The sequence below is a fragment of the Pedobacter sp. MC2016-14 genome (genome assembly GCF_020991475.1).
Lineage (GTDB): Bacteria > Bacteroidota > Bacteroidia > Sphingobacteriales > Sphingobacteriaceae > Pedobacter.
On the sequence record NZ_JAJMPA010000003.1, the window covers coordinates 113,713 to 344,398 of the forward strand.

At 39.8% G+C, this 230,686-nt stretch carries 205 protein-coding genes, 1 tRNA gene and 1 riboswitch (2 of these 207 running past the window's edge); of the genes, 130 read left to right on the forward strand and 76 right to left on the reverse strand.

From position 1 onward, the window contains the following. Together LPB86_RS15830 and LPB86_RS15835 are read left to right on the forward strand one after the other, a co-directional pair. Nucleotides 1-3,218, forward strand: the 3' portion of a protein-coding gene (locus LPB86_RS15830) for a hypothetical protein (RefSeq protein ID WP_230645714.1). The gene continues 112 nt to the left of window position 1, outside the view; 3,218 of the gene's 3,330 nt are visible here — the last part of the coding sequence; its start codon lies beyond the left edge, outside the window; it ends in the stop codon at nucleotides 3,216-3,218. A gap of 338 nt (nucleotides 3,219-3,556) precedes the next feature. After that, nucleotides 3,557-4,216, forward strand: coding sequence for a hypothetical protein (locus tag LPB86_RS15835; RefSeq protein ID WP_230645716.1), 660 nt, complete (start codon nucleotides 3,557-3,559; stop codon nucleotides 4,214-4,216). 11 nt (nucleotides 4,217-4,227) lie between these two features. Here LPB86_RS15835 and LPB86_RS15840 read toward each other — a convergent pair whose 3' ends face one another. Both LPB86_RS15840 and LPB86_RS15845 read right to left on the reverse strand, forming a co-directional pair. Continuing rightward, the gene (locus LPB86_RS15840; RefSeq protein ID WP_230645718.1) at nucleotides 4,228-6,591 is read right to left on the reverse strand and encodes a UvrD-helicase domain-containing protein; all 2,364 of its coding nucleotides are present in this window, start codon (nucleotides 6,589-6,591) and stop codon (nucleotides 4,228-4,230) included. A 245-nt stretch (nucleotides 6,592-6,836) separates the two neighbouring features. Then, on the reverse strand, nucleotides 6,837-7,682 hold the full coding sequence (locus tag LPB86_RS15845; protein ID WP_230645720.1) for an HD domain-containing protein: 846 nt from the start codon (nucleotides 7,680-7,682) through the stop codon (nucleotides 6,837-6,839). A 107-nt stretch (nucleotides 7,683-7,789) separates the two neighbouring features. Here LPB86_RS15845 and dinB point away from each other — a divergent pair, with 107 nt between their 5' ends. After that, nucleotides 7,790-8,947, forward strand: a complete 1,158-nt coding sequence (gene dinB, locus LPB86_RS15850; RefSeq protein WP_230645722.1) for a DNA polymerase IV — start codon at nucleotides 7,790-7,792, stop codon at nucleotides 8,945-8,947. A 4-nt stretch (nucleotides 8,948-8,951) separates the two neighbouring features. Further along, nucleotides 8,952-11,894, forward strand: a complete 2,943-nt coding sequence (locus LPB86_RS15855; protein ID WP_230645724.1) for a DNA polymerase III subunit alpha — start codon at nucleotides 8,952-8,954, stop codon at nucleotides 11,892-11,894. Nucleotides 11,895-12,344: 450 nt separating this feature from the next. Here LPB86_RS15855 and LPB86_RS15860 read toward each other — a convergent pair whose 3' ends face one another. Together LPB86_RS15860 and LPB86_RS15865 are read right to left on the reverse strand one after the other, a co-directional pair. Further along, on the reverse strand, nucleotides 12,345-12,740 hold the full coding sequence (locus LPB86_RS15860; RefSeq protein WP_230645726.1) for a hypothetical protein: 396 nt from the start codon (nucleotides 12,738-12,740) through the stop codon (nucleotides 12,345-12,347). Nucleotides 12,741-13,110: 370 nt separating this feature from the next. Further along, a complete protein-coding gene (locus LPB86_RS15865; RefSeq protein WP_230645728.1) occupies nucleotides 13,111-13,761 on the reverse strand; it encodes a hypothetical protein in 651 nt (216 codons plus the stop codon). 261 nt (nucleotides 13,762-14,022) lie between these two features. Here LPB86_RS15865 and LPB86_RS15870 point away from each other — a divergent pair, with 261 nt between their 5' ends. From LPB86_RS15870 to LPB86_RS15880, 3 genes are all read left to right on the forward strand, one after another. Further along, entirely contained in the window at nucleotides 14,023-14,574 is a 552-nt protein-coding gene (locus LPB86_RS15870; protein WP_230645730.1) for a hypothetical protein, read from the forward strand. Nucleotides 14,575-14,969: 395 nt separating this feature from the next. Continuing rightward, nucleotides 14,970-15,617, forward strand: a complete 648-nt coding sequence (locus LPB86_RS15875) for a DUF4433 domain-containing protein (protein WP_230645732.1) — start codon at nucleotides 14,970-14,972, stop codon at nucleotides 15,615-15,617. Beyond that, a complete protein-coding gene (locus tag LPB86_RS15880) occupies nucleotides 15,617-16,669 on the forward strand; it encodes a macro domain-containing protein (protein WP_230645734.1) in 1,053 nt (350 codons plus the stop codon). Before LPB86_RS15875 ends, LPB86_RS15880 begins: the two co-directional genes overlap by 1 nt. 233 nt (nucleotides 16,670-16,902) lie before the next feature. Here LPB86_RS15880 and LPB86_RS15885 read toward each other — a convergent pair whose 3' ends face one another. Next, a complete protein-coding gene (locus tag LPB86_RS15885; protein ID WP_230645736.1) occupies nucleotides 16,903-17,625 on the reverse strand; it encodes a hypothetical protein in 723 nt (240 codons plus the stop codon). Nucleotides 17,626-17,784: 159 nt separating this feature from the next. Between LPB86_RS15885 and LPB86_RS15890 the strand changes: the two genes are divergently transcribed. The 23 genes from LPB86_RS15890 (at nucleotide 17,785) to LPB86_RS16000 (ending at nucleotide 42,661) form a co-directional block, all read left to right on the forward strand. Beyond that, on the forward strand, nucleotides 17,785-17,964 hold the full coding sequence (locus LPB86_RS15890; RefSeq protein WP_230645738.1) for an Rpn family recombination-promoting nuclease/putative transposase: 180 nt from the start codon (nucleotides 17,785-17,787) through the stop codon (nucleotides 17,962-17,964). A 17-nt stretch (nucleotides 17,965-17,981) separates the two neighbouring features. Next, nucleotides 17,982-18,173, forward strand: a complete 192-nt coding sequence (locus LPB86_RS15895; RefSeq protein ID WP_230645740.1) for a hypothetical protein — start codon at nucleotides 17,982-17,984, stop codon at nucleotides 18,171-18,173. Nucleotides 18,174-18,244: 71 nt separating this feature from the next. Next, nucleotides 18,245-18,646 (forward strand): hypothetical protein, encoded by a 402-nt coding sequence (locus LPB86_RS15900; protein ID WP_230645742.1) that lies wholly within the window; start codon nucleotides 18,245-18,247, stop codon nucleotides 18,644-18,646. Nucleotides 18,647-18,754: 108 nt separating this feature from the next. Further along, nucleotides 18,755-19,480, forward strand: a complete 726-nt coding sequence (locus tag LPB86_RS15905; protein ID WP_230645744.1) for a hypothetical protein — start codon at nucleotides 18,755-18,757, stop codon at nucleotides 19,478-19,480. A 72-nt stretch (nucleotides 19,481-19,552) separates the two neighbouring features. Then, nucleotides 19,553-20,707 carry an XdhC family protein gene (locus LPB86_RS15910; protein ID WP_230645745.1) on the forward strand — a complete coding sequence of 385 codons (1,155 nt, stop codon included), beginning with the start codon at nucleotides 19,553-19,555 and terminating at the stop codon, nucleotides 20,705-20,707. Beyond that, nucleotides 20,707-21,303, forward strand: a complete 597-nt coding sequence (locus LPB86_RS15915) for an NTP transferase domain-containing protein (protein WP_230645747.1) — start codon at nucleotides 20,707-20,709, stop codon at nucleotides 21,301-21,303. Before LPB86_RS15910 ends, LPB86_RS15915 begins: the two co-directional genes overlap by 1 nt. 7 nt (nucleotides 21,304-21,310) lie before the next feature. Then, nucleotides 21,311-22,291, forward strand: a complete 981-nt coding sequence (gene moaA, locus LPB86_RS15920) for a GTP 3',8-cyclase MoaA (RefSeq protein ID WP_230645749.1) — start codon at nucleotides 21,311-21,313, stop codon at nucleotides 22,289-22,291. An 8-nt stretch (nucleotides 22,292-22,299) separates the two neighbouring features. Next, the gene (gene glp, locus LPB86_RS15925) at nucleotides 22,300-23,481 is read left to right on the forward strand and encodes a gephyrin-like molybdotransferase Glp (RefSeq protein WP_230645752.1); all 1,182 of its coding nucleotides are present in this window, start codon (nucleotides 22,300-22,302) and stop codon (nucleotides 23,479-23,481) included. A gap of 10 nt (nucleotides 23,482-23,491) precedes the next feature. Further along, complete coding sequence (locus LPB86_RS15930) at nucleotides 23,492-23,725, forward strand: MoaD/ThiS family protein (RefSeq protein ID WP_230645754.1); 234 nt, start codon at nucleotides 23,492-23,494, stop codon at nucleotides 23,723-23,725. Between the two features lies 1 nt (nucleotide 23,726). Next, nucleotides 23,727-24,818 carry a HesA/MoeB/ThiF family protein gene (gene moeB, locus LPB86_RS15935; protein ID WP_230645756.1) on the forward strand — a complete coding sequence of 364 codons (1,092 nt, stop codon included), beginning with the start codon at nucleotides 23,727-23,729 and terminating at the stop codon, nucleotides 24,816-24,818. Next, on the forward strand, nucleotides 24,815-25,243 hold the full coding sequence (locus LPB86_RS15940) for a molybdenum cofactor biosynthesis protein MoaE (protein ID WP_230645758.1): 429 nt from the start codon (nucleotides 24,815-24,817) through the stop codon (nucleotides 25,241-25,243). Before moeB (LPB86_RS15935) ends, LPB86_RS15940 begins: the two co-directional genes overlap by 4 nt. 2 nt (nucleotides 25,244-25,245) lie before the next feature. Then, nucleotides 25,246-26,154 (forward strand): bifunctional molybdenum cofactor biosynthesis protein MoaC/MoaB, encoded by a 909-nt coding sequence (moaCB, locus tag LPB86_RS15945; RefSeq protein WP_230645760.1) that lies wholly within the window; start codon nucleotides 25,246-25,248, stop codon nucleotides 26,152-26,154. Between the two features lie 93 nt (nucleotides 26,155-26,247). Continuing rightward, a complete protein-coding gene (locus LPB86_RS15950; RefSeq protein WP_230645762.1) occupies nucleotides 26,248-28,215 on the forward strand; it encodes a tetratricopeptide repeat-containing sensor histidine kinase in 1,968 nt (655 codons plus the stop codon). 11 nt (nucleotides 28,216-28,226) lie between these two features. Beyond that, nucleotides 28,227-29,237, forward strand: coding sequence for an LLM class flavin-dependent oxidoreductase (locus tag LPB86_RS15955; RefSeq protein WP_230645764.1), 1,011 nt, complete (start codon nucleotides 28,227-28,229; stop codon nucleotides 29,235-29,237). A gap of 44 nt (nucleotides 29,238-29,281) precedes the next feature. After that, nucleotides 29,282-29,968, forward strand: a complete 687-nt coding sequence (locus tag LPB86_RS15960) for an ABC transporter substrate-binding protein (protein WP_230645766.1) — start codon at nucleotides 29,282-29,284, stop codon at nucleotides 29,966-29,968. A gap of 53 nt (nucleotides 29,969-30,021) precedes the next feature. After that, on the forward strand, nucleotides 30,022-31,566 hold the full coding sequence (locus tag LPB86_RS15965) for a malate:quinone oxidoreductase (protein ID WP_370632857.1): 1,545 nt from the start codon (nucleotides 30,022-30,024) through the stop codon (nucleotides 31,564-31,566). A gap of 11 nt (nucleotides 31,567-31,577) precedes the next feature. After that, nucleotides 31,578-31,991, forward strand: a complete 414-nt coding sequence (locus LPB86_RS15970; RefSeq protein WP_230645770.1) for an OsmC family protein — start codon at nucleotides 31,578-31,580, stop codon at nucleotides 31,989-31,991. A 28-nt stretch (nucleotides 31,992-32,019) separates the two neighbouring features. After that, nucleotides 32,020-33,843: a malto-oligosyltrehalose trehalohydrolase gene (gene treZ / locus LPB86_RS15975; protein ID WP_230645772.1), complete on the forward strand. Its 1,824-nt coding sequence runs from the start codon at nucleotides 32,020-32,022 to the stop codon at nucleotides 33,841-33,843. Next, on the forward strand, nucleotides 33,836-37,876 hold the full coding sequence (gene treY / locus LPB86_RS15980; protein WP_230645774.1) for a malto-oligosyltrehalose synthase: 4,041 nt from the start codon (nucleotides 33,836-33,838) through the stop codon (nucleotides 37,874-37,876). Before treZ ends, treY begins: the two co-directional genes overlap by 8 nt. 303 nt (nucleotides 37,877-38,179) lie before the next feature. Next, complete coding sequence (locus tag LPB86_RS15985) at nucleotides 38,180-38,434, forward strand: hypothetical protein (protein ID WP_230645775.1); 255 nt, start codon at nucleotides 38,180-38,182, stop codon at nucleotides 38,432-38,434. 284 nt (nucleotides 38,435-38,718) lie between these two features. Continuing rightward, nucleotides 38,719-40,731 carry a transketolase gene (gene tkt, locus LPB86_RS15990; protein ID WP_230645777.1) on the forward strand — a complete coding sequence of 671 codons (2,013 nt, stop codon included), beginning with the start codon at nucleotides 38,719-38,721 and terminating at the stop codon, nucleotides 40,729-40,731. 2 nt (nucleotides 40,732-40,733) lie between these two features. Next, nucleotides 40,734-41,366: an HAD family hydrolase gene (locus LPB86_RS15995; RefSeq protein WP_230645779.1), complete on the forward strand. Its 633-nt coding sequence runs from the start codon at nucleotides 40,734-40,736 to the stop codon at nucleotides 41,364-41,366. A gap of 11 nt (nucleotides 41,367-41,377) precedes the next feature. Continuing rightward, nucleotides 41,378-42,661, forward strand: a complete 1,284-nt coding sequence (locus LPB86_RS16000) for an NAD(P)/FAD-dependent oxidoreductase (RefSeq protein ID WP_230645782.1) — start codon at nucleotides 41,378-41,380, stop codon at nucleotides 42,659-42,661. A gap of 337 nt (nucleotides 42,662-42,998) precedes the next feature. On the opposite strand, the gene LPB86_RS16005 is transcribed toward LPB86_RS16000, so the two are convergent. Then, entirely contained in the window at nucleotides 42,999-43,712 is a 714-nt protein-coding gene (locus LPB86_RS16005; protein ID WP_230645785.1) for a DUF4397 domain-containing protein, read from the reverse strand. 210 nt (nucleotides 43,713-43,922) lie between these two features. Between LPB86_RS16005 and LPB86_RS16010 the strand changes: the two genes are divergently transcribed. The 17 genes from LPB86_RS16010 (at nucleotide 43,923) to LPB86_RS16090 (ending at nucleotide 63,197) form a co-directional block, all read left to right on the forward strand. After that, complete coding sequence (locus LPB86_RS16010) at nucleotides 43,923-44,486, forward strand: RNA polymerase sigma factor (protein ID WP_230645787.1); 564 nt, start codon at nucleotides 43,923-43,925, stop codon at nucleotides 44,484-44,486. Further along, entirely contained in the window at nucleotides 44,486-45,655 is a 1,170-nt protein-coding gene (locus LPB86_RS16015; RefSeq protein WP_230645789.1) for a hypothetical protein, read from the forward strand. The genes LPB86_RS16010 and LPB86_RS16015 overlap by 1 nt, the downstream gene beginning before the upstream one ends. A 315-nt stretch (nucleotides 45,656-45,970) precedes the next feature. Beyond that, nucleotides 45,971-47,182 (forward strand): aminotransferase class I/II-fold pyridoxal phosphate-dependent enzyme, encoded by a 1,212-nt coding sequence (locus LPB86_RS16020; protein WP_230645791.1) that lies wholly within the window; start codon nucleotides 45,971-45,973, stop codon nucleotides 47,180-47,182. After that, nucleotides 47,179-48,300: a hypothetical protein gene (locus LPB86_RS16025; protein WP_230645793.1), complete on the forward strand. Its 1,122-nt coding sequence runs from the start codon at nucleotides 47,179-47,181 to the stop codon at nucleotides 48,298-48,300. Before LPB86_RS16020 ends, LPB86_RS16025 begins: the two co-directional genes overlap by 4 nt. A gap of 65 nt (nucleotides 48,301-48,365) precedes the next feature. After that, nucleotides 48,366-48,830 (forward strand): phosphatidylglycerophosphatase A, encoded by a 465-nt coding sequence (locus LPB86_RS16030; RefSeq protein WP_230645795.1) that lies wholly within the window; start codon nucleotides 48,366-48,368, stop codon nucleotides 48,828-48,830. Between the two features lies 1 nt (nucleotide 48,831). Then, nucleotides 48,832-49,203, forward strand: coding sequence for a GtrA family protein (locus LPB86_RS16035; protein WP_230645797.1), 372 nt, complete (start codon nucleotides 48,832-48,834; stop codon nucleotides 49,201-49,203). A 2-nt stretch (nucleotides 49,204-49,205) separates the two neighbouring features. Next, complete coding sequence (locus tag LPB86_RS16040; protein ID WP_230645799.1) at nucleotides 49,206-51,758, forward strand: DUF5686 and carboxypeptidase-like regulatory domain-containing protein; 2,553 nt, start codon at nucleotides 49,206-49,208, stop codon at nucleotides 51,756-51,758. Between the two features lie 21 nt (nucleotides 51,759-51,779). Beyond that, nucleotides 51,780-53,081 carry a DUF4833 domain-containing protein gene (locus LPB86_RS16045; protein WP_230645801.1) on the forward strand — a complete coding sequence of 434 codons (1,302 nt, stop codon included), beginning with the start codon at nucleotides 51,780-51,782 and terminating at the stop codon, nucleotides 53,079-53,081. A gap of 5 nt (nucleotides 53,082-53,086) precedes the next feature. Then, the gene (locus tag LPB86_RS16050; protein WP_230645803.1) at nucleotides 53,087-53,707 is read left to right on the forward strand and encodes a sterol desaturase family protein; all 621 of its coding nucleotides are present in this window, start codon (nucleotides 53,087-53,089) and stop codon (nucleotides 53,705-53,707) included. A gap of 2 nt (nucleotides 53,708-53,709) precedes the next feature. After that, on the forward strand, nucleotides 53,710-54,648 hold the full coding sequence (locus LPB86_RS16055) for a phosphatase PAP2 family protein (protein WP_230645805.1): 939 nt from the start codon (nucleotides 53,710-53,712) through the stop codon (nucleotides 54,646-54,648). A 2-nt stretch (nucleotides 54,649-54,650) separates the two neighbouring features. Beyond that, nucleotides 54,651-56,009, forward strand: coding sequence for an exodeoxyribonuclease VII large subunit (gene xseA / locus LPB86_RS16060; RefSeq protein WP_230645807.1), 1,359 nt, complete (start codon nucleotides 54,651-54,653; stop codon nucleotides 56,007-56,009). Then, complete coding sequence (gene xseB / locus LPB86_RS16065; RefSeq protein ID WP_230645809.1) at nucleotides 56,009-56,215, forward strand: exodeoxyribonuclease VII small subunit; 207 nt, start codon at nucleotides 56,009-56,011, stop codon at nucleotides 56,213-56,215. Before xseA ends, xseB begins: the two co-directional genes overlap by 1 nt. 160 nt (nucleotides 56,216-56,375) lie before the next feature. Beyond that, entirely contained in the window at nucleotides 56,376-58,244 is a 1,869-nt protein-coding gene (locus LPB86_RS16070) for a DUF1800 domain-containing protein (RefSeq protein WP_230645810.1), read from the forward strand. A 20-nt stretch (nucleotides 58,245-58,264) separates the two neighbouring features. Continuing rightward, nucleotides 58,265-59,530 carry a DUF1501 domain-containing protein gene (locus LPB86_RS16075; protein WP_230645811.1) on the forward strand — a complete coding sequence of 422 codons (1,266 nt, stop codon included), beginning with the start codon at nucleotides 58,265-58,267 and terminating at the stop codon, nucleotides 59,528-59,530. 82 nt (nucleotides 59,531-59,612) lie between these two features. Continuing rightward, nucleotides 59,613-60,962, forward strand: coding sequence for a sensor histidine kinase KdpD (locus tag LPB86_RS16080; RefSeq protein WP_230645813.1), 1,350 nt, complete (start codon nucleotides 59,613-59,615; stop codon nucleotides 60,960-60,962). A 145-nt stretch (nucleotides 60,963-61,107) separates the two neighbouring features. Further along, entirely contained in the window at nucleotides 61,108-62,172 is a 1,065-nt protein-coding gene (locus tag LPB86_RS16085) for a PLP-dependent cysteine synthase family protein (RefSeq protein WP_230645815.1), read from the forward strand. A 650-nt stretch (nucleotides 62,173-62,822) separates the two neighbouring features. Beyond that, entirely contained in the window at nucleotides 62,823-63,197 is a 375-nt protein-coding gene (locus tag LPB86_RS16090; protein ID WP_230645817.1) for a response regulator transcription factor, read from the forward strand. A gap of 90 nt (nucleotides 63,198-63,287) precedes the next feature. On the opposite strand, the gene LPB86_RS16095 is transcribed toward LPB86_RS16090, so the two are convergent. Then, complete coding sequence (locus LPB86_RS16095) at nucleotides 63,288-63,653, reverse strand: response regulator transcription factor (RefSeq protein WP_230645819.1); 366 nt, start codon at nucleotides 63,651-63,653, stop codon at nucleotides 63,288-63,290. Between the two features lie 193 nt (nucleotides 63,654-63,846). Here LPB86_RS16095 and LPB86_RS16100 point away from each other — a divergent pair, with 193 nt between their 5' ends. Both LPB86_RS16100 and LPB86_RS16105 read left to right on the forward strand, forming a co-directional pair. Then, nucleotides 63,847-64,026, forward strand: coding sequence for a histone H1 (locus LPB86_RS16100; protein ID WP_230645821.1), 180 nt, complete (start codon nucleotides 63,847-63,849; stop codon nucleotides 64,024-64,026). A gap of 62 nt (nucleotides 64,027-64,088) precedes the next feature. After that, the gene (locus LPB86_RS16105; protein WP_230645824.1) at nucleotides 64,089-64,475 is read left to right on the forward strand and encodes an acyl-CoA thioesterase; all 387 of its coding nucleotides are present in this window, start codon (nucleotides 64,089-64,091) and stop codon (nucleotides 64,473-64,475) included. Nucleotides 64,476-64,501: 26 nt separating this feature from the next. Here LPB86_RS16105 and LPB86_RS16110 read toward each other — a convergent pair whose 3' ends face one another. Then, nucleotides 64,502-65,716 carry an MFS transporter gene (locus LPB86_RS16110; RefSeq protein ID WP_230645826.1) on the reverse strand — a complete coding sequence of 405 codons (1,215 nt, stop codon included), beginning with the start codon at nucleotides 65,714-65,716 and terminating at the stop codon, nucleotides 64,502-64,504. A gap of 174 nt (nucleotides 65,717-65,890) precedes the next feature. Here LPB86_RS16110 and LPB86_RS16115 point away from each other — a divergent pair, with 174 nt between their 5' ends. Next, on the forward strand, nucleotides 65,891-68,800 hold the full coding sequence (locus tag LPB86_RS16115; protein ID WP_230645827.1) for a VIT domain-containing protein: 2,910 nt from the start codon (nucleotides 65,891-65,893) through the stop codon (nucleotides 68,798-68,800). Between the two features lie 162 nt (nucleotides 68,801-68,962). After that, nucleotides 68,963-69,514: a fasciclin domain-containing protein gene (locus tag LPB86_RS16120; RefSeq protein ID WP_230645828.1), complete on the forward strand. Its 552-nt coding sequence runs from the start codon at nucleotides 68,963-68,965 to the stop codon at nucleotides 69,512-69,514. A 64-nt stretch (nucleotides 69,515-69,578) separates the two neighbouring features. Here LPB86_RS16120 and LPB86_RS16125 read toward each other — a convergent pair whose 3' ends face one another. Then, on the reverse strand, nucleotides 69,579-71,579 hold the full coding sequence (locus LPB86_RS16125; RefSeq protein WP_230645830.1) for an ATP-binding protein: 2,001 nt from the start codon (nucleotides 71,577-71,579) through the stop codon (nucleotides 69,579-69,581). 189 nt (nucleotides 71,580-71,768) lie between these two features. On the opposite strand from LPB86_RS16125, the gene LPB86_RS16130 reads away from it, so the two are divergent. Beyond that, on the forward strand, nucleotides 71,769-73,838 hold the full coding sequence (locus LPB86_RS16130) for a M48 family metallopeptidase (RefSeq protein ID WP_230645832.1): 2,070 nt from the start codon (nucleotides 71,769-71,771) through the stop codon (nucleotides 73,836-73,838). Here the strand turns inward: LPB86_RS16130 and LPB86_RS16135 are convergent. The 7 genes from LPB86_RS16135 to LPB86_RS16165 all read right to left on the reverse strand — a co-directional run bounded on the left by LPB86_RS16135 (nucleotide 73,835) and on the right by LPB86_RS16165 (nucleotide 80,807). After that, complete coding sequence (locus tag LPB86_RS16135) at nucleotides 73,835-74,635, reverse strand: SDR family NAD(P)-dependent oxidoreductase (RefSeq protein WP_230645834.1); 801 nt, start codon at nucleotides 74,633-74,635, stop codon at nucleotides 73,835-73,837. The genes LPB86_RS16130 and LPB86_RS16135 overlap by 4 nt on opposite strands. A gap of 39 nt (nucleotides 74,636-74,674) precedes the next feature. Continuing rightward, nucleotides 74,675-75,370, reverse strand: coding sequence for a DUF421 domain-containing protein (locus tag LPB86_RS16140; protein WP_230645836.1), 696 nt, complete (start codon nucleotides 75,368-75,370; stop codon nucleotides 74,675-74,677). Nucleotides 75,371-75,409: 39 nt separating this feature from the next. Next, nucleotides 75,410-76,693 carry a type II toxin-antitoxin system HipA family toxin gene (locus LPB86_RS16145; RefSeq protein WP_230645838.1) on the reverse strand — a complete coding sequence of 428 codons (1,284 nt, stop codon included), beginning with the start codon at nucleotides 76,691-76,693 and terminating at the stop codon, nucleotides 75,410-75,412. Further along, a complete protein-coding gene (locus LPB86_RS16150; RefSeq protein ID WP_230645840.1) occupies nucleotides 76,693-77,043 on the reverse strand; it encodes a helix-turn-helix domain-containing protein in 351 nt (116 codons plus the stop codon). Before LPB86_RS16150 ends, LPB86_RS16145 begins: the two co-directional genes overlap by 1 nt. A gap of 136 nt (nucleotides 77,044-77,179) precedes the next feature. Then, nucleotides 77,180-78,922: a response regulator gene (locus tag LPB86_RS16155; protein WP_230645842.1), complete on the reverse strand. Its 1,743-nt coding sequence runs from the start codon at nucleotides 78,920-78,922 to the stop codon at nucleotides 77,180-77,182. A 457-nt stretch (nucleotides 78,923-79,379) separates the two neighbouring features. Further along, on the reverse strand, nucleotides 79,380-80,003 hold the full coding sequence (locus LPB86_RS16160; protein WP_230645844.1) for a hypothetical protein: 624 nt from the start codon (nucleotides 80,001-80,003) through the stop codon (nucleotides 79,380-79,382). 123 nt (nucleotides 80,004-80,126) lie between these two features. Beyond that, nucleotides 80,127-80,807: a PAS and helix-turn-helix domain-containing protein gene (locus LPB86_RS16165; protein WP_230645846.1), complete on the reverse strand. Its 681-nt coding sequence runs from the start codon at nucleotides 80,805-80,807 to the stop codon at nucleotides 80,127-80,129. A gap of 167 nt (nucleotides 80,808-80,974) precedes the next feature. Here LPB86_RS16165 and LPB86_RS16170 point away from each other — a divergent pair, with 167 nt between their 5' ends. After that, a complete protein-coding gene (locus LPB86_RS16170) occupies nucleotides 80,975-83,011 on the forward strand; it encodes an Ig-like domain-containing protein (protein WP_230645848.1) in 2,037 nt (678 codons plus the stop codon). Nucleotides 83,012-83,025: 14 nt separating this feature from the next. On the opposite strand, the gene LPB86_RS16175 is transcribed toward LPB86_RS16170, so the two are convergent. Next, the gene (locus LPB86_RS16175) at nucleotides 83,026-83,994 is read right to left on the reverse strand and encodes a M28 family peptidase (protein ID WP_230645850.1); all 969 of its coding nucleotides are present in this window, start codon (nucleotides 83,992-83,994) and stop codon (nucleotides 83,026-83,028) included. A gap of 595 nt (nucleotides 83,995-84,589) precedes the next feature. On the opposite strand from LPB86_RS16175, the gene LPB86_RS16180 reads away from it, so the two are divergent. Then, nucleotides 84,590-85,231: a DUF6266 family protein gene (locus tag LPB86_RS16180; protein ID WP_230645852.1), complete on the forward strand. Its 642-nt coding sequence runs from the start codon at nucleotides 84,590-84,592 to the stop codon at nucleotides 85,229-85,231. A 122-nt stretch (nucleotides 85,232-85,353) separates the two neighbouring features. Here LPB86_RS16180 and LPB86_RS16185 read toward each other — a convergent pair whose 3' ends face one another. Both LPB86_RS16185 and LPB86_RS16190 read right to left on the reverse strand, forming a co-directional pair. Beyond that, complete coding sequence (locus LPB86_RS16185) at nucleotides 85,354-85,836, reverse strand: hypothetical protein (RefSeq protein ID WP_230645854.1); 483 nt, start codon at nucleotides 85,834-85,836, stop codon at nucleotides 85,354-85,356. 107 nt (nucleotides 85,837-85,943) lie between these two features. After that, nucleotides 85,944-86,189: a helix-turn-helix transcriptional regulator gene (locus LPB86_RS16190; protein ID WP_230645855.1), complete on the reverse strand. Its 246-nt coding sequence runs from the start codon at nucleotides 86,187-86,189 to the stop codon at nucleotides 85,944-85,946. Nucleotides 86,190-86,285: 96 nt separating this feature from the next. Here LPB86_RS16190 and LPB86_RS16195 point away from each other — a divergent pair, with 96 nt between their 5' ends. The 10 genes from LPB86_RS16195 to LPB86_RS16240 all read left to right on the forward strand — a co-directional run bounded on the left by LPB86_RS16195 (nucleotide 86,286) and on the right by LPB86_RS16240 (nucleotide 91,751). Then, nucleotides 86,286-86,591: a hypothetical protein gene (locus LPB86_RS16195; RefSeq protein WP_230645857.1), complete on the forward strand. Its 306-nt coding sequence runs from the start codon at nucleotides 86,286-86,288 to the stop codon at nucleotides 86,589-86,591. Next, nucleotides 86,588-86,986 carry a hypothetical protein gene (locus LPB86_RS16200; RefSeq protein ID WP_230645859.1) on the forward strand — a complete coding sequence of 133 codons (399 nt, stop codon included), beginning with the start codon at nucleotides 86,588-86,590 and terminating at the stop codon, nucleotides 86,984-86,986. Before LPB86_RS16195 ends, LPB86_RS16200 begins: the two co-directional genes overlap by 4 nt. A 194-nt stretch (nucleotides 86,987-87,180) precedes the next feature. Continuing rightward, nucleotides 87,181-88,215, forward strand: coding sequence for an AraC family transcriptional regulator (locus LPB86_RS16205; RefSeq protein ID WP_230645860.1), 1,035 nt, complete (start codon nucleotides 87,181-87,183; stop codon nucleotides 88,213-88,215). A gap of 113 nt (nucleotides 88,216-88,328) precedes the next feature. Continuing rightward, the gene (locus tag LPB86_RS16210) at nucleotides 88,329-88,550 is read left to right on the forward strand and encodes a hypothetical protein (RefSeq protein WP_230645862.1); all 222 of its coding nucleotides are present in this window, start codon (nucleotides 88,329-88,331) and stop codon (nucleotides 88,548-88,550) included. A 207-nt stretch (nucleotides 88,551-88,757) separates the two neighbouring features. After that, entirely contained in the window at nucleotides 88,758-89,405 is a 648-nt protein-coding gene (locus tag LPB86_RS16215; RefSeq protein WP_230645865.1) for a DUF6266 family protein, read from the forward strand. A gap of 69 nt (nucleotides 89,406-89,474) precedes the next feature. Further along, nucleotides 89,475-89,873: a hypothetical protein gene (locus LPB86_RS16220; protein WP_230645868.1), complete on the forward strand. Its 399-nt coding sequence runs from the start codon at nucleotides 89,475-89,477 to the stop codon at nucleotides 89,871-89,873. Beyond that, a complete protein-coding gene (locus LPB86_RS16225; RefSeq protein ID WP_230645870.1) occupies nucleotides 89,867-90,292 on the forward strand; it encodes a peptidoglycan-binding protein in 426 nt (141 codons plus the stop codon). The genes LPB86_RS16220 and LPB86_RS16225 overlap by 7 nt, the downstream gene beginning before the upstream one ends. Next, on the forward strand, nucleotides 90,289-90,798 hold the full coding sequence (locus tag LPB86_RS16230) for a hypothetical protein (protein WP_230645872.1): 510 nt from the start codon (nucleotides 90,289-90,291) through the stop codon (nucleotides 90,796-90,798). The genes LPB86_RS16225 and LPB86_RS16230 overlap by 4 nt, the downstream gene beginning before the upstream one ends. A 14-nt stretch (nucleotides 90,799-90,812) precedes the next feature. Beyond that, entirely contained in the window at nucleotides 90,813-91,223 is a 411-nt protein-coding gene (locus LPB86_RS16235; RefSeq protein ID WP_230645874.1) for a hypothetical protein, read from the forward strand. Nucleotides 91,224-91,328: 105 nt separating this feature from the next. After that, a complete protein-coding gene (locus LPB86_RS16240; RefSeq protein WP_230645876.1) occupies nucleotides 91,329-91,751 on the forward strand; it encodes a hypothetical protein in 423 nt (140 codons plus the stop codon). A 234-nt stretch (nucleotides 91,752-91,985) separates the two neighbouring features. Here LPB86_RS16240 and LPB86_RS16245 read toward each other — a convergent pair whose 3' ends face one another. Together LPB86_RS16245 and LPB86_RS16250 are read right to left on the reverse strand one after the other, a co-directional pair. Next, complete coding sequence (locus LPB86_RS16245; RefSeq protein WP_230645878.1) at nucleotides 91,986-92,522, reverse strand: hypothetical protein; 537 nt, start codon at nucleotides 92,520-92,522, stop codon at nucleotides 91,986-91,988. Between the two features lie 154 nt (nucleotides 92,523-92,676). Further along, the gene (locus LPB86_RS16250) at nucleotides 92,677-93,135 is read right to left on the reverse strand and encodes an SRPBCC family protein (RefSeq protein ID WP_230645880.1); all 459 of its coding nucleotides are present in this window, start codon (nucleotides 93,133-93,135) and stop codon (nucleotides 92,677-92,679) included. Between the two features lie 237 nt (nucleotides 93,136-93,372). Between LPB86_RS16250 and LPB86_RS16255 the strand changes: the two genes are divergently transcribed. From LPB86_RS16255 to LPB86_RS16265, 3 genes are all read left to right on the forward strand, one after another. Continuing rightward, nucleotides 93,373-93,543, forward strand: coding sequence for a hypothetical protein (locus tag LPB86_RS16255; protein ID WP_230645881.1), 171 nt, complete (start codon nucleotides 93,373-93,375; stop codon nucleotides 93,541-93,543). Nucleotides 93,544-93,648: 105 nt separating this feature from the next. After that, nucleotides 93,649-94,071, forward strand: coding sequence for a hypothetical protein (locus LPB86_RS16260; RefSeq protein ID WP_230645883.1), 423 nt, complete (start codon nucleotides 93,649-93,651; stop codon nucleotides 94,069-94,071). 595 nt (nucleotides 94,072-94,666) lie between these two features. Next, nucleotides 94,667-95,221, forward strand: coding sequence for a hypothetical protein (locus LPB86_RS16265; RefSeq protein ID WP_230645885.1), 555 nt, complete (start codon nucleotides 94,667-94,669; stop codon nucleotides 95,219-95,221). 13 nt (nucleotides 95,222-95,234) lie between these two features. Here the strand turns inward: LPB86_RS16265 and LPB86_RS20875 are convergent, their stop codons facing one another. Continuing rightward, on the reverse strand, nucleotides 95,235-95,366 hold the full coding sequence (locus LPB86_RS20875) for a hypothetical protein (RefSeq protein WP_255695566.1): 132 nt from the start codon (nucleotides 95,364-95,366) through the stop codon (nucleotides 95,235-95,237). A 387-nt stretch (nucleotides 95,367-95,753) separates the two neighbouring features. On the opposite strand from LPB86_RS20875, the gene LPB86_RS16270 reads away from it, so the two are divergent. Together LPB86_RS16270 and LPB86_RS16275 are read left to right on the forward strand one after the other, a co-directional pair. Beyond that, the gene (locus LPB86_RS16270; protein ID WP_230645887.1) at nucleotides 95,754-96,971 is read left to right on the forward strand and encodes a DUF2252 domain-containing protein; all 1,218 of its coding nucleotides are present in this window, start codon (nucleotides 95,754-95,756) and stop codon (nucleotides 96,969-96,971) included. 76 nt (nucleotides 96,972-97,047) lie between these two features. After that, on the forward strand, nucleotides 97,048-98,313 hold the full coding sequence (locus LPB86_RS16275; protein ID WP_230645889.1) for a polysaccharide lyase family 1 protein: 1,266 nt from the start codon (nucleotides 97,048-97,050) through the stop codon (nucleotides 98,311-98,313). Between the two features lie 8 nt (nucleotides 98,314-98,321). Here the strand turns inward: LPB86_RS16275 and LPB86_RS16280 are convergent, their stop codons facing one another. After that, entirely contained in the window at nucleotides 98,322-99,011 is a 690-nt protein-coding gene (locus LPB86_RS16280) for a sigma-70 family RNA polymerase sigma factor (protein WP_230645891.1), read from the reverse strand. Between the two features lie 219 nt (nucleotides 99,012-99,230). On the opposite strand from LPB86_RS16280, the gene LPB86_RS16285 reads away from it, so the two are divergent. From LPB86_RS16285 to LPB86_RS16305, 5 genes are all read left to right on the forward strand, one after another. Then, entirely contained in the window at nucleotides 99,231-99,833 is a 603-nt protein-coding gene (locus LPB86_RS16285; RefSeq protein WP_230645893.1) for an RNA polymerase sigma-70 factor, read from the forward strand. A gap of 67 nt (nucleotides 99,834-99,900) precedes the next feature. Beyond that, nucleotides 99,901-101,100: a FecR family protein gene (locus LPB86_RS16290; RefSeq protein ID WP_230645895.1), complete on the forward strand. Its 1,200-nt coding sequence runs from the start codon at nucleotides 99,901-99,903 to the stop codon at nucleotides 101,098-101,100. A gap of 115 nt (nucleotides 101,101-101,215) precedes the next feature. Then, nucleotides 101,216-104,545: a SusC/RagA family TonB-linked outer membrane protein gene (locus LPB86_RS16295; RefSeq protein ID WP_230645896.1), complete on the forward strand. Its 3,330-nt coding sequence runs from the start codon at nucleotides 101,216-101,218 to the stop codon at nucleotides 104,543-104,545. A gap of 10 nt (nucleotides 104,546-104,555) precedes the next feature. After that, entirely contained in the window at nucleotides 104,556-106,019 is a 1,464-nt protein-coding gene (locus LPB86_RS16300) for a RagB/SusD family nutrient uptake outer membrane protein (protein WP_230645898.1), read from the forward strand. Nucleotides 106,020-106,021: 2 nt separating this feature from the next. Continuing rightward, nucleotides 106,022-107,053, forward strand: a complete 1,032-nt coding sequence (locus LPB86_RS16305; protein ID WP_230645900.1) for a TlpA disulfide reductase family protein — start codon at nucleotides 106,022-106,024, stop codon at nucleotides 107,051-107,053. On the opposite strand, the gene LPB86_RS16310 is transcribed toward LPB86_RS16305, so the two are convergent. After that, the gene (locus tag LPB86_RS16310) at nucleotides 107,036-107,695 is read right to left on the reverse strand and encodes an HAD family phosphatase (protein ID WP_230645902.1); all 660 of its coding nucleotides are present in this window, start codon (nucleotides 107,693-107,695) and stop codon (nucleotides 107,036-107,038) included. The two genes, LPB86_RS16305 and LPB86_RS16310, sit on opposite strands and share 18 nt — an antisense overlap. A gap of 111 nt (nucleotides 107,696-107,806) precedes the next feature. Here LPB86_RS16310 and LPB86_RS16315 point away from each other — a divergent pair, with 111 nt between their 5' ends. Together LPB86_RS16315 and LPB86_RS16320 are read left to right on the forward strand one after the other, a co-directional pair. Beyond that, the gene (locus LPB86_RS16315; RefSeq protein WP_230645904.1) at nucleotides 107,807-108,382 is read left to right on the forward strand and encodes an RNA polymerase sigma-70 factor; all 576 of its coding nucleotides are present in this window, start codon (nucleotides 107,807-107,809) and stop codon (nucleotides 108,380-108,382) included. Nucleotides 108,383-108,469: 87 nt separating this feature from the next. Continuing rightward, nucleotides 108,470-109,654 (forward strand): FecR domain-containing protein, encoded by a 1,185-nt coding sequence (locus LPB86_RS16320; RefSeq protein ID WP_230645906.1) that lies wholly within the window; start codon nucleotides 108,470-108,472, stop codon nucleotides 109,652-109,654. A gap of 41 nt (nucleotides 109,655-109,695) precedes the next feature. On the opposite strand, the gene LPB86_RS16325 is transcribed toward LPB86_RS16320, so the two are convergent. The 3 genes from LPB86_RS16325 to LPB86_RS16335 all read right to left on the reverse strand — a co-directional run bounded on the left by LPB86_RS16325 (nucleotide 109,696) and on the right by LPB86_RS16335 (nucleotide 113,649). Further along, the gene (locus LPB86_RS16325; RefSeq protein ID WP_230645908.1) at nucleotides 109,696-110,742 is read right to left on the reverse strand and encodes an endonuclease/exonuclease/phosphatase family protein; all 1,047 of its coding nucleotides are present in this window, start codon (nucleotides 110,740-110,742) and stop codon (nucleotides 109,696-109,698) included. A 40-nt stretch (nucleotides 110,743-110,782) separates the two neighbouring features. Further along, nucleotides 110,783-111,097 carry an RNA-binding protein gene (locus LPB86_RS16330; RefSeq protein ID WP_230645910.1) on the reverse strand — a complete coding sequence of 105 codons (315 nt, stop codon included), beginning with the start codon at nucleotides 111,095-111,097 and terminating at the stop codon, nucleotides 110,783-110,785. Nucleotides 111,098-111,213: 116 nt separating this feature from the next. Then, entirely contained in the window at nucleotides 111,214-113,649 is a 2,436-nt protein-coding gene (locus tag LPB86_RS16335; protein ID WP_230645912.1) for an LruC domain-containing protein, read from the reverse strand. 398 nt (nucleotides 113,650-114,047) lie between these two features. Between LPB86_RS16335 and LPB86_RS16340 the strand changes: the two genes are divergently transcribed. Genes LPB86_RS16340 through LPB86_RS16350 form a run of 3 tightly spaced genes read left to right on the forward strand, consistent with a single transcriptional unit; the run spans nucleotide 114,048 to nucleotide 118,533 of the window. After that, entirely contained in the window at nucleotides 114,048-116,639 is a 2,592-nt protein-coding gene (locus LPB86_RS16340; RefSeq protein WP_230645913.1) for an amino acid adenylation domain-containing protein, read from the forward strand. Nucleotides 116,640-116,645: 6 nt separating this feature from the next. Further along, entirely contained in the window at nucleotides 116,646-117,251 is a 606-nt protein-coding gene (locus LPB86_RS16345) for a 4'-phosphopantetheinyl transferase superfamily protein (protein WP_230645914.1), read from the forward strand. 52 nt (nucleotides 117,252-117,303) lie between these two features. Then, entirely contained in the window at nucleotides 117,304-118,533 is a 1,230-nt protein-coding gene (locus LPB86_RS16350) for a peroxiredoxin (protein ID WP_230645915.1), read from the forward strand. Between the two features lie 15 nt (nucleotides 118,534-118,548). On the opposite strand, the gene LPB86_RS16355 is transcribed toward LPB86_RS16350, so the two are convergent. Genes LPB86_RS16355 through LPB86_RS16370 form a run of 4 tightly spaced genes read right to left on the reverse strand, consistent with a single transcriptional unit; the run spans nucleotide 118,549 to nucleotide 121,069 of the window. Further along, nucleotides 118,549-119,070 (reverse strand): ATP-binding protein, encoded by a 522-nt coding sequence (locus LPB86_RS16355; RefSeq protein ID WP_230645916.1) that lies wholly within the window; start codon nucleotides 119,068-119,070, stop codon nucleotides 118,549-118,551. Further along, on the reverse strand, nucleotides 119,070-119,408 hold the full coding sequence (locus tag LPB86_RS16360) for an STAS domain-containing protein (protein WP_230645917.1): 339 nt from the start codon (nucleotides 119,406-119,408) through the stop codon (nucleotides 119,070-119,072). The genes LPB86_RS16355 and LPB86_RS16360 overlap by 1 nt, the downstream gene beginning before the upstream one ends. After that, complete coding sequence (locus LPB86_RS16365; protein ID WP_230645918.1) at nucleotides 119,401-120,534, reverse strand: SpoIIE family protein phosphatase; 1,134 nt, start codon at nucleotides 120,532-120,534, stop codon at nucleotides 119,401-119,403. The genes LPB86_RS16360 and LPB86_RS16365 overlap by 8 nt, the downstream gene beginning before the upstream one ends. After that, a complete protein-coding gene (locus LPB86_RS16370) occupies nucleotides 120,527-121,069 on the reverse strand; it encodes a hypothetical protein (protein WP_230645919.1) in 543 nt (180 codons plus the stop codon). The genes LPB86_RS16365 and LPB86_RS16370 overlap by 8 nt, the downstream gene beginning before the upstream one ends. A gap of 44 nt (nucleotides 121,070-121,113) precedes the next feature. On the opposite strand from LPB86_RS16370, the gene LPB86_RS16375 reads away from it, so the two are divergent. Beyond that, nucleotides 121,114-122,028, forward strand: a complete 915-nt coding sequence (locus LPB86_RS16375; protein WP_230645921.1) for a glycosyltransferase family 2 protein — start codon at nucleotides 121,114-121,116, stop codon at nucleotides 122,026-122,028. Between the two features lies 1 nt (nucleotide 122,029). Further along, the gene (locus LPB86_RS16380; RefSeq protein WP_230645923.1) at nucleotides 122,030-123,196 is read left to right on the forward strand and encodes a glycosyltransferase family 2 protein; all 1,167 of its coding nucleotides are present in this window, start codon (nucleotides 122,030-122,032) and stop codon (nucleotides 123,194-123,196) included. Nucleotides 123,197-123,237: 41 nt separating this feature from the next. Here the strand turns inward: LPB86_RS16380 and LPB86_RS16385 are convergent, their stop codons facing one another. Then, nucleotides 123,238-123,438, reverse strand: a complete 201-nt coding sequence (locus LPB86_RS16385) for a hypothetical protein (protein WP_230645925.1) — start codon at nucleotides 123,436-123,438, stop codon at nucleotides 123,238-123,240. A gap of 239 nt (nucleotides 123,439-123,677) precedes the next feature. On the opposite strand from LPB86_RS16385, the gene LPB86_RS16390 reads away from it, so the two are divergent. After that, nucleotides 123,678-124,286, forward strand: coding sequence for a phosphatase PAP2 family protein (locus LPB86_RS16390; protein WP_230645926.1), 609 nt, complete (start codon nucleotides 123,678-123,680; stop codon nucleotides 124,284-124,286). 1 nt (nucleotide 124,287) lies between these two features. Here LPB86_RS16390 and LPB86_RS16395 read toward each other — a convergent pair whose 3' ends face one another. After that, nucleotides 124,288-124,968 carry a pseudouridine synthase gene (locus tag LPB86_RS16395; protein ID WP_230645928.1) on the reverse strand — a complete coding sequence of 227 codons (681 nt, stop codon included), beginning with the start codon at nucleotides 124,966-124,968 and terminating at the stop codon, nucleotides 124,288-124,290. A 121-nt stretch (nucleotides 124,969-125,089) separates the two neighbouring features. On the opposite strand from LPB86_RS16395, the gene LPB86_RS16400 reads away from it, so the two are divergent. The 8 genes from LPB86_RS16400 to LPB86_RS16435 all read left to right on the forward strand — a co-directional run bounded on the left by LPB86_RS16400 (nucleotide 125,090) and on the right by LPB86_RS16435 (nucleotide 136,892). Continuing rightward, the gene (locus tag LPB86_RS16400; RefSeq protein ID WP_230645930.1) at nucleotides 125,090-126,142 is read left to right on the forward strand and encodes a FecR family protein; all 1,053 of its coding nucleotides are present in this window, start codon (nucleotides 125,090-125,092) and stop codon (nucleotides 126,140-126,142) included. Then, nucleotides 126,143-129,118, forward strand: a complete 2,976-nt coding sequence (locus LPB86_RS16405) for a TonB-dependent receptor (RefSeq protein ID WP_230645932.1) — start codon at nucleotides 126,143-126,145, stop codon at nucleotides 129,116-129,118. Between the two features lie 11 nt (nucleotides 129,119-129,129). Further along, the gene (locus LPB86_RS16410; RefSeq protein WP_230645934.1) at nucleotides 129,130-130,338 is read left to right on the forward strand and encodes a DUF4876 domain-containing protein; all 1,209 of its coding nucleotides are present in this window, start codon (nucleotides 129,130-129,132) and stop codon (nucleotides 130,336-130,338) included. Next, a complete protein-coding gene (locus LPB86_RS16415) occupies nucleotides 130,329-131,912 on the forward strand; it encodes a DUF6850 family outer membrane beta-barrel protein (protein WP_230645936.1) in 1,584 nt (527 codons plus the stop codon). The genes LPB86_RS16410 and LPB86_RS16415 overlap by 10 nt, the downstream gene beginning before the upstream one ends. 13 nt (nucleotides 131,913-131,925) lie before the next feature. Then, a complete protein-coding gene (locus LPB86_RS16420; protein WP_230645938.1) occupies nucleotides 131,926-134,181 on the forward strand; it encodes a HEAT repeat domain-containing protein in 2,256 nt (751 codons plus the stop codon). A gap of 139 nt (nucleotides 134,182-134,320) precedes the next feature. Next, entirely contained in the window at nucleotides 134,321-134,908 is a 588-nt protein-coding gene (locus tag LPB86_RS16425) for an RNA polymerase sigma factor (protein ID WP_230645939.1), read from the forward strand. 77 nt (nucleotides 134,909-134,985) lie between these two features. Then, nucleotides 134,986-135,810 (forward strand): hypothetical protein, encoded by an 825-nt coding sequence (locus LPB86_RS16430; protein WP_230645940.1) that lies wholly within the window; start codon nucleotides 134,986-134,988, stop codon nucleotides 135,808-135,810. A 110-nt stretch (nucleotides 135,811-135,920) separates the two neighbouring features. After that, nucleotides 135,921-136,892, forward strand: a complete 972-nt coding sequence (locus LPB86_RS16435) for a 2-hydroxyacid dehydrogenase (protein WP_370632842.1) — start codon at nucleotides 135,921-135,923, stop codon at nucleotides 136,890-136,892. A gap of 15 nt (nucleotides 136,893-136,907) precedes the next feature. On the opposite strand, the gene LPB86_RS16440 is transcribed toward LPB86_RS16435, so the two are convergent. Continuing rightward, complete coding sequence (locus tag LPB86_RS16440; RefSeq protein WP_230645941.1) at nucleotides 136,908-137,783, reverse strand: DnaJ C-terminal domain-containing protein; 876 nt, start codon at nucleotides 137,781-137,783, stop codon at nucleotides 136,908-136,910. A gap of 124 nt (nucleotides 137,784-137,907) precedes the next feature. Here LPB86_RS16440 and LPB86_RS16445 point away from each other — a divergent pair, with 124 nt between their 5' ends. Next, nucleotides 137,908-140,502, forward strand: a complete 2,595-nt coding sequence (locus LPB86_RS16445; RefSeq protein ID WP_230645943.1) for a M1 family aminopeptidase — start codon at nucleotides 137,908-137,910, stop codon at nucleotides 140,500-140,502. 34 nt (nucleotides 140,503-140,536) lie between these two features. Here the strand turns inward: LPB86_RS16445 and LPB86_RS16450 are convergent, their stop codons facing one another. The 5 genes from LPB86_RS16450 to LPB86_RS16470 form a co-directional block, all read right to left on the reverse strand. Next, nucleotides 140,537-141,292: a LytTR family DNA-binding domain-containing protein gene (locus LPB86_RS16450; RefSeq protein ID WP_230645945.1), complete on the reverse strand. Its 756-nt coding sequence runs from the start codon at nucleotides 141,290-141,292 to the stop codon at nucleotides 140,537-140,539. Further along, a complete protein-coding gene (locus tag LPB86_RS16455; RefSeq protein WP_230645946.1) occupies nucleotides 141,285-142,328 on the reverse strand; it encodes a sensor histidine kinase in 1,044 nt (347 codons plus the stop codon). The genes LPB86_RS16450 and LPB86_RS16455 overlap by 8 nt, the downstream gene beginning before the upstream one ends. A 69-nt stretch (nucleotides 142,329-142,397) precedes the next feature. Beyond that, nucleotides 142,398-143,045, reverse strand: a complete 648-nt coding sequence (locus LPB86_RS16460; RefSeq protein ID WP_230645948.1) for a hypothetical protein — start codon at nucleotides 143,043-143,045, stop codon at nucleotides 142,398-142,400. A gap of 36 nt (nucleotides 143,046-143,081) precedes the next feature. After that, nucleotides 143,082-145,187, reverse strand: coding sequence for a carboxypeptidase-like regulatory domain-containing protein (locus tag LPB86_RS16465; protein WP_230645950.1), 2,106 nt, complete (start codon nucleotides 145,185-145,187; stop codon nucleotides 143,082-143,084). 156 nt (nucleotides 145,188-145,343) lie between these two features. Then, on the reverse strand, nucleotides 145,344-147,077 hold the full coding sequence (locus LPB86_RS16470) for a phospho-sugar mutase (RefSeq protein WP_230645952.1): 1,734 nt from the start codon (nucleotides 147,075-147,077) through the stop codon (nucleotides 145,344-145,346). A gap of 340 nt (nucleotides 147,078-147,417) precedes the next feature. Here LPB86_RS16470 and LPB86_RS16475 point away from each other — a divergent pair, with 340 nt between their 5' ends. The 3 genes from LPB86_RS16475 to lysA are packed head-to-tail and all read left to right on the forward strand — an operon-like array spanning nucleotide 147,418 to nucleotide 150,071. Next, nucleotides 147,418-148,731 (forward strand): aspartate kinase, encoded by a 1,314-nt coding sequence (locus LPB86_RS16475; protein WP_230645954.1) that lies wholly within the window; start codon nucleotides 147,418-147,420, stop codon nucleotides 148,729-148,731. Then, nucleotides 148,724-148,864, forward strand: a complete 141-nt coding sequence (locus LPB86_RS16480; RefSeq protein WP_230645956.1) for a hypothetical protein — start codon at nucleotides 148,724-148,726, stop codon at nucleotides 148,862-148,864. Before LPB86_RS16475 ends, LPB86_RS16480 begins: the two co-directional genes overlap by 8 nt. Before the next feature lie 52 nt (nucleotides 148,865-148,916). Then, complete coding sequence (gene lysA, locus LPB86_RS16485) at nucleotides 148,917-150,071, forward strand: diaminopimelate decarboxylase (protein ID WP_230692903.1); 1,155 nt, start codon at nucleotides 148,917-148,919, stop codon at nucleotides 150,069-150,071. Between the two features lie 62 nt (nucleotides 150,072-150,133). On the opposite strand, the gene LPB86_RS16490 is transcribed toward lysA, so the two are convergent. Both LPB86_RS16490 and LPB86_RS16495 read right to left on the reverse strand, forming a co-directional pair. Continuing rightward, entirely contained in the window at nucleotides 150,134-150,517 is a 384-nt protein-coding gene (locus tag LPB86_RS16490) for an SRPBCC domain-containing protein (protein ID WP_230645957.1), read from the reverse strand. Between the two features lie 22 nt (nucleotides 150,518-150,539). Beyond that, the gene (locus LPB86_RS16495; RefSeq protein ID WP_230692904.1) at nucleotides 150,540-151,730 is read right to left on the reverse strand and encodes an acyl-CoA dehydrogenase family protein; all 1,191 of its coding nucleotides are present in this window, start codon (nucleotides 151,728-151,730) and stop codon (nucleotides 150,540-150,542) included. Between the two features lie 142 nt (nucleotides 151,731-151,872). Here LPB86_RS16495 and LPB86_RS16500 point away from each other — a divergent pair, with 142 nt between their 5' ends. Further along, nucleotides 151,873-152,232 carry a dihydroneopterin aldolase gene (locus tag LPB86_RS16500; protein WP_230645958.1) on the forward strand — a complete coding sequence of 120 codons (360 nt, stop codon included), beginning with the start codon at nucleotides 151,873-151,875 and terminating at the stop codon, nucleotides 152,230-152,232. 32 nt (nucleotides 152,233-152,264) lie between these two features. After that, nucleotides 152,265-153,662: an FAD-binding oxidoreductase gene (locus LPB86_RS16505; RefSeq protein ID WP_230645959.1), complete on the forward strand. Its 1,398-nt coding sequence runs from the start codon at nucleotides 152,265-152,267 to the stop codon at nucleotides 153,660-153,662. 16 nt (nucleotides 153,663-153,678) lie between these two features. On the opposite strand, the gene LPB86_RS16510 is transcribed toward LPB86_RS16505, so the two are convergent. Next, nucleotides 153,679-154,170, reverse strand: a complete 492-nt coding sequence (locus tag LPB86_RS16510; protein WP_230645960.1) for a thioesterase family protein — start codon at nucleotides 154,168-154,170, stop codon at nucleotides 153,679-153,681. A gap of 77 nt (nucleotides 154,171-154,247) precedes the next feature. Here LPB86_RS16510 and LPB86_RS16515 point away from each other — a divergent pair, with 77 nt between their 5' ends. Then, nucleotides 154,248-154,682: an Hsp20/alpha crystallin family protein gene (locus tag LPB86_RS16515; RefSeq protein ID WP_230645961.1), complete on the forward strand. Its 435-nt coding sequence runs from the start codon at nucleotides 154,248-154,250 to the stop codon at nucleotides 154,680-154,682. A gap of 89 nt (nucleotides 154,683-154,771) precedes the next feature. On the opposite strand, the gene LPB86_RS16520 is transcribed toward LPB86_RS16515, so the two are convergent. The 3 genes from LPB86_RS16520 to LPB86_RS16530 form a co-directional block, all read right to left on the reverse strand. Then, nucleotides 154,772-156,163: an arginine decarboxylase gene (locus LPB86_RS16520; RefSeq protein ID WP_230645964.1), complete on the reverse strand. Its 1,392-nt coding sequence runs from the start codon at nucleotides 156,161-156,163 to the stop codon at nucleotides 154,772-154,774. A 68-nt stretch (nucleotides 156,164-156,231) separates the two neighbouring features. Then, entirely contained in the window at nucleotides 156,232-157,173 is a 942-nt protein-coding gene (ctlX, locus tag LPB86_RS16525) for a citrulline utilization hydrolase CtlX (protein ID WP_230645966.1), read from the reverse strand. A gap of 2 nt (nucleotides 157,174-157,175) precedes the next feature. Then, complete coding sequence (locus tag LPB86_RS16530) at nucleotides 157,176-158,618, reverse strand: arginine deiminase family protein (RefSeq protein ID WP_230645968.1); 1,443 nt, start codon at nucleotides 158,616-158,618, stop codon at nucleotides 157,176-157,178. A gap of 76 nt (nucleotides 158,619-158,694) precedes the next feature. Here LPB86_RS16530 and argS point away from each other — a divergent pair, with 76 nt between their 5' ends. Beyond that, nucleotides 158,695-160,467 (forward strand): arginine--tRNA ligase, encoded by a 1,773-nt coding sequence (gene argS / locus LPB86_RS16535; protein WP_230645970.1) that lies wholly within the window; start codon nucleotides 158,695-158,697, stop codon nucleotides 160,465-160,467. A 43-nt stretch (nucleotides 160,468-160,510) separates the two neighbouring features. Here the strand turns inward: argS and LPB86_RS16540 are convergent, their stop codons facing one another. After that, on the reverse strand, nucleotides 160,511-161,650 hold the full coding sequence (locus LPB86_RS16540) for an AI-2E family transporter (protein ID WP_230645972.1): 1,140 nt from the start codon (nucleotides 161,648-161,650) through the stop codon (nucleotides 160,511-160,513). 90 nt (nucleotides 161,651-161,740) lie between these two features. On the opposite strand from LPB86_RS16540, the gene mnmE reads away from it, so the two are divergent. From mnmE to LPB86_RS16585, 9 genes are all read left to right on the forward strand, one after another. Further along, complete coding sequence (gene mnmE / locus LPB86_RS16545; RefSeq protein WP_230692905.1) at nucleotides 161,741-163,111, forward strand: tRNA uridine-5-carboxymethylaminomethyl(34) synthesis GTPase MnmE; 1,371 nt, start codon at nucleotides 161,741-161,743, stop codon at nucleotides 163,109-163,111. Nucleotides 163,112-163,307: 196 nt separating this feature from the next. Further along, a complete protein-coding gene (locus LPB86_RS16550; RefSeq protein WP_230645974.1) occupies nucleotides 163,308-163,895 on the forward strand; it encodes an RNA polymerase sigma factor in 588 nt (195 codons plus the stop codon). Between the two features lie 198 nt (nucleotides 163,896-164,093). Beyond that, nucleotides 164,094-165,236 carry a FecR family protein gene (locus LPB86_RS16555; protein ID WP_230645976.1) on the forward strand — a complete coding sequence of 381 codons (1,143 nt, stop codon included), beginning with the start codon at nucleotides 164,094-164,096 and terminating at the stop codon, nucleotides 165,234-165,236. 391 nt (nucleotides 165,237-165,627) lie between these two features. Beyond that, nucleotides 165,628-168,972, forward strand: a complete 3,345-nt coding sequence (locus LPB86_RS16560) for a SusC/RagA family TonB-linked outer membrane protein (protein ID WP_230645978.1) — start codon at nucleotides 165,628-165,630, stop codon at nucleotides 168,970-168,972. 11 nt (nucleotides 168,973-168,983) lie between these two features. Further along, nucleotides 168,984-170,414 (forward strand): RagB/SusD family nutrient uptake outer membrane protein, encoded by a 1,431-nt coding sequence (locus LPB86_RS16565; RefSeq protein WP_230645980.1) that lies wholly within the window; start codon nucleotides 168,984-168,986, stop codon nucleotides 170,412-170,414. Nucleotides 170,415-170,418: 4 nt separating this feature from the next. After that, nucleotides 170,419-171,558, forward strand: coding sequence for a TlpA disulfide reductase family protein (locus tag LPB86_RS16570; protein WP_230645982.1), 1,140 nt, complete (start codon nucleotides 170,419-170,421; stop codon nucleotides 171,556-171,558). Nucleotides 171,559-171,755: 197 nt separating this feature from the next. Next, nucleotides 171,756-172,025 (forward strand): hypothetical protein, encoded by a 270-nt coding sequence (locus LPB86_RS16575; protein WP_230645984.1) that lies wholly within the window; start codon nucleotides 171,756-171,758, stop codon nucleotides 172,023-172,025. A gap of 7 nt (nucleotides 172,026-172,032) precedes the next feature. After that, nucleotides 172,033-172,281, forward strand: coding sequence for a hypothetical protein (locus LPB86_RS16580; RefSeq protein WP_230645986.1), 249 nt, complete (start codon nucleotides 172,033-172,035; stop codon nucleotides 172,279-172,281). Between the two features lie 106 nt (nucleotides 172,282-172,387). Continuing rightward, entirely contained in the window at nucleotides 172,388-173,812 is a 1,425-nt protein-coding gene (locus LPB86_RS16585) for a TonB-dependent receptor (RefSeq protein ID WP_230645988.1), read from the forward strand. Here the strand turns inward: LPB86_RS16585 and LPB86_RS16590 are convergent, their stop codons facing one another. Continuing rightward, entirely contained in the window at nucleotides 173,813-174,229 is a 417-nt protein-coding gene (locus LPB86_RS16590) for a secondary thiamine-phosphate synthase enzyme YjbQ (protein ID WP_255695568.1), read from the reverse strand. Further along, on the reverse strand, nucleotides 174,229-174,888 hold the full coding sequence (locus LPB86_RS16595; RefSeq protein ID WP_230645990.1) for a hypothetical protein: 660 nt from the start codon (nucleotides 174,886-174,888) through the stop codon (nucleotides 174,229-174,231). The genes LPB86_RS16590 and LPB86_RS16595 overlap by 1 nt, the downstream gene beginning before the upstream one ends. 158 nt (nucleotides 174,889-175,046) lie before the next feature. Here LPB86_RS16595 and LPB86_RS20880 point away from each other — a divergent pair, with 158 nt between their 5' ends. Further along, nucleotides 175,047-177,155 (forward strand): HRDC domain-containing protein, encoded by a 2,109-nt coding sequence (locus tag LPB86_RS20880; RefSeq protein ID WP_255695569.1) that lies wholly within the window; start codon nucleotides 175,047-175,049, stop codon nucleotides 177,153-177,155. Here the strand turns inward: LPB86_RS20880 and LPB86_RS16615 are convergent. The 3 genes from LPB86_RS16615 to LPB86_RS16625 form a co-directional block, all read right to left on the reverse strand. Next, nucleotides 177,139-177,360, reverse strand: a complete 222-nt coding sequence (locus LPB86_RS16615) for a hypothetical protein (protein WP_230645992.1) — start codon at nucleotides 177,358-177,360, stop codon at nucleotides 177,139-177,141. The genes LPB86_RS20880 and LPB86_RS16615 overlap by 17 nt on opposite strands. Nucleotides 177,361-177,462: 102 nt before the next feature. Further along, on the reverse strand, nucleotides 177,463-177,987 hold the full coding sequence (locus tag LPB86_RS16620) for an RNA polymerase sigma factor (protein WP_230645994.1): 525 nt from the start codon (nucleotides 177,985-177,987) through the stop codon (nucleotides 177,463-177,465). Between the two features lie 136 nt (nucleotides 177,988-178,123). Further along, nucleotides 178,124-180,037: an AAA domain-containing protein gene (locus LPB86_RS16625; protein WP_230645996.1), complete on the reverse strand. Its 1,914-nt coding sequence runs from the start codon at nucleotides 180,035-180,037 to the stop codon at nucleotides 178,124-178,126. 79 nt (nucleotides 180,038-180,116) lie between these two features. Between LPB86_RS16625 and LPB86_RS16630 the strand changes: the two genes are divergently transcribed. Next, on the forward strand, nucleotides 180,117-180,782 hold the full coding sequence (locus LPB86_RS16630) for an HAD family phosphatase (protein WP_230645998.1): 666 nt from the start codon (nucleotides 180,117-180,119) through the stop codon (nucleotides 180,780-180,782). Between the two features lie 205 nt (nucleotides 180,783-180,987). Then, nucleotides 180,988-181,419, forward strand: a complete 432-nt coding sequence (locus LPB86_RS16635; protein ID WP_230646000.1) for a lipocalin family protein — start codon at nucleotides 180,988-180,990, stop codon at nucleotides 181,417-181,419. Between the two features lie 9 nt (nucleotides 181,420-181,428). On the opposite strand, the gene LPB86_RS16640 is transcribed toward LPB86_RS16635, so the two are convergent. Beyond that, nucleotides 181,429-182,103: a peptidylprolyl isomerase gene (locus LPB86_RS16640; protein WP_230646001.1), complete on the reverse strand. Its 675-nt coding sequence runs from the start codon at nucleotides 182,101-182,103 to the stop codon at nucleotides 181,429-181,431. Between the two features lie 111 nt (nucleotides 182,104-182,214). Between LPB86_RS16640 and LPB86_RS16645 the strand changes: the two genes are divergently transcribed. Both LPB86_RS16645 and LPB86_RS16650 read left to right on the forward strand, forming a co-directional pair. Continuing rightward, complete coding sequence (locus tag LPB86_RS16645; protein WP_230646002.1) at nucleotides 182,215-183,234, forward strand: fatty acid desaturase; 1,020 nt, start codon at nucleotides 182,215-182,217, stop codon at nucleotides 183,232-183,234. A 111-nt stretch (nucleotides 183,235-183,345) separates the two neighbouring features. Continuing rightward, nucleotides 183,346-183,418, forward strand: a tRNA-Lys gene (locus LPB86_RS16650). 681 nt (nucleotides 183,419-184,099) lie between these two features. Here the strand turns inward: LPB86_RS16650 and LPB86_RS16655 are convergent. Then, nucleotides 184,100-184,435 carry a helix-turn-helix domain-containing protein gene (locus LPB86_RS16655; protein WP_230646003.1) on the reverse strand — a complete coding sequence of 112 codons (336 nt, stop codon included), beginning with the start codon at nucleotides 184,433-184,435 and terminating at the stop codon, nucleotides 184,100-184,102. Nucleotides 184,436-184,571: 136 nt separating this feature from the next. On the opposite strand from LPB86_RS16655, the gene LPB86_RS16660 reads away from it, so the two are divergent. The 3 genes from LPB86_RS16660 to LPB86_RS16670 all read left to right on the forward strand — a co-directional run bounded on the left by LPB86_RS16660 (nucleotide 184,572) and on the right by LPB86_RS16670 (nucleotide 187,361). Further along, nucleotides 184,572-185,654 carry an alkene reductase gene (locus tag LPB86_RS16660; protein WP_230646004.1) on the forward strand — a complete coding sequence of 361 codons (1,083 nt, stop codon included), beginning with the start codon at nucleotides 184,572-184,574 and terminating at the stop codon, nucleotides 185,652-185,654. Between the two features lie 60 nt (nucleotides 185,655-185,714). Beyond that, nucleotides 185,715-186,449: an SDR family NAD(P)-dependent oxidoreductase gene (locus LPB86_RS16665; protein ID WP_230646006.1), complete on the forward strand. Its 735-nt coding sequence runs from the start codon at nucleotides 185,715-185,717 to the stop codon at nucleotides 186,447-186,449. Between the two features lie 174 nt (nucleotides 186,450-186,623). Beyond that, complete coding sequence (locus tag LPB86_RS16670) at nucleotides 186,624-187,361, forward strand: pirin family protein (protein ID WP_230646008.1); 738 nt, start codon at nucleotides 186,624-186,626, stop codon at nucleotides 187,359-187,361. Between the two features lie 610 nt (nucleotides 187,362-187,971). On the opposite strand, the gene LPB86_RS16675 is transcribed toward LPB86_RS16670, so the two are convergent. Next, a complete protein-coding gene (locus tag LPB86_RS16675) occupies nucleotides 187,972-188,340 on the reverse strand; it encodes a hypothetical protein (RefSeq protein WP_230646010.1) in 369 nt (122 codons plus the stop codon). A 203-nt stretch (nucleotides 188,341-188,543) separates the two neighbouring features. On the opposite strand from LPB86_RS16675, the gene LPB86_RS16680 reads away from it, so the two are divergent. Further along, a complete protein-coding gene (locus LPB86_RS16680; RefSeq protein WP_230646012.1) occupies nucleotides 188,544-189,401 on the forward strand; it encodes an SDR family oxidoreductase in 858 nt (285 codons plus the stop codon). A 52-nt stretch (nucleotides 189,402-189,453) separates the two neighbouring features. Beyond that, on the forward strand, nucleotides 189,454-190,470 hold the full coding sequence (locus LPB86_RS16685) for a VOC family protein (RefSeq protein WP_230646014.1): 1,017 nt from the start codon (nucleotides 189,454-189,456) through the stop codon (nucleotides 190,468-190,470). A 13-nt stretch (nucleotides 190,471-190,483) separates the two neighbouring features. Here LPB86_RS16685 and LPB86_RS16690 read toward each other — a convergent pair whose 3' ends face one another. After that, entirely contained in the window at nucleotides 190,484-191,062 is a 579-nt protein-coding gene (locus tag LPB86_RS16690) for a Crp/Fnr family transcriptional regulator (RefSeq protein ID WP_230646016.1), read from the reverse strand. 479 nt (nucleotides 191,063-191,541) lie between these two features. Between LPB86_RS16690 and LPB86_RS16695 the strand changes: the two genes are divergently transcribed. The 4 genes from LPB86_RS16695 to arsB all read left to right on the forward strand — a co-directional run bounded on the left by LPB86_RS16695 (nucleotide 191,542) and on the right by arsB (nucleotide 193,955). Continuing rightward, nucleotides 191,542-191,856: an HPF/RaiA family ribosome-associated protein gene (locus LPB86_RS16695; RefSeq protein ID WP_230646017.1), complete on the forward strand. Its 315-nt coding sequence runs from the start codon at nucleotides 191,542-191,544 to the stop codon at nucleotides 191,854-191,856. A 170-nt stretch (nucleotides 191,857-192,026) separates the two neighbouring features. Then, entirely contained in the window at nucleotides 192,027-192,356 is a 330-nt protein-coding gene (locus LPB86_RS16700) for a helix-turn-helix transcriptional regulator (protein WP_230646018.1), read from the forward strand. A gap of 96 nt (nucleotides 192,357-192,452) precedes the next feature. Then, the gene (locus LPB86_RS16705; protein WP_230646019.1) at nucleotides 192,453-192,872 is read left to right on the forward strand and encodes an arsenate reductase ArsC; all 420 of its coding nucleotides are present in this window, start codon (nucleotides 192,453-192,455) and stop codon (nucleotides 192,870-192,872) included. 3 nt (nucleotides 192,873-192,875) lie between these two features. Continuing rightward, complete coding sequence (gene arsB, locus LPB86_RS16710) at nucleotides 192,876-193,955, forward strand: ACR3 family arsenite efflux transporter (protein WP_230646021.1); 1,080 nt, start codon at nucleotides 192,876-192,878, stop codon at nucleotides 193,953-193,955. Between the two features lie 8 nt (nucleotides 193,956-193,963). Here the strand turns inward: arsB and LPB86_RS16715 are convergent, their stop codons facing one another. The 5 genes from LPB86_RS16715 to LPB86_RS16735 form a co-directional block, all read right to left on the reverse strand. Next, nucleotides 193,964-194,548 carry an alkylphosphonate utilization protein gene (locus tag LPB86_RS16715; RefSeq protein WP_230646023.1) on the reverse strand — a complete coding sequence of 195 codons (585 nt, stop codon included), beginning with the start codon at nucleotides 194,546-194,548 and terminating at the stop codon, nucleotides 193,964-193,966. A 37-nt stretch (nucleotides 194,549-194,585) separates the two neighbouring features. After that, on the reverse strand, nucleotides 194,586-195,506 hold the full coding sequence (locus LPB86_RS16720) for an AraC family transcriptional regulator (protein WP_230646024.1): 921 nt from the start codon (nucleotides 195,504-195,506) through the stop codon (nucleotides 194,586-194,588). Nucleotides 195,507-195,531: 25 nt separating this feature from the next. Then, complete coding sequence (locus tag LPB86_RS16725) at nucleotides 195,532-196,407, reverse strand: SDR family oxidoreductase (protein ID WP_230646025.1); 876 nt, start codon at nucleotides 196,405-196,407, stop codon at nucleotides 195,532-195,534. 184 nt (nucleotides 196,408-196,591) lie between these two features. After that, nucleotides 196,592-197,362: an exodeoxyribonuclease III gene (gene xth, locus LPB86_RS16730; protein ID WP_230646027.1), complete on the reverse strand. Its 771-nt coding sequence runs from the start codon at nucleotides 197,360-197,362 to the stop codon at nucleotides 196,592-196,594. Nucleotides 197,363-197,628: 266 nt separating this feature from the next. Beyond that, nucleotides 197,629-199,290, reverse strand: coding sequence for a S8 family serine peptidase (locus LPB86_RS16735; protein WP_230646029.1), 1,662 nt, complete (start codon nucleotides 199,288-199,290; stop codon nucleotides 197,629-197,631). Between the two features lie 218 nt (nucleotides 199,291-199,508). Between LPB86_RS16735 and LPB86_RS16740 the strand changes: the two genes are divergently transcribed. The 6 genes from LPB86_RS16740 to LPB86_RS16765 all read left to right on the forward strand — a co-directional run bounded on the left by LPB86_RS16740 (nucleotide 199,509) and on the right by LPB86_RS16765 (nucleotide 208,727). Continuing rightward, nucleotides 199,509-200,108, forward strand: a complete 600-nt coding sequence (locus LPB86_RS16740) for an RNA polymerase sigma factor (protein ID WP_230646031.1) — start codon at nucleotides 199,509-199,511, stop codon at nucleotides 200,106-200,108. 98 nt (nucleotides 200,109-200,206) lie between these two features. Then, nucleotides 200,207-201,373, forward strand: a complete 1,167-nt coding sequence (locus LPB86_RS16745; RefSeq protein WP_230646033.1) for a FecR family protein — start codon at nucleotides 200,207-200,209, stop codon at nucleotides 201,371-201,373. 184 nt (nucleotides 201,374-201,557) lie between these two features. After that, a complete protein-coding gene (locus tag LPB86_RS16750; protein ID WP_230646035.1) occupies nucleotides 201,558-204,947 on the forward strand; it encodes a SusC/RagA family TonB-linked outer membrane protein in 3,390 nt (1,129 codons plus the stop codon). 3 nt (nucleotides 204,948-204,950) lie between these two features. Then, nucleotides 204,951-206,348, forward strand: a complete 1,398-nt coding sequence (locus tag LPB86_RS16755; protein ID WP_230646037.1) for a RagB/SusD family nutrient uptake outer membrane protein — start codon at nucleotides 204,951-204,953, stop codon at nucleotides 206,346-206,348. Between the two features lie 17 nt (nucleotides 206,349-206,365). Beyond that, nucleotides 206,366-207,535, forward strand: a complete 1,170-nt coding sequence (locus LPB86_RS16760) for a TlpA disulfide reductase family protein (RefSeq protein WP_230646039.1) — start codon at nucleotides 206,366-206,368, stop codon at nucleotides 207,533-207,535. A 58-nt stretch (nucleotides 207,536-207,593) separates the two neighbouring features. Next, a complete protein-coding gene (locus tag LPB86_RS16765) occupies nucleotides 207,594-208,727 on the forward strand; it encodes a TlpA disulfide reductase family protein (RefSeq protein ID WP_230646041.1) in 1,134 nt (377 codons plus the stop codon). Between the two features lie 72 nt (nucleotides 208,728-208,799). On the opposite strand, the gene LPB86_RS16770 is transcribed toward LPB86_RS16765, so the two are convergent. The 16 genes from LPB86_RS16770 to LPB86_RS16845 all read right to left on the reverse strand — a co-directional run bounded on the left by LPB86_RS16770 (nucleotide 208,800) and on the right by LPB86_RS16845 (nucleotide 227,953). After that, complete coding sequence (locus LPB86_RS16770) at nucleotides 208,800-209,126, reverse strand: multidrug efflux SMR transporter (protein ID WP_230646043.1); 327 nt, start codon at nucleotides 209,124-209,126, stop codon at nucleotides 208,800-208,802. Nucleotides 209,127-209,137: 11 nt separating this feature from the next. Continuing rightward, complete coding sequence (locus LPB86_RS16775) at nucleotides 209,138-211,495, reverse strand: phosphoketolase (protein ID WP_230646045.1); 2,358 nt, start codon at nucleotides 211,493-211,495, stop codon at nucleotides 209,138-209,140. Nucleotides 211,496-211,629: 134 nt separating this feature from the next. Next, nucleotides 211,630-212,466, reverse strand: coding sequence for a bifunctional hydroxymethylpyrimidine kinase/phosphomethylpyrimidine kinase (thiD, locus tag LPB86_RS16780; protein WP_230646047.1), 837 nt, complete (start codon nucleotides 212,464-212,466; stop codon nucleotides 211,630-211,632). Further along, nucleotides 212,466-213,497 carry a HesA/MoeB/ThiF family protein gene (gene moeB, locus LPB86_RS16785; protein WP_230646049.1) on the reverse strand — a complete coding sequence of 344 codons (1,032 nt, stop codon included), beginning with the start codon at nucleotides 213,495-213,497 and terminating at the stop codon, nucleotides 212,466-212,468. Before moeB (LPB86_RS16785) ends, thiD begins: the two co-directional genes overlap by 1 nt. A gap of 2 nt (nucleotides 213,498-213,499) precedes the next feature. Next, complete coding sequence (gene thiH / locus LPB86_RS16790) at nucleotides 213,500-214,615, reverse strand: 2-iminoacetate synthase ThiH (RefSeq protein WP_230646051.1); 1,116 nt, start codon at nucleotides 214,613-214,615, stop codon at nucleotides 213,500-213,502. Next, on the reverse strand, nucleotides 214,608-215,375 hold the full coding sequence (locus tag LPB86_RS16795) for a thiazole synthase (RefSeq protein ID WP_230692908.1): 768 nt from the start codon (nucleotides 215,373-215,375) through the stop codon (nucleotides 214,608-214,610). Before LPB86_RS16795 ends, thiH begins: the two co-directional genes overlap by 8 nt. A 10-nt stretch (nucleotides 215,376-215,385) precedes the next feature. Then, a complete protein-coding gene (locus tag LPB86_RS16800) occupies nucleotides 215,386-216,039 on the reverse strand; it encodes a thiamine phosphate synthase (RefSeq protein ID WP_230646053.1) in 654 nt (217 codons plus the stop codon). Continuing rightward, the gene (locus LPB86_RS16805) at nucleotides 216,026-216,637 is read right to left on the reverse strand and encodes a thiamine phosphate synthase (RefSeq protein WP_230646055.1); all 612 of its coding nucleotides are present in this window, start codon (nucleotides 216,635-216,637) and stop codon (nucleotides 216,026-216,028) included. The genes LPB86_RS16800 and LPB86_RS16805 overlap by 14 nt, the downstream gene beginning before the upstream one ends. A gap of 1 nt (nucleotide 216,638) precedes the next feature. Then, entirely contained in the window at nucleotides 216,639-218,522 is a 1,884-nt protein-coding gene (gene thiC / locus LPB86_RS16810) for a phosphomethylpyrimidine synthase ThiC (protein ID WP_230646057.1), read from the reverse strand. Nucleotides 218,523-218,537: 15 nt separating this feature from the next. Next, the gene (gene thiS, locus LPB86_RS16815; protein ID WP_230646059.1) at nucleotides 218,538-218,741 is read right to left on the reverse strand and encodes a sulfur carrier protein ThiS; all 204 of its coding nucleotides are present in this window, start codon (nucleotides 218,739-218,741) and stop codon (nucleotides 218,538-218,540) included. 57 nt (nucleotides 218,742-218,798) lie between these two features. After that, nucleotides 218,799-218,886, reverse strand: a riboswitch (TPP riboswitch). Nucleotides 218,887-219,072: 186 nt separating this feature from the next. Further along, nucleotides 219,073-221,715: a hypothetical protein gene (locus LPB86_RS16820; RefSeq protein WP_230646061.1), complete on the reverse strand. Its 2,643-nt coding sequence runs from the start codon at nucleotides 221,713-221,715 to the stop codon at nucleotides 219,073-219,075. Beyond that, nucleotides 221,678-222,709: a hypothetical protein gene (locus tag LPB86_RS16825; protein ID WP_230646063.1), complete on the reverse strand. Its 1,032-nt coding sequence runs from the start codon at nucleotides 222,707-222,709 to the stop codon at nucleotides 221,678-221,680. The genes LPB86_RS16820 and LPB86_RS16825 overlap by 38 nt, the downstream gene beginning before the upstream one ends. Then, nucleotides 222,709-223,407, reverse strand: coding sequence for a hypothetical protein (locus LPB86_RS16830; RefSeq protein ID WP_230646065.1), 699 nt, complete (start codon nucleotides 223,405-223,407; stop codon nucleotides 222,709-222,711). The genes LPB86_RS16825 and LPB86_RS16830 overlap by 1 nt, the downstream gene beginning before the upstream one ends. Before the next feature lie 14 nt (nucleotides 223,408-223,421). After that, nucleotides 223,422-225,500, reverse strand: a complete 2,079-nt coding sequence (locus LPB86_RS16835; protein ID WP_230646066.1) for a WG repeat-containing protein — start codon at nucleotides 225,498-225,500, stop codon at nucleotides 223,422-223,424. Between the two features lie 135 nt (nucleotides 225,501-225,635). Further along, nucleotides 225,636-227,417 (reverse strand): hypothetical protein, encoded by a 1,782-nt coding sequence (locus LPB86_RS16840; RefSeq protein WP_230646068.1) that lies wholly within the window; start codon nucleotides 227,415-227,417, stop codon nucleotides 225,636-225,638. A 152-nt stretch (nucleotides 227,418-227,569) separates the two neighbouring features. After that, complete coding sequence (locus LPB86_RS16845; protein ID WP_230646070.1) at nucleotides 227,570-227,953, reverse strand: hypothetical protein; 384 nt, start codon at nucleotides 227,951-227,953, stop codon at nucleotides 227,570-227,572. A gap of 125 nt (nucleotides 227,954-228,078) precedes the next feature. On the opposite strand from LPB86_RS16845, the gene LPB86_RS16850 reads away from it, so the two are divergent. The 3 genes from LPB86_RS16850 to LPB86_RS16860 form a co-directional block, all read left to right on the forward strand. After that, nucleotides 228,079-228,618 carry an STM3941 family protein gene (locus LPB86_RS16850; RefSeq protein ID WP_230646072.1) on the forward strand — a complete coding sequence of 180 codons (540 nt, stop codon included), beginning with the start codon at nucleotides 228,079-228,081 and terminating at the stop codon, nucleotides 228,616-228,618. Between the two features lie 30 nt (nucleotides 228,619-228,648). Further along, complete coding sequence (locus LPB86_RS16855) at nucleotides 228,649-229,845, forward strand: FAD-dependent monooxygenase (RefSeq protein WP_230646073.1); 1,197 nt, start codon at nucleotides 228,649-228,651, stop codon at nucleotides 229,843-229,845. A 211-nt stretch (nucleotides 229,846-230,056) separates the two neighbouring features. After that, nucleotides 230,057-230,686 carry the 5' portion of a DUF4288 domain-containing protein gene (locus LPB86_RS16860; RefSeq protein ID WP_230646074.1) on the forward strand. 72 nt of this gene lie beyond the right edge of the window, so only the first 630 of its 702 coding nucleotides appear in the window; its start codon is at nucleotides 230,057-230,059; its stop codon lies off the right edge, out of view.

A 230,686-nucleotide genomic window follows, 5' to 3' on the forward strand; every position in this document is an offset into this window, starting at 1 on the left:
AGCCCACGGCAAAACTCTCTCCGTTAATGCATGAAGAGCTGATTAAGGCTTTTGGGATGATGGCGAAAGACAAACCTTGGTGTAGTTCTCGACAAAAACACTTCACTGAAAAGATCGAAAAGATTCCTAGGCAACCTATTTACATAGGAAAAGTGACTAAGTTTTTAGATGAAAATGGATATGGGTTTGTTCGGGAAGTGATGAATTCAACAAATGAATTTAGTAGCATCGGAGAGGTTTTCTTTCATGTGAAAAATGCTGTTTCTGAGGTGTTTGAAGGATCGGTTTACGCATATAATATTATACGGTCTAGAAGGCATACAGGAAAAATTGAGGCTATAGAATTAATCGCCCTTGAAGATATAGATCAAATTGAGGCGCTTTTCGAACTCAACCTTCGTTATCCAAGGCATTTATCCTTGGAGAAGGTTCAGAAAGTAGCAGAGAGGCTGGGTTCTGATATTTTACTAACTAATTTAAGGGTCATCTGCCAAAAGTATGTTATTTCTTGTGATGAGATGAGTCGTTACCAAAATATGAAATGCTTTTATGAATTACTTGATTTATGCGTAAGCGAAAACCTCAGTCTAAAGCATGAACTATCTAATCTAATTATGCAGAGTGGATTGAAAGATTTGGATGTGGCTCTAATTTTTGGAAACAAGTATCTTGATATAGACGAGATAGAAGATTATTATACTAGGTTACGAGCAATTTACTTAAATTTTGATGCTAATGAGCAGTTATCTCACCTATCTTATTTAACTCTGTCATCTAGAACTTATGTCTACAATATTTCTCAAATATCTACTGAGTCTCAGCTACAACTATTAATTTCTATCCTTGATGTTTCAGGAGAGGACAAACAAGCAAACTATCTTAGCATAAAATCTAATTTATTTGTCGATAGAAGATGTACGCTCTTGTTGTGGATTTACGGATTTGAGCCAGTGAGGCCTGAATTAAAGGATCTGATCTTATCTTTGGATAAAAGTTTAATTATTAGAATGTTGGCAAAATTTAACTTCGTAGATTTTGTGGATGAGTTTCCATATAATGAAATACGAAGCACAGCGGAATATGAATTTTTTTCTGTATTCATGGAACAGGCTCCTGATAAAAAAGGGTTGATCTCCGCATATATTACCCGCGGTCTAATTTTTTCTGGAACTTGCTACTTGAAGGCAGTTAGTTATGGATATTTTAAAGGTATATCATTGAACATCGATTTGCTTATGGATTCAGTCGGCATGGGTGATATTACTGGTTATAAAGAACTCATAAAGAATATTGGGTGGAGAGATAGTTTGAAGATCTTTGTATATTCAGTTCAGAAAGAACAATACAAATCAATTGAATTTATCATTAAGAATACGTTGGACTTTTCTAAGAGCGATACTCTGGAACTTGGTGAGCTAATTGAGCTTGAAAGGAGCACCCATATGCTGCTATGGATAGATGGACTTATTGATTTGGTAGATTTGTCTAGCGTAGCTTACTATTTTCTTACCCTCAAAGACGACGAGAAAAGTGAACATATATATGCATTAGTAAAAGATAAAAAGCCATTTATATCCAAAGCTTTTGATATTTTTAAACAGCAAAATAAGGCCAATACTGTGCAGGCCGCAATAAGATTATTGGCGAAGCTAAAGACCTTTGATTTTAGGAATTATAATCGTTATGTTGCAAAAATTATAGTTGCCAGCAATGATAATACTAAGCTAGGACTGTGGTTAGAAGACATTCACAATGAATTTGACTTTGATCGCTATAAGCCACTATTTATAACTTTAGGCCGGCAAGAACAGATCAATTTTCTAAAGAAGAGTATATGGCTTTTAAGACAAGGCACGATTAAACTGACTTTAATTGAATTGCTTAGTCTGAGAAATCTTACTGTCAATCCTGAGATTGCAAACTATTTAAAATCCCCAGGACAGATAAATATCTCTGTGTTTATCGTGCTCCAATTACTACAGGATCTCCATATTGGAGCACTTACTAAACAAGAAAAGATTTACCAACTCATAGCTGAGAACATCACGGACATCAGAGAAATGCTTTTCATTGGTGGTTTTTTTGATAAATGCCAGGGTAGGTTAGAAATGGATTTTAAGTTCGAAGTAAAAGCAGATGAACTGTACCCTATAATGGAAAAAAGGAGTGGAATCCCTGCTCATTTAGAATATTGTGAGGGGAGAAAAGCAAAATTAAAGAACACAGATACTTTTTCGATCTGTGAGAATACTGGAAAAGAATTCTGGTGGTGCCGTAATCGTAAATGTTATGCCAATTGCATAAATTCGCATGATGAGTGGCAGGAATTAACAATATTAGATTTCTGTCGTGCATTTGCCATCCCACTACAACAGGATGATTATGAGATTCTACTAGGTTATATCAATAAGATTAATCGTTATTTGAAGCATATGAACTGTAGAACTTGTAATTGTATTTTGAGACCTGCAAGTAGAAACGAACCTTCTCATAATAGCAATTATGGTTTTTATAGGGTTAGTAACTTTGCTTGTATGAATTCAGAATGTCAGAAATACAATCAAATTATTTATCTTTCTCATTGCGCAAACGGTTCTTGTACCGGAATTATTGACCAGCGCGATTCTGTTAAATGTATCCCGGTGGAAGCACCGCATGCTAATTGTGGTTGGTATGTTTGCAATGATTGTTTGGCATGTTGTAATACGCAAAATATTAATAAGAGAAAGTATATTTTAAATAAAAACGCACAAGTGTATCATGGTCATCACCAAGGACATCTCGATCTGGGTATAATCTGTTGCCCCAAGTGCGGGCATGAGTTAAATCGTAATGGAGAGAATGTAGAGAAGTATAAAGAGGTGTTATCATGGCTGATTGCTAACTGTAATTCTTCCAAATCTGTTGTTAAATATGGTAAAAGGCAATTAGATAATAGGTACTGGTTTCTTTTGATGGCTGAAGGTAACAGTATCGCAGATAAATGTCTGTTTAAGGAGAAATTAATACGTTTAGCATCGTATGGATTCAAGATTCCAGATCTTTTACTAGATAAGTCTTCCTACATGGTTTCCGAGCCTTTCATGAATAACGAAAAATCATTAGTTTTTGAATGTGGAAGCTGTGATTATTCGTTAGACCTTGGCGATGACTATGAAAAGCGTGCTATTATGAGAAATTATCATAAAAAGCTACAAATTACTAGGCAGTACGTTTAGTAGTAACGACACTCTTTATTTAACCGAGATAGATTTAGAATCCCAATTGCCGCATAACAAAAAAAACATCGTAACAGCTAGAAGTAAGTGGGTATTTACTAATGGAAAACTTAGACAAGTTGCCGGGGAGAGAATCAAGTAAAACTTTGTCGGATATTAACTTTATAACCCTGGGCTGAAATACTGCTGCTAAACAGCAGAAAGAAGATGAGTGTAAACGTATATTTAAGATTCATTTGATAAAGATAAAAGAAGTATTTTTAAAATCAATCAGTAACTTGGCACAATGAAGCAAGTAATTGTGCTATAATTAACCGAATCATTTTTTAAGAACAGACATGAAAATATTGATCTTGAGTGTTTTATTTTGCATTTTTTTAAATAGTAACGCTCAATCCAACACTAGTTTAGACAATGCAATTAGGGAATATGCTGTGGTAATGAGTAAAAATTTCACCCATGGTTCTGAGTTGTTTAAGGCAATTGTAACTAAATCATTAGTGGAACAAGGTTTTAATGAAGAACAATATATCTTGGATGGAATTAAAAAGATTGATAAAGACAAAATAACCAGAGAAGCTACATACTATATGTGGTATAAAATATTTAAGTCAGATATCAGGCTAAGTACACAATTATCTTCCATGGGAATGTCACCTTACAATGCAAAAATAATAAGCAAGCATATTTCCGAATTCAGTACTATGCCGTTATCTCAGGGATTGAGTTCAAATAGCTCTTCAGAGTATAATATAAGTAGATTTTCTAATTTGGAACTTCCCGTTAACAACGGGGAAAAAGTAGGAAGAATAGCTGTTCGTTTTTCAGTTGATAAAACTGGTAAAGTCACAAGTGCTACACCGGGAACAAAAGGTACCACTCTTGGTGATAAAGAATTATATCAAAAATGTAAAGATGCGCTAATGAATGCACGTTTTATACAACAGGATTCTATAATAAATTCTGGTATAATTATATTTAAGTTTACTGTTAAATAGCAGATTTATTGTTACCCACCCAATTCATAATCTGCTCTTAGCTCTTCAATAAACTTACTCGGTGAGTTCATACTGTACAGCAAAAATACCTTATGCTTTGCTCTCGTTAGCGCAACATAGAAAAGCCTGCGTTCCTCAGCATTTTCGTAGCCATCACCACTTTCCAGCACATAACTCAGCACAGGATCATCTGCAATTTGGGAGGGAAATCCAAAAGCTCCCGAATCCAATCCCAGCAAGATTGAATAATCGCAGGTTAGTCCCTTGCTGCCATGCGCAGTGTAAAAACTGATTTTCAATTGCGGGTAAGATTTCTTCAGTAGCGGCAGACTTGGCAGTATTAAATGTTTATAACGCCCAATTAAAAATACACTGGCATTTGGTGTCTGTATAGAGATGTCACGCAGTATGGCATCAATTTGTTGATATCTGTCATGCTCTGCCTCTAATTTTTTAAGTTTTTTGAGTGGTACAAATTGAAATGCCGGAACCGATGAATTAAAAGGAGAAGTTAGTTTTTTAGGCAGCTGTGCTGGGTTTTTCTGAATGAAGGAGCTACTTACTTTCAAAATCTCTTTGTTGAACCGGTACGTCTGTAAAACAGGATTGTAAGCTGTAAATCCGAAATGCGCACTGAAACTGTTGATGATTGAAATATCACTTCCTGCAAACCGAAATATGGATTGCCAATCGTCTCCAACCGCGTATAGCTTGGCTCCTGGATTAGCCGTTTTCAATGCATTTAGCATAGCATACTTACTTTGTGACATGTCTTGAAACTCATCAACTAATATGTATTTATATTGCTTTTTAAAAGTTCCATTTAGGATATAAGCTGTTGCGTGGTTGATCATGTCATTAAAGTCTATGCTTGCAGTTGCTTTTAACTTTTCCTGATAACAATTGTAAAGTGGGGTAACCATATCCATGAAGACGGCGAAACGCTGATCTTTGGCCACAGATTTTAATTCAGCCGGCGACCTGCCAGCAGATTTCAGTAAGGTAAGAAATGTATGAATCAGACCAATAAAACTGGGAATGTCATTTACTTTATTCAATTCTTCATAGATTTCTGCAGGGTCTCTTTTAACCAGGACAACACCAAAATCTACAAGCTGCTGCTTAAGTAATCGCAACAAAGTATGATCCTTTTTCTGATAGGAATAAGTCCTGACAAGCTTGGTCTCATATTTTTTATGAATCTGTTCCTTCCATTGAATGCCACTGTGATAGCTGGACTTTGCATCTGTAAAAGGTGGCCGATACGAAAACCATTGGGGCACATCGCCATTTTGGTCTATCCCATAATGCTCAATGTAAATGCCGTATTTTGGAAGATAAAAATCGGGTGCGTAATGGCTGTAATCTGGATTACGATCTTCAGCAGCTAATGGAAAAAACGATTCATATTCATACTCTACCTGATGCAGGTATAGAAAATTAGCAACCAGCGTTTCTTCATAACTTTTTAGCTCCCGCCCAGATAAACTTACGTATTTAGTGGACTCCTGGTGTTTTCTGAATTCTTCCGCGGTTTTAAATTCAAAATCATCAGGCGCCTGGCGATTAAAGAAGGCGAAAAAATTAATTGCCTTGCTTTGAAAATCGTCGTCGTTATGAAACAGTGTTGTAAAGCTTTCAAGCAAAAATTCCTTTACAAGGTGATCCTTGCCGTCAAAAGCAATTCTTAAGGGATTACGGTTACAGTGGCGAACCACCTTATTTCCAAAACCATTAAAGGTATTTACGGTGATTTGATCTACTCCAGAATCTTTGCCACAAAATTTGAGTACACGATCATATAGTTCATTAACCGCAGAATTTGTAAAAGAGATGACAAGTAATTCCTCTGGTCTCGCAAGTTTTTTATTCAGGATGTACGCAATCTTTGCGCTTATTGTAGTTGTTTTTCCAGTACCTGCACCAGCGATAACCAAATTATTATCTTCGTCACAGACGATGGCCTTCATTTGTTCATCAGACAACGGATATTGCTCCAGGCTTGAAAAAAAACTGCGGTAACGGTTAATTTCCAGTTTGCTAAAATGTTCATTATAGTTTGCTCTGGTATTTTCTGCATCTCTATGCAGGCTCATGAAATGATCAACGATCTCAAAGTCCTCGCCGGATAAACCATAACGCTTATAATTGGGTGGGATTTGAGTTAGCAGGGGAGTATGTGTGCTTTTGAGTTGCTGGTAATCGTAGTTTGCGAAATAGGCCTTCTCATCAAAGAATTCTTCAAAGTCGAGTTCAGCCTGACGGATATGGGGTAATATGGATAATAGATGCTCTTTATTAAGCGCTCGTTGACGATAGCGGTAGTATAAATAACAAGTGCAAAGACTAAGAAGACCTAAGATGTAAATTATCATTAAATACACATCTTGGAAAAGACTTCTAAGTTCGATTTTTTGTAAGCAGGATTTTTCCTTTTTTGCAGTAAGAGCGGAATAAACTCGTTTTCGTCCATCTATATGTTGTTAATGTTTAATAACAAGTTAATGCTTAGCATTAGCGTTTATTTTAACGACAAATTTAATGAAATTAGGACGGTATTCAGAATTGATTGGTTTTCTGGTAGTGGAAGGTTAAGATTATTGGAGTAGTTAACTCATATTTAAGCCATCAACGTTCTTTTTTTGATCTTCAAACTTGGGCCTTTTTTTAAGAAATCCACATACCCTTTGTGATTTTTGATCGCTTTTATCCCTTCATAACCTACACTAGTGCTGCGGATTTTATTCAATAAAAACGTATCGTCCTTTAACAAGTCTGTTTCATGCAGCGCGCCACTTTTTAATAAAGCTACAATCAGCATTGCCAGTTGCTGATTGGCATAAACGTACAGTGGGGCATTATAGAATTCTTCATTCAGCCTTTTATACAGCTGGTTGATCCATTCTGCCTGCGCCAGATCGGTGACTACAATTCTATCTTCCTGTAGCTTAATAAAAGGCAAAAAGTTTTTTGCCTGCAGTTTACTGATCAATCCCGAGTGTACGGCATCCCGTAATGTATAATCCAAGCGGTCTGCGCAAAGCAGCGGCATGGGCTGCTCTAAAATCGGAAAATGGCCCTGAAGGATTTGATCAATGTGGTAGCCATGCCAATGCAGAATTGCCGGTACTTCAGACTGGCGAAGGAGGCTTTCAAACAATTGCTCGTGGTAAGTTTCCTCTGTATTGTTCATCACATAATCGCCCACATGCGAAAAAGCAGTATGGGATACATCATGTAATAAACCTGCAATTTGTTCCAGTTCTGTACCGCCAAGCATTTTGATGAGCAAGGTTACGCCAATAGAATGCTCCAGGCGGTGGTGACAAATCTCAGGATCAACCAAAAATATAGCGCCACTGTGGTGGATATTGCTCAGCCTTTTTAAGGTGCTGCAATTCAACAGATCTTCAAATACGGCAGGAAGTTCATGGCTTCCATAAATGGGGTCATTTACCTTTATCATACAGCAAACATACAAAATAAACAATTAGATGCTAATGTTGTTAGTATTTAAATTAAAATATACCAAAAATAATAGCATAGCTTTGTAGGCAATAAAAACGACAAGCGATGGGGGAGGAAAAGCAAATTATCCATATGGACCAGGATGCCTTTTTCGTATCCGTAGAGGTGCGGAAAAATAAGGATTTGATTGGTAAGCCCGTAATTATTGGGGGCACATCAGATCGTGGGGTGGTGGCTTCATGCAGTTACGAAGCCCGCAAGTTCGGTGTACATTCGGCCATGTCATCCAGGATGGCCAGGCAATTGTGCCCCCATGCCATATTTATCCGAGGCAACATGGACGAATACTCTGAAGCCTCGCAGCAAATCACCAGCATCATTAAAGAGCGGGTGCCGCTTTTTGAAAAGGCCAGCATAGACGAGCACTACATTGACATGACGGGCATGGACAGGTTTCATTCTACGCTCAAATACGCCAAGGAACTACGTAACACCATCATGAAGGAGCTGCATTTGCCCATTTCTTTTGGCCTTTCGGTAAATAAAACGGTCTCTAAAATGGCCACCAATGAATGCAAACCCGATGGGGAACTGAACATTGAGCAACCAAAAGTGCGCGATTTTCTAAATCCTTTGTCCATCAAAAAAATCCCCGGCCTGGGTGAAAAAACCTTCATCAAGCTGAGCGATATGGGCATTAAAAAGATCTATACCTTATCGCAAATCCACCCCGAGCAAATGAACTTTTTGCTGGGTAAATCCGGACTTTCCTTGCTGCAAAAAGCACAGGGCATAGACCATAGCCCGGTGGTTCCTTATTCGGAACAAAAATCCATAGGTACCCAATGCACTTTCAATGCAGATTCTATCGACATCGAAATGATCAACAACCTGCTGGTGGCCCAGGTGATGGACATTGCTTTTCAGCTAAGGGAGAAAAAGAAACTGGCCGCCTGTGTAACTGTAACCATCCGTTACGCCAATTTTGAAACGGAAAGCAAGCAGATGGCCATTCCTTATACCTCGCTGGATAGCGTGCTGATTGCCACGGCAAAAGAGCTGTTCAAGAAAATGTACAACCGCCGGATGTTGCTGCGGCTGGTGGGTGTAAAGCTCTCTAACATGGTAACGGGCCATGAGCAGATAGACCTGTACAGCGAATCGCAAGAGCAATATAGCCTGGTACAGGCCATGGATAAAATCCGTAACCGTTTTGGTGCAGATGCGGTAACACGTGCTGCGGTGTTAAACCTAAAGCTTTAAAGCCATGTACCTGAACATCCATTCTCATTACAGCCTGCGCTATGGTACGCTATCCATCAAAACACTGGTAGAGGAAGCGCAGGCCAGGGGCATTACCCAAATGGTGCTGACCGACATCAACAACAGCACCGGGGTAATGGAGTTTATGCGCGAATGCCGTAAAAAGCAGATCAAACCCATTGGCGGCATGGAATTCCGCAGGGATAAAAAACTACTGTACATTGGCATTGCCCAGAACAGGGAAGGCATGAAGGAGCTGAACGATTTTTTAACGGAATACAACCTCGCCCAAAGGGAACTGCCCGATTTGCCGCCTGAATTTAAAAATGCCTATACCATTTATCCTTTTGGCCATAAACAGGAACTTAAAGGCAACGAATACATCGGCATCCGCTTTGATGAATTGCACCAGTTGTACAACAAAACATTGGATGCGCTGCAACATAAACTGCTGGTGCTGCAGCCGGTATTTGTAGCTGGCAAAATTGGCTACCGCTTGCATGAATACCTAAGGGGCATAGACCTCAATACCCTGATTACGATGGTAGAGCAGGAAGACAAATGCAAATCCACCGACCTGTTTTTGAAGCCCGGTGAACTGGAAGCCAAATTTGTAAAGTATGCTTTTATTTTAGACAATACCCGTAAGCTGATGGACAGTTGTGTGATGGACTATCCTGAAGGTAAGCTAAAACTGAACCGGAAGAATTTTACAGGCAATGCCAGGGACGATCAATCGCTGCTGGAAAAGCTGGCCATGGAAGGGATGCTGTACCGTTATGGGGATAAAAATAAGGAAGCTTTACGGCGACTTAAAAAGGAATTGAAGGTAGTGGTAGACCTGGATTTTTGCGCCTATTTTTTAATCACGAACGACATCATCCAATACTCCATGCGCAGGGGTTATTACCATGTGGGCAGGGGTTCTGGTGCCAACAGCATTGTGGCCTATTGTCTTCGCATTACCGATGTAGACCCCATAGCGCTGGACTTGTATTTTGAACGCTTTTTAAATGCAGAGCGGACCAGTCCGCCGGATTTTGACCTGGATTTTAGCTGGGACGAAAGGGAAGATGTGCAGGATTATATTTTTAAGCGTTATGGCCGGGAGCATACGGCATTGCTGGGCACCATGACCACTTTTAAAGACCGCTCCATCATCCGCGAGATCGGTAAAGTAATGGGTTTGCCTAAAACAGAAATTGATGGCTTTACCGATCCAAGCCGGTCGGCTGCAAACCGCAATAACGATACCTTTAAAAAGATCATGCTGATTTATGAGTTGATGGGGAATATGCCCAACCAGCGGAGCATCCATGCAGGCGGGGTATTGATTTCTGAAGAGCCCATTACCTATTATACTGCGCTGGATTTGCCACCCAAAGGCATGCCTACCGTGCAATGGGACATGTATGAGGCGGAAGAGATTGGATATGATAAATACGATATTCTTTCCCAAAGGGGCATCGGGCACATTAAGGAAACGGTGAAACTGGTACTGCAAAACCAGCAGAAACACATCGACATCCATCAGGTAAGGGCTTTTATGAAAGACCCCAACCTAAACAACAGGCTAAAAACCGGCGATACCATAGGTTGTTTTTACATTGAGTCGCCAGCCATGCGACAACTGCTCAGCAAGCTGAATTGCGACAATTACTTGACCCTGGTAGCGGCCAGTTCCATCATCAGGCCCGGTGTAGCACAATCTGGCATGATGAAAACCTATATTCAGAACTACCACCAGCCAGATGCTGTAAAATACCTGCACCCGGTGATGGAAGAGAAACTGAAAGAAACCTTTGGCGTAATGGTATACCAGGAAGATGTGATTAAAGTTTGCATCCATTACGGAGGGATGGACGGTACCGATGCCGACATCTTGCGCAGGGGCATGAGCGGCAAATACCGTTCGAGGGTAGAGTTTGACCGTTTGGTAGAGAAGTTCCATGAGGGGGCCGGAATGTTGGGCAGACCGGTGGAGATCACCAAAGAAGTTTGGCGCCAGGTTTCTTCCTTTGCGGGCTATAGTTTTTCTAAAGCCCATTCGGCCAGTTTTGCGGTAGAGAGTTACCAGAGTTTGTTTTTAAAAACCTATTACCCCAAAGAATTTATGGTAGGGGTGCTGAACAATTACGGCGGTTTTTACAACAGGTGGCTGTACGTGCATGAATTGAAGAAAGCAGGGGCAAAGGTTCATTTGCCTTGCGTAAACCAAAGTAGCGCCGTGGTTTCCATTTGTGGTGATGAAGCGTACCTGGGCTTTACGGGCATCCAGGGATTGGAAGGTAAACTCATGGCGCTGATTCCCGAAGAACGCAGACAGGGCGGGGCATATGTGGATCTGGAAGATTTTGTAAAACGGACAGAAATTGGCCTGGAGCAGGCTGTGGTGCTGATCCGCTGCGGGGCCTTGCGCTTTACAGGAAAGAGCAAAAAGACTTTGCTTTGGGAAGTGCATGCTTTGTTGGGGCAAAAATCAAAACCAAATAACCATGCGGAGCTTTTCCACCTGGAGGTTAAAAAATATGCCCTGCCCGAGCTGGTGAATACCAAATTGGAAGACGCCTATCACGAACTGGAATTGCTGGGCTTCCCGCTTAGTTTATCGATGTTTGATTTGCTGAAAACCCCTTACCGGGGCGAAGTGAAGACCAAACAACTGATCAGCCACATTGGGCGAACGGTACGCATGGTGGGCTTGTACGTTTGCGAAAAAACGGTGCACACCAAAAACAACAAGAAAATGTGGTTCGGAACCTTTCTGGATGCCGATGGAAACTTTTTTGATACCACTCATTTCCCCAACAATACACCCATATATCCATTTAGGGGAACAGGCTGTTACCTGATCCAGGGAAAAGTAGTAAGTGATTTCGGCTTTCCGAGTGTTGAGGTAGAAAGGTTTGCAAAACTGCCTATTCTAGACAATCCCGTCATGGCTTAGCCCACTGGCAATGCGATCTTTCCTTTACTCCAATAACAACTGTTCCAAAATGCATTCAATATCCCGACAATTGGGCAGAAAGACCAGGGAAATTCAAAGGAAAGTTGAAGGAAAGTTGAAGGAAACTGGAAGATTCCGACGTATTTGATACGAGGTTAGGTCGGTGTTTGTTCGGTTAGCATCGAAGAAACACCGACTGAACTACGTCGAAATTCCGATCCAATAGCGAATCAAACTTCGACTTTCCTCCCGGTTTCCTTCAATTTATGTTTAAGTTACCGTACAAGTTCCTTGCAGAAGTTCCTGGCTATTGCCATTTAATACACGCAACTGTGTTCGGTTCCAAAATGCTTTCCAGTAGCATTTAAATTTAATGCTTAGCATTAGCGTTTATTTTAACGACAAATTAAAAGAATCTCAGTTTTAGTGAAGTCAATTCAGTTGTAGAAATCAATTTTTCAGATGTAAGCATAAGGAGCCTTCATAACTCACAGACGTGCTGCGAATTTTATTCAACAAAAACTTGTCGTCCTTTAATAGTTCTGTTTCATGCAGCGTGCCACTTTTTAATAAAGCTACAATTAGCTTTGCCAGTTGCTGATTGGCATAAACATGTAGGGGGGCATTGTATAATTCATTATTCAGCCTTTTATACAGTTGGTTGATCCATTCTGCCTGTGCCAGGTCGGTCACTACAATTCTATCTTCCTGTAGCTTAATAAAAGGCAAAAAGTTTTTTGCCTGCAGTTTATTGATCAATCCCGAATGTACCGCATCCCGTAAAGTATAATCCAACCGGTCTGAGCAAAGCAGCGGCATGGGCTGCTCTAAAATCAGAAATGGCACTGAAGAACTTGATCAATGGGATAGCCAAAAATATAGCCCCACTATGCAAAACTGCCAATTTTAGATAATCCGGTCATGGCTTAAACGAAACTTTGGTAGGTTTTAACTATAAAAATATTACCTTTTGGTTAAATTTAGAACTCCTTATGGGCATATGGTAGACATCTAAGAGTAAGGAGTGTATAAGGTACGAGGCAATAAGACAGAGAAGCCACAGCAAACCCAGAGCAATCGCACAGAAAACCCACACAACGTATGCGTTTTTTGTGGATTTTCTGTGCCTTTAGTGGGCCTTTATCTTGGTTTTAATATGGTAATGGTTGGTTCGATGTGTGCTAGTATGCAGCAGTTGATCAGGAAGGTATTTAATTTAAAGTTTAGAGAGTTCTTCAATACTAAGACCAGTAGCATCAGAGATGATCTCTAATGAGATACCTTTGTTGATAAAATTTCTAGCAATCTGTTTTTTTTCTTCAAGCGCTTTTTCCATCGCTTTCTCCTGAGCTTTCAATTCACCTATTGCGATGCCGTCTTCTAAACTTTGTTTAACTGCTCTGCCAACTAATATATCTTTAACTGTCATAGGTACTGTCCTTCCTGTTAGTTGTTCTACTTCTTTTTCAAAGGTCGTGAACATTTGTGGGTTTTCAAAATTTACATAGTAAGTCAAAAACATCATAACTGCATTATGTTTTATTTGACTTACTTTTCTCTTAGTCAGTTCAGTAGCTAAATCGAGCTTCATGTTTTTCAGTTCATGATCATTGGCGTTTTTATGTTTTAAAGCCAGCAAAACCACCAGTGCAATTACAGCAAAAATATTGGGGTTTTTTCTCAGTTCTGCTTCATCCTGATCCAGAAGTTTATAAGTATTAAACTCATAGCTAAGCTTTGTACCAAGATATTCATCGCAGTAGGGCAAGGGCATGTAACCTTTAACATCGTCAATTAAAATGGCGAATGCGGTAATGGATACGTTGTGTTTACCATTTTTTAAAGGCACGCTTACCAATTTATCCATGAAACGTACTTTACCGCTATTTTCTAAGTATTAAGGTAGAGAAGTCGCAAAACTACCAATTGTCAATAAAGTCAATTAAAATTATTTAATTTTTTTGGGTTGTTTACGCTTTTCAGTTGTTTTTATATTAAATGCAATCATCTGCGCTTTTCTGTAGCGTTGAAATGACTATTTTTCAATTAAAATTGGCTCTGGCTTTCAAAGCCTCACAATTCTATATACTTACGTTGTGTATTCTACTGGTATTCAATCAAATTAATTATGAAAAATGTTTCGGTCCTATTCTTAATTCTCTTTGTCTATTCAGGGTGCTCAAATGGCAGATCTAAAGACAACCAGCAATTTTTTTTTAAAAAAGATACAGTTTTAAGTCGCTATATTTCTCACAGCACTGGCGATAGTACAAAGAAAATATTTGAATGGTCGAAGGTGAACGATTTAAGGATTGTTGCCGGAGGTGACGTAAAGTTTATATTTCAAAAGGACGGTAAGATTAGAAAAATTTCAAGCCGAAATCAGATCGACACTTTAGATTATATACCATTTAAGATGACAGATCAGCAGAAACCCAAGATAGCCACTAGGCTTATTGGAGATAAATTTGAACTATTAGGCGTTTACGAAGATGAGACGGCAAAAAACAGCGGCTTGTATTTCGCCTTTTACAGATACAAAAATTATATCTTTATGCAGTGCCATGAGACGATCGGCTTTCTGGTCGGGATAGTATTATTTTCGCAAGATCAAGGGAACCCATTTAAGGAAAATGGAGTTGTCTTTCCTTATTCAAATAAGATTGTGTTTGAAAGATAAATTATTCAAAATCCTTTTAGCAAATTAAAACTACAATGCCCCCGAATACTATAAAATTTGGGGGCATTTTGTCGAAAGACAAGCAGAAAAAACAAGTTGCATCAAATTTTTAAACAGTTGGGAGGCATCTCCGTACCATATCCGCAGCAAAAATACAGAGAGCGCACAGCCGGAGTGTGGTTGTTCTGTGCTTACTGTTTTTTTAGTCTGAATTTGCTTTTTTTTCCTGCGGCTACGGTGGAGGTATTTTGAACGGTATAGGTATAGCTGAAATTTGTTTTTTGAGACATAAAAAGATTCCTCTATAAAAAGGATGGCAGGATAAGTTGCAAGAGGTAACCAGCAAAACATGAGCTTGTTGCTTTTACAAAGTTTGATTATTATTGTACAAAAAAATGCCAGGTCAACCGCCAAATATTGTAAAAATCTATCGAATTCTTCATGTGGATAACGTTGAGTATCTGCTGAAACATGGTCTTTTTAATCGTGAACATGAAAAAGCAGATCCCAATTACATCAATATTGGAGATAGTGATTTAATACGTAATAGACACGACTATCCCGTTGGTATTAACCCTCCTGGAGGTTCTTTAGGAGAATTTATTCCATTTTATTTTGGTAGACTTTCTCCAATGTTATTGAAAATAAAAACTGGTGGTAGTGGTGTAAATCGCCTTCCTCAAGAAAAAATTGTGTATATTGTTTGTAAAGTTGATGACATAGTCGATCAGTGCGGAGAATGGTGTTTTACAGATGGCCATGCAAAACAAAAGATTTCGGCGTTTTATAATAAATTGGATGATCTTGCTGAAGTTTATTGGGATAAAGTTGACCTTCGTTATTGGAATAATACAGAGGAAGATTTTGATAAAATGCGGCACAAACAAGCGGAGTTCTTGGTTAGATTTCATGTCCCGGTAAACTGTATTCTTGAGCTAGTTACTCATAATAAAAGTGTAGCTTTGCAAATTGAACAAACAGTCGAGAGATTAGGTTTAGAAATTCCCGTTAGGGTAGATCCTAGCGGTAACTATTATTATTAATGAGATTTTTAAAAGGTAATTTACTTACAGCTAAAGTTCAGGCATTGGTAAACACTGTCAACACTGTTGGTGTGATGGGGAAAGGCATTGCATTGCAATTTAAAGAACAGTTTCCTGAAAATTATAGACTATATGTGGCTGCGTGTAAAAAGAAAGAATTTAATATCGGTGATCTTTTAGTCGTAAAAGAGGTTACAATGCAAGGCGATCAATTAATTATTAATTTCCCAACTAAAACTGAATGGTTCAAAAAGTCACAATATGATTTTATTGAAAAAGGGTTGCAAAGATTAGCTGAGGTGATCGTTGATTACAAAATATCCAGTATAGCAATACCACCCCTAGGTTGCGGTAATGGCGGGTTAAAATGGGAGAAAGTTAAACCTATGATTGAGCAACATCTAGGTCATCTGTCTGACGTAGATATCCAAATCTTTGAACCTAATGAGGCGGTTAAGGAGTTACTTAAACAGGAGGAAAACAAGGACGTTAAATTAACTTCGGCACGAGCTATGCTATTATATGCTATGTTCTATTACGATTCTCTTGGTGAAAACACTAGTCTTTTTGTGGCCAATAAACTAGCATATTTTTTGCAGCGCTTAGGAGAGAAGTCGTTGAATAAGTTGAAGTTTACCGCCAGTCACTACGGTCCTTATAGCGTTGGAGTGGAACATGTCGTACATGCATTGAACGGAAAATATATTAAGGGTTTGGAGCAAATGAGTGCTAAGGCTTTTGAACCTTTGGATTTGCAATACGACAAATTAGACGAATTAAAAAATTATGTAAAAAAAGAGTTTACTGCTGAGCAGAAAACAAGACTCGCGAATCTAGTTAAATTGATTGATGGCTTTGAGTCAGCATTATCTTTGGAAATACTCGCTACAGTTGACTTTGTTAAAAAAGAAAATCCAGGTATAGATAGACAAGGAATAGTTGAAAAAATTGCAAAATGGTCTGAGCGCAAACAAAAATTGTTCAAACCTAGATACATCGATATCGCTGACCAACAATTGTCGGAATATAAAACTACATTTTCATTAAATTAACTGTTTTATTTTCAGTCCCCGCCTAAAAAAAAGATCTATCCATTGGCAAAGCACAATCGCGCTAAGCACGGTAAAAGGCTTTGATTTTATTGAAAGTAGCTTTCGCGGCCCCGATGTTTGGTAATCCTACGCAAGCAAATTGCCATCAGCATTATTGTTTTCGTTTAGGTTTTAGAATAACCTTGCAGCAAGAACCATGATCCTAAGATAATATATTGTTGGATCAAAATAATCTATTTGGTTTTATTCATCTTGAAGAAAAATGGTTTTTCTTCAACAACCACAGGCTTCGGCGCTGTAGCTAGTAATGCTCTAATGTCAGATCTTAAAAGCTTAATTGCTAAGTCTTTATTAATCATCTTCTTTTGGTCTTTGTCACTATCTGTAAATTGATACCAATAGCAATTTTCTGAAAGCCTTAATACGTTTGATGGCAGCGATTTTAATTGAAGGAATTCAGCATTTCCTGAGGTATTGAATACTTTTTCAACGTAAGCTATGCCAGGACGCAAATGTAATGGTGTTTTAATTTGTCGGTGTTTGGGTGAAACTTCAGCATCATGACCTTGAAGATATAGAATTCCGAATTTCTCCCGATCGCAATAGGTATTTAACAGAAGAACCTGATTAGAATCTAGCTTCAGAATAGCATTATAGGCGGGATATTGGTATCCCGCAAGCTCAAGCTCTTCAATAATTATAGGTGTTACCTCTAAAGTGCTTAACCAGGCAGTTGTAATTTGTTTTCCTGTTAACTGAAGGGAACTGGTTGGATTACCGGCATAAAAACAGCCGCTTCCCGCATAGCGGATATAAAAGTCGTAGTAATTGCTGGTGTCAATTTTTGATTCTATATTTTGGGCATTTGCATTAAAAGCCAATGCTAAAAGCAAAATGGATAAGAATTTTGCAGGCATATTACTGATCCTGGCGGGGCAGAGCACGAAATTGTTCATGTTTGAAAGTGAATTTTGATGCAGCTAAGTTAGTGAATTTAGCTAATTTTCCTTCTTGTTTTAAAAAAGAATTGGCTTTCTAAATTAAAAAGTACTTACTAGACATAAAATCAAAAATGATGTCCAAAATAAGAAAATCATAGCAGAAATGCTCCTAAATTGGGTTATAAATTCATAGAACTTCCTAACTTTGTAAAGAGAGAGGCTGAGCTTGTAACTGACAGAAATAAATGGATTTATCTGCTTAAAAACCTCAGCAGTATAGACAAAATACCTGCGGTATTAAACAAAAGGATGTTTCAGCAGGTTTTTAAGATAGCAGAACTTAATAAAAGCTAACAGAGGAGGAAAAAGCGATGTACAATTCAAGTTTAAAAGCTAAAATAGATTACGAGAATACAATTTCCTTTGCGGAAGAGAAGGCTTTTGAAAAAGGCCGCCATGAAGAGGCTTTGGAAATAGCCCGCAACTTGAAAAATAAAAAAATCGATATTTATATCATCTCGGATACAACTGGTTTGTCAATCCAGGAGATCGAAAAGCTATAGGGTAACTTAGAATAAATAGAAAAAGATCTATCCGTAGGTTACAATACAGTTTTACTTTCTAATCTTTAAATATGAAAACATTAGCAATTTTATGCTTTTTCTGGATTCAAATGACCTGCTGTATGGGAGCTGAAATATTGGACTGTAAACAAGATACAATACAACCAACATACAAAGAGGGCATCCCTTCCATAATGAAATATTTTAGCCAAAGAATTAGTCCTATCCTGAGCAAATGTGTGGATTTGGAAAAGGAGTCACCGCCCACTTCTTTACACATGGATATTGTCATTGATTCAAATGGTAAAGTTTTAAATGTGATTTTCGTTAGAGATAACGTTTCTCCTAAATGCAAGGTGGAAATTAAGAAAGAGGTTTTAACCATGGATTCTTGGACACCTGCGATGCTCAATGGTAAATCATTAAAGGGCACTTATCACTTTCGCATGAGTTGCATCTTATGGTCAATCTAAATCCTAGACAACCGTAAAAAAAAATAACATATAAATAGTAGATCGCATAATAGGCGGCTCTATTTTTGATCAACAAAGTTGCTATCTTAGTCGTCTAAATTGATACTAATGAAACGCACCATCTTACTGTTTTTTATCGCTGCCTCCTTTTATTCCTGTTCAAAAAAAAGCGATGGTCCGGAAGTACAAATTCCAATTGAGGGAACTTACATCAGCGCTAATAGTTTGGAGTTTAAGCCTATAAGGATGTTTACGGTAAATGGAGAAGTGCAAGATGTTCAAGTCATAGCTAATTTTGTGTCTCAAAAAAAACTTCAAGATTATTTTAGAGTGCAGCCGGGAAAAGTAGCACAGGAAATTGAGTTTTCGGTGGTTGTAAATGCTGATAAGTCTGTTGAGGCTAAGAATGGATCAGAAATAATTCAAGCTTCGCTAACCAATTATGAAGGAAACATTGCAAGAGTTACCGGGCAGGTTTCTGAGAATTGGATAATGTCATCTGGTGGGACATGTTTAGACAAGTTTAATAAGTTAAATTTAATGCGTTTTGATCATCTTGTAGACTGCCGTACCATTTCCCAATCTACGGGTTTTTCAAGAATGTGTAAGTCGCAAAAAGGATTTTTTATAATAGTGGAGACTGAAAAGCGTATATATTTACCTCTACAAAGTTATAGGTTATCCAACTATACCAAATTTAATGATGACTACAGTGAATGTTCATATGCGGCTTCAAATGAATGGAACTTGGTAAACCCGGACCATAATAAGAACCTTGGTTCAAATGACACCTTGATAGTTCAGGAGAAAAGGTTGATGTTAAACAAAAAGTAATTCGAAGCTCCCGTCCAGATCTGGAGATTTAGGTACAGAAATTGTGCTATATTGCTCTTAATTGCTTAATTCATGAAAGAGATTTTAGACATTATAGACGCTTATCAAAAGGCAAAGGCAGCAAATAAAAAAATGGCCCTGGCTACAGTGGTAGATGTAGAAGGATCATCTTACAGGCGGGCCGGAGCAAGAATGCTGGTTACGGAAGATGGACAACTTACAGGGGCCATTAGCGGCGGATGCCTGGAAGGGGATGCCTTACGAAAAGCTTTACTGGTGATTAACCAGCAGCACAATAAACTGGTTACTTACGATACCAATGACGAAGATGACGCCAAGTTTGGTGTGCAACTGGGCTGTAACGGCGTAGTGCACATCCTTTTTGAACCGATTGAACCAGAAAACCCCCTTCATCCGTTAAATTTACTGGAAGAGCTGTTTACGAAAAGACAGGAAGGTGTGCTGATTACACTGTTTTCCCTTGCGCATCCCCAGGATCCTGTTCCTGGAACTTCGGTATTGATTTTGGCTGATACAGTAGTGTCTGAATATGCGTTTAACGAGGATTTTAACGAAGAACTTTTTACAGAAGCCAGTCATGCACTGGTGAATAAAAAATCCTTTACGAAGGAATATCTTTTTGAGCAGCAGCTGCTGACGGCCTTTGTGGAGTTTATTCGTCCGCCGGTCTCTCTGCTGATTGCCGGTGCCGGCAATGACGTGTTGCCCGTGGTTGGCATGGCCAACCTGCTGGGCTGGGAAGTAACTTTGCTGGACGGGCGACCAACGCATGCAAACAGCTTGCGCTTTCCATTGGCAAACCGGATTTTAGTGGCTAAACCTGAGGACTGGCAAAACCTGGTTGAAATAGACGAGCAAACGGTAGTGGTGTTGATGACGCACAATTATAATTACGACCTGGCTGTATTGAAACATTTGTTGAAACAGCCTGCATGCACATATATTGGTAGTCTTGGGCCGAAGAAAAAACTGGAAAGGATGCTGGGGGATTTAAAAACGGCAGGACTGGTGCCTACCGCGCAGCAAATGAACAGCATATACGGGCCGGTAGGACTTGATCTTGGCGCAGAAACCGCGGAAGAAATAGCTCTTTCTATTGTTGCCGAGATTAAAAAGGTGCTGGCTGGAAAATCAGCCGGCTCTTTACGTGAAAAACAAGATGCCATACACCATACTTCAGGTACAACCGCCGTTATTGACATTTGATGGAACTGAAAAAAATAGGCATGGTTATCCTTGCTGCCGGTAATTCTGCCAGGATGGGAAAGCCAAAACAGTTGTTAAGGTATCAAAACAAAACGCTGCTGGCCAATGCCCTGGAGGCTGGAAAAGCAGTTGTTAAGGAATACCTGGTGCTGGTGCTTGGTGCCAATTACGAAGTTATAGCAGCCGAAGCGGAAAAATTTGACCTGCAAGTGCTGCGAAATCCCGATTGGGGACAAGGAATGGGGACTTCCATTGCTGCAGGAACCTCATGGCTTTGCGAAAGGTATCCGGATCTGGATGCGGTGGTAGTAAGTGTCTGCGATCAGCCTTACTTAAGTGCCGGGATATTTGAGCATTTAATTGAGGAGGCCAGGCGCACAGGTAAAAGCATTATTGCCAGTGCCTATGCGGGCACAGTAGGCGTACCCGTTCTGTTTACAAAGTATCATTTTAATGAATTAATACGTTTAACAGGAAAAGAAGGCGCAAAAACCTTACTTTTGAGTAATCAGCAGGATGTAGCCCTGGTGCCTTTTGAAAAAGGTGCGGTAGATATAGATACACCTGAAGACTACTATAAACTGGAAAATCCTTAAGATTGTTATGATAAAAGATGCCTATGGTCGTGTACACAATTATCTTCGGATATCTCTGACGGATAACTGTAATCTTCGCTGCTTTTATTGCATGCCCGAAGAAGAGTACGAGTTTACGCAAGCCTCTAAACTAATGCAGCTGGAAGAAATTGAAGCACTTGCCCAGCTTTTTGTGCGGGAGGGCGTAGATAAAATCCGCTTAACCGGCGGAGAGCCTTTTGTTAGAAAAGACGCCGGGCAGATCATTTTGGCTTTGTCTAAATTACCTGTAGAACTTTCATTAACAACCAATGGCGCAAGGATCCATCATTTTATGGAAATCTTACTCCAGGCCAGGATCAGCAGCATCAACATTAGCCTGGATACCCTGCAGGCAGAAAAATTTAATTTGATTACCCGTAGGGATTTATTTGCGCAGGTAAAGGCGAATGTTGAACTATTGTTACAGCATAACATTAAAGTAAAGATTAATGTGGTAGTGATGAAAGGGCTGAACGACATGGAGATCAATGATTTTATAGCCTGGACTGAAACTGCCAGACTGGAAATACGTTTTATAGAATTTATGCCCTTTGCAGGAAACAGGTGGACCAGCAACCAGGTGGTATCTCTGGCAGAAATTCTGGAGCAGGTGGGCACAAAATATGAATATACAGCCTTGCCTTCGGGCTTAAACGATACGGCGAAACACTATCAGGTACCGGGGCATACCGGAACTTTTGCGGTGATTAGTACCATGACGGCACCTTTTTGCAGTACTTGTAACCGGATGCGCCTGACAGCCGATGGCAAGTTGAAAAATTGCCTCTTCTCTAAAGGAGAAATGGATTTACTGGGTCCGTTGAGATTGGGGGCTGATGTTTTACCCTTAATAAAAACATGCATCGGCAGCAAAGCCAAAGCTTTAGGCGGTCAGTTCTCTGGCTTGTTTGAGCATCTGGAAGCCGATACAATACACAATAGAAGTATGATTACCATTGGTGGCTAATTAAATTTATGATTTCTGTAGCAGCAGCGAAAAAACTTATTCAGCAACATACCAGCCGCTTACCCGCGGTTGTATTGCCTTTAGCTAAGGCGAGAGGCAGGATTTTGGCCAGCGATGTGTATGCTGGCTTGGACATTCCGGCTTTTGAACAATCTTCTATGGATGGCTATGCCATACGCTTTGAGGACAAAGACACTGCTTTGCCGGTAACCGGAGAAATGCAGGCCGGTGTAAAAGTTAACTTTAGCTTGCCAGCAGGGCGTGCGGCAAGGATTTTTACAGGAGCGCCTTTGCCGGATGGTGCTGATACCGTGGTAATGCAGGAAAAAGTGCGCTTTAATGATGGGCAAATACTCATTTTAGATACAACACTAAAAAAAGGCGACAATGTAAGAAATAAAGGCGCCGAAGTTAAACAGGGCAATTTGGCGATGGCGAAGGATAGTAAGCTGACGCCGGCTGCAATTGGTTTTTTGGCAGGGATTGGTTACGCGGAGGTTTCGGTATATGGGCTGCCCCTTGTAGGTTTGATTACCACGGGGGATGAACTGCAGGACCCGGGGAAGGACCTGGCTTTTGGGCAGGTATATGAGTCTAACTCGCTTGCGTTAAGCGCGGCTTTGGCTGCCGCCGGCATAGTAGACATCAATTTATATCAGGCCAGGGACAATTTTGAGGAGCTGACCGAAATATTGCGGGAGGCTATGGTGCAGAACGATGTGGTGCTGCTTACTGGTGGCGTGAGTGTGGGTGATTATGATTTTGTGGTCAGCTCTGCCGGGCAACTTGGTGTACAACAAATTTTTCACAAAATTAAGCAGAAGCCCGGAAAGCCCCTTTATTTTGGCCTGCAGGATGGTTGTTTGGTATTTGGTTTGCCTGGAAACCCTTCTTCAGTTTTGAGTTGTTATTACAATTATGTGTTGCCGGCACTTAACTTGATGTTGGGAAAAGCAGAGCCGGAAGAGCTTGTTAAACTGGAATTGACCCATGGCTATGTAAAAGCAGCGGGACTGACCCATTTTTTAAAAGGGATCAGTTTAAATGGAAAGGTGACCCCGCTACATGCACAGGAGTCCTTTCGTTTAAGTTCTTTTGCACAGGCCAACTGTTTAATTGTACTGGAAGAAGCCCGGGATAATTTTGAGGCAGGAGAGTTGGTAGAAGTGCTACTTTTGCCGGAATATTAAAATGGAAAGGATGGAAGTGAAGATTTTATTTTTTGGACAGCTGGCTGCACAAGTAGCGCAGGAGCAGCTGTACCTGAAAGACATGAAGGATACGGATGAAGTATTGAAGCAATTGGCAGAAAGTTATCCCTTTTTTAAAAAGGCGGCGTATTCTGTTGCGGTAGATCAAAAAATTATTAAAGAAAATACAAGATTAAACCCTGGTGCTGTAGTGGCCTTACTACCACCGTTTTCGGGAGGTTAAGATGACAGACGAGAGTTATAATGAACGTTACAGCAGGCAAATGATTTTGCAGGATTTTGGTTTGAAGGGACAAGAAAAACTTGGCGCTGCCAAAGTGCTGGTGATTGGTGCCGGAGGACTGGGATGTCCGGCATTGCTGTATCTTGCTGCGGCAGGAATTGGTACCATTGGTATTGCGGATGATGATGTGGTAACGCTGAGCAACCTGCACAGACAAGTGTTGTACAGCACAGCAGATATTGGCACAGCCAAGGTAAGTGCTGCAGCTTTGAAATTAAGCAATTTGAACCCTGAAATTGTTGTGCAGCAGCATAGGGAGAAAGTGGTGTATGAAAATGCGAGGGAGATTATTGGCGGCTATGACTATGTGATTGACGGTACGGATAATTTTGCCGCAAGGTATTTAATTAATGACGTATGTGTGTTGATGAACAAACCACTGGTTTTTGGAGCGGTAAGCCGTTACCAGGGACAGCTGGCTGTTTTTAACGTACCAGGAGAAAATTTGGAGAAAACGAATTACAGAGATTTGTTTCCCATCCCACCGAAAGCAAGCGAAGTACCAAGTTGTGAAGAGGCTGGTGTGCTGGGCGCATTGCCGGGTATCATTGGTGCGATGCAGGCCGCCGAAGTGATTAAGTTAATTACAGGAATAGGTGAGCCATTGGTTAATAAAGTTTTGATGTATAATGCGTTAAACCATGATTTTTATAAGGTTGCTTTAAGTCCGACGGCTCTGGGCGAAAGCCTGGTGGTGGGTTATGAGGAACCAATTGAGGAGATTGATGCTGTAGCCTTTAGAGCCTTGCTGGAACAGCCATCTACCCTGGTGATAGATGTACGTGAACGTGGGGAAATGCCATCGCTGAGCGGAATTGCGCAACTGCACATTCCCATGTCTGAATTTGATGTAGAACTGGTGGTTCCCGAAGAACACCTAATTTTAGTTTGCCAGCATGGCATCCGTAGTTTACATGCGGCAGAAATGTTGCAGGAATGGTTTGGGCAGACAAAGAAACTATATAGTTTAAAAGGTGGCGTTAGCCGTTTGGGCAGCGAGTTTTTATCATCACTAGCACCTGAAGGAAATTGAAAAACATTTTTGTAAAAGGACCGATATTACCCGAGCTGATTGCTAAAAGTATTGCCGGGCACAGTACTAAAACGAACATTGGCGCGCACAATATCTTTTTGGGACAAGTGAGGCGGGATGACATTGCCGGTAAGTTTGTAGCGGCCATTGAATACACTACCTACGAAGAAATGGCTTTGCAAACGATGGAAGAAATCAGGGAAGCGATTTTTGCCAAATATGATTTGACCTGCATGCATGTTTACCACAGTTTGGGAAATGTTAAAGCAGGTGAAATATGCCTGTTCGTCTTTTGTTCTTCAGCACACCGAAAAGCCGCAATTTCTGCCTGCGAAGAATTGGTAGAGCGCATTAAGGCCGAACTGCCAATTTGGGGCAGGGAAATTTTTGAGGACGACAGTTACACCTGGAAGGAGAATAAATAAGCATGGTAAACATTACACATAAATCAAGTTCGCTGCGGATTGCGATAGCGACAGCGGTGCTTACCGTATCAAAACCTGAAACCATTGCCGCTATTGAACAAAGGAAAGTGCCTAAAGGCGACGTGTTTGAATTTGCCCGTGCGGCAGGTTTACTGGGCGTTAAGCGGACCAGTGATGTGATCCCCGACTGCCATCCGCTACCTGTAGAATTTACAGCCATTACTTATGCCATTGAAGGTTTAAACATCATCATTAGCGTGGAGGTGCATACCATTTATAAAACTGGTGTAGAGGTGGAGGCCATGCATGGTGCTTCTGTAACTGCGCTCACCATGTATGACATGCTGAAACCCATTGACAAGGCTGTAGAAATTAGTAGCATTAGGTTAAGGGAAAAATCTGGTGGCAAGACTGACTTTTTAAAAGGTCCTTTTACCAATTTGAAAGCAGCAGTGGTGGTTTGTTCGGATACCGTTTCGCAGGATGCGGGATTGGATACTTCTGGAAAAGCCGTGATCGCTAAATTGGAACAATATGGCATAGAAACCCTGGTCTATGAAGTGATTCCGGATGATTTTGAGCAGATCCAGAACAAAGCCAGGGCCTTATCTGCCGGGCCGTACCAACTGTTGATTTTTACAGGTGGAACCGGCCTTTCCGAGCGTGATGTTACACCTGATGCCATAGGTCCTTTACTGGAGCGGACCATTCCGGGTGTGATGGAAACGGCCCGTGCTTATGGGCAGGCCAGGATGCCTTATGCTATGTTATCCAGAGGCCTGGCGGGCTTTATAGGCAATACATTGGTGCTGACTTTGCCCGGTTCTAAAAAAGGAGTGGAAGAGACTATGGATGCGATATTTCCACAACTTTTGCATGTGTTTAAAGTTAAAGCCGGTACAAGGCATTAGTCATGCCACTGAAATATATTTTTAAGGCTTTGTTATACCATAGCTAAAGTTTTAACTTTGATACCTTATACCTCGGGATACCAAATTTAGCCTATGTTTCAAATACCATTTCCGGTTTCATTTGTCATCGCTTTTCTGTTTTTGTTACCAGATGGCCTTGCACAAATTAAGGAAGCAGCTGAAGCTTCTGTGATAGACCGATATGAGAAATTGATTCAACACTACCGGTACGACAATCCTGATTCTGCAAGCTATTATGCTGAATTGGGTTTAAAACATTCCGTTCAAAACCATGACCTCGAAGGCGAAGCGAAAATGCTGCACCAAATGGGCATGATTGATGACAATCTTGGGAATTTTAACGATTCCAGGCAGAAATACCTTAGGGCGCTTGAATTGTATAAGGAATTAAAGATTTATAGCGGGGTAAGCAAACTTAATGTGAGACTGGGGGTGGTAGAAAACCGAAAAGGGAATTACGATAAGGCCATTGCTTATTTTTTTATAGCCCTGAAGCTGAGCGAAAAAACGAAGAACAAAGCAGGCATCATGGAAGCTTATGTAACGCTAGGGGAAGTTTACGCGCATCAAAAGAATTTTAACAAGGCCCTTGTTTACTACAAAATGGCCGAGCAATTAAGTGAGCAAGTCCCTTTCTTTAACATCACCCTGAATATGTACAATGACATGGGCGTGTGTTATACCGAAATGAGGAATTATGCTGCGGCAAAAGCTTACCTGACCAAGGGCATAGGTTTGAGTAATACCAAAGAGATGATGGGCCTGCACATTTCCATGACGAATAACCTTGCAAGGGTATATTTTGATTCGGGTGATTCGGCGATGGCGATCAAACTTTATAAAGATGCCTTAAAGAAATCAAGGGAGATCCATAATTTTATACGCGAGGTGGGGAGTTTAAAAGGGCTTGCCCAATGCTACAAACGTAGAAATCCGCTGGTGGCTTTAAACTACCTTGATCAGGCTTTAAGTTTGGCCAAACAAAAAAAAGCCAATAAAATAGTACTGGAACTTTTGGATGTGATTGCAGGCTTGCAAAGTGAACTTGGCGACTACAAGGCAGCCTATTTGGCCAAGCAGCAACAATATACCATTGCCGATAGTTTTTATTATAAAGAGATCTCTGAAAGAATTTCCAGTCTTCAGGCCCAGTATGAACTGGGGAAATCTAAAGCAGATGTGCAGGAATTAAAATTCTTAAACAATCAGCAAAAGCTGGAAAGAAGGATCCTCATTGTGATTTTGAGTTGTACGGTAGTGATCATTAGTTTTTTAGGTTTTTACTTTATTAAAGTGCGGAAACTGAATTTGCTGCTGAATAAATCTAATGCCGCGCTCAGTTCTTCAAATAACGTAAAAGATAAGCTCTTTTCGATTCTGGGACATGATTTAAGGTCGCCGATAGCTTCAATTTTGAATGTATTGGACCTGATTAACGAGGGGATGTTGACGGAAGAAGAACAGCAGATGATCATGAAGAAACTGGCCCTGAACTGCAGTACCTCTATGGAGACGCTTGACCTATTGCTTAAATGGGGGCAAATGCAGCTGAAGGGAATTTTAATTAACCAGGTGGAGTTTAATGCGCTGGATTTGCTGGAACGTAATTTACAGGCGCTGCAGGCTACGGCAGAAGAAAAATCTATTACCATTAGCAATGAGCTGTCAGCAGATGTCAGGTTGCTGGCAGATGCAGACCATTTTGACTTTATTTGTAGAAACCTGGTCTCTAATGCCATCAAGTTTACCCCAAATGGGGGCGCTGTAGTGGTATGGGCAGAGCAAGTGTTGGTTGAAGGTAAAATTGAGCGCATGAAATTTTGTGTGCAGGATAATGGCATAGGGATTGAAAGCAGCAGGTTGCTAACAATATTTGGCATTGATAATGTGAGCACCAACGGTACCAATAATGAGAAAGGAACCAGTTTAGGCCTGGTGATCTGCAAAGAATTTGTGGAGGCCAACGGCGGTAACATCTGGGTAGAAAGTACTGTTGGAAAAGGGGCGAAGTTTTTCTTTACCCTTAAAACTGCCCTTTAAAATTTTTATTCATGAGTACAAAATTATTATCAGCACTTCCATATTCCGTTTTGGACCTGGCCACAGTGGTGCAAGGCAAAACCCCGGCAGATACTTTTAAAGACAGTTTACGGCTGGCCCAACATACTGAAAGCTTAAATTATAAGCGTTATTGGTTTGCAGAACACCACAATATGATTAGTGTGGCCAGTTCTGCCACCTCCATACTTATTGGTTATATTGCCAATGGTACGAGCACTATCAGGGTTGGATCTGGTGGCATTATGTTGCCTAACCACTCGCCCCTGGTTGTTGCGGAACAATTTGGTACCCTTGCTTCATTGTTCCCGGACCGCATTGATTTGGGTTTGGGCAGGGCTCCGGGCACTGATCAGGTGACGGCAATGGCCATCAGGGGAGACCGTTTTAATGCCGCACATAATTTTCCACAAGATGTGTTAAAACTGCAGGCTTATTTTTCTGAGGAAAATATGAACAGTCAGGTTAGGGCTGTGCCAGGAGAGGGATTGGATATTCCCATCTGGATTCTTGGTTCCAGTACAGATAGCGCCAGGTTAGCAGCTGCAATGGGATTGCCTTATGCTTTTGCGAGCCATTTTGCCCCGGCACAGTTTTTAACCGCTATAAACCTGTACCGTGAGCATTTTAAACCCTCAGATCATCTTAAAGAACCTTATGTAATGGCCTGCGTAAATGTAGTGGCTGCAGAAAGCGATGCCGAGGCAGAGCGTTTGGCGACCTCCTTGAAGCAATTTTTTATGGGTGTGGTTACTGGTAAAAGAAAGCTGCTGCCACCTCCTGTAGACCATATGGACGAAATTTGGTCATTACAGGAAGAAGAAGCCGTGAGCCAGATGCTGGCCGTTTCTTTTATTGGAGGCCCGGAGACCATTAAAGCGGATATGCAGCACTTTCTGAATCAAACCGATATAGATGAAGTGATGGTGACTTCTCATATTTTTGATCAGCAGGCTAAGCTGGATTCTTATCGTATTTTTGCAGAAACTCTTAAAAATAGTTAAGTTAGCAGGATTATTTTCCATTTTTACACGTTCTCCTTTACAAAATGGCTCCAAAAAAAATATTAAAAGTAGGTTTAGACTCAGCAGCTCCATTTCCAATGCATTCGGATTACCATTCGGATAAATTTGAAGGATTTGAGGTGGATTTATTGAAAGCGATAACCGATCATTTAAATTTGGAGATCCAATATGAGGTTTCTTTATGGCAAAATATCCTGGAGAAGCTTTTTAAGGGAGAACTGGACATGATTTGTTCTGCCGTTACGGTAACGGATTCAAGAAAACATATTCTTGAATTTAGTGAACCTTACCTGCATTTTAGGCTCAGTGCCGTTGTTTTTCATGAAGATTCTTTAGATAGCATTGCAGACCTGAAGAATAAAACCATAGGGGTAAGGGAAGCCACCGAGGCCGAACGTTATGTGCATACCCGTTTCCCCAATAACAACATGGTGCATGCGGTAACCAACCGGGAGCTGTATAGTAAATTGTTGTCCAGAAAAATTGATTTGCTGGTAGACGATTCGCCCATTGCGGGCGGTTTTTTGCAGAAAAACAAAAAATTGAAAATAGGCATGTTTTTGCCGGAGACGGAATCTCATTATGCGATAGCCATGAAAAAAGGTGATTTGCAGATGAAACAGCAATTTAATGATGCCCTGAAACTAATGCGGGAAAATGGAACTTACGATACGATTTACCAAAAATGGTTCAGTGATATTGAGTTTTAAACACACAATGTAAATCTTCTTTTCGAGTAACAAGCTGTAGGTGTTTTTTTGTAATTTTACAGCATTCAAATAAAAATATGACGGGTAATAACAATAATTCAGACCAGGTTGTTGATGTAGTTTTGATAGGTGCAGGCATCATGAGTGCCACTTTAGGTGTTTTGCTGAAGGAGCTTGAGCCTGCCAGTACCATTGCTGTTTATGAGCGGTTAAATGTAGCTGCGGCAGAGAGTTCTGACGCCTGGAACAATGCCGGAACAGGTCATTCTGCTTTTTGCGAATTAAATTATACGCCACAGCTGGCTGATGGTTCTGTAGAAACCAAGAAAGCTGTAGCGATTGCCGAATCTTTTGAGGTATCCAAACAGTTTTGGTCTTTTTTGGTGAAAAATAAACAGGTTGGCGAACCTGCTACCTTCATTAAAAGCATTCCTCACATTAGTTTTGTATGGGGAAAGGACAATGTAGATTATTTGCGGAAACGTTACGAGGCACTTCAGCAGTGTTTTCTGTTTGAGGGTATGAAATATTCTGAAGACCAGGCGGTATTGAAAGAATGGATGCCATTGGTGATGAAGGACAGGGATGCGGAAGAAAAAGTGGCCGCCACAAGAATGGCTTTGGGTACAGATGTAAATTTTGGCGCATTGACCAGGGAGATGTTTGACGATTTGCGTAAAAAGGAAAACGTAGACATGTATTTTAACCACGATGTACGCAGGCTTAAAAAGCGTAACGGTTTGTGGGAACTTGTGGTGAGAGATGAAGCAAGCGGTGAAAAGAAAAAGGTGAAAGCAAAATTTGTTTTCATTGGTGCCGGTGGAGGCTCTTTACCTTTATTAGAAAAATCCGGAATTCCGGAAGGTAACGGGTTTGGAGGCTTTCCTGTAAGCGGGCAATGGCTGAAATGTACCAATCCGGAGATTATAGCACAACACAATGCCAAAGTATATGGAAAGGCCGCAGTGGGTTCGCCACCGATGTCTGTACCCCATTTGGATACCCGCATGATTGACGGAAAGAAAGCTTTATTGTTTGGGCCCTATGCAGGCTTTTCTACGCGCTTTTTGAAAAACGGGTCTTTGCTGGACTTACCGCTCTCTATAAAACTGAACAATATTGTGCCGATGATTTCGGCCGGACTGGACAACATTCCGCTGACTAAATATTTAATTGATCAGGTAAAGCAATCGCCTGAAGACCGTTTAACAGCATTGAAAGATTATTTGCCTACAGCAAAAATGGAGGATTGGGAACTGGAAACTGCTGGTCAGCGTGTACAGGTCATTAAAAAAGACGCAAAGCGTGGTGGGATATTAGAGTTTGGTACAGAGGTAGTGACTGCTGCAGACGGTTCTATTGCGGCGTTATTGGGCGCTTCTCCGGGTGCTTCTACCGCTGTTTCGATTATGATCAGTTTAATGGAGCGTTGTTTTAAAGATAAAATTAATACGCCGGAGTGGAAACAAAAATTGAAGGAAATGGTTCCTTCTTATGGCTTATCACTTTTAGCGGACGCAAAGCTGAGCCAGGAAATTAGAACACAAACTACAGCAGTATTAAACCTGGAGGTAGAAGAACTTAAATTGAACTCCTAATAAAAAAAACTATGAAACGTAACGCAACCGCCGTTTGGAACGGTACAATTAATGATGGTGCCGGGCACATCACCACACAGAGCAATACTTTGAATCAGACTCAGTATTCATTTAAAAGTCGCTTTGCTGATGGTGTAGGTACAAATCCGGAAGAGTTAATGGCTGCCGCACATGCAGGCTGCTTTACCATGAAATTAAGTCTGGACCTTACTGAAGCTGGTTTTAACCCGGAATCTTTAGAAACGGTATCTACCATTACCCTTGATAACGGTGTGATTACTGGTTCTCACCTGGTTCTAAAAGCAACTATTTCTGGCATTACAGATGAAAAATTTCAGGAAATTGCGAAAGGCGCGAAGGAAAACTGCCCTGTAAGTAAAGCTTATGCTGCAATAGATATTAGTTTAGAGGCTTCTTTAAGCTAAATACTAAAGATACTTTAAAACAAGATGAATGCCGGGATTGTTGGTTGGTAAATCAACGATCCCGGCATTTATGGTTAATTATTCTTTCGGTACAACACATTGCAACCTTTGGGCACCCTATGCACAGCAGGTAGCCCTTAAATTTGAAAAATTTAGTTTGTACCTTGATAAAGGTCATGATGGCGAATGGTTGCTGAACACAGATTTACCTAAACCAGGAGATCGTTATCTTTTGATGGTTGATACCGAAGAATTCCCTGATCCGATGTCATTATGCCAGCCTGAAGGGGTTCATGGGGCTTCTCAAATTGTGGATCTTGCTGCATTTTCCTGGACAGACCAACATTGGACAAATCCTGAATTAAATACCTATATTATTTATGAACTGCATGCGGGTACCTTTAGCACTGAAGGTACTTTTGCGGGTATTGCGGATAAATTAGATCATCTGGTTGACCTTGGTATCACCGCAATTGAACTGATGCCTGTATGCGCCTTTCCGGGAGAACGGAACTGGGGATACGATGGTGTTTACCCGTTTGCCGTACATATGGCTTACGGAGGGCCGGAAGGATTGCAGCAGCTGGTGAATTGTTGTCATGAGAAAGGCCTGGCCGTAATTTTAGATGTGGTTTATAACCATGTTGGGCCGGAAGGAAATCATTTTGACAAACTGGGCCCTTTTTTTACGGATAAATATAAAACTCCCTGGGGCAGTGCCATCAATTATGACGACGAGTTTTGCGACGGCCTGCGTAATGCTGTAGTTGAAAATGTGCTGATGTGGTTTAGGGATTTTCATATTGATGCCTTAAGGCTGGATGCGGTGCATGCCATTAAGGATTTTAGTGCAAAACACCTCTTGCTGCAACTGAGAGCTGCAACCGACAGCTGGATGCAGGAATCTGGTAAATGTGTTTATTTGATGGTAGAATCTGACCTTAACGATACCCGTTTTATAGATGTACCGGAGAAAGGGGGCTTTGGCATGGATGCGCAATGGCTGGATGAATTTCATCATGCCTTAAGGGTTACTTCCGGGGAGCCTGCAACAGGTTATTACGAAGATTTTAAAAGCGTAGGGCAGCTAGCCAAGGCCTATCGCGATGCCTATGTATACGATGGGATCTATTCTCCCCACCGAAAGAAGATTTTTGGAAATAAGGCGCAGCATTGTCCCGGTGAACAGTTTATTGTTTTTGCTCAAAACCACGACCAGGTTGGCAACCGTAAGTTTGGTGAGCGGAATACGGTGTTGTTTAGTTTTGAACTACAGAAACTTATGGCCGCGGCCGTATTGTGCAGTCCCTTTTTGCCGATGCTGTTTATGGGGGAAGAATGGGGAGAAACCAATCCCTTTCTCTATTTTATCAGTCACACAGATCCTGAATTGATTAAAGCCGTTCAGCAGGGGCGGGCAAAGGAATTTGCGGCTTTTCATGCTGATGGCGAAACTCCGGACCCTCAATCGGAACTGACCTTTAACCAATCTAAACTGGATTGGGAGAAAACGAAAGATCCAAAGCATTTGCGCATTTTAAACTACTACAAAGCCTTGATTGCCTTGCGGAAGGAATATCCTGCGTTGGGAAACACGGACAGGACTTGCCTGGAGGTAGTTGCGCAGGAAGCGGATAATTGTTTAACCCTGACCCGCTGGAAGGGTAGCCAGCGGGTAGTCTGTCTGCTGAATTTTTCTCATCAGCGCCGGCATATTGAGCTGCCCGGTGAGGAAAAAAACTGGATCAGGATCTTTGATTCTGCCGCTGCAGAATGGGGTGCTGCCGGAGATGGCAGTTTTCTTGAAGCACAGTCTATTTTAATTTACGTCAATCCAAATTCATATGTTTAATCCGGTTTCTACTTACAGAGTTCAGTTCCACGTTAATTTTAACTTCAGTAATTTTGAAGCTATCCTCCCTTATTTGCAGCGCCTTGGGATTCAAACCATTTATGCATCGCCAATTTTTGAAGCGGTACCCGGAAGTGTGCACGGCTATGATACGACCAATCCGTTAAGGATTAACCCGGAGATAGGCACGGAAGAAGATTTGCTAAGGATTGCCATGAAGTTGAAAAAAATGGGCATCAGCTGGATTCAGGATATTGTGCCCAACCACATGGCTTATCATTCCAATAACCTTTGGCTGATGGATGTGCTGGAAAATGGTGCTGCTTCAGCGTATGCTTCCTTTTTCGACATCAATTGGGCTGCAGAGGACAGCCCTTTGATGGTTCCATTTTTGGGCGGGGATCTGGAACAGGTGTTGGAAAATAAAGAACTGAAGCTGCTACTAAAAAAGGGGAAACCCTACCTTGATTATGCTGGAAATTCCTGGCCGGTAAATGCGGCTAGCCTCGCGCCAGCGGATTTAAATAAAGCGGAAATAGAGCGGATAAATAAAAATACAGATGAACTGAAAGCCATATTGCATAAGCAGCATTACAGGCTTTGTAACTGGCAGGAGACGAACGAAAGGATTAATTACAGGCGTTTTTTTACGGTAAACGGACTCATCTGTTTGAACATGCAGGAAGAGGAAACTTTTACAGCCTACCATGCTTATATACAGCAATTGGTAGCAAAGGGTTTATTTCAGGGGCTGCGGGTTGACCATATTGACGGGCTGAAGGATCCGGAGGCTTATTTACATCGGTTAAGACAAATGGTTGGCGATGAGGTATACCTGGTGGTAGAAAAAATCCTGGAAAAAGAGGAACCTATGCCTCAGGAATGGCCAACACAGGGAAATACAGGCTACGAGATGCTGGCGCTAATAAATAACCTGTTTACCAACGGAAAGGCAAAGAAAGGTTTTAAGCACTTGTATGTTCAGTTGACAGGCGATGGAAAGAAAGTTGAAACGCAGATTTTTGAGAAAAAAAGTGCGGTGCTTTTTGACCATATGCAGGGCGAATTGGAGCATTTGTATCAATTATTTACCGCGCTGGAGGTAAATGAAATTAAAAAACTGAAAGTTCAGCAACCTGAATCGATAAAACAAGCTATTGCGGCTTTTCTGGTTCGCTGTCCGGTGTACAGGTTTTACGGCAATGCTTTTCCTCTTGAAAAATGGGAACGCAAGGCAGTGGAAAAGATTTTGGACGATATTGCGCAGGAAAAACAGCTAAAGCCCGTAGCAGAAGTGCTAAAGGAGATTTGGCTGAATACCAAAGAGGGCGCAGGATCTGCGCAGGCCTTAAACTTTTACATGCGCTGCATGCAATTTGCCGGTCCGCTAATGGCTAAAGGGGTAGAAGATACGCTGATGTATACTTACCAAAACTTTATAGCCCATAATGAGGTGGGCGATGCCCCCGATGGTTTTGGGATTTCTACCAGGGACATGCATCAGCAAATGAAGTTACGCCAAAAATACTGGCCTTTGAGCATGACTACTACGGCGACACATGATACCAAACGGGGGGAAGATTTTAGGGCCAGGTTAAATGTATTGAGCGATCTTGAAGAGGAATGGAAGGAGAATGCTGGCTATTGGTTTTCGATTTTGCCAGCTACGGCCGGGGAATCTCCTCTAACTGATAATGATAAATATTTTATTTTTCAGACGCTGATTGGCAGTTATCCAATGCCGGGTAACGAGCCGCTGAATTATCCGGAGCGCCTGAAAGAATATCTTGAAAAAGCCTTGAGGGAAGGAAAACAGCATTCTGACTGGGCTGAGCCAAATTTAGCTTATGAAGAGCAGGCCACTGATTTTGCCCTGGGACTGCTGGATAAAAACAGTGCCTTTTGGACCAGCTTTTGTGCCTTTCACCGCAAGGTATCAGATTTTGGTATATTGAATTCGTTATCTCAACTGGTTTTGAAATTTATGCTTCCCGGACTGCCCGATGTGTATCAGGGAAATGAATTATGGGATTTGAGTTTTGTAGACCCTGACAACCGGAGCGCTGTTGATTATGCACATCGGCTTAAATTACTAAAGAAAATTGAACCCTCTGCAGCCATAACACAACTTTGGGCAGAGCGGTATCAGGGATCGATTAAACTGGCACTGACACAACGCTTGCTTGCGGAACGTAAGTTGAAACCCGATCTGTACTTGCATGGAGCATACATTCCTTTGAAAGTTAAGGGAAATTATGCCTCAAATGTTTTTGCTTTTGCAAGACGGCATGGAGACGACTGGGTAGTTACTGCGGTAGCCTTACATATGGCTGCTATGCTGAATGGGCAATACGATCAACTGTTAGAGGCCAACTGGGAAGACACCACCATTATACTTCCGGACTATGCACCTGAAACCTGGGAAAATTTAATTGATGGGGGGACTGGTAAAGCATATGAACGTACGATTGCCGCAAATTTAGTCTTTCAGGATTTTCCGCTTGCGGTGTTAAAAATGAATACAAGGGCAGAAAAGCGAAGTGCTGGACTCCTGATGCACATTACCTCTTTGCCCTCTGACTATGGAATTGGCGATTTTGGCAAAGAAGCCAGGAAGTTTATCAAATTTCTGAGTAGGAGCGGCCAGCGGTATTGGCAGCTTTTGCCTTTAAACCCTATTGGGGAAGCGCAAAGCTACTCGCCCTACAGTTCAGTATCCAGCATGGCCGGCAATGTTTGGCTGGTTAGTCCGGATTTGCTTTACGAGCAGAACTTACTTGGCAAAGACTGGTTGAAATTAAATAAAAAGGCAAGGAAAAATGCGGTAGACTTTAAGTCTGCAGGTGCTTTGAAGGAAGAGATGTTTGATTTGGCTTATGAAAACTTTTTGAATAGTGATGATGCGCAAATGAAGAAATCATTTGAACGCTTTTGCTTGAGAGAAGACCATTGGTTAGCTGATTTCGCAAAGTATAGTATCTTAAAGCTTCATTTTGAAAATGAACCCTGGTACAAATGGCCTGAGCAATATAAATTGAGGAACGCAAAGGCACTTAAAACATTTGAGCAAAACAATGCTGCTGAAATTAAAAAGGTGAAATGGAAACAGTTTGTATTTTTTGAGCAGTGGGGCTTGTTAAAATTGTACGCAAGGCACAATGGCGTTCAGTTGTTTGGCGACCTGCCATTTTATGTAGGTCATGATTCTGCGGATGTATGGGCGAACCCCAACCTTTTTAAACTGGATGGGGATGGACAGGCGGCAGGCATTGCAGGTGTACCACCGGATTACTTTAATGCGGAGGGACAGTTGTGGGGCATGCCTGTTTACAATTGGGAAGCCTTAAAAAGTACCGGATATAAATGGTGGCTGGAAAGAATAGCGATGAATTTGAAACTGTACGACTTGTTAAGGCTGGATCATTTTAGGGCATTTGTAGATTACTGGGAGGTGGCGGCTACTGAGCTTACCGCCAAAAATGGAAGCTGGAAAGCCGGACCGGGAACAGAATTTTTTAGGCTGCTGAAAACAAGGTTTCCGCAACTTCCTTTTGTAGCGGAGGATTTAGGTGAGATTAATACCGATGTTTATTTGCTGAGAGATGAATTTGCTTTGCCGGGAATGAAAGTGCTGCAGTTTGCCTTTGGTGAAGATATTGCCAGTTCAGTTCACATTCCGTACCATTATGAATCGGTTAATTTTGTAGCTTATACCGGTACGCATGATAACAATACGACAGTTGGCTGGTACAAAAATGACCTCGATAAGGATGGGCGGCAGCGTTTAAAATTATATGCAGGAAAAGTGAACAGGTACAACGTTCATGAAGTATTGATAAAAACGGCAATGGCCTCTTGCGCCAGGTTGGTAATGATACCGATTCAGGACTTGCTTGGCTTGTCTGAGCAGAGCAGGATGAATATTCCGGCATCTAATGCTGGCAACTGGTCATGGTGCCTGAGTAATGCCAAAAATTACCGGGGATATTCCAGAAAACTGATAGAATGGCTGAAAGTTTATGGAAGGATTTAAAAATAAAATCCTTCTACTTAGTATTAGGTATATTTTGAAGATAGCTGGGCCGGGACCATAATTTTGAATTTATAAACCCTATAATTGCAGTTGCTATGGACAATAGGATGCTAAATATTTTTTTTTTGATGGAAATATTAAATATTGTATTTAACATTGCAAACCCAATCCCCTCATTGTGTAATTATTCGTTTGTTGTTCGTGCTATATTAGCAACGAACTACGTTTAAATTTTTGATTTTGACTATTTTGGAGTAATTAAAAACACATAAAAAAATGTACAAATACAAAATTCATGAGTGTATGGATAACCTCACTGTCAGACAGTATAAGTTTATGACGAAGATTATCCCGAAGGTGATTGACAAGTCAATTAATACCTTTAATAACTATCGCAATCTTTTGCTGGATGACGAAAGTGACATTCCCTATGAAACGGTGAGGAAGCTTGAAATTTTATTTGAGGTTGGACCTGGTGAACTTGCCAATTTTAAGATTGAGGGTAAGGGTTTTAAGGAGTTGATGGCAGAGCAGCAAGCCGAACTTCAAATGAACTAGCTGGTATAGAAAACAGATTTTATTTGATAAATATCAAATTTTATATACCTTCATGAAAAATTTGAATTATGACAATTTGCACGGTATTACAAAATAAAGAAATCATATTAATTTTAGCTCCGATTTGTGCGATTATTGCTATTGCAGCATTTTATATGACATTTTTGGAGAAGAAAGATTAATTCTTTCTTCTTTTTTAAAAGTATTTGAACTGTTTTGAATTTTAGATGTTAAATAGACATTTAAACACATAATCACGGTATGTGATTACTACATTTATCAATATGGAATCGAATACAAAAGGCATTGAAGAATTAGCTATAAATACTGTAAGGGTACTTTCTGCAGACGCTGTTCAAAAAGCAAATTCCGGACATCCCGGCACGGCAATGGCGCTTGCCCCTTTAGGTCATGTTTTATGGTCTAAATTCTTAAATTATAATCCTAAAAATCCTGATTTTGCTAACCGTGACCGGTTTATACTGTCTGCGGGTCATGCCTGTATGTTACAATACAGCTTTTTGCATTTAACGGGTTATGATTTATCGCTGGATGACCTTAAAAATTTCAGACAACTAAACAGTAAAACCGCAGGGCATCCTGAATATGGACTGGCACCGGGTATTGACGTAACCACTGGTCCGCTTGGGCAGGGTTTTGCCAATGGTGTGGGTTTTGCGATAGGACAAAAACACCTGGCTGCGCGTTACAATAGACCGGGTTACAAGCTTTTTAATTACAACGTTTACGCTATTGTGAGTGACGGCGATATGATGGAAGGGGTGACTTCTGAAGCCGCTTCTCTGGCCGGTCACCTGCAGCTTGGTAATTTAATTTATTTGTACGATGACAACCACATTTCTATAGAAGGAAGTACAGATATTACCTTTAACGAAGATGTAAGTGCGCGGTTTAGGTCTTATGGCTGGCATGTACAGGACTTACCTGACGCAAATGACATCCATGCCTTAGAATTGGCTTTAATTAATGCGAAGGCTGAAAGTCAAAAACCTTCACTGATCAGGGTTCGGTCGCTGATTGCTTATGGAAGTCCAAATAAATCTGGTACTGCAGGTTCACATGGATCTCCCCTGGGTGCTGAGGAGCTGAAACTGGTAAAAGAATTTTTTGGTTTTGATCCTGAGCTTTCTTTCCATATTCCGAAAGAGGTAGCTAAATATTATAAAGAAAAAGGCGAAAGAGGCATAACCTATGAAAAAAAATGGGACGAACTCTTTGCAGACTACCGGAAGAAATATCCTGAACTGGCAGCAGAATATGAACTTGCCCGGGACGGAAAGTTGCCTGAAGGGTGGAAAGACCAGCTTCCTGCTTTTAAAGCTTCTGAACCTAAGATGGCGACAAGGCAAGCCTCAGGAAAAGTGTTAAATGCCATAGCGGGCAGTTTGCCAAACTTGATTGGCGGTGCGGCAGACCTTTCTCCATCAACAGAAACTACCCTTAAAGATTTTGATTCTTTTACCGCGGAAAACAGGGCCGGACGTAACTTCCATTTTGGTATCCGTGAACATGCTATGGGATCTGCCTTAAATGGACTGGCCTTAACCAAAGGAATTATACCTTTTGGCGCTACGTTTTTAATGTTTTCTGAATATATGCGTCCGCCGATCCGTTTGGCGGCGATTATGAAGGTGAGTCCGATTTTTGTTTATACCCATGACAGTATTGGCCTTGGAGAGGATGGTACCACACACCAACCGGTTGAGCAGCTTGCATCTTTAAGGTCTATACCGAATGTAACGGTAATTAGGCCGGCGGATGCAAATGAAACAGCACAGGCCTGGCGTGTGGCCATAGAGAAAAAAGGAGGCCCAACGGTACTGGTCTTTACCCGGCAGGCATTGCCTGTTCTGGATCAGGATAAATTTGGTAAGGCAACAGGACTTGAAAAAGGAGCTTATATCTTATCTGAATCCAGCAGTAAGCCTGAATTGATTTTGATGGCCACGGGTTCTGAAGTGGCGCTGATTTTGCAGGCACAGGAAATTCTTGAAAAAGACGGAATTTCTACGCGTGTGGTGAGCATGCCTTCATGGGAATTATTTGAGCAGCAGAATGCAGCATATAAAGAGGAGGTTTTTCCTAAAGCGATCCGTAAGCGTTTGGCGGTAGAGATGGCATCGCCGATGGGCTGGCATAAATATACCACTGATGAAGGCGCTATTTTGGGTATGACCACTTTTGGTGAGTCTGCGCCGGCGGAAGATTTGTATAAACATTTTGGTTTTACACCAGCCAATGTTGTAGACCGCGCTAAAGAAGTTCTAAATAAATAAGAATGAAGAAAGCAGATTTAAAAATATTGTTTTTTGATATAGGTGGGATACTACTTACAAATGGATGGGGACACGAATCAAGGAAAGAAGCATCTTCTAAGTTTGGTTTGGATTACGACGAAGTTAATGCCCTGCATAACTTTGTATTTAACATTTATGAGATAGGTAGTATTACACTGGACGAATACCTGGATGTAGTGATCTTTAACCATCCGCGTGATTTTACACGTGAAGATTTTAAAGAGTTTATTTATGCCCAGTCCAAAGAATTGCCGGACATGCTGGCCTGGTTAAAAGAATGGAAAAAAGACTGCGGGTTTAGGGTGATTTCTATCAATAATGAAGGGAAAGAACTGAACGATTACCGGGTTGAAAAATTTAAATTACACCTTTGTTTTGATGCTTTTATTTCTTCATGTGAAGTTAAAATGAGGAAGCCTGACCCTGGCATATTTAAACTGGCAATGGGAATAGCACAGGTTTCTGCAGAACAGTGTGTTTATTTTGATGACCGGATGATGTTTGTGAATACGGCACAAAAACTTGGTATCAAAGCTTTTCAGCATACGAGTTTTGAAGATACAAAGAAAACGTTAGAGCGATTAAAAACTGATGGGCTGAATGGCCTTGTATAAAAGAGAATAAAATGTCTGAACTATCTAAAAAGATTGTAATTGTTGGTGGTGGCTTTGCGGGGTTAAACCTGGCTAAAAACCTCACCGATAATGACGCTTTTGAAATTACGCTGATCGATAAAAATAATTATAACTTTTTTCCTCCCCTTATTTACCAGGTTGCTACGGGTTATCTGGAGTCATCTAATATCACGTATCCATTCAGGAAGTTATTTAGGGGCAAAAAGAATTTTACCTTTCAAATGGGAGAAGTAGAAGAGGTTATTCAGGGCGAAAACAGGTTGATTTTAACCACCGGTGAGGTAAAATACGATTTGCTGGTGTTTGCTACGGGTACTACTACCAATTATTTTGGGATGGAGAATGTAAAGAACAATGCTATACCTATGAAAACGGTAGAAAATGCGCTTTACATGAGGAATACCTTGCTTGAGCGCCTGGAGATGGCCTCAAGAACCAAGGACCCGGCAGAACGGAAAAAACTGCTCACCATTGTGGTTGCCGGAGGCGGACCTACGGGGGTTGAAATTTCTGGTATGTTCGCTGAAATCAGAAAAAATATCATTCCGAGGGATTACCCTGAACTGATTGGTTCTCATGGTGAAGTATATTTGGTAGACGGAGTGAAGACTTTACTGACACCAATGAGTGAGAAGTCTCAGCGTTATACGTACGACACCCTGACAAAGATGGGGGTTAAAATTTTGCTGAACAGTCTTGTGAAAGACTATGTTGACGATACCGTACATTTTGCAAATGGAGATACCATTGTGACCAAAACCTTAATTTGGGCTGCTGGTGTTACCTCTTTGGTTTTTAAAGGAGTTGATGAGCAATGTTATGGTCGTGGCAAACGGTTGATTACCGACGAGTATAATAAGGTTCTGGGTACAGAAAATATTTATGCCATTGGTGATACTTGTATTCAGACTACGGATGTTAATTTTAAAGACGGACACCCGCAGGTGGCACAGGTGGCCTTGCAGCAGGGTATTAATTTGGCCAGGAATTTAATTAGAGGGTTGAAAGGAGAGGCATTAAAACCCTTTGTGTACCATGATAAAGGTTCTATGGCCATCATTGGAAGAAATAAGGCGGTGGCTGATTTGCCTTCACCTAAAATTCATTTTAATGGATTTATAGCTTGGGTAGCCTGGTTATTTGTGCATTTATTGTCCATTATCAATTATAGAAACAGGCTTAAAACGCTGTCTAACTGGATGGTTGCCTATATGACAAAGGATCAGTCGCTAAGAATGATTGTAAGGCCTGACAAAGAGACGCTGATTAAATAAACGGCAAAAACGTAAATATTTAGCGATCCTTAACATTAAATTAACATAAAGAAGGCATCTTTGCATATGTTTATATATATCATGGCGTTTACGTTTTATTTGTTTGCTGCTATTGCTGCATTTAAAATGGAAAGTCCTTTAAAAGGTTTGTTATTTGTTCTTGCCGTTATTGGAGTAAGTGGACTTTTATATTTATTTATACTGTTTCCTGGAATATCGGGATTATCAGTTGCTTTAATGCTTGGCGCCTTTATATTAAGGCAGGGCAGGAGATAGTAAAAATAAAAACCATCGGATAACCGATGGTTTTTATCATTTATGAGAATGCGAAACAGACTTAACCGTGCTCTGTTACTTTAATAGACAGTTTTTGTGCGTCAACGGTGGTTGTAACCAGTCCTTTAGCCCAGATGGTGTAAGTCTTGCCTTTTTTTAATTCAACATTTTCCAGGGTGGCTACTAAAGCTCCTGTTGTTTTGTTGGTTAACTTTAGCGTAGCGGTAGCAGGCGTCACATCTTTAAAAGGGGTAAAGGCTTTATAGGCCAGGTCGGTAAACGGTGTTGCGTCTCCAACAACTTCTAAATTTAAAGCAGGCGCATCTGGAGACAGGTTAACAAACCTTACTTTGGCCTTTGTAGCCGCCGGATCTGTTTCATCATCTTTCAGAAGCACATAGTCCAGTGACTCCTGGTTTCCTACAATGTACAGCGAGTGGTATTGTGCCGCCACCAGGTTTATCGTTTTAGTGATGAGGGGAGTTTGTGCACCAGTAACGGCTACCGAAGTATTGCGGTTGCCCTGATATGCCCTTTGGTATTCAATTTTATCACCAAATAACAGTCCATTGGTATTTACCCGCTGGTTGTCGATGTAAAAATCAAGCGATGGTGAATTTGGGGAAGCATTCACAATTGAAAGGGCTGCTATTGTTGGGGTATACACCACATCATCTTGTTTACAGGCATTGAATAAAATGGCGATACCTGCCGCTGCTGTAAGTAAAAATGTTCTTGTGAGTCGCGTGTTGAAAAATACAGTGTTGAGTTTCATTTTTAAATTGTTTAAGTGTTATTAATGAAATGTTTTTGTAGGCAAAACGACAGTTTTTTAGTAAACGCTACAATTATTTGTTAAAATTGTAAATCACCTTCAAAAAATGCAGTCGCAAAAAAAAAGATGCAGGTGGTTGTAGCGTTTGTAAAAAATGCTGCGTTTATAGAAGTTATGAAGGTTAACAACTAGACATAGGCTTAGCGAAGCGTGGATAATGATCAGATACTATTCCGGGAAATTATTAAGGGCCTGGGAAGCCGTGATAATAAAATACAGGAGCGGATCTATAAGCTTTACTGGGGCTATCTTATGGGGGTTGCTATGCGGTACCTTCAAGACAGGGATACCGCTAAGGAGGTTGTAAATGATAGTTTTATAAAAGCATTTAAGAACATGTACGATTTTAAGCACGATGATGTGCTGGATGATTTTAAGAAAACATTTAAATCTTGGTTAGCCAGAATTACGGCCAGGACAGCGCTGGACCGGATCAGATCAAATAAAACTATGCTAAGTTATGTTGATGAATACACGGAGCATCCTACAAATCATGTATATGTTGATGATAAGCTACATGTAGAGGATATTTTAAAGCTTTTGCACCGTTTGCCTGATTTACATAAAACCGTCTTTAATTTATATGAGATTGAGGGCTTTAGTCACGATGAGATTGCTAAAATGATACATATCCCTGAAAGTTCAAGCAGAACGTATTTAACCAGGGCAAAACAAAAGTTAAGGGAGCTGTATAAAAAAAATATGGAGTGCTGATGGATAAGCCAGGAAAAAGAGAGTTGATTCCCGAAATTTCTGAACTTTTAAAAGGGTATGAGGAAGCCTATGAACCCGGTGCCTGGGAAGCTTTTGCCCAACCAAAATCACCTGCATTCTTTAGATGGGGTAAATGGGTTAATATTGCCGCAGTTTTTCTATTGGTGATGTGGCTTATCCCTTTAGAAGTAAAGGATCTTTTTACTACTCATACCATTTATAACAAAGGTTCTTTAAGCAGTGTAGATTTAAAGAATACGACAGACGAACATAAAGTTTTAAAAAGCCAAGCCTTAAAAAGAAAGTTAAAACCAGCCCGGGCAATACCTTTGCAGCGTTTTTTGCAGGATACTATAAATACCAGCATTGCTATACTACCCGATGTTATGGATACTCTTCCATACCATACAACGAAACCTATCGTGAAAAATAAAGCGATTGCGGGAACAGATCGGTACAATACGGATACTGCAGCTAAAGAGCGTTTCATTGATTTTTTAAAAAGGGAAAGCGAACAGCATGATGTGGTAAAATCTGCAAAAAATACAAAAAAGGAATCCAATTGGGATTTTGGTGTAGAGTTATTGCCAACGATGACAAATTCAAATTTGAATATGGGAGCCGGATTAAGCACCGCATTTAAATTATCCAAATCCTTTTCTTTGAGCTCGGGTATTGCCTTTATGCAGTTAGATGCCAGCAGGCGGTTTGACCAGGGCTCAACTGTATCATCGCTATCACCCACAAGGCAGTTAACCTCTTCTGCAACCAATATTAGTGCAATAGATATTCCCATAGCCTTAACTTATAATGTGAACAGCCATTTTTACACCTCTGTTGGTGTATCTTATTTTACGGTGCTAAATGAAAAAAGGGATAATAGTTATTTGTCTTCTATGCCGGTATCCAGAAGTTCTTTAGATGCAAATACCGGACAATCTTTTACCTCAACTGCGTACCTGGTAGGGGAGAATATTGAGCCTGCATCAAATACCTTGAATGGAAATAGCTATGTAGGTTTCTTGAATTTTTCTGTTGGGAGAAAACAGCAGGTTTTTTCTAGGTATAATTTTGTGCTAGAACCTTTTATAAAGGTGCCATTAGGTAAATTATCTCAGGAAGAACTCAGGTTAACGAATGGCGGAATGAAAATCAGGTTTTCATTTTAGCGTTTTGTTGTTATAAGCGTGTAATTTTTTGATTCATTACAGTAAATATTCTGATATAATTGAGTACAATTTGTATTTTTGACTCATTATTGAATTTAGTCAATCATTATAACATTTTTGTGTAATTTGATTTCAATATATTAAAACAGGCATTTTGTGATGTTGCGGATGTGTGGGAAATGAATTACTTTTGTTTCATGTTAAATTAACATATTTTTAATATATTAGGTCAACCGAATAATCTGTGTGCATTACATACAGGGCTTACACAAAAATAAATGAAACTATCTGAGGTAAAAATTATACAGTTCAGGCATGCGTAAAAAACTACATGATAGGATTGCATCTTTTCAAGATGCGTCTGCAATCAAGAAAAAAGGCTTATACCCATATTTTCGTTCTATCGAATCTGCTCAGGATACTGAGGTGATTATAGATGGAAAGAAAGTATTGATGTTTGGTTCAAACTCCTATCTCGGATTAACCAACCACCCAAAAATTAAGGAAGCTGCGAAGCTTGCAATTGATAAATATGGAACTGGTTGCGCTGGATCACGCTTTTTAAATGGTACGCTGGATATTCATCTTGAACTGGAAAGAAGACTTGCTGCTTACGTAGGTAAAGAGTCTGCAGTGCTTTTTAGTACTGGATTTCAAGTTAATCTGGGTGTGATTTCTTGTCTGCTGGACAGAAATGATTACCTGATACTTGATGAGTATGACCATGCCTCTATTATTGATGGAAGTCGCCTCTCATTTTCGCGTTCTATTAAATATGCGCACAATGACATGGAAGATTTGCGTAAAAAATTGAGCAGACTCCCTGAAGACTCCGCTAAGCTTATTGTTGCTGATGGTATTTTTAGTATGGAGGGTGATCTTGTTAATCTTCCTGAAATTGTAAAGATAGCCGATGAATTTGGTGCTAATATTATGATGGACGATGCACACAGTTTAGGTGTTATCGGTTTTAATGGTTCTGGGACGGCTTCGCATTTTAACCTTAATGATAAGGTAGACCTGATCATGGGTACATTTAGTAAATCCCTTGCATCGCTTGGTGGTTTTATTGCCGGTACAGAGGAAACTATAGAATATATTAAACATCGTGCACGTTCTTTAATGTTTAGTGCAAGTATGCCTCCATCAGCTGTTGCCAGTGTAATCGCTGCACTTGATATTATTGAATCTGAACCGGAAAGAATTGATAAGCTTTGGGACAATACAAACTATGCTAAAAAGTTGCTTTTAGATGCTGGTTTTGATATTGGACATACTGATAGCCCGATTATTCCTGTTTACATCAGAGATAACGATAAAACATTCCTGATTACAAATATTTTGCACAACAATGGGATTTTTGTAAATCCGGTTGTTTCACCTGCAGTTCCTTCAGATTCTTCGCTGATCAGGTTTTCTTTGATGGCTACCCACTCTTTTTCGCAAATTGATGAGGCTGTTGAAAAATTGACCGCGGCTTTTAAAGAAGTTGAAGTTCAACTTACGCCAGCTAAGGTTAACATATGAAAACAATAGTTGAGGTTAAATCAAAAAAGGAACTCGGCTCATTTATTGATTTTCCACACGATTTATATAAAGCGGATCCAATGTACGTCCCTGAGCTTTTTATAGCTCAGAAGGACTTGCTTACAACGCATCCGTTTCATAAGCATTCTTCCCTGCAATGTTTTCTACTGTTTGATAATGGTAAAATCATAGGCAGAATTGCTGCGATCCTAAACAACAGTTACAATTCGCAGAATGCGACCAGTGATGGTTTTTTTGGCTTTTTTGATTGTATTAATGATCAGGATGCTGCCAACCTGTTGTTGCAGACCGCAGTTAAATGGCTGAAAGAAAAAGGCGTTACCAACAAGTTGATGGGGCCTGTAAATTTCTCTACCAATGAATCATGCGGGTTGCTAATTGAAGGCTTTGATTCTCCACCAGTAGTGATGATGCCTTATAATGCACCTTATTATGCCGATTTACTTGCAGGTTTCGGTTTGCAAAAACAAGTGGACCTGCTGGCCTGGAAATTTGAAGGAGATAATTACGATGACCGGTCTGTAAAGTTGATGGACAGGTTGGAGGAGCGCTTAAAGCGAAGTGAAATCACCATTCGCAAAATTAATATGAAGAATTTCAAGAAGGAATCAGAAAGCCTTCGTGAAATTTATAACAAAGCCTGGGATAAGAATACAGGTTTTGTTCCTTTAAATGATGAGGAATTTGATTACCAGGCTAAAGATTTAAAATTGGTACTGGATCCTGACTTTTGTTTGGTAGCAGAGCAAAATGGTAAACTGGTTGGATTTGGAGCAGCAATTCCAGATATGAACCAGATTCAAATTAAGATTAAAAAGGGCCGACTATTTCCAACAGGTATCTTTAAACTGCTGTTTGGTAAGAAAAAAGTAACAGGAATTAGAATTTTACTTCTTGGTGTAATAGATGGCTATCGTAAACTTGGTATAGAGGCATGTCTTTATGGCGGGATTATTAAGGCCTATAGAGCTAAGGGATTAAAGTATGCTGAGGCTGGTTGGACATTAGAGCATAATGATTTAGTTAATAATGCGATTATTGCGATTAAGGGCGTTCCTTATAAAAAATATAGAATCTTCGAGAAATCGATAGGATAAAAAGAGCTGCTGTGTGATTAAATTGATCATAGCAGTTAGACAATATAAATGAGTTAGTTATTAAAATGTTGTTCCATAAAATCACATCAACCAGCCTTGGTATAGGATATATCGGTAAAGGGGCAGGAACTGTAGCTGCAGCAGCTACATGTTTGGTTTGGTATTTTATGTCCTATTTTAATCCTGGAACAGCAGACAATTATCTTTATTCGCTGGTTATAACAGCTTTTATAACAGGGCTGGGCATTTGGTCTGGAAATATTGTTGAAACAATTTGGGGCAAAGATCATCAAAGAGTAGTAATAGATGAAGTTGCTGGTATGTGTATAACCCTGTTGTGGATTCCTGTAACGTTAAGTAATGTGCTTGCAGGACTTGTACTTTTCAGATTTTTTGACATTGTTAAACCATTATATATTAAACGCCTTGAAGCACTGCCCGGAGGTTGGGGAGTGATGTTTGATGATGTGCTTGCCGGCGTTTATGCGAACATCGTATTACATTTTATTTTAATATTTAATATACTATAGCGTGGCCACTTTTGTAAAGGCTCAGGTCGCCTCACTTTCGGCCTCAATTATTGACTTTCTTACCACATTAGTCTGTACGCAGGTTCTAAGTATCTGGTATGTAGTGGGTAGTGCGCTAGGTACAACGGCCGGCGGCATTGTGAATTTTGCAATGGGACGCAACTGGGTATTTGAATCTACGGAACGCAAAGTTAGCCATCAGGCCATAAGATACATCTTAGTATGGGTTGGTAATTTGTTGCTTACCACAGGTGGCGTATTTATAGTTACCCATTATCTTCATTTAAATTATTTGCTTTCAAAAATCATAGTTACCTGCACCGTAGGGGTTAGTTACAATTACCTGATGCAGAAAAAATTTGTATTTATATAGTTATGAAAAATCAACTCAAAAAAATATACTTTCTGGTATTCGTTTTGCCGTTGTTTGCTTTGCAAAGTTACGCTCAGCAAACCCTGATCTCTGGGGTTGTTACTGATGCCGCCGATAAAGATCCCGTTCCATATGCTACGGTATTGTTTAAGGGAACTGACATTAAAACAAGGACAGATGCAGATGGGAAGTACACCATTTCTACAAGTGAAAAATATGATCAGCTCCAGGTAAGTTACGTAGGCTATAAGACCTCGTACGTTGCGGTTGAACCAGGTAAAAGTCAAATCTTAAACATCAGACTTCAATCTGAAGCTCAAAGTCTTACTGAAGTAACGATAACTTCTAACAAACGTCCGGCTTATAGAAATAAAAACAATCCGGCGGTAGAACTGATCAGGAAGGTAATTGAAAACAGGGCTAAAAACCAGAACAAGAACTACGATCAGGTAGAGTATCAGCAATATGAGCAGATGGTTTTCTCGTTAAGTAATTTATCTGATAAATTTAAAAATAAAAGGATCTTTAAAAATTATCAGTTTCTTTTTGAGGAGCAGGATTCTACAAAGATTGGTGGTAAGCTAACCCTTCCTGTATATATGGAAGAGAAGGTTTCTCAAAATTATCTTCAAAAATCTCCTGAAAAAAAGAAAACCATTTTAACAGGAGATAAGCATGTAAATTATGACAGCAAATTTATTGATACCAAAGGTTTAAGTAAATACTTTGAACGGATGTATGCTGATATCAATATCTATGAAAGTAACATTTCGCTGGTTAGTAATCAATTTTTGAGTCCTATTGCAGATGCATCTCCAACCTTTTATAAATTTTTTATTACAGATACCATAAAGGATCATCAGCCTAATCTAATAGAGCTTTCTTTTATTCCGAGAAATAATACAGATCTTTTGTTTGAAGGTAAGATGTATATTACCATGGACGGAAACTATGCCGTTCAGGATGCCTACCTTACCGTGAATAAAAATGTGAACCTTAATTTTGTACGTGCCTTGGAGGCGAAATTAGATTTTGAAAAAAATCCGGACGGGCGCTATCATTTGTCAAAAACAAATTTGGTTATCGATTTTGGGATCAGTAAAAATAAAGGGGGTGGTTTTACTGGGCAGCGTACGGTATCTATTAGAGACTATAAGATCAACCAGCCGCAGGCTGATACTTTATTTGCTGGCCCTAGTATGGTTATTGCACCAAAGGCTGAAGAACAGTCAGATCTGTTCTGGAGTGTTCAGCGGGATTCAAGCGTGCTTGCAAATACTAATATTTACAAGAACATTGATACTTTGCAAACCATTCCATCTTTTAAAAGAACTGCAGATTTGGTAACGCTCCTGTTTGCGGGATATAAAAACTTTGGTCCATTTGAAGTTGGACCAGTAAATACTTTTTACAGTTTCAACAATGTTGAAGGATTTCGTCTTAGACTGGGTGGAAGAACCACTCCGGAATTGAGCAAACGCTATTATTTTGAAACCTATGGCGCTTATGGATTTAAAGATGAGAAATGGAAATACTTTTTTAGTGGTACCTATTCGCTGAATAACAAATCTATTTATGCATTTCCGCAAAATTACATTAGGGGAAGTTTCCAGCGGGATACAAAAATTCCGGGACAGGATTTGCAGTTTGTGCAGGAAGATAACTTCTTGTTGTCTTTTAAACGCGGACAAAACAATACTTTATTGTATAACGACTTCTATAAAATAAACTATGTTAAAGAGTTTGAAAATCATTTTTCTTATGAAGTGATTGCCCGTAAGTGGACACAAAGCCCTGCAGGTTCTTTATATTATAGAAACACGGTAAATAATGCATTAAATACAGTTGATCAGATTACAACTTCTGAATTGAGCTTAAACTTACGTTATGCACCTAATGAGAAATTTTACCAGGGTAAAATATACAGAGTTCCGATTATTGATAAGTATCCAATTTATACGTTGAGGTATACTGCCGGAATTAAAGGTGTTTTAGGTGGAGAATATGACTTTCATAGTTTGGTAGGGCGTTTTGATAAGCGTTTTTACTTATCGCAACTTGGCTATTCAGATGTTACTTTAGAAGGAGGAAATATTTTTGGTAAGGTGCCATTCCCTTTAATGAGCATTCACCGTGCCAACCAAACATACTCTTATCAACTGGATTCTTATAACCTGATGAACTTTTTGGAGTTTGTTAGTGATCATTATGCCAGCGTAAACATAGATCATAGCTTTAATGGTTTCTTTTTCAATAAAATTCCATTGATAAAAAAGCTAAAACTACGTGAAACGATGTCGTTTAAAGCATTATACGGAGGAATAAGATCAGAGAATGATCCTGCAAATGACCCTTCATTATTGGCTTTTCCATCAAATAGTGCTGGCGTAGCCTCTACTTATACCCTCGAAAAAACACCTTATATTGAAGGTAGTGTTGGGATAAGTAACATTTTTAAAGTTTTACGTGTAGATTTGGTAAAACGTTTCAATTATCTGGATCATCCTGAGGTATCTGAATATGGTATCAGGGCGAGGGTAAAATTTGATTTTTAATACATCGTACAGAAAAATAAAATGCAAACATTAACATTTCGTGATCGTATACAGCAAGGCATATATGTGGTAATTAATCCATTTGTAAAGGGGTTGATTAAAATTGGGCTTACGCCAAATGCAGTAACTACTATAGGCTTATTTTTAAATATCGGCGTAGCTGTAATCTTTATTTTTGGTGCAGAGAAAACCAACCGGGGCGATATGTCTTTTGTGGGATGGGGCGGAGCACTGGTGTTATTTGCCGGCTTATTTGATATGCTGGACGGGCAGGTGGCGCGTTTGGGAAACATGAGTTCTAAGTTTGGTGCCATGTATGACTCTGTGCTGGACCGTTATAGCGAAATGATTCTTTTTTTGGGGATTTGCTACTACCTGGTATCTCATCATTACTTTTTAAGTTCTCTTTTTGCTTTTATTGCATTAATAGGTTCTATGATGGTAAGTTATACCCGTGCAAGGGCAGAGGGGCTGGGTGTACAATGTAAAGGTGGATTGATGCAGCGGCCGGAACGTGTAATTACAATTGGGGTATGTGCATTGGCTTGCGGAATTGCAGGTCATTATATTGGCGGCGGTTACAAAATCTATATCCCCGGTATTTCTTTTCATGTTTTTGAAACGATGTCTATTTTTACCATCCCAATTACCATAATGGCGATCATGACCAATATTACTGCGGTGAATAGGTTAAGGGAAGCAAAAAAGGCATTGGATGGTGAAGATCTTAAGGAGAAGAACAATAGTGCATTGAATAAAACAGTATTGGTTGCGGGATTGATTGTGGCTGTGTTGCTAAACTTTGGGACTACCAATTTAGTAATGGCACAAGCTGATCAAAGCAACCCATCTCCTGTAAAATTTCCAACGCCTAAGGGCATACAGCACCAACTTTTTTACCTGCAGCGGGATCCCAATACAAATACCATCATTTGCGAGTTAAATGTGGATGCAAAAGGCATGGTTAATAAAGCAGAACCTGTGCTGGTTTATTGGATTAGATATAACGATAAAAGCGAAAAGCAGGACCTTGGCTATATCCAAAGAAAATTTGCCTACGGAATTCATTCTGAAGCTATCGGAAATGACCAATATAAGCTTAATTTTGTATCCTATAAAAAATTCCCGATGTACCTCATGAAGTCTGACCAGGATAAAAAATATCATGTGTATGTTACTGCCAATAACAAGAAGATCCAGTTAGAACGGATATTTCTGAGGATAGAAGGGGGCACGTTTTGGGTGCCAAATGTTAAATATGTTGAATTAAAGGGATTAAACCCTGTAAATAATACGCCAATTACCGAACGTATAAAAGTATAATACCAATGAAAAAGAATTTTATTTCCAACTCTTCTGAATCCATTAGAATGTTCAAGAGTGGTTTTCTGGAAAGTTTATCAAAAGTTAGTTTTTACGTACCCCTAATTGTATATATACCAGTAATTGTTTATTTGTGCTGGTTATCGCTGGTACAAAACCACATGAATATACTGAGCTTTATTGGCTATCTTGCTTGTGGTTTATTTATCTGGAGTTTTACAGAATATGTGATGCACCGTTACGTATTTCATTTTTACCCTACTTCATCATGGGGAAAAAAGATTCACTTTATTTTTCATGGTGTGCACCACGATTATCCAAATGATGCCAAACGACTGGTGATGCCACCATCGGCAAGTATTCCGCTGGCACTGGCATTTTACTTTCTATTTGATTATCTGTTGCCTGATAACACCAATTACGCTTTTTTTATTGGCTTTATAGGAGGCTATCTTTTTTACGACATGACGCATTATGCCCTGCATCATGCTAATTTTAAAAGTGGGTTCTGGAAAAAGCTGAAACACCACCATATGCTACACCATTATTCAGATTCTACAAAAGGCTATGGGGTAAGTTCAGATTTTTGGGATAAAATACTGGGTTCAAATTTTCTAAAAAAATAACAATGCCCAAAGATTTGCCTACACGGCAGCCCTTTATAACGGCTAAAAATTTACTTATTACCACTGCAATTTCTCTTTTTTACCTGCTACTGTCAAGAATAATGGTGGGGTATAAGTCAGATCAGCTGGTGTTGGTTGCCATTTTTAACGGCTGTTTTTATATTTCTGTGGCAACCCGTAAGTTCATTTTAGGCTTTTCTATCTTTATCGTTTACTGGATATTGTTTGATTACATGAAGGCTTTTCCAAATTACCTGTTTCACAGCGTAAGCATAGAAGAGTTGTATAACCTGGAAAAACACATGTTCGGGATTCACCTTAACGGTACCATACTTACTCCAAATGAATACTGGAAAGTAAATAGTAATACTTTTATAGATGTGCTGAGTGGATTTTTTTATTTAATGTGGATCCCGGTACCATTGGCTTTCGCCGCTTTCATGTTTTTTAAAAACCGCAAGCAGTTTCTGCTTTTCTCCTTCACATTTGTACTGGTAAACCTTCTGGGCTTCATCGTTTATTACGCCTATCCAGCAGCACCACCCTGGTATGTGCAACTGCATGGATTTAAGTTTCATGCACATACCCCAGGCAATACAGGCGGCTTAATTCGTTTTGACCACTTTTTTAACCTGCCTGTATTTCAATCCATATACAGTAAGGGCTCTAATGTGTTTGCAGCCATGCCTTCCTTACATTCCTCTTATCCGGTAATTGTACTTTACTACGGATGGAAAAATAAATTAGGTGCATTAAATGTGTTTTTTTTCGTAGTCATGATAGGGATTTGGTTTACGGCAGTATATACCAGCCATCACTATGTGCTGGATGTTTTAGCTGGTATCACTACAGCTTGCATCGGCATCTTGCTTTTTAACTGGTTAAGTACCAAAACTAAATTACGGGTCTTAATTGATAACATGTTTAAGGCAATTTCCTGATCATGAACCCACAGTCCAATTCGCCTTTACGCCTGTCAGATCTTGCTCAGCAAATACAGCGTACCATAACAGGTGTTTTTGGTGGACAAACCTACTGGATTATAGCCGATGTTAGCAGTCATAATTATAAAGCTCAAACGAACTATCACTATTTTGAGCTTGTAGAAAAAGACAGCACATCTTCTAAAATACTAGCCAAAATTGCCGGTAGAGCCTGGGGAAATGCCTCAGTGAACATCTCCAATTTTGAACATGCTACAGGGCAAAAGTTTAAAAATGACATCAATGTATTGGTACAGGTCTCTGTGCAATACAACCCATCATTTGGCTTGCAGTTAAATCTACTGGATATAGATGTTAACTTTACTCTAGGCCAGTTTGAGCAGCAGCGCAAAGCCACTTTGTTAAGGTTGCTTAAAGAGAATGCAGATTTTATTCAAAAATCAGGTGACGTTTACCACACCAGGAACAGCAGTTTAAAACTCCTTCCTGTACTGCAAAAAATTGCTGTAATTTCTTCAGATACTTCGGCAGGTTACCTTGACTTTAGGCATACCCTGGAGCACAATGCTTTTGGATACAAATTTATCATTGACGATTATTTTACTCCTGTGCAGGGAGAGGCGAACGCAAAGGCGCTTTTAGATAAACTGATCGCTGTTTATCAATCTGGCAAAAACTATGATGCCTTGGTATTGATTAGAGGTGGGGGAGCGCAGACAGATTTCCTGATTTTTGATAACTATGAACTCAATAGGGCGATAGCGAGGTTTCCAATTCCTGTAATAACGGGTATTGGGCATCAACAAAATGAAACAATTGCCGATTTGATGGCACATACCGCTACAAAAACCCCAACTAAAGCAGCAGAGTTTCTGATTGCCCACAACAGGGCTTTTGAAGATGCAGTGATTAACCATCAAAAAAACATACTGATTAAGACTCAGCAGTTATTTGCCTTACACAGCAAAAACCTATCGGGTATAAAATCACTGGTGGTTAAAGATGTACTTACCCTGCTTCATGCACATCAGCATAGTTTACTCCAGCTTTCCGGAGTATTAGTAGCCAATCCCAAAATTACGATATCTAATAAAAAGAAAGACCTTTCTAACCTGGCTGCCAATCTAAAAACATACCAAAGAATTTATTTCTCCAACAAAAAAGGCTACCTTGGTCATTATGCTGCTATAGTGAAGCTAATGAGTCCGCAGAATATTTTAAACAAAGGCTTTGCCATTCTAAAAGTTGATGACAAAATTGCCAGTGATGCAAGTCTTATTGAGCCTGGTACAGAGTTGACTATACAGCTTGCAGCTACAGAACTCAAAACTACGGTAAAATCTAAAAAAACCATTTAATGGAGAACTTAACCTACGAATTGGCTTACGCAGAGCTCACAGAGATTGCTCATGACATTGAAACAGAATCCGTGTCTGTGGATATTTTAGCACAAAAAGTTAAAAGAGCATCTGACCTGATTGCTTATTGCCAGGAAAAACTGCGCTCTACAGAGTCAGAAGTGGGGAAAATCATCAAGCAGATGGAAAAGCAAAATCCTGGTTAATCCTTTCGGCATTTTTATAGTCTCAATATCATAATTATCATCAATTATGGAACATTAATGTTTCTTATTTTGTTGTTAATAAGTTAATTCTGTTATAAATAGAGTTGTTGTTGTACAGAGACTATAACAGTTTTATTGCATTGATTTAAAAAACTTACCGATGAAAACAACATTCAGATTGCCATTGTTTTTTTTAATCATCATGATTGGCATCATCCTTATTTGCTCATCTTTCTTAACGGAACGTGCTGCTTATGTAAAGTTCAGTTTCCCTTATAAAAAATCAGGTCTTACAGAAAGACAGGCTGCTGCGCACCTGCTCAGTCGTTTTACATACGGTGTGAGGCCAGGGGATATTGACCGCGTGGTTAAATTAGGACTGGAAAAATGGTTTCAGCAACAGTTAGATGCTAAACTAAAAGATGATACGCTAAACACTATGCTGGAAGGATTTGATGCCATTAACCTCAGCAATACAGAAGTAGCCAATATCTATCCCCGTGGTGGACAAGCATTAAAAATGGCTATAAAAGATGGATTTATAAATAAAGATTCAATTGATAAAACAGAGCCAAAAGAATACCGCGCCCAGGTTGCTGCCTACATGAAGGAAAAGGGCCTAAGGCCTGAACAGGAGTTGATTCGTCAGTTTATCAATCAAAAAATACTAAGGGCAAGTTTTAGCAACAACCAGTTACAGGAATTACTTACAGATTTTTGGTTCAATCATTTTAATGTTTCATTAACTAAAAATCAATGCGCACCTTATATTCCGGCATACGAACGTGACGTTATACGCCCAAACGTGACGGGAAAGTTTGAAAACCTTCTACTCGCTACTGCAAAATCTCCAGCGATGTTACTCTACCTGGATAATTATACCAGTACAGGTTCACCAACACCCGCTAACGGTAAGAGGCAAACTAGTAAAAAGTCGGGCTTAAATGAAAACTATGCCCGTGAGGTGATGGAACTCCATACCCTTGGCGTTGATGGGGGATATACCCAAAATGATGTCACTGAAGCGGCAAAGGTACTTACCGGTTGGACACTTTACCCAGCCGGGCAATTTGGCTACGGACTTGCGCTTAAAGGCCAACTGGAAAAACTTGGAGAAGCCAAAATGGAAGAACGTGGTTATGTCCATGAGGGCGATTTCCTTTTTGTACCCACCCGTCATGACGATTCCAATAAACAAGTTTTAAATACTAAATTTAACGGTTCGGGCGGTTATCAGGAAGGGATGCAGTTATTTAACCTGCTTGCCAATCACCCTGCTACAGCAAACTTCATTACCCGTAAACTAGCCATTCGTTTCGTGAGTGATCAGCCGGCGCCAGCTTTATTAGATAAAATGGAAAAAACATTTATCAAAACCAGCGGAGACATTAAACAAGTGATGATAACGATGGCTTCGGCACCGGAATTCTGGTCGTCAGAGTCGCTACGTGAGAAAACCAAGTCTCCTTTTGAATTGGCCATTAGTGCGGTTAGAAGTTTGGATGCCGACATCAGGCAACCTTATCAGCTGTACAACTGGATCAATAAAATGGGACAAAAAATGTATGCCTACCAGGCGCCTACAGGTTTTCCAGACCGTGGTCAGTATTGGATCAATACAGGCTCCCTGCTCAATAGAATGAACTTTGGGCTGGCTCTGGCAGATCAGCGTATTCCCGGTATAAAAGTTAATCTGGCAGCCTTAAATAACAACCATGAACCAGAAAGTTCCGAAGCCGCATTATCAGTGTATGGTAAGATTATTTTGCCTGAGCGCAATCTCACTGAAACCATAAAGCGTTTAAAACCACTGCTAAATGATCCAAATCTCAAAGAAAAGGTTAATGATGCGGCAGCAAAAATATCAACTCCCGCTACAGGAATGGATGCAGAGATGAATTCGATAGCTAAAGAGCAACCAGAATTAAGGGTGGTAAAAGCTAAGCCTGTTAAACCCGCATTTGACAATAAGATGCTGGCCCAGGTGGTGGGTGTAATTATTGGATCTCCTGAATTTCAGCGTAAATAATTCATTTAAAATATTTGATCATGACATCAAGAAGAGGATTTGTAAAAGCTGGTGCTCTTGCACTGTTTGGAATTGGCCTTGGAGGGATTCCTTCCTTTGTTTTGGAAGCCGCTGCGAGCGTGCAATCCCGGGCGCTTTTTAAACGAAAAAAGGTATTGATTTGTATTTTCCAAAGGGGAGCAATGGATGGATTAATGGCTGTTACGCCTTTTAATGACCCGTATTTAAAAGCTGCGAGGCCGGGCTTATTCATGTCTGCCGCAAAATCAGGTTTAACAAAACCTCTTATAGACCTTGACGGCAACTACGGACTACACCCTTCAATGTCTGCGTTTGAACCTTTATTTAGAGATAAACGCCTGGCAATTGTGCATGGTATGGGTTCCCCAAATCCTACACGATCTCATTTTGATGCTCAGGATTATATGGAATCGGGAACACCATTTAGAAAAGGTACCGCCAGTGGATGGTTAAACCGTGCCGTAGGTTTGCTTGGACACGATGCGGCAACACCATTTCAAGGAGTTAGTTTAACTTCATCTTTGCCAAGGTCTTTTTACGGAGAGAATGCCGCAGTTGCCATAAGTAACATTCAGGACTTTAACATTCAAATGCGTGGAAATCCAATGGGTGCAAACATGGCCGCTAAAAGTTTTGAAGATTTGTACGATCAAACATCCTCCAACTTATTAAAAGAGACAGGAAAAGAAAGCTTTGAAGCTGTGAACATGCTTAAAAAGATTGATGTTAAAAATTACAAACCGGCAAACAACGCTGTATATCCAAATAGTTCACTAGGCAATTCATTAAAACAAATTGCACAGCTTATTAAAATGGATGTAGGAATGGAAGTTGCTTTTGCAGAATCGGGTGGATGGGATACACATGTAAATCAGGGAACAGAAACTGGCATTTTTGCACGCAATGTGAATGATTTAAGCGAAAGTATGGTTGCATTTTGGACCGATATGGGGACTTTACAAGATGATGTTACCTTAATGAGTATGACGGAATTTGGGCGTACTGTTCATCAAAATGGAACCGGAGGAACAGATCATGGCAGGGCTTCTTGTAACTTCATTCTGGGAAATACTGTAAACGGTGGATTGGTTCATGGAAAAATGGACCCCTTAGCAAAAGAAAACCTTGAGGATGGCAGAGACCTGAAAGTGACCACCGATTTTAGAAGTATATTTAGTGAAGTGGCGGATAAACACCTTAGCATCAATAACAATAATGTGATTTTCCCGGACTGGAAGGGCGATATTATAGGCGTTATGCGATAATTTAACGAAAAGCAGTTTTTTTTAAGTAAAGATACACTATCTTAGGGGCATAGTATTTATACTAAGGGGATTGCTTAAATTTATGCAAATATTTAATCGAAGACATCAGTTTTGGGACTACTTTGTTGGTACGTCTTCAGAGTTTTCTTTGGAAACAAGGGTGTTTCATTCCTTATGTTTAATCGGTTGGGTAGCATTACTTTATAACGTTCCTTTAAACTTTTATGTAGGCTTGCCTATTATTGCATGGCTAAGTTTGTTCATGCTAATTTGCCTGGGCTTCTTTTACTACCGCTCCAGGGTAAAAAAACAATTTATATCCAGTATTATCACGCTTGGTATCCTGGGTAATTTATTCTTCATAGCCGTTTTTTATTTTAATTCGGGTATAGATGGGCCTACTTCAGTATTGTTTGCTTTGTTTTTTTACCTCACTATGGCTATGGTGCCTCAAAAAAACAACTGGCTTTGGTTGCTCATCAATTTATCTGTGGTAGGTGGCCTTCATCTCTACCAATACAACTATCCTCAATCTATACCTAAAAGCTACACTACAGATTTTGATCGGTTTACTGATGTTTCATCTGCCTACATGGTGGTGGTGGTACTCATTTATTTTACGCTTGCCTTTATCCGCAAAAATTACGATCAGGAAAAAAATTCAGTATCTGAAAACACAATTGCCATAGAAAGAAAAAATATGGAGTTGGAGATCTTAAATACAGAAAAGGATAAGTTATTCTCCATTATTGCGCATGATTTAAGGTCGCCCTTGGCGTCTGTTCAAAGTTATCTGGAATTGCTTAGCCGGGAAAGCCTGGATGCGGAGGATAAAAAAAGTCTGGAAGAAAGACTGCTCTTGCTAACCAGAAATACCAATAATATGATGTCTAATCTTTTATCCTGGTCCAGGTCGCAAATGGAAGGTGTAAAAATAGATATCGTCTCACTAAATCTTTCAGAATCCTTACTTTCAATTATATCCCTGGAAAAAGTTATTGCGCTTGAAAAGGGCATTGAGCTGGAACATGACATCGATGAAGAAATTAATGTAGTAGCAGACCTCAATATGTTGCAATTGGTGATTAGAAATTTAGTTAATAATGCCATAAAGTTTAGCAGATCGGGCAGTGCAATATTTATTCAGGCCAGTGTTGAGGATAATTTTTGTAAAGTAGCCGTGATTGACAACGGGGCTGGTATTCCCGAAGATCAGCAAAAGGACGTGTTTTCATTTACTGCAAAATCCACATTTGGGACTAAAAATGAAAAAGGAGTGGGCTTAGGCTTATTGCTTTGTAAAGAATTTACAGAATTGCAAGGGGGGGAGATTGGGTTTAGCAGTACTCATAATTTAGGCAGTACCTTTTATATCACTATACCACTACTCTTAAAGAGTGTGCAAGTAGAAAAAGTACAAATGTACCAGTAATTTAGATTCTGGTTCTGAAAATAATACAGTATCATTATTGTATTTCCATATAATTTCTGGAATTTGAAGCATTGATTGTTATAATTAATAGTAATTCTGAGCTTTGCAGTGTTAAACATACAGTTTAATAGAACTCAGGATAACTATGGAACAAACTGCGGCTAATTCATGTCTGCCACCTGCATTAAGCGATAAATTTAAGCATTTATGGCACTTGGTTGGTAATACACCAATGCTTGAATTGCAGTATATCTATAAGGGTAAAAACAGCACCATCTACGTTAAATGTGAAAATTACAATCTTACAGGAAGTGTTAAAGACAGGATGGCTTTAAATATCATGTATCAGGCCTACCAGTCTTGTAGTATTAAACCGGGCGATACCATTGTTGAAGCTACAAGTGGAAACACGGGGATTGCATTTGCTGCTATAGGAAAAGCACTTGGCCATAACGTGAAAATTATAATGCCAAACTGGTTAAGCAAAGAGCGTATAGACATCATTAGAAGCATGGGCGCCGAAGTTATTTTAATTAGCAAAGAAGAGGGCGGATTTTTAGGAAGCATTAAAATGTGTGAAGAATTGGCTAAGGAAGGCAATGTGTTTTTACCAAGGCAATTTGAAAATGAATACAATGAGCAGGCTCATGAAAAGACAACCGGTCTCGAAATCTGGGAGCAACTAAAGCTGTCGGGTATAAAGCCCGACGCATTTGTTGCTGGAGTTGGTACGGGAGGAACTGTGATGGGTGTAGGCAAATGCCTAAAGCGATACAATCCAGTAATTAAAATTCATCCTTTAGAGCCTGCAGAAAGCCCAACCTTAACCACAGGTTATAAAGTTGGCAGTCACCGGATTCAAGGCATATCAGATGAATTTATTCCTGAAATTGTGAAATTAAATGAATTGGACGAGGTGATCCAGGCAAATGACGGTGATGCGATTATCATGGCACAAATGCTGGCTAAACAACTTGGACTTGCGGTTGGCATTTCATCAGGCGCAAATGTAATAGGTGCAATTAAACTGAAAGAAAAAATGGGCGATGCAGCAGTGGTAGTTACCCTACTCTGCGATAGTAATAAAAAGTACCTAAGTACAGACCTGGTTAAAGAAGAGCCTGTTAAGCCGTCTTTTGTTTCTACAGAGGTAAGGTTTTTGGGCTATCATCCTATCAGCAGACTACAGAAGCCTTTTGTTGAAATTTAATACATAATAGCAGCTTTTGCTGATCTATATAGAAAGACCTTATCATGATTAGTGGATGCTAGGTGATAAAATTTAGGAATAATTAATATAACAGGCCGGATCAATTAAACCGGCTTTGTTATTTTTAAAAGTTGTATATAAAAAAATACACCATTTTGCAGTTTTGCCTATTTTAAAAAGGCGAAAAACAGAAAAATTAATATTATCGGCAAACAATTTTTATGGCATCAATGTTGTAACTTCAAAGAAAAGACATACGCCATGAGAAACCAGGAGAAAATAACCAACCCCGAAGTAAAGTCAGCAACTGATTCATTTTTTAGAGAGAGAACTGTAAATACAGAAGACAATCAACCCAAAGAGCAAATGAAATCCAGTATTTCTATGCAAAAGCGTATCAATCCCCGTTTATTGATATTATAAAAATATAATCCGCATGGCGGAAAAATTAGAAAAAGTGCGGTAATCTATTTTACTGCACTTTTTTTATTTGAAGAGTATTTGATATGCCGGGCAACTTAAATGTTTGTTTAAGAATGTATTACTAAAAGTTGAAATTTCTGAATCATAAATAATACAAATAATTGCCAGTTTTGAAAATGTGTGGCAATATTCTTGCTTATATAGGACAAACAAATAAAACAAAGCAAATGATTAAAAGAATACATGTACTGGAAGACGATGAAGATATCAGGTATATCATTGAGTTTTTACTCAAAGATGAAGGATACGAATTGCAGTTATCATCAACTTTTGAAGAACTTAAAGGTAAATTGAAAGATTCAGTTCCTGATCTGTTTATTCTTGATGTAATGTTGCCGGATGGGGACGGTGCTGATATCTGTTTAGATTTAAAAGGTGATTTGTTTACCAAACACATTCCAATCATTGTAATGTCGGCAAATGATCAAAATAAGCAAAAAAGTCTGGATGCGGGCGCAGATGCTTATGTAAGCAAGCCTTTTGATATTGACTATATTGTTAAACGAATAGATAACCTTATAGGTAAGGCTTCTATAAAATAAAGGGATAGTAGAATATCCATTTAAAAGGTCTGATGCATGCTAATGTATCAGACCTTTTTTTTAGTCAAAAAACCGATTAGAAATCGCACCTCATTTATCGTTCAAGATCAGTTTAACTTTTCTTAAAAAGTTGTCAAGATCAAAAGGCTTGCTTATAAAATCATCAGCACATGCTTCTTCCAGAATAGATTTGGCACGTGCATGAGCAGACATTACCATAACTGGTATTTTTTCAGTTAGCGGGTCATTTTTATGCGCCCTGCACAAATCAATTCCATTTCCATCGGGTAGCATCACATCCAGAATTACCAAATCTACCTCTGTTTTATTTGTTCTTTCAAGGAAAAGTGTCGCATTCGGAAAGCTTTCTACATGGTATCCTGAATCTTCTAATATATATTCTACAATAAACCTAATATCTTCGTCGTCTTCAACCAGTTGTATGTATCTGTTCATTAAGTATTGTTTAAGCTCTTACCCCTGGTAAAACGGATTTTAATAGCTAATGTTTTGCAAAAAATCACTCGTAAAGATATTAAAAAGTTCAATTACACATCATAAATGCACTTTTCTTTCTCAGAAATTATATATTTGGGCTCAAATCAAGACTGCTGTAAAGCGGGCTGATGTAATTAAAACAAATCAAAAAATGGAAAAATTCGAAAAGGTAAAAGAATTATTGGCTTCAGTAGAAGCAGATGCAGAAAAATTTTATAGTGCTGGAAACAGTGCTGCAGGAACACGCGTACGTAAAGCTATGCAAGACTTAAAAGTTCTGGCACAAGAAATCCGTACTGAAGTAACAGAGAAAAAAAACGCTGGTAAATAGTTTTTTGATCATTCAATAAAAGACAGGCCGCAATTGCGGCCTGTCTTTGTTAATAGCCCCCCATGACTTTAGAAGAAAAGATTAAAGCCGCAGAAACGAGGATTTTCAAAGCCGTTTTTCCCAATACAACCAACCATTACGATACGCTTTTTGGCGGTACAGCCATGGCCATGATGGATGAAGTTGCTTTTATTACGGCCACCAGGTTTAGTCGCCAGCGTATGGTTACCATTAGCAGCGATAAGATAGACTTTACCAAACCTATCCCTGCAGGCACCATCGTAGAGCTCATTGGTTCCATTACACATATAGGCAATACCAGCATGAAGGTAAGGGTAGAGATCTTTGTAGAGCAAATGTACACAGAGCACCGGGAGAAGGCCGTAACGGGAGAATTTTCATTCGTTGCTATAGATGAACATAAAAAGCCGGTACCTGTACTAAGATAATAAGAGGAGCTTCTGCTGGCATCCCATTACAAAGGCCTGTTCTTTAACCTGGAGATGGCAAAAAAGACCAGCACAGACAATCCTATAAGTAAAACATAGCTTAATGCCAGGTTATGCTCATCTTTGGCGGGCACCAGGTAAATAATTCCATAACTTAAGAAAGATACAATTACGTAGTTGATACCTCCCGTTAAGCCACTTGCTATTCCTGCATTTTTTGGGAAAGCGCTCAGGCAGAAAGTGAAAAAACTGTTAAAAGTATAACCAGAGGCCATATGGATGAGCAAGGCGAAGAAAATCATCGAATATAAATTTGATATCCATCCTGCCGTTGCCAGCATCAATACTCCAAAAGTAAGTTGTAAGCTCAGGTTGATGGTTATCTTTTTGATAAAAGGCTTGTTGATGGTGGCCTTTCCAATTAAACCTCCCGCCATCATGGCAAAACCCAATACCAGAGAACTGTAGCCAGCAATAACCGGCGATAGGTGCAACTGGTGTTCAATGATAAAAGGACCCGTCATATTATAAATCATCACCATGCAGTATGCCAAACCAAGCATTACAATCCCTAAGGTAAAACTCGTGGTTTTAATCATGGTCATGTACACTTCCGCAATGCTCTTTAGGTTAAACTGCATTCTGTTTTGTATCGTTTCCCCACTATACAATAGCTCAAGCAGCAGAACTACAATTGCAAAAATGCCCAGGAAATAAAAGTTGCTTTCCCAACCAAAGTAATGTTGCAAATAGCCGCCGGCAAAGGGGGCAATGATAGGGGCAGTAGCCCAAATAATAGAAAACATGCTCAGGTAATGTTTCAGTTTATCTCCGCTATACACATCAACAAAAAAAGCACGCTTGGAAACTACAATTGCACCTACAGTTAAACCATGTACAACACGCATGGCATAAATTACATATATGCTATCTGTATTGGCAATAATGAAACTGGAAAGTGCAAAAATAACAAGACAAATCAAGTTAATCCTGTACCTTCCAAAACTATCCAGCAAGCTTCCCACAAATAGTTGCGAAATTCCATAACTTATTAAAAACACGCTTAGGGTTAGCTGCACTTGCAAGTCGCTAACCTGTAGATCTGCCGCCATACTAGGCAAAGATGGAATGTAAACATCTGTTGCAAATCCAGATAGCGGAATCAATGCAAAAGCCAATATAGTGGCTATTCCTTTATTTTCTTCGTTTAAAGGTTTTATCAGTGTTGTGCTTGCTGTCATGGTACAAAGGTATAAAGACTACCGTTACCTGTTACAGCAAATGTTTTCTAGAATCAAATTGATTATTATGCAAATCAAATAATTTTAGGCGGGCTAACAAATAGAATCCAGCGCGATAAAAAATAGATTATGGAATAACGGTAAGCTTTACATCTGTAATTAAAACAAAGGAATATGAAAGCTTTTCAAGATTACCTCCTCGCATTAGTCGTACTCATTAGCCCGGTTGCCTATGCACAAGTGCCGCAAATCAAAATTATCGAAAATAAAAAAGGCGTCATAAAAGATATCGTTAGCTTAAAATCTTTGAATATTGATGTACACGTAGTGGGTAATATTGCCAGTACCGTTATGACGATGACATTTGAAAATAAAGGTAGTCGTATTTTAGAAGGAGAACTTACTTTTCCAATGCCAGATGGAGTGAGCATTAGCAGTTATGCATTGGATATCAACGGGAAAATGCGACAGGCAGTTCCCGTAGAAAAGGAAAAGGCCACCGAAGTGTTCGAAAGCATAGAACGCCAAAGGGTAGATCCTGGTTTACTTGAAAAAGTAGAAGGAAACAACTTTCGTACCCGCATTTATCCCTTTCCTGCCGGCGGCAGCAGAACGATCCAAATTGGTTATGAGCAAGAACTTGTTGCCAATGAAGGCCATACATTAACCTATCGCCTGCCATTAGATTATAATTATGCGATCCCTCAATTTTCACTAAAGACCACCGTTTCGCAAAGCAGTCAAATACCACTATTGAAAGAACAGCCCGATGGTAGTTTTAGCTTCAAAGCCAATGGCAACACCTATACTGCAAGTATGGAAAGGAGTAACTTTTTGCCTAAGCATAATCTTGTGATTAGTTTGCCAAAAGCAAAAAATTCCATAGAAACACTCATGCAGCCAGCGGAAAATAGCTTCTATTTTTTAAGTAATGTGTACTTAAGCGGTCCGGCCAGGTTGCACAGCTGGGGTAAAAATGTTGGCTTGATCTGGGATGTATCATTAAGCGGATTAAAGCGAGACACCCAGAAAGAAATTGCCCTGCTGGATGCTTTTATAAAAGAGCAAAAAAACCTCACCATTACGCTAGGCTTGCTCAATAATACTTTTAAAACAGAAGGAGTGTATGTCATTAATGATGGCAATTGGGAAGCTTTAAGAAACAAATTGGAGCACCTTGTTTATGATGGGGGAGCTGATTACAGTAAAATTAACAATAAGCAGTTTAAAGCTGCTGAGCATCTGTTTTTTACTGATGGCTTTTCTGGTTTCGGTGCAGCAACAGTGGCATTAGAGCAACCAATATACACCATTAATACCGCGGTAACAGCCGATTACAGCAATATGAAACTCATTAGTGCCCATTGTGGCGGTAAGTTTTTAAACCTCAGTGAGCTTTCTGTGGCAGAAGCCGCCAAACAACTAAATACAGATGAACTCCATTTTATGGGCATAAAACAGAATGATGCAATTACAGAACTTTATCCGGCAAATCCAGTTCCGGTAAACGGCTTTATCTCCATATCAGGTATTTCATCGGCTGCTAATACCAGTTTAACACTGTTGTTTGGTTATGGTACCACAATTAGCTTAGAAAAAAAGGTGGTTTTAAATGCCGCAGAGCAGGATGCCGGCAGCGTACAAGTTCATAAAATTTGGGCCCAGAAAAAGCTTAGTGAAATGGACGTGCATTACGATCAAAATAAAGATGAAATTGCCGGACTAGGCCGGCAATTTGGAATTGTAACGCGCAATACCAGTTTGTTGGTATTAGAAAATGTAAGTGATTACATACGTTATAACATTAGTCCGCCGCAAGAACTTCGTGATGAATACGATAGTATCCGTAAGCAAGTCAGGTTCGCTGCAGCAGATGCAAAAAAAGACCTCCTCGCAAATGCATTAAATATGAGTGAGGAATTGAAAAAATGGTGGAATACTGATTTTAGTGTCAAAAAGAAATATCCAAAAACAGCAGACCAGGTACGTTTTCCACCACCAGTTGTGAGGGAAGAGGCAGTGTCAGTTAGGAGTGAAGGGTCGCAGAATAGACAAATGAATAGGGTATCAAGTACATCCTCCTTGCAGGAAGTTGTTGTAACGGGGTATGGAGATGTACTAGCTAAACGTGTTTCTGGTGTCAATGTAACTGTCAGTAATCCTAAAAGCCCCGAGATTATCATACCGAAATTCAAAAGTGATAAAGCATATATGAGCAAAATAAGCGGGACTCCAGCTCAGGCTTATCAGCAATACTTGCTTATCCGTAAAGCATACCTTTACACGCCCTCATTTTACCTGGATTTAGCCAATTGGTTTTACGACCAAAAAGATGAAGAACGTGGCCTCATGATTTTAAGTAACCTGACTGAGCTGGAATTGGAAAACTCCGATATCTACAAAACATTAGCCTATAAGCTGAAACAAAATGGTAATGCTACAGCGCAATTGTTTGCCAGTAATAAAGTGAAATTATGGCGCCCTATGGAAGCCCAAAGTTACAGGGATTATGCGCTGGCCCTGGCAGATTGCGGCAAGTATCAGGAAGCACTGGATATGCTTTACAGCGTACTTACTAAAGGGTATACTGCAGAAACAGGGCAGCGGGACCAAGGAATTGAAGAAATTATACTTACGGAAATCAATAACCTGGTTCAGCTGCATGGCGCAAAATTAAACACCAGTAAAATCAACCCTAAGTATATTCAGCCATTACCAGTTGATGTACGGGTGGTTCTAAACTGGAACAAGAACGATACAGACATCGATTTATGGGTTACAGATCCAAATGGAGAAAAATGCTTTTATAGCCATAGAGAAACAGAGACAGGAGGCAGGATCAGCAATGATTTTACTGGCGGGTACGGTCCAGAACAGTTTATGATCAAAAAAGCCATCAAAGGAAAATATACCATTCAAGTCAATTATTATGGCGATCAGCAAATCAGCGTTAGTGGCGCTACAACAGTAATGGCCGAAATTTACACCCATTACGGCAGTAAGCTACAGCAGCGCAAGGTCATTACCCTGCAACTTTCAGGAAAAAAAGAAAGCGGCGTTTTGGTAGGTGAGTTTAGCTATTAAACAGCTACTTCAATTTCTGTTAAGTAATAAATGAGTTTTACAAAACCGCTGGCTTTTCTTCTTCGTATCTTCTAATATAAAACCTACTATGAAAATGTAAATGTTAAGAAATAAAATTTAATTATCATTTGCATATCAATACCTTTTAGAAAAACATACCCTATGAAAAAAATTATTTTATCAGCAATTGCCGTAGTAGCTATGGCGTGTTCAACACAGGTTTACGCACAAAAAAATCCAATGGTTGGAGGTGCAGCTATGTACGTTACTAAAGACATTGTAGACAATGCTGTAAATTCAAAAGACCACACTACACTGGTCGCGGCTGTTAAAGCAGCTGGTTTGGTAGAAACTTTAAAGTCCAAAGGTCCTTTTACAGTGTTTGCACCAACCAACGAAGCTTTTGACAAACTCCCTGCAGGAACGGTTGCTACATTGGTAAAGCCAGAAAATAAAGCTACGCTGACCAAAATATTAACTTACCACGTGGTAGCAGGAACGCTGACCGCAAAAGAGCTTGCTAAAGCAATTAAAGCTGGAAAAGGAAAGGCAGAGTTGACAACTGTTAGCGGTGGAAAACTGTGGGCCTGGATGCAAGGAAACAAATTAGTGTTAACAGATGAAAAAGGCGGCAATAGTACTGTAACCATCGCAAACGTAATGCAAAAAAATGGGATAATACATGTTGTGGATACCGTTTTAATGCCAAAGTAACTCTATCTATAAAAAACACCAAATGAAAATTAAACCAGTGTGCCTATGCACTGGTTTTTTTGTTTCAGCGCGGAATGGTAAACCAAAATGTGCTTCCCTTTCCAGGTTCACTAACAGCGCCAATTGCACCATCATGGCGCTTTATGATTTCCGCACAAATGTAAAGTCCAAGGCCCAGCCCTGTATAATAATTTCCAGAATGATCTGCCCGCCAGTAGCGGTCAAACAAATGGGGCAGGTGTTCTGCTGCAATTCCCAGGCCTTCGTCCCTCACAGAAATTTTCACAAAACCAGCTTCCTCCTCAACCCTCAGGTATATGTTTCTGGATTCAGGTGCATACTTAACCGCGTTGTTTACAAAGTTTACCACTACCTGGTCAATGCAATGTTCATCGGCAAAAATCTGTAGTGTCTTATCCCCCTCCAGAATCAGGTCATGTTTTCCAGACATGCGCACATGGTTACAACATAAATTCAACATCTCCCAGACCGTAAAGTGCGATTTGTTGAGCTTGAGCTGGCCTTCATTAAAGCGGTGCATATTCAACAACTCATCTACCATATTGGTAATTTTTTCGACGCTTCTGCTGCTGGATTCAATCAGCCGTGGAAATATAGGATTCCCAGGATCACTTTTGTGCCTGTCCAACAATTGCAAGTTACCTTTTAAACTGGTAATCGGCGTTTTAAGTTCGTGGCTTACAATGCCCAGAAAATCATCTTTGCGTTGTTCATATTCTTTTCGTTCTGTAATGTTTTGGGTTACGCCCACCACATTCACAGCATTCCCCGCATCATCATATTGTGGTTTTCCTGCTGCACTAATCCAATGAACAGAACCGTCGGGCCATTTAATCTTGTATTCTGCCTGGTATACGGTATCATTTTCTATGGCATTATTTAATTGCTCTTTTACATATTCCCTGTATTCCGGCAGTACCACGTCCATCAAATCATGAAAATTAAAAACGCTATCTTTTTCAAGGCCAAAATTAATTTTGCACTGCGGAGTACAAACCGTTACGCCAGTTTTAAGGTCCGCATCATAGGAGCCTAGTTTACCCGCATCAAGTGCTAAATTTAAGCGAGTATTGCTTTCTATTACAATTTTTCTTGCCCTTACTTCTTCCGTAACCTCTGTAGCTACCACCATAATGGCATCTGTGTTTCCGTCTTCATCTTTTAAAGGCTGGTACACAAAATCAAAATAAACATCTTTCAGCATCTGGTTATATACCAGCACTACTTTTTCTTCCAATCCGTAAAATGGTTTCCCTGTGTTATACACCTCCATCAGGATCTCCAGAAAGGTTTGTCCTTCCAATTCCGGCAAAGCACTTGTTAGCGGTTTATTCAAAATCATCCTGTCCTTGCCCCATACCTTTAATATCTGGTCATTGGCAGATTCCAGCAAGAGCTCCGGCCCCCTTAAAATGGCAATGGCTACCGGAGCCTGCTGCACAAGGCTTCGAAATTTAACCTCGCTTTTTTGCAGGTTGGTGTGTAAAGTTTGTAAATAGGCAAAAGACTGCTCTAAATCCCGGTTGGCAATTTTAAGTTCCCTTACTTTTTTTCTAAGTTCCAGCTTATCCATCACCTGCCTGGCAATTACCCTTAAAGAATTAAGCTGCTCTGCGTTTAATTCCCGTGGTATATGGTCTACCACGCAAAGCGTACCTAAAGCATAGCCCTCATTATTTACCAAAGGTACACCCGCATAAAAAATTACGTTCGTTTCTCCAGTTACCAAGGGGTTTTCGGCAAACCGAACATCCAGCGATAGATTAGGAACCATCATCACCTTATCTGGTTCAGCAATGGCATGTGCACAAAAAGAATATTCCCTTGGCGTTTCTGTTACCTCTACACCGGGATGCGCTTTAAACCATTGGCGGTCATCATCTACCAGGCTCACCAATGCTACAGGCGTTTGGCATATAGCCGAAGCCAGAATGGCAAGATCGTCAAAGTCCTTTTCTTCAACCGTATCCAGGATGTGGTATGATTGAAGGGCAGCTAAACGTTCTTTTTCATTTACCAATATTGGATAAGCGTTTGTTGACATGCTGGTGATTTGGTTGGCGGTTTAAGCAAAACAGGAATCTAAGTTACGGCATTAATAGCAGGTTGGTTACAATAGACAAAAAAAATAAACAGCTCCATTGGGAATAATTATTTATTTACCTTTTTTTGTACTCTTTTAAAAAGTATTTACAATCTTTATAGATCATTATGATTTAAATATACGTTCCGTATGATGAAAAATACGCTCTTAATCTCAAAAAGCTTTAGAAAGATGGCTCAAAAGTCTGTTTTATCTATATTGCTTTTTCTTGGCACCTATTTATTTTTGGTAGCCTGCGCATTGGGCCTGGTATTTTTATGCGGGTTATTGGGGTATTGGCTGGTCATGTTGTATGCAGCATTTGTAACCGGAATGGTTGCCGTTGGATTGCTGTCTTTCGCTTTGCTTGTTTTATTTTTTCTACTCAAGTTTGTGTTCAGCAAAAATAAAACAGACCGCTCACACCTCATCGAAATCAAAGAAACAGAGCAACCTCAACTTTTTAGCATGATCCGAGATATCGTTGCCGAGGTAGAAACACAATTTCCGAAGAAGATTTTCATCTCCTCAGAAGTAAATGCCGCTGTATTTTACGATTCTAGTTTTTGGAGTATGTTTTTTCCTGTGCGCAAAAACCTGGTCATTGGTCTAGGACTCATTAACTCGGTTTCGGTATTAGAGCTTAAAGCCGTACTTGCACACGAGTTTGGGCATTTTTCTCAGCGAAGCATGAAAGTAGGGAGTTATGTATATAACGTTAATCAGGTCATTTACAATATGCTATATCACAACGAAAGCTATGAGCATATGATTCAAAAGTGGTCTGGCATAAGCAATTACTTCGCCTTGTTTGCAATGCTTGCTGTTAAGATTGTTACATTTATTCAATTCATCTTAAAAAAGGTTTATACCGTCGTTAACCTCAATTACATGGCGCTGTCCAGAGAAATGGAGTTTCATGCTGATGCTGTAGCGGCCCATGTTACAGGTTCGGCTCCGCTCGTTAGCTCCCTGCTGCGTACAGAACTGGCAGATGAAGCTATGAACAGGGTGTTTAACTACTACGATTTCAAAATTAAAGCTTCAGAAAAAACATCTAACTTCTATCCTCTGCAAAAGTATGTCATGAACCATATCGGCAGGGATAAAGGTTTGCCATTTGAGCATGACCTCCCTCAGGTTACACAAGAATTTCAAAGCCGTTTTAACAAAAGTAAACTGGTTTTGAAAGATCAGTGGTCCTCGCACCCCAGTACAGAAGATCGCATTCAACAATTACAGCTGTTAAATATACCGGTAAAAGGAGAGCTTACCGGTAGCGCCAGCACCTTGCTAAACAATGCACAAAGCCTCGAAGAACGAGTTACCGCGCATAGTTTTTCATCCATTGCTTTTGAGCAGGAACCTATTGTTCATGAACAACAAAATTTCATCGAAGACTTTAATAAGCATTTTGAAGAAACGTCTTTCCCGAAACTTTATAACGACTATTTTATCTATCGTTCACCGTACACAAGCTTTGAGCTTGAGGTTTTTGAGGATGTTCCTGAACCGAGCGACAGCATAACCGCGGAGGGGACAGCCTTGTTGTTTAGTGATGACGTTATTGATCTTATTTATACGGTTAATAGTTTAAGTGCCGACATTGCTGTACTAGAGCAAATTTACGGCGGCCAAACCGAGATTAAAACCTTTGAATACGACGGCGAAAAGTATACCGATTCCAATTGCTTTATGCTGCTTACAGGATTAAAACAGACACTGGAAGAGATTAACCAAACGCTGGACCACCAAGATCAAAAGATATTTTACCATTTTCTTTACCTGGCAAGAACAGAACACAAGCTGGAAGAATTTAAACAAACTTATTTACAGTATAGTAGTATTGTAGCCCATACCAATGACCAGGAACTGGTCTACAATAAAATGGCAGAAGCGGTACAGTTTATGTCGGTTTCTACGCCCAACACTGCTATCCAGTCTTATCTGGTCGCCCTTAAAGAGGTTGAGCCCGAATTTAAGGCACAAATAGAAATCATGCTTGGCCATCCAGCTTATCAGCAGGATATTGATGAGAAAATTAAAGCCGATTTTATAGATTATCTTGCCGAAGATCTTAAATATTTTGAGAAGATATATGCTAATCCAGAAGTAGACTTGCTTTTTAATGCCTTAGGCGCTTTTAATACCCTGAGCATGACTACGCATTTGCGTCAAAAGAAGCAATTGTTGCAATATCAAACTACGCTAGTTAATTAGCCTTTTTCCAGCGATTTTTTGTAAGATTTGGCCATTAACGAAATGATTAATTTTTTGGGTAGTAAGCGCATCAGGTTGCTACCTACACGGTTCATTAATCCGGGGATGTAGGTAAGCTTGCGGTGTTGTAAAGCGTAAATCCCTTCTCTTGCGGCTTGTTTTACAGGCATCAGCCAGGCTTTAAGGTCATTAAATTTCTCTCCGGCTGTCATTTCAGTGGCAATACCACCCGGTGCAAAAACTGTTAAAGAAAAAGGCGAGTGTTTGAGCTCTTGGGCAAAAGCATTGGCATAGTTTAGTAAAAAGCCTTTGGTACCAGAATAAACAGCCTGATATGGAGTAGGGTAAAGGGCCGCCATGCTAGAAACTATCATAATGCCTCCGGTACATTTGCTAACTTCAAAATGCCTTACTAGTTGGTCTGTAATGCGTACCACGCTGGTCACATTTGTTTGCATTAAGCTGGCAAATTTTTCCTGAGAAAGCGCAGTTTGTAAACCAAAGTACGTAACGCCGGCATTCAATATTGCAGCGTAAAGTTGCTGATCAGTTAAACAAGCTGCTATCAGTCGTTCCACATCTTCAGGTAATGATAAATCAGCTACAACAATTTTAACCTGTATGCCAGTCTGCTGCTCCAGTTCTGTCTTTAAAAGCTCAAGCTTGTCTTTTCTTCGGGCTGTAATTACGAGGTTTGCACCATGCAGGTGTGCCAGCTGACGTGCCATTTCATAACCCAAACCAGAAGATGCCCCGGTAACCAAAACCCATTTGTTGTTAAAATCTAATGCCCTCACGCATCAAAGGTAAGTAATTTGACAATCACAAGAGAGCAATTACTTTACCCTGCAAATGTTAATGGCTTTAACCCATTTGTCGTGCTCACATCTAGTACATACATGTTTTGTTCCGGCCTGTAATTCCTTCACTTTTCCGCAGTAGGCGCAAGCGTAAGTATCTGCTGCCGTAATTTCTTTCAGGCAATGATCAAATAAAACAGGTAAAATGGGTAGGCCATACTTCACCTTGTCATCAGGATAATAATATACGCTTAAATTTCCAGAGGTTTCTAATATCGCGGTTTCAACTTGTCCTAAGTGAGAGATGCTCAACTGCCGCAGTTCGGCAAAAAACTCATCATAAGCAAGTCCTTCCTTGCTAAAATCTTCAATAGAAAATTCACCATCCTTAATCAGGTAAGCGCATTTGCCTTCAACAAGGTCATCAAATTTCTTGCTCTTTGCCATCATAAAAGTCGTAAGCCTATAAGCGGCCACAATTACGGCAAAAATCACAATCGGCATCAAAAGACCAATTTCTTTGTAAAACATAGGGTCTCCTGCGGCAGAACCAAGGCTTATAATGACTACCAATTCAAAAACCGAGAGTTGCCTTACCCCGCGTTTACCAAGTAATCTCAGTCCAATCAAGATAATAAAATACATGGCAATCGTTCTGATAGAAATTTCTATCAGGAATTCCCATTTCTCTTCACCAAAAAGGAAATTAGTCCAATCAATTGATAATAACATAGTATGTATAATGGTGTTATTATAAACACCGCAATCGTACTAAAGTTTCAGTAAAGTAAGTGCTATTGCTTCCTTAAGGTTCGTTCTTACCTGCACCTTGTCTGCATATTCAGGCCATCGGTTTACTACAGCCTGGATTTCCGAAATCAGTTCGTCAGCTTTTTTAATGTTCATCTGTCTGGCTACGTTAATTAAGTCGGCCCGGTCTATGCCATCTCGTTTACCATTTACGCTAAGGCAATGTCTGCTTACCCAAATGCTATCCGGACGGTAGGCATGGCAAATGTCATAAGCCGGAGAAAGTTTCCAAACGCCGTCCTTTCCCATTGTAAAGGCAAAATTTTTAGTATGGTCGTCGCAATTCCTGGCTATCACGTTAAATACCATTCTCCTAAAAAGCTGCTCCGCTTCAGGATAGGGTAGGCCTAGAATCCGCATGGTTTGAAAAAGGTCTTCGTAGCTAAATGAATTGATATCCATAAAATCGCGATGTGTCAATGCGCACCAGGTTTGTACATGCACTTTCCCCTGGTCAGGAAGCCGGTCAAAACGCCTGGTCATAAAATGGCCCCGGTTGTGTTCTTCAAACAACATGCTTGGCATCATGTCAATGCCGGCATCTTTAGCCATTAGGTAATAGGCCATTTCTACATGCCCATAACCATAAGTTTCGCCAAACTGACTGTCGTGTACGCCGTCAAATTTAATCAGCCAGTGTAAAAAACCATCAGGTACATCCGTTTGTCCAGATCGTACTTCCTTTGTTTCTTCATTATAGGCAATCAAAGCTTTAGCCCTTGCACCACCCGCCGAAGTTCCAATTTTTAGAATATCCAGTAAAGCTTTTTCCTTGTTGGCGGTCAACTTTCCTCTAAAATCTTCTCTGTCGTTCAGGATGCTTCTGGCAATGTCTATCAGTCCGCTAATTTCAATTTTAGTTGCATTATCAGCACTACGCGGATTTACAGGTTCAAATTCCAGGGCACCCATACCGCGGTTTCCAACAAAGCTCAACATTTCTACCGGATGCAGGCTATCACGTTCACGGCCGTTACGTACCAGCCATTCATTAATCAACGCATTCCCATATCTATCTGGCAGCGCGTCTGCTAATAGACCCGGCAAACCTTTAAAAGTAGATGTTCTGGAAAGTTCAGGGAAATTATAAATCATGTTTTGCTCCAGCGGCATTACAATAGGGGCAATGTCCAGTCCTGTTCTCAAAAAATCCGGATCATATTCAAAGCTGGCCAATTCCCTTTCGGCATCCCAAAACACAGCCCCAACTCTTTTGTCCCATAAATTTACAAAAGCTGTAGTCATTACCAGTCAGATTTAGGTTTGTCTTTTGCTGTATTGGTTTTATGCCTTACGCGAAGGTTGTATTTTTGTTCAGCTTCAGCAAGCATTAGCGGACTTACCTGAGCAACAGGTTCCAGCTGCTGAAAAAAATGGAGTTGTTTCAAAGCCCTTAAAATCTGAATGAGGGAAAGCAAATTTACTGGCTGTCCTTTTTCCAGTTGCACCAATGTGCCCCTGTTTATTCCTGCAGCTTCAGCAAGTTCTTGCTGCGTTTTATGCTGTGCTATCCTTGTAGATTTTACAAATTCGCCAATACGCTGCAGGTAAAAACCATCACTTTTTGCATAAGTAGAAATGTCTGCTTTTTCCATCTTTAAGTGTTATATTTAGACTTAATGTTCAATAACACCAACAAATATACTAGAAATAACTTAAAATACAAAAAAGATGGAATTATCCAACATTAAGTGGTTAAAATGCATTTAATGATGATATATTTCAACATTTTTATTGAATGAGTTGTAGCTTCTCATACAATTCATTAGGATTAAAGGGCTTGCTCACAAAATCGGTCATTCCAACCTCTATAATGCTTGCTTGAACATCCGAAGACACCGAGGCGGTTAAAGCAATAATTGGTATAGTAGCCTTTCCCGGTACAGTCATGGTCCTAATTTTTGTAGTCGCCTCGTAACCATTCATCACAGGCATCTGCAAATCCATTAAAATAATATCATAATCATTTACCTCCACCAGCTTAACGGCTTCTTCGCCATTTTCTGCAATATCCAGTTGGATGTTCCATTTAGAGAAAAGCTTTTTCATCAGCAAGCTATTCATTGCATTATCTTCAGCCATTAATACCTTTAAATCAGAAACAGGACGGGCGCTATTATTAAAATTAAAAGCTACGACTTCTTCCTTCTTTTTATCACTAACTGCATAGGTAATGTCAAAGGAGAATACCGCACCTGCACCCAGCTCACTCTCAATGTCAATATTGGTATTGTGCAGTGTCAATAAATGTTTTACAATGGAAAGCCCCAGCCCGGTGCCTCCAAAATTCCTTGTCGTATTTACATCAGCTTGCGTAAAAGGCTCAAAAATTAGTTTTTGTTGCTCAGGGCTAATTCCCAGGCCAGTATCCTTAACCATAAATCTTAAGGAGATCAGGTTATCAACCCTGTGCATCAGCTTAATCTCGAAACTTACGCCGCCTTTTTTAGTGAATTTAATTGCATTACCAACAAGGTTATAAATAATCTGCGATATCCTTGTTGGATCACCAATCAATTCCAATTCTGCAATTTCCGGATCAATATCAGTAGTACAATACAGATTTTTTTCATTGGCCTTAATCCTCAAACCAGCACATACATTTTCTGCAAGTTCTTTAAGGTTAAAAGGAATGGCCTCCAGGCTAACACTGCCCATGCCCATTTTACTAAAATCAAGAATGTCGTTAATCAACGACAGTAAACTTTCGGCAGAAAACTTTAAAATATCCAGGTTTTCCTTTTGTTCCTTATCGCGGTTGTCATCTATAAGCAGGCTGGCCATACCAATCACCGCATTTAAAGGCGTTCTTAGTTCATGAGACATACTGGAAAAGAACAGTGTATTGGCTGCATTGGCCTGCTCAAGCTCTTCATTTAGTTTTTTGGATTCTGCAATGGTGTTATAAAGGATGTTCCGGTAATAAAAATGGGCTACCAGGATAATCAAAAAATTTAGTACAATGATAAAAGAAGAGGCAAACATAGGAATCTGTGGTACACCTACAAATAACTCCGAATTGCTGCCTGTTGAAACTGCGTTTACAATTGGAATGATAGCCAAAATGCAGTAAAAATAACCCCAGCGACGAGGCAAGCCATAAAAGCTCCACATAATAATCATAAAAACATTCTGAATAGTTACCACATTTAAAGCGGTATGATCAATCACAATCACTTTCCAGATCCCCAGTATAGTACTCGTAATGGTAAAAAATATCAGCGCCTGCAAATAGGCGGGCTTCCATGTCAGTAATTTCAGTATAATAACCGTAACCGCAATCCCTATAATTGCCCGCTTTACCTGGGTAACGTCACCATAAAACACATATCCAGAAAATAGCGCGCCAACTTTCGGGAAATTTAGCAGAAACAGGTAATAGAAAACGGTAATCTTTGCTTTTGTTATGGGGTCATCAACAGTATTTAGCGTCTTTTTTAAAGACCAGTTAGAGAAATTAAGCGTATCTTGCATAGTGGCGCAAATATATGATTTTAAAGCGAATAGCTCTAAGTAGTTGGTTTGTTTCAATCGTAATGGGTGTAGAAATAGGATCACAGAAGGTAAGATCAACATCTTTCAACAAGTCTCTTACGATCCGTTTATACACGATCATTACCCTTCCAAAGCATTAAGGACCGCAATCATTGACCGCCGAATGTATTACAACAAAGGTAATGGCGATCTAAAACGGGTAAACTACGCCAGTTTAAAATTAGACATGGCAGACAGACCAGAAAGCATAGGCCTGTTAAAAAGTTACCGCAAATCTACCAATACCAGTAAAGCATTATATGTTTTTAGGAGCAGCAGGTGGCCTGTTTTTAGGCGGCTATCTTGTCAATCAATCCGGAAACAAAAAGCTGGAGAGGGCCATAGACGCTTATAACCGTTAATTTTATTTATAAGGCTTGCCATGCTTTGGCAAGCCTTATAAATAAAATTCCAAATCAGCAGCGCTTAAATTCTGGATTTTTGGTAAAGGCCTTATAATTTGTTTAGGCTTATTTGTTGTTATAGCCTTGCCCGGGCCCAATGGCTCTGTTTTTAAAAATCGTTTTCCAGTTACCAGGTCAAATATCTTTTCAGTTGTTGAGTTTTTACCATCATATTTAATCTGCCAGGCATAAATCAACTCAAAATTCCCGTTCTGGTACCTAAACGTATGCATGGCATTTCCATCCTTCCTGTCAGATAGCATCTGCAAATTTCCATCCTCAATATTAAAATCTGGAATCTGAAAGCCATTGTGTTTCCCCTTTTTATCAGTAGGATATTGCGCTTCAATGAGCTGGGTAGACGAAAGTATCGATTTGAATTTACCTCCCGGCTGGCCAAAAAATATCTGTAGCTTTAAAGGTACCGTAACATGACTGGTGTCCATCATCACAATAACTTTATCTGGTAATCCATCCCGGTTCAGGTCGCCGTATTCATCTCTTATAGGCACATTAAAGTTAGTCCTTACTGCTTTTTTATGTTTAGATGCAGTAGTTTGCGCATGGATAACAGTTGCGAATACAAGAAGGCCGAGTGTTAATAATTGTTTTTTCATCCTCATGATAAGGATAAAACCATGTCAATTGTTTAAAATGTTTAATGCTCCTATATTGTTCATACCGATGCCAACGGCAGGTCTCACGCCGTCCTTTCGATATGAAGGCCGATTGAGAAATCGTTAGTATAAGTCAAACGCCCTCGCATACATGCAAAGCTGAAAGTAAGACTGGGTTTTAAGTTTCTTTTTAATATTTTTTCTATGTGTATCAACAGTTCCAATAGAGATAAACAACTCATCGGCAGTGTCCGCAGAAGATTTACCTAAAGCCATAAACTTCAGGATTTCCCTTTCCCGCATACTCAATAAAGCGAACGTCTGGTAATTATTTCGCAGAAAATTATTCTCCTCTAGTAAGCGGGAAGCTTTAACAGTCATGTGGTGCATGGCATCAATTGGAATAGAAGAAGCAATAGCGTATATAGGTACATTGTGCTCATCTTTTAGCAGGATTTTTACACTGCTCATATGCCAGGTTAAATCCGGACTGCCATTTAACCTCACCTGTTCAAAGTAAGTAATCACTTCATCTTCATCATTTCTTTCTAAAAGAGCCACAATCTTGGGGACATAATCTTCAGCATCCTTTGGGTTAAAATAGAGGTGGTGAAATTCCTTAATATGCCGGCCAACAATTTGGTTGGCGCTGATGCCCAGGGCTTTCAAGCCCCGTTCCGAAATCCATACTACAGTACCATTAATCAAATCATGAATAGTCAGCGTATTCGGCATGTGCGCTGCTACTTTCTCAATTCCTTCTATGCACTCCAGAAGGCGATCATTTAGGCTTTTCCCTTTCAATTGATTTTTTGTTTCGAAAATACCACGATGTATCGAAATACAATATACCTAGTATTGGGTATTTATACCTATTTAGGGTTTAAACTTAATAAATCTCCGTAATTGGGTATTGACCACTGTAATACAGTGGAATATGTTTGCAGGATAAATACCACAATACAATAACTATGATTACATTTTACGCAAAAAAAGTACTTGCATTCTCTCTAACTGTGTTTATTATAAGTGCATTGTCATGCTCAAAAGGAGAGTCTGTTGAACCAGAATCAGAAGAAACCGTACAACAAGCAGAGGGTAGCACCACATCATCAGATGTATTGCCAGGTCAGGTGGCGGTATTTTCATTAAGTAACGTATCTGCCGAGAAAGATACTCTAAATGCGGTAGTGAATGGTAAACTGTTTACCCTTTACAAAATAGAAAATAATCAATTTGGAGGGCCAGTTCCGGTTATTCCTTCAGGAAATTATGATGTAACTATACCCTCAATGCGCTTAAAGGCAGCTATTCCTTTGAAAGTGACAGCCTACACGCCTATCTCCAATCCACAAACTGTAATAGAAAGTTTTGAATTGGGCCTTACTAAGAATATAGATAGTCTGCTGAAAATTAACGAGACCAACGCCGGACTTGCAAATGTACAACTTGTGCAAAATCTACAGGCCCAGATAAAAGATTTAATGAAAGACCTTTCGGCAGCACAAAAGTTAGAACTTGCATATGCAATTAAGGCACAGAACCAGCAGAGTGACGGTCTTTATTCCATGCAGAGTGCTAAAAAAGTAATGGCGACAGATGCTGGGGATGAACTTGTTAAAACCTCCCACAAAATGGCCTATGCTGTTATGATCGCGAAAGCAGCTGCGCCTGCGGCAGCCGTTTCCTTATATGCGGTTTATGTAGCTCCAATTCCATTAAAGGGATACGCTGCTGTACTTGCCGCGGTATCTATCACAACTTATGTAATTGCAAGGGAATATGCACTCGTACACAGCGAAAGAGTTGGCAATTTGGAAGGGATTGCAGAAGCTATACTTGAGCGCGAAACTCAGGCAATAGCAATTAATGCCGTATCCTTAAAAAAAGCAATCACATCAATTACGCTCAATGCTACTTCAGATGCCCTAATTTTTGAGCGTGATGCAGTGAAGGATTTTGTTTTACCAGTAACATTCAGAACAATTACCTCTAAGGATGAGAACCATGCTAGTGAGCTGCTAAGAAAGGTGGTAGATGATGATAAAAGAATGCTCGAAAATGATAAAAAGATCAAGACAGAATTTGATCGCGTACTCAGCTATTTTCCAAAAGTAGGTAGCTATAAGCTTTATTCGTTACAGCTGCCTGCCCTAGCTAAAAAAGTCCAAGCAAATGCGTCAGCTGCTAACCTGACCATATCTGGTATGTCCGATCCAGCAATACAATTCTCTGTTGTCAAACATGAAGATAAGCTAAAGATAACAGCAAGCAGCCAAACCATTACCACAAAAAAAGATTTTACTTTTAACGTTACCTACAAACACGACTTATTTAATACTACGCTTACAAAAACTTTTACGGCAACTTTTGATGGAGGAATTTATCCTGAGAGCATGGAAATTGTAAGCGGGAACAACCAGACTGCACAGGAAGGGAAAGCTTTACCAAATCCGCTTTCAGTAAAAGTTAAAGACAAGAATGAAAATCCATTAAGAGGGATCAGTGTAAATTGGAAAGTGAAAAGCGGGGGCGGACAGTTGAGCAGCCAGCAAAGTCAAACAAACGATAATGGTATCGCAAGTATTACGCTCACCAACGGTCAAGGCATTCAACAAGTAGAAGCAAGCGTATCAAAATCTGACCAGACTTTGTTACGTGGAGCTCCTCTTCTTTTTACGGCAACCACAAACTTCCCCAATTATAAGGGAACTGGTCGGGTGTATAGTCCCGCTTATTTTACAGGATACAGTGATTTTCAATTGGAGTTAAAAAACGTAAAATGGACAGTAGGCTCTAGTATAGAAGGCACGCTTGTTGTCACTTCTCAGTTCACCAGTGATTTTCCTGCTACAGGCACGGTGACGGGAAATCAAATGGTACTCAAATGGTCGGCATACACCTTTAATTTAATTTTAAGTTCTGATGGAAGCAAGTACACTGGAACTGGGGTACAGGAAAATCAACCTCAAGTTCACATTGAAAATATTATATTAAACAGGCAATAGCCGTCTATTGTATCTCATCCTTGTGTAGGCGCTAAAGCGCCTATGCTTTCAAATACTTGATCTATAACTTTGGCCATACGTTTAAAATCCAGCGTTTCCATTTTATCCGTAGCCTGGTGGTAGTTTTTATTTCGGTAAAAAGAGGTATCTGTAATCATCAGCGCGTCAAAGCCAAATTGCCAGTAATTTAAATGATCTGAGAAATCTATACCAGCCAATGAAGCCGGACCAGCAAAGGTTTTTACAGGCAGCGCATCTGTAGATTTAAAGCCCTTAGCGAAAGCTTGCACAAAATCTCCGGAGCCGATTTTTTTAACCAGGGTAATGTAATTGCCCACATTTCCATATTTGAGTTTAAGAAGGCCCACAGGATATTGTTGAGAATCCTTGTCATCCCTAAAATATCCAATCATCTCCAGCGAAATCATACCATACACATCAGCCTTGCTGTCTATTAAAAATTTTGCATGGACATAGCTGCCCATGTTTTCGGTTCTAAAATAGGGCGGTTCTTCCAGGGTATAAGCTACAAGATCAATCCTGTAATTTAGTTTTTTTCCTTTCAATAGCCTCGCTAATTCCAAAATACCTGCAACCCCACTGGCATTGTCGTCTGCACCTTCCTGATTGCCACAGACGTCGTAATGCGCGCCAATGATGATGCGTTTGTTGTTCTCAGTACCAAATGAACAAATCACGTTTTTATAGATTTTGCCATCAACTTTATATTCCTGCTCGGTTACCGTATTGGAATAACCCGCAAATACCTTGTTAATATAGGCAGCCGTTTCATTGAGCTGATCGATATTAGAATGATTGCGGAATTTACTGGTTTTTGTTATCGCAGTTAAATGCTGCTTCAGGATAATAGTATCCGACAATGAAGAAGTACCGAGCCCGATGTCATTTGCAGCCGTTAGGAAAGCGAAGCAGGCGAGGCCGGCAGCGAAGAGAGGTAAAAAGATCAGCGAAAATCTGTTCATAGTTTAATGGATTGGTTACTCTAATATAGTGTAAATTCACGACCCAATACCAAGGAATATCAAATAAACCTTTTACATGTGTAAAAGCCGATGATGGAATTATGAATGCGCTTTTTATGTAAGTTTGTGTAACGAAATTTAAAATGAAAAAAGTCTTCGCTTTCATTTTGAATTTGATCTTAGCAATTCCCCTATATTGCTACAGGTTTTCCATGAATTTCGCCATGCTAGACCTACAATCTTTTTGAAATTGCTTTATCAGTGTGGCAATCTTTTCAGGTTCTATCATTTCAGCTTATGAAATTTGAAATAAATAGTTTTTCTTCGGCTGTTTGGTATCCGCTACTTTTATCCTTAAAAGTGATCTCGCATTTATAGAGTGTCATACCCCCTCAACATCAAAATCAATAAAAACTTTGTGAAGTACTTATTTTAATCAATCACACATATATCACACATCAATCGCACATATATCGCACATGTATCGCACAGAATTACTGCGATTGATCTGTGATTGATGTGTCTTTAACCTGTGATTAATTTGTGATTGTATTGGATATGGCTTATATTTGTTTACATCCATAATTCAATAAGCATGGGAGAATTAATTAATGGACCAAATGGTTCCTATAAAGGTAAGGTTGGGGATACTATAGGTTCTTCTAGAAATGGAGTTCCTTATATAAAAGGACGTTATAAAAAACAGGCTGGGCGAGTACCTGCTGGAGAGGCGGCAAATCAAGGTAAGTTTGCGATGGCTCATAAATGGCTTCAGCCCTTACTTTATTTTGTTAAGGAAGGATTTTCTGCTTTTAACAGGAGTTCTGGTGCTTATAATGCTGCGAAATCGGATTTACTTAAAAATGCGTTTGAATTTGTGGGGGATCAGCTAGTGATTAATCCTGCGAAAGCTAATGTAAGTTATGGTACTTTGCCATTATCAGAAAATATGGCCGTTGCGTTGCAGGATCAGAATAAACTTAAATTTACCTGGGATCCTTCCGAAGTGAAAGGCGGAGACAGGGATGACCAAATCATGATGTTGGCTTACAATGTGGTAGATCGGGTACCGGTTTATACCATGTCTGGTATGTTTCGAAAAACTGGAGAAGACCTTTTGCAAATACCAAGCGATAGAGGAGCTACTTATCAAGTTTATGTGGCTTTTATGTCTGTAGATCGTAACAGGCAATCGCAGAGTTTATATTTGGGAGAGGTGACGACTTTGGTCGTGTGATTATTGTCGTCTTTTTAATGTTAATTAGGAGCAAAAAGCAATTTCGGAAAATTATTATATCTGCTTCAGTTACCCTTATCATTCAATAATGCGCTATTTTTTAAAGAAATACTATTGGAAGTTTAGAAGTCTATATCCTCAAAGATCAATAAACCTTCTTTCTTGCCTATTTCTATTTTCCTGTAAATTGGCGAGAATCCTTTGCCACGAGGTTCAAAAAATTCGCTGATAAATTGGCTTTCAGTTTCGTAGTTTTGGGTGAGCTTGACGCCGGTGTAATGATCTGTTTTCGCCATAATATCTTCAGGATGCTCACCTATGTTTTTGAAATTATTTGAACTAGTAATCTTTTTTATCAGCCGTTGCTTATCTTCCAAGGAAATTTTCAAGGTAAATGTATGATAATAGTCTCCAGGAGCTATCATCGATTTATTATTTAATAAATCAAATTCATCATTCAACACCATGCCTTGTTTCGAAAGCAGTTCCCTTGCGTCATTTTTAGAAAACAAATCATCTTCGAAAATCACAAATATTACAAAAATTAATAAAGTAACGGGAACCAACCACACTGTAAATTTTGAAAATTTAGGAAAGCCAAGCATTTTAGGAATTAAGTGACATGCATATATTATGGAACTTAATGCTATTATAACAAGGAGTATTAAGAAGGCATAGTAGAGCATATTTAGGCCGGTATATGTTGAAAAAATTATACTTTATTATCCAGTCCACTAAAATCAAAAAGTTCATCTATAGTTACATTTAGTGCGGCACATAACTGCAATAAAATATACGCAGTTGGATTAGCACCCTCATTTTCGTACCTATTGATAAATTGCCTGTCTTTGCCGTCCAGTAGAGAACCCAGTTTTCCTTGGGTAAAGCCAGCTCTCAATCGTAACTGCTCTATACGTTTTCCTAAATTTATTTTAAATTCTTCTTTGCTTTGAACCACTTTGCAAATTTCTAAGATTAGCAAATTATTGTGTCATCTTATTTGTTTACATCACGTCGTTTCATTATATTTGTTTAAGTATCTAAAGGCAAAGTAATGACTACAACAGAACAATATTTACACACTCGCCCTTGTGGCATTAAATCGGAACTCAAAGCTTATTCTGAAAACGTCCTGACGGAATTTTTTAATGATTATGATCTTGAAGAATGCCATAATTTTCTATGGAAACTTCTAAAGCCCTCTTTCACCGGTACAAATTCAAATCTAAATAATGATGACAGGTGTTCCTTAGTCAGCTTTTACGAGAGGTTTCATGAACTATTGATTGCTACTGCAATTTTATATAATGAAAGAGAAATTAATAAGTGTACATTAGAAAAAGGAAAATACAACCTATGATATTAAGCCTGGCACAAGACAAAGTTTTTAATACCCTGGTCTATTTTAAAATGCGAGTAGAGAGGTTATCATTGAATAAAGCTGCTGCATTACTACACAAGGCAAACTTAATAGCTGTTAAAGAAACAGGGGTGCCCATTACCTGGTTAAATTATAACTGCCTTAAAACGGAAAACATGCCTAATGATGCCCTCGCATTCAACGATGATCAATTTTCAGATTATGAAATGGAAGTATTGGATTTAACAATCAATAAACACATGGATGTTGTAGATCCGCCTAATGTAGAAAATTGTAATTTAGATAATGGGCTTGAATTTGCTGATTTATTGGATACTGAATGTAAAAAGCTGGCTTTTAAAGTTGCCTATGAGTCTTATTTAATGCTCTGCTGATTATTTTGGGTAAACAATTGGCATTGTTCTCTGCTTAAAGCAGATGTTTGTTTATTTTTTTGCATTCGTGTACGAATATTTGATAACAATTCGTTAACCTTATAATAATATAGGTTTTGACGGGCGTATTTTACGTGAAAGTGAAGTTGGAATAGTGTGTGGTAAGGTCTTGCCTCTATTTTAACCTATTATTCATGAGAGAACCATTTAAATTTGAGCTGCTCCCCAATGTATTAAAATCTGTTGAAGAATTAGACTGTCTCCCAGAAAATTACAAATATAAAATTGACTACGCCACAGTAAAGACCATACAATATAGGCACTGGACTTGGGTGAGGCAAGTTTACAGTGCACGTGACGATTATTACGCAGAATTTGTCAGCTTTGAGGTTAGGCGTCCTGTTCCGGCCAGCATACGTGTGGATGTTCCTTCATTTGTTTTTCTTGTGGTCTTTGAAGGAGAACTTTCCATTTCTGATCCACTTACGACCGAAACTTTTGTGTTGCAAACCAATCACTGTATGGTGAAGCATTTCCTCCCTGGTAACTATGTAATTAGTGCTTCTGATCAATTGACGGTATTTTATTATTTCGTTTTATCTGATGAATTTTTAATTGATCATGTAAATCAGTACCCAAAGATGGCGAATACCATTAGGATGCTAAACCAGCCAAATGCCAGCTATGAATATTTTGGAACGTATAAATTGAGTACTACCAAAAATACATTGCTCAAAAAAATACTGAACTATAAAAAAGAATATAAATTTGAATTGCGTGCCGAATTGGGTGTATTAATGAATAAGGTATTACGTGGTTTTGATAAAAGGATAAAACCGCTGGCTATTCGTAATGCAGACCTTTCTAATAGCGAAATTGTATCAGCCATTAAGGCTTACATAGATGACAATACGGGTGCAGGGGAGCGTTTTACTGTTGAAACTATGGCATTTAAATTTAACAGGCATGCGAAAACAGTAAGCCGGTCTTTTTTAATGGAATTTGGTTTCACTTTAGGAGATTACATTCAACATGTTGGAATGAAAAAGGCGCATAACCTTTGCATAGACGGCTTTACTTTTCAGGATGTCTCTGAGGCTTTAGGTTATTCTTGTATCTCTGCATTTACACGGGCCTTTAAACTGCATTTTAGCTACACGCCATCTAAAGCTAAACTATATAGCTATGATGGTTTGCCTGTTAACGCTTTATCCTGTCTAAAAAGTTAATCCTATTTTGTCCTTAAATGTTATAGGAATGTTTCTTTCCAGGATATATCTTTGAAATAACGACTTATTAATCTGGTTCTAACTTTCAAGATTTTTAAGAGCAGCTACAAAGAGTGGCTAAAAGAAAGGAGGTATTTTTTATAGACAGACTAGAGATTACATTTCTGCAGGTTTCCAAACTGATGAAATGTGGTGAACGCAATGCACACAGATTACTGGCCAAGGTGAGGAAACACTTTGGAAAATCGCAAAGGCAACTTGTAACGCCGAGAGAATTTTGTGAGGTTACCGGATCTGAACTGGAAGTTGTATTGTATTTACTAAATAAACAATAGACAATTAACGCTCTCAATTTGAAATCCTGATTTTTTACTGACGATAAGTGACAGTATCTGAAAACAAGTGACATTAAATGATACAATGTGTTGATTATTAGTTTTTTATTGATTAGTCTGATACTTTTGTTTCAACATTAAGCCAATCGATACAATGGCATAAGGCTTAATGAAGTAACATATTTATAAACACTTAATCTTTAAAAAATGGGAAAGTACATTAAAGGGATCCTGGGCTCATTCTCAGGAAAAATAGGAACAGTAATTGGTGCCAGCTGGCGGGGAATAGACTACATGAGAAGTCTTTCTAAAAAAAGGACAAGTCCGTTTAACCAGGCCGAACTGGCGATCCAGTCAAGGTTTAAAATTATGACTACCTTTTTGAGGTCTATTGCTGATTTGATTAGCAAGGGCTTTCAAAATGTAGCGGATCAGACACCGATGAACAAGGCGGTTTCGGTAAATTTAAAAAATGCAGTTACTGGAGTTGCTCCTGATTTTACGGTAGATTACGCTAAGCTAAAATTTAGCCAGGGAACCTTGATGACTGCGGGTGCGAACCTGGTAGTAACCGCAATTGCGGGTAAAAAGGTAAAATTTACCTGGCCAGATGCACTTAAAGTTAAAGGTTCTTCTGATCCTACAGACAAGTTCATCTTACTGTTATACAGTGCCACCAAAGATGCCTTTGTAAGACTGTATGATGGGGGCTTACGTGAAGACCTGGATTGCGAAATGATAGTGCCATCTAGTTTTGTAGGAAATTTGGTACATACCTACATCATTTTTGAAACTGCCGATGGCAAAAAAGTGAGCGATACCCAATATGGGGGAGCGGTGACTATTGTAGCCTAAAAATAACAGTCGGCTGATCTGCCATTTCAGCCGGCTGATTTTAAAAACGTTAAAAAAAAAGGAAAAATTATGAAAAGTTTAAGTTTAAAAAGGCCGGGTTTGATAGCCGAATTAAAGAGGGTATTGGCTGGCGCAGATCGTTTATCGGCAATGTGGATGTTGCCTGGAGTGGCACTCTGCTTCTGGCTCATCCTGAGAAATTGGATGTTGGTAGAAAACCCTAACGCACTTGTAGGAGAAATGGATAGCTGGTTGTATGTCCTGCAAGGTTTAATTGTGTTTTTAGTTGTAGTGCCGCTATCATGGTGGTTATTACAGCGGTTTTGGACGGAGTTGAAGCTCCCTTCTGTAGATAGTTTAACGGTTAATTTTAATGAAATGGAACTATGGCAAAAGCTTGGATTTTATTTTGCCTCATTTGCTGTGCTTTTGCTTTCAGCAGTTGGGTGCCTCATCGCAATGTGCTAGATATAATTCCCCTTGCTACCGGAGAAATTGGTGTACGCGAGTTAACAGGTAATAATGACGGCAAAAGGGTAGAGGAATATTTGCGCTGTGTGGGTTTAAAGAAGGGAAATCCCTGGTGTGCCGCATGGATCAGTTTTGTTTTTATGAAAGCGGGTTATACCTTGCCGAGGACAGGCTGGTCGCCAGCGCTTTTCCGCAAAGGTAAGCTAACTAGGGAGCCTAAAAGAGGAGTGGTTTTTGGGCTTTATTTTCCCGATAAAAAACGTATCGCACACTGCGGGATCCTGGAACGTGTGCATGGCAGTCACCTGTATACAATTGAAGGAAATACGGACGCGAGCGGTAGCAACGAAGGAGATGGGGTTTACAGGCGGCTGAGAAATTTAAAGCATGTCCGTCATTTTGCTGAATGGAGATGAGGAAGCAATTGTGGATGGGCTGTTTACTGCTCCTGGTCCTTATGTTAGGACAGCAAGCCTGTAAGCTCTTGAAAAATGTGAACACTGAAACGGAAAAGCAAGCACAAAGTTCCAGGTCAACGAATAGTATGCAGCTGAAACAGAGAAATGCACTAAGCACAGATCAGCATTTTTTAGAATGGAAACTGGATAGTTCAAGTACCAGTGCTGTAGTGCAGATTTGGCCGAAGGGCAAGTTTAAGTTTAGCCAGGAAGATGGTTTTGAAGGTGAAGCGGAACGGCTAGTCTTGACTACCCATTCTGAAAAGTCTGAGCGTGGCTTGAAAGTTAAAGATAGCTTAACTAAGATTGAAAATCAATTGGACCTGGAAACTTTACAGCGGGAAGTTAAAAAACAGGAGCAGACTAAAATTGCCAAAACGGAAACACCTGCGTTTTGGCTGATCATAGGCGTAGCAGCCATGGTTATTGCAGGTGTATTTATTTATAAACTTTTAAAACCTTAAAAAATATGAAAAGAATGAAATTATTACCCCCTGGCTTGAAATTAAGACTCATGTTAAACACTAAAGGAAAAGCGTATTTTACCTTAAAAGGAACGAAATTTCTTAGGATCAATGGAATTAAAGAATCAGAAAATCTTTGGGGCTATTTGTATGCTTCGCTACTTGTTCTTAAGGGTAAGGAAGGGGCTGTACTTAGTTTTTATTTGGATTCATGGGGGCCTAATACATGGTTTCTTGAATTGGCAACCGACAAAAAGACCTTTGCATTTAAGCTATCTCACGTGAGTGGACCTGTTGTAGAAGGTGGTTCGGATATTTTTAAACAGGTATTTGTATGGGAGGGTACCTGCCTGCAATATATAAAAGCCGTTGAGGATATGCTGGCTGCATATAAGGCGGATCCGAAAAGGGTTGCTTTGCAATAGTAGCTTCCAACCGCAGACCCTATATTGAACCACAGGGAGAGATCTAATTACAGCATTAATCTCTCCTTTTAAATTTTTTGATATTTAACTCTAAACTTCAATAAGATGAACCTTAAAAAACTTTTTAAATTAAAACAAGCCCCGGTATTTGCTTTAGCTTGTTATGAGAACAAACGCAGTGGCTTCTGCTTTCAATTCATTAAAGAACGCGAAAAGTTGACCGTAAAAAGCATACTGATGCCAGAGCAACTGATGCTTGATATTTGGGTGAAAACCCATGCTTTGCGCAGCAGGAAAGATGAGTTGTGGTTGGTAGACTTTAAAACCAGAACCGGGCAAGCCTGGCAAATTGAATTGCAGAAAACTTCATGCGAATTTAGTATACGGGTCTTTGCCACCAGTCTGGATGATAAGAACAAAATGTTTTGCGTGTTTAGCTGGGAAGGTTGCCTGGCAGATTTTCTATTTGCCTTGCTGGATCTTGCTGACGCTATTTCGAGTCGGAAAGAAAAGTTTAGCGAATATTAGGAAACTGCATAATGGGGAACTTAATGAGTAAATATCTAGGAGTTATCTGCGCATAGGCTATAGCTATTATAATATATTCAAATGCGTTCAATTAAGAAGCTATCGAAATGCATTATTTTTTTGCTCAAACAAAACCCTGGATCAATAATCTGGGGTTTCTTTTTATTTGACGAAAATTAATATGAGACAGTTAATGTTTGAAAATCCTTACCGTGATAAAAAGTTACTAATGCTTTAGTTTAGGTGGATTGCTGGCATTTCGTAGGTATCCATAACACCATCAATAAATAACCGATCTATATGCTGAATTAATTTTTCGAAATTTGATTCATTTAAATGTAATACAGAATGATATATGACTTCTGATAAGTTATTCTCATTATAGGATTCCACTGCAAACTTCACGTAGTTTTGATTTTTTTCAGTTATCTTCTCGTAAACCAACACCGAAATCTTTTTGTTTATGGCAAGGGTTTGGAAAGTAGTAGTAAATAGACCGTAATGCTGTTGGTAACTCAAAGATTTAGTATTTATTATGATTCGCTCTTCACCAAATAAATTCCACAAGGTGTACTTAATAACGAAAAACTCCACTACAATGAAGGCCAGCATTGCAATGGGAATCTGGCCAATAGCGAATATGGTAATGATGCCCAGCACGAAAAGATTAAGGAATAAAAGGACGAATTTAGCTGCTACACTTGCTTTTATAATGGAAGTGGCATAAACACAAATGCCGTCGTAGCGTAAGATAAGATCGTTTTTAGACATCTTCAAATGTAATAAAATCTCCCGTATTTGATCAATAAATATAGGGTTATACAGCCCTCACTTGGTAAAGTGACTGGCCAAAAGTTCCTAATTAGACAAAAGCCGTGTGATGTTAAGAATTGGTCGTTGAAAAGATGAAAGAACCTTAGAGGGCTTAAAAGAAATAAGTACTGATTTCTTTTTCCAACTTATCCATATTCTCCTCATTTTTATCCTCTACAAAAGGCCTTATCTTATTGCATTCTTTCTTGGTATCAAAAATTTGCCTGAAAATGACTTTAGTTGAGTCGGTATTTATTTCTTCAAAAGTTACCACTACCCGAAAGAGCGGTTGTGAATAGCGTTTCCATGCAATCAGTGAAGGGATTTCAATAGCTGTAAATTCACAAGAATTGATGTAGTTTCCTTTTTCCGGTCCATGCATCGTAAAATCCCATTTTCCTCCTTCCCTGAAATCAAACTCATGAAATGTATTTGTAAAACCGTAAGGACCCCACCAGTTTTTTAAATGTTCTGGATCTGACCACGCTTTAAATACAACTGCTCTTGGAGTATTGATGATCCTTATGGTTACGATTTCGCAATCTGGATTCGTTAATTTTGGTGATTTCATGATATATTGGTGACCATTGTTTTCATATTCAGGTTGATAAAGTTATTTCAACTACGCTTAAAAACAAAATTTTAAAAAATAAAAGGAGAGATCTATCCTATAGAATCTCTCCTTATTGCGTTTAAAACTGCTTGTACCTTACATAATTTTTAATTTTCTAGTAATTTGGAATCGCATATACACCAAACGCACTTGCCCCACTTGTAAGTTCCCACTAGTCCTTTAATCACTAATGTAATGCATTTAAACCGGGAGGAAGCGATACTAACTGTACCTGTTGTAGAAGGTGGTTCGGATATTTTTAAACAGGTATTTGTATGGGAGGGTACCTGCCTGCAATATATAAAAGCCGTTGAAGATATGCTGGCTGCATACAAGGCAGATCCAAAAAGGGTTGCTTTGCAATAGTAGCTTCCAACCGCAGACCCTATATTGAACCACAGGGAGAGATCTAATTACGGCATTAATCTCTCCTTTTAAATTTTTTGATATTTAACTCTAAACTTCAATAAGATGAACCTTAAAAAACTTTTTAAATTAAAACAAGCCCCGGTATTTGCTTTAGCTTGTTATGAGAACAAACGCAGTGGCTTCTGCTTTCAATTCATTAAAGAACGCGAAAAGTTGACCGTAAAAAGCATACTGATGCCAGAGCAACTGATGCTTGATATTTGGGTGAAAACCCATGCTTTGCGCAGCAGGAAAGATGAGTTGTGGTTGGTAGACTTTAAAACCAGAACCCGGCAAGCCTGGCAAATTGAATTGCAGAAAACTTCATGCGAATTTAGTATACGGGTCTTTGCCACCAGTCTGGATGATAAGAACAAAATGTTTTGCGTGTTTAGCTGGGAAGGTTGCCTGGCAGATTTTCTATTTGCCTTGCTGGATCTTGCTGACGCTATTTCGAGTCGGAAAGAAAAGTTTAGCGAATATTAGGAAACTGCATAATGGGGAACTTAATGAGTATATATCTAAGAGTTATCTGCGCATAGGCAATAGCTATTATAATATTCTCAAATGCGTTCAATTAAGAAGCTATCGAAATGCGTTATTTTTTTGCTCAAACAAAACCCTGGATCAATAATCTGGGGTTTCTTTTTTATTTGACGAAAATTGATAAGTGACAGTTAATGTTTGAAAATCCTTACCGTGATAAAAAGTTACTAATACTTTAGTTTAGGTGCATTGCTGGCATTCTTATGATCTATCTATGTATAAATTTTTAGAATTTAATTTACTATCTTTAGAAAAATTAACGACTTACACGCTATCACTTAAATGAAAAAACCATTAACTATTTTTCGCTACATATATTTATGTATATTATTAATTGCTAGCCATTCATGCAGCAAAAGCGATTATCAATTAGAAAATCAAAAAAAGTCCTTTGAGTAAAATTAGATCATAGCTATTTTAGAGGTGTTTGGTGGGGCTATTAACTTGTTTGTCAACGGCCAAACAATGAATGAATATCTTCCAATAACTCTCATTGGTGGTTGTAATGTAGCTTATATAAATTGTCCATAATAAGATGAGATTAAATAAATTAATGAAAATATTATTTGTGAGTATTAGCGTAATTTGGTTAACGGTTGGTTTTGCACATGCTCAAACTAATTCAGAAGATGCCTTCACGTACAAAACGCAGCCACTTCCAGCAAAAATAATGCAAATCAACTATCAGGATTTAAATGCTTTTGGCGATTATTTTGATCATATTCCTGCGAAAGTGGATTCAGTTTCAAGACTTTATCGGAGTGATAACGTTTTGATTAGTCTTTTTGAAGAGAAAGTAACAGTTAACGTCTTACGTAAATCTTTAGATCAAGTTAAAAAAAACATTATATACACGTTAAATAAGCGACCGACAGTAACTTTATACGGTTCCAAAATTATCGTTATTAACAATGTAAGATATTTAATTGTTAGCTACAAAGACGAAAGCGATGAATTCTTAATTTACAAGTCTGATCTGAACAAATCGTTTGTAAGAGTAGGTGGACAAGTTGAATTTAAAGAAAATGATAGAAGCAAAGCGGAATTACTATTAAGAGAATTTTTAAGTAATGGAAAATTCACCGAATAGATCCGCTTCATTTTTACTCATACATTAAAAAACTGCAGATTCCCGTCCCGTCAACAGCGATAAGGGAACGGCCCAGGTACTTCCATTTCTCCACTACTTTCTTCTCCATTAATCGTTTAACCAGTATGGCTTTGAGCTTTTCCAACTCCCGGGGTATCCATCAGGGGGATGCGGATGCCGAAAAGGCGGAGATAGTTTTATTCAAATATGGCATTCACGCCAAGGTCGGCCTGGTTGCGGGAGCCACGTTGAAGGACAAACATATTCAAACAGGCCATGATTAATTCAACTAACTGATAACTTTTGCGTTTGCGGTGATCAGGGACGATGCCCAGCGGAGCTTCAAAGTCCGGGTAATGTCGGAAATTTCCAAATATCACTGACTGTCAGTATATTTTTTTAATTTGAAAAGGTGGAACATCCCTTGAAAATCCCCGCTCTTTTTAAAATAAAAAATGAACTTATAATATCGATGCTATAGGGGTCCAAACATTTAACAAGAGGCCGTGTTATACACTGCAAATTATATTTTATGTCTAAAATTATAGCTCAACTTAAGTCTTTCAACGCCAATAGGTTACCAGAAATGGTGAAGCTTAAGTATGAAGCGATGGCAGAAAATGCTTTTCGGTTCTTTCGCGGCACCTGTCATATTTTTTATGCCAGGTTGAGCAAATTAAAGATTCCCAAATCGCCATCTGTATGGATCTGTGGCGATTTACATTTGGAAAACTTTGGGAGTTATAAGGCAGATAATAAATTGGTTTATTTTGACCTGAATGACTTTGATGAGGCCGCGCTTGCGCCCGCGCTTTGGGAAGTGTTGCGCCTATTGGCTAGTATTTTTATTGCTTTTGATTCGCTGGGTATTGGTGATGAACAGGCGATGAATATGGCCCTGCTTTTTATAAAAAGTTATAGCAGCACACTCAAAGAAGGGAAAGCCATTAACATTGACCCCAGAACGGCAAAAGGAATTCTCAAAGATTTTTTAAAAAATGCAGAAGAAAGTACTTATGCTCAGATCCTTCATAAACGCACTGCGATAGCTGAAGATAAGGTGTCACTTTCCCTGCAGCATGAGAAGCATTTTAAATTGGATAAGGCTTTAAAAAAGGAATTGAAAGCCCATATGGAAGAATGGATTAAAACCAGCAGCGACGGGCCATATAATTATAAGGTGAAAGATGTAGTATTTAGGCTTGCCGGTACGGGTAGTGTGGGGGTAAAACGTTACCTGTTTTTGTTGAAAAGTACAAATACAAAAGGAAAGTTTTTATTGGTGGAAATGAAGCAATGCTTACCATCTTCTTTGGCACCTTACCATAAAATAGAACAGCCAAATTGGGAAACGGAGGCGGATAGGGTGATTAGTACTCAAAAACGTATGCAGCATATGTCGGCAGCTTTGCTTTCTGCTACTGTATTTAGAGCGGAAGCTTTTTTAATACAGGAACTGCAACCCGTTAAAGATACCCTGGTTTTTAAAATGATCAGTGATAATTACCGGGACATCTATCAGGTAATTCATGATATGGGTGTACTAACCGCCTCGGCGCAATTACGGAGCGGGGGAATAAGCGGCTCGGCAACGATAGATGAGCTCATGAAATTTGGACAATCGCAATCACATTGGCAAGATAAAACATTAGAGACAGCCAGGCAGTTGGCAGATCAGACCAATCAAGATTATCAGGAATTTTTATCGGCGAGAGATGCCCAAAGTTCTGGCATTTTTGATGTGGGTTAAATGGTCATTCTCTTTTTTACAACTCTTGTGATCCTGAATTTCTATATTTACCAATTGTAATTATAATGACGTTATTATGAAGTTATCTTTTTGGGGCCTATATGTGCTGTTTTTACTGAACTTAAGTGCTTTTAAAGCGAATGGCCAATCGATTGAAAAGCCTGTTGCCTTTTCGGGTGCAGAGGGTTTTGGTAAATATGCTACTGGTGGACGTGGCGGAGAAACAGTTGCGGTAACAAACTTAAACGATAATGGGGAAGGAAGTTTTAGGGCTGCTTTACTAAAATATCCTTCTTCGCCTTTAACTGTTATTTTTAAAGTTGAGGGAACTATTGAACTCAAAAGCAACATCAAGATCAGCAGGCCTAACCTGACTATAGACGGTCAAACTGCTCCTGGAAACGGAATTTGTTTGAAAAATAAATCATTGATTATCAATGGTGCAAGTGGCGGACGTTTGGGCAACCACGGAAACATCATTATCCGTTACCTGCGTTCGAGGCCCGGAGGTACGCTGTCGTCTGGTTTGTATGGCATAGACCTTGAAAATACGCATGATGTAATGATTGATCATTGCTCTTTTAGCTGGGCTAACGAAGAATGCGCTGCCATGTACGACGTTAAAAATATCACGATGCAGTGGTGTATCATTAGCGAAGGCCTTTATCAGGCAGGGCATGCTAAAGGAAAACGGTCTTATGGAGGCGTATGGGGTGGTCAGAAGGCCAGCTATCACCATAACCTTATTGCCAATCAAAACAGCAGAACGGTTCGTTTTAATGGTGCAAGGGCACACGATACCCTGGCCGTAGTAGATTATAGAAACAATGTGATCTTTAACTGGGGATCTGCAAATGCTTGTTACGGTGGCGAAGTAGAGATTAATGGCGGTCGCTCCGAAGTCAACATCGTTAATAATTATTATATCCCGGGCCCTGCTACGGCAAAGGAATGGAAGTTTGTAAAAGCAAACTATACCGAGAAGAAAGCCAAAGGAGTTGGACATTGGTACCTGGAGGGCAATGTGATGAAAGGGGATGCTGCATTGAGCAGAAAGAATATAAAAGGCCTTGACCTTACCGAAATTCCGGATGGGCTAAGGGATAGCGTGGTGTTTACAAAACCTTTTGTCATTGAAGCTGCTTATGCTTTAAAAGACCAATCTGCAGAGGAAGCGCTTAAATTGGTGATGTTGAATGTTGGTGCTATACTGCCCAAAAGAGATGCTGTAGACGAGCGCATCATTGATTATTTAAAGGGCAAGGGTAAATTTGGTCTAGGAAGTTTTGCTAAACCTGGAATTATAGATAGCCCCGAGGCAGTAGGAGGATGGCCATTTTAATCCTAAGCCTACCTGCGATGGTTAAATGACTTCCGTAAGGTGATGATGGCATTACGAAGATGCGTTTTAATGGTACCCAGCGGTATATTAAGCGCTTCGGCTGCTTCTGTATGGGTAAAACCACCAAAATAGATGAGATCTATAATTTCTTTTTGATGGGCAGGCAGTTGTTGTGTGAGCTGTTTTATACCAATGGTTTCTATATTAAAGTGAATACGGTGCAGCTGGTTTACTGATGAAATGACATCTTCTAGTACATCATTTTTGATGGTGTTACTTTCTGTCTTACTTCTGAGGTTATCAATAGATTTATTTCTTGCTATTTTAGCCATCCAGGTAAATAACCTGCCCTTTTCGGGATCATATTCTTTAATGCATTTAAATATTTTGACAAAAGTTTCTTGCTGCACATCTTCTGCTGCTTCAACTGACTTTACTATTCTGGAAATGATGCCGAACAGGGCTGCTGAATAATTTTTGTACAGCAATGCATAGGCTTTTCTATCGCCAGCTCTTAATGCTTTTACAAGTTCAGCCTCTGGCGCCAGTTCCGGGCTTTTGATTTGGGCAGGAAGTTGCTCCAGGTATTGTTCCTTATCGAAAACAGGTAATAAGCCCTGCAAAAATGATAAAATAGAGGTATTATTAAGCTGATTACTTAATGGTAATGTGTAAGAGGTAACTAATTTTGTGTTCACAGTAGTTGCATTTGGTAAATGTATCCAGGCAAATACAATTGCTATACCAATTTTGGGAGAATGGTATATATACTGCCGCAAATATTCTTTTCAGGATTAATTAATGCTCATTATCTCTAGGGTTGCGGGTTTAAAAGATGTTGATCTTTGATTTATGCGATTGGTTTGTGTGTTGATTTTGAAAAATATTCAGATATTGTGCCCTAAAGGGTGAATGGTATGGAGCCAGGTATAAAAAAAGATGAATTTTATTGGCTGGAGTTATTCAAAAGGAGAGAAGAAAATGCCCTTGCTTATTTTTTTGACCTTCATTATAAATCCCTTTGCTATTTCTCCAATAGGTTGATTTTGGATGAAGCAGAGGCGGAGGATATTGTTGCAGATAGTTTTATCAGGTTATGGAAGGGCGACCAGGATAATTATACCGCGCAAAGTATAAAAGCCTTCTTATACATCAGCTGTCGCAATGCTTGTTTCAATTACCTGAAAAGAATTAAGGTTAAGACTGTGGCGCAGGAGATTTACCACAATCAACTGGAGATGGAAGACCGGACCATCCTCAATAAAATTATTAAAGCAGAGGTGCTGGAAATGCTGGTTCAGGAAATAGAGCTGCTGCCCGAAAAATGCCGGGAGGTATTTAAACTCTTGTATTTTGAGGATAAAAAAACGGATGAAATAGCTTTGCAATTAGGTATTTCGGCAAAAACGGTGCGTAACCATAAGGCGAAAGCCATAGCCTTAATTAAGGTTTCTATTCTTAAAAAAGGCATTACAGACGCATTTTACCTGGCATGCTTAATTATTTTGAAGAAATATTGATTTTTTTCTCATTTGGAATGGGCATTTTCAGAACTGGATTGTATCTATATTAAACGAACCTGCTATTATGCTTGAAAACGAGTTTCACATTTCAGAACTTATAGGCGAAAGGCTGAAGGGAAACCTTAATGCTGAACAAGAAGCGGAGCTTAATGCCTGGATAGAATTGAATGAAGAAAACAGGCTGCTTCTTGAAGAGTTGGAAGGAACTAAAATAAGTGAAGAAATTTTACATTTTGTGGCTGTAGATAAAGCTTCTATATGGGATAAAACGATTAAAGGCATACAAAATGAAGATAGAAAAAAGCCGGTACTGAGCTTATGGACAAGATGGAGTATTGCCGCTACGCTGTTTTTAATAGCAGGCATGAGCTTGTTTTTTTACATTAACAACCGGGATGCCGGATTAAACCAAAAGCAGGAAGAGGTTTATGAGAATGATATCTTAGCCGGACGAAATGGAGCAACCTTAACGTTGGCTGATGGACGAAAGTTGCAACTTGCCACTGCGGCCCAGGGTCAACTGGCAAACGAGGCGGGTATAAAGATTAGCAAGACTGCAGATGGAAAAATAGTTTATGAACTTAGTTCGTTGACTGCCCAAAACCCTAAAGGCCGTTATTCGGGAACTGAGCCCAGTTACAATACGCTTGCTACCAATAAAGGCGAACAATATCAGGTGGTTTTGCCAGATAAATCTATAGTGTGGTTAAATGCGGCTTCTGCACTCAGGTTTCCTGCATCTTTTGTGGGTATGAAGAATAGGATAGTTTTGTTAGAAGGTGAAGCTTATTTTGAAATTGCCAAAGATAAAAGGCATCCTTTTATGGTTAAGGTAGCTAGACAGGAAATTACAGTTTTGGGTACCCACTTTAACATAACGGCCTATAAAGATGATGCGGATATCAAAACAACTTTGCTGGAAGGAAGTATACAGATGAACAATGATCTGGTGATGAAGCCCAGCGAACAATATGTGAGCAACGACCAGCGTACGGAACTGAAAAACGTAGACGTGATGGAAGTCATTGCCTGGAAACAAGGTGATTTTATTTTTAGAAACCAGGAGCTGACAGCCTCTATGAAGCAGATTGCCAGATGGTATAATGTGGAAGTGATTTATGAACCCGGTGCGCCAAAAAAACTAAAGTTAGGTGGTTCTATATCACGGTCAAATCCACTTTCTGTAGTGCTTAGGACTATGGAACGAACAGGGAAAGTTAAATTTAAACTAGAAGGAAGGAGGGTCATCGTTTCGAAAGTATAACTACTAAAAATCGGGGCCTTTAAAGGTAAGTCGGAGGTGCGTCAACACCCCCAACTCATTCTGGCCAGTCAACTTATTGCTAACAACAAACTATCAACAAACCATACTAAAACAAATGTATAAACTATTTACTGGAAAAGTACATGGCCTAACAGGCTTTGTCAAAAAACTACTGCTGGTTATGAGATTAATCGTCCTGTTATTAACTACCGCGATCTTACAGGTTAGCGCAAGCGGATTTGCCCAAAAGGTAACCATCAGGGAAGAACATGCATCGCTGGAAGGTGTGCTTGCTAAAATAAAAATGCAGACCGGCTATGATTTCATTTACGATGAAGCCTTAATTGTTTCTGCAAGGCCGGTTACCGTAAAAATGACCGACGTTACGCTGGACAAGGTGCTGAAAGCATGTTTTGAAGGACAAGCATTTACCTATAGCATACTGGATAAAACCATCATTGTAAAAGATAAGCCTTCATCGATCTTTGATAAAATTCGTGCTTCAATGGCAAGTATCTCTGTTGAAGGAGTTGTTTTGGATGATCAAAATCAGGCCATGCCGGGCGTAACTGTTAAAGAAAAGGGCACTGGCAAAGGCATAATCACAACTGCAAACGGGGCTTTTAAATTTAATGTGACGGATGAAAACAGTATCCTGGTTTTCTCTTTTGTAGGCTATCAGATAAAAGAAATACTTGCAAAAATGTTACTGGCCAACCATACCGTTATCTTACTGCGTAGTGACATGAACCTAACAGAGGTGGTTATCAATAAAGGTTATTACAATACTACCAAAGCATTAAATACTGGTAACGTAAGCACGGTTTCTGCCAAAAGTATAGAACAGCAGCCCGTAAGTAATCCTCTTGCTGCTATGCAGGGGCAGGTGGCCGGAATGTTTATCACGCAGAGCTCGGGGGTTCCGGGAGGTGATTTTAAAGTGCAAATTAGGGGGCAGAACAGTATTGCAAATGGCAATGATCCTTTATATGTTATTGACGGTGTTCCTTACAGTATAGCCCCTCAGTTGCAAAGCGACAACAACCTCAATCCTACAGGCGGCAACCCGCTAAACTTCATCAATCCCCACGATATTGAAAGCATAGATGTACTAAAAGATGCAGATGCTACAGCAATTTATGGTAGCAGGGGTGCAAATGGTGTTGTTCTCATTACAACCAAAAAAGGAAAAGCAGGAGAAACCAGGGTAGACTTTAACGTTTACCAGGGAATTGGAAAAATTACGCGCGCTGTTCAATACCTTAATACAGTGCAGTATTTGCAAATGCGTAATGAGGCTTTTAAAAATGATGGCGTTCAACCAGATCCGGCTATAGATTTAGATATTCTGGGTGGTAATACCTGGGATCCGAACAGTTACACCGACTGGCAGAAGTTATTAATTGGTGGTACGGCACACTATAGTGATGCGCAGGGATCTATATCTGGCGGCAATGAGCTAACGCAGTACACCGTAGGTGGTGGCTATCACCGCGAAACTACTGTTTTTCCTGGTACTTCATCAGATCAGAAAGGTTCGCTGCACTTTAGTGTAAACAGCAGCTCTAAAAATCAGCGCTTTAAAATGGTTTTTACCGGTAACTACATTGCCGACTTTACGACGCTGCCCAAAGTAGACCCTACCTCTTATTTAACTACACTTGCTCCAAATGCACCGGAAGCTTATTTGCCTGATGGTGCCCTGAACTGGGCTGGTGGTAGCTGGCGGTCGGGAAATCCCTATGCTTATCTTCAGCAACCTTATTATGGGCGTACCACTAACCTTCTCAGTAATTTAATACTATCTTATGCTATAGTAAAAGGGCTGGAGATTAAAACAAGTTTAGGTTACACCAATCTGCAAGCAGACCAGAAAGTGACTATACCTTTAACTTCCCTGGATCCTTTAACCGGAGCAGTTTCCGGTAACAGCACTTTTAACCACGCCAATACGCGTTCCTGGATTGCCGAGCCTCAGCTGAATTACAAATTGACCTATGGAAACCACCAGTTCTCGGCCTTAGTGGGAACCAGTTTTCAGCAAAGCCATAATGATGGGGTAAAACTCCTTGCAAATGGATTTAGCTCTGATCTGCTACTGGGAAATCTTCAGGCGGCCTCTAAAATAACACCTCAAAGTGTAACTGACATTTTTTATAAATACAACGCCATTTACAGTCGCATCAATTATAGCTTCAAAGAAAAATATGTAGTTAATTTAACCGCAAGGCGGGATGGAAGCAGTCGTTTTGGTCCCGGTAAACAATTTGCTAATTTTGGTGCTGCAGGGGCGGCTTGGATTTTTTCAAAAGAGAATTGGGTGGCGGAACATTTAAAGTTCCTTAGTTTCGGTAAACTGAGGGCTAGTTATGGTAGCTCGGGTAATGACCAGGTAAGCGACTATACTTTCCTTGACCGTTACAATTCTACAACCAATACCTATGGCGGTGCGCAGGGCCTTTTTCCAGTTAGTTTCTTTAATCCGCTGCTGGCCTGGGAGCAAAATACTAAAATGGAAACTGCCCTTGAACTCGGATTTTTGGATAATAAGCTTAATTTTTCTGCGAGTTATTATAGAAACCGTTCTTCTAATCAATTGCTTGACCTCACCTTATCAGCAGTTACTGGTTTCGCTTTCATTTCTGAAAACCTGCCTGCCACAGTGCAGAATAACGGACTGGAATTTACTTTGAGTACTGTGAATATTCAAAGGGATAACTTTAAATGGAATACTTCATTTAACCTCAGCATACCGCGCAATAAATTGGTTGCCTTTCCTGATATCGCCAATACAGCATACAATTCAGTCTACATCATAGGGCAACCTTTAACCATTTCAAGGATTTATAAATATGAGGGTGTAGACACGCAAACAGGACTCTATCAGTTTATGGGGGCAGATGGTCAATTGACTTCAGACCCCATCATGTTAACGGACGAAATTAGTGTGGTAGACAGGGCACCAAAATATTACGGTGGCTTGCAAAATAGTCTAAGCTATAAACACTTTACGCTGGATTTTCTGTTCCATTTTGTAAAGCAAAAGGGGGCGAATTTTGAATATGTTAACGTTGATGGCATACCAGGTTCTTATGCTGCCAACCAACCGGTAGGTGTGTTAACGCGCTGGCAGAATCCGGGTGATATTTCCAATATTCAAAGATTTAATCAAGACTACAGTACCATTACTTCTTCAAATGCCGCCGCCATGAGTGATCAGCAATTTAAGGATGCGTCATTTATAAGGCTCAAAAACCTTTCCCTTTCTTATACTTTGCCAAATAGTTGGTTTGATGTTTTAAAAGTTAGAAATGCAAGGTTTTACTTTCAGGGGCAGAACTTACTGACCATTACAAAATATATAGGCTATGATCCGGAGAACAGGGATTATACATCATTGCCACCACTTAAGGTGTATACCATGGGCTTACAAATTACTTTATAAACAGATGATTATGAAATTAAAAGATATTAACTTAAAGAAAGCAGCAACAGTTTTTCTGTTGTGCAGTCTGCTTATTATACAAGGTTGCAAAGATGCCGTGAATGTTCCTGCACCAACTAATAGTTTAATAGGTGAAGCTGTATATACCAACAACAAAACGGCGACGGCAGTGCTGACGGGGATTTACAGCAATATGCATTCAGGCCTAAACATGGTAGATGGTAACTGGGGCATGAGCATGTTATTGGGAACTGCGGCAGATGAAATGAAGAATTACTTTATAGGTATTGCAGCTACAGAATTTTATACCAATAACATTACGCCATCAAGCTCTTCTACCTACTTCTGGGCAGATTGTTTCAAATATATTTATGTAACCAATGCGGCTATGGAAGGTGTCAATAAATCAGAAACCATAACCCCATTGGTTAAGCGGCAATTGATAGGAGAAGCTAAATTTTTGCGGGCTTTTTTTAATTTTTATGCTTTAAACCTGTTTGGTAGTATCCCGCTGGTTACCTCAACAGATCCTAAAGTGAATAATGTGATTAGCCGGAGCAGCAGGGCCGTGGTTTACCGCGCAATTATAGCAGATCTTTTATCGGCGCAGGAACTTTTAACGGATAATTACATGGACGCTGCCAACGCAAGTACAACGGAAAGGATCCGTCCAAATAAAGGGGCAGCAACCGCCCTATTGGCAAGGACCTATCTTTACATTGGCGATTGGAGCAACGCTGAAATCCAGGCAACCGCATTGATTAGTAATTCCAATTATAGTATTTTAACAGATATTAACCAGGTTTTTCTTAAAAACAGTCAGGAGGCAATATGGCAGTTGGCTTCGTCCAGTCCAACAGTGACCAATACGCTGGATGCTTATAATTTTGTTTTACAAGCTGCCCCTGGCATACGTTATCACGTTACACTTAACGCCTATTTGCTGAATGCATTTGAAGCTGGGGACAACAGGAAAAATAACTGGGTAAAAAGTTTTGAGGTGGGAAATACCACTTATTTTCATCCATATAAATACAAAAATAATTTAGTAGGCAGTGCGGTAACGGAAAATGTGATGGTATTTCGTCTAGGTGAACAATACCTGATCCGTGCTGAAGCAAGGGCACATTTGAATGATGTTGTGGGGGCTGTTGCTGATCTTAATGCCTTGCGCAGTAGGGCAAGAGCTTCAGCTTCAGTCGGAATTCCTGATCCGCTGCCTGCCTTGCCACAAAATATTTCGGAAACGGCCTTGATGCAAGCGATATTACATGAGCGCCAAATTGAACTTTTTAGTGAATGGGGGCATAGGTGGTTTGACCTTAGGAGAACAAATAACCTGGATGCTGTGATGGGCGGTGCAAATGGAGTTACTGCCTCAAAAGGAGGAAACTGGACCAGTGATGATGCATGGCTACCCTTGCCCGCAGCAGAAATTCAAGCGAATCCTAACTTAGTTGCTAATCCTGGATAACCATGATGAAACAGTTAATTTACACGCTATTGTGTTTTATGCCTACTTTTGCTTTTGCACAGCAGACTGATTTTGTCATCAAAGGAAAAATAGGCCAGTGGTGTGCCCCGGTGAGGCTTTATTTAAAATATGTAAAAGACGGGACACCCACCACAGATTCTGTTGTGCTTAAGAATGGTGAATTTGAGATCAGGGGGAAACTAAAGAAGATAACCAGCGCTTCCCTGATTTTAAGCAGAAAACCGGGATTGCATTGGCCATATGACGAACTTTTTTTATATTTAGTGCCGGGCGTAACAACCATTTGCAGTAAAGATTCGGTAGCTAATGCTGTAGTAAGTGGAACGGAAATTAATTTAGCATATGCTAAGTTTCAGCTAGCTTTTACAGAGATTAAGACCCAAGAAGCAGCTAGAAAAAGTGCAATGGGGATTTACAGGAAACTGATAAAGGAAAGCCTATCTCAATTTGTACTGTTATCTGCCTTAAAATCTGGTAGCTATATTTCGGATTATAAACAGCTGGATAGTTTGCTCCGTGAAATGCCCCTGACTGCGCAGCGAAGTACGGAAGGCATTGAACTGTCTGCAAAGATTAGCAGGAGGCAAAAAATAGCATTGGGTAGTATAGCGCCTGATTTTGAACAGTGGGATACTAGCGGTAAACCATTAAAACTTTCTGCTTTAAGAGGGAAATATGTGCTGCTTGATTTCTGGGCTTCCTGGTGTAAGCCTTGCCGCGCTGAGAACCTGCATTTAGTGAAGGTTTATGATCAATTTAAAAACAGCAATTTTACTGTTTTGGGAATCTCTATAGATGTGGGAAGAGAAAAATGGTTAAAAGCAATTGTGGACGATGGATTACAATGGCTGCATGCATCAGATCTTAAAAGACCTAATGCAGCAGCTAATTTATATGACATCCAGGCTGTTCCCACAAATTTTTTGATTGATCCAAAAGGGAAAATCATCGCCAAAAACCTTTCTGTTACTGAGCTGGAAAACTATTTGAGAAGTTTATTGAAAGAGGGCTAGCACTTTTGCATAGCTCAATTCTTTGTAATCTTCTATATATAGGCTACATGGTGGTAATTCTTCTTTAGTATGAGAAGTAAGTACACCAACTACACGCATTCCCGCGTTTAAAGCGGCCGATACACCAGAGAAGGAGTCTTCAAAAACAAGGCACTGCTCTGGTGTTACGCCCAGATTTAATGCAGAAGTGAGATATACCTCAGGATCTGGCTTGTGTTTTTTTACGTTTTCGCTGGCCAGGATAGAACCCATTTGTTCGCCCACTAAAACCTTGGTAAATATGAGGTCCAGGTTGGCCTTTGGTGCTGACGTAGCCACAGCGGTTTTAACGCCATTTTGTTTTAAATCATGGATAAAATCTATAATTCCGTCAATTGGTTTGATATGTGGTTGGTAAATTTTGCGGAACAAACTTTCTTTTTCTTCTTCCAGATCTAAAAGTTCCTGGCCGGTTACGGGGCGGTTAAAGAAGTGACTTAAAATATAACTGTTACTTTTTCCAAACATGTGTTGCGCAAAGTCTTCATCTGTAGGCTGCAGGTTACGCAGTGAAAAAAACTCGCGGAAAGCAATGGAGTGATAGGGATTAGTATGGCAGATTACACCATCCATATCGAAAATAACGGCAATTTCTTGATTCATGCCCCAAAGTTAACCAACATCTACGCAAGTTAAAATTTTTAATGCTGGATAATATTTATATTTTTACCACCGTTGTGAGCTCAAGTGCGGTGTCGGCAGACAATTTAAATAATGGTAGAATATAAAAATCTTTCGGATATAGATCTGGTTCTCTTGTTAAGAGAAGGAAACCAACCTGCATACGCGGAAATTTATAACCGTTATGTAAATGTACTTGTACGTTTTACAGAATCAAAGCTTTACAGTCTTGATGACGCACGTGATTTAGTTCAGGATCTTTTTACAGGGCTTTGGAGTGACCGGAAAGCGCTGATTGTAAACAGTACTTTAAAAGCGTATTTGTTTGGTATTGTAAAAAATCAGGTCATCACCAAAATAAGGAAGAACATTGTTAGGGAAGAGTATGCGGACCGCCTAAGGAATTTGTCGCCTGCTTTTCATTCTTTAGACGAGGAGCTGGACGCCAGGGAAGTTGCTTTTAACATTAAAAGGGGTTTGGAGGGGTTGCCTGATAAAACAAAGACCATTTACCAGTTGAGCAGGGAAGAGCACAAAAGCATTAAGGAGATAGCGGAAGAAATGAACCTGTCTGACCAAACGGTAAAAAATCAAATCAGTATTGCCCTGAAGCACCTTAGGAAGTCGATTTCCAGCTTTCTGTTTATCTTTCTGGACTTGTTTTTATAGTCCTGTTTTTAGCCTTTTAAATTATTTTAAAAAAAACTTCGGTACTTTCTTTGGGCTGAAACGACAACAGTGTATGAAGTAGTAAATATGAGCATAAATCGTTTAGGGAGCTTATTAGATAAGTACCAACAAGGGGAGAGTACTCCAGATGAAAATGAACGTGTTGAAAAGTGGTTTGCTGAACATGGCGCCATTGAAACACAATTTGAGCAAATGGATGAACAGGCACGTGAAGCCTGGGTAGATGCTTTGTTTGCTGATATTGAATTGCGGAACAGGCAATCAGATCAGCCCTTGAAAACGAAAAAGCTTTGGTGGAAAATTACATCAGCTGCTGCTGCAGTGATGGTCTTAGGCCTAAGTATTTATTTCTACAACAACTATCAGGATGGGAATAACCTGATAAATAATGACATTTCCTCTGGCAAAACCGGAGCAACATTAACCCTGGCAAACGGTAAACAAATCCGTTTGGCAGATGTGAAAAGTGGTGCGCTGGCTACGGAAGGGGGGACTTTGATTTCGAAAACTATAAATGGCGAGCTCGTGTATGTCATCAATGGTCCCGGAGGTGTGCCGGGACCTAATGATGCTACGAACGTCCTTTCTACAGCATATGGGCAATGGTATCTGGTATCGTTGCCTGATCAAACCAAGATCTGGCTAAATGCCGGTTCTACATTAAAATACCCCTCAAACTTTGATGGGTATAAAGAACGGATAGTGGAATTGAGTGGTGAAGCTTATTTTGAGGTTAGTCATCTTAAAGATGCTCAGTTGCGTAGGCTACCATTTATTGTAAAAACAAAAAACCAGCGGATTATTGTGTTGGGGACACATTTTAACATCAATAGCTATGGTGATGCTCCTGAGGAGACCACTACTTTATTAGAAGGAAGTATTCTGATTAGCGCTCTCGACGCTCTCAATTCTAAAACCCAGGATACCACTAATAATAGTCATGTTTTAAAACCAGGGCAAAAAGCAGTTTACCGTAATCACAAGTATGTGGTGGCTAAAGCTGATACCGCTGTTGCGGTGGCCTGGAAAAATGGTAACTTCTTGTTAAATGGTGAGCCTCTTGATGTAGTAATGGCAAAGGTAGCCAGATGGTATAATGTTGAGGTTATTTTTACCAATGACGCCGCTAAAAAATTGAGATTTGAAGGATCGGTACCTAGAACTTCCGACATTTCTGGGGTGTTGAGACGCATGATGCTAACCCGAACAGTAGATTTTGAAATTGTAGGAAATAAGGTATACGTGAAATAAGTTTCCTATTCCAGCTTTTATAAGAAAGTAAAATTGACATTTTAAATCTTCTGCTTCTTCTCCTCCGCAATTTCCGCATCTTCCAAACTTGCTTCGAGACTTTGTTGCTGCAATACAGCTGCCGCTTCATACTGCAGTGCAATATAGATTGGGAAGTGGTCGGAATTGCAGTTGTTCAATCTCTTCATCGCCTTTAGTTTGAAATCAGCAGATATAAAAGCATGGTCTAAGGGGAAACGCATTAAAGGATTGTGCGCGTGGAAGGAATTGTAAAAACCTCTGCCACGTCTTGGATCCAATAATTGGCTCATTTTTAGAAACAGTTCAGTTGTGTAACTCCAGGCTACATCATTTAAGTCTCCTATAACGATGCATGGTAGTTTACTTTCCCGTGCTAAATCTGCAACCAGTAATAATTCTTTATCACGTTCTGTAGAGCGTGGATTTTCATTTGGTACAGGTGGCGTAGGATGTAAGGCATACAATTGCAAGGCTTGGCCATTTTTGAGCAATATCTGACAATGTATAGATGGAATATCTTCCTCTACCATGTATTTTACGGTAGGGTTTATGAGTTCCAGCTTAGAGTATAGGAGCATGCCATAGGTATTTTCCAAAGGAACTTTTACCTGATAGGCGTAATGTGCTGACAGTTCAGTTGTTTCTCTATCCCATCGTGCATTGGTTTCTAACAATAAAACTACATCGGGATTGGTTTTTAACACCTGAGCTAAACAGCCTTTTGTATTGGTATTGTCCTGGTAAACATTGGCTACCATTAAGCTGATACTTTGTTCTGGCAGGTGTTTGGTTGTGTTTAAGACCTGCTTTTTAGAAAACGGCGTAAACGGGAAAATTAAAAAAGAAAGATAGGCCAGATTTGCTGTTATGCCTGCTGAAAGTAGCCAGAAATGTAATGGAGGAGCATCAAAAAAGCAAATAATCAGGATTAAGCAGACCAGCGAAAGGACTAATTTTTGCAGACGGGGATAGTCAAAAACCCTGAAAACCCAATAATCGTGTTTAACAACTGAAAGCAGTGTAAACGTAAACAATAAGCCCGAAAGGCTATAAATAAAAACATTCATTTGTGAATCAATTCCTGGGCTTAATGGGATTCTGTGAGATTTAAATCCGCTTTCTTGGACGTTTGTTTTTTTGGAATTTATTTACCGGAACATAAGCTTTAACTTTTGGCGGTTCTTCCTCGGTTAGCTTTACGGTAAGTGTATTACCTTTGAAGGTTAATCCATTCACCTCAGCTACTGCTTTTGCGGCTTCATTGTCATTAAACATTTCCAAAAATGCATAGCCTTTTGGTTTTTGAGTAGACTTTTCACGAACAATTTTAATTGTATCAACTCTGGCATAGATGCTAATGAATATTACAAGCTCCATTTCAGAAGTTTCGGATGAAAGTCCCCCCACAAAAATCTTCCTCATTTCTATTTATAAAGTTATTTACAATAATACAAAATTTCCATCATTTTGATCTTAAAACTTAATAAAAAAGCCTGCTGTGGATTCCGCAGCAGGCTTTTTTAGGTTTTAAAACGACGTTATTTATTGAAGAACTTTGTGTCATTTCTGTACCCTGTGCCTATATTATTGTACCAGTCGGTATAACTTGTGCCACCGCTTTCTGCCCATGCAGCAAACCTTAGGTAAGCATCTGTGATGAGGGTTTGTTCTACAGGGTATTTGAAGGTTGCCATAGGTACTTCAATTGCCCAGGGTAATTTAGTGGCTGTGCCGTAAAATTTACCTGACGTAGAGCGGTCGTCACGTGTACCAAACAATGCGGTATTGGCTAGTTTGGTAGGTTTTTTGCCATACAAGTGCGTTTCATATCCGCGTCCGTATCCGGCAGAGCCGTTCCAGATAAATGGATTGTAAGTTCCTACACCGAAGCTGCTCAGTAATGGGCCATTCGTTACATTAAAACTAATGTTATACGTTACATTAGGAGAGATGGCCTCACTAATTTTGGTGTTCCATGTTGCTTGCTGGTTTCTGCTGTTGTTGAATAGAATAACTACAACGCTATCTTGTCCGGATTCAAGTGCTGTTCCTGTAGAACCTACAAAGTTGGTTGCGCTTCCGGACGGCAGGTTGAATTGAATACCACCGCCATTTTGGAAATCACCACCTGTGGCCAGTAGTTTGTATTCTGCTGCAATATTTACCACTCTATTGTCCCGGTTGGTAACTACCAGGTATTTGTAAGAGATAACCACATCATTAAGGTCATAATCGCCTTTTGAAGGCCAGCTATCTTCAAATGCTACAGTAGAACCGCCAGCAGTGTAATTGATAGAGTAGTTGTTGTAGGCTTTAGTAGCGTCATTAGGATAATCATCCTGGGCATTTGGCACACCATCGCCATCTGTATCTAGATTTGCGGGTGCTGTGCCGTTTCCATCAGGGTTACAATCAGATTTTGCGATATAAATGGCATTGTCTTTCTTGGCCGGGCTGGTAAACAGACCTGTTGGAACAGTGAGTGTAGTATACAATGAAACTGTACCGGAAAATTTAGCTGCACTACCATTAGGGTTATTATTGGCATCAGTAACCCTGTTTTGATCAATGCTGCCCAATAGTTTGAATAATGATGTACTTCCGGAACCTGTAATTAGGCCGTCTAGTGTGTTTAAAGAATTGGTTTGGAACATAGCTGCGTCAAACAGGTTGATTCTGCCTGAACCGTTCAGTTGGAGGTTGCCGCCAATTTTAAAGTAACTGTAGTTTTGAATAGGCTTGTCTACGATAGCATCTGAATTAACGATAAACTTACAGTTGTTAATGATGGTACCGCTGCTGTTGTGTTGCAGGGTTTGAAGGGTAACTGTACCATTGTTTGTAAATGTACCAGCTGTATTTAACCTTGAACTGGTGGCCGTAAAGGTTCCGCTGTTGGTAACTGTAGGTGAGCTGTTAAAGCTGATTTCTCCTGAAGTTACTGTAAATACACTCGAGTTTACAAAAGTTCCGGAGATAGTAGTTTGACTTTTCAGTGTAAGCGTTCCGGTGTTGGTAAAGCTTTGGCTATTTTGAAATGCGGCAGTACCATTAACGGTCATGGTACCCGAGTTGGTTACTGTACCGTCTGATGTGAGTTGCCCACCGATATTTAAAATGTTGGTGTTTTCACTGGTTGTATTTGATGAAGTTACAAAATTACCACTTGCATTTATGGTTCCTTGATTTAGGAATGTACCTCTGTTTACCTTAAGTTCGCCCATGGTAATGGTACCGAAGTTTTTGAAGGTACCTCCGCCATCCCAATTGAAGTTGTTTAGGTTTACACTTCCGCCTGCTGCTACAATGAATACAACGTTGCTGGTGATTTTTAAACCATTAATGGTGACGTTTTTTGCGCAAACACGAAGCGTTCCTCCATTGGTGTTTTGGATATTTACATTTAAACCATCCTGAGTAACGCAATAGGTGGTACCTGCATTTAAGTCAAATGAATTAGATGAAGTTACTATCGTTCCACATCCCGTTGTACAATCCGGACTGGTTTCAAGTGCGTTTGTTTTAACGGCATTTGTTTTAAGGGTGGTGACAGCGCTGTTTTTGCTAACGGTGCCAATTCCCGTAGAAACCATTGTAGATGTTATTGTGGTTTTTTGGGTAACTGTTGAGGCATCTGGTGCAACTTTCACTACGTACACTTCTGTTAAACTGGAAGGCAAAGCTATTTTTGTATTAAAGGGAGCAGTTGATGTTGCGGATCCCTTTGTAAGTAGCTGACCGTTTGTTTCTGGGTCACCCAAATAAATTTTAATCACGTGAATGGCGTTCTGAAAACGATTGTCATCGACGCCGATGCTGAAGCTTACGTCTTTAGAACTTCCCCAGTCAAAGTTTGCTGGTACGTTGATTTCATCAATAGATTTGCTTGTAATGCTTTCTAATGATTCGCCTTTTTTGCAGGAGCTGATTGCTGTAATCGAGCATAATACTGCGAAGAGTAACGCTTTTCTCATAAGATGGTTTTGAAAGATAAATTCCCTGTTAAATTCCTAGTGCCTAATATACGTGGTATTTTGGCATGCAGATCATCGAAAAGTGTAAAAATCTGCTTTTAAAGTGTAATTATCTGTTTTTCTGATATTTAATTTTGTATTTATTTTTAAAATATGTAGAAAAATGGGGATTTAACTCCACGTATTTATTTGTAAACGGGGAATTTATGCTTCGGTTTTTCTTATTTTTTCCCAGTTTTTTTTGAAATCTGGGATTAGGTTTATTTGTTTTTGAACTACCAGAAAAAAAATGCAGAGGAATATTTGGGTGTTTAAACAACTGTTTAATGTAAAAATAATATAGCTGTCTTTTGGTTGGCAGGCTAATTGTTAACTTGCTGGTATATCCAATTGTTACTATGTTAGAAATTCCTGTTCAGCTTATAGATCTTCAGGTACAACTTTTTCCTCAAAAAACCGCACTTATATATAAGGAGGTGAGGTTTTCCTATGTGGAAATGAACGAAAGGGCAAATCAGTTTGCTGCTTATTTGATTGAGCGGGGCGTGGAGAAAGATATGGTCATCGGAATAGTGATGGACCGTTCACCTGAAATGGTGATTACCTTGCTTGCTGTGCTTAAATCTGGTGCGGCTTATGTTCCACTGGACCCAGAATATCCAAAACAGCGCCTGGAATACATGCTCCAGGATTCGAAAGCTAAATTACTGATCATTGATCGTAGAAATAGCGGTCAACTAGAAACAGATGCGGTTGAAATTATTGGTGATGATGTATGGCCAAGACTTCATCGTTATTCTGCAAGTAGTCCGGGAGTGGACGTTCATAAAAATGACCTGGCCTACTTACTTTATACTTCTGGTTCTACCGGGAAGCCTAAAGGGGTAATGATTGAGCATGGAAATCTTTTTAACTTGCTGCTGAGTATGCAGCGCTTCCCAGGCATCACACAAAAGGACACCCTATTAAGTTTGACTACCATATCTTTTGATATCTCTGTATTGGAATTGTTTTTACCACTTACAGTTGGGGCAACTTTGATCATTACGGATGCTGAAACCACCCGTGATGCAGAAGCATTACATAAAATTATAAAAAACAGGCAGGTGAGTTTTATCCAGGCTACGCCATCTACTTATAAGATGATGCTTGCTGCAGGCTGGAAAGATAAATACAACTTGAAAATACTATGCTGTGGTGAGCAGTTGCCCAAAGATTTGGCAGAAAAACTGGTTCCTAAATGTACTGGGCTATATAATATGTATGGACCTACTGAAACGACCATCTATTCTACCGGAAAGCTAATTAAGGCAGAAGAAGATGTTATTACTATAGGAAAACCGATAGACAATACAGAGGTATACATTTTAGATGACCAGTTGAATAGGGTTGAGGATGGCGAAACAGGTGAAATTTGTATTGCTGGTGATGGTTTGGCAAGGGGATATTTTGACCGTCCTGAACTTACGGCAGAAAAGTTCCCAAAAATCAGCATAGCGGGGGGGGGCGGACAGCGTTTGTACAGGACTGGCGACTTAGGTAAAATTCTTCCGAATGGTGAAATTCAATGTTTTGGACGGATAGACCATATGGTAAAGGTTCGTGGCTACAGAATTGAATTGGGTGAGATTGAATATGCATTGATACAACAGGAGGGGGTGTATGAAGTAGTGGTGGTACCCTGGGTTAGCGTGACGGGCGATCAACGACTGGCGGCTTATGTTGTGCTGGCTGCAAAGGATGCTGAATTTGATTATTCGGCATTGGTACAAGGTTGGAGACTGGCTTTGAGGCATTTGCTTCCTCATTATATGGTGCCAAATGATTTTATGGTGCTGGATAAACTTCCTTTAACGGAAAATGGAAAAACTGACCGTAAGGCACTACCTGCACCGGTAATTAGAGCGTATACCGTAGCAACACCTGAGTTGGGCGTAAGAACGGAGATGGAAAACGTTCTTGCTGAAATTTGGAAGCAGAACCTGGGAATTGAAGAGGTTGGAATTAATGATAACTTTTTTGAATTGGGCGGGCACTCGCTTACGGCGGTAAAAGTGATGGTCAGTATAAAAAAGGAGACAGGTAAAAGTTTGCCCTTGGCTACATTGTTTAGAAATCCAACCATTGCGGCTTTGGCGTTGATGCTGGAGGCAGAGAGTATCCCTACGGGTGAAGATTCCTTAATTCCTTTAAAAATTTCTGGGAATAAGACGCCTCTATATATAGTGCACGGCCTGGGTTCTACGGTTTTTAAATTTCTTGACTTTGCACATCAGCTTGATCCCGAACAGCCAGTTTATGGTTTTCAGGCACGTGGAATTGATGGTGAAGTGTCTCCAACAGAAACTGTAGAGGAAATGGCCAGCCAGTTTATTAATGAAATTTTGGTGCAAAACCCTGATGGCCCATATGCGCTTTCGGGATATTCTTTTGGAACTTTAATTGCTTTTGAAATGGCCCAACAGCTTACCGCGATGGGAAAAAAAGTCTGCGTACTGATCAGTTTTGATGGTTATGTAAATAAAGCTCCTCAACTTAAATCTGCAGTATCGCGCTGGTTGTTTAATGTTTATTCAAGGATTGCTAAATTTATATTTACTTCTGTGTTTCTTTTAAGTAAAGAACCCAGGAGGACTATAGAACATAAGCTATTTACACTTAAACGTTCATTCCAGAAATTAAAAGGTGAGCAAGTGTTGAATGATGGAGGATTGGATGAAGATTTTGACTACATCGCAAAAGTAGCAGAGGTGCACAGGGCTTCTATCTTGAAGTATAGGTTGAAGCCCTATAAAGGAGATATTCATTTGTTTAAAGCAAAAAAACTTGGTCTTTACCTGGATGATTTTAAATATTTAGGCTGGAAGCCCTATGTGAAAAAAGTACATATTTATACTATTGAAGATGAGCATTTGGCCATTTTTGACACACCGATTAACACCAAATTTACGGCCGATGTGCAGGAGATTTTAAATAAAAGCGTCTGTTGAGTTGTTATGGAGGCTAAAGCGGCTGTGATCTGGATAATAGAAATTTCTGCCCAGGAGCGGCGTATGATGGATCTATTGGAGATTCTGGACGAAAATGAACGTGCCCGTGCTTTTAGTTACCGAAGGCCGGAGGACATGCAACGTTTTGTGCTAGGGCGTGCGATATTGAAGGAGTTATTAGGTAGGGTTTTAAACATGGATGCCGGGAAGGTGGAGATCTGCTATGGCTTAAATGGTAAGCCCGAACTTAAAACACCCGAAAATATTCATTTTAATGTTTCACATTCGGGCAACCTTGTACTGATTGCATTTTCTGAATGCGAAATCGGTGTAGACGTTGAATGGAGCGATGAAGGTTTTGATTTTAAGGATGTATTACCTGACTATTTTTCTAAAGCTGATATAGGTTATATTTTAGAAGAGGACAGTTGTTCTAGATTTTTTGAATGCTGGACAAAAAAGGAAGCTTTGGCTAAAGCCAGTGGCCTGGGGATCGGTCAGGACAACTTTAAGACAGGTACGCCTGAGCTGCCCATAAAAAGCATGAAGCTTAACGATGCATATTGGCTAAGTGTTGCAGGCACAAACAATATTACATTGTATCATTATTGAGGACATACAAGAATAGTATCTTTGCTTACTGACTCATTTAATTTTTATGGAGATGTTAAAGAAAGTATTCTTGTTTGTTGCGTTGTTAATAAATGGTTATAGTTTGTTTGCTCAATTGCCTTTACAGGCTGGAAACTGGCGGGCTATATTATGGAGAACGGATGGCAACCAGATAGTTTTTAATCTGGAAGTTGCGCAACAAAAAGGCAAAATGGTTTTTTACGTTATCAATGGACAGGAGCGTTTATTGGTCAATGACATCAGCACGGTAAGAGATTCTGTTCATATTGATATGCCTGTTTTTGAATCTTCGTTTAAAGTTAAGCTGATAGGTAAGGATAGCCTCAACGGATTTTGGACAAAGAGAGGTGCATTGAAAAATACGGTAATGCCTTTTACCGCCTCTGCGAAACAAAAGTATAGGTTTGAATCTCTAAATGGAGATGCTAAGGCAAATGTAGCCGGAAAATGGCAAATCAGTTTCCTGACTGCAAATGGGCCTGAGCCTGCAATTGGAAATTTTGTGCAAAAGGGGAATGCGGTTACCGGTTCTATATTAACTCCTTTTGGTGATTATCGTTTTCTAGCTGGTACGATAGGTGGCGATTTGATGCAGCTCTCTACCTTTGATGGTAATCATGCCATGCTTTTTACAGCAAAAGTTGCTGGGGATTCAATTGTAACGGGTAAAAGTTATAGCAGTGATGCAGCAGCTGGTAACTGGGTTGGAAAGCGGGATGAGCAGGTGCAACTGCCTGCTGAAAAGTTAACCAAACTTAAGGATACAAACAACGCCATGTTGGATTTTACTTTTGCAGATTTGGATGGTAAAATGGTTTCTATAAAAGATGAGCGTTTTAAAAATAAGGTAGTGGTAATTCAGTTGATGGGATCCTGGTGTCCGAATTGTATGGATGAAACAGCTTTTATGACTGAGTATTACAGTAAAAATAAGCAGCGCGGCATTGAGATGATCGGCTTAGCCTACGAATATACTACGGATCTGGAGCGTTCGAAAGCTAGTCTGCGTAAGCTCCAGAAAAAATTTAATATCCAATATCCGTTGCTCATTACACCGGTTGCGATTACAGACTCTTTACGTACGCTGAAAACGCTGCCACAGCTTACTGACATTAAAGTTTTTCCAACTACATTAATATTGGATAAAGAAGGTAAGGTAGTTGAAATTAGTTCCGATTTTTTTGGTCCCGGAACAGGTATATATTTTACCCGGTATAAGGAAAAATTTGAAAAGAAAATTAATGCCCTGCTTAAAAAATAAAAGCAAGGCCTATGTTTAGATATTGATGGATACGATAAAGCTGTTTTCCTTCCGTTCAGGATCGTACTGATAAGTGAATACATCTGCCGCAAGGGTAATGATGTACAAGCCAAAATGTTCTGGCATATAGTCCAGGCTAAGCTCTTCTTTAAAGGGATCTAAGAATTGGAATTTATATTTATCCAAAACCTTGATTTGGTGGTTGTTTTGTTCTGAGAAGCTTACTTTTAAAGTTTTATTGACTTCGCGAAAGGGCAGAGACTCAGTTTTGAGTTCAATGTGCAGTCCTTTATCTACCTTTTGAATGGTGATGCCGGGATGGCTGATGGTCAATTTAATCAGTCCATTATCATCCGTAGAATGTTTAATGGAATTGGTAATCAGCTCAATAAGAATGAGTTTTATGCGTCTTTCAGTGCCTGGATCTATAGCAATATGATCGGTCAGTTTTGTAAGGACCATTTTTACATATCCGGAGATCTCATCCGCATGGCTGGGAATTTCGAGTTCTATATGGACAGGAGAAGGTTTTTTCATTAAAATTCTTCGAGCGCCAGTTTAACAGTTGGAATGAGTACAAAAATTTTGTCTAGCCTGGTTAATTCAAAAAGGTTGATGATGTCGTAATGCATGTCTGTAAGAAATAACTTGCCGTTTAAGGGAAGGATTGTTTTTAAGATACCAACCAATGCGCCAAGAAATGAACTGTCCAGGTATTCTACGCCTTCAAATGATATAATGATGTTGACTGATCCTGCTTTGAGTTCACTGATAACATATTCCTTGAATAATTCTGATTTTGATAAATTGGCTTCTTTTTCATTAATTTTAATTACCAAAACATCACCGATACTTTCTTTAGTTGTCTTAATCATCTTTTCTAGTTATAATTATAATACTGCAATCGTCTACTTGTGAATTGTGCTTGTTGAATAGGCTGTTGATGATACCATCATTAGAGGTTTCATCTTTTTTGAGTTCCTGTAATTTAGATTTGAAAAGTTCCATATCGGATTTCTTTTCGCCATTGATTTCAAAATCAATTATGCCGTCTGAGATGACAAAAGCCTCGTCTCCCGGCTGCAGGTCAATATTAATTTCATTAAATGTAGTAATTTCTAAAAAACCTAACAAAATGCCGTCTGCCTGATATGAGCTGATAGTTTGATCTTCCTTATTGTATTTTATCAATGGAAGATCTCCGGCTCCGGCATACTTAATCGTTTTTTCCTCATCATCTATCAGCAAAATGCTAAGGGTAGAAAAAATATCTGCCAGCAATTCGTCTGCATAGATAACGCGGTTTAATTTGTCCAGAATTACAGAAAGGGAGAAATTATTGTCGAAAACACAAATGCGGATGGCAGACCTGATGTAGCTTAAAAAGCTAAAGGAGAAAAACCATGCACCCCATTTTTTACCCATCACATCTCCGAGTACCACAAAAGTGTAACGATCGTTGATTTTGATAAAATCTATAAAATCGCCTCCTGGCTGATCCTGATAAGATTGGTTGGAATAACTGATGTTGAAGTTTTTTAACTGCGGTGCAGTTTTGGGGATATTTCTTAAATTAAGTTTTTCTGCAATCCCTTTTACTTCACTCAAGGACCGCTCATAATGCTCGCGTACCGCAAGCATAAGGTTGTTGATTTTAGAGAGTATCCGGGCAGGGGGGATGTCTTTGGCCATGTAATCAATAGCCTTTAGATCTAACCCCTGTTGTATAAAGTGTTCATCGTTAACAGACGTTAGAAATAGAAATGGAACGTTTTTTAGCAGATCATTTTTCAGTAAACGCTTTCTAAATTCAAAACCATTACGATCTGGCATTTCGTAGTCTGATATGATTAAATCAGGTATCTCAAAGTTCTTTAAAATATCTTCTGCCTCGTCAACAGATAGTGCTACCCTACAGATATAACCGTTAGTTTGCAGCAGACGTTCATACAACTTGAGTTGAAATGGATCATCGTCTACCAACAGGACAGTCTTATTCATACGATTTAAATTTGGTTATCGATTTTACAATTATATAAATTCCCAGTGCAATGATGATCAAAGAGATCAGGTCCATTAGGGTAACGCCGTCGTCAGGATTGAAATAGAATACGGTAAACATTTCAAAATATGGCGGAGCGGGCATAATGATCATTGCGAATCCTAAAGTAACGAATAAAAATCCAATTATTATCTTAATGAACTTTAAAAGACCGTCTTTGAATGAGATTTTACGCGTTTGCCTGGAATCCAGGTAATTGTTGTTGAGCAGGATTTCCAGTTTGTCCAGTTGCGCTAACTTATCGAGAGCTGATTCTGAAACGGCTTTAATTTCCTCTATGATGACTACCTTGTTGATTTTTTTATCTATTACGCCATTTATTTTATACTGAAGCTGCTTTACATTTTCGGTGTCCAGTTTACTTTCATCTAAAAGAACCAGAAATTCATCTAGTTTTTGAATTAATTCTTCATCTTTGTTTGCAAGATCCTTGAATTGCTTTAACTCTTCTGTAGGTTTGGTGTTTCTGGTCAAAATGGCTTATCTTGATGAGCTATTACTAACGCAAATTAAACAAAATGGATTTAATATCAATCATTACCGTAAATTTTCACCAGGCAGAGGCTACAATTGAGTTGTTAAAATCCATTGAACTTTATAGTATTAATGCTCAAATAGAAGTTATTTTGGTGGATAACGGTAGTTTACAACATAATGAATCGCTATATCTTCCGTATAAAAAAGACCTTATATACGTGCAATCTACTGAGAATCTAGGGTTTGCAGGCGGTAATAATTTGGGAATAAGGCACGCTAAAGGCAAGTATTTGTTTTTAGTGAATAATGACACAGAATTTACTCCGGGGCTGGTGGATATTCTTGCTCAAACCCTTGATGCGAACCCTAAAATTGGCATTATATCTCCAAAAATTATGTATTATGATGATAAGAACATCATTCAATATGCAGGTTTTACTCCCATGGACTATCTGACATGCAGAAACAGATGTGTAGGTCAGTTTGAAACCGATAATGGTCAGTATGATCATGTGGTAGCGAAAACTGGTTACATACATGGCGCAGCCATGATGATAAGCAGGGCCGCGCTGGAAAAGGCAGGTGGCATGGCAGAAAATTTCTTTTTATACTATGAAGAAATGGACTGGTGCGATATGATTAGCAGGGCAGGTTATGAGATCTGGATCAATACAAATGCATTGATTTATCATAAAGAATCGCTATCTGTAGGGAAAAATAGTCCGTTGAAAGAATTTTTCATGAACAGGAACAGGATTTTATTCATCAGGAGGAATGCCACTAAGGCGCAGCAATTGTTTTTCTGGCTATACTTTCTGTTTTTTGTAACACCTAGAAATGTTATCAGTTATCTCCTCAAGGGCAATTATAATTTTATCTCCATACTTTTCAGGGCTATTGGCTGGAACCTGAACAATTCCATTAACAGTACTAACCTTGGCTATAAATTAAAATAAAATGATCATCACTTTTTGGATTTCGCTGTTTATGGTTTTTTATACATTTTTTGGTTACGGGATTTTGCTCTACGCGCTGATTAGGATTAAGCGTTTGTTTAGGCCAAAGAAAAGAGCGCTTTATGATTTTAATGAATTGCCTACCTGTACGCTAATTGTAGCCGCTTACAATGAAGAGGCTTACATTACAGAGAAGATTGAAAATACACTGCTACTGAATTATCCTGCCGGAAAACTGGACATTATTTTTGTAACGGATGGCTCATCTGACCGTACACCCGAACTTGTGGCTCAACATTCGCAGGTAAAGTTGATGCACTCTCCAGAGCGAAGGGGTAAGATTACAGCCGTACACCGCGCTATTGAAGAAGTGAAAACCGAAGTAATGGTGTTTACTGATGCCAATACCTTTTTAAATGCTGATGCATTGGTGTTGCTTTGTAAACATTATGCTGATGTTAAGGTAGGTGCGATAGCCGGAGAAAAACGGGTAATGATTGAAGAAAATGCTGATGCCACAGCGGGAGAAGGCTTTTACTGGAAATACGAATCCAAATTGAAAGCATGGGATTCTGAATTATATTCTGTAGTAGGGGCTGCAGGGGAGTTGTTTAGCATTAGAAGAGATTTATACGAACCGGTGCCTGCCAACAGTGTGCTTGATGATTTTATGATTTCTATGCGCATTGCAGAAAAAGGCTATGTGATTGTTTATGAGCCGGAAGCTTATGCAATGGAAACTTCATCAGCTAATATCACGGAAGAGTTAAAACGTAAAGTTAGGATTGCAGCGGGAGGCATTCAATCTGTGATTTGGTTAAAATCTTTACTTAACCCTTTTAAATTGCCTGTGCTGACTTTTCAATATGTAAGTCATAGGGTGTTGCGTTGGACGGTAACACCATTTTTGATGATCCTTGCCTTGATTTTAAACGCCATATTGGTAGCGCAGGATGCTCCTGTATTTTACACTGTATTGCTTTGCGGGCAGGTACTTTTTTACCTTTCGGCATGGTTAGGAAAGGTAATGGAAGATAAAAAGTTAAGGGTAAAACTTCTCTTTATTCCTTATTATTTTTGCATGATGAACTATGCTATTGTGGCTGGCTTGTTCAGGTACTTTTTTAGTACACAGTCTGTGATGTGGGATAAAGCCAAAAGGAAATAAAAAAGCCCTTTTCTTGTTCAGAACAGGGCTTGTCGTTTTTATTATGGTTTTCTTTCCGGAGCCTTTTCCGGTGGGGTAGATACAATTTCACCCCATTCATTAACGTAGGCCATCATATTTTCCAGATCGCCTCCGGTTGAGTTTTGCGCACGTTCTTGTTTGCGTTGCTCTTTATCTTCTTTTTTCTTCTGCCTGTTTTTCTCTAATTGCTTTTTCATGAAGGTCGCCTGAGACTTCGCCATATGTTCAAATATTTAATAAAAAAATAGCTGTTCTCTGGTTTACCTGTTCTTAAAAAGATATATCCCTGGGCGGCAACGGAAACAGCCGGAAAAAGAATGCCAGTCGAACTGAAAGACTGGTTGTAGATAATAGAGAATAACTTGTGATTATCCCGTTTCATGCAAATGTACACAAAATTACCTTAAATACGAAACCGGGGTTTGATTGTTTTCGATACATTTGTACAAATTGATTTTGTATGATGCTGATGAAAAAATGTACGCTGGTTACAGTGATGTGTGCTGCTTTGTTTTATACCTTGCCTTTAAAGGTAAGGGCACAGTCTAAATTACAGGTATTTGACGATCAGGTACTCATAAATTTGGCCGATGCAAGAACGCCTGATAAAACCAACTTTTGGCTTTTTATCACCAATCATAACAATGCCGTAAACATTGCGGTCCCGGCAGGACTGTTTGCTGGGGGTGTATTGGGGGGAGATAAAGTTATGCGGCAAAATGCTGGGTATATTGCTACAAGTTCTGCCGTAACGTTTTTGCTCACTACTGCCATAAAAAAGATTGTACGCAGACCCAGACCATTTAATAACATAAAGATTAATGCCATTTCCAGGCCTTCAAGTTATTCTTTTCCTTCGGGACATACTTCCTCTGCTTTTACTACGGCCACGGCGCTGTCACAAGCTTATCCTAAATGGTATGTAGTAGTGCCTTCTTATCTTTGGGCGGGTTCAATTGGGTATTCCAGGATGTATTTAGGGGTTCATTATCCTACTGATGTTGGCGTAGGTGCCTTGCTTGGCACTGGAACTGCACTTTCTTTGCGGTCTATGAGAGGTAATAATTAAGTTATAACCAGCCCATCAATTTCATCATCCTGTTAAATTCATCGTGCAAAGGCGCTTTGAGCTGAACTGGTAATTGCGTTACAGGATGACTGAAACTTAATTCTGAAGCATGCAACAGCATGGTAGTCATGTCCCACTGTTCCAGGAAAAATTTATTTTGTTTGTTGCAGCCGTGTTTCCGGTCTCCAATAATAGGATAAAAGATGTGGGCAAAATGTTTCCTCAGCTGGTGCATCCTTCCGGTAGTAGGACTGGCCTCTACCAAAGAATACCTTGATGTTGGATGCTTTCCAAAAGCAACATCCAGTTCTGCCCGTTTTAGCGTGATGAATGATGTAAATGCTTCTTGTATGGTGCCATTTTCTTTGGCAAGGGGATAATCGATATCCTGATGGTCCGGGGCATGCCCCCGTAATATTGCTAGGTATTTTTTGGCTACCAAACCTTCCTGAAATTGCATCTGCATGGCAGTTTCTACATCCTTTTCAAATGCGAATAGCAATAATCCACCGGTTTTTCTGTCTAAGCGGTGCACGGGACTAACTTTTCTGCCTATTTGATCCCTAAGCATTTGCAGGGCAAATTCTTTGGCATCGCTGGCAATAGAAGAGCGGTGTACCAATAAGCCATGTGGTTTGTTGATGGCAATTAGATGTTCGTCCTGATAAATGATTTCCAGCATGTTTTTTTCGCGAAGATAAGCTTTGCCGCTGCAATGCAAGTTAAACCGTAAAAAAAAATATTTTAAGGGCATGGGATAAATCTGGCCATTAAAACTGTCTTATGGATATACGGCAGTACATATGACCCCAAATAGTAAAGATTACGCAGATTACGAATTATATGACTTCTTGATGGACCTACATTTTAAGAAATGGATATCGGCTGATGAGGGAAGCGACATCGATAAGTATTGGAAAAGGGTAATGGAACTTTATCCTGGAAAAAAGGATATGATACTCCAGGCCAGACAAATTGCTGGCCTAACTAAAGCAGGAAATGAGAAACCTGGACTGCGAAAAAGTATATGGGAAAATATAGAGCGGGAAATTAATACGGGCGTAGCAGAGGAAACGCAGCTTTCTGTTTTTGAAATGAAGCCAAAACATCGATTTAAGAATATTGTGCGTTATGCAGCGGCTGCAGTAGTTGCTTGCTGTGTTTGCATATGGCTTATAGAAAGAAAGTCATCGCCTGTACTGCTTAACTCCGGATATGGAGAAAGTAAGGAGCTGTTATTGCCTGATGGTTCTATTGTACAACTGGGTGCAAACTCATCCATTAGTTATGAGGAACTTTTAACAGAAGGTAAAAATCGCGAAGTATGGATTAGTGGTGAGGCAAAATTTGTAGTAAAACATTTGAATACGAATCCAAAGGCTATTAAAGCCACGGAGCGGTTTATTGTACATATGAAAGATGGGGTGGATGTAGAAGTATTGGGAACAGTATTTACCGTAAATGACCGCAGGGCAAAAGCCACTATAGATTTAGAATCAGGTGCGGTTAAAGTGACATCACCGTCGGGCAAAAATATACTGCTTAAACCAGGAGAGTCTGTGGAACTTAAAATTTCATCTTCTCCTGTGATTAAAAAAGAAAAGCATAGGCCAGTGGTGCATCAATGGCAAAACAATACGCTTGTATTGCATGGCACTACTATCAAAGAAATTATTGCCATTATGGAAGACAATTATGGAATTAAAATCAGAATTGATGCAAATGAACTTCTCTTAAAAAAACTGGATGGTATACTACCTCTTGATGATGAACAAAAAGCTTTAATGATATTAGGTAGCATTACTGATAGCCAGATGCTTAAAGAGGGTGATGTAATTGTATTTAGCGCAAAATAGATGAAGAAATTTATATTACATTTTACATCGCTAAGTGTAATTTTACTATTGATGAGTACAATGGTTGCCATTGGTCAGCAGCTTGTTCCGCTTGCAAACGCCCTGGATCTTTTTGGCAAATCAAGGAATGTAAAATTTGTATATGAGCAAGGTCTTGTACAAAACTTACTTGTAAATTATCAGCCCAGAGCATTGCCGGCAGATACCGAAGAGGCTTTAAAGGAGATATTACAAAATACGGGTTTGATCTTTAACCGCATAAGCAAAGATTATTTTACGCTTGTTAAAGCAAAGGTTAAAGGATCTGTAAAGGGGATTTTTATAAATGGTTATATCACGGATGCTAAAAGTGGTAAGCCATTAGAAGGGGTAAGTGTAGGTCTGACTCAATTGGGCCTTAGCAGCATGACAGATGCCAATGGCTTTTATGTTTTTAAGGACCTGCTACCTGGAACAACTACTGTTAGGGTACAGTTTTTAACTGCGAAGACACAAGAGAAAGAGTTGGTGCTGGAAGCCAACAAAGAATATTCGCTGAATTTTGAGTTGGAGGAAAATGTGCTGAGCTTAAAAGAAGTTGTTGTTGTGGCAACGGAAAGTAAAGCCGGAAATGCTACCTCATCTTTGATTTCTAAAACAGCTATAGAACATTTGCAGGCAACCAGTTTAAATGATGTATTGCAGTTACTACCTGGGGCACTTGCGGGAAATCCGGATTTTTCTAACGTAAACAGAGCTGCTATTAGGCAGCTGAATGCCAATAATATGGGCAGCTTAGGTACAGCTGTATTGGTTAATGGGATACCTTTGTCTAACAATGCCAACTTGCAAGTTATGAATCCTGCAAGTGCTGGTGCAAACGCATCTTTTTCTACCAGTACAGGGAGTGGTACAGACCTAAGGCAGATTTCTGCAGATAATATTGAGTCGGTTGAAGTGATTAGGGGTGTACCTTCTGTTGAGTATGGGGACCTGACCAACGGCGCAATTTTGGTGAAAACGAAAGCTGGCGTGTCACCACTGCAACTAAAGGCAAGGATTAATCCTGTGCTTACGCAATTGTGGGCAGGGCAGGGTTTTGACCTTGGAAAAAACAGGGGTTATTTAAATGCTGATCTGGATTATACCAAAGCATATACAGATCAGCGCTATAGTTTTGATGCTTACAGCCGCGTTACAGGAAGCTTGCTCTACACAAAATCTTTTTTTAAGGCGAAGCCTCTTGCTACTACTACAGGGTTTTCTTATGCGATGAATTTGGATGAGCAAAAACAAGATCCTGATGACGTTAGAACGTTCACCCAGCGACGTGCCCAGGATTATGCTTATAGGTTTAACACATCTGGTAAATGGAATTTAAACCAGCGTTTTGCAAGAATGCTAAATTACAGTCTAAGTGCTAATTATACAGTACAAAAAGGCTTTCAGCAAGACATGGTGAGCAATTATATTTATCCGATGTCTACGGCTACCACCGATATCACCATGGTAGGGCAGTATGTACCTACTGAATACCTTAGCCAGGTTTGGATTGAAGGTAAGCCGCTTAATATTTTTGCAAAGCTTAGCAATAACTTTTATTTAAAATCAGGTGGCTTTAACCACCGGTTTTTAATGGGCCTGGAATGGCGTACGGATGTGAACTTTGGAAGTGGTAAAACCTTTGATGTAAACAGGCCTCCTAGATTATCTGGTAATGATGCGAACAGGTTGTTCTCCTATAAGGATATTCCCGCGCTTCATCAGCTCTCTGCATACGTTGAGGATAATATTTCAGGTACTTTGTTTAATAGGTCACTAAACATTCAAGCTGGTCTGCGCTACGATAATGTGCAGCCTACCGGGCCCTGGGGCAGTGATGTTGGCAAGATATTGGCACCAAGGATTAATTTGTCTTACGAAATTATAAAGCGGCTAAACCTGAGAGCGGGTTATGGTATTACAGCAAAGGCGCCAACTTTGCTATATCTGTACCCTCAAAATGCGTATTTTGATTTGCTGAACCTGAATTATTATTCCGAGAATCCTGCTGAACGGCTGGTTATTGTAACCACAAGAGTTTATGATAGCAAAAATGCCAACCTAAAAATTGCCACCAACAATAAAGCAGAACTTGGTTTTGACTTTAGCTTTTTGCAAAATAAGCGTTTAACGGTAACTGCTTATAGCGAAAAGATAAAAAACGGCTACAGTTTTAATACAACTTTTGAGTCTGTAAAAATGGTTGGAATTGATCAATATGGTGTTTCATCTACGCCGGTGGGCCAGCCTCCGGTATTGAATCCAGTACCCGTGTCGGTTCAACGTTATGCACTCACCTTTAACACGCCAGATAATAATATACAAACTAAAAATAAAGGGCTGGAGTTTGATTTAGATATGGGAAGGTTTGACGCCATTCGTACTTCCTTTGTATTCAATGGTGCCTGTATGGATACGCGTACTGAAAATACCAGTTACTATATTCTTGCAAGACAGACGGGAGCGAATTCGTCTGGCAGCGTACCTTTCTACGCGCAGGGAAGAGGTAACGCCTACAGCAGGGCGAGCACTACTTTACGGATTATTCATAATATACCGCAAGTTAGGCTTATTGTTACGCTAGCCGCCCAAACGATATGGAGAGATCAGAACGATTACATCGGCTACGAATCTCTACCTGTGGGTTTAATTTCCATGACTACAGGGCAGCGCACATGGTTAACTGAGGCAGAAAGAAACAGTAGTGCTATTGTAAATAACCCAGATCTCAATTTAAATGTACAACCACAATATGCAATTACGGAAAGCTGGAAGCCATTGTGGCTTTTTAATTTAAGGTTAACCAAAGAAATGGGCAAAGCCATTAGCTTTTCATTTTTTGCAAACAATGTTTTAATGGATAGACCGCTTGAAGAAAGCACCCGATGGTCTGGACAGTTTAGCAGAAGAAATCCGACGCTCTTTTTCGGATCAGAATTAAGTATCAAATTTTAATATATCACATCATGAGAAAATCAATCTACGCTTCTATTGTCTTACTGGCCGGTATGGCCTTAGGCTTTCAAAGCTGTAAAAAATCGGGGTCGGAGACACCCACGGTTAATTATACGGTTAAAGTAACCTATCCTGAAACATATGCGCAAAGTGCGGCTAAAAATGCTACTGTAGTATTAACCAACTCAACCACTAACGCGAAGGTAACTGTAGCCACTAATGCATCGGGCGAAGCAGCTTTCACAGGCTTACTGCCGGGTAATTACCAAATTGCAGTGAGCAGAGCCTTAACCCCCACAGAAGGTTTAACTTTAACGGGTTTGGAAACGCAGGTGTTTTTAAATGCCTCTGTAACTAATCAAATCATTAGTGCCGATGGTACTTTAGCGGTTAAGTTACAGGGTGGTAAAGTTGGTGGACTGGTTTTTAAACAAGTTTTTTATAATGGAACTAAAACGGCGACTGGAAATTATTTTGTCGATCAATTTTACGAGATCTATAATAATTCACCTGAAGTTATATATGCTGACAGTTTGTATATTGGAGAAAGTGGTGGCTTTCCAGGTAGTTCAACTGCTTCAATTCCTTTTGGATTTTCAAAGGCAGCAGGTAATGTATATCTTCAAAATGTATTTATGATTCCGGGAACGGGAAAATCCCATCCGATTTTGCCAGGACAATCTATTGTCATTTCCAACAATGCCATTAACCATAAAACTGATGCCTCCGGTAACCCAAATTCTATCGATCTGGGATCTGGTGTTTCTGACTTTGAAGCTTATGTAGCATCTACAAACAAAGATGTTGATAATCCAGTAATACCGAATATGGATGTGGTATACTATGCTGCTTCGAGTAACGGCTGGATAGTTTCTGTTTTTGGGGCTAGTTTAGTGATTTTTAAAACAGCAAAAAATGTAAAAGATTTTCCTTTGCTCCTTGAGCCAGGCAGTACTAATGTTAGAGTTTATATGGAAGTTCCTGGTGCTGATGTTCTTGACGCGTTTGAAGCTTTAGCAAATGCCAATGCTGTAAGCTTTAAACGTTTTCCTTCGGCATTGGATGCGGGTTTTGTGTCTGCAACTGCGATTTATAGTGCAGAAACATTTGTGCGTAAAGTTAGCACGACTGTTAATGGACGGAGAGTGCTTCAAGATACCAATAACAGTTCAGTAGACTTTGAACGAACTACTAATATTTTACCTAAAGGATGGCGGTAAAGGGATATATATTGCTCTTAGGAATACTGTTTGCATCCTCCTGTGCGTTTGCACAGGAAGGGCAAACGGATACGTTGCGCAATGCAGCTGTTAAACTGGACTTACTGAAGTTGAACAACAACTGGTTGAGAAGTACCAATGCCGCAGGCATGCAGTGGAGCGACATCTTTGCAATTGGTAAAACGGGATTATCTTACAACAACCTGGAAGGACAGTTTAAACTTGTACAGCAACCAGAATCGCAACAACAAATTCATTTTGCATCCGAACGCTACCAGCCAATTGGCAATGCACTATTTTTTGGGAGTTTTGCTTATACTAAGCAGAATGATAAAAACGTGAGACTGTCTGACGTTCTGGACCCTTATCGCGGAACACCGTATTTATTAGCCGACTCCATAGGTGGAAACTGGAGGAAGCAATTATATGCTTTAAAACTTAAAGCGGCGAGTCCTAAGTTATGGAATGACAAGCTTGTATTGGGAATGGGTTTGAACCTCGATGTTGCAACAGGAGCCAGGCAAAATGACCCAAGACCACTCAGTACTTCAAATCAAATTAGTGTTACACCGGGATTAACATGGAAACAGGGAGCCCACAGCGTATTAGGTGTCAATGCACTTTACGGCCGTTACAGAGAGGAAATTTCTTTGGAAGTGAAGAATACGAACATCAGCCACTACTTGTATAAATTTTTAGGCGTTGGACAGTACGAATTACCCGGCATATTTTCCGTTGGGAGTTCCAGGGTTTACAATGGTGACAAATATGGCGCTGATCTTCAATATGAATTGCGGACAGCTGATGTAAACTGGCTAACTACAGTTGGATATCATACCTATGAAGAGGAAGTGGCCGATGGAAGCACAGCACCTAGAAAGGCGGGTACCTGGAAGCAAAAGGCATACAATATAAGTAGCAGGTTCAACTTAAACTCTGCAAGGATTTTGCATCAGGTTAGTTTTACAGGCCAGCTAGTGGAAGATACTGGAGTAGAATTTCACGAGTATTACAACACCAGTACAAAATCATGGCAAACTATCCTTGAAGCACCATTTTACTCGGCAGAATCTGTGCAGGCAGAATTGCGCTATACGTTGTTGCAGAAGTCTGATGTAGGCGTGTACAAATGGTTGGCGGAAGTCGCGGTACAGTACCAATCTTACGATAAAAATTATTCGGTTCCTGCTGCTCTGGATCGTGCAGACCGTGTAGGTTTCGGTATCAAAGCGAGCAGAAATTTTTTAATGCCGCGGAGTGCTAATTTACAAGCAAGCTTGGCTTTAAATTATTCTCTGCTGCTAAATGATGCCATTTCGTTTATAGCAGTTACCGGAGATAGAAATATGGTTGCACGTGAAGTTTTGTATCCAGATCATGCTTATTTAACGGCCGACAGAATAACGGCTACAGCCAATTTGCAATACAATTTTCACCTTAACAAAGTTAAAAATACACAGTTCTTTGTGGGTTCTGTATTAAACGTGCTGCATGCCATGAACGCAGAAAATGTTTATCAGGGTGCTTCTGGCAGCCGAAGATTTTTAAACCTAAGCCTTGGGGCCTTTTATTAAAAACTAAAAATATATGATGAGTAAAATAAATAAATTATTAAAGCGGTCTGCGTGGTGCTTGCCGTTGATTGCGCTTTCTGCTTTGCAATTAAAGGCACAACGGATAGAGAAACCTGCAAATGGAAATACAGCTACCACTTTTGCAATTGTAGTGGATAAAGCCACACTACAAAAAACAAGAAAAGAAATTGAAGCTTATAAATCGGCATTGGAAAGGCAAGGCTTAGGTACTTATATTGTTTCACATTCATGGACCAAACCAGAAGAAATTAAAACCATCCTGGAAAAGTTCTATCATCAAGAACCCAAACTTGAGGGCGCAGTATTTATTGGTGAGGTACCAATTGCTATGGTTATGGATGCACAAAGGCTTACTTCGGCATATAAATTTGATCAGGCAAGGTTTGGCTTAAGGGCCGCAGTTCCATCAGATCGTTTTTATGATGACCTGGGCTTAAAATTCAACTTTATTAAACAAGACTCTGTAAAAAAGAACCAATTTTATTATAGTCTTTCACCTTCGTCTATCATGAAAGTGAATGTAGATTTTTATACCGCAAGGATCAAACCCCCTCTGGTTAAAGGGAAAGATAAGTATGAGATGCTGAAAGCATACCTTAACAAGGTTGTTGCGGTGAAAACTGAACAGAACCGCTTAAATACGTTAATGGTGTACAGTGGAATGGGATATGCATCGGAGTCTCAAACAGCATGGGCCAGCGAGCAGGTTGCTTACAGGGAGCAGTTGCCGGAATTATTTAAAGCTGGTTCTTCGGCAAAATTTGTAAATTCCAGGATGCAGGGCGATTTAAAGCAAAAATTGCTGACGGAAGTGCAGCGCCCGGATCTTGATCTGGCTATTTTTCACCAGCACGGTGACTCTGACGCACAAGTAATCAGCGGTTACCCCAATGTTTCTTTTCCTCAGCCTTCGATTGACAATGTACGCCGTTACCTGCGCAATAAAATACAAATGGCAAACCATAAGAAGCAGGATGTTGCAGCTAACAAAAAGAGATTTGAGCAAACATTAGGTGTGCCTATGGCTTGGATGGATGATGCGCTTACAGATTCTGTGGTGAAAGCTGATTCATTGTTTGAGGCCAATGGAAATATAGTTATGGAAGAGATTGATAAGATTAAACCTAATGCCCGCATGCTGATCCTGGACAACTGTTACAATGGATCTTTCCATAAAGATGATTACATGAGTGGGCATTACGTTTTTGGCGCTGGAAAAACCGTACTTGCTATGGGTAATTCTATCAATGTACTGCAAGATGTATGGGTAGCGGAAATGTTAGGACTTTTACAGCATGGTGTAAGAGCAGGAAACTGGTTTAAACAACAGGCACATCTGGAAACCCATTTAATCGGTGATCCAACTTTTGCATTTGCTTCAAATACAAAAGCGGATTACAATACACTTATTGTGAATAACCCAGGAAGTGATGCAGTATGGCAAGAGTTATTAAAGCTGAATGACGCCGATTTACAATCGCTGGCCCTTTCAAAGATTTATGATGATCAGCGTGAAAAAGCTAGTCAACTGTTGAAAGACGCCTATTTTAATTCTCCTTTTGGCAGTACAAGAATGGAAGCATGGAAGCTTCTAAGTGAGCTGAATAATGCCGATTTCAAATCAGTTTTAACTGCTGCAGTAAACGATCCTTATGAGTACTTGCGTAGACGCTCTGCTAACCTAATGGGCGACTTTGGCGATGATGACCTGATTCCTGTACTAACACAATCTATAGTGGACGATTGGGCTTCAAAACGAGTAGCTTATAATTCTGGTAATGCCATAGCTTTTATGGATTCTAGAAAAGTAATTGCAACACTGGAGGATCTGCTTAAAAAGCCAGAATATGCAGACAATGCTGATATCAGCAGGCTAATTAAAAGACAGCAGGGCACGTTAGATAAAATAGTAAAAGAACGCAAAATACTGGCTGATAAAAAGTCGGCAGTTAAAGAACGTGCTTTCGATGTAAATATGTTGAGGACTTATACTTATCATCAGCTGGTTCCTGAAGCAATTAAAATTGCACAAGACAAAACTGAAGACGTAAAGTTGAGATTATCTGCTATTGAAGCATTGGGTTGGTTCGCGTATTCTTACCAAAAAAGCCAAATCATTACCATGTGCAATGGAATTATTGCGGATAAAGATGCCTTGAGCTCATTAAAAGATGAAGCTTTACGTACAAAGAATTATCTGCTAACGTTTAGCGCTGGTAACTCAGTTAAACCCTCCATCTCTAAGTAGAAATTTTATCCTCCGCTATTAGTTTAGCGGGGGATAAAATATGTCATAATAATGCCACTTAATCTTTCCTGTCTTCATCTAATACTACTTTGCGCCATATTATTTCGTTTATTTGTATTAAATCTAAATAGTAGGGTGCATGAATGCAAATTTAGGAGAGTCATATATTTGGGATTGTTTTGTTAATGGTGATCAAAGAAGTTTTGAGCAGCTTTATCATTTGCATTATCAATCGCTAACGGATTATGCAGTTAAATTTGGGCATGACGATACGTTTATTGAAGAAGTTGTTCAAGATTTATTTGTTAAGCTCTGGAAAAATAGAGCGTCGCTGACAAAGCCTAATTCTATCCGTTACTATCTGGTAAGGTCTTTACGTAATTTAATCTACAACAAATTACAGGTACGGTCTAAAGAATTATACATTGGGGGAGAAGCTGAATTGCTTGCCTTTGAATTAAAAGTTAATAGCCTTGGTGCTAAAGACGGCTTGGAACATTGGGATGACCTGGCTAAAAGATTACTTGCAGATTTAACAGACCGACAAAAAGAAGCGGTGTACCTGTTATATGTTGAAGACTTTAGCTATCAGGAAATTGCCGATCTGCTAAAAATACAAATAGGAGGTACGTACAAATTAATTTACAGGGCAATCTCCAGAATAAAGGAGAAGACAAAAGAGTTGGAAATTAAAAAGAACGATGTTATGCTCGGTGCCAAAATTTAGTAGCTGAAAGATGATTTCAAAATATTCTTTGTTGAGCACAAGATTTTAAAGTTTTAAGCGTTTTTATATTTAATAATATGAAAACAACAATCTCTACGCTCCTAAAATTTGCGTGCTCTGCAGCAATCTTATCTATCGCATTTACCTCGTGTAAACAAAAACAAGAACAATATTACGTTCCAAGACCTATAACGGCAAATGAAAGTTTTAACGAACCGCTTGCTCAGGAAGGCGCTTTGTTAATTACAAAGGTTGCCAGCGCTGGAAATGCGGCTGAACCTGAACTTTTTACTGTAAAGTATAAAAATAATGCTGTTAACATACAACCAGACTCTTCCAATGCAGCGTCAATTAATGGCAAATTTGCTTTTGCACAATTTGTTAATACACAAAAAACCTGTATCCTGGTTCAATTAGCTGATAGTTCTGGCTTAGTGGCTCCATTTTATCTGATTGCATTAAAAGACAATAAACTGGAGGTAATTAGTCTTTACAGACAATCCACAGGCGAGCGGGACCTTGAGTTTACAAGAGGTAAAGACAGAATTGCCAATGCTGGTTTTTTGATCAACAACGATTTTGTAGTAACGAATGTAAATGCGAAGGTTTACTTTATTAAAAGACCTGTGCCTGATGAAAGAATTCAGGGGAGTTTTATAGCCAGTTCTCCAGATAAAAAGACTTTAGTGTTTTTAGTGGGATCTAAACTTTATCAATTGCACTATCCATCTGGTGATACTTTTATTCAGCCTCTAAATGCAAGCGTAGCTGCGAGTACGGCAAACGTATATGCCTGGGTACAAAAAAACTATAGATGGCAAAGAAATAAAAACGGTATTGCTTTTCTCAAATCTATTGAAAACGGGGATGAGATCATTGATATGAGACGTCCTCAAAGCTAAAGCTGCTAAATCTTACTGGATTGTAATTTGTTACATTTCATCTGTACGGCTTGACTTGCAACTATCATTAAAAAAAGCGAATTTGTGCATTTAGGGGTGCAAAATAACTAATGATGAAAGTATTTGTGACAAGAGTGATACCTGCGGCAGGTAAAAAAATATTAGAAGATGCGGGATTATCCATTACGGAATGGACTGAGAAAAGAGCGTTAAGCCGGGATGAACTTATTGCGCATTGTCTGGACCATGATGCGTTGCTGAGTGCAAGTACTAAGATTGATAGTGTATTTCTAAATGCTTGTAAACACCTAAAGGTTATAGCCTTGCTTTCTGTAGGCTTTGACAACGTAGATGTAGCGGAAGCAAGCAGATTAAAGATACCTGTTGGTAATACGCCAGGGGTGCTAAGTAAGGCTACAGCCGATGCGGCATTTTTATTAATGCTTTCTACGTCCAGAAAGGCATTTTATCAACATAAAAAGATTGCTAAAGGCCAATGGGGCTTTTTTGAACCCACAGCTGATTTAGGAATAGAATTAGATGGAAAAACATTAGGGGTTTTTGGCTTGGGTAAAATTGGTGAGGAGATGGCCAGGCGATGTAGGGGTGCTTACGGCATGAAAATACTCTACCATAACAGGAGCAGGAATGAGCAAGCAGAGCAGGAGCTTGGAGCTGAATGGGTATCTTTTGAAGATTTACTGTCTCAATCTGATGTGCTTAGCGTGCATACTGCGTTGACAGCCGAGACTAAAGGGAAATTTGACCTTGAGTCGTTTAAGAAGATGAAACCTAATGCTATTTTTGTCAATACGGCAAGAGGTAGCATTCATGTAGAAAAGGACTTAAAAAGTGCACTTGAACAAGGTTTAATCTGGGGTGCAGGACTTGATGTTACTGATCCTGAACCTATGGATCCGCTAAACCCTTTGCTTGATTTTCCAAATGTTTCTGTTTTGCCTCATATTGGTTCTGCAACTCTTGAGACCAGGAACGCTATGGCTGAACTTGCTGCCAATAATATTGTTGCTGGTTTAAAAGGGGAACAGCTTCCTTATCCTGTAAATCCAGAGATTTATTAAAAGCGTTGGCAGTGCTTAAGACGCTGCCAACGCTTTAAAAAGTTCTTTTTGTTGCTCAGTTAAACCAGTTGGGATTTTAATGTTATAAGTAATAAAGAGATTTCCGAAAGTATTATCCTTTTTGTAAATAGGAAAGCCTTTAGCTTTTAGCCTAACCTTTGTACCATTTTGTGTTTCTGGCGCAATCTTAAGTTTAACTTTACCACTTAATGTTTCAATTGTGACATCGCCACCTAATACAGCCGTGTATAAATCGATATCCTGAGTAACGTAAATATCGTCATTAACCCTTTTTAAGTCTGGATCTTCAGCGACTTTGACGGTAATGAAAAGGTCACCACTAGCAGCTCCATTGGCGCCTGGACCACCCTGACCCTTTAATTTTAATATTTGTTCATTGGCTATACCAGCAGGAATAGTTATTCTGATGTTTTTTCCATTTACGGTAAGCGTCCGTTGTTGCGCAATATATGCTTCTTTTAAACTAAGACTGAGTTCTGCCTGGTAATCCTGTCCCTTTCTTGCAGCGGTTCTTCTTGAGCCACCACCAAACATAGATCCAAAAAAATCTGAATAGTCATTTTCTCCAAATGAGCCAGACTGCCCAAAAGGGTTACTATACTGATTTTGCCTTTGCGAACGTTTTGCACTTTCATATTGGTCTGCATGCTTCCAGTTTTCGCCGTACTCATCGTATTTTTTGCGCTTATCAGGGTCGTTTAGCACTTCATTAGCTTCGTTAATCTGCTGGAATTTAGTCTGCGCTTCTTTGTTGTTTGGATTTACATCAGGATGATATTTTCTAGCAAGCTTCCGGTAAGCTTTCTTAATATCATCTGCAGTAGCCTTTTTATCTATTCCCAGGATTTTATAATAATCCACAAATGCCATAGGTGTCTTTTTTATCCTGTAAAAATACGATTATAAACGTTAAAAGCTGACCGATTGTTTAAAAGCCTTAGAATTTCAGTGCTTTAATTTATTATATTTGGTTGTTCAGCTAAATATTAAGATTATGATCCAAGTTCTAAAGACTACACTCCTCAGTTTTGGCTTTTTCGCTTTATTTTCAATTGCCGTTCCAGTTTTATCTACCGCATCAATACAAATTGATCCTATTGTTGAGGCTGGTGTCTCCAGAAGATTGGCAGTACATCGAAAGTCCCTGCTTAGCAAAATCAATTACGGCTTAAATTTTAGTGTTCCTTTGTCGAGAGATGAACGGATTACTTTAGTAGAAACGATATCTTTTCAACTTCTTTCAGCTAATTCCCTATTACAAATTGACTTTAAAGAAGATCCTGCTAAAATAAAAATGCTAAAAGTAAATGGCTTAAAAATTCCTGTAAGCCATAAATTTGAACATTTGCTGATTGCTGCGCGGTATCTTAAGCCAGGCAAAAACATGATTGTAATTGAGTTGGAAGCAGGCGAGGGGGCACTAAATAGAAATTCAGATTATTTGTATACCTTGTTTGTTCCTGACAGGGCCAGAACAGTATTTCCTTGCTTTGACCAGCCGGATTTGAAGGCTATTTATGATCTGACGCTTAATTTACCCTCAAATTGGGAAGCCATGGCGAATGGACCTTTAAAGCATGCGGTTGTTAAGGCCGATCGCAAAACCTTTTATTTTGAAAGTTCTGACTTGTTGAGTACTTATCTTTTTGCTTTTTCTGCCGGCAAATTTGAAGGTGTTCAGCAACATTTTAACGCTCTTAAAAATAAAAGGGTAGATTTTTTATACCGTGAAACAGATACCGCTAAAATTAAAAGGAGCATTCCTGACGTGTATAAAATACATGAAGATGCACTATCGTATTATGAAAACTGGACAGGCATTCCTTACCCATTTAAAAAATTTGGTTTTGTTGCTATTCCTGATTTTCAATTTGGCGGTATGGAGCATCCGGGCAATATACATTATAGAGCATCTACATTATTTTTAGATGAGGGTGCAACAAAAGATCAGCGTAACTCCAGAAACAACTTGATAGCACATGAAACTGCACATATGTGGTTTGGAGATATGGTAACCATGAATTGGTTTTCTGATGTATGGATGAAAGAAGTATTTGCCAATTTTATGGCCGATAAAAGTATGGAAGATTCCATTGGCAGAAATGAATATGACCTTAAGTTTCTGGTAGATCATGTACCTGCGGCTTATGGGATAGACAGAACCCGTGGTTCAAATCCGATTAGGCAGGATCTTGATAATTTAAAGGATGCTGGCTCGATGTATGGTAACATCATTTACCATAAGGCACCTATTATGATGCGGCAGCTGGAACGTTTAATGGGTGAAGAACGCTTTCAACTTGGGGTTAGGAAATACCTGAAAGATTTTGCCTATGGAAATGCTTCATGGCCAGATTTGATTAATATATTGAGTCAGTATACTTCTACAGATTTGTTAAAGTGGAATAAAGTATGGGTTAATGAAACAGGCAGACCCATAATTAGTTATGATATGAAGGTAAAGGATAATATCATCACTAATTTTACCATTTCTCAAAAAGCGGAATACGGGGAAAACCGGGTATGGCCCCAGACCTTCGAACTGACTTTCTTTTATCCCAATCACAGTCGCGAGTTAACTATCCATATGAATGCTGCACAAGTAGAGTTGAAGATTGCGGCAGGGATGGAAAAGCCAATATTTGTGTTGTTCAATTCTTCGGGACAGGGCTATGGACTTTGGCCCGTTGATACAGCAATGATGGAGAGAATCTATGGGGTAGATAAACCCCTTACGCGGGCATCAGCATATGTATCTTTATATGAGAACATGCTGAGCGGTCGTCTAGTAAAACCAGAGGCTTTGCTTAATATCCTGCTCAATGGTCTTGATCGTGAAAATGAAGAGCTTAATCTTAAACTGATCAGTAATTATATTAGTTCAATTTACTGGACATTTATAAGTCCGGCTGAAAGGGAAAAAATCGTTGTAAATTTAGAGCAATCGCTTTGGAAAGCAATGGAACAGCAAACCATGCCGAATCATAAAAAAATCCTGTTTAAAGCTTATCAGGATATTTTTTCTACATCACAGGCTGGTAATTTGCTCTACACAATTTGGAAAAACCAGGCCGCTCCAGAAGGTATCAAGCTTACAGAAGATGATTACACTTCCTTGTCATATTCTTTAGCTTTAAGACCTGGAATGCCAGCTGAGGTGCTAAACCAGCAACTGACAAGGATTACAAATCCAGACCGGAGAAAAAGATTTGAATTTATAGTTCCAGCTTTATCTAATGATGAATCTGTTAGAGATGTTTTTTTTAGGGGATTGGAATTAAAATCTAACCGTGAAAAGGAATCTAATGTAACAACAGCCTTAGTTTATCTTCATCATCCTTTAAGGCAGGATGCTTCGATAAAATACCTTGCCAAAAGCCTTGATATGTTAACGGAAATTCAAATTACAGGAGATATATTTTTTCCCGAGTCATGGTTGCAAGCTACATTTGGCAGCTATCAAAGTTCAGCAGCCCGAAAAATTGTCAGCGACTTTTTAGCCACTCATCCAACTTACAATCCAAAACTTAAAGCCAAAATTTTGCAGGCTACAGACAACCTGTTCCGTACACAGCAACTCTTGAAATAAGTTATAAAACTAATCTATTTGCAGACGCTATGGACTAAAGATCAAAGCGTTCCTTTAACATTGGTCCATAACTTCTGCTGGAATTGAGCTTGGTGTTATGGAAGTCTGTCATCATAAAAAAATAGCATCCATTGAAACTTTTTCTTATTTCTTTGATCAGATCTGTATTGATGAGGGTACTTCTGCTAATCCTTACAAACATCTCCTTAAGTTTTTCTTCTAAAGTGGTTATCGTAAAATCTGTAAGATGTCTCTTGCCATCTATGGTGTTTAAAAAAACATATTTATCTTCCGCATCAATAAAGGCTAGATCTGTAAGTTTAATTAACAGGATGCGGTCGCCTATCTTAACAGTAAGTGTTTTAATATCTTTCCTGATTTTTAATTGTTGCATTAGCATTGCCAGCGGAATGGAATAGTCAGGCGATTGTCTAAGGCTTTTTAATTTATTAACTGCTTTTGTCAGCCTTTCCTTTTCTATGGGCTTTAAGAGATAATCAATAGATTCTTCTTCAAATGCCTTGACGGCATATTGATCATAAGCGGTAGTAAAAATAACCTTTGGTGGATTTTTAATTTTACTCAACATTTCAAAGCCATTTAATAATGGCATTTCAATATCCAGAAATATAAGGTCGGGCTCCAATAGTTCTATTTGCTCAAGCCCTTCGATGCCATTTCCCGCCTCTCCGATAATGTCAATAGTAGGAAGATCGGTCATTAAGCGTATCAATCGCTTTCTAGCCAACTCTTCATCATCAATAATTAAAGCCTTCCAGATTTTATCCATTATCAAGTGGAATTTGAATTTTTAATTGTTTAAGTGGATGGTTAATCAAATGCAGTTCAAAATTAGTTCCATACAGCAAACCTAACTTATCATAAGTACTTTGTAAGCCATAACCCATATTCAATTCCTTTGGGAAGGGGGTGCCATTGTCAAAAATACCGATTGAGAGTCCTTCGGCTTTTTGAATGGCGATTAGTAACTTTCCTTTAGTGATGACGTCTTTTAAGCCGTGTTTTAGCGCATTTTCTACCAGGGGCTGAATAAGAAACCTTGGTATCTTAGCATTCAAAAGTTCAGGATCAATTTGTGTTTCAAATTTAATCCTATTTCCAAATCTTACCTTTTCAATATCAAGATAAGTGTTTACAATTTCCAGTTCTTCCTGCACTGATATGAGGTCTTCCTGGTTCTGATTGATGCTATAACGGAACAATTTGGAAAGATTTAAGGTCATTTCCTCTGCCTTATCCGGATCTTCATGGACTAAACTGGCAATTGCATTTAATGCATTGTATAAAAAATGAGGATTAATTTTGGAATGTAAAGTAGCAAGTTCCGCCTGGGTTTTCATTTGCGTTAGTCGCAATACGTCAATGTCTTTTTCTATTATTTTTGCATTCAGGCGTTCTTTTTGGGCTTTTACCATATAAACGATGGTACAGATAATGACTACTAAAACCGTACTAAAGCCAATATCCTGCAAATGCATAAAATGATACTCTTGTTTAAAAATCAAGGCTCTAACCAAATATATTGTTTCAATGGCCACCAGCATACCAATCAAACTTGCTGAATAATACACCAGTATAAAGAACCAGATTTTTTCTTTATTAAACTTAAGCAGTTTCTGGGAAATGTAAATACTATTGGTGATGCAAAGCGAAATTATCACACTAAAAAGCAACTGAAAGTAAAAGGATCTAAAACCAATCCATTCGCCTTTAAAGCCACTGATTAATAAAGAAAGTATAATTCCTATGCCTGCACCAAGCAGCAGGTAGTTTATATTTAGCCTCAGCCAATTTGGGCTTTGCATAAATTTAAGCCTACCTTGAGTTTCTGATTCAGTACCTTTCGGCTGATCGCAATTACCCCACATATTTTTCTAATTGCATTTTTCTACTAATATTTTGGCTTGCTCTTCGCCCCAGTTGGGTTCAATTACATTTGCAGCTTTAAAGATAGCAAATTTTGCTACTGCAGTTTCCAATATTGGTTTTGCTTTGCGCTTTCCACCACCAAATGCCTCCGGTGTATAAAAAGTATCCTGGCCAATAATTAAATAGATACGTGGATTTTCGGGATTTAACGCTTTTGCCTTGGCTAAGGAACTGCTGGAAGCAGACATAAATGACATCCTCGATTGCGGATCGATACTCATTTTCATGAATTGTATGTAGCCTTTTAACGCATAAATTTCACTATTATCTGCCGATAATGATTCTGCTTGTTCCACTTCTTGAAGTGCTTTATCCCAATATTGATCTTTCAATGTTTTATCATCTAATGTTAAACCAGCCATGAGGTTGCCAAAAGCGGCATAATATGGTGCAGTCCATTCTTTTGTCTCCACCTGGGCGATACGCTCAAAATGATTGGCTGACTTTAAAAAATCTGTTGATGTTTTAGCATTGGCTTGTAATGATAAGCCTTTCTTTATGGCATCCTGGAATTTAATGTTTATTGATTGAGCAAAGGTGTTGCTACTAACTAGCAGTAATAAAAGGGCAATTGATTTTGTTAAATTATTCATGATATTGGTTTTTACGTGATGGGTTCTATTAATTTTTTATCTTACAAAAGTGTTGTCGCCAATTGTGATCAGCATTCCAATCAAAAAATCCCGTTTTGATGCAGGCATAATTGTCTTTCGGTTTTGGCCATCTTTGCTATATTGATAGCCATATACATTATTGAAGCCCGGGATATTGCTGGCGTTCAAATAAAGCACGGTAAATTGTTTACATACATGCGTCAAATAACTGAGGCTTAAACTCAGGTTGTTATAGCTTTTAGTTTTGTCTGCCAGATATATAAGATTGTTAGGATTTACATAAGGTCGGCCAGAAGCAAAAGTATAAGTTGCGTTTACCTGTGTATTCAAAATACTTATAAACTGTTTGTACACCATTGTTGCTGTATGTTTGGCCGCAAAACTTGGCGTGGCCAGAGCAGGAAAGTCCCTGAAGTTTCTCTTTGTGTCCAAAAATGAGTAAGAGAACCAGTATTCAATATTGCTGATGGTCTTTTTGTCTTTCCAGAATAACTCAAAACCTTTTGCGTAACCCGATCCAGAATTGTCAAGATTGCCATTAGTAGTTTTAGTTAACTTTCCATAGTTTTTATAATAACCTTCAATTCTGAAATTTCTAAAAGGGGTATTTATCTCATATTTTAAAATATAATGTTCTGCCTGCTCAAACTCAAGCGCTTTAATGATCAGATATTCATCTTCAGGATTCTGATAGAAGCGTCCATAGGCAAAAGATACCTGCGCATTTAAACCTGTTTTTAAACCTAATGATGTTCGGGGGGCAAGGTTGTACTGATGTAGGTAGCTGGAATACTCAGCCCTTAAGCCCAGTCTGGCAACCACGTTAGCATTTAGATACAAATCTGTTTCGGCAAAAGCGGAACTCAGTTGGTCATTATAATACCTTTGTAAGCCATTGTAGCTTTCGAGTCGCTTAGTGTTAAACATTTCGCCACCAAACTTCAGGTTAGAGAGTTTGCCAAAATAATTGGTTAAGGTTAACCTACCCTCCGCCATATCGTCTTCTCTGCTGTATGAGTTTACAGCCATCATTCCGGCATTTGAATCCTTGTTGTAAGCCGCACCGGCCTCAATTTTCCAGTTCCTGTTTAAGTATTCTTTGTATGATGTATTGATATAGGTATTTGTATTATTATTGCTAAAATAATTTACGGAGTCAAAGTTAACGTCAGTGCTGTTTAATGACAGGTTTGTTTTGGCATAGGAAGCATAGAATTTAAATATCCCTGTTTCAGAGGTTTTGGCTTTGTATTGAATGTTACCACCAATTAGCTCCGGAGCTTTAATATATTGGTTTTGCTGTTTAATTACGCTGTAAGCTGGTTTCAAGTTGTAATAATAAGCACCAACTGTAATTGCACTGTTTTTAAGCCTGATATTTTGATCTAGTCCTGCGCCAACGGTCAAAAGAGAAATCCCTGTTGTTGTTTTCTCTGGCAGGTCGGTGCTTTCCAGAATAAGGGTAGAGGAGAGGGCCTGGCCATATTGTGCTGAATAGCCACCTGCGGAGAAAGAAGTCCCCTTAAATAAGAAAGGTGAGAGGCGACCACGGGATGCCTGATCTGGAACAGTGGCATTAAAAGCACTTTTGACAAGCATACCATCAAAGTAGGTCTTTGTCTCGGAAGCCGCACCACCTCTTACAAATAGACCACTTTCTGAAAAAGAAGTTTGCGCCCCTGGTAGCGTCTGCATAGCTGCAAAAACGTCAGCTCGGGCACCGGCAATAGTCGCTATATCCAATGAGCTTAATACGGCGCCCTTTTGTTTATCGCCGGTAATGAAAGAGCCCGCACTAATGTTCACAGTATGGAGCGTGTTAATTTCTTCTTTTATAATGAGGGCTAATATTAGATTTTTGGAATCGATATTTACTTTAACAGAATCCTTTCCAAAGTTTAACGCAGAAAACTCAATGGTATGAGGTCCCTTTTCCAGAGTTGTAAATTCAAATTGACCTTTGCTGTCTGAGGTGGCACCATCATAGCTGTCTTTTAAAATAATATTAACATTTGCTATTAGATTACCTCTGGTTGAGGTGATCGTTCCTGAAATCTTAACCTGAGTATATCCAATGCTTAATGTAAATAGGAAGAGGCTGGTTAATATAAATATTTTCATACTGTGCTGTTGAATTACAGTACGAATATGGCATTGTAAAAAATATTAGCAAGCTAAAAACCGACGAGTGGTAGAATCTGCAGGATAGAATGCAGGGGAATAAAAAAAGTCCACGTCATCTTGTTTCATGACATGGACCTTTAAGATTTGAGATAGCTAAGCCTGCAAATCGGCCATTAATGCTTTAATCTTATCTCCTAAAGCGGCATCTGCGGCTTTAAATTGTGTTTTATCTGCTAGTGGAGCATTTACACTGCAGTAAAACTTTATTTTAGGTTCAGTACCAGAAGGGCGGGCAGAAATGATGCTGCCATCTTCAGTAATAAACTGTAAAACATCTGATTTAGGAAAATCAAGTTTTGTTTTTTCACCTGAAGACAGGTCAGTTTCTACACCAAGCTCGTAATCCTTTAGCGTTTTAACTTTAGCACCCCCAAGTGTTTGAGGTGTATTGTTTCTAAAGGTTTCCATCATGGCTTTGATCTCCTCAGCGCCTGTTTTACCTTTTTTGGTCAAAGACACCAATTCTTCTTTATACAAACCGTATTCTACATACATATCTAATAAGGCATTGTAAAGGCTGCTGCCTTTGTCTTTGTAAAATGCAGTCATCTCAGCAATAAAGGCACAAGAGATAATGGCGTCCTTGTCTCTTACCAGCTCACCAATCAGGTAACCATAACTCTCCTCACCACCGCCAATGAAGGTTTTTTTACCTTGCAATTCGGTAATCAGTTGACCAATAAATTTAAAACCCGTTAAGGTATTGTAATAGGTCACATTTTTGGCCTTAGCAATTTCTTCAATCAAGTTAGTTGTTACAATTGTTTTTACAATATATTGATCACCGTCAAGCTTGCCTTTTTCTTCCCATGCCGTAAGTAAATAGTTGATGAGTAAACTTCCGGTTTGATTTCCATTTAACAAGACAAATTCACCATCGTTATTTTTAACGGCGATACCAACTCTGTCAGCATCCGGATCTGTAGCCAATACAAGGTCGGCATCAATATCCTGAGCCTTTTTAAGCGCCAGGGTTAAGGCCTCTTTTTCCTCAGGATTAGGATACACTACCGTTGGGAAATTGCCATCTGGAGTACTTTGTTCCTCTACAAGGGTAAGGTTAGTGAAACCAAATTGTTTTAATGCACCTGGTACCAAAGTTATACCTGTACCGTGTATCGGAGAATACACAATTTTCAAATCTTTTTGTCGGGCAATTGCTTCAGGAGAAACCGAAAGTTCAGTAATCTTATCCAGATATAGCTGATCTAAATCCTCACCTATAATTTGGATATTGCTCTCAATACGCTCAAATTTAACCTCATCAATGCTCGCTATTTTTGCTACTTCATCCATCACCAACTGGTCATCTGGCGAAGTAAATTGTCCTCCATCTGCACCATAAGCTTTATAGCCATTGTATTCTTTTGGATTGTGAGATGCAGTAAGCATAACGCCGCTTTTGCAACCATACTCGCGAACAGCAAAAGACAGCTCAGGAGTAGGACGCAGGGCCGGAAAAAAATAAACCTGGATACCATTTGCTGAAAAAACATCCGCAGTAATTTTCGCAAAATAATCTGAGTTGTTACGGCTATCGTGTGCAATAGCAACCTTCACTTTTTCACCAGGATATTTTTTAAGCAGGTAATTTGATAATCCCTGTGTAGCTGTACCTATAGTATACTTGTTGATCCTGTTAGATCCTGCACCCATAATACCACGCAACCCGCCTGTACCAAATTCCAGACTTCTGTAAAAAGCGTCCGTTAGTTCAGTTGCCGCTTCTTTATCTACTAAAGATTGGATTTCTGCTTTCGTTTCTTGATCGTAATTCCCATTAAGCCATTGTTTTATGGTGTTTAAGGTTGAGGGTTCTAATTGCATAGATTATAATATATAATTTGATATTTTTTAAAAACTAACAAAATTAACAAGGGCATGTTTGGTGCAATTTATAAATCAAGCACAAGACCTTAATTTTATTTTAATTAAATGGCCTTTTATTACCTTCGTTTTATTAATTTCACGCCCTAATAATAAAAGTAAACGAAGATCTTATAAAATCTTCCTTATGCAAACAAAAATAGAAATATTCTGCATAGTTACTTTAAAACTATTATAAACCTTATATAAAATTAATGAACCATTATGAGTTTAGGGTAAATACTAATTTACCTTATTATAATAATAACTCATTTACAACTAAAACAACAATAGACAAATAATGAAAATTTTAAAGTTTGGCGGAACTTCCGTAGGAAGTCCGGAGCGGATGACGAAATTGCTGGATATCATCAACCCGGCAGAAGAACAAATTGTGGTATTATCGGCAGTGTCTGGAACCACCAATAGTTTAGTAGAAATCTCAAGCAAACTTTTAAAGGAAGATAAGAAGGTGGCTTTGGAACTGATCACTGCACTGCATGATAAATATAAAGCCTTTGTTATCGAACTGCTGTCTGAGGGCGAATTTAGAGATCAGGGTAATGATGTTATTGATTACCATTTTAATTTCCTTGCTACACTTGCCAATGATATTTTCACGCCTATTGAAGAAAAGGTAGTGTTGGCACAAGGAGAATTGCTTTCTACCACTTTATATCATATTTATTTAAAATCCATTGGTGTGCCTTCTGTATTACTACCGGCACTGGATTTTATGAAAATTGATGAAGATAATGAGCCGGATATCCCTTTTACCACGGCACATTTGTTACCACTTTTAGCCGAACATAAGGGTAATAATCTTTTTATTACACAGGGCTTTATTTGCCGTAACAGTTTTGGTGAGGTAGATAACCTAAGGCGTGGTGGAAGTGATTATACTGCATCACTTCTTGGCGCGGCAATTTTAGCAGAAGAAGTACAGATCTGGACTGACATTGATGGTATGCACAACAATGATCCGCGTATCGTTAAAGGTACTAAGCCTATTGCACGCTTATCTTTTGATGAGGCTGCAGAGCTTGCTTATTTTGGCGCAAAGATCTTACACCCTCAATCGGTGTTTCCTGCTCAAAAATATAAAATTCCAGTTCGTCTGCTCAATACTATGGAGCCAAAGGCCGAAGGAACAATGATTGCTGCCGAAAGTGAACGCGGTAAAATCAAATCTATTGCAGCAAAGGACGGTATTACGGCTATAAAAATTCAGTCGAGCAGAATGCTTCTGGCATACGGCTTTTTGCGTCGTGTCTTTGAAATTTTTGAACGTTATAAAACGCCGATTGATATGATCACAACTTCGGAAGTTGCAGTTTCTTTAACTATTGATTTTACAGATAATCTGGAGAAAATAGTAGAAGAATTACATGCTTTTGGTTCTGTAGAAATTGATAGAGAGCAATCAATTGTTTGTGTTGTTGGCGACTTCGGTGCAGAAAAACATGGTTATGCAGCAAGAGTACTTGATGCAATGAAACATATTCCGCTCCGGATGATTTCTTATGGAGGTAGCAATTATAACATTTCTCTTTTAATTAATACGCCTGATAAAACGGAAGCCTTAAGGAGTTTACATAACCGTTTGTTTGAATAAAAAAGATTTACCTTTTCTTAAGGTAAGTTATAATGGCAATTACTATGAAAACGAGTACAATGAAAAACCTGGTTCTTCTACTGTACTCTTTTTCTGTTATTTTATGACGCTTAAGATCAAAGTAATTACCTAAGTAAATTAATACAAAACCCACTAAACAAAATACGATAAGATATTTGAACATGATTTTTTCTGATAAAGATATATCCCGCTTTACAAACTTAGAGACACCATTTTATTACTATGATCTTACTTTGTTGCAAAACACACTTAAGAAATGTGCCAGCGCAGCAAATGTCTACAATTTTCATGTGCATTACGCTATGAAAGCTAATTTTAATCCAACCGTGGTTGCAAAGATTAAAAGCGTTGGCTTTGGTGCAGATTGTGTAAGTGGTGGAGAAGTTAAGCAAGCTGTTGAACTGGGTTTTGATGCGGGTAAAATTGTATTTGCGGGTGTAGGGAAATCTGATAAGGAAATCAACTTCGCATTAGATCAGGATATTTTTTGCTTTAATGTAGAGTCAATTCAGGAGTTGGAAGTGATTAATGAACTTGCTTTGGTCAAAGGTAAAAAAGCTAAAGTTGCCATCAGGATTAATCCAAATGTAGACGCGCATACCCACCATAATATTACCACGGGTTTAGATGAAAATAAATTTGGTATCAACTCCTGGGATTTACCTGCTTGTGCAGAAGTTTTAAAGAAATCTGCACAGTTGGAATTTGTAGGTATACATTTTCATATTGGTTCTCAAATTACCAATCTTGATGTGTATAAAAGTCTTTGTACACGTGTAAATGAATTTGCAAACTGGTTTGAAGAACGTGGCTTTACTGTTAAAGTGTTAAATGTTGGTGGTGGATTGGGTATTGATTATCACAATCCTGATCAGCAGATTCCTGACTTTGAAGCGTACTTTAAAATCTTTAACGACTTTTTAGAGATCAAGCCCAATCAGGAAGTTCATTTCGAATTGGGTAGGGCGCTTGTAGGTCAGTCGTCTTCTCTAATCACTAAAGTACTATATATCAAAAATGGTAAAAAGAAGAACTTCGTAATTTTAGATGCAGGGATGACTGAGTTGATGCGTCCCGCATTATACCAGGCTTACCATAAAATAGAAAACATCAGCAGGGTAGAAGCATCCTCCGTAGTTAAGTATGATATTGTTGGCCCAATTTGTGAAAGTACAGACTGTTTTGGTAAGGAAGTGGAGTTGCCGGAAACCTTTAGGGGAGACCTCATTGCTTTGCGAAGCACCGGAGCTTATGGTGAAGTTATGGCTTCCAATTATAATTTGCGTAATGAAGTTCGCGCAGTATTTACTGAAGACTAACAAAATATAAAATAAAAGCCTGTCGTAAAACAGGCTTTTATTTTGTCAGATAGTTTTCATCCTTATTCCTCTTCAAAGAAGTCGGCCAGGCCTCCCAGATAATGTTCTGTTAATCCCTCCGTAAAATCATCGTAATCTTCATCCGGGATATTGGTCTGCACGAATTCCAAAGAAGTCCCTTTTTTGTCCTCATGGAGTTTAATCGTGACAATTGAGGGCTCAGCATCTTCTCCAAAATACCATTGCTGAACAATTTTTTTCCCATATTCAAATTCAAGGTTTTTGCCTACAATATCACCTTCCCACAAAGAAAATTCTGTTCCCGGTTCTTCTGTAAATTCCACCTCAGCACCTGTCCATAGCTGAATACTTTGCGCTTTGGTCATCGCTAAATACACTTCTTCAGGTGGCGCAGGTAGTTGATAGTATTTTTTAAATGTTTTCAATTGAGTATGTATGTTAAGTATTTTATTTAAATGCGTTGATTCCGGTTACATCCATGCCGGTAATTAGTAAATGAATATCATGCGTACCTTCATAGGTCACCACAGATTCCAGGTTCATCATATGTCGCATGATCGAATATTCGCCCGTTATCCCCATTCCGCCGAGCATCTGCCGGGCATTCCTTGAAATTTCCAGCGCAATTTCTACACTGTTTCTTTTCGCCATAGATATTTGCTCAGCACTTGCACGGTGCTCAGATTTAAGTACACCCAGGCGCCAAACCATCAATTGCCCCTTAGTAATTTCAGTAATCATTTCTGCAAGTTTCTTTTGCTGCAACTGGAAGCCACCAATGGGTTTTCCAAACTGGATTCGTTCTTTTGCGTACCTCAGGGCCGTATCATAACAATCCATCGCTGCACCTAATGCGCCCCAGGCTATACCGTATCGTGCCTGGTTTAAGCAGCCCAGCGGACCTTTCAAGCCTGATACATTTGGGAAGATATTCTCTTTCGGAATTTTAACATTGTCAAATACCAGCTCGCCGGTTGCAGATGCCCGCAGACTCCATTTGTTATGTGTCTCTGGCGTACTGAAGCCTTCCATTCCGCGCTCTACTACTAAGCCCTGTATCTTTCCACTTTCATCTTTTGCCCATACTACAGCAATATCTGCAAATGGAGCATTAGAAATCCACATTTTTGCACCATTCAGCAGGAAATGGTCGCCATTATCTTTGATGTTGGTAACCATGCCGCCAGGATTAGAGCCATGATCTGGTTCAGTTAAGCCAAAGCAGCCCATCAATTCTCCAGTTGCTAGTTTTGGTAAATATTTTTTACGTTGCTCTTCAGATCCGTAAGTATAGATTGGATACATCACCAAAGAACCTTGTACAGATGCAGTAGAACGAATTCCAGAATCACCGCGCTCCAATTCCTGCATAATGATCCCGTAAGCGGTATAATCTAAGCCTGCGCCTCCATACTCAACAGGAATAGTAGGGCCAAATGCACCAATTTCCCCCAAACCTTTTATCAGATGTTTTGGAAACTCAGCACGCTGCGCGTAATCTTCAATAATTGGGGTAACTTCCTGCTTTACCCACGCTCTGGCTGTTGTCCGTATCAGCTTATGTTCGTCTGAAAGCAATTCATCAAGCTGATAATAGTCAGGTGCTTCATAAAGATCTTTCTTTCCGGTTCTGTTCATTGATGTGGTGCTATTTATTAAACGATTGTTGTCCTTGCACCCTAAACTAAGGTTAAGGTAAGGTACATCAAAGTTAATAATTTGCATGAATGACTGGTATAAACCAATCAAAAATCTAAATTTGTGTGCCATACTAAACATAATGTTGATACAAACCGTTGCCCTTAAAGATGTAAAGTGCTTTGCACTACATGGTTATTACCCCGAAGAACAATTAATTGGTCATGATTTTCTGGTGAACGTGGAGGTGGTGTTTATCCCATCCACTGATACTGAAAATATTGACAAAACGGTCAACTATGAGGTACTGAACGACATCATATTGCTGCAAATGAAAAATACCCAAAAGATGCTGGAAACTGTGGTAAAGAATATGCTGGATAATATTCTGGATAAGTATTCATTTTTGCAAGAGGCAACGGTTAGTATTAAAAAAAATCATCCCGCCATGCCAGGGGATGTTCATCAGTCTTTTGTTCAGTTGCAATACAAAGCAGATTAATAAACCTAACCAAATACTCAGAATCAAAATTAATGGAATTTAATAAAATTACACCTGATTTTTTAACCTTATTAACGGAAGCTACAGGCGCTGCAAATATTTTTGTTGATCAGGAAACATTAGCAACTTACGCACATGATGAAACAGAAGATTTAACCTATTACCCTGAGGTAGTAGTTAAGCCATTAGATGCAGAGGGGGTTTCCGCTATCTTAAAACTTTGCAACCAATATCATGTTCCTGTTACACCAAGAGGCGGAGGCACGGGTTTAAGTGGCGCAGCTTTACCTATATATGGCGGTGTTCTGTTGTCTATGGAGAAGTTTAAAGCAATCTTATCTATTGACACAGAAAATTTACAGTCTACTGTAGAGCCAGGAGTAATCACAGAAGAATTTATCAATGCCGTAGCCGAAAAAGGTTTGTTGTATCCGGTTGATCCTTCCAGCAAGGGTTCTTGTTTTATAGGCGGCAATGTGGCGCATGGCTCGGGCGGTCCAAGGGTAGTTAAATACGGTACCATCAGAGAATACATTCTTAATCTGGAGGTGGTATTACCTACGGGAGAGATCATATGGACGGGAGCAAATACACTAAAATATGCTTCTGGTTATAACCTCACCCAACTCATGATTGGTTCAGAAGGTACATTGGGCGTGGTCACTAAAATCGTTACTAAACTTATTCCAAAATCTCAATATAACGTGCTGATGCTTGGCTCATTTTCAACAAATGAAAATGCTTGTGCCGCAGTATCTGCTATTTTCAGGGCAGGGGTAACACCCTCTGCTTTAGAATTTATGGAACGCAAAGGTGTAGAGTGGGTAATTAAATTCGATGATATTAAATTTGACCTTAAAGATGATGTGAATGCCTTTTTGATGATAGAGTTCGATGGAGATGATATGGATGTTATTTTTAAGGATGCCGAAAAAGTAAATTCAGTATTGGAGGAGTTTAATTGTTCTGAGGTTCTTTTTGCAGATACTGCTCAGCAAAAGGAGGAGATTTGGAAAATGCGCCGGACCATGGCTGAGTCTGTGAAATCTAATTCTGTTTATAAAGAAGAAGATACAGTAGTTCCAAGGGCGGCGCTGCCTCAATTAATCAATGGAATCAAAGAAATTGGTGCTAGATATGGCTTTGAAAGTGTTTGTTATGGGCATGCAGGCGATGGAAACCTTCATATCAATATTATCAAAGCTGGAATGAGTGATGAGGATTGGCTAAGCGAGTTAAAAAAGGGAATTGCAGAAATCTTCGAGTTGACTACTGTTCTAGGTGGTACAATATCAGGAGAGCATGGAATTGGCTTGGTTCAAAAGGAATTTATGTCTATAAAATACAGTGAAATTAACTTAAACCTGATGAGGGGGATTAAAAAAGTTTTTGATCCCAATGGAATTTTAAACCCGGGCAAGATATTTTAATCTGCCCGGGTTTACTTTAGCTGTTACTTAGCTGTTCAAAAATAATCATCTTATTCTTTTCGTGATCTGGAATCGGAACAGCGCTTTGGCGCTCATAGTCATACGCAACACAGACGGTTTTGCCTCTGCTGCAAACAACTTCATCTCCGTTAGTCAATTTCACAATGAGGTATTCCAGGTCAAAGCTTGATGTTCCAATCCGGGAAGTACGCACGTACATGCTAATTTTATCGTCAATCAGCACTGGCGAAATGTAATTTAATGAGGCGCTGGCTATCACAACTCCGGTTTTTTTCCAATCCCATTGTATCGCCTGCTTCCAATATTTACTTCTTCCTATTTCCATAAAAGTAAAATACACCGCATTATTTACATGTCCCATCATGTCAAAATCTGCAAAACGTGTTTCAATCGCCGTTTTATACTTAAAACTGTCTAATTGATTTACAATGTCTGCCTTTTTGTCTTCTGATTTTGATTTTTTGCGCCATAATGTCTTAAATATCATAGAAAAATGCTTTGGTATAGGTGTTGATAAATGTTTAGAAATTATTAAATAGTAATAAACTTAAAGTACATACGAACATGACACTAGTAAAATTTAACAACAGAACCAGGAACAATGCACCCTACTTTAACAACGTTTTTGACTCATTGTTTAATGAGGCCGTAAATAAAAACCTGACCATACATAAAGTGCCAGGTGTCAATATTTTAGAAGAAGATGGCGCATATAAAATTGAGTTAGCAGCACCGGGATTAGCCAAAGAAGATTTTCAGATTAACCTGAAAAAAGACACGCTTTCAGTTTGGGCAGAGAAAAAAGTAAATGAAGAAGCGCCTAAGAAAGATTATACCCGTAAAGAGTTTGATTACTATTCTTTTGCGAGGTCATTTGTGTTACCAGAAAGCGTTGATGCAGAAAAAATTACAGCCGAATACGTAAATGGGATCTTAAATATCAGTATTGGAAAGAAAACGGATATTCAGCCAGAGAGCAAAGAAATTAAAGTTTCATAAGTTGAATTTGGTTTAAGTTGATAAGGGTGTGCCGATTGGTACACCCTTATTTTTTTATCCTATAGCTTTGAAAACAAGTGTTGAAAACACTAGGTATAACCTAGTATTTTCAACACTTGTTTACTATTTTGTTCTTCACCAAAAACTTCAAAGTTAAAAGTTTCGTCGCGGTTGCGGCGGATGATTACGTGTTTTGGACTCGGTAATAAGCAATGGTGTATACCACCATATCCACTCAATACTTCCTGGTAAGCTCCAGTATTAAAGAAGCCTAAATACTGTACTTTACGGGTCTTAGGCATAAATACACTATTCATATGTGCCTCCTGGTTGTAATAATCCTGGCCATCGCAGGTAATGCCACCTAAGTTTACGCGCTCATATTCTGCATCCCAGTTGTTAATAGGCAGGAGGATGTATTTTTGGTTTAAGGCCCAAACATCTGGCAAGTTGGTAATGAACGATCCATCAAGCATCAGCCATTTCTCTCTGTCATTCTGTTGTTTACGTCCTAATACCTTATATAAAATACCAGATGCCTCAGCTACCGTGTATTTTCCAAATTCGGTGATGATATCTGGTTCCATTACATCATGCTCAGCACAAATTTCTTTGATCCTTTTAACAATCTCGTTTACCATATATTCGTAATCGAAATCAAAAACCAATGAATCCTTAAATGGCATACCACCACCAATGTCCAGGGTGTCCAGCTCTGGATTAATCTTTTTGAACTTACAATATAGGGTTACGTATTTTTCTAGCTCATTCCAATAATAAGGAGAATCTGTAATACCAGAGTTGATAAAGAAATGCAATAACTTAACCCTGAAATTAGGATTAGCTGAAATCTTATTATTATAGAACTCAATTACATCTTCCATGCGAACTCCTAAACGAGAGGTATAGAACTGCGAATCTGGTTGCTCTTCAGCAGCGATACGGATACCCAAATTACAAGGCGTATCCATCTCAACCTCGTCATCAAAAAGGTTAAATTCTTCTTTGTTGTCTAATACAGGGATAATGTTTTTATACCCATCGTGCAACATGTCAATGATGTATTGCTTATACTGGTAGGTTTTAAAGCCATTGCAAATTACGGTAATGTCTTTACTAAGCGCACCTTTTTTCTCTAAAGCCTCAATCATCGGCATGTCAAATGCCGAAGAAGTCTCCAGGTGGATATCATTCCGAAGTGCTTCTTCTACAATATGGCGGAAATGTGAACTTTTTGTACAGTAGCAATATTTGTAATTGCCGCGGTAATTGTTCTTTAATATCGCCGTTTGAAAAAGAATTTTGGCTTGCTGAATCTTTTTGCTGATCATTGGAAGGTAGGTGAAACGTAGGGGAGTACCGTAAGTTTCGATCATTTCCATCAGGTTTAAATCCTGAAAATATAATTCATCATCAATCACGTCATAACCTTCCTGTGGGAAGCCAACGCTTAGATCAAGAAATTCTGAATAACTCTGCATTTATGATTTAAATATTTTTTGCAAAAATGTAATTTTAAATTGAGAATAAGCCTTTAATTAATTTATTTTTACCCTTCTGCAACAGCGCTTTTTACCCTTAAGGGTAAATGGTTCTCTGCCAGCATGCAACGTGCGCTTCCACCGCCATTTTTCTCTATAGTATAGAGGGCTGCGTAGATTAATTTGTTGTATTTTTCAAGCAAATAAACCTGAGTTTTAGAAAGAGATAAAAATGCCTGCTCAGACATGACCAACAGTGGTGCTCCCTTTTTGTTTTTTACCTGCAGCATATTACCTGCAAAATGATTCATCTGGTCCAGACTAATCTCTATAATTTCTTTGCCACTTTTGATGAGATATTGCATCACCATTTCTCTTTCATGGATATTTTGAATCGACTCCAGGCAAATGACCGCAAAGCGGTCGGCAATGCACATCATCACATTGGTATGGTAAATTGGAAAGCCGTCAACATCATCAGCCTTAAAGCTAAGTAATGTATATCCTGTCTTCGCGCACCAGTCCTTAAGTATGCCTACATCTGTTCTTAAAGATAAACAAGCGTAACTAATCTTATTGTCGCGATCCAGTACCATGCTTCCGGTACCTTCCAGAAAAATATCCTGAGCTTCGTAAACTGATAAATCAGTGATTTTATTGATGGTGAAATCCTTATTTAAAATCTCTAAAATATCCTGTCTACGTTCTTTCCGCCTGTTTTCCGAGAACATAGGGTACAAGAATACCTCGCCGTTATCATGAAAGGAAACCCAGTTGTTGGGAAAAATGGAATCAGGAGTTTCAGGTTGCAGGGTATCGTCAATTACGGTAACATCAATCTCATTTGTACGAAGCAACGCTACAAATCCGTCAAATTCTTTTAATGCCTGCTCCTGAACATTTGCTGTCTCAGAGGCTTCCTGGAATTTATTGTTTACAGCCGTTTGTTCGTTGAATTTAAAATCAACAGGCCTGATCATTAAGATATGGTTGGTGGTTTGGGCAGACATGGCTAAATTTCGTCTCTAAATAAAGGTAAACTCATACAGTGAAAGCCACCGCGGGCTCTTGATAATTCTGCCGAGGGCATCAGTATCAGCGTATCGCTCATGGTGTCGGGATTTAATGTTCCATTTTCCAATTCTTCAATCAATTGCTTTACCTTAATGGCTTTAAATCCATGTGCTACAAATGCTTCAACGGTTTTGTCATTTCTGTCGTAGCCTAAAACAACCCCTTCTTTAAGCGCAAGTAAATTGCAAGAATCTGTCCATTGCTCCCTGGCATCATAAGGAAACGCAGCGTTACCACTATAAATAAACTCTGTAGGTACTGTACTTCCAAGATCATTAATGCTAATGTCATTCAGCAAAGCCTCAATGCTTTCAAAGGTTTTAGGTTTTGGGCTATGTCTGTTAAATTGCAGGATCTCCGTAATTTCCTTATGGTCAGGCTCCACTAAAAAACTAATGGGCTCATCTGGATGGGTGGTAGGGGTACTGGAAATAGAGCTTAGTAATACCCAAACATTCCTTTTAACTTGTGTAAATACGGTGTCTATGTGCATAAAATCCCTTTTGTTCGGGATCCTTACCACAGTAACCTTTTCTACAACTTTGTTTTCAAATAACAATTTAATAGCTTCGTTGGCGCCATATGCAGATGTACGTTCGCTACATCCAATTAAAACATGATTCGGACTCACCATCATCACATCACCGCCCTCTAGCGTAGTTCGGTGTTCTTCCTCTTCACCCGGACGGAGAAAATGTTGCGCGGCATCAGGAATCTCCAGAATTTTATCTGTGTATTCTGCAAAAATAGGATGGTTAAAGAAAATGTAACGCATCAATAAAGTTTCCCTGCTGCGTGCTTTTTTAGCAGGTTTATTCATTAAAATATGTTTGTTGATGGTGATGCCCACATCTCTGGTAAATATAAGATTTGGAATAGGGGCAAAGATCATCACATCATTGGCTAAGCTTCCTGAAATAAATATTTTAGCCAGTTCAATCGGGTCTGTATCTACCAGTTGCATTTGTAATTTATAAGTACAGCCTTCAATTGCACATACCGAAGCAGCCAGCTTTTTACGGATCGCATCGTCTTTTAAGATGTCAGAAAGCAGGTTCTGAACTTCAATGACGGTCTCAGAATGATGAAAATCAGCATGATCAGGTTTGAAAAATGCTCGCTCAGTCTCCTCGGCATCAATTGTACTCAGTTTACCTTTGATTTTATCCGGGTCAAGAAAATACATCAGTAGTTTTACGTAATAATCGTACTCATCTTTGCGGATGGTATCCAGATGCACGATATCTTCAAAAAGCCAGTCCTGAGCTTTGGAAGGAACCACTTTACCCAATCCGCTATCGGGACTATGAATCAGTAATTTACGTAATCTTCCTATTTCTGTGCTTACATTTAATGTAAATTTTTCTTGTTGGCTGCTCATAAATGTCTTGTCGTTGCGCAAATCTATCCAATTATTTTAGATTATAAAATTCGCTTCCTATTGGTTATTTTTGACCATGAATTTTATCATTACCGCCACACAGAAAGCAATTCAACAGTTGTACAATCAAGAAATTGCTGAGGATGTAATCAACATACAAGATACCCGTAAAGAGTTTGAGGGTCAGGTAACCATAGTCGTTTTTCCCATTGTCCGTTACTCTAAAAAAACACCAGAAGCTACGGCAAACGATCTCGGGGAGTACCTTAAAGATAATGTTGAAGAAGTAACGGGATTTAATGTAGTTAAAGGCTTTTTAAACTTAAGTATAGCCAGCTCTTACTGGGTAGATCTTTTTAACACTGAGGTGTTAAAAGCAAATTTCGGTACTTTTCCATCCAACGGAAAAAAAGTGATGGTAGAGTATTCATCGCCCAATACCAATAAGCCTTTACACCTGGGGCATGTACGTAACAATTTATTAGGTTATGCTGTCTCAGAACTTTTAAAAGCCAGTGGTTCAGAAGTTTATAAAGTAAACCTGGTTAACGATAGAGGTATTCATATCTGTAAGTCTATGCTGGCCTGGCAAAAATGGGGCAATAACGAAACCCCACACAGTTCTGGTCTTAAGGGAGACCACCTGGTAGGAAAATACTATGTCATCTTTGATAAAGAATATAAAAAAGAAATTGATGCCTTAAAGGCAGAAGGGCAGACTGAAGAAGAAGCCAAAAAGAATGCCCCATTAATAAAATCCGCTCAGGCAATGTTATTGGCATGGGAATCTGGAGATACCGATGTGATCGATCTTTGGAAAACCATGAACGGATGGGTTTACGAGGGTTTTGCGGTAACCTATAAAAACCTTGGGGTAGATTTTGATAAATACTACTACGAAAGCAATACCTATCTGTTGGGAAAAGGTACGGTAGATGAAGGTCTTGAAAAAGGAGTTTTCTTTAAGAAACCTGATGGTTCTGTATGGATTGACCTCACTGCAGACGGATTAGACCAAAAGCTGGTTTTGAGGGCAGATGGAACCTCTGTTTACATTACCCAGGATTTAGGCACCGCCCAAATGAAATACGACGATTTTAATATGGATGAATCCATTTATGTTGTTGGCAATGAGCAGGATTATCATTTTAAAGTATTGTTTTTGATTTTAGATAAGTTAGGTAAAAGCTGGGCTAAAGGCTTATACCACCTATCTTATGGCATGGTAGATTTGCCAAGTGGTAAAATGAAATCAAGGGAAGGTACTGTTGTAGATGCTGACGACCTGATAGCTGAAATGGTAGCTACGGCAAAAGAAAAAACGGAAGCACTGGGTAAGGTAGATAATTTTGACGAAGATGAAAAAGAGCGTCTTTATTACAACATAGGAATGGGCGCCTTAAAATACTTCCTTCTAAAAGTGGAGCCTAAAAAACGCCTGTTGTTTGATCCGGCAGAGTCTATCGATTTTCAAGGCAATACCGGACCATTTATTCAATATACGCATGCCAGGATAAAATCATTGTTAGGAAAGGCAGAATATAAAGAAAACCAAAAGGCAAATCACGGCATCAGTCTTTCTGAAACAGAATTGGATATGATTATCCTGTTGGCTAAATACCCGGAAGAAATTGCTATAGCCGCCAGATCTTTTAGCCCTGCAAGCCTGGCAAATTACATTTATGAGGTAGCTAAATTGTTCAATAAGTTTTATCATGAAATTCCTCCGATTGTTAAGGAGGAGGACGAAGAAATTAAGCAACATCGTTTAAATTTAAGTTGGGTTACGGCCAATATCCTCAAATCGGGCATGAGCATCCTGGGGATAGACGTACCGGAAAGAATGTAATTTTAAATCATAAAAAAACCGGCCACCGCCGGTTTTTTTATGATTACTCTTTATCTTTTGCTTTGGTTTGTTCAACCCCCGGTCTGGTATTCACCGGTGCTTTACGTCTAAATACCGGAAACTTCATCGGGCTTTTCCCTGGCCTTTCATCACCAAGCAGTACACCCCATTGCTTAAACATATCTGTACGGTCAAAAATAATCTTTAACACCGCTATAATTGGCATGGAGAGAAACATACCTGAAACCCCCGCAATACTTCCACCAACAATAACGCCCAAAATTGCCATCAAAGCATTGATCTTTACCTTTGAACCTACAATTCTTGGCATCAGGATGTTGTTGTCTAAAAACTGGACTACCGCAATTACGGCCAATACTGTAATTACCGGCGTTAAGGTGGCCGAAGCCGTAAGGGTTAGCAATACCCCTATGATATTGCCAATCAATGCACCTACATATGGTATAAGGTTTAGAATGGCAAAGATAACCCCAATCAGCAGCGCATGCTTTACACCCAGTAAAAGCAATATTCCACCCAGCAAAACCGTCATATAAGTCACCTGGATCAGCAAACCAACCAAATAGTTTTTAATAATGGCTTCTGTTTCATAAATCGCTTCTTTAACCTTGGGATGGTCATCTGGTTTAAACCACATAAATATAAAGCGTAGTAAAATGTCTTTGTAAAAAAGCATCAGGTAGATGTAAATTGGCAGCAGACCCACAAATACAAATATTGAACTTAGGGTAACGGCTGCACCGCCAGCCATTCCACCAACCATACCCAGCAGGTCGTTACTCTTCTTATTGATGAAGTTAATTTGTTCTGTCGTAGAAACGTGACTGATGCCACTAAACCATTCACTTAGTGATTTTAAATGCAGAGAAACATTTTTCTTGATCTGCGGAAAGTCATTCACCAAACTACTTACCTGCGCAGAAAAAAACCAGATAATTAAACCCACAAAGATGGCTACCAATAGAATAGGTAATATAATGGATAAAATTTCCGGTAGTTTGTATTTCCTTAAAAAGCGGTAGATAGGCATGAGCATAATGCTGATGAAAAATGCCATGATTACAGGCATAATGATGTCATTGCCTATAACCATTATAGTTCCAACAAGCCCAAGACCAAAAAGCTCAAGGGATCGTTTAACGGTAAGTGGGAGTTCTTTCATAAAGTTTGTGTGATTTTCCAATGCTTAAACGCTATAAGGTAAAGAATGTTTGGTTAATTTTGCGCATCTTAAAAGCAAGCCGCAAATATGATGATTACAAATGAGACTATAATTGCCCTTTCAACACCTCCCGGAGCTGGTGCAATCGGCGTAATCCGCCTTTCTGGTATCCATGCTGTAACTATTGTCAATTCCGTATTTTCTGGTAAAGATTTAACTAAGCAAGATTCTCATACTTTACATTTTGGCCTGATTAAAGATGGCGAAGTAACGATTGATGAAGTGGTGGTGGCTTTATTCATTGCGCCAAAATCTTATACCAAAGAAAATGTGGTAGAGATTTCCTGCCATGGCTCTAATTATATCATACAACAAATCATCAACCTGCTGATTAAAAAAGGCGCATCAGCTGCTAAGCCCGGTGAATTTACACTTCGTGCATTTTTAAATGGCGCAATGGATCTTTCGCAGGCAGAGGCCGTAGCCGATTTAATCTCTTCAGATTCTGCTGCTGCGCATAGTGTAGCCATGAACCAGTTGCGGGGAGGTTTTAGCACAGAATTAAATGTGCTTCGAGAGCAACTGATCCATTTTGCTTCGATGATAGAACTGGAACTGGATTTTTCAGAAGAAGATGTAGAGTTTGCCAACCGTGACCAGTTGCAGGAGCTAATTAATAAAATAACCTTAGTACTCCATAAATTGATTCGCTCATTTGAATTGGGTAATGTAATCAAAGAAGGTATCAATACCGTAATCGCAGGTCGCCCGAATGCAGGAAAGTCAACTTTGCTGAATGCTTTGCTGAATGAGGACAGGGCTATTGTAAGTGAAATTGCCGGAACAACCAGAGACACTATAGAAGAGGTTTTAAACATCAACGGCATCAACTTTAGGTTGATTGATACCGCTGGGATCCGTGAGGCTACAGATACGATAGAAGCCATTGGTGTAGAAAAAACCATGCAAAAGATTAGCCAGTCTGCCGTTTTGGTTTACTTGTTTGATGTGGTTAATTTATCGGTGTCAGAAATCAGGGAAGATATTGTTAGCTTGTATCGTCCTGGTTTGGCTTTTGTAGCCGTGGCTAACAAGATCGATTTGACGTATAGTGACAGGATTAAAGAACTGGCCTTACCAGCTGATATTAAGTTTATTGCGATATCTGCGAAAGAGCACCAAAAAGTAGAAGAATTGAAAGAACTTTTATATGAAACTGCGGTAGGAGATCAGCTTTCCGATAGCCATACTATGGTAACAAATATCAGGCATGTAGAAGCATTAAGAAAAACCCAAGAAGCATTAAGTAGCGTTTCAGAAGGTCTAATAAACCCAATTACCTCAGATTTTTTAGCATCAGATATTAAGTTGGCACTCTATCATTTAGGCTTGATAACCGGAAGTGTCACTACAGATGACTTGTTGGAAAATATCTTCTCGAAATTCTGTATTGGCAAATAAAGGTAAAAACAAACGAAAAAATCGTGGGGATTTTCAAGAAAACCATAATCTTACATGGATAGAAAGTAAAAATGCTAACAACCAATGCCGCCCGGGTAATGGCTCTGGTTATAATTACGGCGCGACCGAGCTATAAAATCATTACTTTTGTAAATAGGCAGGGGTTATTACACGTTTTTAAACCTACAACCAATTAATGAGCATTGATAAAAAATTATACCGGGGGTTCTCAGATACCGACCTTGTCATAAGGATTGGTTCAGCAGATCATGCGGCTTTCTCAGAGCTCTTTAGGCGTTATAAAGACCCTTTGTATTTTCATGCAAGGCGGATGCTTGGGGATAACGACCAGGCGAAAGACATTGTCCAGGATTTATTCGCCTCAATTTGGTCAAAACGCGACACATTGGTCATCCCCGTAGCTGTAAACAATTACCTATACGGATCTGTTCGCAATAGAATATTAGACTACATCGCCCATCAAAAGGTCATCAACAGGTATACCGAGTCTTTTGATTTATTTCTCGAAAACGGGGTTTCATCAACAGATGACCTGGTACGGGAGAAAGAACTCACACGCATCATTGAGACGGAAATCTCCCGTCTCCCGGAAAAGATGCGGGAAATATTTGAAATGAGCAGAAATGGTGAACTCTCTTATAAACAAATTGCAGTACAGCTTAATTTATCCGAACACACTATAAAAAAACAAGCCCAGCGGGCCATCAAAATCCTTCGATTGAAAATAAAAGTGAATTTATTTTTCACTTTTTTCATCTGGTAAACGGTTCCAAGGGCCTTTTTAAAGCTAAACATCTACTTTAATCAAGTAAATCGGGCTTTTTTTAAATTCCAACGTACCCCTAAGCCCAAGTTTGCCGTCTAACGTTTATAAGGAGAAAATTAACCATGTGGTATAAGGTTGAAAAAAGTTCCCTAACTAAAAATTGAATACAGAACATTACGATTACCTGGCTTAAAAATGAAACCGCAAACGCTAAAAGAGCTGCTGATGAAACGGCAGGATGGTACGATAACGGATCAGGAACTTGCACTTCTGGAGAAATGGTATAATCATTATGCAGACACTGCCAAGGCTTATAACAATCCTGAGCGCTACTTAAGTGATATGCAGGAAATGGAAGCTGTTTTGATGCGGCAAACAACAACAGAACCTATCTTCTTATGGCCCCGGATGGTTGCAGCAGCCATGGTCATCCTGCTGATTGGCGCCGGCCTGTACTTTTATGAAATAAAGAACCCACATGACAATTTGCAGCGTATTGAAAAATATACCAATGATATCGCACCGGGAAAAATAGGGGCTACCCTCACTTTAGCCAACGGTAAAAAGATCCATTTGGCCGATGCAGCGAATGGAACGCTTGCAAAGGAAGCGGGGATCAGCATCAATAAAACCGCCAGCGGACAGATTGAATATGAGATTAAAGAAGCCGCGTTGAACGACAAAAGCATCCATACCTTAACCACCGCTAAAGGCGAAACATACACCCTGGTTTTACCAGATAAATCCAAAGTATGGATGAATGCAGCGTCAAGTTTAACTTATACTGCGGGGCTTATGTCGCAGGGCTTTAGAAAGATAAAGCTTGAAGGTGAAGCCTACTTTGAAATTTCGAAGGACAAAAAACATCCTTTTATTGTGGAGAGTAACGGAGAGCAGGTAGAGGTTTTAGGCACGCATTTCAATGTAAATGCTTATCCGGATGAAAACGCTATACGGACCACGTTACTGGAAGGAAGTGTTAAACTAACGTTAACCGACCGCAAAAATGCTTCCCCTAACGGATCTGCGATTCTGGAACCAGGACAGCAAGCGGTTTCAATGAACAACAACATCAAAATTAATGAAGTCAATACAAGCTTGGTAACCGCCTGGAAGAACAACAAATTCATTTTCGACCGACTGAACATCCAGGAAATCATGCGGATGATTTCAAGATGGTACAACGTAGAGATTGTTTATGAAGGACCTGCACCCACAGATACATTTTGGGGCTCGGTACCTCGTTTTGAAAATGTTTCTGAAGTGCTTAATACACTGAAAAAAACCGGAAACGTCCAGTTTAGAATCGAAGGACAACGAATATTTGTATTGCGTTAATTTCTAAAAAACAACTTTATAGATGATTTTAACTAAACAATTTATTAACCATAAAAACAAAGATGAAAAAAACATTACGACAGAAAAGCTAAGGCTGAAACTAAACAGAAGCCGGATTATAAAACACCAAATCCCGATTGAGGTCGGGACATGGTGCAGCTGGCTTCAATAATCAATTATCAAATAAACCGCAGGTGCCCCAAGTTTTCGAGGCATAAGGCATTCTGCAATGAACCAGACAAAACAAACTTAGACAATATTGCCGATTAAAGCAATGTTACGGGCTTTCATTTGCCCGCTAAGATTTTGTCGCAAACTAAATGAAATGTGTAACAAACAGACTATGAAACGGGATGTGCCGAAAGGCTATATCCACAAAATTTGGCTGATAATGCGATTAACCACCGTTATTTTAATAGCTACCATGATGCAAGTCAGCGCTTCTGGCTTGGCACAAAAGATAAGTTTAGCAAAATCAAACGCTTCGCTTGAATCTATCATCAACGAATTAAGGAACCAAAGTGGCTATGATTTCATCGCCACCGGCGAAGTCCTGGATAAATCCAAATCTGTCTCCATTAATGTAAAAAACAAGGAGTTGGATAAAGTATTGCAGCAGATTTTTAAAGATCAGCCGATTACCTATTCCATTGAAAAGAATGTGGTGATGTTAAAGCTCAAAGCGCCAAGTTTTGTAGAGAACCTTGCCGCCAGGTTGCAATCTATCGAAGTCAGGGGTAAGGTTGTGGACGAGAATGAAAAGCCTTTAGTGGGCGCTACAGTGTTGATTAAAGGGACAAACAAGTCGGTAAATACAGACCAGAACGGCTCTTTTTATCTAAGCAACGTCAGCGAAAAGGCGGTATTGCTGATTAGCTATATCGGTTATCAGCAAAAGGAAATTGCAGCAGCGGCAGAAATCAGCATACGTATGGAGCTGGCCATTGGGGAGCTAAACGAGGTCATTGTCAACAAAGGCTATTACACCGAGACACAAAAACTATCCACAGGGAATACCGTCACCGTCACCTCCAAAGATATCGAAAAACAACCTGTAACCAATCCGCTGCTGGCTTTGCAAGGACGGGCTGCCGGACTTCAAATTAAACAATCATCTGGTGTGGTCAATGGTTCGGTAAGTATTTTGATCAGGGGACGGACTTCATTAAACCCCGCTGTAAACAATTATCCCTTATACATCATTGATGGCATTCCGTTCCAAGCCTCGCTACTTGGAGATATCCTGGGCAATAATGGTGGCAACGGCCTCGACGTACAGAGCGAACAAGGTAACCCCTTAAATTATATCAATCCAAATGACATCGCAAGCATTGACATCTTAAAAGACGCAGATGCGACAGCCATTTACGGGTCCCGTGGTGGAAATGGTGTCATCCTCATCACCACTAAAAAAGGCCGTCAGGGCGAGATGGACTTAAATGTCAACGCCAGCCAGGGCTTTATGCAGGCCCCGGCAGATTTAAAGGTAATGAACACACAACAATATCTTGAAATGCGACGTGAGGCGTTTGTAAACGATGGACTGCCTGTTCCTAGTATTAAAACTTCGCCCAATGATGCAAATTACGATGTGAACGGTTTGTGGGACCAAAATGCAGAAACCAACTGGCAAAAGGAACTCATCGGCAATTTCGCTGCCTACACCAATTTGAACTTGTCGCTCTCTGGCGGAAGCGAATTGGCACAGTATGATTTAAGGGGTACCTATAACCGCCAGGGGAACTTATTTCCTGGAGAATTCAATGACACCAGGGCCGGGCTCAGTTTTAACACCACAGCCTATTCCCGTAATAAAAAGCTGAAGATTGATTTTACCGGAAATTACCTTCGGGATTTCAATCAGAACGCGCAAACGGATATCACCTCCTACACCTTGAGGGCACCTAATGCACCAGGTTCTTTTAACGCCGATGGCACTTTATATTGGGGCGGTGTAAATTCAGACAATGCCAACAATCCTTATGCGTATACCTTTAGATCTTATGATAACAAAACAGACAATCTTGTACTAAGCTTAAGGCCTACTTACCAGATCATGAAAGGACTGGTGTTTTCGGCCAATCTGGGCATCACAAAAATAAATTCGAATATTAAAATCCTGCAGCCAAATGCGTCCTATTCTCCATTGTATTTGTCAATGAGTCCTGCTATAAATCATGTCAATACTTTAAATGAGCAGAAAACCTGGATTGCTGAGCCCCAGTTAAGCTACCAAACACAAATCAAAGCGGTTAAACTTAACGCTTTATTGGGCAGTAGTTTTCAGAAATCAGATAACCAGGGCCAATACATCGCAGGATATAATTTTGTAAGTGATGCCGTCATCGGCAATATCGTAAATGCAGGTACCACAATTTTTGGGGACAGCGGTTCTTATCTGTATAACTACAATGCGGTGTACGGGCGCTTAAACGCTAATCTGGCCGATAAATATATTGTAAACCTAACGGGAAGGAGAGATGGAAGTTCAAAATTTGGCCCGGGCAGGCAGTTTGGTAATTTCTATTCCGCTGCCGCGGCATGGATATTTTCGTCTGAAAGTTTTATCAAAGACAACCTTAGCTTCCTGAGCCTTGGAAAACTACGTGCTAGCTATGGGACCAGCGGCAATGATGGCATCAGTAACTATGCGTATTACGACCTATATCAAAGGAGAGGCAATACCTATCAAGGGGCCACAGGTTTTGCGCCCACCACATTGGCAAACCCCAATGTAGCCTGGGAGAAAAACAATAAGTTTGAACTTGCTGCCGATCTCGGTGTGTTTAACGACCGCATCGTAGCTTCCGCGGCCTATTACCAAAACCGTAGTTCAAACCAGTTATTGAGTTACAGGATTCCAGCACATACCGGTTTCTCGAGCATACCCAACTACAATTTCCCGGCAACGGTAGAAAACTCGGGATGGGAGTTTACTTTAAACGCCAACCCCCTTACCAAAAAAGACTTCAAATGGAGTACATCATTTAATATTTCTATTAACCGCAATAAGTTACTTAAGTTCGAGAACCTGGAAACCTCCAGCTATTCCGGTTTGCTGGAGATCGGCCAACCTGTTTCAGGTAGAACGCTTGTCGGGATTTATACTGGGATTGATCCAAAAACTGGTCTGTATACCACACTGAAAAAAGATGGAACTGTCGGCTCTGATGCAGGCAACAATTTGTACCTAGGGCACCCTGTATACCAAACAACCTGGGTAAACACGCTGCCAAAATTCTTTGGTGGATTAAACAATACCGTTTCGTACAAAAACTTGCAGTTGGATATTTTTCTGCAATTTGTTAAGCAAACCGGCAGAGAAAGCTTATCGCTATTTGCACCAGGCTACTTTAGTAACGAAATCTATTCGCCTTCATTTGTAAGCAGCAACGTGTCTACGGCCTTTTTAGATCGCTGGCAAAAAGAGGGAGATCAGGCAAAATACCAGCGCTATACGCAATCCGTTGCAGGCGCTCAAGCCTATGACAGCTGGGCAACAAGCACCGGTAGCTTTGTTGATGCGTCTTTTATACGCGCAAAAAATGTTTCGCTTTCCTACCAATTGCCGGCAAGGTTCAATGAAAAACTGAAACTAAAGCGCAGCAGTATTACGCTCACAGGGCAGAACCTTTTCACCATCACGCCATACAAAGGGCGTGACCCAGAAACCCAGTCGTTTGCCACATTGCCACCGCTCAAAGTATTTGTAATTGGATTACAAGTTAACCTTTAATCATTTATACCATGAAAATATTTCATACCATCACCATATGTATCTTAGTGGCGGCAGCATTTACCGGCTGCAGAAAATTTGTTGAGCTAGACCCACCAAATGACAGGCTCAATTATTCCACCGTGTATGCCACGAATGCCACCGCAACAGCGGTACTAAATGGCCTTTACACCCGGATTTCGGAAACCAACAATGTAATTACGTCCTATGCCACAAGTTATCTTGCATTTTCGGCAGATGAGCTTAAAAGTTACAACACAAGTGCTACCTCAAATTATACGCAGTTATATCAAAATAAAGCCAATAGCAATACAGAATTTTATTGGAGTACTACTTACACCTTAATCTATAATTGTAATGCCGCGATTGAAGGTATGGAGGGCAGTAACACTTTAAATCAAGCCTTAAAACAACAGCTCATCGGCGAAGCCAAGTTTATGCGGGCCTTGTGTTACCATTACCTGGTAAACACCTACGGAAAAGTCCCCCTGGTTATTAGTCCCGATTACCGCTTATACACCAACGCGAAGCGGGCAGAGGTGAGTGAGGTCTATGCCCAAATGATTGCAGATTTGCAGGATGCGCAGGTCAAATTAAGTAGGGAATACCTGAATGGAGATGCTTTAACGCCTTATTCGGCATCAAATGCGGAGCGCGTGCGGCCTACCTATTGGGCGGCAACAGCACTACTTGCCCGCGTTTACCTGTACAACGAAAAGTGGGCAGAAGCGGAGTCGGCTTCTTCCATCGTCATCGGCAACACCGGCCTGTTTATGCCCGTTGCCCCGGCTTCAGTATTTCTAAAAAATACCAAAGAAGCGATCTTCCAGTTGCAGCCTGTTGCTGCAAATAACTATGCCATATTTGACGCGCGCACCTTTGTACTTACTACCTCTATCGGCACCACTACAAACCCGGCCTCCCTTAGTCCAGATTTAGAAGCAGCATTTGAAGCCAATGATCTTAGGAGGGCCAATTGGGTAGGCAGTGCAACCATATCCGGTGTCACTTACCTTTTCCCCTATAAATACAAAGCCAACACCGCATCACTGGCCGCTGCAAGACCAGAATATCTGAATTTGTTAAGGATTGGAGAGCAGTACCTCATCCGCGCAGAGGCCAGGGCATACCAGAATAAATTAGATGGCGCAAAATCAGACATCGATGTCATTCGCGGTCGTGCGGGTTTAGGAGGCACTCCGGCCAATACCCAGGTTGACCTGCTTGACGCCGTGATGAAAGAGCGCCGGGTGGAATTGTTTTGCGAACAAGGACACCGTTGGATGGACCTGAAACGTACCAGACGTATAGATGATGTTATGAAGATCGCAACCCCCAAAAAAGGAGGCACATGGGAATCTTACAAGCAGTTATTGCCTGTACCGGCGTTTGAGATCGGAGTAGACAAAGCATTGGACCAGAATTTTGGATATCCTAACTAAACTTATGAAAAGCTACCACATCATCCTTCTAACCTTGTTATGGACAGGAGCGTATGCCCAGGAAAAAGGGAAACCTACCTTTTCTGTTTCGGGGAAAATATTAAATGCGGCAAATGTACAGTTGTACTTGGCGGAGGAAAAGACGGTACCGGGCCTGATGTACAAAGACAGCACATTTACAGACGGGGCCGGTCATTTTTCTTTCTCAGGAACTCTGGTGGAGCCCAGGTTATTTAACCTTCGGATTAAGGGAAAGAACCGCGCGGCAGAAATCGTTAAGCTCTTTGTGGGCCCTAACGTTACGATGGCACTAAGCGGAAACGCAGACAGTCTTTGGCGCGCAAAAATAAACGGTTCGCGGGAGCAGGAATTGTTTGAAAGTTTTGCATCGCTTTACAACAAGGAATTAAGCGACTTTACCTCAAAAGCCTATAAGCCTTATTTTGCAGCCAAAGAAAGAAAAGATAGTGTGGCGATGTTGCGGGAAGGCGGCATTGCCGATCGAAAGGTTGTAGATAAGTTCTCGGATTTGGTGGTTGCGTTTGTAAGGGAGCACCCATCAAATGCAATGTCTTTAGAACTTATTGAAATGGTGCTGAAGTACAACCGTATCGCCACCGCAGATAGTTTGATGCGTATGGTAGAAAAAACACCAGCAGGTGGATATGCTATGGGAAAGAAGATCCGGGAAAATTTGAATGTTTTACTTCGTCTTAAGACAGGGTCGATGGCCCCGGACTTTTCACAGCCGGATGCAAGTGGTCAATCTGTAAACTTGATGAGTCTTCGCGGAAAATATGTGCTTGTGGATTTTTGGGCCAGTTGGTGCGCCCCATGCAGGGCAGAAAACCCACATCTGTTAAAAGCGTATAATAAGTACAAAGACGATAATTTTACGGTACTTTCCGTTTCACTGGATAAAGATAAGAGGTTATGGTTAAAGGCAGTTAAAGAAGATCAACTGCCCTGGATACAGCTCAGTGACCTTAAGGGATTTGATAATTCGGCAGGAAAGCTATATGGAATAACTTCGGTACCTTCCAGTTTTTTAATTGATCCATCCGGGAGGATAATTGCTTTAAATCTTCGTGGAAAAGCTTTAGAAGAGGCATTAGAACAGGAATTTAATAAAAAGAGAAAATAGGGCAGTTTACGTCATTGCGAGTTGGTACACCGGAGTAATCTAGTAGAGCCGCGAGGATGGAGATTGCTTCGTAAACTCGCAATGACATTTTCGCATTTTATAGGCATTGAGTTAAAACGGATGTTTTATACTGCCAGTAATAATGCATTGGATGAAATATTAAAGTTTAAATTAAGCCTGTCCACGAGGACGACACTTTGGCCGGAATCGTTGACGAGGAGCAGGGAAATCCTGAGCCTTTAATTGACGAAGAAACAGGCGAAGAGCTTGTTCCTGAAACATCCAGTTTGCCTGTGTCACCATTCATAGAAGAAGAAGCGCGGCGTGTTAAGGTTTATGTAAATGGTGTCTATGTTTCGATTTTGGTTAATAGAGAGCTACATTTTGATCGTAAGGTAAACCGATTATATTATGGATTCAAAGATATGAAAGGGGGAGGCACCTCACTAATAACTAAGGGATTATAAAGGATGAATGAGAGGGAATATTATGCAGGATGTTTTGTTCGAGGTACTTCCCTGTAAATCTGACCATTTAGTTGACCCCCTTCGCATGTTTGGGATGATCGGATATAAAATTAACGGACAACTTAGGATAGGGGGTTCTGATACCTTAATTATTCCGGGTGCAAGGGGATACAATTATCATATTTATTGCGCTTTTAAATCTGCAGATAGACGAAGCCAATCTATGAGTAAATACTTAGGAGTTATCGGTGTGTAGTGCACCGGTAATTTTTTTCCATGACGAGTGCGAGGCCGCTAAACGTTTTTCCCTAAAAAAATATGCTTATCTTGCAGCATTTATTAGCTCATACCTTATTTTTCGCATGGAGAACATTCACAACACCTATATCGGAACAAAACAAAAAGCACTGGCAATAAATCTGGATCCTGCTATCTACGGATCGTTTGCCGAAATTGGAGCAGGACAAGACGTAGCGGCGAATTTTTTTAAAGCAGGAGCTGCCGCGGGAACCATCGCTAAAACAATGTCTGCTTACGATATGGCCTTTTCTGATGCCATCTATGGTGTTCAACAGGTTAAACGGTACGTTAGTGAACAACGATTAATGTCAATGTTGGGCCATGAATATGATCTCTTGATAGAGCGATTAGCAGAGAAAAGGGGAGATAGCTCTACTTTTTTTGCTTTCGCGGATACCTTTTCTTCACTCAATTACTTAAAAACGAATGAAGGACACGGCTGGATGGGGGTTCGTTACCAGCATGAACCTAACGGCCCATTTCATGATGTGGTACTGCATGTCAAGTTACTGGACAATGATCCGGGCTTACAACATGCTGCCGTTGGTACGCTAGGCGTTAACCTGGTTTATGCTTGTTTTAAGTATCATAAATCTCCTTCAATATTTTTATTGTCATTAATAGATGACTTGAGCAGGGACCGGATCCAGATTGATATGATCCGTTTTGAAGGCCCCGGATTTAGTCATGTAGATAATCGCCTGATGAGTCTGCATCTTGTAAAATATAACCTTACTGATGCCGCAGTATTCGGTCCGGATGGAAAAAACCTGCAACCCTCAGAAATTCTGTATAAAAAGCATATTATGATTGTTCGCGGCCGTTTCAGGCCCCTAATTAATGTACATATGGATATGCTGACCACTGGATTGGAGCGGTTTAGAGAAGAACCCGATGTAGACAATGAAAAGGTAATCGTGATTACTGAATTGACACTTCAATCGCTAAAAGAAAGAGGGGCAGATGATAGTGCCGAAATCAATGAAAAGGATTTTCTTGATAGGGTAGATATTCTTTGTTCTATGGGGCAAACAGTATTGATCTCCAACTTTCATGAGTACTACAAACTTGTTGCTTATTTGTCTAAAATAACTTCTTTAAAAATGGGCGTGGTATTAGGATATCCAAACCTTGGCTTCATTTTCAATGAAGAGCATTATAAATACCTTAAAGGTGGTATTTTAGAAGCTTTTGCAACACTGTTCAGCAGAAAAGTTAAACTATTTATATACCCAACATTAGAGGATGGTGTAGTCTTTAATTCCAAAACATTCGCACCACCACCGCATTTGATAGATTTGTTTGAATACCTCATTGCTAACGATAAAATAGAAGACATTCAAAATTATAACGTAAATAATTTACAGGTCCAAACGGATAACGTACTGGAGCTGGTTAAAGCGAATGCAGCAGGCTGGGAGGGATACGTTCCTGAGCAGGTGGCCATCATTATTAAAGAAAGATCCCTGTTCGGATTTCCAGGCTAATTATTCGCCCCAAATGGTAATGATCATATTTCTGTGACCTCCGTAATTTCGGTGCTCACAGAAATATATGCCCTGCCATGTACCTAAAGCCAGTCGGCCATTGTGTATTGGAATCAATACAGAACTTCCCAGTAGTGCCGCCTTTAAATGCGCTGGCATATCGTCAGATCCCTCGTAATCGTGCTCGTAATCGGGATCGTTCTCTGGAACTGTTTTGCTGAAATACATTTCAAAATCCTTCCGCACCGTATGGTCTGCATTTTCATTAATCGTAAGTGAAGCAGAGGTATGCTGAATAAATACCTGGCACATGCCCTTATTAAAATCCTTTAACTGGGGCATGGCACTGGTAATTTCGTCTGTGATTAAATGGAAACCGCGTTTCCGCTGTAAGGTGATAATTTGCTGGAAAAACATTATTTAGTTACATTGGTGTTCTGCAAGAGACCATCTTTGGCCAATTGTTCCAATAAAATTTTAGGATATTCCTGTACAAAATTGTTCAATGAACCCGGGTTAATGGTTTCAGACTGTGCCGACCAAATTAACTTTTCAGTTTTTGTATCGTACAAGTTGGTTTCCATAAAATACGTTTTATCTACCACGTAATATCCAGGATCGTAAAATGTAGGTGCCCAGAAATTATAATAGCTGTAAAAACCACCATACCAGCCAAAATTTCTAAAAGGCATATACGGACCCGCACCGGGAACATACCTTTTATCGCTCTCTTTTCTTAACATGCTCATCGTAAGGATTACATCTGCACCAGTCTGCTGAATTTTAGACAACAACTGTTCTTTAGTTGGCTTTTTTTGATAAAATTCAGGACTAAAAAAATCGATACTTTTTAGTACTTTCAAATTACGTTGCACAGCTTTCTCTGCGAGTGAATTTTCGAGTTTTGTTCTTGCTTCAATATTACTGGTTAGAGAAGCAACAAATAGTGTTTTGCTTGAAGTAATTTGGCCCGAAGTTTTTGGATCTACCCACGAACCAGTAATTCGGGTAGAGGGACTGCATGCTGACAGTATTAAAACCGTTAATACCGAAAAGCCCAATATCATTCTTTTCATATCTTTTTGAGTTATACGTATATGGAGCAAAAAACGTGCCCTTCACATCATAGGTAGCCTTTTAGCACCAATGGAGGTTTGAAATTAAGCTTTATATATTTAATTTTTTAAGCCTCATTGAACAATCGATTTTGTAATTTCGGGAAAAAGATTCGCAAATGACTTTAGACGCCGATAACCAGCTTATTTTTGATTTTATACAACATACAAATCAACCCATATTTTTAACGGGAAAAGCTGGTACAGGTAAAACCACATTCTTGCATTACATCAAAAAAAATGTCGCTAAGGCACATGCAATTGTAGCGCCTACCGCTGTAGCTGCTATTAATGCAGGTGGGGTAACCCTGCACTCCTTTTTTCAAATTCCATTTGGCCCGCTAATTCCCGGATCATTCTTTAAATCTGCAGATACAGGAGAGCGGGTTAATTTTAGCAACGATAAAATCAAACTGCTGCAATGTCTGGAGCTGCTGATTATAGATGAAATTAGTATGGTTAGGGCAGATGTATTGGATTATATAGATGTCGTCCTTCGTAAAGTAAAAGCCTCGGCGAGGCCATTTGGTGGTGTGCAGGTTTTAATGATTGGAGATTTATATCAGCTTCCCCCCGTAGCCAATCAGGATTGGCACCTGCTGCAGCGGTATTATAATAGCCCGTATTTTTTTGATAGTATTGTATTTAAATCCTTTCAGGTAATTACTTTTGAACTCACAAAGGTCTACAGGCAGTCTGATCCCACATTTGTTGCCATCTTAAATGGAATCAGAAATGATCAGCTGGAAGAACACCTGCTGCATAAATTAAATGAACGCTGCGAGCCAGAAGAAACAACAGGCTGGAAGGAAGACTATATTACCCTTACCACTCACAATAAACTTGTTGCCGAATTAAATCAGCAACAACTCCATGCTATAGATAGCCCGCTGCATACTTTTGCAGCTGTGATTACAGGAGACTTCCCAAAAGATGGTTATCCTACAGAAGAAAACCTGCAGCTAAAAGTTGGGGCCCAGGTTATGTTTAGTAAAAATGATTCTTCAGGTAAAAAACTCTATTACAACGGGCGGACGGCTAAAATTAAAGCCATTGATAATGACCATTTACAGGTGCAATTTTTAGATGATCAAACCATACTGGATATTGTGCCAGAGGTATGGCAAAATGTAAAATACAACCTGGATCACAACGAGCAAACCATAACAGAAACAAATGCAGGCTCCTTTACCCAATACCCGGTTAAACTTGCCTGGTCTATCACCATACATAAAAGTCAGGGTTTAACATTTGATAAAGCTATTGTAGATATCAGCTCGGCATTTGCGCATGGGCAAGCTTATGTAGCGCTAAGTCGTTGTAGAAGTTTGGAAGGCTTAATTTTAAAGGCCCCGCTAAAGCAGGAAAATATCATTACCGATCTAAGGGTGATTAATTTTATGAAATCTGCAAATTTGGTCATTCGTGGGCAACAGGCGCTTCATGATGCTAAGGCTTTGTATAATAGAGGTATTGTAGATGACCTGATGGATTTTACTGTTATTGCAAAAGACTGGGCATTGCTTGGAAAACTACTGCTTAAGGACCCCGCTGCACAGGATATCATGTCTGAAAAGTATAAAATAATCCATCAATCGCTATATACGGAACTGATTAACATTGCAGACAAATTTGTAAAGACCGAAATTGACAAATTAGCAGACCCGGTGCACGTACTAAATAATCCAGCTTTCGTTATGCGTTTAGAAAAGGCGGGATCTTATTTTATTCCTAAAGTTGAAAAGACTATTCAACAGCTGGAGGAACTTTTTTTAGTACCCTGGAACCCCAGCATGGCCTCAGAAGTGGTAACTAATTTGATGAACGACCTCATCTTATCCTTACTTACAAAAGCCACAGTATTTAGGCAAAACTGGCAAAGTTTTAAGATTGAAGACTGTATTGCTGCAGTGCACAGCGTTCAGGTAGATTACCTGCCGATGCAAAAAGGCAGTAGAAAAGTAGAAGCTGAGAAAGAGAAAGAAATTGAAAATCCAAAGCTGTACGAAAGTTTGATGCAGTGGAGGACTGAAATCAGCAAAAAGCGTGATGTACCAGATCATACTGTACTTTCAGAAAAAGTGCTTAAAGTAATTGCTGCGAAACTACCAAAGTCAACAGAGGAACTGTCTGCTATATCTGGCGTAGGAAGAGGGAATGCAGTTGATTATGGACCGCAAATTATAAAGCTTGTCAATAATTTTCGTGGTGTTACTGAACTTTTTTAAGTTCCTGTGTTTCCAGAATTTCTTTAATGAGCAATAACCTGTGTTTAAAGCCCGCATAAATTTTAAGCTCGCCTTTTAATTTTAAAACATCTAAATGAGATGCAATACAGCCCCTTACATCCGATATTTTAACACCAGGATACAGGTCCATGGTTTCCGGTAAATCAATCCCTGTAAAATAATCCTCCAGCTCTTCAATCGTCATGAACCAAAGGTAAAAGTTTAGCAGCGTTAATAAAAATAAAAGCTGCAATTTTCAACCAGAAATAGATTGAAAACTGCAGCTTTTAAAACGCTGTGTAAAGCCTTAGTTTACTTTTGAAAAGTTATTTACATACATTTTCAAGTTGTTTTTTAAAATCTGTCTGGCTAAATGGATCCGGGTTTTAACAGTACCAATGGGGATGTTTAACATATCAGCAATTTCGTGGTATTTATATCCTTCAAAATATTTTAAAAAAGGAGTAGAATATTCAGGTTGTAATTTGTCCAATGCTTTATAAATGTCTTGCATCATAAACTTACCGTCACCACTATTTACAGTAGCACTATAATGTAATTGAGCAGATGGGATTTCTTCATTTACCGTTATCAGTGCCTGAGAGCGGGCAGACCTGCGGTAATTATTAATGAAAGTATTTCTCATTATTGTATATAGCCAACCCTTAAAATTTGTACCATCTTTAAATTGAGTAGCATAATTGATCGCTTTTAAAAGCGTATCCTGTACCAGGTCATTTGCGTCATCCTGATCTTTTGTGAATTTGTAAGCAAAAGATTTTAGGGCAGTCTGATGATTGTTTAGCTGGTAGTTGAAATCTGTACTTGTCATAGGGATGGAATTGAAAGGTTTACAGTTACATTTTATTTAAATCTATTCTTTATAACCTTGAACAATTCATGTACCAAATTTCATCCCAATGTAATAATACCGGTTAAATTAATGATAAGTTAATCTATTATTGTTGTTACAGAAATTCCCAGGCACTCTTGTAAGCCTCATTTTTATCAGAATACGCTATAAAATCGGCATAAAATTCATTTCTGGAAATTGTGGCACTATCACCTATTACCACCAGCTTTTTTCTTGCCCTGGTCATAGCAACATTCATCCGTCTTATATCCGTCAGGAAACCAATGTTACCTTCCGGATTACTCCGTGTTAAACCAATATAAATGATGTCTCTTTCCTGTCCCTGAAAGCCGTCAATGCTATTAATGGTGATTTTAGTACGATATTTAGGCAATATTTCGGAGCCTTCAAACACTTCTCTAAACAAGATCACCTGTTGTTGATAAGGAAATATAACACCTATAGTCGGAAATGTATCTTCAGTATAATGAGTGTCCAAATTACTAATCAATTGTTCCAGGTGTTTTTTTAAAAACAAGGCTTCCTCTGGGTTGGTGCTACTGGTCCCTTCTAACTTTTCATCAAAACTGCAACCTGCGGTATCTACAAATTCCAGGGCTTGCTCATTATTCAATAGCCTCCCTGTTGCAACATTGGCGTTAGCCCTAAGCTGTCCCTGATAAAATACGTTTGATGGGTAGCCCATGATCAGTTCGTTCATACGGTATTGTTCTTGCAACAGTACCACCGCTTCAGGATGCAGGTTAACACATTTTTCCAGCAACGTGCTGCTCAATCCTTTTCTTGCGGCTTCAACGGATTTAATGGTGGGAGGTAGCTGACAATGATCTCCGGCAAGTACTAATTTTTCGGCCTTAAGAATTGGAATCCAACAGGCTGGTTCCAGCGCCTGGCCCGCCTCGTCAATCACTACCGTATCAAATTTTAAGTTTCTTATGGTATAATGATTGGCACCTACAAGTGTGGCCGTAATTACCTGGGCTTTTTCAATCACATTTCCAATTATGTATTCTTCTATTTTATCAACCTCTTTCCTTATTTTATGTGCTTCATTAAAAAGTGCCTTTCTCTGTTCCTTCTCCGCTTTGCCAAAGTTACGCTTGTACTTATGTGCCATGTTTTTATATTCGGCGGCCATCTTTTTAAGGTTTTTAATGTCTTTATTGCCCTCATGTTCAGCCATCCTGCGGTCAAGTGTTAAAGAAAGTAACCCTTCAGATACCCTTGCAGGGTTCCCAACCCGTACTACATTTAATTGTTCGTTGGCTAATTTTTCACTTAATAAATCTACCGCCGTGTTACTAGGCGCTACCACTAATATTTGCTTGTGGTTCTGTGCAATCAAGGCCTTAATGGCTTGTACCAGGGTAGTAGTTTTTCCTGTGCCCGGCGGACCATGTACAATGGCCAGTTCGTTTGCCGAAAGAATTTTTTCTACCGCCTCCTGCTGTTTATTATTCAGGGATGTTGAGACCTTATAAAGATCATGCACTTTAGGCTTAAATCCCGGCTTTGACTTACCAGTCAATACACTTGCTAGCCGGGCTTCAGCAGTACCATCAGTATCGTCAATACCTGAAGCCGTTTTTAACGCATTTTGCATTTCGTCATAGCTGTTGTTGTCAAACAGCAGGTCTAAGCCCAATTTACCATCTCTTGCCCAGTCCGGTAATTCTTCCGTACGTAATGTAATTTTAATCCGGTTTCCACCTATATAGTTTATCGTTCCCTCAATGCGGTCTTTTCCAGGCTCGTGATTGGAGAACAAAGCAGCAGAAGACCCAAACCTAAACTGGTGCGAAAGTTCATGATGGGTTGTGCGCTCTATTTCTACAGTTATGTAATCACCCCGGCTCATTTCAGTCCCTCTAATTGCAATGGGGTACCATGATAAGCCATTCGTCCTTCTTTGTGTAGCAGAAGATGCGGCAGTTAATTTACGATACGCATCGAGGTCTTCTTCCCGTTCAATTTTTAACAGGTCAAGCAATTTCTTAAAATACTCCATTTTTGCAAAGATAACCTTTGCTTCAATAATATGGTGGAGGATCTTTTTTCCTACTTTTACGGCTCAATAAATAACCTATATGCCGAAACTTAAAGCCGTATTGTTTGATCTGGACGGAACCCTTATCGACTCTGAACATTTTCATTATGAATGCTGGGTAGATATTTTGAAAGAATTTAATGCTGAAATGACCTACGAAGACTGGACCACTAACTATGCAGGTATACCTTTGCCCTCCAACTGCGAAAACCTGAAAGAAAGGTTTAATATGGATATTTCACTGGATGAACTAATTGCCTGGCGTACCAGGTTGAGCAAAGAGGGCTTTGCAAATCGCGACATCAGTCTGATGCCCTTTGCGCTCGATGTGATTCAGTACTACAAAGCCCAGGGTTTACGTTTGGCTGTTGTTACCGCTAGTCCCAGAGTAGATGTGGAATTGATATTTAATAGAAATGGCCTTGCGCATTACTTTGAGTTTATGGTAACCAGTACAGATGTTACCCAGACTAAGCCGGATCCTGAATGCTATAATTTGGCCTGCACAAAACTTGGAATTGCAAAAGATGAATGTATTGTTTTTGAAGATACCGTGAATGGAATGCGCGCTGTAAAAGCTGCAGGACTAACATGTCTGGTTGTGCAGCACGATGAAACACAACACGAAAAGTTTGTCAATGCAGACCGCATATTTTTGGATATGGAGCTAGCTAAGCAATATGCCACAGCTACATACTTAAGTTAAGGTCTCTTTATTTTTATAATATTAAACTCAAATGCTTCTGATATTGTTTCTGAGGGCTAGTGGTTGTTATTGATCATTGTATTTTTTTTCATAATTGGAAAATACCCAATTTTAGGTATTGATTCGGCCTCCTTGTTTATGTTATTTTGCCCAAGCTTATCTAAATAGATAAGACGGACAATTTAAATTAACATAAAACAATTCAATGATGAAAAATTACGCAATGGCCTTAGTGCTACTCTTAACGACTCTTGCATTTACAGGCTGTAAGAAGGAAAAAGATGAAAAATTAATAGTAGGTAAATGGAAATTGGAGAAGGAGATTAGTAAATATTATGAAAATGGAGTACTTATTGATGAAGATGTGGATACTGATGATGGTGGTACTGCTGAGATATTCGATAATGGCCGAATGAAAGACGGCGATAATAATGAGTATACCTATGTGCTTAATGGCAAAACATTCACCATTACATTAGTTAAGGATCCTAGAGAAGTGGAGACTTTTGAGATCACAACCCTTACCAAAGAAAGTCTTGTGATTTATAATGAAGACAGCTATACCAGATCAAATCAAAATGGTACAGGTACCATTCAGGTTAAAGAGACTACTGAACAACATTTTATAAAACAATAACTTATTTTATTACATTTTGATCTTCTTCTGTAGCAAGAGTGCTTCTTTTTTACCAAGAAGTATGGCTTTAAAAACAACAGGCTTCAGGGGAAGATCATTTTTGTCTGTGGCAACAGCGTTGATAGCTTCTGCTACTTCCATCCCTTCCACAATTTCTCCAAAAATGGTGTAATCACCATCAAGGTAGGGGACACCACCAATGGTTTTATATATGTTACGTTGAGCATCAGAAAAACTGGTGCTCTTTTTTTTGGCAATCAAATCCAGTTGTTCATCTGTTTGAATTTTTCCCTGCACCAGGTAAATTTGGTTGAAGTAAGAAGCTTTCTCCGGGTTGTCATCTCTGCCAGCACCAAAGGCACCCTTTTTATGGAATAGTGCAGGGACAATCTCGGCAGGTAAACGCTTAGCACCTAATTCTGGATGTAACTTTTCTTTTTTTAGGATTGAGTCATCCAGTTCGCCACCCTGACTTACAAAAGATTTAATTACCCGGTTAAACTGAGCATCTTTATAAATACCCTTTTTGATGGCCTCCACAAACATATCTCTATGATTAGGCGTTTCATCATACAACTTTAAAGTAATATTTCCCTGCGCAGTAACCAAACGTACAAAAAACGATTGAGCTTTAATATTATAGACAGATAGTGTAATCAGCAGGACGAGGAACAGCTTTTTCATGATGAAGTAAAAATTTACGTTACTAAAAGAACTAAAAAAGAATCAATTTAAATAATAAAAAAACTTTGTATCATAAATTAGCGTACTTTTATAGCATACAATTGCATTTATATGACATTTTTGGACGTTGTTTTAGATCCACCAGCATACGGGTGGATGGACGAAAAGGGGGAATTGGTTAAACCAACTAACAAGCAGATCTGGAAGGAATTCTTTAGTCGTCTCAACGTCTTTAAAGACAAAAAGAATTGGCTTCCTTTTTTTAGCTGGTTTAAAGTAGCGCTCTCCGTGCCTTTTCTTGCTATGTTTTTATTTTATTATTTTAATTGGTACTTACTGGGGGCCGCTTTTGTTTACAGCATGATTATTATGGGCACACATGGTACCATTTGGCATCATCGCTATTGTACACATGGTGCTTACAAATTCAGGAATAAGTTTTGGCGCTTTTTTACGCAAAACCTTACCATTTCCATGATTCCAGAAGAAATTTATGTGGTTTCACACCATGTACATCATGCTAAATCAGATCAGCCCGGCGATCCGTATAATGCGCAGGGCGGCTTTTTATATTGTTTTCTGGCCGATGTAAACCATCAGCCGATTGCGAAAGATCTGAGCGAAGAAGATTACAGGCGGGCAGCACGCTTAATGAAGCATACCGGGGTTCCTGTAAATACTTATCAGCAATACCAAAAATGGGGCTCATTGGTACATCCTGCAAGGGCAATCATTGAAACCATATTAAACTGGGGCTTTTGGTACTTTATTTTCTACCTGATTGGTGGCCATGGCTTATCCTGTACGCTAATTGGTGCAGCCGGAGTTTGGGCAGTAGGGGTAAGAACATATAATTATGAAGGACATGGTAAAGGAAAAGATATGCGGCGTGACCACTGTGATTTTAACAGGGATGATATGTCTATCAACCAACTTTGGCCAGGCTTTGTTGCTGGCGAGTGGCATAACAATCATCATTTGTTTCCAAAAAGCGCACGCACTGGCTTTTTACCCTACCAAATAGATCTTGCCTATTATTACATCTTTTTGATGCATAAACTAGGTCCGGTAAAGGCTTATCGATGTTCAAAAAAGGATTTTTACGAGCGACATATAAATAATCGGACTTAAAATCAGGCACCTAGTAGAAATACGTAATATTAATTTGCATCCATTATTTGGTAATCCTATATTTGCATCACTTTAAACGGAAACGCTTAGAGTAGTTCTAAAAAGAATGATGATTCCGTAGCTCAGCTGGTAGAGCATTACACTTTTAATGTAGTGGTCCTGGGTTCGAATCCCAGCGGGATCACGGTAAGGCGCACTAAGGTGCGCCTTTTTCGTTTAATATGCTTAGTAACCAGCATCTTTCACAAAAAAGCAGGTCAACCTTAATCAGGTTAATTCAGAAAAAAAGGTGACCCATCTGGTAACCCAATCCATTTGTTACATTTGGGTCACTGAATTTTTTAAGACTTGTGAGGTTGAGTTTTAAGAATCATGCAAATACGACGTAGCCGGCAATTATTGATCACTTAAAAACGTGTAGAGGAAAATTTATGACAAAATTGGCGCATTAATTTGTCTCACTTTTCATTTGCATTGATAATCAACTCCATGTCGGTGAAAAGGTCATTACGTAACAGAGGTAGAGGTAATGGGTTATTTTTCAGTTCTTTAGTTCAATACTGACTCTGTTTCAGCATGCTTAAAGATGGCTTTATAGATGGACTGCAAAAAGAAATCCTTCTGGAAAATTTTACAATGCGCCAAGAGATCGACACCCATCACAATGTTGCCAGGTTATATTGGGGATTTGGGTAGGACGAAAAAGCTCTAGCGGGAACAGGAATGGACATTTTTCTTTTTTAAATTGGGAATTTCAAAAGCTATTGGTATTCGTTGAGAAAATTCGAAGCAGAAATGCGTGAAAGCTAACCGAAACTTTCCTCTTCGTTTCTTCAAAGCTGACCAAACTATAACTAGTTAATTGTTATGAAGACAATACTTTTTCCCTATGGCTTTTACCCCAATTTTGAATTGCCAAAAGGACTGGCTTTAAATCCTTCCCATATTGGGTAAGCGTATACTCTACCGTTACTGGAACGGTTGGGAATACCTCCCTGGAAACAATCCCATTAATTTCCAAATCCTTGAGCGCGTTTGATAACGCTTTTGGCGATATATGCTTAAGGTTTGTCTCCAATTCCTTAAAGCGTTTTTTGCCATGGCATAAACTGTAAATAATCGGAAATTTCCATTTCCCACCTATCATCTCAAAGACATCCAAGACCGACTGTATTTCAATAAATTCTTCGTGATTATCCATAACTATACTTTTGTATAGCAGCTTAACTATGTGCTACTAGTGAAAAATGAGTAGCAAATATACTTAATTTTGTTCCAGCTTAAAAATACAAGTTGTTTAGCCTTTCAGGGGCAATTATGAATCGAAATTTAAAGAAATGAAATTACTAGAAAAAACAGTCTTGGGAAACCAGACACTTCGTAACAGTTTGGCGATGGCACCTATGACAAGAAGCCGGGCTGATGAAAATGGGATTGTGGGCGACTTAACGGTTTTATACTACACGCAACGTGCGAGTGCCGGCCTTATTATTTCCGAAGGTATCAATATCACAAAACAGGCTTTAGGAAGTCCCTTTACACCGGGAATTTATACCAAGGAACAAATTGATGCATGGAAAAAGGTAACGCAGGCTGTTCACGAAAATGGGGGTACCATTTACGCACAGCTCTGGCATACCGGACGTGTAGGTCATTCTTCGGTCAAACAAGGTGAATTGCCTGTTGCTCCATCTCCTATCGCCATTGAAGGTCAGCAGCATTTTACGGGAACGGGAATGGCAGATTACGAAATACCACGGGAACTAAGTAATTCTGAAGTAAAACAAATTGTTCAGGACTACAGCCAGGCTGCCCTGAATGCAATTGAGGCGGGCTTTGACGGGGTAGAATTGCATTCGGCATTTGGTTACCTTCCCAACCAGTTTCTGGCAGAAAGCTCCAATCAAAGGACCGACGAATATGGCGGCAGCATCGAAAACCGTAATCGCTTCGTGCTAGAGATAATGACGGCCCTGGCAAATGCGGTAGGTGGCGATAAAGTAGGCATAAAGCTGTCTCCTACCATACCTTACAACAGTATCATAAGCAAGAACCCAACTGCTCAGTTCGGGGCATTGATCAGCGGATTGGATGCTCTGCCTTTAGCCTATATTCACCTCATGAACGGTCTATTCCCACTGGATGAACTTCCTCATTACCCTAAGGACGTACTGGAAACTTTTGGCAAGCTTACCAAACATACCATAATTGCAAACGGTGGCTACAATGGCGAAACAGGAGAAGCGGCGCTTAAAAACGGGATTGCAAAAATTATAGCCTACGGATCACTATACCTGGCCAATCCCGATCTGCCCAAACGCTTCGAGTTGCATACCGAGGTTAATCAGCCGGACAGAGATACGATGTATGGTGGAGGAGAAAAAGGCTACACCGATTATCCTTTTTTAAGTGAAAACTAAATTGCTGTTTACTCCAAGAGCAGGTATTTATAATTAATTATTCAAATAAAAATAACAATCATGATAAACAAAGGAACGGCTGTCATTACAGGGGCAGCCAATGGAATAGGACAAGCATATGCGGTAAGACTTGCTCAGGATGGCTTTGATATTGCCGTTGCAGATGTGGTCGATGCGGATAAAACGAAAGCTCTGGTCGAGGCTGCAGGAAGAAAATTCTTTGCAGCAATTATAGACGTAACCTCTCCCGAGGCAACCCTGTCCTTTGCCAAGCAGGTTCAAGAAAACCTTGGAAACATCACTGCACTGGTTAACAATGCCGGTATTTATCCCTGGAAATCATTTGCTGAAACAGATTTCCAAACCTGGCGCAATGTAATTGGAGTAAACTTGGATGGAACATTTTTAATGAGCAAAGCTTTTGTGCCCTATATGATTGAAAAGAAGTACGGCCGTATCGTAAATGTTGCCAGCACAACTTTTTTTCTGAATGCACCTCAAATGACCGCTTACATTGCTAGCAAAGGTGGGGTTATAGGCTTTACACGTGCCCTGGCAAGTGAAGTTGGGGTAGATGGCATTAACGTTAATGTAATTGCACCCGGGCTTACCAACACCAAATCGATGAGGGATGAAAACGCAGAAATCTACGAGTTCCTTCCAAAGATGCAAGCCATTCCAAGGGTAATAGAACCGGAAGACTTAGTAGGTGTTGTATCCTTTCTGGTTTCAAAAGACTCAGCTTTTGTGACAGGTCAAACCATTGCGGCAGATGGCGGGCAGGTCAGAAATTAATACTATAAATGGAGAATCTTTAAGGGATCAAATGGGGTTTAAGGGTTTAGATATTCTCTATAAACCTGCAAGACTTGAGTTGAAAGCAGAGATTTATTCTTAATATTAGGTGGAGAAAGTCTGATTGGGGATACCTTCTGATTCGACTTTCTTGAAGTTTTAAAAGTTTATTCTATGTTACAAAAAATCGAAAAAACAGCATTTAGGGGCCATGGGCCGATTAAAATTCTATACCCAGGGGCCTTACTTTCAAATGAAGACACGGGTATCGGAAGTATTGGCCGTATCGATCATCCGGAAATTCATGGCAATACGGTGATCGCGATGCACCCTCACATCAATGATGAGATTCTTTCCTATTTCAGGACCGGGAAAGCCGAACATACCGATTCAGAAGGCTTTGAGAAAACGATTGGCAGCAACACTTTAATGTTCATGAAAGCCGGCAAATCATTCTACCACGAAGAAAAAATACTCGGTGAAGACGAACCTTTGGAAGGATTACAGATTTTTATTCGCCCTGGTAAGAAGGATCTTAAGCCCGAGGTAATATTTCGCGATCTGGAGCAGGTACACAGTGAAAATGAGTGGCGTCTGCTCGGCGCACCAACAGCTGAAACCACGTTTCAATTTAGTAGCCAGACATGGGTGTATGATATGAAATTAATGAAGGGTCAAACGGCCAAACTCCCCGAGTTACATAAAGAAGGCCTAACGTTCCTACTCTATACATTTAAGGGACAGGCTATCATTAATAACGCTATTCAATTAGATAAAAAAGAAGCCCTCATTATCCGGGATGAAAAAATTAACATTTTTAGTCAAGACGACACGGAGTTCGTACTTTTCGTAACAGATGAGAAGGGAGAAATCTTTAAGAATGGAATGTATAGTGGGAACCAATTTGCTTAGGAAAACCATTTTATATTAACCTCAAATAACTGACCAAATTTGATTGGTTAAGCTCTTACCCGAATGGGATAATGGTTAGATTTTTGTTCAGGGAGGTCACAATATGTCGAGTACCTTGGTACTAAAATTCAACCATAAATTTGTTTTAGAAATTTTGAACGTATTAAATTTTATAGTAAATTTGTCTTATTGAGTTCTTTAATTTCAATCAAAATAGTTTAAAAAAATGGTGACCCAAATGGTGACCCACTTTTTCAAAACCTTCGATTTAACGCCATTTAGGCCGTTTTACCATAAAAAATATGATCCCAGCGGGATTACGCGATGGGACAAGACAGATAAATTCTGACTTGTCCCATTTTTTTTCTGGCCAAATCGGCCAATTCACTATTGATATGCCCCATCAGCAGGATTACCTCACTCGGTTTGGTGGTTCGAAGTAAATTTTCGCTATAGACTGAATTTTCCTTGAAAATCAACCTGAAGAAGTTGTTTTGAAGGACTTTATCGGCTACTTAGATTTTTTACCTGTACTTAAAGTGTCAGCACGAACATTTAGCGTGTCAGCTTGCAAAGTTTTGTTTCTGGACTTGCCAAACAAATAGGCTATTCATTTCTCGAAATCACCAGGTTCACAGGTAGTAGTATTGCCTATTGACTTACACTTTGTGTCATCGTCATGTTTTTTAAAGCTTGGAATGATGGTGTGACTACCATCTGGATTTACCAATACATTACCACTGATCACGGTATGTGTTCCATTTGGGTTGACGATCACATTACCTGAAATTACCGAATGTGTCCCATTCGGATTAACAAGGACGTTACCCGCTAATACGGAATGACTTCCATCAGGGTTTACAATGACATTTCCTGTTACCACGGAATGGCTACCGTCTGGATTGACGATTATCTGCGTCCTGCTCACCTGATGAGCCAGGAAGAGTACCATTACGGTACTAAAAATTGATTTGATCATAAAGATTTAATTTGTGTGTATCATAAAAATACTACAAAATATACTGCTGATCAAATCATTATGGTCACAAATCTGAGACCCGGATATTTTAATTCTTGACATTTGTCAATTACAATTTTATTTTATGTCAACAGCCAAAAACTGTGACATGTGCAACTTTGGGGTATTAGAAATAACAAAATTTTAAACCCTAATTAAATATCATGTCAAAAATCATTTTCATCACAGGCACAAGCTCAGGCTTCGGTAAGCTCACAACCATGACACTTTCAAAAGCGGGTCACCATGTTATTGCAGGGATGCGGGATGTCAGCGGGAAAAATGCTGCAGTTGCCCTTGAGTTGTCACAGCTGGAAAATGTTGAGGTAGTGGAGATCGACATCACGAATGACGATTCCGTTAAAAATGCATTTGAAAATATATTGGCCAAATACGGCCGCATCGACGTACTGGTGAACAATGCCGCAATGTCGGGATTCGGCTTGCTGGAGGCTTATACAATCGATCAGATCCGCCGGATGTTTGAAGTCAATTTTTACGGAGTGATCCGGACATATCAGGCAGTATTACCTGCAATGCGAGAGGCAAAAAAAGGATTGATCGTCAACATTACTTCCGGAGCGAGTGGCCATACCATGCCCTTTATGATTCCATATCTTGCCTCAAAGTTCGGCGTCGAAGCGCTAACAGAGGGACTCCAGGATGAACTGGCCGACTTCGGGATCGAAAATGTAAGTATACAACCCGGTGTTTACCCAACCGAAATGAACACAGGTCAGAAAAGCGGTATCAATTCAGACAGAGCCTCGGTGACTGAAGCCTATGGTGAATCCGCAACTGAAAAATTCAACGCGATTGGAAGCGGTCTTTTCGGTAAAATGCAGGAATTCGATATGAATCCTCAGGTTATTGCAGACGGAATTCTCGAACTCATAGAAATGCCCGATGGCGCACGCCCCCTGCGTAAGCCGCTGGATGCTATAGCACAAGGTACTGATATAGAATTTATTGAAGCCCGTGCCGCAATTAAAGCCAAATGGTTGGCAAAATATTCTGCGTAAACAAATAACCCACTACAAAGAAGTCTAAGTTGAATCATTTAATAGAAAAATCATGAAAAAATATCAAATAACCGAGTCCTTAAAAAATCAAACTAAAAAAGCTGCTACAGTAGTGATCGGCACGCTGATCGCAATCGGCACAAACTCTCATGCTAAAGCACAGTCTAAGGCGGCTATCCTAGGGATTGACCACGTAGGAATCAATGTTCCCGATCTAAACCAGGCCATTTCTTTTTTTGATAATGTGCTTGGTTTCAGTCCAGTTACCACTCTTGGTCCGATACCACTCGACGATGCCTGGAAAAAGGGCAATCATATGAATTCAAAAACTGGTGCCGTAACCATTAGAATGCTCAACGCAGGGTCCGGAGCAAGCATTGAGATTTTTAGCTACGAAAATAACCATGGAAGTCAAACCATTCCAGATGGTGACGACATTGGTGCAACCCATATCGCGTTTTACACTTCAAATATTAGGGAAGCAGTTGTTTATTTGAAGTCTAAAGGCATAAAAGTTCTGGGAGAGCCATACCTGACACCCAGCGGAGACACTGCTGGAGAAAGTTGGGTTTATTTCCTCAGTCCCTGGGGTTCTAAATTTGAGCTGGTTTCTTATCCTGATGGAAAAGCTTATGAAAAAAATAAGCCAGAGAAGCTTTTATGGTCACCAAAACAAAAAGCCAAAGATGAGGCGGGAGCCTCAGGGACGCTCAACCCATCTGATCTAAAATCCCTCGTGGAAAAACATCTTAACCTTTGGAATGAAAATCAAATGCTTATTAGGAAGCAAATAATGGAACAGATATATGCAGACAACATCGAAATGGTTGATCGCAATTTCATAGCCAGGGGATATCAGGAAGTAGATCAGTTTATCACTGGTTTGCAGGTGAAAAATCCGGAATTCAAATTTTCGATCAGAAATACAATCGATGTCCATCAAAACGTAGCACGGCTGTATTGGCAAGTAGGCTCGAAAACACAACCTTCAACTGTGACGGGAATGGATCTGTTTGTAGTGGAAAATGGGAAAATTCAAAAACTCTATGTTTTTGTAGATAGTAAGTGATCGCAAAAATGAACTACCTCCGCGACGAACTTTTTCGTACGCGGCTTAAGGTTTCCGGAGTGATTCCAAGATACGAAGCAATCATACCCTGCGGAACCCGGTTGACCAACTGAGGATATTGAGCCAGAAACTTTAGGTATTTCTCTTCGGCAGACAAACTAATGAAACTGTGAATCCTCTTCTGCGAGGCAATAAAACTCTTTTGAAGTATGGAATTGACCATAGCATTGAAGGCAGGGAGTTCCTGGCATAACAAATCGAAGTTTATCTTGCTGATCAGAGCAATTTCGGAATCTTCTATGGCGTCGATGTTATACAAAGAAGGCTGTCCGGTTTGCAAACTTTCCCGGTCGCCTACCCACCAATTCTCAATGGAAAAACTCAGGTTGTGTTCATGCCCTTTTTCATCCACACTATAAGTTCTCAGGCAACCATGGGTTATAAATGCATTGTATTTCCAAACATCTCCTTCCTGAAGCAGGTATTGCTTTTTCCTTAGTTTTTTGATGGAAACAAACGAATCAATTCTTACCAAATCTTCAGAACTGAAATCAGCCCGTTCCATCAGGTATGCTTTAAATATTTCTACCACATTTTATAATTTCCCAAATATAGGAATTGTGGGGAAAAGGATTTTAAGTTAACCTGGTACAAAACCAAATACTTTGACACTTATAATTCTACAGATCATTTGATGAATTAATTTAGATCGAAACAACTGATGAATTAAGCTTTGTATTTGTCCGCTATGTAAGTATCCTCCTCGAAGTCTGAACCATTATGTACAACTCATATATGTCGCTTAATCCCTTCAGATCTTCCCAGAAATGGTTCGAACTTTGTATCATTGCGATCACAGCAAAGACTATCAAAACGTATAAAACCCTGCAATCGCACGATTAGCAGGGTTTTTGCTTTTAGAGAATTGCCAAAAATGGCGTGAATTCACGGATCAGGCGTAAATTGCATCAAGCGGAATTATTTGGGGAAGGAATAGTATCTATCTTTTTCATTTTAAAACCAGAACCTCTTTTTATTGTTTAGTTGGCATAAACATTTTAATCAAGAGCTATGACTATTCAATTGAACACCGACAAAAACTTAACAATACATCAGGAATACGAAGAGAAAATTATAAATCAAATTAATGAAGGCTTGGTGATATTCGGTGATTTGATCACCCGCCTGGAGGTACACTTATCGGACGAAAATGGAAATAAAGAAGGTTTAGATGACAAACGCTGTTTATTGGAGGCAAGGATTTCAGGTAGAGAACCTGTTGCTGTTTCCAGCTTAGGAAACAATTATGATTTGGCTCTTCACGGCGCCATTACCAAGTTAAAAAGTAAGTTGGAAACAATAATCGGCAAACTTAAAGCCCGATAGCAATGCGCTTTGAGCTATTTGCTTTCACCCAAACCGACATATACCTCCCCGGGAAATAGATTTGCATGAAGTATAAATTCCCGCTGGTTTACAGAGAAAGTCTCAGAGAAATCTGAGACTTTTTTGTTAAATTTTGAACAGTAGAACTATAATCGTAATATTGCAATATAATGGGGCTTACAAAGACTGAAATATTTACCGAAAAACAGAACCAGCTTTCGGTGCTTTTAAAGGCTATGGCACATCCGGCACGGATTGCAATCCTCCAACAGATTATTGCAGCTAAAGCATGTATTTGTGGGGATTTGGTTGAGGAACTAGGTTTAGCACAGGCTACTATATCTCAGCATTTAAAAGAACTAAAGAATGCCGGGATTATACAAGGAACTATTGAAGGGGTTAAAGTATGTTACTGTATCAACCCTAAAACCTGGCAATTGCTGGATAAAGAATTTGGGGCATTTCTAGGATCTTATAAATCTGAACCTAAGTGTTGTTAAAAAAAAATTACTTACATCAATCGTAAAATTGCAATATTATGAACACGATACCAGACAGATGTATCCCGGACAATTTATGATAAAAGGTAATAACATATGAAAAAAATATTAGTGCTTTGCACAGGCAACAGTTGCAGGAGTCAACTTGCGGAAGGCTATTTAAGACATTTTGCAGCGGACAACGCAGAGATTTATAGTGCAGGGATCGAAACACATGGTGTTAACCCTAAAGCCATTCAGGTTATGGCAGAAGACAACATAGATATTTCCTCGCATACCTCAAACCATGTAGATGAGTATTCAAATATCGTTTTTGATGCCGTAATTACTGTTTGTGATAATGCTAACGAGGCCTGTCCATTTTTTCCCGGCAAAGTAGACCGCTTTAATCATAATTTCCCGGACCCGGCCAAGGCAACAGGCAGCGCAGCAGCAGTTTTGGCTGAATTTAGGAAAGTACGTGAGCTAATTAAATCTTACTCGGCAGAATTTGTAAATCAATACCTAAATAAATAATAAATGAGTGCTAACCATTGCGCCCCGGTACTAGAACGTAAAAAACTCGGATTCTTAGATAGATACCTCACCCTCTGGATATTTATTGCGATGGCAATTGGAATTGTTGTCGGATATTTTATACCTTCTTCTGCTGGCTTTATCCATTCCTTTTCAAGTGGAACAACAAATATCCCACTGGCAATTGGTCTGATCTTAATGATGTACCCACCGCTGGCCAAAGTGAAATACGAAAAAATGGGAGAAGTATTTAAAGATACTAAAGTGCTTACGGTTTCATTGGTGCTCAATTGGGTAATAGGACCGCTACTGATGTTCTTTCTGGCCATTACCTTTTTAAGAGATTATCCTGAGTATATGGTTGGGCTAACATTGATTGGTCTTGCCCGCTGTATTGCAATGGTGGTAGTTTGGAATGAACTGGCAGAAGGTAACAGGGAATATGCGGCTGGTTTGATTGCCTTAAACAGTATTTTTCAGGTATTGTTATACAGTGTCTTTGCTTATATCTTTATAACTGTTTTACCACCTTACTTCGGGCTCAAAAGCCTTGAAATTAATGTTACAATTGCTGAGATTGCTAGATCCGTAGGCATTTATTTGGGATTGCCTTTTGCAATGGGTGTCATTAGCAGATATTCTTTAATCAAACTGAAAGGCGAAGCATGGTTCCAAAACAAATTTGTACCGCTAATATCGCCCATCACTTTAATAGCGCTGCTGTTTACCATAGTTGTTATGTTTAGCTTAAAAGGCAACCTGATCGTACAAATCCCGCTGGATGTAATTCGCATTGCAATTCCTTTGGTAATTTATTTCTCTATCATGTTTGTCATTAGTTTTTTTGCCGGAAGATATTTTGGGGCAGACTATTCCAGAAGCACATCTATAGCCTTTACGGCTACCGGAAATAACTTTGAACTTGCCATTGCTGTCGCAATTGGAGTCTTCGGAATCAATTCCGGGCAAGCATTTGCAGGCGTGATCGGGCCTCTTGTTGAAGTTCCTGCCCTTATTGCATTGGTAAATCTTGCGTTCTGGTTCAGGAAAAAGTATACGTTCCCAAAAGCGGGAACGTATTAATATATGTGCTAGTTGCTTTGCTTTCTTACGTACTTGGTAAGTATCACAATGGTCTGGCCTTCAACTTTCCCCTCAATCTGATCTGTGTTGTCTTCAACTAAACGAATATTTTTTACTACCGTTCCTAGTTTTGCTGTTAAAGAAGAGCCTTTTACATCCAAAGATTTTGTGAGCACCACAGAATCGCCTGCTTCCAGTACATTTCCGTTCGCGTCTTTATGAAATTCGATTGTCTCTTCAGTTTCATTCTCAGCACCAGCTTTTGCCCAGATCAGCATATCTTCCTCAAGATACAACATGTCAAGGTTATCTATTGCCCAGGATTCATTGTTTAAACGGTTTAGCATGCGCCAGGATACCACCTGCACACCAGGAACTTCGCTCCACATACTTGAGGTTAAACAACGCCAGTGTTTTGGATCTGTCTCTGTCCGCTTTTCAAGCTGGTCTTTACAAATACCACAGATCATGAAACAATTATCTGTACTGTTGGTCAACTGGGGACGGACTTCATACATCGTTAATGCTTCTGGCGACTGGCACAACTCACATTTGTTTTCGCTTCTCTGTACTACTTGATCTAATATACTCATGTTGTTAGTTAAATTTGGAGTGCGAAGTTAATGAGAATTAATTGAAAGACTGCCTGAACTCCAGCGCTGAAAGCATAGTTTTCTTTTTAAAGAACCTGCTGAAGCTTTGTGAATGTTCAAATCCTAATTCATAAGCAATTTCACTTACAGAAAGATGCGTAGTAGATAGTTTTTCTTTTGCCTTTTCAATCAACCTTTCGTGAATATGTTGCTGTGTGTTCATTCCCGTCAACGATTTAAGTACAGAACTTAAATAACCTGCCGAAACATTAAGTTGAGCTGAGACATATTGCACCGTAGGTAAGCCAATTTCTGTGCGCTTATTGCCGCTAAAATATTTTTCTAAGCACTCTTCCATTTGTTCCAGGAGCTGATGGCTAAATTTTTTGCGGGTGATAAACTGTCGTTGATAAAAACGCTCGGCATAATTGAGCAAAGTTTCAACCTGAGCTATAATGATATTTTGGCTAAACCTATCGATGTTGTTTTGGTATTCCTGCCTGATATTTTCAATGAAAGCATCTAACACTTTTTCTTCCTTTTCTGACAGAAATAGCGCCTCATTGATGGCGTAACCAAAAAAATCATATTGCCTGATACTTTTGGCCAGGGGTGTATTCCAAATAAAATCGGGATGAATGAGCAGCATCCAACCAGAACGTTTGTTTAGCGTAGATTTTTCCGTTTCAATTTTCAATAACTGATTTGGCGCCATAAAAGACATTACACCTTCGTCATGGTCGTAAGTTTGCTGTCCATATTTCAGCTTACCCATTAACCCTTTTTTTACAGAAATTAAATAAAAATCAAAAAGTAAGCCTCCACTTTCGTCTACATCAGAAGGCTGTATTGTGGCATAATCAATCGCACTAATCAATGGATGCTCCGGTGCCTTAAGGCCTCGCAGTTTATGATACTGGCTGATGCTTTTGATATGTAGGGGGATTTTACTGCTCATGTTTTTCAAACTTACAGATATAAGTTTAGAAATAATGTTCTTCCATATCATGCAACAAATTAATCTCTTTAGGTTGCCATTCCAATTCCTGCTGGGTTTGTAAGGAAGTTGCAGGACTGTCAAAGTTGATAAATGCGCTCATCCACTCAAAATGCTGAGCGATATTTTCGTCGTTTAAGGAGACTAATGGAAGGTTTAATTTTTCAGCAATAAGTGCTGCAATGTTTTTTAGGGGGATGCCTGTCTCTCCGATAGCATTGTACAAAGCGCCTTTCCGCGGCTTCTCTACTGCTAAACGAAATAGCTTTGCCACATCCAGACGATGCACGGCAGGCCAATGGTTATTGCCTTCATTTGGATAGGCTGAAACACCATTTTTTATAGCCTGCGCAATCATAAAAGGTACAAAACCTTTATCACCTTTGTCATGAACTGATGGTGGTAAGCGCAGGACTGATGCATATACACCTCCCGCAGCTAAGGATAGGGCAGTTGCTTCAGAACTACGTGGGCCATGTTGGTTCAGATTTACCTCTGTTATAAAACCATCTGTCTTTGGCAGACCCAAAATGCCTGCGGTTACCACAAAAGGTTTATCCGTTCCCTTTAATGCTTCGCCAATAGCCTGGATAGCAGATTTATCCGTTTCATTTGCTTTTGCGTATTGCGTAAAGTCGTGAATAAATGCTGTATGAATTACGCCGTCTGCCTGTAATGCACCTTGCTTCAAAATTTCCAGATCTTCTAAAGAGCCCATCAGTACCTCTGCACCTGAAGCACTTGCGGCCTTTGCCGAAGCTTCAGATCTTGCCAAACCAATTACCTGGTGTCCGGCATTAATTAATTCCTTTACTACTGCTGCACCTATAAAGCCGGTAGCTCCTGTCACAAATACTTTCATATATCTAAATTTTAAATTTATACCACAAAATTGAGCTATTGCCCAAGGTTAGAAGTAACCAAATCAACTGATGTTGTAACCAAATCTAAATCATTTAAAAACTTACACCCGGTATGCGCGTTAGTTTAGTCTTTGCGGGAAAATATTAAAAAAAATTGGCAGCGTACTAGTAGAGTGGGGTGGACTATTTAAGTGTGATCCAAACAGGGGCATGATCGCTGGATTTCTCCCAGCCTCTCACATCTTTATCTACGCCGGCAGCTACGAGGAGATCTTTCATTTTTGGATTTAGTAAGAAGTGGTCAATCCGCAAGCCAGCATTCCGGCCATAGGCATTTCTAAAATAATCCCAAAAGGTATAAATTGTTTCATTGGGCTTAAGTTTTCTTAAGGCATCAGTCCACCCTTGTGCAATTAAATTATGAAATGCCGCACGCACTTCAGGCCTGAACAATGCATCATCTACCCAACGTTCTGGCTTATACACATCCAGTTCGGTAGGCATTACATTGAAATCTCCGGCCAATACTACAGGCAAATCAAAAGTAAGTAATTGTTGCGCATGGAGTGTAAGCTGCTCAAACCATTGCAATTTGTAGACTAATTTAGGGCCGGGGGCGGGGTTTCCATTGGGCAGATATAAACAACCTACCACAATTCCATCCACAAACGCTTCAATATATCGGCTTTGCGTTTCATCTGGGTCTGCCGGTAAACCTCTCCTGGTTTCTTTTATATCTCCGCTTCGTGATAAAATTGCCACGCCATTCCAGCTCTTTTGTCCATGCCAAATTGCCTTATATCCTGCATCTGAAATAGCTTGTTCAGGAAACTTTTCTAACGGTGCTTTTAGCTCCTGTAAACACACAATATCAGGTGTAGTTTCCTTAAGCCAGCGTAACACCACAGGAAGACGTCCGTTAATTCCGTTGACATTATACGTGGCTATTTTCATCGGTTAGCGTGATTTAGTAGGCTGCAACTTTTGTTGAATTTGCTGGTTCGCTTTTGCCTGGTTTTTATTGCAGGTTCCTAAAAGCGTGTAGATTAACGCGAAAATTAATATGGTTGAAAGACAGCCCCCACCTAATTTTTTAGCACCCCAACCTGCTATTATTGCTCTAAAGAAGTTATTCATATGTAGTTTGTTTTTGCATAAAACACTCAAGTACCAAATATGTTTATGGTGTTGTCACATTCTCTTGGGCTGGGAAGATGAAGCTATCTTGTCATCGCTTTTGCCAGGTTCATCGCTTTTTGCATATCCGCAATACCATTGCCATATGGTACTTCAGGTGTAGCTGCCCGGTCGCCAGATTTTCTAATGATTTCCAATAATTGTTTATTCGTCAAAGTTGGATAGGCTTGCCATAAACATGCAGCTAAGCCACACATAATAGGACTGGCATAAGAAGTGCCACTGCGGTTTTCGGCGATGCCGCTGGTATTAATCACATTTGCACCACCACCCATAGCCAATATATCAGGTTTCATTCTTCCGTCTACCGTAACGCCCCATGATGTGAAAGCATCAATATTTAATCTGGAATTAACAGAACCAACGGTCAGTACATTTGGCGCATCGGCCGGTGTACCTACCCAGGTTCTATCATTTCCGGCACAGTTAACAATTAAAATACCTTTATCAGCGGCTACATTTGCGCCTCTTGTTGCAAAGGCCGTTTTACCGTCCATATCCTCAAATTTATATCTTGCATTAACAAAATAATAGGCATCAGTGTAATAAAGAGAAGAATTGATGATGTCTACACCAACACTGTCTGCATATTCAGCCGCATTTACCCAATAATCTTCTTCAATAGGATATTCCGATGATTGATCTTCTGTTCTTAACAACCAATAGTTTGCCTCGGGCGCTGTACCTACATAAGTGCGAGGTATATTTACGGCCATGGTTGAAGTCACCCAGATGCCATGAGTGTCTACGGCATAAGGATCGTCATTTTCATATACAAATGATTTTGCGCCTTTAATGTTTACATTCTTAAAAGCAGCATTATTTTTCAGATTTATGAAGCCAGCATCTATAACAGCTATATCAATTCCTGCACCCTTAAATCCCAGTTCATGAAGTACTTTTCCATTGTTAACTGTGATGTTAGTTGAAGCACTACCGTAATCAAAATGAGTAGTGCTGCTATGATTTGCTACAGCTTGAGGTGCGTCTACATATTTTGCAGGAGTTGAAGTCACAGTTCTTCCGCCTTCCCAAACCAATAGTACATCTTTTACAAAGGGTAAGGCTTTATATTTATCAATCAAAAATTCATCTGTACAATTTACACTCACGGTATTGAGCCATTTGCTTTTGGCTACAATCGTTCCACCAATATCCTGAATGGCTTTTAAATAAGCAGGGGAGATCGGTAGATCAGATTCGTCAATAGCAATGTTTTGTTTTTGTCGTCTGGCTATAGCCTTAGCGGAAAGAAAAGCAGTTGGGTTAGCAATGGATAAACTGGAGGTACCTTTATCTCTCAATACCAATCTAAACTTGTAATCATTTGCATCGGTAACAACTACCTTACATTTTGCAACACCTTTACCACTTACCAATGTAGCAAGGATGTAAGTTTCACCAGCAGCTTCCGGCCATACCGTTCCATCTTCTTTTACTGAGGCAATTCGCGGATTTTCGGAGCTCCAAACTATTTCCAGTGATTCATCGGGTTGTGCATTTTCGATGTTGGCAGTCAATCTTTTACCCAAATAAGAAAATTCATTTTGCAGTGTAACCAGCGCTGGGTTAATAGTTATTGATAAGGCTGGCGGATCGGGAGTTATTTCAGATTTTTTGCATGAACTAAAAGAGAAAGCAAATAAAATAAGGACTGTGAAAAACTGAACAGGGTGATTAAGCATTTGTATGATCAAGTAAATTGCAAAGGTAATCATATTACCTCAAATTTCTCTGAGCCTTACCCAAAGGATGGGCTATCTACGTGCTTTAATTTAGGCACAAAATCTATTAACAACACGCTGAATATCCCTGATGTAGTGCATGTGATATATATTACGCAATTTATTGCTTAATATTGGCCAGAATTTTTGCTTAATCATAATCAGCGGGAAAGAGATTAATGAGTGGTCGCCACAAATACGATGGATATACGGAAAGAGAACTGATCATCTTGCTTCAGCAAGAGAAAGAGGAAGCCTTACGTCCACTGTATGAAAGTCATCTAAAACCCCTGCATTATTTCATTTTAAGGGTTGCTAAATCCAAACAACTTGCAGAAGACGTAGTTCAGGACGTATTTCTGAAAATTTGGGATAGCCGCCAGCAGATAGATCCAGATCAGCCCTTTAAGACATTTCTGTATACCGTTGCCAAACGGCATTTGCTCAATATGCTCAAAAGGGTGCAACATGAAACGTTCATTTTGGACGAAATCAGGAAATATACGGTAACTACCGAACGCAGCACAGACCTGCAGCTTGAGTACTCAGAAAGTAATGAGTTGTTAAAAGAAGCTATCGAAAAGCTTCCACCGCAGTGCAAGACTATTTTTGTGCAGTGTAAAATTGAGGGGAAAGCCTATAAACAAGTTGCCATAGAACTGGGTATTGCTGAGGGTACTGTGCATGCACAGATGGTAAAGGCCCTAAAAATCATTAGAGAATACATCAATTTTAAAAATGCAATTCTACTTTTATTGGCTTATCTCAAAAATTATTAAAATGTAAATCAGTCTGTTATGGTTATTTTTGTATTTCATCACTTTTTGGATATACCTAATGTTATTCCGAATTGTATAAGTTACAAAATGGCGAAATTTTGGAAGTAAGAATTATAACACTATTTAAAAAATACATTGAAGAGCAATGCAGTGCACAAGAGCTGGAAGAGGTCCTCAGCATATTAAAAAATGGCGGATACCAGTCAGAGTGGCAGCAGGTAATTTCTGATGAGTCTGATAGTATACTAAATGCTGGTTTGCAAACAGAACTTTCCAGCGCCGAAGTAGATCGTATCTATGAGGGGATTGCCAGTCAGCTGCCTTCCGCTAAGCTAAAAACTATTAAACTATGGCCAAGAGTTGCAATAGCTGCGGCAATAGCAGCCGTCATATTTACTGCAGGGCTAACTTATTTTTACCAGCAGGATAAAAGAGAGCAATCCATAGCTTATGCCAATGACGTTGCCCCTGGAAAACAAGGTGCAACATTAACTTTGGCCAATGGGCAGAAGATTTTAATTAAAGATGCGCTGGCTGGTACCATAGCGAGCCAATCGGGCGTAAAGATCCTCAAAAATGCAGATGGGAGTATCACTTACGAACTAAGCGGGCAAAAACCCGGTCAATTGCAATACAATACCCTATCAACCGGAAAGGGAGAAGAAATGCGCTTGCGCTTGCCAGATGGCTCTGTTGTATTTTTAAATGCAGCTTCATCAATTAAATACCCTACCAATTGCGCAATACTCCCCCAAAGAAAAGTATTTCTTAGCGGAGAGGGGTATTTTGAAATTGCTAAAGATAAAGCACATCCTTTTATTGTAGAGAGTAACAAGCAACAAGTAGAGGTATTGGGTACCCATTTTAACGTCAACGCTTACCTGGACGAGCCTGTTGTTACAACTACTTTAATAGAAGGATCTGTAAAAATAAGCTCTGGAGGAAGGCAGAAAGTTATTCATCCAGGAGAGCAAGTACTCAATGCCAGCGGATCTTTAATGGTTACGAACGCAAACTTAGATAACATCACAGACTGGAAAAACGGGGACTTTAACCTAACCGATGTCGACTTCAGGGTTGCGATGCGAAAAATTGCTCGCTGGTATAATGTAGAACTCGTATATGATGCAACGGTGCCCGAAAATATCCAGGCAGACGGATGGATTTCAAGAAAGCAAACCCTTGCCGCGGTATTGGACATGATACAACGATTGGGGATGGTCCATTTTAGAGTGGAAGGTAAAAAGGTATATGTATCTAAATAACAGGAATATTAACTTAAATCTTACGGATATGATAAAATGTCTACGACAGCATAGATAATAATAAAGGCAAACCAAAGGTGAAGCACCCCCGGTTTGTGTCGGGTCCCAATTAATCAACTGTTTAACGCAGTGCCGCTATTTTTCGAAGGACAGAGGCTACTGCGTAGAACCAAACTAAACGTAAATGTATCAATTTTATACCAATAAACCTGGTAGAACGCATGCGTTCTGCCGTAAAATATGGCTACTTATGCGACTAACCACCGTAGTATTAATCGCAACTTTAATGCAGGTAAGTGCAGCTTCTTTTGGGCAGCTGATTTCCATTTCCAAAGAAAAGGTGCCGCTCAAAATCGTGTTAAAAGAAATCAGGGATCAGAGCGGGTACGATTTTGTTTTTGAACGGCAGTCTATCGCCGATGAAATAAAGACAAGCATAAACGTAAAAAATGCTACTGTAGAAATGGCCCTTAAAACTGCCCTTTCTGGTTTGCCATTCAATTTCGAAATTTCCGGAAACCGTGTTACCATTAAAAAGGCTGGGGCACCCAGCTTTCTGGATCATCTCGTTGCCAGGTTTCAACGCATTGATGTTGTTGGTCAGGTGATGGATGTTCAGGGTAAACCTTTATCGGGCGTTACCGTAAGAACTATGAATTCGGGCCTCGGCGCTGTTACCGACAGTAATGGTAAATTTCTAATCAGAGGCGTTGATGAACGGGATATGCTCATCTTATCGTATGTTGGTTATTTAACCTTTCAAATCCCGGTAAAGTCTAATGTTGGGGTAATTGCGTTGCAAATGGCCAACTCTAAGCTAGACGAACTACAGGTAATTGCCTATGGAACGCAAAGCAGAAGGCTGGGCTTAGGCGCGGTAAGTACCATCAACGCAAAAGACATTGAAAACCAACCGGTCACCAATGTTTTAGCGGCTATGGAAGGTTTAGCACCCGGATTAAATATTACACCATCATCAGGTGCACCAGGCGCTGCCATAAAAGTGCAGATACGGGGACAGAACTCATTAAGCCAGCAGAGTTCAGGCAGCAAGCCTTATGATCAGCCCTTATTTATCGTCGATGGCGTTCCTGTTGCCGCGCAAAACTTCAACATTAATGCACTATCTTCTTTTGGTGGCAGTGATGGCACTATAGGCGATATTGGAGGAGCAAGCCCATTTAACGGACTCAATCCCGCAGATATTGAAAGCATTAGTATATTGAAAGATATTACGGCCACTGCAATTTATGGAACCCAGGGAGCCAATGGGGTCATCTTAATCACCACCAAGAAAGGCAAATCCGGAAAAACAAGTGTACAGGCAAATGTCAATACGGCTTTTAGTACGGCAACCAGAGGCTATGAACTTTTAAACCTGGAACAATATTTAGCCTACAGGCGCGAAGCGTTAAAAAATGACAACATCAATCTTGCTACGGCTTCGCCTACAAACTATCCTGATCTGTTACTTTTTGATCAGCATAAAAGTACAGACTGGTACAACTATTTCCTTGGTAAATCGGCCAATACCACAGATGCACATGTGAGTTTGTCAGGAGGATCTGAAAGGACCACTTTTTTAATTTCTACAGGCTACAACAATGCGCAATATAGCAGTCCGGGTAACTTCGCAAATTCGAGGCTTACCCTGCATTCAAATTTGAATTACGCTTCTGCAGACAATCGGTTTACCCTTGGTTTTGGGTATGACTATTCATACAACAGGAACAATTCTGCCACTTCACCTTCCATTACCACAGGTATCTTGGCACCTCCTAATTTTCCTGATCTGTTAAATGAGGCCGGGCTTCCTAACTGGACTTATAACGGATACAATACAGAGCCTTTTGTGCAGTATGCTGCAAATTTGAAGCAGCCTTACGTATTAAAAACCTACAATATGAACAATTCGCTTGTTTTAGGTTACCAGCTTATTGACCACCTTAAACTAAACCTCAATTTGGGTTACAGCCGGATTTTAAGTGACGAAGTGCAGAAAACGCCAGCAAGTACCATGAATCCAAATGGTAATCCTGCTTCATCTGCTGAATTCTCCAACAGTATTTTTGAAACGATAAATATTGAGCCGCAATTAAATTACCAACGCAAGTTTGGATTAGGTGTTTTCAGTGCATTAATAGGGGGTACCTACAGAAAGAACAATACATCCAATGTGCAGCTAAGCGGAACGCAATATGGCGATGAGGCGTTGTTAGGATCAATTGGCTCCGCTGGCTCAATTCTGGCCACAGATTCATACAACCCTTATAAATACCTAGGTGTTTTTGCCAGGTTAAGTTACATTTATGATGAGAAATACATTCTACAACTTTCTGGAAGAAGGGATGGTTCCAGCAATTTTGGTCAAGGCAGACAATTTGGAGATTTTGGCTCTGTAAGTGTAGGATGGATTTTCTCAGAAGAAAACTTCCTGAAAGATAAATTATCGGTTCTTTCCTATGGAAAACTGTCAGGAGGTTATGGAACCGTTGGTACCGATGCTACCAGACCTTATCAATATCAGCAACTTTTTGGAACCAATAGCTTTTTGCCCAACTTTCAGGGCGTAAAACCATTGTATGCTCAAAATTTGCTTAACCCAGACTATGGTTGGGATACCAAGAAATCCATGAACCTGGCCCTTGATCTTGGATTTTTTGAAGACCGCGTATTGTTCAACGTCAATTACTACCGGGATAGAATTGGAAATCAACTGGTAAATTACACTATGCCTTCACAAACAGGCTTTAGCTCAGTTTTACGAAACTTTCCTGCAGTTGTACAAAACAAAGGCTGGGAGTTTAGCCTAACTTCAAAAAATATATCTGACACCAAGTTCTCCTGGAATACCAGCTTTAACATTTCAACCAACCGCAACAAACTCATTTCATTCCCAGGTTTAGAGCAATCTTCTTATGGCATGCTTTATACCGTTGGCGAATCTGTAAATATTGTAAAAGGGTATAGCCTCAAAGGCGTAAATCCCGAAACAGGTTTATTCGAGTTCTATAAAAGTAACGGCGCTGTAACTTCTAACCCAACGTATGGAATTCCATCACAAGGCGGCGACTACCAGAAAATTGCCAACCTCGATCCAAAGTTTATCGGTGGACTCGGAAATACATTTTCCTATAAACAATTGAGCTTATCGTTTTTATTCCAGTTTCAGAAAAAGCAACAGGCCAATTATTTAAGGAGCATTTATTCCGGTACTATGCCAGGAGGGATGATCAATCAGCCAATCAATGTGTTAGACCGCTGGACAAAACCTGGTGACGTTTCTTCAATTCAAAAGCTGACAACTTATTTTAGTTTTCCAGCCTATAATTTCACCTCATCATCTGGTGCTTACAGTGATGGATCATATGTTAGGTTGCGAACGGCTTCTGTCTCTTATACTTTGCCACAAGGATTTTGCAGAAAAGTTGGGGTATCCAACGCTAAATTTTATGTGAACGGGCAGAACTTATTCTTGTTAACCAACTACGAAGTTGGCGATCCAGAACTGGCCTCGTTATCAAGCTTTCCAATTCAGAGAACAGTGGCATTTGGTCTTACTCTTAACTTATAAATCATGATACTTATCAATTTACCATATAAAAGAATCTATTTTTTGCTGGTTATTCTAGTCGGATTAACGCAGCTCTCCTGTAAGAAATTGATTGAGATCCCTGCTAATCCATCAAACCAATTGTCTATAGAGCGGGTATTTTCAGACAGTACAAATATCATCGCGGCCGTTTCAGCCGTGTATGTCAATTATGGTACAACCTCTTATAGCCCACAATTTGGGAGTGGAACCATCACCGTTAATACGGGCTTAACCGGTGATGAACTGGTACCGGGCGCCAATACATATACTGCACCTGCATTTTATACCAATTTATTATTGCCAGACAATTCAGGTGTCCGCTCCATGTGGTCTGATGCTTATAAGAACATTTTTCAGATGAATGTATGTATTGAGGGAATTACTGGCACCGCTGCCATAAGCGCTGGCTTAAAACGCCGGCTAATAGGAGAGCTAAAGGTAAACAGGGCTTTTTATTATTTCAATATGGTTAATATTTGGGGAGGGGTTCCTATTGTTACGTCTACCGACTACAAAGTGACGCAAAGTTCACCCAGGGCCAGCGTTACAGAAGTTTATAATTTCATCCTGTCAGATTTAATAGACGCACAACAAAGTTTAACAGCAGAATATCCTTCAAATGGGCACATCCGGCCAAATCTCTATACCGCACAGGCTTTATTGGCAAAGGTTTACTTGTATTTAGGGCAATACCAAAATGCAATAGTTGCAGCAAATAGTGTAATTGGGAATGGTGGTTTTAAACTGGCGGATATTAACGATGTATTTTTAGATGGTAGTGAAGAAGCGATTTGGCAGCTACCAGCAAACGGCACATATTATCAAACGCCAGAAGCTGCTACCTTTCTGCCTTATAGTTCAAGCTACCAACCCAATTATGTCCTGTCGCCACAATTGCTGGCCGCTTTTGAAACCGGCGATTTAAGGAAAGCAAACTGGACCAACTTCAGCACAGTGACCGTCGGCGGAGTGCCCACGCTGTATTATTATCCTTATAAATATAAAAAGATTACAGCTGGTCAGGCGCCAATAGAAGATTATGCTTTGCTTAGGCTTGCCGATATTTATTTGGTTAGGGCAGAGGCTTTTGCACGGACAGAAAAATTAGCTGAAGCACGGACAGATCTAAATAAAGTTAGACTCAGAGCCAACCTTGGAGAGGTTACTTCAAATGTAAAGGAAGTTGTCTTAAGTGCAATATTACACGAGCGGCAGGTTGAAATGTTTTGTGAGTGGGGAAATCGCTGGTTTGATTTAAAACGCACAAACACAATAGATGCCGTATTAAGTGCTGCAAAACCAACCTGGAAATCATCTGCTGCACTTTTTCCAATTCCCATTGCAGAAATCCAGGCCAATCCCGCTTTACAACCAAATTAGTAACCAACGTAACATACATGAAGAATCACAAACTTTCCATTTTTCTCCTTGGAATGGCACTGCCATTGTTTACAGTGGCCCAGAATAATAATTATACCATTAGCGGTAAAATTGGCAAGCTCAATCCGCCCGCAAAAGCTTATCTCATGTTAGATGGCACAACAGACTCTGCAACTATAAAAAACGGAGTTTTTAATTTTACAGGAAGGGTAAACGAAGTCGAATCGGCAAATTTATTAATTGATACCGAAGGAGTCGGGCTATCACCAAACAAACCTGTAAGCATGCGCTATGTGATTAAATTTTATGTCGAACCGGGAAAAACAACAATTACAAGTCCAGACTCTGCCAGTAATGCCAAGGTGCTTTCTGGTGTTCTAAATCAGGATTATTTCAGAATTAAAGCTCAACTAAAATCTACAGAAGAGCAATCAGCAAATTACATTAAAGATTTGCTCTCAGCATCCCCGGAAACAAGAGCATCAAAAATGTTTAGCGAAAAAAGCGCACAAACGCTTGGGGAAATTGGTAAAGAGCAACGTAGAATATTCCTGGCTTTTATGAAAAATAATCCTAATTCTTTAATGAGTCTTTTTGTCTTAAAGACTTATGGCGGATTTGGTAACGGTATGTTATATAATTCTACCCCAAGCCCTGGTTTAACAGAACTAGACTCACTTTACAATGCTCTGGGGAAGAATGTTCGTTCCAGTAATGCTGGGCTTGAATTTGGGAAGGTGATTGCAACACAGAAAAGCATGAAAATAGGTGTTGTTGCACCAGATTTTTCACAAACAGATCCATCAGGAAAGCTGATATCGCTACATGATTTTAAGGGAAAATACGTTTTGATTGATTTCTGGGCGAGTTGGTGCGGACCCTGTCGCGCCGAAAATCCAAATGTCGTTAAAGCCTACCATACCTATAAATCAAAAGGTTTTACCGTTTTAGGCGTGTCTCTGGATTTTGCCAATGGCAGGGAGCAATGGCTTAAAGCTATAAAGGACGATGGGTTGGACTGGACACATGTCTCAGACTTAAAAGGCTGGGGTAATCAGGTTGCCAAATTATATGTAGTACAGGCAGTACCACAGAATTACCTGGTTAATCCCGAAGGGAATATTGTCGGTATAAATCTTCGCGGCGAGGACTTGGACAAAAAGTTGAAGGAAATATATAACAATTAACACGAGTATGTCGGCTCCTTTAGCAAATTCAGGAGCCGACATTTAAAATACAGATAAGATGATTAAAATTAGGACAATGTTGCTTTTTTTACAATTGAGCCTTCCGGTTGTGTTGATGGCACAAACCGTTAATTATACCATAGAGGGGAAAATTGGAACCCTGTCTTCGCCAGCCAAAGCCTACCTGATGTACGAAAAGGATGGTAAGATTGTTACGGATTCAGCCAATATCAAACAGGGTAGATTTACGTTTACAAAAACAAGTAAAAAGACGGAGACAGTTGTTTATTTAAGCGTCAGTAAATCTGGCAGGGAAAGCACAAAGGATGGTAAATTCATCAGCTTCTACACAGATGCAAAAAAAATAACTATCGTCAGTCCCGATGTTATAGAAAATGCAAAAGTTACAGGTGGATCACTTAACAGGGATGAAGCGGAGTTGAATGCTGTGATTAAGCCTATTGAAACTAAAATAACAGCGGAAAATAAAGCATATGAAAATGCATCCAGTACGTCCAAAAAATCAACGGTTTTCACCAGTAGCTTCGAAAAGAGAACACAGCTCCTGGAGCGTCAAAAGAAGCAGATCTACAAAGAATTTATTAAAACACATCCAGGTTCTTTGATTAGCTTAAAGGCATTGAAAGAATTAGGTGGGAGCATACCAGATTTGGCAGAAATTGAGTCTCCATTCAATTCATTGTCCGAAAGCGTTCGTACATCAACGAGTGGAATGACCTATGCAACAAAGATAAATGCTTTAAAAAAATCAGCGATTGGTGCGGAGGCTCCGGATTTTACCATGCCCGATACGGCCTCTAATCTTGTTTCCTTACATAGTTTTAAAGGAAAATATGTGTTACTGGATTTTTGGGCCAGTTGGTGTCCGCCCTGCAGGGCAGAAAGCCCGTACCTAATTGATGCTTTTGCCACTTATAAGCGCAAGAATTTTATGATATTGAGCGTGTCGCTAGATCACGAGGGTGCTAAAGAGAAATGGTTAAAAGCCATACATGATGATGGTTTAACCTGGCCCCAGGTTTCAGACTTAAAATATGAAAATACAGCGGCCAAGCTATACTCAGTGGAGGCGATTCCACAGAATTTTCTAATCAGCCCGGATGGAAAGATTATCGCCAAAAACCTGCGAGGGGCAGCACTTAAAACCAAATTAAAAGAATTGTTAGATTAACAAGAACCAGGCTAGCTATAGTAAGCTAGCCTGGTATCAGGCTTGCCTTCAGAACCAAATTAAGGCAAATAATTAATGTGACACTATTTTTAAGCCTATAATAGAACCAATTAATGTAGCTATAAATAGCAGTCTTAGAAAGCTTGCGGGCTCATTGAACACAAAGATCCCCATGGCAACCGTTCCTACTGCACCAATCCCAGTCCAAACTGCATAGGCAGTACCAATAGGTAGGGTTTGCGTTGCTTTCATCAATAAAGCCATACTTGCAAACAGCGAAATTATAAATAACGCAAACCACCAGTAGGAGGCAGTACCGCTGGTTTCTTTCATCTTACCTAAGCAAAAGGTAAATGCTACCTCAAACAAACCACCAATAAACACATATATCCAGTTCATATCTTTAATACTCAATCCCATTTCCAATTTACAATCTCAGGCATGTCAACGCCATTTTCACATATAAATAATTTATGCCTAATCAGCCGGTCTTCCATTTCCTGCTTTAAATAGGCAGTTGTTCCACCCAGTTGTGGCAAGCGTTTAAGTGCATCAAGTACCAGGTGGAACCTGTCCATTTCGTTTAATACCGTCATATCAAATGGCGTAGTAATCGTACCTTCCTCTTTGTAACCACGTACATGTATATTAGCATGATTGAAACGTCGGTAGGTAAGCCTATGGATAAGCCATGGGTAAGCATGAAAGGCAAAAATAACAGGTTTGTTTTTAGTGAACAGGGCATCAAAATCATCATCATTCAAGCCATGCGGATGTTCTGCTTCTGGTTGAAGTTTCATCAAGTCAACCACATTAACAACCCTTATTTTAAGATCTGGTAAATGACTATGCAGAATGTTTACAGCAGCAAGAGTTTCCAGGGTAGGCACATCACCAGCACAAGCCATAACCAGGTCAGGTTCATGTCCCGCATCATTACTTGCCCAAGGCCATATACCAATTCCTTTTGTACAATGAATTGCTGCCTCCTCAATAGAAAGCCATTGTGGCGAAGGGTGTTTTCCGGCAACAACAACATTAACATAATGGCGGCTCCGCAAGCAATGATCCATGACCGATAAAAGGCAATTTGCATCTGGTGGCAGATAAACACGTACAACTGAGGCTTTTTTATTCACCACATGGTCAATAAAACCAGGGTCCTGGTGTGTAAAGCCATTATGATCCTGTCGCCATACGTGTGAAGCCAGCAATATGTTTAATGATGCCAGTTTTCGGCGCCAGGGGATGCCCGCAGTTACCTTTAACCATTTAGCGTGCTGGTTAAACATAGAATCAATAATATGTATAAAAGCCTCATAACAGTTGAACAAGCCGTGTCTCCCGGTCAATAAATAACCTTCCAACCAGCCTTCACACTGGTGTTCACTAAGCATTTCCAGCACTCTTCCATCTTTATTCAAAAGCTCATCATTACCTTCAGTTATTGCGTTCCATTGCCGGTTGGTAACTTCAAAAACGGCATTTAATTTATTAGAGAGGGTTTCGTCCGGGCCAAACAGTCTAAAATTTCTGGAGTCCATATTCAGTCGGATCACATCTCTAATAAAGCTACCAAGAATCAAGGTATCACCCGGACCTGTAGTCCCTTTGATTGGTAATTCTATGCCGTATTTCCGAAAGTCAGGCATAATCAAATCCTGAAGTAAAAGGCCACCATTGGTATGCGGATTGGCGCCCATTCTTTTTTCCTTTTTAGGGGCCAAATCTGCCAGTGCAGGCAATAGTTTTCCATTTTCATCAAATAGCTCTTCTGGCCGGTAGCTGCGTAACCATTCCTCCAGTTCCTTAAGGTGCTGAGGAGACTGTGCAGGGTCTGAAATGGGTACCTGATGGGCCCGGAAAGAGCCTTCTACCGGATGACCATCAACCATTTTAGGCCCAGTCCATCCTTTAGGGGTACGTAAAATAATCATTGGCCAGCAAGGGCGACTTGTATTTTCGTTTTTTGCCTGCTCCTTAATGGCGCTGATGTCTGCAATGACCTGTTCTAAAAGATCAGCCATTTGGCGATGCATTGCAAAGGGCTCATCACCAGAAATCAGGTAGGGTTTCCAACCATACCCCTTAAAGAGGCTCATCAATTCCTCTTCAGGTATTCTAGCCAGAACAGTGGGGTTGGCAATCTTGTAACCATTTAAGTGTAAGATTGGTAAAACAACGCCATCAGTAAGTGGATTAAGAAATTTATTGGAGTGCCATGCTGTAGCCAATGGGCCGGTCTCCGCTTCGCCGTCTCCTACAACACAGGAAACAATGAGGTCTGGATTGTCAAAAACAGCACCGAAAGCATGACTAAGAGAGTAACCCAGTTCTCCTCCTTCATGCATTGAGCCGGGACATTCCGGAGATACATGGCTGGGAATTCCCCCTGGAAAGGAGAACTGTTTGAATAATTTGGTCATTCCGGTTATATCCTGTGATATTTCAGGATAGATTTCAGAATATGTTCCCTCAAGATAGGTTTGGGCAACCATTGCCGGTCCACCATGGCCCGGTCCGGAGATATAAAACATGTTTAGCTCATACTTTTTAATAAGCCTGTTCAAATGGGTGTAAATGAAGTTTTGGCCAGGGGTAGTTCCCCAATGTCCCAGTAAAACCTGTTTGATATGAGCTGGCTTCAAAGATTCTCTCAATAGTGGGTTCGCACGAAGATAAATCTGTCCAACAGCTAAGTAGTTTGATGCACGCCAGTAGGCATCCAGTTCAGTGATGGCCTCATGTGATAACTCTTCTTTATTCATTGGTTTTTTCTTAAAGATGGTAATGCCTTAAATATCGATATAAGCTTTTGTAATTAGCTGATATAATTGATAATATTTATTGAGGAACCCATATTTAACTTAGCCTGCTGTATTTAAATTACGAGCCAGAAAAGTCAGGAAAAATTCTTTTTTTTAACTAATTTTTTTGGGTCAAAGAAGTGGTTCAGTGGGCCATGTCCCTTTCCTGTTTTGACATCAATGCCCTGATAAATTGCCTGGTGAACATAAGTCTTCGCCTTGGCAATGGCTGCTTCCATATCATGTCCCAAAGCAACGTAAGAGGCTATTGCGGAAGACAAACTGCATCCTGTGCCGTGAGTATTAAGGCTCTCGATTGCTGTTGAGCTAAACGTTCTTTCATTGCCATCTTTATCTCTGTAAATATCAATCAACTCAGAACCTTTTAAATGTCCACCTTTGATGAGTACAGCATTAACACCAGACATTAAAATCTTAACAGCTGCATTTTTCATGTCTTCCACATGCTCAATATCCATTTGGGCTAGAAGGGCAGCCTCATCTAAATTTGGCGTAAGCAGCTGGGTCAAAGGAAATAAATAGTGTTTAAATGTGGCTATCGTGCCACTTTCAACTAAGCTATCACCACTGCTCGCCACCATCACCGGGTCAAATACCACTGGCACATGTTGATATTCATTTAAGGCTTCGGCAATGCCGATGGCCAGTTCCGCGCTATGTACCATGCCAATTTTAATGGCCGATGGACGGAGATCATCCATCACAGCTTTGATTTGTGCCTTCACAAAATCAACCGGAATGGGATGGATTGCGCTTAGGCCCAGTGTATTCTGTACAGTAACAGCTGTAATGGCAGTGGTAGCAAAACAGCCTAACGCACTTATCGTTTTTATGTCGGCCTGTATACCCGCTCCACCACCACTGTCAGATCCGGCTATGCTAAGTACAATCGGGTAGCTGAAGTTGTCCATTAGTTCAATCCGTTTTTTAAACTGTACATTTCTCCTTTAAACAAAGGCTCCAAAAGCCTTATCGCCATTATACTGCGGTGGCCTGTCTGGCAACAGAACACCAGTTTTTTATCTTGTGGCAATGCTTTAAGGTGGTCAGTTAGTTCATACAATGAGATATTCGTGCCACCGATATTATACTCTTCAAATTCATAGGCTTCACGTACATCAACAAGATAGGTCTCATTTGGCCGTTCAACTAATAATATTTGAAGTTCGTCCATGCTCATCTCTTTAATAGGAGGGGGCAAAACGGGAGTGCTTGGCTTTACCTCTTTACTGATCTTGAAAATATTTGTAGAATTGTTTAGTGCGTCTATGGTCAATAACTTACCTGATAGCGTTTCGCCGATACCGCAAATCACCTTAATGGCCTCATTAGCCATATAAGTCCCTATAATACCTGGCAGAACTCCCAATACACCAATCTCCCCGCAATTGGGTACTTCATCAGCTGGCGGTGCTTCCGGGAAAAAGTCTCTATAATTGGGCCCATTCTCCAGATTAAAAACGGATACATGACCTTCAAACTTAAATATCGAGCCAAATACGAGCGGTTTTTTTAAGGATACGCAGGTATCGTTCACCAGATAGCGCGTTTCAAAATTGTCAGTGCCATCTATAACCAGATCATAGCCCTTCAAAATACTTCCTGCATTTTCATCCGTAATACGTACAGCATAGGCCGTAATTAAAATATTCGGATTAAGCAGTCGAAGTTTTTCCCTGGCTACCACTGCTTTCGATAGTCCAATGTCATTCCCATTGTAAAGAATTTGCCGGTGCAAGTTGCTGATGTCTACAACATCATCATCTACAATGCCGAGCTCACCAAGCCCGGCAGCTGCCAGGTATTGTAAAACCGGACAGCCCAGACCACCAGCACCAATCATCAGTACTTTGGCATTCTTTAATTTTTCTTGTCCGCTGATGCCAATCTCCGGCAGGATAATCTGCCTGCTGTAACGCTTTAATTCTTCCTCAATTAACATATCTACTGTGCTAAGCAATTGTCCCAGTCTTTCCAAACGGGCTCATATCCCTGTGACCTGATGAGCTGTGCAATCTGCTGGGGACTGCGTTCATCACTGATCTCAAACTGTTCCAGCGACTCGGGTTCAACTGCATAGCCTCCCGGATTCGTCTTCGAAGCTGCGCTGATATTGGTGATGCCCAGCTTAATGATGTGGTTCCTGAAATTTTCCGATTCTCTTGTAGATATGGAGAGTTCAACCTCCTGGTTAAAGATCCTGTAGGCACAAATCAATTGTACCAGTTCACGGTCGCTCATTTCTACTTTTGGCGTTAGTCCGCCGCTAAATGGCCTCAAACGCGGAAAGGAAAGGCTATATTTTGTTTGCCAGTAATTTCTCTCCAGATAATTCAGGTGCAAAGCCGTAAAAAAACAATCCGTACGCCAATCTTCAAGGCCAATCAATACCCCCAAACCCATTTTATGCACTCCAGCCTGCCCCAGACGGTCGGGGGTTTCAATGCGGTATTGGAAGTTCGATTTTTTTCCTTTAGGATGGTGCTTTTTATAGTCATCCTTATGATAAGTTTCCTGATAAACCAGTACCGTATTTAAGCCATAAGGTGTTAACTGTTGATAATCTGCTACATCAAGTGGCTGTACTTCAATGGAAATGTGCGCAAAATGCGGACGGATCAATTCAATCACCTTTTTAAAGTAATCTACATTTACAGTTTCGTTATCCTCCCCGGTTACCAAAAGTACGTGGTCATAGCCCATCTCCTTAATAACGGCAACCTCCTGCATAATCTCCATAGGCGAGAGTGTTTTGCGTTTCACTTTGTTGTCAAAGCTAAAACCACAGTAGGTGCAAATGTTTTTGCATTCGTTAGACAGGTAAAGCGGAATATACATCTGTATCACTTTGCCAAAGCGCTTCATCGTTAATTGCTGACTAATGGCCGCCATTTGTTCAAGATATCCAGAGGCGGCAGGGGACACCAGGGCTTTAAAATCTTCTAAAGTCCGGTTGCCGCTGGCCAGTGCCCTTTCTACATCCTCAGTAGTTTTGGCATAAATGCTCGCTTTGGTCTGGTCCCAGTTATAGGTTTCAAAAAGGTCTTTAAAACTATTCATCTAAAAAAGAGGTTAGGGGGCTGCTTGCCATCGCGTGGGCTACCGGCAAAGCAAGTTTCGCTTCGTACGCAATTCTACCGGCCAATACCGCCAATTTAAATGCTTCAGCCATCTGTACTGGGTTACCAGATACGGCAATGGCGGTATTCACCAGCACTGCATCCGCCCCAATTTCCATGGCCCAGGCCGCATCAGAGGGCGAGCCAATTCCAGCGTCAACAATCACCGGAACTTTGCTTTGGCTAATGATGATCTCCAGAAAATCAATGGTTTTTAACCCTTTGTTGCTGCCTATTGGTGATCCTAATGGCATTACTGCCGAGGTTCCCGCATCTTCAAGCCGTTTGCAAAGCACCGGATCAGCGTGGATGTATGGCAATACAATAAAACCCATTTTAGCCAGTTGTTCCGTGGCGTTCAGTGTTTCTATAGCATCGGGCATTAAATACTTAGGGTCTGGATGGATTTCCAGTTTTATCCAATTGGTTTCCAGGGCCTCCCTCGCCAGCTGAGCGGCAAAAATAGCTTCTTTGGCATTGCGTACACCAGAGGTGTTGGGTAAAAGGTTCATATGCGGGTATTTAAGTCGCATCAACAGATCGTCCTGATCGTTGTGTTTAAGATCTACGCGTTTCAAGGCTACAGTTACCAGTTCAGATCCAGAAGCCAAAAGTGCATCTTCCATTAAAACAGAAGAACTGAATTTTCCCGTTCCGGTAAACAAACGTGAGCTAAAAGTTTTATCGGCTATGGTAAGCATCATTTTTCATTTAAATAGGTTCAATTATTAAGGTTGCATTCAACGTATGATAGCTATCATCAACTATAGTTTTGATGTCTGCTGAGCCGGTAATGGCGCCAGACATCGCTACCCCGTGTAAGCCCGCAGCCATCAGTAAGGAAATATCTTCTGGTAATACACCGCCAATTCCGATAACTGGAATACGAATGTTTGCCCTATGCATGGCGGCAACTATGGCCTTAAGTCCTTCCAGTCCTAAAATGGGACTCAGATTTTCTTTGGTAGTGGTAAAGCGGTAGGGGCCGCAGCCTATATAATCTACCCCTTCACTTGCCCTTTGCAGGATATGCTGAAAGGTGTTGGCTGTTCCACCTATTATCATTTTTTGATGACCTATCATACGCTTAGCTTCAGCAACAGGCATATCCAGCAAACCCAAATGAACACCATCAGCGCCGGCTTTTAACGCTAGCTCAGGATGGTCGTTAACAATCAATTTGGCGCCATACCTCAGGCATAATTTTTTAGCGGCTATTGCCTGTTCCAGTATCACATCCGCGGGTTGGTTTTTGATCCTAAGCTGGATCCATTTGCAACCCGCCTTCAAAGCTTCATTGATGGCACTAATGTGCGATCCGTCTTCAGCTTGCTGTGAGATATAGTGTAGTTTATCGATGATCATGTTTGGGTAGATTATTTTTTAGTTCATTAAAATTTGACAGCGTTTTTTCCGGGTCTTTCCAAAGCGTTCCTAATACTGCAGCTCCATCAAATCCCATTTTTTGGATCAGCTTTAATTTGGAAACTTCAACGCCACCAATCGCAATTACCTTAGGTTTGGCCATGACCTTTTCCAATTTAAAATCAGTAGCTACTGTGCTTTTATAGCCTGTTTTTGAGATGCTGTTAAATACCGGCCCATAAAAAACGTAGTCAAAGTTTAGCAATGAAGGCAATTTTGAAACATCATGGACTGAGGTGCTTAATATATAACCACCCTTCAATTTTAACTGTATTTCCTGTTCAGTCAAGGCGTTCCGCAAAGCCTCTGGAAAATGCAATCTTTTAAGACCGTAATCAGCGGCGAGCCCATGAAATTGATGTAGCGAGATCCATTCATGAAACTGTACATCAATCTCATTGAGGAGTTGCCGTACCGATTGTACATCACTTTCAGGTTTACGGAGATGAAAACATTTCAAGCCCGCCTTAAACAAGGTATTGATGTGCTCTCCCTCATCAGCAATCGCAGTCGGGCTTGAAATGACAATCAGTTCCATACTATAAATAAATCTCGCTACCTTTTTGTAAAAACTCCCTAGATTTTTCTTCCATGCCCTTAGATATTGCGTCAGTTTCGCCCATACCGTTGTGCTTTGCATATTCGCGTACGTCCTGGGTAATCTTCATCGAGCAGAAATTAGGCCCGCACATCGAACAAAAGTGTGCAATCTTGGCGCCATCGGCAGGTAAGGTTTCATCATGAAATTCCCTGGCTGTATCCGGATCAAGTGACAGGTTAAACTGGTCTTCCCACCTGAACTCAAAACGTGCCTTGCTCAAGGCGTTATCGCGGTATTGCGCACCAGGATGGCCTTTTGCCAAATCTGCGGCATGTGCGGCAATTTTATAGGTAATTACACCATCTTTCACGTCCTTTTTATTGGGCAAACCAAGGTGCTCTTTAGGCGTTACGTAGCAAAGCATGGCTGTACCAAACCAGCCAATCATGGCAGCACCAATGGCAGAGGTAATGTGATCGTACCCAGGTGCAATATCTGTAGTTAATGGCCCAAGGGTGTAAAATGGAGCTTCACCACAGTGTGCCAGCTGCTTGTCCATATTTTCTTTAATCATGTGCATGGGGATATGGCCTGGCCCTTCAATAATGGTCTGCACATCGTGCTTCCAGGCAATTTTTGTCAGCTCGCCCAGCGTTTCCAGTTCGCCAAATTGCGCTGCATCGTTTGCATCTGCAATACAACCGGGTCTCAATCCATCCCCTAAAGAAAATGCCACATCATAGGCTTTCATGATTTCGCAAATTTCTTCAAAATGGGTATATAAAAAATTCTCTTTATGGTGCGCCAAACACCACTTGGCCATAATAGAACCACCGCGAGATACAATACCTGTAATGCGTTTGGCGGTTAGGGGGACATAACGCAACAGTACGCCCGCATGGATGGTAAAATAATCTACCCCTTGTTCAGCCTGCTCTATCAGTGTATCCCTAAAAAGTTCCCAGGTAAGATCTTCTGCCTTACCGTTTACTTTTTCCAGGGCCTGATAAATGGGTACCGTACCAATCGGCACAGGCGAATTGCGGATCACCCATTCACGGGTTTCGTGTATGTTTTTGCCTGTAGACAGGTCCATTATGGTATCTGCACCCCAACGACAGGCCCATACCGTTTTTTCTACCTCTTCTTCAATACTGGAGGTAACGGCAGAGTTGCCAATATTAGCGTTGATCTTAACCAGAAAATTGCGTCCAATAATCATCGGTTCACTTTCCGGGTGGTTAATGTTTGATGGAATGACCGCCCGTCCGCAGGCTACTTCCTCGCGTACAAATTCTGCGGTAATGTATCCTTTGGGTGTGTTGGCCCCAAAACTATGTCCTGGATGCTGATGCGCCATCACCTCATATTGCCCTTCCAATTGTTCTTTTAGCAAGTCAATGCGCTGGTTTTCGCGGATGGCAATGTATTCCATTTCCGGTGTAATGATCCCTTTTCGGGCATAGTGCATTTGCGATACGTTCATGCCCGGTTTAGCCCTGTAGGGTTTGTTGATGTGGGCAAACCTCAAAGTATTCAACTTTTCATCCTGGGCCCGCAGATTTCCGTAGTCGGAGCTAATTCCTTCCAGCTGCAGCACATCATTGCGGTCATTTATCCATTGTTCCCGTAATCTAGGCAGGCCCTTTTTAACATCTATTTCAATGTTGGGGTCGGTAAAGGGGCCACTGGTGTCGTAAATGGTTACCGCTGCATTGGGTTCAGTTAGGCCAAAGCCTCCATGTATCTTAGTTTCGCTCAGGCTCACTTCCCGCATGGCAACTTCAATGTTATGAATTTGCCCTTTTACATAAACTTTACGTGATGCCGGAAAAGGGGTACGGCTAATGACTTGTCCATCTGGAGTTTTTTCTGTTTTCATGATTGAGTTGTTTTGTTATCCGCCTTGGGTTGCTTTGATGATCGTGAGGTTATCCAGATGTTGGAGTACATGGCTTTCCCAATTTTGCCTGGAAATGATTTCCTGGTTAACTGCTATGGCAATACCTTTTAAAGGCAGCGCAAGAACGCCGTCCAGTACGTGTTGTAAAACACATGATTCCGGAACTGAATAAACTTGTTGATTTACGGTAATCTCCATTCTGTTTAAAATTTAAAACAATAGGAGCAGACCCGTTAGAGGATTGGTAAGCAACAGGGATGTTGCTTTACTTTTCCCTTCGGCAGTACTAACTGCATCAGGTTCAAAGGGTATTTCTCAGCACAAGGCACCCCTAAAGTTTAGGTGAAGGTAGAAAATAACTTTAAAGAAGAAAGAATTTTTTTTCTTTTTTTGGGAATGAGTTGAAAAAGTATTCTCTACTTTCGCATTTGCTTGATCACCGCTTAGGTTATTTTATGAACGCTTGAACACCCAGAATATGTTAAAGAATATGACAGGTTGCAGCAGCAGCGCTTTGGAACAAAACAGACTATTTCCCGGCAATAAAATCACTTAAGTAACTGCACTCGGCAACCGCTTTTCTATAAAAGGCTGTGTGCTTATAGCTTTTCAGCTCTTTAAAGTAGCTGTTTTCCTTAAGCATTTTCAGATAAGCTTTTTCGCGTTCAGTATAGTCATTATAATCCTCGTAAGTAGGCGCCACATTTTGCTTTTGCTTGCATTTCGCAGCCATAAAGGTACATTTAGCTTTAAAATCATCGTCATCGCTAAAATCGCGCGCCTTTAAGTAATATTGCTCTGCGGTAGCCGCCTCAATGTAATCCTTGTCGTAATCATAGAGCAAACTGCGACCAAAATCAAGCGTAGACCAGTTATAGGAAATAAAATTCCAGGAATTGCTGTAGGTAGAGGTGTTGTATAAGCCATTAGCCATTTGGAAGTACGCTTCTGCGTCTTTAGGATTGGTTTTTAACTTTCGTTCCAGCACGGCCATTTTCTCCGCGAACTGCAGTTTGCTGATGCCTTTGCCGTTCGAATTCGGATAATCGTTGATGTCGGCCACAAATGGGTTCCCGCTAGATATATACAAATCATTTGCCGGACCTTTAGCTGATTTCGCTTTGTAAGTAATGAAAGCCTGCTCTGCATCCTGATAACGGTGTTCGCGCAACAATACGGTACCCAGTAGCTCATAAAGCGTAGATGAGTTTATTTTCTTTAGTCCGTCACTTAAAAATGCCAGGTAAGCATCCGCCGGGCGCTGAGTCTTCAAACCGATAATCTGATTCAGTGCTGCAGCATGTAATTGCGTGTACCAGAAATCAGGCGCCTGCTTAAAGATACTTAACCTGTATTCCGATTCGTAATCATTCTGACTGCACAGTAGGGCCAGGGCCGCTTTTGAGGTATCACCCTGACGTAAATACGCAGGTGCAAGTACATAAGTATAGAAATTACGCTCTGTAATCGCAAAATACTTTACATTATCCGCAGTGGCAGGATATACATCCCGTTTTGTTTTACCCTCTGCTATCGATTTACCACGCAACCATTTTAGTCCAGGAAGCAGTGCCGCCTCATCTACAGCCTTCACTTGTTTCATATTTTGGGCAGATAACAAGAGCTGTACAATTTGCTTCTGGTCGTTGAGTTTCTCCGGCAGTGTTTTCGTATTAAGTTTTTCAAGATCCTTCAACCCTTGCGCCGGCTGGTTTTGCATAAAACTCAAATAGGCATTCGCAATAGTACCAATCTGTGGCTCCGGGTAATTGGCATCCTCAGCCAATTTAGTGCAAAATCCCCTCAACTTTTCAATGTGGTTGTCGTAGGTGTTTTTCACACTATCAGGCAGGGCTACAAAAAAGCCAGCTTTCTCCAGTTTACCTACAGAACCAGGCTTACCGCTAAACTGGCTCATGCCATATCCAATTAAACCAGCAACACCGATAGCGGTGATTACAAAACCAGCAATTTTTAGGTTTCTTTTTTCAGGCTGTTTTTTAAAAATAAATACCACCATACCCAAACCAGCCACTAATACCAGTACACTTGGCCATAACAGCCATTGGCCTGTAGGTTCCAGGGGGCCTATCGCGGTCACTTCAGTATTTAACTGCTTGCGGTAAAATTCATCGCTATTGTTGTCCAAAGCCAGGTTAAGGTAGCCTTGCTCCAGCTTGTTAATTTCCCTAACCAGCAGTGTGCCTACCATTTGCGATGATGGCGCATATTCATATACCTTTTCCAAATCTTCAGTCTCCAGGTCCATATTGCCAAAACCCCTTATGGCATATAAGTTCGCTTTCTCTTTAGGCGTGCTGGCAAGCTTTAATACATCGTCAAATGGAGCATCAATGTAATGGTAATTGCGGTAGGCCTGCAACCTGCGTTCAGGATAATTGGCAAATACTTTCGAGAATAAAAAAGCCGCATTTGTGGTATCACCCAAACGGCGCGCCTCCCCAGCTTTAAGCGCCAGGGCCCAACCCTTTACGTGGCTATCAGATTTGATCGGCGTTATAAAATCGTCGTAAACATTTTGTGCCTCTTTATACTTTGCCGCATAATGGTTTAGCTTTTGTGCCTGATAATAGTACCTCAGTTTTAAGTAATTGTCTTTTTGTTCCTCGCCCAGGTGTAAAGCTTCTTCTGATGCCTCTATTAAGCCTGAGGTATCCAAAGGGGCAGGTTCCCAGTAATTATCACTTACCTGTCCCAGGCGCTCCGCTCGTAACGCAAATTGATAATATTTCCTTGCATCCTCACGTTCAGGCTCCTTTAAACTTTGTATAAATGCATTTCCTGATACACTATCGGGTGCTGGTGCGTCTTGCTCCAGGTAATTGTAAAGGCCATCTTTGCCTGCGCTGTCCAGGTGATACATGATTTTTTCCACCTCGCCAGCTTTAACGCCGGCGCCCAGGTAACCAACCCATTCCTTTGCATTTATAGCTGCTTCACTGGCAGGCTCTTCATCAGAGTAGGTAAAATGATAGTCTGTAAAATAAAAGGGACTATAATCCTTTTTTCCCTGTACATCGTTGTGAAAAAAGAACGTATAGTAATCATAAGGATCGCCTTCGTCAGCACAGGCTATGATGATAGAGGTGCCCAATAAAATGCATGCTGCCAGGCTAGCGAAATAAAGCAGTAGTTTTTTCGAGGTTTTCATAGGTATGTTGTTTGAGTGTCAGCTCATCAAGGTGAAAATAAATAACATTTACAGTATCTGCTTTGAGGTATTTTTCAATGTATGTAGCGGCGGTGTTCAGTTGTACTGTAGATACATCTTCCCATCTTATTTCATCTCCACGTTTTAGCCCATGATCAGGCAAATCATGCAGCAGTAAATAGAAATGATGACTTAAAGCTTTAAATGATTGTTGATTATTCAGCAAGTTTCTATGGAGTCCCTTAGCTATACCTGCATACTGTTTTTGTCTAAACACAACCGCCCAGCTAAACAGCGGCAGCCCTACATCCACCTGTTTGGGGTAGCTGCTTAGGTTTTTTCCCATGTACTTTTCCAGTTCAGTCTGGTCCAGTATAGAATTTTGTGTACCATATTTTCGCAGATTACCCATATTGTAACACATCAGCATCACCCGGGTTACGGGTGGAATACCATTAACTTTAATGTTTTTGAGTTGATGGAGGCGAAGTGTGGCTGATAAGACTTTGTTCTTTAGGCTTTTATTTGCCTTAATGCGATTCAATAAGTAAAAGTAATTGTCACGTGTGCTGCGCGTCCAGTCACAATCTATCTGTAACTCCTTAAATGAGCTTTTGCCAGCTTGCCTTATTTTTCCATTTACATAATAAATGATTTTGTCCGCAAGATAATCCAGCTGATGGTGGCTTTGATTTTTCAGGACATTGTTTACAATAAACACTACAGGGATCATTTCCACCGAATCTGGCAGCGTAGTTTTAAATGTGATGGGTGATATCGGCACCGGTCCATTTTCGCCAGCATCTACATCCATCATACGTACATAAAGCTTTTTACATTGTAACGCCTTAAAATACTGTTGCGCTGTTGCATTGTCCTGATAAACTGTTTTCCAGTAATAAAAAGACGTTTGGGCAACACGCTTTTTATCACAGGAAGCTAGCATAATAAGGAGGGAAAAGCCTATGATGTATGCAGACGCTCTAAATTTCATTATCGATATCTCGTCATTAAGCCACTTATAGACGAAGCTTCTTTAAGGTAATGGTCAAACTTAGGCTTAGTGATGAAAAGGTTTACGGTTATGGCCTGTTCTTTATGATAAGCATCAGAAAACAGCTTATAGGCATCTGGTTTAGGCTCGTTGTCATTACTGTACTGACCAGGGTTGTCTACATTCAAAACCAATCTGGCCAACTGATCTCCTTTTTTCCAGCTGTAGGTAACATATCTTGGCTCATCTCCGGTCGGGTGGGGAAGCAAACTGCCATACTCCTCAGAAATTTGTTGGATCAAAGAATCCACTTTACCAGGACTAAAGTTTTCTTCAGACACCGCCACCATAAAGGTTTCTTTATCATCAAAATCCATAACCACTTCAAGTTCTCCAAAATAGAAATCTTTGTATCGAGCTAAGGTATCAGCGCCAGGGGAGGCTATAACACTGTACCTCACATATTTTAGTACAGAATCTGTATCACCAATTCTAATGGCACTTTCTTCCGCTTTTAACATATAGTCATCATTGCTTCTAAAGAGTGTTTCGTCTCCAAAAAAAGTTTCTACATCTATATTTAATCCAAAATCATCCAGGTGCAAAAGGTCTTTGCCAAATTTTGGTGCTTGTCTGGAAGAGCATCCAGTAATGAATACCGCAATGGCGGTTATGAAAAGCAATGATAATTTATTCATGAGATGTGTATGTGCTAGTTAATCGGCTGACCAATGTAATTGTATTTTTTTCCGTCTATTTCATAGATGGTTTGCTTACCGCTCAGCGAGATCGTTGGATCACCAAGCACTTTATATGGAATCTGGCGAACTTTTTTACCTGAAGTGTCTATAATGCTAAATACGTCATTGTCAAAAACTAAGGCGTAACCTGCTTCAAATCCATAGGCAACAGTATATTTGGAGAGCACAGGTTGCCCAGCTTTATTAAGGTAACCATAGGATTTGCCTGCTTCTTCCTGAGCGGGCCTATACACAGCCATTCCGTCCTTAAAATCATCTATATGACCAAATATAGGGGGTGTCAATTTGGTGCCATCACCTTTTAATATACCTGATAAATATCTTTGAGAATCATCAGCATAAACGAGTAGGGGTTGCTGATCTACCGGAACCAACTCGTTATAAATGGGTTTAACCACCATCTTTCCGTTCTTATCAATCATTCCCAACTTCTCCAGTTCATCTTCAATGATAATCACCCCATATTCCGGATAAGATTTTGTCGATAGCCCCTTCAATTCAGTAATCAATTTATTATCCAGCGACCTGATCTCACGCTTTTTCCGGCCTCTTTTTGACTTTGTGAGCAGCAATACATTTCCAACTTTTTCTATCTCATCGTATTCAAAAGGAATTACCTCCTTTTCATCGTTTTCTAATACGCCTACATACTTGTTGGAGTCCATAAAGACCGTCATTTTATCAGAAAGATCTTTTATAAAGGAATATCCTTTTTTGATTGGAATCAATTTTCTGTTTTTAGCATCGAGGTGAAATACCTGATCTGCTTTAGAAGACTTATAATAATGACCAGTATTATCGGTTGCTGCTAAATCCGGCTCCGAAGCAGGAATAACTATGTTAAAGTTACTGTCTACAATACCGTATTTGTCTGCCTTCCTGTCCAGGTAGGTGCCGTAGCTCGTACTATACGCATTTGCCAGTGCTACTGCAGAACCCGTTATTTTTTCTCTATCCTCGGCAAGGTAGAGTACCAGCTCCCTAACCTGATCAGGAAATTTTAAACTGATTCTTTGCATTTCCAGGCCAAACAACTCTTTATCGCCCGCAATAATTTCTTTCATCTGCTTTATCGCCTCAAAACCCTTTAAGTGCTCGTTTTTATCCAGCGCCGCCAGCTTAGCATTAAATGAGCGGTACTGGGCAATTTTAGGGAACAACTCAGCAGGTATTTTGCCTAATTCTTTTACAATTGCATCTTTATCCGTCATTTTTGAAGCGGCTTTAAGTACAACTAACGCCTCAGCAAAATCTTTTTTAATGCCTGGATTAATGGTCGTCAACGGTATCGCAGAACTACTGTTTGAGTTCATCAAAACCCCATCGGCATTTAAGGCCTGGTAAGCTAAAATATCACTGTATAAACTTAGTGGGACATCAAATTCAAGTTCTTCCCCTTCGGCAGAATAGATCGAAATTGCCTTGTTTTGATAACGGATTGCCTTCTTGTCCTTAGGGTTAAATTTAAAGGTCTTAACGCTTTTTGGATACTCATAACTAAAATCTACGGTCATGCTGTCTACCCGTTTCATACCAATTTTATCTTCAGGGTAGGCCTGCCCTTTAACATATAATTTTTTTAAGCTGATGCTGAGATCGTCTTTGGATACATTAGCCGATTCTCCATTAGGATAAACCTCAAAAGAGGAGTAGGGCAATTCAGGTTTCTGGGTAAAAATTAAATTTTGTGTGTACTCGGCTACGCCTTTTCTTATTCCATTGAAATCCGTATTGATTTTGAATACAGAATCTGACTTCAGCTCGTCTTTTTTACCGCTTCCATTTCCCATAGACATTCCAAATCCGATATAGATGTTAAATCCATCTATTTCTTCTTTTAAGGAATTGAGGCTGTCCAGATCAGTCTTTAAGGTTTTCTGGAGCTCATTTTCAGACAGTGCTGATATTCTTTTGATGTACTCATCCTTGGTTTTTACGTCTTCGAGTGAGGGTGTAGAGCATGAAGCGATAAACAAAAGTAGGACTGAACCTAAGGATGATAATTTGACGGCGTTTAATTTTTTACTCATTTGCTATTATTAAAATAGAAGATAGATAATCACATCTCAGACAATTAAAATCACCATAATGTTTTGATTTAGCTGTGTTTTGCTCGCTTGAGGGTCAAACACAGGTCATTACAGATGCTCAAAAAGCCTACGAGTTTAAATGCCCTTGTAAGCCTTCTTCACCTTATCCCGACTCAAATAGTATTTTGTATTTTTGCTTTTCACAAGAATAAAGTTATCCTTATCAAAGTCATTATACAGGCTATAGTCTCCCGCAGGCAGAAAACTTTGTCCAGTATTAGTATCCAGGGTCTTGTATATCGGCGCTTCGTTGCCACCTTTGGTCATCAGCTTCGAAAAAACAATTCCCTGTTTAATTGTAAAACCGTCTTCAGTTGGCGGAATTACGACACTGCCTTTAAGGTCAAATAAGGTAATGGTATTGTGACCACCGGGTACATCTCTAATTGCATAAATATATTTGCCTGAAATATTAACATGAATATAAAGTGGCTCAATGACAAATTTTCCATCCTTATCTAAAATACCTTTGTCAGCGCCAACGTTAGCATACTCATCATTTTTATCTGCTTTGTAAACCGAAACATGAGTAGCATCTGCGGTAGCACTTATAGCGAAAGTTTTCAGGGCAGTCTCACTAAAAGAAATCATTTTTTTATTTTTGATATCGAGTCGGTAATAAGAACAATCCATGCTATTCTCTTTATTATTGCAGGCCTTGTAATAATACGAGTTAATCGCCTGAAGATTTTTAAACTGTGGTGTCAACAGCCACTTCCCGTTTGCGCCAATAATGCCGAAAAGATCTTTTTTATCGCCTTTTGCAATTGAAACGCCGGATGCTATTACATCTTCATTTTTTATAGTTACATTAATTTTACCACTTCTAATTTCATCTGCAACGTAAACCACTACTTTTTCAACATCGTTATAAAAATGGTATGAAGAAAGCATCGAATTGACTTCTTTATTTTCTTCATCAGACAAACCGTTAGGAAGTTGATCAGCGAGATCATTGAGCAAATCTTGAGTGGTACCGTACTTTCCTTTATCAAGGTTACTAACGGCCTTGTTCAATAGCTGACTATATTCCTTTAAAAGTTTTTGTTTAGCCGCTGAGGGTGCTGAATTTGAGCTTGTACTGTTCGTTTCAATCAATCTCCCGGTTTTATCCATGCCCAATACTAAAAGGATGCGATCTGAAGGCCCCTTAAATAATAGTGTAGCAGATCTGTTTCCAAGTTGTTTTAGCGTAACTGGTGTATTCCCAATTTTTGTCTCCAAATGATCTTTATCCAATACCACTTTGCGGGTTTTTGTTACATATTCATAGTTGAGTTGAGCATTCACACTGTCTGCCAGTTTAACAGATTTAGTTCTTGCAGGTTCATCCAAATCTGTTTGCATGATCTGTTTTTTATCCAGACTCGACTTATCATGCAGAAATATCTTATTAAGATCAATCCTGCTACTCAAAACCGTTTTGTACTTGTCGTCAATTCCCTCTCCAAAAATTGGTGGCTTTTTAAAATCTTCAGGTAACGCTGTTTGATATTGCGCGCCATTTTCATCTACCATTTGAATAAATTTGTAATTAGCGGCCAGTTTACTCATCTCTTCCTCAATCTTCTTCTCCGATGCTAATGGATAACTATCAAGCTTAACAACACCTTCATTACTTGATTGGTCGAATGTTGTTGATGGAGAAATCTCCATTTTTAAATTAATGAGAGTTAGCAATCTATCTATATCCTCAGCCTGACTTTTAAAAGTAGATCTTAACTCTTCCAATGATTCATCTTTATATGCATTTATAAACCACTTTTTTGAATTGTCATTAGTTTTGTTTGCTTTGCCACCACAAGCTAATAGAAATAGAAACGTGGTAGGTAAGATTAGGAGCTTGATAGCTTTCATAGGTTAGGAGATTCAAGATAAAATTGTAATTTTTATAGCTCGCTGTTAAAACAGAAAAATATAGTTTAAGTTTAACATAACTTAACTCTGCTTGTTCTAAAAAACGTTGTCGCTATGTGGAGGTATTGTCAGAGACGGATTAGCAAACCCATCTATAAAAACTTCTTAATTAAACCTTGTGATAACAGTAATAATAGCAGGAACCCATAAATGCTCCATACAAGACGTGTTTTTGATGCATTAATGTCAGCAAAGAACTCATTGAGTGGAGGGTCAACTTTTAATGTACGGGTAATAAGTTGATAAGCTAAAAATGAATAAATAGCCAAAAAAAGCCATATCGCTGGTTTTGACAATGGTAACAACTTGATGCCTGCTATCATTGATATTGAAGCTAAGATATTTAATATCAACAATAAAATAGCAGCACATAGATGCACTATGGCCATCAAATCAGCTCCTTTGTTTGATTTATCCAGCCTTACGTAGTGATTATAGAAAACTTTATACGCCGTTTCTAATGCTGATTTAATCATGATTGGTATGCTCTTTTATGCCCATGTAGCGCTCTGCAAAAATAAAAAAATATAGCTTAAAATTTGTAGGTTTAGGCTGCAGACTTGTATCAATCATATTTAAGTTAAGATCAATCAAAACAACAATGGAAAAAATTGAAATTTACTCAAGTAAATCAAAATCTCTTTTATTACTAATTGCGTCAGTGCTCTTTGTGATTGGAGGAATTTATATGTTGCTAAATGCCGAATATATTATGGATTATCGAATGAAAAATATATTATTTATAAAAGGAGTTGGAATTTTTTCGATTATATTTTTTGGACTAGGAATCTATGTATCGATAAATCGATTAATAAAAAATCAGCTTATTCTGATAATTGACCGAACTGGGCTAAATATTAATCCAAATAGCTCTTCCTCTGAAAAAATAGAATGGAATAATATAGATGGATTTTCTGAAATGAAGGTCCAAAGCTCAAGATTCGTAATTATTAACGTAAATAATTCAGATTATTGGATTGAAAAAGAGAAAAATAAGTTAAAAAAAAACCTCATGAAATTTAATGTCAATAATTATGGTTCACCATTTAATCTTTCAGCGCATACAATGCAAATTAATCATGATGAACTAATGGGACTATTAAATACAAGTCTGACAAATTATAAATTAGACGTCAATTAGCTTCATCATCAATAAAACAATTTTATACCGATGAAAAACAAAAAGATCCTGATATCCGGTGCAAGTATTGCCGGGCCAACGTTGGCCTACTGGCTTAGCCATTATGGATTTGAGGTAACTGTGATAGAGAAAGCGCCAGAGCTGAGGTTAGGCGGACAAAATATAGACGTAAAAGGTCCGGCAAAGGAAATTGCGCAAATGATGGGTATCGAAGAAGAGATCCGCGCAAGAAACACCACCGAAATTGGTACCCGCTTCGTTGATAGTAAAAACAAAACAGTAGCCGAATTTCCGACTGGGGAATCTATCGGGCTTACTCAAGAGTTAGAGATTCTACGGGGCGACCTTGTTAAAATCCTTTACGAGCATTCCAAAAAAAAGGCTGAATACCGCTTTGGTGATCATATCACCAGTATTGACCAAAATGACGAAATGGTGAAAGTAGGCTTTGCAAGTGGAAAGGAAGCGTCTTTCGATATCCTGATTTCAGCCGAAGGTATCGGTTCTAAAACACGCGAACTTGCTTTTGGCAGGCAACCCGATTTTAAATATTTGGGCCTGCACTCTGCCTACCTAACTATCCCAAAACAACCATCAGATAGTAAATGGGCGCGCTGGTGCAATGCAGAGACTGGTATTGTTTATCTTATGCGGCCTGATAACTATGGAGAGACCAGAGCATCTGTAACCTTCCTTGCAGAGGAGGATGCGTATAAAGGGCTTTCTCCAGAGGCGCAAAAACAAGCATTGATCCGGCGGATAAAAGGTTCCGGCTTTGAATCAGAGCGGATTATTGAGGGCATCCACCAGTCTAAAGATTTGTATTTTGACAGGGTAAGCCAGGTTAAAGCGTCAAAATGGAGTATCGGCAGGGTAGTCATTACCGGTGATGCTGCCTGGTGTGCTACGCCTATTGCAGGTAAAGGTACAGACCTGGCCATGGCCGGTGCTTACATCTTAGCGGGAGAACTTTTTAAAGCCGATAATATTGAGCAGGCGTTCAACGCTTATGAAAACAGAATGCGGCCATATGTAGAAAAATGTCAGAAATTGCCCCCTGGAATTCCATGGGTAGTTTATCCGACCACTAAATTTGGTGTTTTTGTGTTAAACAGGTTGGTGGCCGCCGTAGGGAGCAAACCGGTAAAATGGTTAATTGCTAAGCTAAGTGGCAATAAAAAAGCTGATCAGAAAGAGATCATCTTGCCTATTTATAAAGTCAATTAGCTAAACCAGAATACCTCAATTACTATTTTGCCGATCCTGATAAGCCTTTTGCCAAAATATTGTAAATCAAAAATTGAGGCAGTTGCTGCCTGATTTTAACGGGGAAGTGGATCAGGACAGACTGGGCACTTGTTTGAGAAAGAATACTCAATTACGATTATCTTGCAAAAATGTTAAATTGCATGGAAATTCCTCTTAAATTATAAATATAATGTCCATTGATCAAATGCTCTCAAAAGAAAATTCCTTACTTAAAGAATGGACGCTAGATCCTAACTTTCCAGATCAAATGCGGTTTTTAGATGTAAATATTCACCTTAAATACCCCGATGTAGATTCACTACTGGAATTTGAACCTCAAGAGAGAAAAAGGTTAATAGCCCAAGATCATCGTGAAAAATTTAATGAACTCATCCAGCTTAATTTATTTCAAGATTATGAGCGCATCGGCACTACCAAGCGGCCAACAGGAGTAAAGACCAAGATTCCTTTTTCTGCTTTGGCAGAAATACAGAAGTTGGATTTCGTCGATATTTTTACTGAAAAAGTTGACGGTGCAAAAAAGAAGAAGCAAAGAAAACAATCAGTGTTCTACTGTGTAAAAATGACAGTTGTTGCTCAGATTGAAGGTGTTGATTCTGGCTTGGAGCAAGTTGATGATCAATATGTGTTAATTAAAGCCAAGTCTCACGATGATGCATACGCTAAAATTGAGAAGCAAAAAGATGAATATGAAGTACGATATTTAAATTCAGACGGTAGGTTTGTAAGGTGGAAAATTGAAAGTTATGATGATTGCTATCAAACAGACATTAAAAGCTTTAAAGATTTAAAAGATCCC

What these genes read in the sequence shown, in the direction of transcription:
- LPB86_RS16850 (WP_230646072.1), top strand. Translation starts at nt 228,079, where the DNA reads ATGGAAAAAATTGAAATTTACTCAAGTAAATCAAAATCTCTTTTATTA.
- LPB86_RS16215 (WP_230645865.1), top strand. Translation starts at nt 88,758, where the DNA reads ATGGGAAAGTACATTAAAGGGATCCTGGGCTCATTCTCAGGAAAAATA.
- LPB86_RS16410 (WP_230645934.1), top strand. Translation starts at nt 129,130, where the DNA reads ATGAGAAAATCAATCTACGCTTCTATTGTCTTACTGGCCGGTATGGCC.
- LPB86_RS16695 (WP_230646017.1), top strand. Translation starts at nt 191,542, where the DNA reads ATGACTATTCAATTGAACACCGACAAAAACTTAACAATACATCAGGAA.
- LPB86_RS15950 (WP_230645762.1), top strand. Translation starts at nt 26,248, where the DNA reads ATGTTTCAAATACCATTTCCGGTTTCATTTGTCATCGCTTTTCTGTTT.
- LPB86_RS16445 (WP_230645943.1), top strand. Translation starts at nt 137,908, where the DNA reads ATGATCCAAGTTCTAAAGACTACACTCCTCAGTTTTGGCTTTTTCGCT.
- LPB86_RS16335 (WP_230645912.1), bottom strand. Translation starts at nt 113,649, where the DNA reads ATGAGAAAAGCGTTACTCTTCGCAGTATTATGCTCGATTACAGCAATC.
- LPB86_RS15910 (WP_230645745.1), top strand. Translation starts at nt 19,553, where the DNA reads ATGAAAGAGATTTTAGACATTATAGACGCTTATCAAAAGGCAAAGGCA.
- LPB86_RS15855 (WP_230645724.1), top strand. Translation starts at nt 8,952, where the DNA reads ATGTACCTGAACATCCATTCTCATTACAGCCTGCGCTATGGTACGCTA.
- LPB86_RS16195 (WP_230645857.1), top strand. Translation starts at nt 86,286, where the DNA reads ATGACTACAACAGAACAATATTTACACACTCGCCCTTGTGGCATTAAA.
- LPB86_RS16470 (WP_230645952.1), bottom strand. Translation starts at nt 147,077, where the DNA reads ATGCAATTAGAACCCTCAACCTTAAACACCATAAAACAATGGCTTAAT.
- LPB86_RS16385 (WP_230645925.1), bottom strand. Translation starts at nt 123,438, where the DNA reads ATGGCGAAGTCTCAGGCGACCTTCATGAAAAAGCAATTAGAGAAAAAC.
- LPB86_RS15875 (WP_230645732.1), top strand. Translation starts at nt 14,970, where the DNA reads ATGCCAGGTCAACCGCCAAATATTGTAAAAATCTATCGAATTCTTCAT.
- LPB86_RS16665 (WP_230646006.1), top strand. Translation starts at nt 185,715, where the DNA reads ATGATAAACAAAGGAACGGCTGTCATTACAGGGGCAGCCAATGGAATA.
- LPB86_RS16285 (WP_230645893.1), top strand. Translation starts at nt 99,231, where the DNA reads ATGGAGCCAGGTATAAAAAAAGATGAATTTTATTGGCTGGAGTTATTC.
- LPB86_RS16130 (WP_230645832.1), top strand. Translation starts at nt 71,769, where the DNA reads ATGATGAAAAATACGCTCTTAATCTCAAAAAGCTTTAGAAAGATGGCT.
- LPB86_RS16800 (WP_230646053.1), bottom strand. Translation starts at nt 216,039, where the DNA reads ATGATCATCGATAAACTACACTATATCTCACAGCAAGCTGAAGACGGA.
- dinB (WP_230645722.1), top strand. Translation starts at nt 7,790, where the DNA reads ATGGGGGAGGAAAAGCAAATTATCCATATGGACCAGGATGCCTTTTTC.
- LPB86_RS15985 (WP_230645775.1), top strand. Translation starts at nt 38,180, where the DNA reads ATGGATAACCTCACTGTCAGACAGTATAAGTTTATGACGAAGATTATC.
- LPB86_RS16390 (WP_230645926.1), top strand. Translation starts at nt 123,678, where the DNA reads ATGATGCTGATGAAAAAATGTACGCTGGTTACAGTGATGTGTGCTGCT.
- LPB86_RS16775 (WP_230646045.1), bottom strand. Translation starts at nt 211,495, where the DNA reads ATGAATAAAGAAGAGTTATCACATGAGGCCATCACTGAACTGGATGCC.
- LPB86_RS16520 (WP_230645964.1), bottom strand. Translation starts at nt 156,163, where the DNA reads ATGCAGAGTTATTCAGAATTTCTTGATCTAAGCGTTGGCTTCCCACAG.
- LPB86_RS16300 (WP_230645898.1), top strand. Translation starts at nt 104,556, where the DNA reads ATGAAATTAAAAGATATTAACTTAAAGAAAGCAGCAACAGTTTTTCTG.
- ctlX (WP_230645966.1), bottom strand. Translation starts at nt 157,173, where the DNA reads ATGTCTGCCCAAACCACCAACCATATCTTAATGATCAGGCCTGTTGAT.
- LPB86_RS16645 (WP_230646002.1), top strand. Translation starts at nt 182,215, where the DNA reads ATGACATTTTTGGACGTTGTTTTAGATCCACCAGCATACGGGTGGATG.
- argS (WP_230645970.1), top strand. Translation starts at nt 158,695, where the DNA reads ATGAATTTTATCATTACCGCCACACAGAAAGCAATTCAACAGTTGTAC.
- moaA (WP_230645749.1), top strand. Translation starts at nt 21,311, where the DNA reads ATGATAAAAGATGCCTATGGTCGTGTACACAATTATCTTCGGATATCT.
- LPB86_RS16590 (WP_255695568.1), bottom strand. Translation starts at nt 174,229, where the DNA reads ATGTTTTTCCAGCAAATTATCACCTTACAGCGGAAACGCGGTTTCCAT.
- LPB86_RS16080 (WP_230645813.1), top strand. Translation starts at nt 59,613, where the DNA reads ATGCAAATATTTAATCGAAGACATCAGTTTTGGGACTACTTTGTTGGT.
- LPB86_RS16795 (WP_230692908.1), bottom strand. Translation starts at nt 215,375, where the DNA reads ATGCTTACCATAGCCGATAAAACTTTTAGCTCACGTTTGTTTACCGGA.
- LPB86_RS16720 (WP_230646024.1), bottom strand. Translation starts at nt 195,506, where the DNA reads ATGAGCAGTAAAATCCCCCTACATATCAAAAGCATCAGCCAGTATCAT.
- LPB86_RS15870 (WP_230645730.1), top strand. Translation starts at nt 14,023, where the DNA reads ATGAAAAATGTTTCGGTCCTATTCTTAATTCTCTTTGTCTATTCAGGG.
- LPB86_RS15900 (WP_230645742.1), top strand. Translation starts at nt 18,245, where the DNA reads ATGAAAACATTAGCAATTTTATGCTTTTTCTGGATTCAAATGACCTGC.
- thiC (WP_230646057.1), bottom strand. Translation starts at nt 218,522, where the DNA reads ATGAAAACAGAAAAAACTCCAGATGGACAAGTCATTAGCCGTACCCCT.
- LPB86_RS16275 (WP_230645889.1), top strand. Translation starts at nt 97,048, where the DNA reads ATGAAGTTATCTTTTTGGGGCCTATATGTGCTGTTTTTACTGAACTTA.
- LPB86_RS20880 (WP_255695569.1), top strand. Translation starts at nt 175,047, where the DNA reads ATGACTTTAGACGCCGATAACCAGCTTATTTTTGATTTTATACAACAT.
- LPB86_RS16500 (WP_230645958.1), top strand. Translation starts at nt 151,873, where the DNA reads ATGTTGATACAAACCGTTGCCCTTAAAGATGTAAAGTGCTTTGCACTA.
- LPB86_RS16715 (WP_230646023.1), bottom strand. Translation starts at nt 194,548, where the DNA reads ATGAGTATATTAGATCAAGTAGTACAGAGAAGCGAAAACAAATGTGAG.
- LPB86_RS16005 (WP_230645785.1), bottom strand. Translation starts at nt 43,712, where the DNA reads ATGAAACTCAACACTGTATTTTTCAACACGCGACTCACAAGAACATTT.
- moeB (WP_230646049.1), bottom strand. Translation starts at nt 213,497, where the DNA reads ATGTTAATTGAGGAAGAATTAAAGCGTTACAGCAGGCAGATTATCCTG.
- LPB86_RS16260 (WP_230645883.1), top strand. Translation starts at nt 93,649, where the DNA reads ATGAACCTTAAAAAACTTTTTAAATTAAAACAAGCCCCGGTATTTGCT.
- LPB86_RS15835 (WP_230645716.1), top strand. Translation starts at nt 3,557, where the DNA reads ATGAAAATATTGATCTTGAGTGTTTTATTTTGCATTTTTTTAAATAGT.
- LPB86_RS16640 (WP_230646001.1), bottom strand. Translation starts at nt 182,103, where the DNA reads ATGAAAAAGCTGTTCCTCGTCCTGCTGATTACACTATCTGTCTATAAT.
- xseA (WP_230645807.1), top strand. Translation starts at nt 54,651, where the DNA reads ATGAACCCACAGTCCAATTCGCCTTTACGCCTGTCAGATCTTGCTCAG.
- LPB86_RS16045 (WP_230645801.1), top strand. Translation starts at nt 51,780, where the DNA reads ATGCAAACATTAACATTTCGTGATCGTATACAGCAAGGCATATATGTG.
- LPB86_RS16105 (WP_230645824.1), top strand. Translation starts at nt 64,089, where the DNA reads ATGACTTTAGAAGAAAAGATTAAAGCCGCAGAAACGAGGATTTTCAAA.
- LPB86_RS16585 (WP_230645988.1), top strand. Translation starts at nt 172,388, where the DNA reads ATGGAGAACATTCACAACACCTATATCGGAACAAAACAAAAAGCACTG.
- LPB86_RS16075 (WP_230645811.1), top strand. Translation starts at nt 58,265, where the DNA reads ATGACATCAAGAAGAGGATTTGTAAAAGCTGGTGCTCTTGCACTGTTT.
- LPB86_RS16070 (WP_230645810.1), top strand. Translation starts at nt 56,376, where the DNA reads ATGAAAACAACATTCAGATTGCCATTGTTTTTTTTAATCATCATGATT.
- LPB86_RS16675 (WP_230646010.1), bottom strand. Translation starts at nt 188,340, where the DNA reads ATGATCAAATCAATTTTTAGTACCGTAATGGTACTCTTCCTGGCTCAT.
- LPB86_RS16000 (WP_230645782.1), top strand. Translation starts at nt 41,378, where the DNA reads ATGTCTGAACTATCTAAAAAGATTGTAATTGTTGGTGGTGGCTTTGCG.
- LPB86_RS16755 (WP_230646037.1), top strand. Translation starts at nt 204,951, where the DNA reads ATGATACTTATCAATTTACCATATAAAAGAATCTATTTTTTGCTGGTT.
- LPB86_RS16465 (WP_230645950.1), bottom strand. Translation starts at nt 145,187, where the DNA reads ATGAAAATATTTATATTAACCAGCCTCTTCCTATTTACATTAAGCATT.
- LPB86_RS16625 (WP_230645996.1), bottom strand. Translation starts at nt 180,037, where the DNA reads ATGGAGTATTTTAAGAAATTGCTTGACCTGTTAAAAATTGAACGGGAA.
- LPB86_RS16175 (WP_230645850.1), bottom strand. Translation starts at nt 83,994, where the DNA reads ATGAACAGATTTTCGCTGATCTTTTTACCTCTCTTCGCTGCCGGCCTC.
- LPB86_RS16115 (WP_230645827.1), top strand. Translation starts at nt 65,891, where the DNA reads ATGAAAGCTTTTCAAGATTACCTCCTCGCATTAGTCGTACTCATTAGC.
- LPB86_RS16205 (WP_230645860.1), top strand. Translation starts at nt 87,181, where the DNA reads ATGAGAGAACCATTTAAATTTGAGCTGCTCCCCAATGTATTAAAATCT.
- LPB86_RS16350 (WP_230645915.1), top strand. Translation starts at nt 117,304, where the DNA reads ATGTTAAAGAAAGTATTCTTGTTTGTTGCGTTGTTAATAAATGGTTAT.
- mnmE (WP_230692905.1), top strand. Translation starts at nt 161,741, where the DNA reads ATGATTACAAATGAGACTATAATTGCCCTTTCAACACCTCCCGGAGCT.
- LPB86_RS16240 (WP_230645876.1), top strand. Translation starts at nt 91,329, where the DNA reads ATGAACCTTAAAAAACTTTTTAAATTAAAACAAGCCCCGGTATTTGCT.
- LPB86_RS16435 (WP_370632842.1), top strand. Translation starts at nt 135,921, where the DNA reads ATGATGAAAGTATTTGTGACAAGAGTGATACCTGCGGCAGGTAAAAAA.
- LPB86_RS15865 (WP_230645728.1), bottom strand. Translation starts at nt 13,761, where the DNA reads ATGGATAAATTGGTAAGCGTGCCTTTAAAAAATGGTAAACACAACGTA.
- LPB86_RS16725 (WP_230646025.1), bottom strand. Translation starts at nt 196,407, where the DNA reads ATGAAAGTATTTGTGACAGGAGCTACCGGCTTTATAGGTGCAGCAGTA.
- LPB86_RS16430 (WP_230645940.1), top strand. Translation starts at nt 134,986, where the DNA reads ATGAAAACAACAATCTCTACGCTCCTAAAATTTGCGTGCTCTGCAGCA.
- LPB86_RS16685 (WP_230646014.1), top strand. Translation starts at nt 189,454, where the DNA reads ATGAAAAAATATCAAATAACCGAGTCCTTAAAAAATCAAACTAAAAAA.
- LPB86_RS16320 (WP_230645906.1), top strand. Translation starts at nt 108,470, where the DNA reads ATGAGCATAAATCGTTTAGGGAGCTTATTAGATAAGTACCAACAAGGG.
- LPB86_RS16505 (WP_230645959.1), top strand. Translation starts at nt 152,265, where the DNA reads ATGGAATTTAATAAAATTACACCTGATTTTTTAACCTTATTAACGGAA.
- LPB86_RS16360 (WP_230645917.1), bottom strand. Translation starts at nt 119,408, where the DNA reads ATGATTAAGACAACTAAAGAAAGTATCGGTGATGTTTTGGTAATTAAA.
- LPB86_RS16250 (WP_230645880.1), bottom strand. Translation starts at nt 93,135, where the DNA reads ATGAAATCACCAAAATTAACGAATCCAGATTGCGAAATCGTAACCATA.
- LPB86_RS16235 (WP_230645874.1), top strand. Translation starts at nt 90,813, where the DNA reads ATGAAATTATTACCCCCTGGCTTGAAATTAAGACTCATGTTAAACACT.
- LPB86_RS16185 (WP_230645854.1), bottom strand. Translation starts at nt 85,836, where the DNA reads ATGCTTGGCTTTCCTAAATTTTCAAAATTTACAGTGTGGTTGGTTCCC.
- LPB86_RS16375 (WP_230645921.1), top strand. Translation starts at nt 121,114, where the DNA reads ATGGATTTAATATCAATCATTACCGTAAATTTTCACCAGGCAGAGGCT.
- LPB86_RS16670 (WP_230646008.1), top strand. Translation starts at nt 186,624, where the DNA reads ATGTTACAAAAAATCGAAAAAACAGCATTTAGGGGCCATGGGCCGATT.
- LPB86_RS16310 (WP_230645902.1), bottom strand. Translation starts at nt 107,695, where the DNA reads ATGAATCAAGAAATTGCCGTTATTTTCGATATGGATGGTGTAATCTGC.
- thiS (WP_230646059.1), bottom strand. Translation starts at nt 218,741, where the DNA reads ATGGAGATTACCGTAAATCAACAAGTTTATTCAGTTCCGGAATCATGT.
- LPB86_RS16615 (WP_230645992.1), bottom strand. Translation starts at nt 177,360, where the DNA reads ATGACGATTGAAGAGCTGGAGGATTATTTTACAGGGATTGATTTACCG.
- LPB86_RS16515 (WP_230645961.1), top strand. Translation starts at nt 154,248, where the DNA reads ATGACACTAGTAAAATTTAACAACAGAACCAGGAACAATGCACCCTAC.
- LPB86_RS16325 (WP_230645908.1), bottom strand. Translation starts at nt 110,742, where the DNA reads ATGAATGTTTTTATTTATAGCCTTTCGGGCTTATTGTTTACGTTTACA.
- LPB86_RS16330 (WP_230645910.1), bottom strand. Translation starts at nt 111,097, where the DNA reads ATGAGGAAGATTTTTGTGGGGGGACTTTCATCCGAAACTTCTGAAATG.
- LPB86_RS16030 (WP_230645795.1), top strand. Translation starts at nt 48,366, where the DNA reads ATGTTGTTCCATAAAATCACATCAACCAGCCTTGGTATAGGATATATC.
- LPB86_RS15960 (WP_230645766.1), top strand. Translation starts at nt 29,282, where the DNA reads ATGGCTCCAAAAAAAATATTAAAAGTAGGTTTAGACTCAGCAGCTCCA.
- LPB86_RS16760 (WP_230646039.1), top strand. Translation starts at nt 206,366, where the DNA reads ATGAAGAATCACAAACTTTCCATTTTTCTCCTTGGAATGGCACTGCCA.
- LPB86_RS16100 (WP_230645821.1), top strand. Translation starts at nt 63,847, where the DNA reads ATGGAAAAATTCGAAAAGGTAAAAGAATTATTGGCTTCAGTAGAAGCA.
- LPB86_RS15845 (WP_230645720.1), bottom strand. Translation starts at nt 7,682, where the DNA reads ATGATAAAGGTAAATGACCCCATTTATGGAAGCCATGAACTTCCTGCC.
- LPB86_RS15915 (WP_230645747.1), top strand. Translation starts at nt 20,707, where the DNA reads ATGGAACTGAAAAAAATAGGCATGGTTATCCTTGCTGCCGGTAATTCT.
- LPB86_RS16750 (WP_230646035.1), top strand. Translation starts at nt 201,558, where the DNA reads ATGTATCAATTTTATACCAATAAACCTGGTAGAACGCATGCGTTCTGC.
- LPB86_RS16840 (WP_230646068.1), bottom strand. Translation starts at nt 227,417, where the DNA reads ATGAAAGCTATCAAGCTCCTAATCTTACCTACCACGTTTCTATTTCTA.
- LPB86_RS16635 (WP_230646000.1), top strand. Translation starts at nt 180,988, where the DNA reads ATGATGAAAAATTACGCAATGGCCTTAGTGCTACTCTTAACGACTCTT.
- treY (WP_230645774.1), top strand. Translation starts at nt 33,836, where the DNA reads ATGTTTAATCCGGTTTCTACTTACAGAGTTCAGTTCCACGTTAATTTT.
- LPB86_RS15905 (WP_230645744.1), top strand. Translation starts at nt 18,755, where the DNA reads ATGAAACGCACCATCTTACTGTTTTTTATCGCTGCCTCCTTTTATTCC.
- LPB86_RS16735 (WP_230646029.1), bottom strand. Translation starts at nt 199,290, where the DNA reads ATGCTTAATCACCCTGTTCAGTTTTTCACAGTCCTTATTTTATTTGCT.
- LPB86_RS16705 (WP_230646019.1), top strand. Translation starts at nt 192,453, where the DNA reads ATGAAAAAAATATTAGTGCTTTGCACAGGCAACAGTTGCAGGAGTCAA.
- LPB86_RS16395 (WP_230645928.1), bottom strand. Translation starts at nt 124,968, where the DNA reads ATGCTGGAAATCATTTATCAGGACGAACATCTAATTGCCATCAACAAA.
- LPB86_RS16365 (WP_230645918.1), bottom strand. Translation starts at nt 120,534, where the DNA reads ATGAATAAGACTGTCCTGTTGGTAGACGATGATCCATTTCAACTCAAG.
- LPB86_RS16270 (WP_230645887.1), top strand. Translation starts at nt 95,754, where the DNA reads ATGTCTAAAATTATAGCTCAACTTAAGTCTTTCAACGCCAATAGGTTA.
- moaCB (WP_230645760.1), top strand. Translation starts at nt 25,246, where the DNA reads ATGGTAAACATTACACATAAATCAAGTTCGCTGCGGATTGCGATAGCG.
- treZ (WP_230645772.1), top strand. Translation starts at nt 32,020, where the DNA reads ATGCCGGGATTGTTGGTTGGTAAATCAACGATCCCGGCATTTATGGTT.
- LPB86_RS16595 (WP_230645990.1), bottom strand. Translation starts at nt 174,888, where the DNA reads ATGAAAAGAATGATATTGGGCTTTTCGGTATTAACGGTTTTAATACTG.
- LPB86_RS16050 (WP_230645803.1), top strand. Translation starts at nt 53,087, where the DNA reads ATGAAAAAGAATTTTATTTCCAACTCTTCTGAATCCATTAGAATGTTC.
- xth (WP_230646027.1), bottom strand. Translation starts at nt 197,362, where the DNA reads ATGAAAATAGCCACGTATAATGTCAACGGAATTAACGGACGTCTTCCT.
- LPB86_RS16460 (WP_230645948.1), bottom strand. Translation starts at nt 143,045, where the DNA reads ATGAATAATTTAACAAAATCAATTGCCCTTTTATTACTGCTAGTTAGT.
- LPB86_RS16015 (WP_230645789.1), top strand. Translation starts at nt 44,486, where the DNA reads ATGGATAAGCCAGGAAAAAGAGAGTTGATTCCCGAAATTTCTGAACTT.
- xseB (WP_230645809.1), top strand. Translation starts at nt 56,009, where the DNA reads ATGGAGAACTTAACCTACGAATTGGCTTACGCAGAGCTCACAGAGATT.
- LPB86_RS16230 (WP_230645872.1), top strand. Translation starts at nt 90,289, where the DNA reads ATGAGGAAGCAATTGTGGATGGGCTGTTTACTGCTCCTGGTCCTTATG.
- LPB86_RS16055 (WP_230645805.1), top strand. Translation starts at nt 53,710, where the DNA reads ATGCCCAAAGATTTGCCTACACGGCAGCCCTTTATAACGGCTAAAAAT.
- LPB86_RS16835 (WP_230646066.1), bottom strand. Translation starts at nt 225,500, where the DNA reads ATGAGTAAAAAATTAAACGCCGTCAAATTATCATCCTTAGGTTCAGTC.
- LPB86_RS16540 (WP_230645972.1), bottom strand. Translation starts at nt 161,650, where the DNA reads ATGAAAGAACTCCCACTTACCGTTAAACGATCCCTTGAGCTTTTTGGT.
- LPB86_RS16680 (WP_230646012.1), top strand. Translation starts at nt 188,544, where the DNA reads ATGTCAAAAATCATTTTCATCACAGGCACAAGCTCAGGCTTCGGTAAG.
- LPB86_RS15895 (WP_230645740.1), top strand. Translation starts at nt 17,982, where the DNA reads ATGTACAATTCAAGTTTAAAAGCTAAAATAGATTACGAGAATACAATT.
- LPB86_RS16265 (WP_230645885.1), top strand. Translation starts at nt 94,667, where the DNA reads ATGAGATTAAATAAATTAATGAAAATATTATTTGTGAGTATTAGCGTA.
- LPB86_RS16220 (WP_230645868.1), top strand. Translation starts at nt 89,475, where the DNA reads ATGAAAAGTTTAAGTTTAAAAAGGCCGGGTTTGATAGCCGAATTAAAG.
- LPB86_RS16160 (WP_230645844.1), bottom strand. Translation starts at nt 80,003, where the DNA reads ATGAAAAAACAATTATTAACACTCGGCCTTCTTGTATTCGCAACTGTT.
- LPB86_RS16805 (WP_230646055.1), bottom strand. Translation starts at nt 216,637, where the DNA reads ATGGAACTGATTGTCATTTCAAGCCCGACTGCGATTGCTGATGAGGGA.
- LPB86_RS16660 (WP_230646004.1), top strand. Translation starts at nt 184,572, where the DNA reads ATGAAATTACTAGAAAAAACAGTCTTGGGAAACCAGACACTTCGTAAC.
- LPB86_RS15930 (WP_230645754.1), top strand. Translation starts at nt 23,492, where the DNA reads ATGGAAGTGAAGATTTTATTTTTTGGACAGCTGGCTGCACAAGTAGCG.
- LPB86_RS16580 (WP_230645986.1), top strand. Translation starts at nt 172,033, where the DNA reads ATGAGAGGGAATATTATGCAGGATGTTTTGTTCGAGGTACTTCCCTGT.
- LPB86_RS16170 (WP_230645848.1), top strand. Translation starts at nt 80,975, where the DNA reads ATGATTACATTTTACGCAAAAAAAGTACTTGCATTCTCTCTAACTGTG.
- LPB86_RS16415 (WP_230645936.1), top strand. Translation starts at nt 130,329, where the DNA reads ATGGCGGTAAAGGGATATATATTGCTCTTAGGAATACTGTTTGCATCC.
- LPB86_RS16400 (WP_230645930.1), top strand. Translation starts at nt 125,090, where the DNA reads ATGACCCCAAATAGTAAAGATTACGCAGATTACGAATTATATGACTTC.
- LPB86_RS16200 (WP_230645859.1), top strand. Translation starts at nt 86,588, where the DNA reads ATGATATTAAGCCTGGCACAAGACAAAGTTTTTAATACCCTGGTCTAT.
- LPB86_RS16290 (WP_230645895.1), top strand. Translation starts at nt 99,901, where the DNA reads ATGCTTGAAAACGAGTTTCACATTTCAGAACTTATAGGCGAAAGGCTG.
- LPB86_RS16155 (WP_230645842.1), bottom strand. Translation starts at nt 78,922, where the DNA reads ATGCAAGATACGCTTAATTTCTCTAACTGGTCTTTAAAAAAGACGCTA.
- thiH (WP_230646051.1), bottom strand. Translation starts at nt 214,615, where the DNA reads ATGAATAGTTTTAAAGACCTTTTTGAAACCTATAACTGGGACCAGACC.
- LPB86_RS16340 (WP_230645913.1), top strand. Translation starts at nt 114,048, where the DNA reads ATGTTAGAAATTCCTGTTCAGCTTATAGATCTTCAGGTACAACTTTTT.
- LPB86_RS16295 (WP_230645896.1), top strand. Translation starts at nt 101,216, where the DNA reads ATGTATAAACTATTTACTGGAAAAGTACATGGCCTAACAGGCTTTGTC.
- LPB86_RS16305 (WP_230645900.1), top strand. Translation starts at nt 106,022, where the DNA reads ATGATGAAACAGTTAATTTACACGCTATTGTGTTTTATGCCTACTTTT.
- LPB86_RS16090 (WP_230645817.1), top strand. Translation starts at nt 62,823, where the DNA reads ATGATTAAAAGAATACATGTACTGGAAGACGATGAAGATATCAGGTAT.
- LPB86_RS16315 (WP_230645904.1), top strand. Translation starts at nt 107,807, where the DNA reads ATGGTAGAATATAAAAATCTTTCGGATATAGATCTGGTTCTCTTGTTA.
- glp (WP_230645752.1), top strand. Translation starts at nt 22,300, where the DNA reads ATGATTTCTGTAGCAGCAGCGAAAAAACTTATTCAGCAACATACCAGC.
- LPB86_RS15955 (WP_230645764.1), top strand. Translation starts at nt 28,227, where the DNA reads ATGAGTACAAAATTATTATCAGCACTTCCATATTCCGTTTTGGACCTG.
- LPB86_RS16020 (WP_230645791.1), top strand. Translation starts at nt 45,971, where the DNA reads ATGCGTAAAAAACTACATGATAGGATTGCATCTTTTCAAGATGCGTCT.
- LPB86_RS16120 (WP_230645828.1), top strand. Translation starts at nt 68,963, where the DNA reads ATGAAAAAAATTATTTTATCAGCAATTGCCGTAGTAGCTATGGCGTGT.
- LPB86_RS16455 (WP_230645946.1), bottom strand. Translation starts at nt 142,328, where the DNA reads ATGCAAAGCCCAAATTGGCTGAGGCTAAATATAAACTACCTGCTGCTT.
- LPB86_RS16495 (WP_230692904.1), bottom strand. Translation starts at nt 151,730, where the DNA reads ATGAACAGAACCGGAAAGAAAGATCTTTATGAAGCACCTGACTATTAT.
- LPB86_RS16405 (WP_230645932.1), top strand. Translation starts at nt 126,143, where the DNA reads ATGAAGAAATTTATATTACATTTTACATCGCTAAGTGTAATTTTACTA.
- LPB86_RS15995 (WP_230645779.1), top strand. Translation starts at nt 40,734, where the DNA reads ATGAAGAAAGCAGATTTAAAAATATTGTTTTTTGATATAGGTGGGATA.
- moeB (WP_230645756.1), top strand. Translation starts at nt 23,727, where the DNA reads ATGACAGACGAGAGTTATAATGAACGTTACAGCAGGCAAATGATTTTG.
- LPB86_RS16380 (WP_230645923.1), top strand. Translation starts at nt 122,030, where the DNA reads ATGATCATCACTTTTTGGATTTCGCTGTTTATGGTTTTTTATACATTT.
- LPB86_RS16255 (WP_230645881.1), top strand. Translation starts at nt 93,373, where the DNA reads ATGCATTTAAACCGGGAGGAAGCGATACTAACTGTACCTGTTGTAGAA.
- LPB86_RS16110 (WP_230645826.1), bottom strand. Translation starts at nt 65,716, where the DNA reads ATGACAGCAAGCACAACACTGATAAAACCTTTAAACGAAGAAAATAAA.
- LPB86_RS16825 (WP_230646063.1), bottom strand. Translation starts at nt 222,709, where the DNA reads ATGAAATTTAGAGCGTCTGCATACATCATAGGCTTTTCCCTCCTTATT.
- LPB86_RS16150 (WP_230645840.1), bottom strand. Translation starts at nt 77,043, where the DNA reads ATGGAAAAAGCAGACATTTCTACTTATGCAAAAAGTGATGGTTTTTAC.
- LPB86_RS16655 (WP_230646003.1), bottom strand. Translation starts at nt 184,435, where the DNA reads ATGGATAATCACGAAGAATTTATTGAAATACAGTCGGTCTTGGATGTC.
- LPB86_RS16180 (WP_230645852.1), top strand. Translation starts at nt 84,590, where the DNA reads ATGGGAGAATTAATTAATGGACCAAATGGTTCCTATAAAGGTAAGGTT.
- LPB86_RS16345 (WP_230645914.1), top strand. Translation starts at nt 116,646, where the DNA reads ATGGAGGCTAAAGCGGCTGTGATCTGGATAATAGAAATTTCTGCCCAG.
- LPB86_RS16095 (WP_230645819.1), bottom strand. Translation starts at nt 63,653, where the DNA reads ATGAACAGATACATACAACTGGTTGAAGACGACGAAGATATTAGGTTT.
- LPB86_RS16440 (WP_230645941.1), bottom strand. Translation starts at nt 137,783, where the DNA reads ATGGCATTTGTGGATTATTATAAAATCCTGGGAATAGATAAAAAGGCT.
- LPB86_RS16145 (WP_230645838.1), bottom strand. Translation starts at nt 76,693, where the DNA reads ATGACTACAGCTTTTGTAAATTTATGGGACAAAAGAGTTGGGGCTGTG.
- LPB86_RS16845 (WP_230646070.1), bottom strand. Translation starts at nt 227,953, where the DNA reads ATGATTAAATCAGCATTAGAAACGGCGTATAAAGTTTTCTATAATCAC.
- LPB86_RS16855 (WP_230646073.1), top strand. Translation starts at nt 228,649, where the DNA reads ATGAAAAACAAAAAGATCCTGATATCCGGTGCAAGTATTGCCGGGCCA.
- LPB86_RS16140 (WP_230645836.1), bottom strand. Translation starts at nt 75,370, where the DNA reads ATGTTATTATCAATTGATTGGACTAATTTCCTTTTTGGTGAAGAGAAA.
- LPB86_RS16560 (WP_230645978.1), top strand. Translation starts at nt 165,628, where the DNA reads ATGCGATTAACCACCGTTATTTTAATAGCTACCATGATGCAAGTCAGC.
- LPB86_RS16565 (WP_230645980.1), top strand. Translation starts at nt 168,984, where the DNA reads ATGAAAATATTTCATACCATCACCATATGTATCTTAGTGGCGGCAGCA.
- LPB86_RS16700 (WP_230646018.1), top strand. Translation starts at nt 192,027, where the DNA reads ATGGGGCTTACAAAGACTGAAATATTTACCGAAAAACAGAACCAGCTT.
- LPB86_RS15880 (WP_230645734.1), top strand. Translation starts at nt 15,617, where the DNA reads ATGAGATTTTTAAAAGGTAATTTACTTACAGCTAAAGTTCAGGCATTG.
- LPB86_RS16620 (WP_230645994.1), bottom strand. Translation starts at nt 177,987, where the DNA reads ATGACAAGTACAGATTTCAACTACCAGCTAAACAATCATCAGACTGCC.
- LPB86_RS16740 (WP_230646031.1), top strand. Translation starts at nt 199,509, where the DNA reads ATGAGTGGTCGCCACAAATACGATGGATATACGGAAAGAGAACTGATC.
- LPB86_RS15885 (WP_230645736.1), bottom strand. Translation starts at nt 17,625, where the DNA reads ATGAACAATTTCGTGCTCTGCCCCGCCAGGATCAGTAATATGCCTGCA.
- LPB86_RS16450 (WP_230645945.1), bottom strand. Translation starts at nt 141,292, where the DNA reads ATGGATAAAATCTGGAAGGCTTTAATTATTGATGATGAAGAGTTGGCT.
- tkt (WP_230645777.1), top strand. Translation starts at nt 38,719, where the DNA reads ATGGAATCGAATACAAAAGGCATTGAAGAATTAGCTATAAATACTGTA.
- LPB86_RS16425 (WP_230645939.1), top strand. Translation starts at nt 134,321, where the DNA reads ATGAATGCAAATTTAGGAGAGTCATATATTTGGGATTGTTTTGTTAAT.
- LPB86_RS16570 (WP_230645982.1), top strand. Translation starts at nt 170,419, where the DNA reads ATGAAAAGCTACCACATCATCCTTCTAACCTTGTTATGGACAGGAGCG.
- LPB86_RS16355 (WP_230645916.1), bottom strand. Translation starts at nt 119,070, where the DNA reads ATGAAAAAACCTTCTCCTGTCCATATAGAACTCGAAATTCCCAGCCAT.
- LPB86_RS16630 (WP_230645998.1), top strand. Translation starts at nt 180,117, where the DNA reads ATGCCGAAACTTAAAGCCGTATTGTTTGATCTGGACGGAACCCTTATC.
- LPB86_RS16555 (WP_230645976.1), top strand. Translation starts at nt 164,094, where the DNA reads ATGAAACCGCAAACGCTAAAAGAGCTGCTGATGAAACGGCAGGATGGT.
- LPB86_RS16765 (WP_230646041.1), top strand. Translation starts at nt 207,594, where the DNA reads ATGATTAAAATTAGGACAATGTTGCTTTTTTTACAATTGAGCCTTCCG.
- LPB86_RS16420 (WP_230645938.1), top strand. Translation starts at nt 131,926, where the DNA reads ATGATGAGTAAAATAAATAAATTATTAAAGCGGTCTGCGTGGTGCTTG.
- arsB (WP_230646021.1), top strand. Translation starts at nt 192,876, where the DNA reads ATGAGTGCTAACCATTGCGCCCCGGTACTAGAACGTAAAAAACTCGGA.
- LPB86_RS16820 (WP_230646061.1), bottom strand. Translation starts at nt 221,715, where the DNA reads ATGAAAACCTCGAAAAAACTACTGCTTTATTTCGCTAGCCTGGCAGCA.
- LPB86_RS16770 (WP_230646043.1), bottom strand. Translation starts at nt 209,126, where the DNA reads ATGAACTGGATATATGTGTTTATTGGTGGTTTGTTTGAGGTAGCATTT.
- LPB86_RS16040 (WP_230645799.1), top strand. Translation starts at nt 49,206, where the DNA reads ATGAAAAATCAACTCAAAAAAATATACTTTCTGGTATTCGTTTTGCCG.
- thiD (WP_230646047.1), bottom strand. Translation starts at nt 212,466, where the DNA reads ATGGACAACTTCAGCTACCCGATTGTACTTAGCATAGCCGGATCTGAC.
- LPB86_RS15840 (WP_230645718.1), bottom strand. Translation starts at nt 6,591, where the DNA reads ATGATAATTTACATCTTAGGTCTTCTTAGTCTTTGCACTTGTTATTTA.
- LPB86_RS15970 (WP_230645770.1), top strand. Translation starts at nt 31,578, where the DNA reads ATGAAACGTAACGCAACCGCCGTTTGGAACGGTACAATTAATGATGGT.
- LPB86_RS16550 (WP_230645974.1), top strand. Translation starts at nt 163,308, where the DNA reads ATGAGCATTGATAAAAAATTATACCGGGGGTTCTCAGATACCGACCTT.
- LPB86_RS16085 (WP_230645815.1), top strand. Translation starts at nt 61,108, where the DNA reads ATGGAACAAACTGCGGCTAATTCATGTCTGCCACCTGCATTAAGCGAT.
- LPB86_RS16475 (WP_230645954.1), top strand. Translation starts at nt 147,418, where the DNA reads ATGAAAATTTTAAAGTTTGGCGGAACTTCCGTAGGAAGTCCGGAGCGG.
- LPB86_RS16510 (WP_230645960.1), bottom strand. Translation starts at nt 154,170, where the DNA reads ATGATATTTAAGACATTATGGCGCAAAAAATCAAAATCAGAAGACAAA.
- LPB86_RS16530 (WP_230645968.1), bottom strand. Translation starts at nt 158,618, where the DNA reads ATGAGCAGCCAACAAGAAAAATTTACATTAAATGTAAGCACAGAAATA.
- LPB86_RS16830 (WP_230646065.1), bottom strand. Translation starts at nt 223,407, where the DNA reads ATGAATAAATTATCATTGCTTTTCATAACCGCCATTGCGGTATTCATT.
- LPB86_RS16245 (WP_230645878.1), bottom strand. Translation starts at nt 92,522, where the DNA reads ATGTCTAAAAACGATCTTATCTTACGCTACGACGGCATTTGTGTTTAT.
- LPB86_RS16025 (WP_230645793.1), top strand. Translation starts at nt 47,179, where the DNA reads ATGAAAACAATAGTTGAGGTTAAATCAAAAAAGGAACTCGGCTCATTT.
- LPB86_RS16125 (WP_230645830.1), bottom strand. Translation starts at nt 71,579, where the DNA reads ATGTCAACAAACGCTTATCCAATATTGGTAAATGAAAAAGAACGTTTA.